The following is a 230686-nucleotide window of genomic DNA, read 5'->3' as shown; positions in this document are numbered from 1 at the left end:
GCCTATGATCATATCCACATTCAGCGCTTTCATCTTCTTCATGGAAAGCTGCATCAGCTCTCGCGCTTCATCGGAAATACAGGCGGATTTAAAACCGTTTTTCATATAGACGGCACGCATAAAAATTTCTTCCTGGCTTACAGGGTCTAGTGTCACTACCTCTACATTACATTTCTCCAAAGCCTGCTGATACAGACCGCTCTTAATGGAGCCAGTGGTAGCCAGCACGCCTACACGTTTCACAGCTGTATATTCATGCATAAGACGGTCAGCAAGGAGCTGCAGCGGATTCAATACTTTTGATTTACTGTAATCTGCAATACTGTCATAGTAATAATGAGAGGTAACACAGGCGATGGCCACTACTTCCACCTGTTGGCTGTTAAACATTTCCAACGATCTGTAGATGCCCTCCAACGGTGAGGGGCCACCGTGGATAATGGCACGGGTACGGTCTGGAATAGCAGAATTATTATGATATAATATCTCCGGAAATTCCTGATCAGTTATAGCCGGAGAATAATCGATAATCAGCTGCAGCAGTTTTACACCCGCGCGTGACCCCATTCCTCCTATAATGCCTACTTTCTTTTTATGCATAGTCATCATCATCAATAAGATTAGAATTCTTCACTGATAGTTTCATTGAACGTAGTCTGCGACGCTGGCGCTGAGGCCTTTCTCCGGGCTTCGCCCAACTGCGCTGTATCTCCTGCCTGCGCTGTCTGTACCCGTAAAATGTGTGCAGCCAGTTCCAATATATCTTCCTGTATATTTTCAATCATGGCCTTATCATAGGCATGAGCGTTATAGCGAATCCTCATGGCAATGCGCTCTCCGGGTACAATGACCATACTGAAATCATGTTCTGTCTGATCGAATACATCCGATACTGCAGACATAGCGATATCTTGCACATGACTACCCTTCTGACCGGAAACTTCCTGTACAGGGAAACTTTCATATACTAGCATGTGGTCAAACAATCCGGTTCTCAGCGCGCTCTCTGCTTGAATATCCGCGAGATGAGTATGTTGATAGGAGGAACTGCTGATAAACGCTTGCTGCGCTTCCGTCATCAGGCGACTGACAGGCATCTTTTCTGTAAACCGGATGCGTACTGGCACCGTATTGATGAAGAGTCCGATCATCTCTTCTACACCTTGCAGTTCCGCCGGACGGCCAGAAACCACTGTTCCAAATACAACATCTGTGGTATCGTTATATTTGCCCAGCAACAGCCCCCACATTACCTGAAAGAAAATATTCTCTGTAATACCCAGCCCTGCACAGTATCCGCGTAAATCTTCGCGAAGTGCACCTTCTATGAAGAACAACTGATTGGTGGCGCTGAACCCTTTTACGCTACTGTTCAATCTGCCGGGAACACTGTTCAGCACATCGTACCCGGAGAGATATTCCTTCCAGAAGCGCAGGCTTACCGCGGGGTCCAGCGTATTAAGCCAGTGGATATAATTAGTGTATGGTACAACTTCATTCATCACCGGAATAGTACCCTGTACCTGGTTATGATAGAACTGCAGGAACTCCCGCACCAGAATACTACCACACCAGCCATCCATGAGAATATGATGATGGCTCCAGATGAATTCATAGAGGTCCTGCCCTTTTCTCAGCACAGTGAGGCGCATTTGAGAACCGCTGCTGAGATCAAAGCTCCGCCGCCTGTCGGCTTCCCGGAAAGCTTTTAGGGAAAAATTATTTTCATCACCTATATCACGGAAAAAGAAATTGTCGCCGGTATGATGTTGTACGATCTGTAACGGACGACCGTATTCCTGCGTGAAGCAGGTACGCAGAATGCTGTGGCGGGCTTCCAGCTGCTGGTAGCTTTTCTTCAGCAGCGCTTCATCCAACATGCCTCTCACTTCATAGCTTACCTGTTCGAAGTATGCTGCTGAATCCGGCGATTTCAACCAATGATAATATAACCCTTCCTGCATCGGACTTAACACGTACACATCTTCCACATTAGCAGTGGCATTGAGCGCCATCACAGCCTCCACGCCGAGGTCCTTATAGCTCAAATCGGACGGTGTCAGATGTACGGTTGTCTCGGCAGATAATTGTTCAATAAGCAATACCAGCTCCTGTTTGCAGGCAGTCATGAGTCGCTCCATGGTGGCTGCGCTATATTGCGCGGTGCTGTAGCTAACGGTCATGCGTAAACGACCTTCTGCCACAATACCGGAGATATCGAGCAGGGATGTTCTTTCCCAGTTGTCTGTAATGGCCTGTCCATGTGCTTCCCCGCTGAAGGAGAACAAGGCGTCTCCATTGCCGGCAGCAACGCCGTGGCCAAAATCGCCCAGATAATTAAATGTAACTTCCGGTGTCAACGGCAGATCATGACCTGCTATATAACGGAGAATGCCATAGCCGATTCCTTTGTTGGGCACCCGGTGTAAATGTTCTTTTACTGCTATCAACTGACGGATGTTATCTGCACGGTGCTCCATACTGAATGACACCGGATAGAAACTGGTAAACCAACCAACAGTACGGGTTACGTCCACGTCGGCGCCGATCTGTTCGCGGCCATGGCCTTCGAGTGTGATCAGTACGCGGTCTACGCCAAAAACTGTTGACAGCGCCAGACTAAGTGCAGTAAGCAGTATATCATTGGTATCCGTATGATATGCGCTGTAACAGGCGGTAAACAAACGGGTACTCTGTTCTTCGTCCAGTAGGAAGGAATGGTAGCCGGTATCCTTCACCAGATGGCTACCACCGGGATAATCTAACGGGAGGCGCGGCACCGGCTGCGCCGCAATATCTGACCAATAGGCCAATTCTCGCAGCAGCGTTTCGCTGGCAGCATAGGCCACCTGTTTCTCCATCCAGTATTTAAAGGAATCCGTCTTCAATGGCAGATTCAGGGTGGCGCCTGATGCAGCTTGCTCATAGAGCGCTGATAAGTCTTCCAGTAATATTCTCCAGGAAACGCCATCTATCACCAGGTGATGAGCAACCATCAGTAACCGGTCTCCTGCTGCATTGCGGAAGATAGCCGCTCTGAACAGCGGACCAGTTCCCAGGTTACAAGCTGCCTGTATACGGTTACAATGGCCAACAAACTCCTCTTCGCTATAAGCTAATACTTCGAATCCATAGCTCTGCTCTTCTCCCAGGTTCTCCTGTTCGTAGCCGCCAGCTGTGGCGCGGTAAACCATCCTCAATGCATCATGATGCTTCACAAGTTTGTCCAGAGCGGATTTCAGCGCATTTTCATTAATGGATGAGTTGCACTTCAATAAGACAGACTGATTGTAATGATGTTTCTCTGCCGTGTTGTTGGAAAAGAAAAACTGTTGCACAGGACTTAATGATACTTCTCCTGTAATAGCATGCTGCCAAATGGTCCTGTTGTTAACACTCACATGTCTGGCTAGATCGCCGATAACGGGATACAGCAATATATCCTGAATGGTCAGGGAGTAGCCTTTCTGTTTCAACCGGGAAACGATCTGTATGGATTTGATGGAATCTCCACCAAGGATGAAAAAATCATCGTTCATACCAACAGGTTGTTTCTTCAGCACTTCTTCGTATATAGCTACCAGATGTTGCTCGATGTCTCCTGACGGCGCCTTGTAAGCCTTTCCGGAAGCGATGTCCAAACCAGCCGGCGCCGGGAGTTTTCGTTTATCCACTTTACCATTGGAGGTCAGTGGCAACTCATCTAACTGAACAAACCAGGCGGGCATCATATAGGCAGGCAGTCGGTTGGTCAGGAAAGATCGCAAGTCTGAAGCGCTGAGGGCTTCATCGCTGACAAAGTAAGCCGCCAGATCTTTTTCATCATCGGGGCTGGTATAGGTGATAACTACTGTAGCGCTGATATGCGTATGTTGTTGCAGGGCGCTCTCAATCTCCCCCGGTTCAATACGGTAGCCTCTCACTTTTGCCTGTTCATCTTTTCTACCGAAAAATTCAATATTTCCATCCCTAAGCCTGCGGCCCATATCGCCGGTTCTATATATGCGTTTGCCAGGTATGAATGGATCAGCCACAAATTTCTCTGCTGTGAGCTCGGACCTATTGAAATATCCGGCAGCGAGACAGTTGCCTCCTATGTATATTTCGCCGGTCACGCCATCAGGCAGCAGTTGGCCATATTTGTCGAGGATATATATACAGGTGCTGGCGATAGGTTTTCCCACCGGCATGGGCCTGGAAGTATCAGTTGTTGGCAGCAGTTCAAAAATAGTGGCGCATATAGCCGTTTCCGTTGGTCCATATGCATTGAAGTAACGGGTATATGGCAGGAACTGCGCTGCCTTTTCTGTTGGCACTGCCTCTCCTCCTGTAATAAGTTTTTTTACAGACAGGATATTTTCCGGTTGCAGCAGTTTGATATAGGCTGCCGGTAAAGTCGCTACCGTCAATACTTCCCGGGCAATATACTCTTCCAGTAGCAACAGGTTTTTCCTGGCGCTTTCCGGTGCAATATAAAGTGCTGCACCAGTGGTCAGCACAATAAAGATTTCAAAAACAGACACATCAAAGGAAGAAGAGAAAAACTGCAGACACCGATCAGCAGCGTTGATCTGAAATAACTGTTGCTGGCCTGTGATGGAGTTTATCAAAGCTGCATGTGTGACCATGACACCTTTTGGCAACCCGGTGGAACCGGAGGTATAAATGATGTAGGCCAGTTTTTCGGGAGATGGCGGTTGCACAGACGTTGCTCCTGCCTTCATCACGTCAAGCTGAATATCCAGCGCAATCATTTCCCTGCTAAAATAGGACAGGTCGAAGATGTAGTCCGTTTGCGTAACGAGGATCCCGACGCCGGTATCGTTGATGATGAATTCTCTGCGGGCCTGTGGATACGCAATATCGATGGGTACATACACTGCTCCCGCTTTCATGATACCCAATAATGCGATGATCATCAGGTCAGACCGCTCCAGTAAAACGCCCACCTTCATTTCCGACTCTTGCTGCAAGCCCAGCAAATAGTGGCAAAGGAGATCAGACTTTTCATCCAGCTGCTTGTAGGTAAGGTGGCGATCTCCGGAGACTACAGCGGTTGCATCGGGATTTTTCTGTACACAGTTTTTGAAATGTGAGATGACTGTTTCTCCATTATCTGTTGCCAATCCGGAAAGATGCCCCAGCATATGCTGTTGTTCTTGTTCGCTGATATATGCGAGCGTGTGTACAGACTGTTGTGCGTTACTGATAACAGCTGTCATCAGTAATTCGAAATGTCGCACCATGGATGCTATGATCTGCTGATCATAAATATCGGAGTTGTACACGATGCGCAGATCCAGGGCGTCGCCGGATTCCACGAAATTGAAAACAATATCAAATACGCTTGTCAGTCGCTGAGCGCCAGCATATCCAGCAACCTGCAATTCTCCCAGTCTACGTGCAGCGCCGGTATTATCAGCATGCTGCAAAACTACCTGTACGTCAAACAGCGGGTTCCGGCTGATATCCCGTTGTAACTGCAGGGACTCTACCAGTTCATCAAAAGGATATACCTGGTGTTCAAAAGCACCTATTACGGTTTGCCTGATATGGCTGAATAACTGGCTGAATCCTTCTTCTCCATTGAAGCGGCAACGTAGTGCGAGCGTATTGGCATACAGGCCGATCTGATCTTCCAGGTCAGCGTGTTCCCTTCCTGCTACAGGGCTACCAATGATGATATCCGTCTGGCCGGTATAACGATAGAACAATGCGCTCATTCCTGCCAGCAGCCCCATATACAGGGTACCTCCCAGTTGCCGGCACAGATCTTTTAATGCAGTGGTAAATGTGTCATCCAGGTGCGCAGTATATAAAGCGCCATTGTATGTTTTCAGCAGCGGACGTTTATTAGCCGATGGCAGCTCCAGTACCGGCAGCTCTCCTTCAAACTGTTGCAGCCAGTATGCTTTGTGATTGCTCTGACCAGCCATGCCCAGCTGCTCCTGCTGCCAGGCGCTGAAGTCGCGGTACTGTACAGAAAGGGGCTCCAGCGGCGCCGCAACATTACTGATAGCAGCATTATAAAACATCATCACTTCATTGATCAGTAAGTTCATAGACCATCCATCACTAATGATATGATGTATTACATAAACGAATACCCAGCGGCTGTCTGACAACTGATAGAGCGACAAACGCAACAGTCCTGTTCTCAGATCAAAGGCAGTCTGACTGTCTTTTTGCAGCCTGGATTTTAGCACATCATCCGGGTGTAGTTCACTGCGCAGATCCCGCTGTTGAATACCGTTGAAGACATCTGCGGCCTGCAATACGACTTGCAATACATTACCATGACCATCTTCCCGGAAAACAGTGCGCAGGCTCTCATGGCGCATTACAACTGCCTTGCAGGCATCATTCAGTGCCATCACATCTACCGCGCCCTCCAACTGATATACACCGCTCATATTGTAGGCAATGTTACCTTCAGTGGACTGGCTCAGTATCCACAGTCTGCGCTGTGCGGCAGAAAGGGGATACCCGTGCTGGTCAGGCACCCTGGGGATTATACTAGCTTTCTTATCTGTTTTTTTATAGGCACTGATGAATGCAATAATTTCTTCTTTATGCGCTTTTATTTCCTCCAGCAATTCGCTCTTAAGCGCACCTTTGGGAGCTTGTATATCCAGCCGGCCATCAATCACCCGGATATTCACTTTTAGCGCTTTCAGTTTTTTATACAGATCAGCAATCATATAGAAAAATTTTCCGTGTCATTAAGATTGTCTGTTTCAAATAATTCGTTGTCGGCCCATAGTATCTTTTCTACTTCGGCAGCGAGGCTTTCAATATTGGGATACATAAATACCGTTCTGATATTGATCGCAGTCGAAGTTTCCCGCTGGAAGCGGTTTACAAAAGCGCCTACAGACAAAGAGTTCGCACCCATTTCAAAGAAATCGTCGCGGATACCGAGGCGTTCAATATTGAGAATGGATATCCAGATACGCTCCATTGTCTTTTCCAGTTCTGATTCCGGCGCCACATACAGATAGCCGTTACCGTTATCTTCCTGTAAAGGATCCGGCAGGGCCTTTCTGTTAATCTTACCATTGCTGGTAAGTGGCAGTGTATCCAGGACTGTGAAGAAAGATGGGATCATGTACGCTGGAAGTTTTTCCCGCAGATATTCCCTGATCAGGTGGATATCCAGCGTTGTATGCGGCACCAGGTACGCGCATAGCTGATGGAGGTTATTGCTGTCTTTTCGTACATCTACCACTGCTTCTCGAATCAGTTCATGCCGTTGCAATACGCTTTCTATCTCTCCCAGTTCCACCCTGAATCCGCGTATCTTCACCTGAAAATCCTTTCTCCCCAGGAATTCCATGTTACCATCGGCCATTATCCGGCCTAGATCGCCGGTTTTATACATCATGCCGCCTTGCCTGTGGGTAAATGGATCGGGCCTGAAAGCTGCGGCTGTTTTTTCTTTATCGTTTGCATAACCTGCCGCCACGCCCACACCGCCGATATACAGCTCTCCCGCAACGCCTTTGGGCACAGGGCGCAGGTAATCATCCAGCACATAGAAGGTGTTATTGTCGATAGGCTTACCATATGGAATACTGCTCCACGATTTATCAACTGCCTTGATGGGGAAATAATTGGACCATACTGTTCCTTCCGTAGCCCCACCCAGACTAATCACCTGTACACCAGGGAAGTAACGAAGGATGCGCTCCGGCAATGAAACTGGAATCCAGTCGCCACTCATAAAGGCCACACGCAGGTCTTGTTGTTGAAAGGTATCGCCTGCAGCTTCCAGTTCTGCCACCAGGTAATTGAGCGTGGAGGGAACGCTGTCCCAGAAGGTAATGCGTTCTTCCAACAATAATGTTTTTAGCGTCTCTACCTGCTGTACTTCTTCCTGTCGGGCAATTACAAGCGTACCGCCGGCGGAGAGTATGCCGAAGATGTCATATACTGAAAGATCAAAACACATGGAAGTGATAAACAACAGGCGGTCATCTCCCCCAATACTAAACGTGTTATTCACCCAGCTCACCAGGTTCACGACGGAATGATGTTCAATCATCACGCCTTTAGGTCTGCCGGTAGAACCCGAAGTATAAATAGTATAGGCTAACTGGCGACTGCTGACAGCGATGTCCGGGTTCTCCTTGCTATATGCACTGACATCCACTTGCTGCATGTAAATGACCCTCTCGCCAGAAAGCCCTTCCAGCGTGCATTCCGTAAGATTAGTCAGCAGCCGGGTAACGCCGGAATTGGAAAGAATATACTCCTGCCGGTCTTTCGGATACTCCGGATCAATGGGTACATAAGCGCCGCCGGCCTTCAGAATGGCAAACATGCCAACGATCATGTCGAAGCTTCTGGTAACCAGTAAACCGATGTTATCGCCGGTAGTAATATTTTCACAGAGCAAACTGGCCATCTGGTTGGCCCGCTCATTCAGCTCCCGGTAGGTAACACTGACACCATCCTGCCGCAAGGCAATATTATCCGGAGTACGGCGTACCTGCGCTTCAAAGAGCGATTGCAGCGTTTCCTGCGTTGCATATGGTACGACTGTATCGTTGAAGTCTGTCAGGATTTCCTGCTTCTCTCCGGCTGATAAGAGGTTCATTGATGCCAAGGGGGTGTACACATCCACCGTCATCTGTTCCAGTATTCTTACATACAGCTCCAGCGCATGTTTCACCTGCTGGTCTTCAAAGAATGCAGGCATGAATTTGATCTTCACCTGGAACCTGTCGAGGGTTTTATCTACTTCCACATCAAAAAACGTGTTGGTCATTTCCGTGGAATCTTCTACTTCTCTTATGTCCCAGCCGGAGGCTCCCATGGTCAGTGAGGAACTGGTTTCCACCTGTTCATAGGTATGAAAGTCCGTGAAGTTGAACAGCGTGTCAAATACAGGATTTAGGGAAGTGGTACGCTCGTTCAACACACCTGCTATTTCGCTGAGATGGATTTCCTTTGGCTTCACGGTTTTCAGGTAACTGTCTGTTGCCTGCAGCAAGGACAGTATATCCGTGAGTTGCTCAATTCTAATGCGGACAGGGATGGTATTCAGGAAACATCCAAGGATATTTTCCCCATCTTCAATAGAAGGACGATCATGCGTAACCACACCTGTAACCACATCCTGTTCAGCGGATGTTATGTGTAACAGGTAAATATGAGCAGCCAGACAAACAGCTTTGAAGGAAAACTGATGTTTCGCCGCCAGTTCATGAAGCTTCTCCAGCAAGGAAGCATCCATCACCTTTGAGATACGTTTCATACCACCTCGCTGGCTCACCGGAAGGCGTTTATAATTAAATGGCAGCTTATTCCTGGTGAATCCATTCAACAGCTCCTTCCAGTAATGCTCTACTTCTGCCGATCTTTTCCTTCCCAACAGGATAGCGCAATAGTCTTTATAACTGTGTTTCAGCGGAGGCAATACCACGCTCTCCTTTGTAGAGAGGAGCTGTGTCAGTTCTGTATTGAAAAGGGACACACTCCATCCGTCCAGTGCAGCATGATGGAAACTCCAGATGACAACATATTCATGTTTTCTGAGACGGCATATCTGGAAGTTCCAAAACAGTTCGTCATCGAAGTTCAGCCGGGCGGCCTGTCCTGCCGCTAGCAGGTCTCTGACAGCCATCTGCTGCTCGTTTTCACTGAGCATGGAGAAATCCTCGTAAATAATAGGAAGTATTATTTCAGGTAGTACCACTTTTACAGGGCGACTGAAACTCTTTACATAATATTTCGTTCTGAGAATGGGATGTCTTTGCACCAGAGTAGCTACAGCCGTCTTAAATACAGACAGGTCAGCGATGTGCACAAAGAAAGGAAACTGGTCATAGTAGACTGGTTCTTCCGGCCTGATCATGGAAGAGTAGATCATGCCTTGTTCGATGGCCGTGAGCGGATAAATATCTTCGTAATCTGCCGGAAGTATGTTTATATCTTTGTCTTCTTCAATGATGGCGCTACGAAGCGCTTCTATCTGCCGCAGGCCCTCTGCCTTCATCTCATACAAGCTATCCTCCTCTTTGTTATCCACCAGCCAGGCCGCCAGGTCACCGAGAACAGGATATTCATACAATTTACCTACTGTAATCTTTGCGCCGATCTCCTCTCTTATTTTTCCAACAATCCTGATGGCTTTAATAGAATCACCTCCGAGTGCAAACATATTATCCAGCATACCTATTTTTTCTGCCGGTACTTTCAATACTGTGCTGAAAATATTCACCAGTTTAACTTCCAGAGGATTGCGGGGAGCAACATATTCCACTCCAGCCTGATGATCTGCTGTTGGTTCCGGGAGGAGCTTATAATTAATTTTTCCATTGGCAGTAAGCGGCCATTCCTTCAACATTACAAAGTAATGTGGCATCATAAACAAAGGAAGGATTCCTGATAGGTGTTTTCTGAGCAACAACACACTGAATGCATCGTCATCTGCCACCACATAGGCCACCAGCTCCTTCTCTCCTTCCGGTGCAGCCCTCACCAACAGGGCAGCCCCTTTCACTGTACTATAGCGGCAGATCGCATTTTCAATTTCACCCAGTTCAATACGATAACCACGTATCTTCACCTGGTTGTCCATACGCCCCTCATATGCCATTTCGCCATTATCCAGCAACTTTACTTTATCGCCGGAGCGGTACATGCGTCCTCCTTCAAAAAATGGATCCGGCATAAAACGCGCAGCGGTAAGCGCCGGTTTGTTCAGATATCCTCTTGCTACGCCGGCTCCAGCTACATATAATTCGCCAGGTACTCCTACCGGCACAGGGTTACCACGTTGATCCAGCACATAGCAGCGAAGCGTAGGAATGGGTTTGCCGATGTTACTTATCCCACTGGCAATTTCCTCTGATCCTATTTCCTTGAAAGTAACATGCACAGTCGTTTCTGTGATGCCGTACATGTTGATCAGGCGTGTAGCCGGATACTTATTTTTCCATTCCCGCAGGTTCCGTGGGTGAAGGGCTTCGCCACCGAAGATGACGTAACGCAGCTGCAGATCTGCATCTCCTACTTCCATCTCCTGCTGAATAATATTATAAAAAGAGGTGGGCGTCTGATTCAGTACTGTCACTTTTCTTTCCCGCAGCAAAGTCAGGAACGAACGGGGATCTTTCGCCGTTAAAGCGGGTACTATTACCAGTTCGCCGCCAGACAGCAACGGGCCGAAGATCTCCCATACGGAGAAATCAAAGCAATAGGAATGGAACAGGGTCCATACATCCGTTTCATTGAAATCATACAGGGTCGGGTCTGTCTTCAGTAACCGAACCACATTGCGATGTTCTATCAGATTACCTTTAGGCTGTCCGGTAGTTCCGGAAGTATAGATCACATAGGCCAGGTTAGCTGGTAAAATACCTGCGGCCGGGTTAGCTGCGCTGTACTCGTCTGCCTGCCCGAGGAACTGAGCCAGCAGCGTATCATCTATCACCAGTTTACATTGGCTGTCGGCAAGCATATAATCTATTCTCTCCTGTGGGTAGGCGGTGTCTACGGGAACATAAGCGCCGCCACTTTTTAATATCCCCATGATGGCGATGACCATCCATTCACTACGACCCAGCATGATACCGACAAGGTCATCTGGTTGAATGTTATAGCGAGTCTGCAGAAAGTCTGCGAGTTTGTTGGCCCATTCATTCAGTTGCCGGTAGCTGAGTAAAGTATCGTCGACAACCAATGCATTGCGGTCCGGCGTAAGCAGTACTTGTTGTTCAAACAGACTGACAATCGTGGCTTCACGGGGATAGCCAGCTATCGTATTATTGAGACCTACGATCAGTTGCTGTAGCTCCGTTTCTTCCATATACCTGATTTCCTGGATGGGTATTTCCGGGTTTTCAGATACGGCTGTCAACAGGCCGGTAAGGTGGCGGGCCAGGCGGCGAACCGTCTGCTCCGTATATATATCACTGTTATACTCCAGGTTCAATAACAGGTTATTACCTGCGGCAGAGAAATTAAAAGTGAGATCGAATTTGCTGGTAGTGTTGACATAATCTTCATAGGCAGCCACCTGCAATCCTGCAGGCAGGTCTGCCTGCTCTGTGGCTGTAGCGGCATGCTGCAGGGTGATCATCACATCAAACAGGGGATGGCGACTGGCATCACGTGGCCCTTGCAAACGGCGCACCAGCTCATCAAAAGGATATTCCTGGTGTGCCAGGGCAGAGAGGAAAGTTTGTCGCACATTTTCGAGCAACTGCAGGAAAGTATCTTTCCCGGAGAAACGGTTGCGTATTGCGAGCGTATTGACGAAGAAGCCAATAATACCTTCTAGACCTCCCTTTTCCCTGCCGGCTACAGGCGTGCCCAGCACGATATCCTCCTGATCAGTATATCGATAGAGCAATGCATTCACAGCGGCCACCAATCCCATGAACAGCGTACTGCCTGTTTGTCGGCAGCGTTCCTGCAGAACGGCCGTCACGGTTGCAGGTATCTGGCTGCTTACGGTACCCCCATTATAGGTTTTAACAGCAGGACGCGTATAATCGCCAGGCAGCTGCAATATAGGCAGTTCATGCTCCAACTGCTGCATCCAATAGTCATAATGCTGCTCATGATGGCCTGATTCCAGCTGTTGTTGTTGCCATACAGCAAAATCCTTATACTGTATCTTCAGCGGTAATAATGTAGTAGTCCCTTGTTGATAACAGGATAACAATTCCTGTAGGAGGATATGCATAGACCATCCATCACTCACAATATGCGGCATTACATACACGAGCACCCATTCCTCATCGGCTGTTCTGAAAAGATGTACGCGCAGCAGCGGCGTTTTATGTAAATCAAACGGCTGGCCACATACATCCGCAATCTGCTTCTTCAGTGTTTGTTCATCCATCAGGCGCCAATCGTGATGGACCACCTTCAGCGGTATTTCCGCTGCCGGTTTAATATATTGAAATACAGTTCCAGATACATCTTCTGCGAAGGTGGTTCTGAGACTTTCATGCCTATTATACAATGTATCAAATGCCTTTTCCAGCGCGGTGATATCGAGTTGGCCCCGGAAAGAATATATACCATACATGTTGTAAGCAGCACTGCTTTCTTCCAACTGGGAGAGCAGCCATAGCCTGTGTTGAGAAGAAGAAAGCGGATAACCGTTCTGTTCAGGGGCAACAGGAATATCGGCAGGTATACGGCCTGCATCCTGATCCCGGTTAGCGGACAGAAACTGCAATAGTTCTTCCTTTTTGTTTTTTATCTCCGTGATCAGGGCCGGATCGGGGTTACTGCTATTGGCAAATACACGTAATTTACCATCAATGATTTCCAACAGAATATTATTTTCTGTTATCTTCTTTAGTAAGTCTTTCATATGTCGATTTGCACTAATTGGTCAATAGATGATTTGAGTTGCTGCTGGTCCAGCATAAAGGTGATCTGGTCACTGATATGCTCTATGTAAGGATCTTTGAATACCTGCGGGATACTCAGCTGAACGGAGAACTGCTGCTGGATCTTTGCGATCATCTGCATCAGTTTCAGGCTATGGCCGCCGCATTCGAAGAAGTTATCGCGAATGCCTATACGTTCTTTTCCAAGCAGTTCTTGCCAGATACGGATCAGGCGTTCGTCCGTTTCATTACGCGGGGCAATGGAAAGATGTGGTTCATCCAGTTGGGACTGATGGTCCGGTAGTTTTGATTTGTCTTTCTTTCCACTGGCAGTCAAAGGGAAATGTGGCAGTTGTACGAAATAAGCCGGAATCATATAATCAGGCAGCGTTTTTCGTAACTCCGCACGCATAGCAGGTATATCAGGTATTTCATTGCATACGATATACGCCACCAGGGATTTATCGCCCTGCCTTTCGGGTCTGGCCACTACCAGTGCATCGCTCACCATAGCCAGCTGCAACAGGGCCTTTTCAATTTCTCCCGGCTCTATCCTGAATCCACGTATCTTCACCTGATCGTCCTTTCTTCCCCAGAAAGCTATATTGCCGTCCTCCGTCCAGGAACCAATATCACCGGTCCTGTACATTCTTATTCCCGGCAGAAAAGGATGATCCGTAAATTTTTCTGCTGTCAGCGCAGGTTGGTTCTTATATCCCCTGGCCAGCCCGGCGCCGCTGATGCAGATTTCGCCTCTCACGCCTACTGGTTGCAGTTGTCCTGCAGCATTGAGTATATGCACAGATGTATTGGAGATGGGCTTCCCTATCAGTACGCGATTGGCGTTGTCCAAGCGGTAAATGGTACTGTAGGTGGTATCTTCTGAGGGGCCATACAAGTTTCTAACCTGCATACGTTTCAACTGAACATCCTGCAGGAAGTGCGGCGGAACAGGCTCTCCGGCTACATTCAGTAACGACACCGCACTGAGATCAATATTTTCACTTAGCAGTCCGGCTACTACGCCTGGCACGGTATTCAGCAGGATACGTTCTGTGGTGCGTAACCATGCAGGAATAGATAATGCATTATCCAGTATGCGTAATTTTTTGCCGCAAATGAGCGTATAGAAAATTTCAAAAACAGAAAGATCAAAACAGATGGAAGTAACGCCGAATACGGTATCAAAAGCACTGCTGTCAAATTCTTCCAGGCACCAGCAGATGAAAGCATAGGCATTCCGGTGTTCAATCATTACACCTTTAGGTTTTCCTGTAGAACCTGACGTATAAATAAGGTAAGCCAGATCTCCGGCATCAGGCAACTGCAAAGGATTCTGTCCGCTGTACGTCTCCGCTGTTTCTGTGAATGCCAGCATGGCTGATTCATTCAGTACGAGTGCACATTGACTGTCTTCCAAAATGTAGGCAATCCTTTCTTCAGGATAGGCGGGGTCCAGTGGTACATAGGCAGCACCGGTCTTCAGCACTCCCAGAACGGCGATGATCAGCCATTCATTCCGGGGTAGGTTTATACCTACCATATGTCCTTTCCCGATGTGAAAGTTTTCACGGAGATAAGCGGCCATTCTGTTGGCATACGTATTCAGCGTATCATAGCTCATGCTGTTATCTCCGAATAGTAATGCCGGCTGTTTTCCTGCAACTGCGACCTGTTCCTGAAACATGCTCACAATGCTGCTACCGACAGGATAATCGCGATGGTTCCCGTTGAAGGTAAAGGCCACTTTATTTTTTTCTTCGGAAGACAACATGTCCATCATGGCCACTGCGGTGTCCGGAGAGGCAACAGCAGCCTGTGTTAGCTGTTCCAGATGGAACGCCAGCGCCGTTATCAATTCGGTGGTATACAAATCAGTATTGTATACTATACCTACCTGCAATGCTCCTGCAACATCTTGTACAAAACTGAATGTGAGGTCAAATTTATTACCTGGCAGCAGGCTGTTGTCATTGTATGGAATAATGCGCAGCAAAGGGGTTGCCGGCGCCGCGGCAGCATCTGTTGTATTATTCAACGTTACCATCACATCAAACAACGCATTGCGTCCCATGTCGTGACGCAGCGGAAGATTATTCACCAGCTCATCGAAAGGATAATCCTGGTGTTCAAGGGCCGCCAGCGTGGTATTCACTACCTGTGTAAGCAGGGTGGTAAAACTTGCTGTGCCGCTGAACTGCGTGCGTAATGCCAGCGTGTTGATATAGCATCCAATCTGTTCTTCCAGGTCGGTATGCAGGCGTCCTGCAACAGGTGTGCCGAGGATAATATCTTCCTGGCCGGTATAACGGTATAACAACGCATTTACTATCGCTGTGATACCCATGAATAACGTTGCGCCATGTTCGAGGCATAATGCTTCCAGGCGCATTACACATTCAACGGGGATCATCGTGTTTACGATTGCTCCGCGATACGTTTTCACCGACGGGCGGATTTTATCCGATGGAAAATCCAGCACCGGAATATCCCCGGAGAACTGATCCAGCCAGTATTGGCGGCTGGCCTCACCGGCAGTCTGGTCCAGCTGTTTTTGCTGCCATACCGCGTAGTCTTTATATTGTAAAGGCAGCAGTGCCGGTTGTTCCGGCCGATGACCATGTTGCCTGTATTGTTCAAATAATTCTTTTATCCATACATTCATTGACCAGCCATCGCTAATGATGTGATGCGTTACATACAATAGCAACCATTTATTATTTTCCAACTGCCAGAGATAAACGCGTTGCAACGGTCCCTGCGCAAGATCAAATGGAACTGCTACTTTGGCCGCCGCTTGCAATGAAGCCTCCGCGGCATTTCCACGCATATCCCGGTATTCAGGATACACTATGGCTTGTTCCGCTGGCAGCACTACCTGGCGTACCAGCCCATCCGCGTTTTCACGGAATACGGTACGCAGACTCTCATGTTTTTCTGTAAGCTTATTCAGCGCAGCTATCAGTGCTGCTTCATCCAGCTCTCCTTCCAGTACACAGGCGAATGGAACGTTATAGGCGATATTGGCTTCATCGAAACGACTGAGTACCCAAATGCGGCGCTGTGCGGCGGAAAGCGGATAGTCTTCCTGATGCGGTGCACGGGGTATACCACTGAATCCAGTGCCTTGCGCATGATCTATCCATACTGCCTGCTCTGATAATTTCGGGTGAGCAAATAATTCCTTTATCGTCATCTTTACCCCGAAAGCTTTGTAGATCCTAAGAATCAGGCGGTTGGCCTTCAGGCTGTGCCCTCCTGATAAAAAGAAATCGTCCGTTACACTGATAACTTCTCTGCCTAGCACCTCCTGCCATACGCCTTGCAATTTTTCTTCCGTAACATTTCTTGGTGCGACATAGGTTTTTCCGGCAGCAGCTTCCTGGTCTGGAAGTGGTAACGCGTGCCTGTCTACTTTACCATTCGCGGTAAGCGGAAATTGCTCCAGGAACACATAATGGTCCGGCAGCATAAAGGATGGTAACAGGTTACCCAGGTATTGATGCAGTTCATCCCGACTAATGCGGGCATCACCAGCCAGATAAGCAACCAGCATTTTGTCTCCGGCAGCATCCGTCACGGGCATTACCAGGGCAGCTTCTACCTGCGGATAGGCGGTCAGCGCGTTTTCGATCTCTCCTGGTTCTATACGATAGCCACGGATCTTCACCTGGTCATCTTTACGACCCAGGAAGCAGACATTCCCGTCAGGCAGCCATTTCCCCAGATCGCCGGTTTTATATATACGCTCTCCTGGCAGGAAAGGGTGTGGAATAAATCTGGTAGCTGTCAGCTCCGGCGAAGCAATATATCCGCGGGCCAGGCCGTCGCCTCCTACACATATTTCTCCCGTTGCGCCCAGCGGCAACAACGCATGATGATCATCCAGGATATAAACGGTGGAATTGCTGATAGGCCTGCCGATGGGAATATCCTTCATATCTCCAGTCATCCGGCAGGTAAGAGAGAAGGTCGTATTTTCCGTAGGCCCGTAACCGTTAATAATTTCCAGGGACGGATACGCATGCAGGAGTTTACCCACATGCAGAGGAGAAAGTCTGTCGCCCCCTGCCAGTACAGTTTTCAGACCACTAAAAATATCGATATTATATTCTATCAGTTGATGGAACCAGCCGGCAGTGAACCACATCATGGTAACGCCTTCGGTACGGATAAGGTGTAACAGGTACGTTGTATCCGATAAAGTATCCTGCGGACAAAGCACCAGGCGGCCCCCATTCAGTAACATGCCCCAGTATTCAAATGTGGTCGCATCGAAGGCTACTGCGCCAGTGGATAGCAACACATCCCTATCATGTAAACGCACATACTGCTGCCCCTTTACCAATCGCAACACGCTGCGATGTTCCACCATGACGCCTTTCGGCTTACCAGTGGAACCGGAAGTATACATAACATACGCTACATCCTGCGCTGCAGCTGTATTGACAGGATGATGGCTGTCATACATCATCTTTTGCTCCTCAAATGCGGTCATCATGTCCTCCGTTATCAGCAAACTACAACCACTGTCGGCCATCATATAGTTCACCCGTTCCTGCGGAAATGTAGGATCTACAGGCATATAGGCAGCACCGCACTTCAGTACGCCCAGTATGGCCGTCATCATGGGAATACCTTTATCAAGCTGTATGGCGACCACGCTATTCTTTCCAAACTCCTGCAAGGATAGCAGGAAATGTGCAAACCTATTGGCCAGTATATTTAATGCGGCATAGGTCAGCGAGGTACCATTGCACGACAACGCTATATGATCCGGTTTCGCAGTTGCCTGAAAAGCGAATAGCTGAGAGATAGTGGCATCTGCAGGATAAGGAGTAATAGTCTGATTAAACTGTTGTAGCTGTTGTTCCGTTTCTACTGCAGACAGCAGCTCCATTCTTCCGATGATACTGTCTGGCGCAGTGGCCATACAGGTTATAATCCGGTAGAGATGCGCCATGATCCGCTCTGCTGTAGCCACATGCCATATGTCTGAATTATATTCCAAATGTGCTTGCAATGCTCCGTTCACTTCCACGAAGCTGAAGGTGAGATCAAACCTGCTTTTAGTCACGGCGCGGGTACGATACGCGCTGATGCTAATATCCCCTGCCTGCAAACGGTCATTCATAAAACCGTTTTCATTATTCTGCAGTACCAGCATTACATCAAACAGAGGACTGCGACTCAGGTCCGGCGCCAGTTGCAGGTCGTCCAATAATTCCTCGAAAGGATATTGCTGGTGTGCAAAGGCCTCCAGGGTAAGCAGGCGTACCTGCTCCAGGAGCTCATGGAAGCTGAGTGTTGGATTCACCTGCATGCGCAGCGGCAGGGTGTTGAGGAAAAGCCCCAGCTGCCCTTCCAGGTCTGCATGGTTTCTCCCAGCAACAGGGCTGCCAATGATAATATCTTCCTGGCCGCTGTAACGGTGCAGCAATACATACACTGCCGTCAGCAATTGCATGAACAGCGTATTTCCTTCCTTGCCTCCGGCTGCTTTCAGTTGTTGTAGCACTTCCGCCTCAATAGCCATCGCAACGCCCCCGCCGTTATAAGTTTTAAGGGCAGGGCGAGGCGCATCCACCGGCATTTCCAGCACAGGCAGCGAACCTGAAAGCTGTTGCATCCACCAGTTGCGGTCTGCCCCTATTTCTTCGTGTAGCCGTGATTGTTGCCATGCCGCATAGTCCCGGTATTGTAGTTTCAGGGGAGATAACGCTACGCCGACACCCGTACGAAAACTGTTATACAGCAAGATCAATTCTCTTAGCATAATACCCACAGACCAGCCATCGCTGATGATGTGATGCATTACATAAACCAGGACATATTTTTCATCTCTCGTATGATATAATGCCGTCCGCAACAGAGGACCAGCGCTGAGATCAAAGGGGCGGTTCACTTCCTTCGCAATGGCCGCAGCTAAAGCCTCCTCATCCTGATGTTCCATTTCGATAACGGGAATTCCCCTGAATACACGATCTGCGGATTGTATAACTTGTCTCACTTCACCGTCCTCACGTTCGCGGAAAATACTTCTCAGTATTTCATATCTGTTAATGAGCGCTGCAAAAGCGTGATTCAGCGCTGCTATATCAGGCTCTCCGTCCAGCTCATAAATGCCCGACATATGATAAGCAGCCCCGGCTTCCGGGAACTGGCCCAGTACCCAGAAGCGACGTTGTGCAGAGGAGAGCAGGTAGTCTTCCTGTTCCTCCAGAGGGGTAATGGTCTGATAGTTTTGCTGTGCAGCAGCGGCTATCAACCTGGCCTGTTCTTCCAACGTAGCATGCCGAAAAAGTGCAGGTACATCCAATCGTACCTGAAATGCTTTGTGTATCTGGCTCTGTAGCCGAATTACTTTTAGAGAGTGACCGCCATGCAGGAAGAAATTATCTTTCAATCCTATATTCCCTGTTTCCAACAACACATGCCATATTTCTGCCAGCTGTTTCTCCACTATGGTTCTAGGGGCTTCAAAAGCAATTGCCGTCCTGTTTTCTTCCTCCACTGCAGGCAGACGTTTCTTGTCAATTTTTCCATTCAGCGTCATCGGCATTGTATCCAGTTGCATGTAACAACCGGGCACCATATAATGCGGCAGCAACTTTGCCAGATAGGTCTGCAAGGCTTGTGTATCTACAGGGTTATCACTGACCAGATAGGCAGCTAGAAATTTCTCTCCCTGGCTATTGGTACGGGGCGCCACAACAGCCGATTCCACACCTGGATATTTGCGGATTGCTGTGGCGATTTCTCCCGGCTCTATACGATAACCACGTATCTTCACCTGGTCATCTTTTCTGCCGGCAAATTCCAGATTACCGTCAGGGAGCCAGCGGCCCAGATCACCTGTTTTATACATGCGCTGGCCAGGTAAGAAAGGATTGGGAACAAATTTCTCTGCCGTCAGTTCCGGACGATACAAATATCCCTTTGCCAGGCCATCGCCACTAATACATATTTCGCCTATAACGCCTATCGGCTGCAAGGCGCCTGCTGCACTAACGATAAATACGGAAGTATTGGCAATAGGCCGGCCAATGAGAATACGTTGATCGGCTCCAATACGAAAAACGGTGCTATAAGTAGTATCTTCGGAGGGACCATAAAGATTCCGTACTGTCATCTGCCGTAGGCTATCTGCAAATGCTACAGATGCTGGCAGGGTTTCTCCCGCCATATTCAGCACTTTCACTGCGCGAAGATCTGTGCCTGCAGCCAGCAATTGCCCCACTACGCCAGGTACTGTATTCAGCAACAGTCGTTCTTCCGTATCCATACAACCAGGAACAGACAAGGCGTTCGGTAGCAACAGTAATCGTTTGCCACTGGAAAGGGTATAAAATATTTCAAAGATGGAAAGATCAAAACATACGGAGGTAACGCCTAGCACCACATCAGCTTCATCTAGCGCAAACTCTTCCAGGCACCAGCAGATAAACGTATAGACGTTAAGGTGAGTAATCACTACACCCTTGGGCTTACCGGTAGATCCGGATGTATAGATCAAGTAGGCAGGATCATCTGAGGCGGGTACTACGGAATGTTCCGCGGCACTAAAGGTATTTGCGACAGCACGGAATGCTGCTATCACATCGGCATCGATCAACACCAGAGAACGACTATCTTCCATCATGTAACGGATGCGTTCTTCCGGATAATCTGGGTCCAAGGGTACATAGGCCGCACCTGTTTTCAATACGCCCAGCAAGGCAATGATCAGCCATTCATCACGAGATAGCATCACAGCAGCGAGATCACCGGCCGTCAGTCGGTAATGCTGGTGCAGGAATGCGGCAAACCTGTTGCTGGTCTCATGTAACTCCCGGTAGGTCAGCATACTGTCGCCACAAGAAAGCGCTACTGCATCAGGTGTTGTGGCCGCCTGTTTTTCCAACAGTTGTAATATCGAGGTATGTGCAGGATAATCAACACGGGTATCATTGAACGTGATGGTGAGTATTTTCTTCTCTGCTGCGGAGAGATAATCTATCAGGTCAATCCGGGCATGTGGTGCATGCAATAACGCATCCAACAACTGTATGAAGTGTAAGGCCAGCTGTTGTATAGTGGTGTGATCAAAAATATCAGTATTGTATTCCAGATACAGGTCCAATTCCTGCCCTACCTCTGCAAAGCTGAAGGTAAGATCAAATTTGCTGCGTACACCTGCATCGCCATCCCACTGACTAATGCTAACGCCGCCCAGCATCTCTGGCGCCATAATACGATGACTGCCTGTATTCTGCAGGATTACCATTACGTCAAAGAGGGGGCTACGACTCAGATCTGCGGGCAGTTTCAAGTCATTCACCAGTTCCTCAAAGGGATACGATTGATGTGAGTAAGCATCAAGTGTGATCCGACGCACAGTCTGCAACAGTTCCAGGTAGCTGCCCTGTCCGTCCAGTTGCACACGCAAAGCCAGCGTATTCAGGTATAACCCTAGCTGATCCTCCAGATCAGCATGTTCCCGGCCAGCTACAGGACTGCCAGTAATGACATCCTGCTGCCCGGTATATCGGTACAATAAAGTATACACCGCAGAAAGCAATCCCATGAACAAAGTGGCGTCATGCATTGCTACGGTACCTTTCAGCTTTTGTAACAATGCAGCAGGTATACGTTTGTTCACTACACTCCCCTGATAGGTTTTAATAGCAGGGCGCAAGCGGTCTGTTGGAAGATTTATTACGGGCAACTCTCCCGACAATTGCTCCATCCAAAAGGCGCGAGCTGAGGTCATGGAGTGCTGCAACTGCTGTTGCTGCCACCAGGCATAGTCCTTATATTGTAGGGACAATGCCTGTGGCACAGGCTCGGCGCCACTCTGCAAACTATAATAACGTGATAATAATTCTTTCAGCAATAAGCCCATGGACCAGCCATCACTGATGATATGGTGCATCACATATACCAAGACGAAGTGATCTGGCGCCGTGTTATACAGTGCAACCCTCAGCAGCGGGCCGTCAGTCAGGCTGAAAGCCTGCATCACAAAAGCAGTAATGCGTTCTTGCAATGGCATCTCCCCAACTTCTTCATAAACAATACCGGGAAAAATTTCTTCCGCAGGCCTGATCATCTGGCGGATATTGCCACTGGCATCTTCCCGGAATACCGTTCTCAGAATTTCATGACGGTCCACCATACCTTTGAATGCCGCATTCAACGCCATAGTATCCACCTTGCCCTGCAACTGATAGATGCCTGGCATATGGTAGGCGGCAGCGGCATCCGGGAACTGGCTCAATATCCAGAAACGGCGTTGAGCAGATGATAACGGATAATCTTCCTGCAGTGGAGCAGCTGTAATACGTTGATGTGTTTCCTTAACAGCATTAGCAATCAGTTGCGCCTGTTCTTCCAGTACCATATACTGGAATAAAGTCTTCAACGGGAGCGCCACCTGGAACTCACGGCGGATGCTGCTCAGCAGCCGCGTAGCTTTCAGGCTGTGTCCTCCCAGTAAAAAGAAATTATCTTTTACACTAATTTTTTCTTTATCCAGTAAACCACGCCAGATATTTGCCAGTTGCTCTTCGAGCGCTGTACGCGGCGCTATATATTCAATTGCAGAGACAATATTATTTTCTTCCGGCGCCGGAAGCCGCTTCCTGTCTATCTTTCCGTTAAGTGTAAGCGGCATGGCAGGGATGCGGATAAAATGCGCCGGTATCATATAAGCAGGTAACAAGGTCGACAACCAGTGCTGTAGCGCAGGTATACTCAGACGATCGTTATCCACGATATAGGCTACAAGCTGCTTTTCGCCTGTGCTCCCGGCGAAAGTCAATACCACAGCAGCCAGAACATCAGCATGACGGCGAATGGCGGCCTCTATTTCTCCCAACTCAATACGATATCCCCTGATCTTTACCTGGTCATCGGTTCTACCCATAAATTCTATACAACCATTCTCCAACCAGCGGCCCACATCACCGGTTTTATACATTCTTTCCCCTTCCATAAAGGGATTAGGTAAAAACCGGGTGTTAGTCAGTTCAGGTCTGTTGAGATAGCCTTTAGCCAGGCCATCGCCACTGATACAGATTTCACCGGCTACACCAACAGGCTGCAACTGTCCCGCTTCACTCAGAATATAGAACGCGGAACGGCAAAAAGGCTTACCCAGTGGCTCATGCACTACACTCTCCCGCAGTTCCACCCGCTTCAGTAATTTACCAATGGTAGTTTCGGAAGGTCCATAGTGATTGTATACTTCACATGTAGGATTTCCGCGGCTGATGAAGCTTACCACGTTGGAAGTCAGTTGCTCTCCACCGAATATCAGGCACTTTGCAGGAAGATAACAATGGGATTCTTCCTGTAATGCCATCCAGTGAGAAGGTACTATTTTAATGCAGTCAAGATCTCCGTTAAAAATTTTCTCCGGTGTCAATAGTGCATCGTTGTCATATATCTGTAATGCACCACCTGTTAGCAATGCAGGAAATAATACGGTATTGCCCAGATCCGCGGCAATGGTAGATACCAGGCCGAAAGTACGGCAGGCATCTATATTCGTTACCGCCCTGATACCATCGCAGTAATCCATCAGGGACCGGTGCGTGATCATCACTCCTTTAGGCTCGCCAGTGGAACCGGATGTATAGATCACATAGGCGAGCGACTCTTGCTGCGGCCGCAACAGCGTAACGGGTATATCTTGTACTGCTGCCTGCAGCCCGCTGATAAAAAAAGTCTCACCGGTAAAGTCTATAGCAGCATCAAATGCATCTTCCGCTGTCAACAATACTTTCACCTGTGTATCCTTCAGTATAAAAGCCTTTCTCGATACCGGGTATTCCGGATCTATAGGCACATATGCAGCACCGGCTTTTAATATCCCCAATATGGCAACGATCATATCAGCGGAACGATGCAACAAAATTCCCACCAGTGCATTCTCCCCTAGCTGGTATTTTCCGCGCAGCTGCTGTGCCACCAATGTGGCGCGCCGGTTTAATTCCGCGTAGGATAAGGTATCTTCCTTGTAAACCACCGCTGTGGCTGTGGGTGTTCTGAGCGCCTGTTCTTCAAATAGATCTACAATAGTTTCATCGGCAGTACAGGCATCCTGCATATTATTAAAGCTCACCAATAGTTGTTCCTGTTCGGTGGCAGTTAGATAAGATAGTAAGGATATAGGAGTGTGAGGAGTCATCAAAGCCGCATCCAGCAACTGTATCAGATGATTCCCTGTTCTATCGGCAGTGGATGGCGTATATATATCACTGTTATAGGTAACCAGCATTTCTATCTCATCGCCGATTTCCATGAAGTTAAAGCTCAGGTCGAATTTATTGAATGTCTCCTGTCCCCCCTCATATTCACAGATGGTCAGTCCGGCCAGTTTTTGTTCCGCTTCCTTATGGCTCACAGCATTATTTCTCAATATCATCATCACATCGAAAAGCGGATTTCTGCTCCTATCCCATTCCAGCCGCAATTCTTCCGTGAGCATGTCAAAAGGATAATCCTGATGACGGAATGATTCCAATGTCATTTGCCGCACATGCCTCAGTAATGAAAGGAATCCATCCTGACTGTTTAACCGGGTACGCAGTGCCAGCGTATTGAGATATAGACCCACCTGATTTTCCAGTACTGTGCGACTTCTCCCAGATACAGGCGTACCAGTGATAATATCATCCTGCCCGGTGTAGCGGAATAACAACAGGTTAACGGCAGATAACAATCCAACAAACAGGGTACTGTCTTCTGCTATCAGCAGGGACTTCAGGCGGGTGGTAATATGCGCGGGGATACGTTTGTATACCATCCCTCCCTTATAGGTTTTAACGGTAGGGCGGGGTTTATCAGTGGGGAAAGACAAAACGGGCAGCTCCCCAGAGAACAGATCAGTCCAGTAGAGGCGGTGCGCATCAAAATCGGCAGTACCAATCTTGCGTTGCTGCCAGGTAGCATAGTCTTTATACTGTATGCTCAATGCTGGCATATCAGCAGTACGGCCTTCGCAGGCAGCAACGTATAGCAGCATCAGTTCTGTGATGATAATATCAAGAGACCAACCATCGCTGATGATATGATGCATCACCAGACAGAAGATGCGCCGGGAGTCCGACAACTCGCAGATGCAGGCCCGCAATAGTGGTCCTTCAGACAGTTGGAAAGGTTGTGATACAAATGAGTGAACCCATGCGGTACTGTTGTCAACGCCCCGGAGGTCATGTGTTTCTATAACAAACGCCGCATCTTCAACAGAAAGGAAATGTTGTTTTGCTTCTCCGGCGACATCTTCCCGAAATACCGCCCGCAGTATTTCGTGTCGTTCCAGGAGTTGCAGGAAGGCAAGCTGCAAGCAATCCTGCCGCAAAGTGCCTTCAAATAGCTTAACAACGGGTATATTATAGGCGGCACTGCCCTCTTCCAGTTGACTTAATAACCACATGCGCCGCTGTGCGGACGACAGCTCCCAGGATGCCTGTGGCGCTGCAGGAAGAATATCTTCTTCCGCGACAGATTTTGCCTGCTGCAATAGACTGATGACAGCTGCCTTTTGATTACGCAGCGTCTCTTTCTCCACGGACGTCAGCGCAGCAATGTTTCCCTTCAGTTTCAGACCTGTTCCTGTGTCATCCACGCTAAGGCTTACCCCTTTTGCCCTGCAGGCAGCAATAACTTGCAATAACGCTTTCATGCTAAAATATTATTTCGTCTTCACTACCGGCTATTACCTCATTATCATCTTCCATCCACTTCATCGTTTCGATATAGTCAGACAGGTGTTCAACAGTTGGGTCGATAAAGAGTGTTTTCATATCTATCTTAATTCCGAAGGATTCCTGCACACGGGAGATCACACGGGTAGCCTTCAGGCTGTGTCCTCCGAGGTCAAAGAAATTGTCTTTGATACCTATATGGGTACGTTCCAGTATGGCCTCCCAGATAGCGATGATTTTCTCATCTGTTTCATGCCGGGGGCCTTCATATCCAGTATGCATTGCCTGCACCCTACTCTCCGGGCGGTGCAATGCGGTTTTGTCCAGCTTACCATTGGCATTGAGTGGAAAATCTTCCAGGGGGATGATGTGTGCGGGTACCATATAACCGGGAAGTGTGGCCAGCAATGCTTTGCGCAATGCTGATACCGTTACATCCTCTGCCGGAATATAATAGGCTGCCAGTTCAGCTTCTGCCGCATTATTCTTCCAGACAATCACCACAGCGTCTTTTACCGCTGGCAACGCCATGAAGGCGGCTTCTATTTCAGCGATCTCAATACGATGTCCTCTGATCTTCACCTGATCATCTCTGCGGCCTATGTATTCGATATCGCCATTATCCATGATGCGGGCATAATCGCCGGATCGATATAATTTTTCACCTGGAAGGAAGGGATTGTCGATAAATTTCTGTGCAGTAAGTTCTGGCTGATGCAGATAGCCGCGGGCAACGCCAGCTCCGCCCACACAGAGCTCGCCTATAACGCCTATGGGTACACGTTGCATATCATTATCCAGTATATAGCAGCTTAGGGTGGGAATAGGTATGCCCACATTACTGCGGTTCTCTTCTATTTCTCTGCGGCTAATCTCTTTATAGGTCACATGTACAGTGGTTTCTGTGATGCCGTACATGTTAATGTTCCTGCATGCAGGACTGCTCAGGCTCCATGCATCCAATATGGCGGGCATCAGTGCTTCACCACCGAAAATGAGGTACCGTAGTGGCGCATCAGATAATCTGTCTTGATTATGCAATAGCAGACTGCGGAATGCTGTTGGGGTTTGATTCAGCACGGTGATCTTTTCTTGCAACAAAAAATCAAAGAAAGCAATGCTGTCCTGCGCCGTTGCTGCTGGCACCATTACCAATGTGCCACCGTTCAGCAGTGCACCGTACATTTCCCACACGGAAAAATCAAAGCAATAAGAATGGAACAGGCTCCATTTATCATTGGGGCCGAAATCAAAGAGGTTGTTATCGTTGAATAGCAGCCGGGTAACGTTCCGGTGCTCTACCAGCACACCTTTCGGATTACCGGTGGTGCCTGAAGTATAGATCACGTAGGCCAATCCGGAAGGCGAAACCGTTACTTCCGAGGTGGCTGTATCATCATTCAATGCAGTAATGTCGATAAAGTGGCTGTCAGTGAATAATTCCTTTAAAGTGTTGTCAACAGGGCTATCTGTCAGTATCCACCTTGCACGGGAATCGCGGATAATATAGTCCTTGCGTGTGAGCGGATAGGCCGGATCTACCGGCACATAAGCTGCACCAGCTTTCAGTACGGCCAATATTGCAATGACCATCCATTCGGTTCTGCCGGTATGCAGTACGATCAGTTCCTCCTCCATTACGCGATAATCATGGAGCAGCTTGTGCGCAAGGCGGCCACTCGCATCGTCCAGCTGCCGATAAGTAAGGTGAGTATCGCCACATATCAGCGCGATATTATCAGGATAGCGGGAAACTGTTTCCCTGAACAAGCTGTTGATAGTAGCAGTGGCGTTATATGGCACCCAGGTTTGATCAGCCTTTAGTGTCATCAGGTGAAGCTCCTCACTATCAGGCAACCCGATATCGCGTATAGCCATTTCCGGTTGTGCCGTTACCTGCTCCAGTAGCCGTACCAGATGCTTTACAACCCTGATAATAGTACTTTCGCGGAAGAGTGCAGTATTGTATTCCAGGGCAAGACTTATCTCCTCGCCAACTTCGGAAAATGCAAAAAGCAGGTCATATTTCGCGATACCAGTTTGCACGGCCATCCTTTCCAGATGCAGGTCTTCCGTTACCTGGGCGGTAACCGTACTTTCCATACCATCAATGTTTTGCAGTACCAGCATTACATCGAATAAGGGTGAGCGCGAAAGATCCCTTTTCAGATCCAACTGCTCCAGCAACCATTCAAATGGGAAATGCTGGTGTTCAAATGCCTGTAACATCACCTCCTTTTCCTGTTGCATCACCTCTACAAAAGAAGCTGCTGAAGGAATAGAAGAACGTATAGCCAGCGTGTTGACAAAAAAACCTATCTGATCATGCAGTTGTTCACTGTTGCGGCCCGCCACCGGCGTGCCTATGATGATATCATCCTGACCCGCATATTTTTTGATCAGCACCTTCACAGCAGTCATCAGCAACATAAAGAGGCTGACTCCCGAATCCGCCGCCAACTGTTTGATCCGCTGTGTAAAGGGAGCGCCGAAATGTGCTGTGTATTCCGCACCCTGATAGGTTTTTACATCCGGGCGATGAAAATCATATGGCAATACCAGCGATGGTATCTCGCCAGTAAATATATTTTTCCAGTATAGCAGATCTGCCTCCATATGGCCGGCATTCAATTGCTCCCGCTGCCATACCGCGTAATCTTTGAATTGTAGCATAGGAGGCATCAACTCCCGGGTATTGCCAGCAGCCAGCTGGCGGTAAGCTTGTAATACCTGATTACACAACACCACCAGCGACCAGCCATCGCTGATAATGTGATGCATATTGAAAGAAAGTATATCTCCAGAAGGGGCGCGTAGGAGGAAGCATTGTAAGAGCGGGCCTTTCTGCAGATCAAACGTTGCGCTCCATTTTTTCTGCAATAGTGTAGTTAATTCTTCTTCAGACAAGTATTCATTAACAATGATCTGCTCCACTTTAAATGATACCTCTTCCGGCGCTTGCACGAGCTGTACAGGAAGGCCGTTCCTTTCAGCAAATACAGTACGCAATATTTCGTATTTGTGGATTACCAAATGAAAAGCCTTTTCCAGCAGGGTCTCATCCAATTGCCCTTTGATATGAAAAGCTGCCGGCATATGATAGGCCCTGGAGGCTTCTTCAAATCCGGTGAGCACCCACAGTCGTTCCTGCGCCAAAGAGATGGGATAGTCTGTGGCGGTATCTGCGCGTTCTATAAAGGCAGTTATCACGGCAGGCCGGTCTTGTAGCAGCGCGGCTTGTTGCACAATGGTAGGCAATGCAAAAATTTCCTGCAATGTTATTTGCTTCGACAGATTATTAGCCACCATTGAACGCAACATCATTGCTTTGAGGCTTTGTCCGCCTGATTCAAAGAAATTATGCGTAGTCCCAATATTATCTGTTCGCAGCACCTCTTTCCATATAGAAAGTAGTTGCGTCTCCAGTGGAGATTGCGGTACGGTTGGTTCCTGCAGGGCCCCTACGGACATTTCTGGCGCCGGCAACTGCTCCCTGGCAACTTTTCCATTGTTGTTAAGAGGAATATCCTGTAGCATTATGCAGTAGGCAGGAATCATATATGCCGGCATACGCTCTCCCACAAAAGATTTCAGGTGCTCAGCCAGCAGGGAAGCATCGCCAACAATATAGGATACTATCTTATATTCATCCGCTACCAGCATCACAGTCACATATGCCTGCTGTACCATAGGATGCTGTTCCAATACGTATTGGATCTCACCAGGTTCTATACGGTAGCCTCGCACCTTCACCTGGTCGTCTATACGGCCCCTGAACGCAACATTACCATCAGAGAGCCAGCAGCCAATATCTCCGGTCTTATACATTTTCCTTCCTGCCAGGAAGGGATTGTCCACAAACCTTTCAGCCGTAAGCTCGGCACGGTTACAGTAGCCTTTAGCCACTCCTTCGCCAGTGAGGTATATCTCTCCGTCAACCCCTACCGGCAACAGGTTAAGATGTGAATCCAGGATGTATAACTGTGTGTAGGCGATAGGTGTACCAATGGGCACGGCACTGTGCTCATCTTCCATAAAATGGTATATCGTGCTGTAGGTTGTATCTTCCGAAGGCCCATACAGATTACGTACTTCCATCCGACGGTAATCCAGTTCATCTTTGAGTCGCCGTGGCGCCGCTTCTCCCGCCATATTCAATGCAGTTACATGTTGCCAGTCCATCTTCATATCCAAAAGGCTTCTTACTACCGATGGAACAGTATTCAGCATAATACCTTTATCCTGCTGAATAAACTTCGGGATTTCTGTGGCCGCCTCCAGGAGACGTATTGTTTTTCCCTGGAGCAAGGGAAAGAACAGCTCAAATACAGACAGATCAAAACAACAGGAAGTAGCCGCGTACAGGATGTTGTATGGGGTAGCAGCAAACTCCGTTGCAGCCCATTGCAGAAAAGCGATAGTATTACGATGGCAGATCTCCACCCCTTTCGGCTTGCCTGTTGATCCGGAGGTATAAATAAGATAGGCTGTTTCTTCTTGCAGACTATCAGCGGGCAAAGGCTGTGCTTTCCGCTCAGATGCAACTGTTTCCAGCGCATCCACATATAAGATCGTCCCCGTGTAGTTTGCAGGAATCAATGCTGCGCTGACAGCATCTGTCAATATGATATCCGGGGACGCATCTTCCAGGAGGAAATTAATTCTGGAAGCTGGATACTTTGTATCTATAGGGAGATATGCATACCCGGCCCTCAGTATGCCCAAAATGCTGGCAGGCATATAGGAAGTACGTTGCATGAGTATGCCCGCGAAAGAGCGATGCTGGGGTTTGGGAGGTAAAGCAGCAGCAATAGTCTCTGCCAGCTCGTTCAATTGTCCGTAAGTAAACGTTCTATCTCCTGCTATCAGTGCGATATGATCAACATACTTCCCGAAACTGTTTTCCAGTAGATGAGATATGCTTTTTTCTGTTACCGGGAGTATCGGTTGGTTGAATACGTGGAGCACCTGATGAATATCTTGTGCATCAGCAATGCTGATATTGCCCAGGTATATGTCCGGCGTATCCAACACCTGCATATTGATATGTGCAAACGCCTGAAAAATACGCGCTATACTTTCCTTCTTAAAGAGCTTGACTGCATATTCTATTTCCAGGAAAAATCTGCCATCAGGATCATGATCGAAATTAAAAGTCAGATCAAGTTTAGCCGGACGCTTTTCATCTTCCGGTCTGCCGTCTCTATATAAGTAGCTGTCGAGACCTGAAAGGGTAAAATCTTGCTGCTGGTTGGTACCACTGTATGTCTGGGCCGTGTTCTGTAACACGATCATCACATCAAAGAGTGGATTGCGGCTGATATCCCGTTTTAATTCCAGCATTTCCACAATACTGTCGAATGGACAATCCTGGAACTCAAATGCGCGGTAAGAATGTTCGGCCACTTGTTGCAGGAAATCCCGGAAAGAAAGGGTTTCATCTATCCTGGTACGCAGTGGTACCGTATTGACGTATAAGCCTACCTGTTGCTCCAACTGATAGTGATTCCTGCCAGAAACAGGAGTGCCGATCACCACATCCCTGTTATTGGCATATTTATATAACAGAATATTGCAGATGGTCCGGAGATAGTTGAATAACGTAATGTGGTGCAGATTGCAATAGTCTTGTATCCGCTGATGCAATGCGGGGGTAATATAAAATTTAGACACCGCACCGGCAGTAGTCTTGATATCCGGCCGACTGAAATCTGCCGGCATATTCAGCGGCGTTACTGTTTCGCGGAATTCATTGCGCCAAAATTCTACGGCGCGTTCCATTTTTGTGCCGGTCATTCTTTCAGACATCCACGCAGCATAGTCTTTATACTGTATAGTAAGGGGTTCCGGCTGATATAACTTATTGCTGCGGTTTGCTTCGTAAGCAGCAAATACTTCCTGTACAATCACCCCAATAGACCATCCGTCGCTAATGATATGATGCATCGCAAATACCATCACATATTCCTTATCGCCAACACGCAGCAGTTCTACTCTCATCAATGGTCCATTCCGGAGATCAAACTCCCATCCGATGGCTTGTTCCAATATCTCTTCGAGACAGGTGCGAATATTTTCTTCTCCACGGATATCTTTAATGCCGATACTCAGCGGCATATCTTCCGCAATGAACTGGCGCGGCTCTCCATTCACTTCGCGAAAGAAGGTACGCAGACTTTCATGACGTGCAACTGATTGCCGGAAAGCGTTTCCCAGTGTGATAACAGATACATCGCCCGTGAGATAAAAGCTGGTAGCTATATTGTATACAGTACTGCCACCCAGGTGATGCAATGCCCACATTCTGTTCTGTGCATTGGACAAGGGATAATGCTGTTGCCTGGCAGTAACAGGAATAGGAGCCGCAAACTGTTCAACAGAACTTTTCAGGAGGGCGATCAGGTCTGCTTTAGCGGATTTAATTTCCTCCATCAGTTCCGCAGAGAGATTCTTTACCTCTCCTACCAGCTTAAGTTGATCTCCCTGTAACCTGGGAACAACCTTATTTTTCTTTAGTGCTGTAATAAGTTGTAATGCGTTCATATGATAATCTCATTCCCGGTGGCATGTGCAGATTTCAGCCAGAGGAGGCTTTCGATACTTTCTGTCAAGGCAGACATAGTGCTGTTGCGTAACAACACAGATGCTTCCAGATTGATCTGCAGATCCTTGTTAATAGTATTGATAACTTCCATAGAGCGGAGTGAGTCGAGTCCCAACTCCGTTAGTTCTATATCTTCAGAAGAAAAAGTATGATGTGGTATACCCGTTCTGGAAGAAATGATAGACAGCACATATTGTCTGATAGCATTGGTGTCAGGGTTTTCGGGCAGTGCCGCCACAGCGGCGGGTACAGTCGCACTAGTGCTGGCATGACTGATAGAAGAAGCCAACACGTTAAATGTCTGTTCCTGGTAATGTGTGGCACATTTACCGCGCTGCAATTTTCCGCTGGTCGTTCTCGGAATACCTAGCGGAGATGTCAGAATAATTTCATGCGGAGTGATACCAAAGGTCCCAGCGATATTTTTACTGATAGCAATTAACACTTGCTCCAGGTCTGTCTGTTGAATGGCCTTGCGTTTTATTTCAGCAATGATTACAAATGACTCCTGAGGTTGCAGCACACTAAAGGCTGCTACGCCATTTGGTTCTATAGCATCATGACATTGAGACACGCAGTATTCAATATCATACGGGTAAAAATTTTCGCCGCGAATGATCAGCATTTCTTTCAAGCGGCCATGTACAAAAAGTTCATTAGCAGAAAGGAATCCCAGGTCGCCCGTTCTGAGATAGCGGCGGTCTTCCAGCATATAGAAGAGTGTGGTATTATCTTTCCGCCAGTATCCATCTGTAACGCTGTCACCGCAAATGCAGACCTCTCCCACTTCTCGTTCACCGCACACTTGTTCACTCACCGGTGAAATGATCTTTACATCCATATCGGACGTTACGGTGCCCGAGCTAACGAGTGTAATAATATCTGGGGAATTGGCAGGCATTGGCTGCATATAATCTGCTGTAGCACTGTCTTTGCTGATATGCATCAACAAAGGCAAAGGTGCGGATCTCACGCCGGTCACCATTAGCGTAGCCTCAGCAAGACCGTAGCAGGGATGAAACGCTTCCTCACGGAAACCGGCTGTACGAAAATAATTACTGAATGCGCGTATTGTATCATACCTTACGGGCTCAGCGCCGTTATAGGCTACTTTCCAGGAAGAGAGGTCCAGTGTGGAAAGTTCTTCCGGAGTGATTCTGCTAACGCATAGATCATATCCGAAATTAGGCCCTCCGCTATGGGTTACTTTATAGGAAGAAATAGCGGATAACCATCGGAATGGCCGTTGAATGAAGTGAGCGGGAGGCATCAGCACACAGGAACATCCAATATAGATGGTATGAAGCAGACTCCCTATGAGTCCCATATCATGATGGAAGGGCAACCAGGAAAAAATAACAGCGCTCTCATCGCAACCAAAGGCATGTCGTATTACCTCCTGGTTATGCACCAGGGAGGAAGCTGTTACCATCACTCCTTTGGGCTTACCGGTAGAACCGGAAGTATATTGCAGGAACGCAATTTCCTGGTCTTCCGCAGGAGCATGTCTTTGCATAACGTCAGGAAATTTCCCGTGATCGGTAACCAGTACGCTGATAGCGCTATTGGCGCTAGCGAAATGTTGCTGCACATATGTGGCCAGGTTATCGCTTGTCAATATCATCGTTATTGCAGCATCTTCCACCAGCGTATGCATCCTTGATACATGCTTGGTACCTCTGGCAAAATAAATTGGTACTGCAATAATACCAGCATACTGACAGGCAAGAAATGCAATGGTAAAATCGATTACATCCTGATAAAGCAATAAGGCAACGGTATTACCCGCACGCTGCTGCTTCAGGTGCTCTCCTAGTCGTTGTACATGTTTATACAGTTCGCTATAGGAGATCCTTCGCACGCGCGACTCACCATCTTCCAACAATGTAAATGCTATCCGATCAGGAAACGATACGGCATGTTTGAATAAAAATCCAATGATCACAGGTCCACTTTATTAATGATGAAATTACAGGAACACGTAGGGCGTAGTCAATAGGAAATCATAATACTGTTATGGGTACGCGGAGCCGCTGCATAGGGTATACTTACATCTAACAAGGGCTGGCAGACTTTCGGAAGCCGGGGAAATACCACTCCCAAAACTGCAACAGGGCGGATACTGAAGGATTGATGGGTCGTCCACATATCAAAAATAATTTCCAGCATTATCCAGGATAGTAAAGACAAAGGGATATCTTACCATTCCGACTGGAATAATGCGAGGTGAGTGAATAAAATAACGGTTATCAGAGGGCCTTCATTAATGCAGGTTAACCTCATACTTTATGCATCTCTACACGGGTGATGCATAAGTAAAAAAATATGAAATACTTACCAACGAACTGTATAAAACATAACAGTTGCGATAGTAATCGATGGAATTACAGAAATGCTCCTACCGGGCGCCGCCCGATAACGATAATAATGAATAACGTGATGGAATACGAACCAAACGACCATACTACCTGCGTAGTATTGCATTAGACAGTCACTCCAAATTGATCAAATAAAGTCAAAAAAAACGCCCTAGTTAGCACTCAGGCAAAGGCTTAAAGAACAACGCTCATGTTGGCCGGCATTTTGTGTAAATCTCTAAAGAGTCCATATAATGAATATTTGAGGGTTTATAACCAAAACGTTAACAATAAACGAGGTACTATAAAAGTTTTCGGGAAAAAATGCTCTTGACGTCCAGGGCACAAACTTGTAAACAACAATAAAAGTGTGCTGAAATCTAGGCTCTCCTCAGTGCGGCATCTATACAGCAATAATACAAAAAAAACTCTAACCTCCAAATTTAATTTCACATCAATTAACAGGATTCCTATTCACTGCAGTTATTGCGCAGTAAAATACGCAAACAACAATCAATACAACATCACATCAGCCACAGTAGCCAACTTAAGGCATTATTACACTATACACTTCACCATACATACATCTATTCAAAACAATTACAAAAGGTATCCTAACGTTATGTAGCATACTACTAAAATGTACCATTCATGCAATCTTAATGCAGGTCACTGTATATTGTATCTTTGCCTTGTTATGGAATTTCATTCAGAATACGGTGTATCAAAAAAAACTTAGCATTATCCATGCTAACACAAACAGCATCCTGCAGGCAGGTTTCAGTGTTTCAAATACTTTTGCTAACTGTCTCTGAAAGTTAGGTACCTTCCACTTGTTATTTGATGAAAACAAGGGTAACTGTGGTGCTAATACCAACAGCATTTGCGACTTGGTACAGTTTTGTTTGAGAATACTGGAACCGGATTTCGAGTTGGACTAAATAAAGATGGGAGTTTAGATGATAATATCTTTTCGCCAGCTTTTCTACAGCTAGTACCAAGCACCTAGTATCCATACATCCTCCATAGATAAAGTTCTTCAAGGACGTTTAGCAAGGCAATTGCCGATTAATCCCGCTAGTAAGCAGAGAGTAGATTTCTATTCAGATGGGGTTCGTAAAATGTATCCAGTGTCTAAAAAAACCAGTGGTAACAGATTTAGCAGTGCGATTGCCAAATGCTGTCCATTAATCATTATTTGAATGGTATTTTTTTTTAAAAAGGTGGAGAATAATAAATTTTACCTTGCAGAACTTGAAATTTTCTTTATTAAACCTATTATCTTTAATTTCCTATCTTTAGATGTATTTATATTAATACTCTCTCGAATCGAACTGGTATCCTTAGTAATAACAATATTATACGATTCACCCACTATCAATTCGTTCGTATATTCTGCCGGACATTGTAAATACACTCCTATTTTCTGATCCTCTCTTAATGTTTGCCCAGGTTCCTCTAGTGAAAAAATTAGTAATTCTACATATGAAAATATGCCACAGGTTACTTTTGTCTTGATCGGTTCCAATAGCCTAGCACAGATTTTCATGGTTTGTGGTTTATTCTGGGCCATAGCACTAGTAGTGGCAACGAATACAATCATAAATACTGGAAGAATTTTCCTTATCATTTATTAGCCATTTTGTTCTTAACAAATTTATTACCTGATTTACTGTCGGTATAACACAACTTTGAATTATGCTATGTCATAATCGAATTAAGTAAAGCCAAAGTAAGGAAACAACATCATCCTAGACTCCTTGCGATACAAATTCATAGGTTGAAGGCCGGTTATATCCCAAAATACACTGGCTTCGGCTATTTCTACATCTGAACTCATTAGCAAACTTCCACTATAAAAATTAGGTACCATATCTTGATACAACATCTTTTGTCCAGGTGAAAATAAAGATGTAATATGCTTAGACTCCACTATTTCAAAATTGGTTTTGCTGTCCTTTAGCTATCCCAAACGGCATAAAGGCAAGGAGTCGAACACGGGTTCGATTCCCATCAGCTCCACAGAGTGCAGGTTCGATTCCTGTTCTGGGCACTAGAGGGTAGTAAATCTTAGATTTGTAACCCTCTTTTTTGGGGCTAAATCATAAAACTCCAAACATTTACGCCTGCACGTATTTGACAAAAGCAACTATGTTGCTATTCTTATCTATTAAAAAATACACCCATAATATTTCTTTTTGTTATATACTTTTATGACATCAAGAAACTAGTATCCTATAACACCTATCCAGTATGAAATTCTTATTACCCATGAAACACCTGTTTTTAGTACTATCCCTATTTAGTACCTTGAACGTTTTCTCTCAGAACAAAAAACTGCTCACCCAAGTCCCTAAAACAGTACCTCCGGGTAAGAAATGGGTATTGGAAGCAAACAAATCAATGCGGGTAGAAATAGGTTCGGGGATGCAAACTTCCGGCAGCTTTTGCAATGCAATGTTCTTTTCCAATCCAGGCATCGTCTTCAATGTAAATAGAGGTAACCTGATGGCTGCAGAAAGCTATGGCATCATCTTCAATGACGCTCAGGCGATTCCTGGTACCAACAAAACAGTCTATGCCATTACACCGATGTCGTTTATCGACAAAGGATTTTCTACTTCCCAGTTAGCACAGGTTGGTGCGGAAAACGTAGGCTCTAAAAAGTTGGTTTTTCTGGCGGGGGAATCTGTGTTTATTGGCAATTGCCTAGAGTCTCTAGAAGTTAATGAAGTAGCGATGACTGCTCAGGAAATTCAATCCCAGCAGGCGCAGACAGGAAAAGCGAAAAAGGAGGAATCTGCACTGCTTGCAAATTTCGTCATTCCGGTAAATACTGATCACGCAGTTGCACCCGGCACGAAACCTGCAATAAGAGACAAGGGCTTCCAGCAGATTATTTTCAAAAGCAATGCAGTGCTGTGGAAGAAACCCGGGAAAGGTATGTCTGCAGATAAATCGGCATGGACAATTACTTTGAATACAAAAACATTCGAGATTCGAAGCTTGAATTATACCCGCACTTTCCAGGTAACAGGAGCCGCATATGACGAAATGTCTCAATCTCAAAAATTTGAGCTGACGGACAGGGAAAATGGACAACCATTTCATGTATTAATCTCCTACAGCGAATCTCAGGAAGAGTACAGTGTTATATTACAAACGAAGGATTATAAGGAAGAGTACCAGTTTCAGGGAGTGCAGTTGAAAGAGAAATCGATGTAGCATTCAATAAATGATGTAAAGCAAAAGGTCGTTCCAGATAGAACGGCCTTTTGTACTCCGTTACTCAATACTCATCGGATGGACTCAATCCTTTGTCCCGTAGCCTGCCGGGGTGGCAAGATACACGATGTCGGGGAATTCTATTAGCGTTTTCTGATTTTATCACTTAAATCTATGTGCGTATGAATTCCATTGGAATGAAGAATAGAAAAGGTGACAAAATCCATTATTACTACGATTTAGGTCACAGTCAGACTCAGAGGCTTTCGATGGGGATCTTTATTTATGTCAAACCCAAAAACCTGAAATAAAATTGCGCAGTTGTACTATTGTCAATTTTACTTTTTAACTTATATTTAGCAAGATAATTAGTCCAAGCCATTGTTTTTTTGGTTATCCGATCAGCCAAGTGTGTATCTTCTTTGTGGGCAATTATCATTAGTTAACCAAAAAGCAATTGTAAATCACATATTGCTGCCAACAGTAAACCTGAACATTTTTCTCTTTTTAAATTACTGTGTGAGATGGAATGGTGTGGAAGTTACCGAAGATAATTACGCTGACTACCGCGCCATGTTTGCCGTTGTGTTCAGCGACTTCTGATCATCCACAACAGGTAGCATATATCATATGGTCCTGTCACCAATATTCATCGTTCTAAAAAAAATTGCTATATGCTATATTACCCTCCCTACACACTATCACCTGCCGAAAGAGCCACTGTTAACCCATTTCTGCGACATGTTATCAAAATATTACTGTTGCTGTTATTGCTTCTTCATTCTTCATTACAGACACTATACGCACAGACGCCCACAGCAGCCGATATCAGTGGAACCATTGTGAACAGCGAAGGTACCCCCCTGCGCGATGCCGTAGTGTTGCTGAAAAGAACTGCCGACTCGGTTATTTATAAAACAGCCCTGAGCAATGAGCAAGGCGTTTTTGCCTTCAGTGCTGTAAAAACAGATAACTACTTTATAGAGATCAATATCCTTGGGTTTGAAAAATTGCGCCGCTATAATTTACAGATGAGCAGTACCGCTATCTCACTCGGGAAACTACCGCTGCAGAGCGCTTCAAATAATTTAACTGGTGTGGAAGTACGAGCCAGAATACCACTGATAGAACGACAGATCGATAAAACGGTGGTGAATGTAGAGAATAGTATCATCTCGGAAGGCGCCAACGTGCTGGAAGTGATGGAACGCTTGCCCGGCGTGCAGGTGGATCAGAACGGAGTGGTCGCCATTAACGGCAAAAGAGGGGTAATGGTATTTATGGACGGCAAAGCTGTGATGATGTCGCCGGAAGATATTGCGGACCAGCTCCGTGGGATGGCCTCTTCCAGTATTTCGAAGATAGAGATCATTGCCAAACCTGGCGCACGCTATGATGCTGCCGGCAGTGGTGGTATCATTAACATCGTCAGGAAAAAAGTGAAGAAGGATGGCTTCAATGGTAGCGTGAATGCGGGTTTTGGGCAGAGCTACTACAGCAGGTATAATGCCGGTTTTAATCTCAGCTGGAGAAGCAAATATTATAATTTCTTCTTCAACGGGTCTTATCAGAACAATAAAAATTTCTTCATCAATCATATTACGAATGATATCCTGAACAATGACGGATTAGTTAAGACCAGGCAACATGCGGATAATGATATCACCCGCGGAACAGAGGCCTATAACCCGGCAATTGGCGCCGAGTTTTATTTGTCGAAGCGGACAACCTTGTCGCTCACGGGTATCGGTGGGATTCAGTTAGCGAAGAACACGACTGACTCAAAGGCGGTTGATTATGACGGTAAATTGTCAACAGGCAGCCAGGATTTTAACAGCATCGTGCACGACAAACCCATTAACTACACCCTGTCCATGCACCTGGCACACAAGATAGACAGCACTGGCAGGGAGATCTCCTGTGACCTGGACTACTCCAACTACTGGAGTCGGGCTAACCAGGACATCAAAAACCGTTATTACGATGTCAACAGCACACTTATGAATGAGGAGAACAGTTTCTTCGATCAACACCGCAAATTGAATATCTATGCCGCCAAAATAGATTATACCCAACTATTGAAAAATAATGCCAGACTGGAATTTGGCTGGAAGTCGAGCTACGTGGATATCAAAAACGACAATAAATTCTTCAACAAGGTAGGCGGTCAGAATATCATAGATTCATCGAAGTATGATAATACATTGAACCAGGAGAACATTAATGCACTCTATGTCAACCTTAATAAAGAATATGAAAAGCTGAGCTTCCTGGTGGGGCTGAGGGCAGAGCATACGTGGAATATCAATGAGCAGCAGTTGCAGCAATTCCGTCTGGAAAGAAACTATGTGCAATTGTTTCCGTCACTGTTTATTGACTACAAACTGAACAAGAACCAGACGCTGAATATGAAGATCAGTCGGCGTACTGACCGGCCTGTATATTCTCAGCTCAACCCATTCCGGCGGCCGTTATCACCGACACTTTTTTATGAGGGGAATCCTAATCTGCAGCCACAGACTTCTGTGAACAGCGAGCTTACGTGGGCGTATAAAGACCGGCTTTTCATTACGTTCGGCTATGATAATTTCCAGAACTACATCGGAACGGTGCCACGGCTGGACAGTAATCAGGTAACGATTACCCGTCTGCCGACCAATATTCATGGTTCCTATTCTTTCAACTTCGATATAGTATATACGAAACAGTTATTGCGCTGGTGGAATACCTCCAACGCTATCTCTTTTTATCGCCAGGCATTCAATGGTATGGAAGATGATTATGTACTGAATAACAATGGTATCCTGTCTTTTAATTTTGATGCCATCAACACTTTTATTTTAAGTAAAACATTTTCTGCCGAGTGTAGCTTCAAGGCGGTATCGCAGCACCGGGTGATCGCTACTACTTTCGGTGGCTATTACATTCTCAGTGCCGGTGTCAAGCAGATGGTGTTGGGCAACAAAGGATCGGTGGCGTTCAAAGTCACGAATATCCTGCAATCTGAAGATGAGGGATCGACCTATAGTTATAAAAACCTGAATCAGTATTGGCTGATCAACTTTTATTCGAGAGCTGCTACGATCAACTTTACTTACCGTTTCGGGAAAGGCAAAGCGCCGAAAATGCGTACAGAAAGCGGTTCCGCTGATGAACAACGGAGATCAAAAGGTGGCAGTAACTAGTTGACAAGTACTTAACAGCCAATTACTACAAGATATTGATTCCCAGGATTATGGAGTGCCTGTTCTGGATGGGTTCAAACCCCTAGTTCGATTACATAGACCCGCTGATTAAGAGTCAGCTACCCAGATGGGAGTCGAACCCACACCTATGATCCGGATTGGATTCGAACCAATGACCTACTGCTTAGGGGCAGTTGCTCATAAGGTCTCAAGCGGATTCGAACCTTATTGTCTATTGTAGCGGATTGGATGGCTGCGAAGAAAGTTTTTTTCATTTCAATGAATGATACTGATAAATGGCCACCATCAGTACCTCCACCTCGCTTTGCCTGTAACGTTCCGTCCTGGACGGGGACTTATCCTCTGCACAGTAACGACTCATCAAATATAGTAACTCCTACAACTGCGGATCTCATACTTACTGGTTTCTTCCACACACATTGTTCCAGATTGTTGGAGGAGCAATATTTGTGCAGCAAGATCGCTGCTTATTCTTTCACGGATCATTTTGTGTCCATCCCACTGGAACAGGGCTTTCATTGCTGAAATATATCTATAGATAACCGCTCTTAGACATTTTAATACCAATCGTTTTTAAATCCTACTACTAACTGTTTTAAGTAAGTACAAATTAACTTGTTTTTAAATTGAAAAAGCTATAATTTAACCATAGATATTAATATCAAAACTTAACCAAAATATGGAGATTAAATCGATTGATCACATCGTACTAACTGTCACTGATATTGATAAGACAGTTGCATTTTATTGCGACGTGTTAAATCTAAAAAAAATAACCTTTGGTAAGAATAGGGTTGCGTTAATATTTGGAAATCAGAAAATCAACCTACACAAGAAAGGAGAAGAATTTGAACCTAAGGCTAATCTACCTACTCCAGGATCAGTAGATTTGTGCTTTATTGCTGAAACCAATATCATCAATGTTTTAAACGAACTAAAAGAAAAAAAAATTGATATTATAGAGGGAATAGTGGAAAGAACAGGAGCTATAGGAAATATAAAATCTATTTATATTCGTGATCCGGATAAAAACTTGATAGAAATAAGCAACTATTCATAATCAAATTTCAACCAATTTTGCACTATCTAGTCCTAAGAAAAACAAACTTAATCTCTATTCCCCAACTTAAAATTATACCGGCCAAAGGGGAGCTAATTCTGTAAGCTTACCTATATTGTGATCCATCAGGGATTAGAGTTTTGAATAATTTCGATATCAAATTTCTTTGCCGAACTCTAGAGGAGAAACAAATCCAAGTGCTTGATGAGGCCTGGAGCTATTATAGTCCTGCCTCCACTCTTCAGCCATAATCCGTACTTCTGCTAACGTGAAAAAATGATAGGCGTCCAGCAGCTCTCTCCTAATTTGTCTCGCTTATCCTTCTTAAAGACCAAGTCAAGTGCCTTTTTGAATTTAGTTTCATCGTCTGGTTGTTCTCCTTGAAAAAGCAGTTTTTCAATATCCTCCCGTAGAAAGTAAACGCGGGAATTGACTTTGTAACGGCGTATTTTGCCGCTCCTTACCATGAATGGATGGTAGGTTTTGTACCCTGAAATAGCTGGCAGACCTCCGTAATTTTGTAAATTGGTTTTTGGGTTAACCCCGGTGTTTTGTACAAAACTGGTGTAGGTTGGTTTCTTTCTAAAGGCATTACTTCCTCTCTGACTACTGTCCTGATCTGCTCTAAAAATTGATCTGGTGCGTAGGGGAAAAACATCGGCGTAAATGCTTTCTCACTTTTTTCTACATTATTCATTTTTTGCTTTTTAGCCCCAAACATAGGCCGCAAAACAGGCGAAAAAAATCTATGTATACTTAGAATACATGTCTTTTATCAATCCCGCTCAAATTTCTGTCTAAGCCGATCCAGAATGACAAGTGCAGCATTATGATCCAGTTCGGTGAAATAGGTTTCTGCTATTTCTATTCCCTTACGCATTTCGGCCCGTTCTTTTACGGACAAACTGGAGGGCTTAAATATCCGGCGCAGGTTTTCTTTAATACTGCCAGTATTAATCAACTTTGCCAATTTATCATCACAGGCGAGGGTCTTGACTCCGGCAGTTTGAAAGAGTACAAAATGTATGATGGTTAAGGCAGGTGTCTTAGTTTGAGTGCGAGCGCTTTTTGTTGGTTCAGGTTGTGGTAATGGAACCTTTTTAGCTTCTTCTATTGCCTTCTTCCTATTCTGGCGATGGGCTAGATTCGAAGTAAACTTTCATCAAACCACACATCTTCATAATGATCATCCCCCACAAATAGAAAGCGCCAGCCCGGAGGTAACCCTAAATAGTCTAAAATTTTAGGATGATTATCTCGTAAATGAAAAATATGCATTGGCTCAAAAAAATCAGCCGTGTCACTAAACTGCTCTCCAGCCCAAATGTACCAATTTGAAGATTGTTCCGATTGAATTGGATTACGCAGCCCATTAATTGGCCATTCAACTGCTGCAAAAGTTTGAGTCGCGATGCCCAATAGCTGCGTAACGGGTGTATGATAATATATTGCACCATATTTAGCACATATTAGCTTTTGCCTCTCTTGCACTTCTTTCTCGAATTTAAACAGTGTATTGTCCATTATTGGGCAGTCTTACAGAGTAAAGATTAGCAGTAAAAATAGAATCTTAACACGTCATTTCATAATTGGGGCCACTGTACGCTTTTCGATAATTGATTTGTATATTCGTAAGGTTAACATGTGGGTCTTTGTAAAGCTGGGTAAACTTTGCGCCTAAACGCAAACATTATAGAGGAAGTTATAGAATAAAACCAAAAAACCTGCGACTAGCGCAGGTTTCCAGTGATCCCGCTGGGACTCGAACCCAGGGCCCATACATTAAAAGTGTATTGCTCTACCAACTGAGCTACGGAATCATATCACTGCTTTCACCGTGATACCCTTGTTTGTAACGGGAGTGCAAAGATAGAAAAAAATCCATTCCAAGCAAATTTATTTCATTCATTTTTAACTCTTTATCTCGAAAAGAATATACTCATATAATTCAAATCAGCCACCACGGCCACTTTCAGCAAGGAAAAAATCTTTCCAAATCCCGAAATCCAATAGGCCACCGCATTCTAAGCGAATGTCATCTCCCGGAAAATCATTATAACAAATGTGGTTAAAAGAATATATTTAGAGACACGATTCACTCGGTTATGAAAAAATTACTCCCTGGCTGGATACTGGCATCTCTTATACTTAGCTCCTGCGGACAGCCACAGACAAGAGTTGCACATGAGCTCTGGTATAAAAACACCAAAGAAAGAATACTTCAACAATCCTCCCAGGAACCTGATAGCGTACGCTATACCTTCAACCAAGACAGTACCCTCAAGACCGCCTGGCAATATCATGATAAACATCTGATGACCAAAAAAGGATTCCAGCAATCTATTTTCAGATTTGAAATCAACTACAGTAAAGACGGACTTTTTGAACTACGGCGGGAAATGTGTGAGAACGGAAAACTTGCTTTTGAAGGCATTTTCTATAAAAACGAAGCATACGGCCTCAGTACCTGGTATGATTGCAAAGGAAACCCCATTAACCAGGGCGTGAAATATAAAGACCAATCAATCGGCAGCTGGAAATCCTGGAAAAAGCCAATGGAAACGCCTGCAGAAATGGATTATGGCAATAATCTGCCACTCGACAGCTTCCCCACCCTGAAGAAGTACTAAAAAAACGCAGACCCGGTAATCGCCTTGGAGGCCCTGAGAAGCCTTGTCAGTACGAAAATGGATCTGCGCGTATCTTCAATATCTTAAATAATTCGAATACGAAGGGAGCGCAAAAATACGCATTTACCCCAAATTCTCACAATTATTTCCAAACAATTCGCAGGCTGAGATTGTAAATAACCGGTAACCGATTTGTACACCAAAATCCCGGATTATGCAATCCCCTGAAAACTCCGAAAAATTCGTTCCGAAAGGAGCTGTCGCCTTCTTTATATTCTTAATCGTACTGGGCATCATACTATGGTTCAGTACCTATTTCATCATGCTCTCCAGGATATAATCATCGCTTATGCTAGATACTTTTGAAAGAAAAGTCATCATTACGGCCATACTGGTGATGGGCCTGTTCGTATTTGCCCTCTTCTATGCACTCGGCGCACGAAAAGCAGATGTAACTGAATGTCTGCCCTATAATAAAACCTACGAGACCGCAAGAGTGGAACAACTGGATAAAACCACCTACCAGATATTCTATGTGGCCAGAATGTGGAGCTTCGAACCATCTGTAGCCTATATTCCAGTAGGCAGCGAAGTAGACCTCTTCGTCACCTCCCATGATGTCGTTCATGGCTTCAATGTGTACGATAAAAATGTAAACATGATGGCCGTTCCTGGCGGCGTTTCCAAAACTACGGTCCACTTCGACCACCCCGGCGTCTATAAAATTGTATGCCATGAATTCTGTGGCACCGGCCACCAGAATATGCAAGCTGAAATCATCGTAAACTACCCGAAAAAATAATGCACTATGCAGGTTAGCAGATTTCTACGTAATACAATCCTCATCGAACTGTTCGTCCCGATATTACTGCTCACCATTGGTATTTACCATGGACTGATGCAGGTCGTTTATCGCTCCGGCGTTATACACAGAGCCGCCGTGGCTAAACTCGACTACTATCAGGGCCTCACCCTGCATGGCGTAATCAATGCCATCGTACTGACTACCTTCTTCGCAGTGGCCTTCGGACACGCAACCGTGGCTTTCTGCCTCAAAAAAGAGCCTAATCGCAAAGCTACTGCCCTTTCCATGTGGCTTATGCTCATCGGCACAGTGATGGCCGCCGCAGCCATGCTCTCCGGTAAAGCATCTGTACTCTATACCTTCTACCCTCCTCTGAAAGCACACCCCGCCTTCTATCTCGGCACTGCCCTCCTGCTGGTAGGCTCCTGGGTGGCCTTCTTCGACTGGGTAGCCATCTATATCCAATGGAAAAAAGAAAATAAAACCACCAACACACCACTGGCTATCATCGGCACACTGGTCAATTTTACCATCTGGTTCGTATGCACGTTGGCGGTAGCCTATGAAGTGCTGATTTTACTGGTTCCCTGGAGCATGGGCTGGACTGCCGGCGTGAATGTCCCCCTCGCCCGGACGCTCTTCTGGTTCTTCGGACATGCACTCGTATATTTCTGGCTACTCCCCTCCTATATCATGTTTTATACCATGCTGCCCAAACTCGCCGGTGGCAAACTCTACTCCGCTAATGCAGGCAGAGTAGCCTTTTTCATCTTCCTGCTACTCTCTATTCCTATCGGCGTACATCACCAGTTCGGCGATCCCTCCATCGGCAGAGGCATCAAACTAACACAGTCCATCCTCACCTTTGGCGTAGCATTACCGAGCTTTATCACCGCCTTTACCATCGCGGCATCACTGGAATATGCCGCCCGACTCAGAGGCGCAAAAGGCCTATACAGCTGGATCTGGAAACTACCTTTCTTCCGGAAAGATGTTTTCCTTTTCGGTTATCTGATCAATGGTTTGATCTTATTTATTTTCGGCGGACTCACAGGCCTCATCAATGCCTCCTATTCCCTGAATAATGTAGTGCACAATACTTCATTTATTCCCGGCCATTTCCATCTGACCGTAGCCGGACCCGTATTCCTGGCCATTCTCGGCATGTCCATTTTCATGGTATCTCAACTAACAGGCAAAAAAATCTTCTTACCCGCTATCAATACCATCGTGCCATACCTCTGGACAGTAGGCGTATTGATATTTTCTGTCGGACTCATGTGGGGCGGACTGATGGGCGAACCCAGAAGAACCAATATGGGCCTGACTTACCTGAACCCCGCCAGTGAACAGTTCCACCCCTATTGGGTAATATCCAGTATGCTTGGACTCGCAGGTGGCGGCATCATGTTTGTGGCTGGTCTGCTGTACTTCATTGTCTTTTTCGGCACCTTCTTTAGCAAACGTACCGCTGCACCAGTCATCGATTTTCCGGTCAGTGAAACGCTGCATGAAGAAAAACGCATTCCGATATTTGATACATTCAAGCCCTGGCTGGCCATGATGGGCATTATCATCTTCCTATCCTACCTGCCGGCTATTTCGGATGCACTGAACAACACCGGTAAAAAAGCGCCACCCTATTTACCTACTGATCCTACACCTGTAACAACAAAATAATGATGGCGACCATGAAAATAGAACGGTCATACCTCCTGCATTCCTGGAAACTCTTCCTGGCATTGCTGATCGGCCTTCCGCTGATCGCTTTCACTATCGTGCGTTTACTGGAAAACAAGTTTGGGAAACTGCCTGTCTATGCCAGCACCACTACGCTAGGTAAGGATCATAATACCAATGGTCAGCTTCCCTCATTTGTGTTTACAGATCAACTGGGACGCACTGTGACCAATTCAGTCATGAATAATCGTATTGTGGTAGCCAATTACTTCTTCACTTCCTGCCCACTGATATGTCCGAAAATGATGTCGCAGCTGGAGCGCGTACAAGGCGCCAATGAAGGCGTACTGATACTCTCTTTCACAGTGGACCCTACAAGGGATTCCCCCACTACATTGATGAACTACGGTACCAGATACGATGTTCATCCCAATACATGGAGATTATTGACGGGCGATAAAAAGTCATTGTATTTTTTCGCGAGAAAGGGATTATTCATTACCGCAACAGAAGGCGATGGTGGGGAGACAGACTTTATTCATAGCGACCGGCTGGTCTTGCTGGATACGCATCAGCGCATCCGCGGCTACTATGATGGTACTTCCCCGGAAGAAGTGGATGAACTGCTGAATGATATAAAAAAACTGCAAAATGAATTATAATCGTTTATTCATTACTGTTAGTCTGATCCTCTTACATGCAGGCGCGCTCTTTGCAGCAGATCCCAAAGATGGTAAAATGCTGTTCCAGGGGCGTTGCGCTTCCTGTCATAGCGTTACAAAGAAAATAACGGGTCCGGCCCTGATGGGAGTGGAAGACCGACATTCAGAAGCCTGGATTATCAGCTTCGTGAAGGGGTCGCAGGCAATGGTCAAAGCGGGTGATAAGGCAGCGCTGGAAGTCTTTAATCAGAATAATCAGGTAGTCATGCCAGACCATCCCGATCTGAACGATGACCAGATAAGGGACATTCTGGCCTTTGTGAAAGAGGAAGCTGCCAATGCGCCAAAAGAAGATAATGCACCCTTTTCCAGGCCGGGAGAAAAGCAGCCCAATCTCATGCCGATGACGATTTATAACTTTCCGTTTATGATCGCATATGTCATGCTGATCATCATCATGATTCTTTTACTAGTCTTTCTCGTCAATATCAAAAGCTATGAAAGGCATATCCATAAAGAAGATTAAAGCACAAGGCCCGGCAAATTTGCCGGGCCTTGCTGTTATTATTTTCTTTTCAGCCAGTTGTCGGGCACCGGCATCAATTTGCTGCCATTCAGGCTATATTCCAGTTTGAGCGTATAACCGCCACCGCCTTCCACGAAGGAAACCAGCAGAGGGTGTACCCCTTTCTGTAAAGCAATCTGACCGCTTTTCTGCACAGGCGCATGCCAGCCGTCATTATTTACAACTTCTTCGCCACCGATATAGAGGATACCGCCATCATCGCAGGTTAAGTAGAAGCTGTAGATTCCCGTTTCCGGTACATCAATGTAACCGTGGAGTTTAGCGCCGAAAGGTTTTCCTTCCTTACCTAGTCCTGCAGGAATCACTACATTACTAACCGTCATAGCGCTATCTGCATCTGCTTTGATTTTAGTCACGCTTTTGAAAGCTCCTTTGTAGAAATCCAGGTTCAGACCAGTTTGTCCGGCTTTTTCAGTTACCGGCGCCAGGTAATTTACCTGACGGAAACGCAGATTGTAGATATCTCCGCGGTTACCGAAACGGGAGAATGCAGCCAGCTTAATGGATTCGGTTTTTGTAATCGCCATTGGCTGTGGCAATTCCGGAGATGCTGCTGTCGGAATACTACCGTCTGTAGTATAGTGAATGGTGAGGTCTTTCAGTGGTTTTTTCACGGCAAGCTCGCCTTTATCAATGAATACATTATCCTCTGTGAAGCCTTCCAGATCTGGAAGACGATAATGAACGCCCATATCATCCAGTAATGTATAGTGAGACGCGAGTCTCTCCAGATAATTTTCATACCGTTGATGGTGCGTCCAGAGTACCTCTGCCAGCGCTGTCATACGTGGCATGATCATGTAATCCGCTCTTTTCTCAGAAGCGATCCATTCGGTCCAGAGATTGGCCTGAGCGCCCATGATATATTTCGCTTCTTCTGCGTTCAGCTGTTTAGGGATAGGTTCAAAATGATAGACATTAGAAATGGAATTTCTGTCAGGCACCGCGTCGAAGTACAGTGGATTACCTGGGGTCATGATCACTTTATTGCCATGTTTGGCCGCTTCAATCGGGGCTTTAGGCACCCAGGAACGCCAGTACATCAGCACAGCGGTTGGACTGATACCACCTTCCAGGATTTCATCCCAGCCAATCAGTTTTTTGCCTTTGGAGTTAAAAAATTTCTCCATACGTTTTACGAAATAGCTTTGCAGCTCTTCCACTGATTTCAGGTTATTAGCCTTCATCACATCCGCGCAGAGAGGGGAATTTGCCCAACTGGTTTTCTCCACTTCATCGGCGCCCAAGTGAATGTATTGGGAAGGAAAGAGGGCAGCTATCTCGCTAAATACGTCTTCTGCAAATTTGAATGTTTCCTCTTTACATGGACATATAGGCGTACTGAAAGTTACTCCCCAGCCGTTTTCCTGGCTGCAGGCCAGGAATGGATAGGCTTTGATGGCCGCCATCATATGACCTGGCATATCAATTTCAGGAATAATTTCTATATGACGCGCCGCAGCATAAGCGATGATATCTTTCATCTGCTTTTGCGTATAGAAGCCACCATACATGGTTTTACCGTTACGCACAACAATATGTTGCGTATCGATGGCCATATCCGGATTCTCTTTCGCTTTACTCATGCAAACAGAATCCTGGTTGTTGAACGTTCTCCAGGCGCCCTGGGAAGTCAGCAACGGATACTTTTTGATTTCAATTCTCCAGCCCTGGTCATCTGAGAGATGCAGATGCAGTTTATTCATTTTATAGAGGGCCAGCATGTCGATATACTTCTTCACGTATTCGATGGAGAAGAAGTGCCGGGCTACATCCAGGTGCATACCGCGCCATTCCCAGGTAGGATGGTCTTTGATATCTGCCGCTGGCAGGTAGAAAGATTTCAGTCGGTCAGCTACCGGCGTTCTGTTTACCGGGAACAACTGGTGCATGGATTCAATACCTCTGAAAATACCGGTACCAGTGCGGGCGGAGAGGGTTACTCTTTCCGGCGTGATCTGGAGGTGATATTCCTCTTCTCCAGTGATGGTGTTGTCTTGCACCAGTACGATGCTGCTTGCTCCAGGTTTTGCCGCTACAGGTAAAGGACCGCCGAGATAGGTGGTCATCAGTAGCTGGAGCTGTTTAAGCTCATTGGCAAATACTTTGGGAGCAACGATATTTGTTTGTCTGCCGATAATAAATTCTCCTTTCGCGGTGGTTATTTCCTGCGGGTAAGGGATCAGCGGATACCGTCCCGGATCAGCGTCCTGGGCGGCCAGTGTGGAGCTGTACAGGATTGCGGCAAGTACAGTCATCTTCAGTGGTTTCAACATATTCAATCGTTAAGCTAGTTTCCAAACCGGAAAATTAAGGTAAAAGGATTTAGCAAACTGGTGCGATATTAGTAAATCCTGCTTCTATCTTGACTTTACGAATATATTTCAGGATTTGTAAAAAATCAGGTTTATTTGCAGATCATGTCACTTTATATTACTTCTCTGAATTCCGGCAGCAACGGCAATTGTTATTATATAGGCAACGAAACGGAAGCTATTCTCATCGATGCGGGTATATCCTGTCGTGAAACGGAGAAGCGTATGACTCGGCTGGGCTTGAGTATGAGTCGCGTGAAAGCGATATTTGTTTCCCATGAACACACCGATCATATTAAAGGAATTCCTGTTATTATCCGTAAACATCAGTTACCAGTTTATATAACGCCAGACACGATGACCTCCGGACGCCTGGATATCCAGGAATCATTGATCCGTCGTTTCATTTCCTATGAGCCGGTGACGATAGGCGGATTGCGGGTAACGGCCTTTCCCAAGCTGCATGACGCCGTGGAGCCACATAGTTTTATGGTAAGTTCAGCGGAAGTGAATATTGGTATTTTCACGGATATAGGCGCGCCTTGTGAGCAATTGATTCATCATTTCAAGCAATGTCATGCTGCTTTCCTGGAAGCTAATTATGATGAGACCATGCTGGAAACAGGCCGCTACCCTTATTTCCTGAAGAACAGGATTCGTGGAGGGCATGGCCATCTCTCCAATACACAAGCCCTGGAATTATTCCGTCAACATCGTCCGGAGTACATGACTCACCTGCTCCTCTCCCATCTTTCCAGGGATAATAATAACCCGGAACTGGTACATCAACTGTTCGCACAAGAAGGCACCGACACAGAAATTGTGGTGGCATCTAGAGACCAGGAAACAAGCGTATTCAGGGTTTCCGCCAAAAACGTGTAGTCGTTTCCGTTATACTCTAAGAAAAAAATTAAAAATAAATTTGGGAGATATAAATTATTTCCTACTTTTGCGCTCCCAACACAGGGAATGATTCCGTAGCTCAGTTGGTAGAGCAATACACTTTTAATGTATGGGCCCTGGGTTCGAGTCCCAGCGGGATCACAACAGAGAAATCAAAGGTTATTAAAGCCGCTTAAATCATCCGATTTAAGCGGCTTTCTTGTTTTTATCAATAAAAGGCAAATCATACAAAACGAATCTGAAAGGATACATAAAAGGATACACAAAAAAATCTAGGTTAGTGTATCCTTTTTTTGAAATACTTATCAGTAAAGGGTTTTAGGACTTACAAACCGATATAAATCAGACCAAACGAAACCTAAACATCGGTACTCAAACTTTCTGGACTATGAAAGCAAGTCAAGATTTATCAATTCTTTTCATCTCCGCTACGACAATTTAAATCCTGAAGGAAAGGCAACAATTTGTGTTCGAATCACCGTTACCCGTTTTCACTGGGTTACAACGTTGATCCCCAAAAATTCAATAAAGACACTGGCACTATTATCGGAAAATCTGCTGAAGCTGTAGAAATCAATAACCATATACAGCATGTAAAAAGTGAACTTATCCGGCATTACAACCTCTTAAAAGCGATTGCCCCTACCGTAACTCCCAGATAATAAAAAATTCCTATAACGGTATCAACAGGGAAAAGCCTACACTTTTGGAAGTAGTAGATTTCCATAATGAGAAGTTCCAGGAGGTTGACAAGGATAAGCGCAAAGGTAGTACTTTGAAAAAATGGGGATTCCACCAAAAATGAAATCTCCGCTTTCCTTACCTGCGTTTTCAAAAGGAAGGATATATCACTGGGCCGCATCGAATATGCTTTTGCAGAAGATTTCTTCGACTACCTTACTTTAACGGAAGGGCTTCAGGATAACAGCGCAATGAAGTATACTAATAACACTAAGCATATTTTAAAGTTAGTAGTCCAATCTAAAATTGCTGTACGCAAATCCTATTGAGAATTATGAAAGGCAGATTTTTTTTGCTTCACAACAAACCATACTGCATTTTTTCTTCTCTTTCTACTCCAGTCAATATATTTTTTATCCACATCCAGCCAATCAGCAATATTTTTAAAAACAACCGAACTATTTTAAAATGATATTGTTATAATGCTGAACCTACATCTAGTTTTTGTAATGAAGTATTTTTTTTCATAAGCTCAGTCCATACTTTTAAAAAGTATTAATGAATTGCAATTATGAAGAACCCCAATTGAACTAGCCGATAAAACAAAATCTAGTTAACGTATTGATCGATCCAATTTGAAATGTAATATTTTACTTTAAATGCATTTGACTATAAAAATGCAGAGACTATACATATTGCTCCGACTTCAAATGGACATTTAATCCCATTTTCCACTATTAGTTTCACCTGAACTAAAACAAATACAATATACCTTTAAACTTATCAAATGAGTAGTACAAATGTCAATCTGGGCCAGTATGATATGGTCCTGGCTTTATCACAAAGCAAAATTAATTTCGAGATCGAGATGCTGTATGACCAACACGTCATTAACCGAAACTGGCAATTTCTCACCAGCCTGGACGGTGAAACGCATATAAACAGTTCAGACAACTCGTTTGTCGCAGTAAAAAAAGGCTGGCTGGACAAGAATGAGTATGAGAAAAAAAAACAACAGCTTGAGGCCGAATTAGAACGCATACGAACTAAGCTGGAAGATGATGATACACCTAAAGAAGAAAAACCCGAACTGAGACGCCAAAAAGATCAAAAAAAAGCTGAAATAAAGGCGGTGGACGATCAGGAGAAATCCACTGCCAAATACGAGGTGCTGATGGATGCCACGATCGACATACCAAGAATAGAACTAATAAATGGTTCGCACACCGAACTAATGTTCTATTTACCCATAAAATCCGGAAATTTGGGTTACTTGAAAAGCCAGAAAATAGCAAATGTAGATTTAGCCGGCATGTGCTACGCTTTTAAAGTGTCGATAGGTAAAATAAAAATAGATGATATTGACGGCATGTATGTGATAAATGATGCCAAAAAAACTGAGCTGCGGAAAGGAGGGCTAACGAACGACGATTTTACCATAGAATCAATTCTACTTAATTTTCAGAATACGAACGTTTCGCAATACGACAAGGAGAAAAGCAAATTACCGGAAGATGCCACCCAGCTAACCAACCTGCAAGTTTCCGTTACCAATTATTTTAAAAACATTGCAAACAACACTAATCCCTATGTGCTGGGATACGCCATACAAAAAAATAAACTGGCAGAGCGCGATAAGGCAATGCTGTATCCAACCGGGGCTTCGTATTCTACATCAGCCAGCCAGGTAGAAAGAGCAACTGGTTTTAACTTCTTGCTGCTTACCGAAAATCATCAGTTTCCTTCAGGCCCTACTGCCGGGCGTATAGACAAGAGTTTGATAGAGAATGTAAAAGACAAGACGGTCACCACTAACGGCGTTATCGGCATTAACTACGGCACCTTTATCGATGTATACCTTAACCAGCTTCACGCAAGCGTTATAGATAACTTTGATAAAGCATTCAAAAAATCGTTTCCCGATTTTTATGGCAGCCACAAGGCCGAGGGTGACGATGAAGTGTTCTCGTTCTCAAAGCCCGGCTTAAGAATGAACTTCAACCTGGAGCGAGGTCTTTTAAAAGACGAAAGTGACAATTATATACACCTGTCATACCAAATCACTGTAAGCGGCAATGTGCATAAGGAAGTGCCTACTAAAATAATTTTTGACAAAATTAATACCGGTACGGTAGGCGTAGACCAAAAATTTTCTACTGAAGGCAAATATGAGTTAGAAGGAAAAAAAGGCGCGGCCGGCTCACTGTCCATCAAACTCGGAGCCTCCAAACAGGGAAAGCTTGAAGTAGTTCCCAACTATCAGCCACCGAGCATTGGCCGCGATACCGAAAAGCCGGATTGTAAAAGTATCTTCGAAGCGGTCTGGCTAAAAGTAGCGCGGTTCATAAATCCGTTCGGCCTGGTAGGTGGGCTGGTATCCATATTTGTTACGGATGATCCGCATAAAAACATCGTGAAGTTTGATGGTGATGTTTTTAAACCATTTGATTTTGATGCACTTAAAGACTTCTCCAATAAAGTAGTACTGCCCGGATCGAACGTATATACCTTTAAAAATGTGCGCCTGTTAAACGGGGATCTGAATAGCAACGATGCTGTGCTGTTTGATATTGCTTATGCGGTTGCTTCAAACTAATGAACACCTAAACAAATTGACAACATGAAAGACAACCAAAATAAACAGAATAAAAGCGGGATAAGGGCTGATTACCAGTGCGAGTTCATGCAAAATTATGTCGCCGAAAGTACCATCGATTCTGGCAAAGGTATCGAATCGATAAAGATCGGCGACGATGGAGCTGTTATTTTCTTTATTGGCAAAAACGGCGTACTTACGGCCCTGATAGCTGCAAGCGGAAGCGATTCGGGTTGGGATGCTGTTACACTCTCTACAGAAGGTTTTACAGCTACTGCTTTTGATATTTATCACGATGAAAAGACCGGTAAATTCATTCTGTGCTTTGCCGAAACAAAGGACGGCCAAACAACACTTTGGGTTTCGGATGAAATATCGCTCGGAGAAGATCAGCTAAAGAAATTTAAAGGCAGCTTAACCTACCGGTCGAAAAAGCTGGCTTCCCCTGAAAGTACGATCAACCACATTACCATCCATTCCAAAGGCGTGCTGTTCAGTACGGTTTCAAAATCGACCGATGCGTTATATTATCACTTTGAATATAAAGATGAGCCGCAGGCTTATACCCTTCCTGAAAATACAAAAACGATTCGGCAGTTGACCATAGGCAGCATGTACGGCAAAGCCGGTGTATTTTTATTGTATGATATGCCGGAAAAGGGACGCACCATGCTGTTTCAGGAATTTCCGGTGCCCAAACGCAAAGAAATATACGAGCACCGATTTGAAACCGATAAAGGTAAAACCATCAATTGCTTCGACCTGGTGGCCGACGAAGAGGGCAACAGCATCTTGTATACTGCCGGTGACGGCATCTACCGGTTTAAAGACGCCAGAGCAGAAAAAGAAAAGATCGCCGATGTAAATATTAACTATACCCGGCTTGATGTGTCAAAAAACAACGGCGAGATTACCGTGTGGGCCATCGGTAAGGGTACCGGCGAGGCATGTCTTTACTACCTTACCAATAATTATTACCAGATAGGCACATCGGGTAACCAGCAGCTTACAGAGAGTAACTGGACAAATCCGCTACCGATGTATCAAAACATCACAGAGTTTTCGGCAATAAGGGGTAAAGATTATGTCAATCAACTGTTTCTTTTCAGCGACAGCGTAAATAACGGTGCACCCGGTTTGGTACATTTCTGGCAGGACGCGGTGAGTAAAAACTGGCAGGAAATGGCGGTAGGCGTGGCAAACCTCAACAAATCTGTCGAACTGAACACTTACACTACAGAGGTGAATTTCTCTAAAGAGGTACCGTCGGCCCAGGCAAATGGTAAAATCAGCATATCGAGTAAGGAAAACACCATTTTGTATATCAATAACAAAAAACATTTCCTAACCATAGGCAAACACATCGAGCTCGATTATATCAACCGCATCAATATCATTTGCCCTGTCGATTCCCTGGCGGCACCGGCCATTACCATCAGCGCGCCGTTCCTGGATGAGCCCCTACACATCGAACCGGCCAAAGGAATAGCGGAGAAGCTGACGAAAAAAATAAAATCGGGCGCCGAACTTCGCAGCGCAAAAAAGCAAAACGGCGAATCGTTGCTAAAAGGCAACTTTAATCCAGAAACGCTTGACAGCGTGGCATCGGCTATCAAAAACATTGCCGGTACTGCGATAACATTGTCTGGCCAGGGAAAAGAAAATCCCCAGAACGCCATTACGCAAGTCTCCTTTGGCGGCACGATACCGGCAAGTGCAAATTTTTTGACGGATATCGGCAATACCATCGGCGATTTTTTCAATAGTATAAAAAAGGGATTTATGGAAATCACCTATTTTATAATAGAAAAAGTGGAGCAGGGCGTGCAGTTTATCATTAAAGTGGGTGACAAGGTGATCAGATGGATAGCAAACGCGGCAAAAGACGCCATCAGTTTTTTAGAAAAGATATGGGAAAAAGTGAACGTGTTTTTCAAGGACCTGGTAGAGTTTATGGCCTTCCTGTTTGATTGGAATGATATTAAAGAGACTAAAGAAGCGCTGAAAATGACCATTACCAAAGGCCTGAAATCGATAAGCCCGGGCCTGAAAGAACTTGAAGCTATGGCACTTGATAAAATACACGGGTTTAAAAAGAACTTGGAGCAAGTGCTTAGCTTTGACGACCCGAGCCTGAATAAAAAATTTAGCGAGATGGCCAACTCGCCCGCGCCTTATGAGGGTAAACAATTAGACTCACGCACGAATTGGCTGGACAGTAAAAAAGAGGTTGTTTTTGGCCACACGGGTGTACAGTCTGACGGTGTGGATGTGAACAAGCTAAGCAACGTTAAAAATACCAGCCACGACCCTGATCTGAAGACAGTATTAGACCTGATCATCGACCTGTTTAAGGGAAAGCTATCGCTGGGCGAGTTTATTAAAAAAATGGCCAAAGTGATCATCGACCTCACTTTCAAGGCTATCGAAGCAATAGTAAAAGAACTGTTTGAGCTGATCATCGATTCGGTAGATTTTATTGTAAATGCCCTGAAAGCTGAAATTAACGTACCGCTGTTATCCGATATTTATAAAAAGATAAGCGGTTCTCCACTCAGCATCCTCGATTTTATCTCGCTGCTCATCGCTATCCCGATGACGATAGGTTACAAGCTGGCAAACAACTCGGCACCGTTTAAGGACATTACTGCCGAGCAATTTTCAAACAACATTGTAGCATCATTAGCATAAAAAATATGGAGACATCAATAAACTTAAGCGATACACTTGTAGCAACAAAAACCGGCGACGAAAAATACAAGGCTGTATTGCAATCCGCAAAAGTAGCGGTAGGCAGCCTTTCGCTAATTGTTTACGCGGTTGAACGCGGCATACGGTACGGCGATATACCCGCCGACCTCAGCGGCGTGGATGCGGCGCTGAATGCAGGTGGCCCGGTTGAAAGATTTAAAGAAGAAATAGCGATCCCGGCGAAAATAATAAAAGCGATATCCTACGGCATTATGGCCATGACCTTTTTCGATGCCATATTCGACTACATGGATTCCACAAAAAAAGAAGTAGTTTTTCTGGGGATACCATTGACGAAGGTTTGGAGAAGAACAGTTATGTATATCGTAATCGCATGTGTGGGCATACCGATGGGCTTATTGTATTATTTCAAACTGCATGGTGCTGCATCGGATGCCGCTAAACGATGGGAAAAACAAATTAGCGTAATTACCAACCTGGGCCAATGCTTTTACGGTATCGGCCAATTGATTTTTTGGATTAAAAATCCAGAGATATTTAAAAATAAAAAAGTATTTATGGGCTGTAATATCACCAACAATATCACCTCCGTGGTAGAAATCTCGGGGGTAGATGTTGTGCTTTATTCTGCCGACTTAGGTATAGCGGCCGGAGCGGGTTACATAGTGGTATATAGCGCACGTACCGTAATCAAAACAGGCGAAGTAGTAGGATTGGCCATAGCCGATTGATCTTTAAAAAGATGATCGTGTGTAAAACCGTTCTTATTTCATAAATACTGATTATAGAAATCAATTCTATTGTGACGTTGTCGCTGATACCATCATTTTTATTTTCCAACATACAAGGGATGTTGAGGTAAAATTTAAATGTGCGGTTTCTGCTGCTGAAGTTGAACGGTTATTAAAGCCGCTTAAATCACCCGATTTAAGCGGCTTTTTTGTTTTTACCATTAAAAGGTAAATCATACAAAACGAATCTGAAAGGATACATAAAAGGATACACAAAAAAAATCTAAGTTAGTGTATCCTTTTTCTGGTAGATACTTATCGGCAAAGGGTTTTAGGACTTGAAAACCGAAACAAACAAAACCCAAATCGGTAGCCCAAAACTTATTTGACTATGAAAGTAAGTCGAGATTTATCAATCCTCTTTCATCTCCGGTACGATAACAATAATTCCAACGGAAAGGCTACTATCTGTGTCCGTATTACTGTTACGGGTTTTTCCAGAGATGTTTTTTTACCGGGCTATAAAGTTGACCCGGCAAATATATTGGTCATTTACTTCACCAATAATCCTCGGTGAAAAATAGTTGTCAAGACCTAAAAAGGCATCGTATAAATTCATCTTTTAAACAGCTTGCTTTTTACGATTTTGCCTTCTTTTTTTGCACGATAATAAAGTGCTATTCCAATAAGCAATAAAAAAGATGCTGTAAAAATTGACCCCTCAATTCCAACTGCACCACCTGTTAATAATTCCGGACCATTAAATTTTGATTGAATGATACTGCCCATATCATTTAACCCTGTAAGATTCGAGCCATAAAAAGGCTGAGAAAAATTCCAACCTAAATGGAAGAAAAAAGGCAACCATATTCTTTTAGTATAAATAAACATCATCGCCATAGTAAACCCCCAAATTAAATCAAAAAAAAGGCTAAATAAGTTGGAATTAGAATTAAAAATATGCTGAAGCTCTACTAACATTCCAATAACAAGGGCTGGATTAGTCCCTAACCAATTTTCACAGACCCTTATTATTAATCCTCTATGAAATAAGTCTTCGACTAAGGCCGCAAGCATTAATACCGTAAAAAGCTTTATGGAGTAGTGAGTTGTTGTAATACTAATAGCCTGATAGTACCCTAATAAGTATAAAATGAAAATAGATAATGAAATTGTAAAAAAACCAAAGAAAAACCCTCCAAACATTTCTTTGGGTAAATATTTTATGGATAGTTCTGTTATTTTTCTTTTATCATACAAACGGAATAAATAGTAATAAGTGGCTAATAAAACTATAAAAGAAACACAGTGAATAATTGGGTCGGCAATACTTTTATCGTGAATAATACTATGAAAAAATAGCTTTAATACAAAGTTTTGAATTAATACAAATAGAGAAAAACAGACGACAATTCCAATGATAATTTTTGTTATTGGAAAATGCAGCACTCTTTTGATAGTTACATTCATTATTTAAAGTTTTTACAAATAAAAGTATATAATAACTTTAGAGTAAGTACATAAAATAAAGTAGGCTACATACTAAAAACATAGCAAAGTTGATTATCAATGCTTTAAATTTTTAAAAAATGAAAAAATATTAAAAAGGCATATAGTGCCGTCGATTATGCTTTTCAGCGAATAGGTGGAAGGTCGAATTTTATGGGTACTTAGAGAAGGGTGTCTCAGGTATGGAGAGTTTAACAGAGCGATGGTTGGGATAACTCCAAAAATGCTAACCTAAACATTAAAAGAATTAGAATCAGATCGTGAAACGCTTTAATGGGTGTTGCCTCATTATCGAAATGGGATATACAACCATCGTGAAAAAATTAAAAATGATGCCAATGAGGTAAAGGCGTAATGATTTAACGTGTGTCAAATATCGATACTTGGCATTATAGGATATGGGCTGATCAGCCTACTCATACTGAAAAGTATTGAATGTATTACTGAAAAGGAAACTGGTACAACGTCGGGATTTTTTTGATATTTTTCATGGATATCTAACTAAAAGATGCCCGGTATTCAAGCGGTGAAACATTCGTTTTTGTCTTAAATAATTTATTGAATGACTGGGGATATTCAAAGCCTAGACGGTACGCAATTTCACTGACAGAAAGATTGGTCGTTGCCAGAATATTTTTGGCCACTTCTATCAATTTGTTATGGATATGTTGTTGCGTACTCTGGCCGGTTATCGTCCGCAACATATCGCTTAAATAGTTCGATGATACGTTCAGTTGATCGGCAAAATACTGAACTGTCGGCATTCCCAATTCCTGTATTTTATTGCCTGAAAAATATTCATCAAGCAAGGCTTGCATTTTGGTAAGCACATCACTGCTGGCCGTTTTGCGTGTAAGGAACTGCCGATTGTAGTAACGGTTGGAATAATTGAGCAAAAGCTCGATCTGTGAAACCATTACATCCTGACTGAACTGATCGATGGAATGGTTATATTCCCGCTCGATATTCTTAAAAATTTCAATGAGCATCTTTTCCTCTTCATCGGAAAGATGCAGTGCCTCATTTACTGCGTATGAGAAGAAGGTGTATTTTTTTATGTTTTTCCCTACCGTATAATTCCTGATGAGGTCGGGATGGAAGACAAGCAGCCAGCCGTCTGGCATTGCATTTCCGATTGGAGTGGAGGATGATACAATCTGTCCTGGTTCCATAAATACCAGAACCCCCTCATTAAAATCATAATAGTTCTGTCCATACCTGAATTTACAGTCAATACACCGCTTCATGGAAACTGTATAAAAATTCGCAACGATGTTGGTGGCCTCCTTCTTCACTGAAGGATTGATATCAGCACAATTGATCAGGCTAACCAGGGGATGCTTTGGTTTTGGCATCCCCATAATTTTATGCAATTCTGAAACTGAATTGATGATCAGGAATTTATTATCTTTACTGCTCATTTTAGCTGAAATTATAAGTTACCCCGGTCAGTTCCTCTGAAACTTCCCACAATCTCCTTGCCAGATCCCTGTCATAGGATTTGTCGCTCGATCTTACCAATTCCGGATATCCACGCATTTCACGCATTTTTGTAGGTCCAAAATATTCACCACCTTTTACGTTTGAGTCTGCTGCTGCCCTTAATATCGGCAAGGTACCAATCTCAACTTTTTGTGCCAATATATTAGCGAAAATTACCTGGATAAAAAAGCCGGTGTGTCTTGCCAGATTGGTCTTTGTATAACCAGGATGGGCTGCTGCCACCGTTGCATTGATGTTATGAGCTTTCAGCTTTCTATCCAGTTCATAAGCAAATAACAGGTTTGCCAGCTTGCTCTGTGCGTAGGCAATTTGTTTATTGTAACCCTTGTCGAAATTCAGGTCATCGAAATGGATATCCGGTTTTCCCGTTTTAAGCTTGTGTATAAGACTGGACTGAATTGCAATACGGGCATTCGGTGTGTTTTTTACAATATCGAGCAGCAAACCTGTCAACAAAAAATGACCTAAGTGGTTTGTACCGAACTGAAGTTCAAACCCCTCCCTTGTCAGTTCGTGGTTTACCGGTGTCATTACACCTGCGTTTTGTATATAGATATCTAATTTTGAATATTTCTTATGAAACTCTTCCGAAAATTGATGTATCGAAGCAAAGTCGGATAGATCCAGTCGCATAAGATCTAACCTGGCATTAGGATTTTCTTTTTTGATTTTGGAAACAGCTTCTTTGCCGCTTGCCATATTACGGGCGGTCATGATTACGTGAGCGCCTTTTCCACTCAATACTTTAGCAGCTTCCAGACCAAGCCCGCTGTTTGCTCCCGTGATTAAAATAGTTTTTCCTGTTTGTGAAGGAATATTATCTGCATTCCAGTTTTGTGATGACATTCTTAATTGCTTTTAATAACGATACAAAGGTCAATCAATCCTGTATCTTTATGATATCCAAATCTCAGATTGATGTATCCTAATCACGGATTTCACCAAGTATGCAATCTTTTAACAGTTTATTATGTATCCAAGGCGCAAGGCTGCTGTGTCAGCTTTTCCCACAAGTAATTCCGTTCTTCCTGCGGTATCATAGAGTATTTTGTGAAGAAAACCCGCCAATCCCAACAGGTACATGGGAGGAAAACGTGAGGAAGATTATTATGAAATGATGGTCCTTTATCGTAGTGACTGAAGTCAGATAGGGGTACAACTGCAAACGCCTACTACTATAGAGCATTTACGCGAAATACTTAAGTTAGCCAATTATGTAGAGCTTATTTGATGACTATTGGAGATAAAATGTCTGAAAGCCCGCGATATATTACTTCACCAGTGATAATCTTCCGTTTGTTCAAAGCATTTGAACATAAATGTTTTTTAGTTGAATTCAATTGACACCTATGTATATAAATAACCTGGTAATTTCTAAAGAAAGAAAATTCTTTTTAGAAGACGGAGAAAATAAAATTGACTACTCAAAATTCGCAGCATTTATCGCCAATTCGGACGAATGCAGGTGGGCAGAAGATACCGAAAAAGGCAGAGAAATATTACAGCAAATTGATGAGTTTTCAGCGGCCATCAGAGCGCAGATATTAGATGACCATCAAAAGAAAAAGGCATATGCATTTATGGAGGGTGAAACAGGCGAATATGAAATGAGTATCCGCTATTGTAATGACAGAAGTCAGATAGCTGTGGAAATGGAAAGACAAAGGCCTGCCGTTTTGAGGCATCTGCTGAAGTTATGGAAGCTGGCCGATTAGAAACACAAGGTGGGATTGCAACATTACAGAATATTGATAAATTTCCAGAATCGCACAGACAGAATATAATAGATAAGCTGAATAAGAAACAGGCATTGGTGGATTATAACTTTGAGGAAGGGTATCATGAATTGATGATCTTCTATCATGAGGATGCCGGGGATATCAGTATCGAAATTCAAAAACCTACTACTATAGAACATTTGAGGGAATTATTACATCTTGCCAATTATGTTGGCGCTAAATTAATGATAATGGAGGAGGATATCGTCATAGATGATAGTATTATTGAGGACCTGGAGTAAGTGAAATTGTAAGAAAAGAAGAAATATATATTTTCCGGAAGATGATCAGCGGGAATTAAAGCACCTAGTTGAATATCACATTTTTAAGTTCATACAGGAACTTTAAATGTTTGGGAAATAAGTTCGGGAATTGTCCGACCGGGATCACTGTAAAAGAAATCAAAGCCGCTTAAATCCAATGATTTAAGCGGCTTTTCCATTTTTGCCATTAAAAGGTAAATCATACAAAACGAATCTAAAAGGATACACAAAACAGTTCTACTTTAAGTGTATTTGAAAAAATGAATTGTTAGATCTATAATCTAACTGCCATTAGATTACTGGTCACAGGCATTAGTTTTAGTTAGTTATTCAAACTTTATTACTTAACCTAATAATCTGTCTAGCATGAAACACTCTAATGGATTTTACATTAGTGCAATCGTCTGTATTGCCTCTTTAACCCTCTTCTTCTCCTCCTGCTCCAAGAAAGACACGGCATTGAACGACCCATCACCAGCTCCTACAGTAGAAGAAATGACGACCTACCTGGCCAATCAGGGATTTGACCGACAGCATATTGTCTTCGAAAAAGATCGTGTTATTATTGAAGATGACATTATCATCACCATTTCCGACCTTAAACTGCGTGTTGCGGACTCGAAAACAGGGCCTAAAACAGAACAACGACGCGGCCCTTACATTGTAGGTAATGCCTACAACACCAACATCAAGTTTTACCTTGAGCCCACCATCCCTCCTGTTTGGAGAACAGCCATCGAAGGTGCGGTAAGCAACTGGAACGCCGTGAATGGCACCCGATTGGGAATGTCTATTGTATCCTCGGCTACAAGCGCCAACACCCGGGTTTTCATGGGTTATGAAGATGCCAACTGGATCGCGAGAGCCTACCTCCCAGCATCAGATACCAAACCAGGGGTAACTGTTGAAATTAATTCCAAGTATAATACTCTTTCTGCTACTCAGCAGCTGTTTGCCATCACCCATGAATTTGGTCATACAATAGGCTTCCATCATACCAACCAGACCAACGGTACATTAATACCAGGAACGCCGAATTCAGACCCTAACTCCGTGATGAATTCAACCGTGCTGCCATGGAATGGATTTACAACATGGGATATCCTTGCTACACAGATATTATATCCGCAATAAGTAGTAGTATAGGGAGATTTGGAGCGAACAACTTATCCTAATAGTACGGGGAGCGGCCAACCACTCCCCGTATCGATATTAAATGCATTACCCTTTATACTAGTTGTTCAGCTTCTCTCCTGTTATACCTTCTTTCCCGTTTTTTTAAACGCTGTTGGACTTATTCCATGATACCTTTTAAAAGTACGGTTTAGATGACTTTCGTCCGTAAAGCTAAGTTCATAGGCAATTTCACTCATGCGCATATCACTGTGCAGTAGTCTGGTTTCCACCAATCTGATTTTGTAATGAGTAATATAGCTCTGAAGGGTTTCTCCGGTTTGCTTCTTAAAATATCTGCCCAAATAATTTGTTGAAATATTAAAATGACGGCTTAAATTCTCTGTTTTAAGTTTCCTGGGTTCAAAAATATTAAGTTGTATATAATTCAATATTTCCAAAATAGGCTCACCGGTGTTCTCCTTTATATTCTTGGGCAATTTTAACGCAATATTTCTTGCCACAACTGTAATGATGGTACTAATAATCTGTTCTGAAATGCGAGTATGATAGATCTGTTGCCTGGTCTGTTCATCAAGGATAGCATTCACCAGTGAAAATATTAAAGGTTTATCCGTTTTATTCTTTAAGATACACCCCGGCCTGTGGCTGGCATTTTGTAAAATGTAGGCCACATGCGTCACCGTATCCTGATCCTTCCCCGATTTTTCTCTAATATAGGATTCATTAAATCTTAAAAAAAAGAAACTGGTCTTTTGGTCAATATCAAAAGAGTAAATGTCCTTGGGAGTTAATAGAAATAAATTTCCCTTCCGATAATTAAACTGGTGGTTATTGACAACCTGTACGCCAGTTCCTTCCATCACATAGATAAGCTCAAAGAAATTATTGCGTTTCAAAGGTTTTTCAAAACGCTGTAACTCCTTCCATTCGATTTCATATTGCTGATGTAAAGTATCTCGCCCCATGTTATAAAAATACAAAATTAGCGTAACAATGTACAACTGAAACAACCATCGCCTTGTATATTTTTGCTAATACAAATTATAACAAAAATGAAAATCTTAATAGTTGGCGCAGGTGGCGCTATAGGCAAGATAGTTACAGCAGCATTAAAAGAGCATGAAGTCATCACGGTGGGAAGAAACACCGGGACTATTATGGCAGATATCTCTTCAGAAACTGCCGTGGAAAATCTATTTAAACAAGTATCAAATATTGATGCAGTTATTTGTACTGCAGGCGATAGTGCTACAGATAACCTGTCGGCCATGAATAAAGCGCAATTCATGGTTGGTATTCAGCAGAAGCTATGGCCACAGATAAACCTGGTACTTGCCGGTATGCAGTATCTGAATGATAATGGTTCGTTTACACTTATATCCGGAAAAATGGGTGAGCTTCCAGTTAAAGGGTCGTCGGGAAAAGCATTTGTCAATGGAGCCATCAATAGCTTTGTAATGGCTGCTGCACAGGAAATGCCCAGAGGAATAAGACTAAATGTAATCAGCCCTTCTAAAGTTTCGGATATTGGTGGAGATGAATTAACGGAGGCGTATGTAAGATGTCTTGAAACAGCGATAAATGGGAAAATTATAAGAATAGGTTATAACAATAAACGCTAATTCAAAATGAAGAACATTGTATATCTCGTCTTTTTGATATCCTTCTCTTTTGCACAGGGACAAAATAATAAAGGAATATCAGTGAATAAGCACCAGCAGCAATTTTGGGGCACCTGGTCGCTGGTCTCCGTTGAAAATATAAGTGCTGATGGCAGTAAAACGACTCCTTATGGCGAAGATCCTGTAGGAATGCTCCTCTTTACAAAGGAAGGATCGTACGCGATTCAGATATTAAAAGCTAATCGAAGTAAAGTTCTAGCCAATGATAAAGATAAAGCCACAGCGGAAGAAAATGCGGCGTTAGTGCGTGGAAATAATGCTCATTTTGGAACCTATACTGTTGATGAGAACAACCAGGTAATTGTATTCAGTATCCAACATGCTTTTTATCCAAATTGGGAGGGGACTACGCAAGTGCGTACTTATTCATTGAAAAATAATGTGCTGACGTATACGGTAACTACACCCACAAATGGAGGAGCTGCGGTGGCGAAAGTTGTATGGAGGAAGAATTAGTCGAAGCATCGCTGTACCAGCAAGGTCACAGCTAAGCGGAAAGTCTAAAGACTTCTGCTTTTTTTCCGCCAAGATATTCCGTACTTTCGCCACCCAGCAGCGCTCTTGCTGCCTAATTTACCTGAAGCTTTTTATATTCTTGTTGCATGCCTGCTTTCAATTTTCCCGTATTTTGCCTGTATCTGTTAGCCGGACTTCTCAGTGTCACCATCATCGACACCGTCGGCTCCATACTTTCCAGAAAACTGCAATTCAAATATTCGTACCTCAGCATCCTCTCTTTTGTAGTATATTTTTTCATGGGGTATCTCGTTATACAACGATTTAACGTGGAGATCGTCATTGCAATAAGTGCATTATTAGGCATATATGACGGTACTGTGGGACTTTGGCTCTCCATAAAACTAAATGCCAATACAGGCTATGATAAGGAAAAAGTGGCACGGTTAGCGGGCTTCAATACCGCCTTTATAGCGATGGTAATATCCCTCATATTGGGAGTTACCGGTTCCGCATTTAAATAAACACCATTACAAAACAAACAGATGAAAATAATCGACAAACTCGCCTGGATAGAAATCAACAACAAATCTATCTTATCTACCAGATCCTACGGGAAACAAAACTTCTATATCCCCGGAGGTAAAAGAGATCCAGGAGAAAATGATGAACAGGCATTATGCCGTGAAGTATTAGAAGAACTGAATGTTACGTTAGACACGGATACGCTGAAATATGTAGGTACCTTTGAAGCGCAAGCAGATAGTCACCCTGATGGCGTGATAGTGAAAATGACCTGCTACATGGCACGTTACAACGGAACCTTACAACCCGCTTCAGAAATAGAGGAATTTACCTGGTTGAAATATGCCGATAAAGATAAAATCTCTGCTGTAGATAAGTTGATCTTCGACTTCCTGAAAGATCAGGATTTGATTGACTAACAAGTATAATCACTCCTACATGAAAAAAGCGCAATACTTTTGCCCGTAAAAGTATCGCGCTTTTCTCAACCCGCTTCTGCTACTGCTTTACGGGCAACATATTGTTCACATCCACTGGAAAGCTGTCGTACTTATTATATAGCTGGAGATACTTCGCAGGATCTACAGGTTGTTCGCTGAGAATGTCCACCAGTCCACGAAAGAAGCCTTCCCTTTTCTCCGCCGGATTAAAAATGAGCGTGAGAACAACTTCCTCATCCGTATCATTGGCAAAACCATGAGGGGTAAAACGAGGTACGTATACCACTGATCCCACTTCCATTTGATGAGAATCCTCTCCGGCATAAACTGTAAGCACACCTTTATTCACCATAAAGGTTTCGTCCATAAACCGATGGTAATGCAACCTGGCGCCGATCGTATGTGGTGGCAGTGTGATCTCATATACTCCCAGGTGACTGTTCGACATCTCGCTGGTTACTTTAAAAACAAAAGATGCAGCCCCCATTGATAAACGCTCTCCTGCTCCAGGATGATGTATGGTGGCTTTATTGACAAGTTGATCTTCCAGATAATCTATCGTCTTCATAAATTATTATTTTTATGAAGACAAAATTCCATCTTGCCGGCCATAAAAACATTTACATATGTTGAGGTTTTAGAAAATACGGCCCGCAGTTCACCACCCCATTTTCATGCGTGAACCATCTTGAAAAACAGACAAGCACGCATCTATATTTATTCATTAAAAAGCAGTTAAAAAGCAATTAAAATAGGATTAAACAAGGGTACAAAGTAGTTCGGACTACTGCTATTCTACTACCTGTAACAACGTGGGTGCGGATTTTAAAATATTTTTTTCATGATAAAGAAAGCTGTAATATTGGCAAACAAATCACAATACAAATCCAAACGCTGAGCCATAATCTTTAAGCAAATCTGAGTAACCCACATCTCAAATCAAACATATCGAAAAGTCTATCCCAGACATGATCATGATCTTACCTGCAGGTAAGTAATCACTACTTCTATGTCTTATTTAGTCCGTGTATACTTCAACGTTAGCAATAAAAAGCAGCGATAGTAAAGGCTATTTTTCATGCAGCCGTTGTTGCAATCTAAATCCAAAACCCAAAATCTCACCCGATGAAAAGTCAAGTATTCTTATTCCTGCTCTGCCTGGTGGCAAGTGCCCTCATCACTTCATGCCAGAAAAATAACAATCAAGGCAGCGCCGACAAACCCGGTATTTCAAATCAAGTATTATCACAAATTAAAGCAAAAGGTTTCAGTACCAGCAACGTACACGTCGTAAATGGAGGCTATCTCGTAGAAGGAGATATATTCCTTAGCACTAAAGACCTTAGCCAGAAAGGCCTAACTAATAAAGTGAGAGTAGCCAAAACAGAACAGTATTCCACCAATAACCTTGTAGGTGGGCTACCACGCGTGATCACAGTCACTGTATCCAATCTGGGAACTGCCTTTGTTCAAGGTACCGACCTGGCCATCCAACGCTACAATGCATTGGGCCTGCGTATCCAGTTCCAACGCATTACCAGCGGCGCCGCGGATATCACCATCCAGGGCTTTTATCAAGGTCCTAGCGGCGGCTACATCACCCTCGGGTCATCCGGATTTCCTACAGATGGCGGAGACCCATATAACCTGGTACAGATGAATACCCATCCGGATGCTTACGGCAGCAACCCAAATGTACAATACGTAGGATCTGTTATCCAACATGAAATAGGCCACTGCATAGGCATGCGTCATACCGATTATATGGACCGTTCCTATAGCTGCGGCGGAGATCCCGTTGATGAAGGCGATGGCGGCGTTGGAGCAGTTTATCTGCCTGGCACCCCTAGTGGGCCGGATGCCGACTCCTGGATGCTGGCCTGCTCCAATGGCGGTAACCGTACCTTTAATGCCAATGATATCATTGCATTAAACTATCTCTATCAATAACCCTTTGCCAACAGAATGCATGAAAAATAAAAAAGGTTACACCGGTCCAAGTACTGGTGTAACCTTTAATACATATCGCTATTGAAGAAGACTGCCTCCTTTTTATTCGACAGACATTTTCAGGAAGATGATTAAATTTACCTGAATTACAACAATGCTACAGACCCAAATTATATGCATAAACTTTTAATAATACTGGGAGCGCCCAATGACCACCTGGGCAATCTGTCGGCAATAGCCAAAGACAGGTTAACCTGCGCCCATGATTTTTACAATGCCAACAACGATTTTAAAATTATCTGTACCGGCGGATTTGGACAACATTTCAATACCACCGAAAAGCCTCACTATGATTATGCCCAGGCGTTTTTAATGCACAAAGGCATTCCTGCAACGGCCTTCCTGAATGGCGCGGCTTCCGCCAATACCATAGAGGATTTTCAAATGACCAGGGATGCTGTACTGGCACAGCAACCCGATATACTGGCGATTATCACTTCCGACTTCCATATCCCCAGAGCCAGGGTGTTATACCATAAAATCATCAATCATCCCAGTGTTGTATTTATCCCGGCATCGTCCACTTTAACAGAAGCGCAACTCGCCCCCATTATGGAACATGAGGTACAGGCGGTGAAAAGGCTACAGGAAAAGTAGACCCGGTAACGCATAAACGAAAATGAGTTCACCTTAAACCCACAGATTGTCTACCTATGCGAGGTTACACCAGGAGGATACTCCCGGCGAAACTATTCTTGCTTAACTACAATTGATCGCTATTCGCGTTATTTCATATATTCGCGCGATCAAATACCCAATTCAATACGAATCACCTATGAAAATGCTAAAAATGCAGGGTTGCATCCTTACTGGTGCAGTGGCTATGCTGAGCCTATTTAGTTGCAGTAAAAAAGATGACAAAAATCCACCTACCACCCAAGCGCAAAAATATGTCAGTTCTATTTCCTACCTGTATGGTCCCAAAAATGCCATAGAGAGGAATTACTCGTTCCGCTACGATACCCTTAAACATGTGACTAAAGGTACCCGGTATATGTATAGTCCCTGGAATGATATAGTTTATACTAACGAGGGTGTTTATACAGACGGAAAATTATCCAGTATCAAAGGATCAAATAGCAACGATGTTTTGTACACAAAAAAATTTGAATACAGCGCAAACAACATTACTGTAATCAGATGGTTCGATGTCAGTAATCAGCTGTTTCAGGTAGACTCGCTATTTTATGATGGCAAATCCCAACCGCAAAGAATATATACCTATAGGAGCGACGATCACATTAATTTGTACCTGTTTGAGAAACAAACTGGAGAATACAATAATAACGGCAATATGGTAGCCTTCAAATCCGATACCCTTGATATCAATTCCGGCAAGTATGTAACTTACCTAAAGGAGGATTTCGTTTATGATGACCACCCCTCCTATTTTACACCCGGTATCCTCCCTTTTATGAATGAAGTAAAACTGCCAATGTATTCAAAAAACAATCCCAGAGAGGCTACCCAATACTGGGGTATCAATATGAGCGGAACCACCCTTGGAGGCATCCTGATTAACTATGATAAAGAAGGCTATCCAAATTACCAGCTTGGGAATGTCTTCTATATAGGCAGCGGATATAACGTTGCACTGGAATACGCAATATTTTAGATCCTTCAGCAATAGCTTCCGGAGTGCTGCTTACTCACGGCCTGAAGCAGTACTGATCCTGTTATTCGCGATTGCAGTCATCTCTAATGGGTAAAACCCATACGCAAAAGTCCTCCTGGACATACTTTCCAGGAGGACTTTTTCATTTACGTATAATCGTTTCAGTTATTTAATATCGATCTTCATTAACTCCGCCGCTTCTGTATCTTCATACTTTGCAATTAATGCGGATAACTGCTTTTTCAGTTGAGCGGTAATGTTCTCATATCCTTTTTTGCCATATACGTTATTCATCTCCGACTTATCCTTCTCCAGGTCAAACAGCTCCCAAGCCTCTACGCGTTCATAGTACCTAATCAGTTTGTAGCGCTGGGTCCTGATCCCAAACTGCGGCGATACTTTATGGACTGTATTCTCATAGTAATGATAATACATCGCATCTCTGCCTTTTTGTTTCGTGTGTTTCAGCAATGGCAGCATGGATTCGCCCTGCATATCGGCCGGAATCTTTACGCCTGCCGCTGCCAGCACTGTTGGCGCAATATCCAGGTTCATCACGAAGTTATTATTTACAGTTCCTGGTTTTAATACGCCCGGATAACGCATTAACATCGGCGTTCTGAATGACTCCTCATACATCCAGCGTTTATCAAACCAACCATGTTCTCCCAAATAAAAGCCCTGATCAGACAAGTATATAACGATGGTATTGTTGGTTAAATGGTGCTGATCCAGGTAATCCAGGGTACGGTTAATGTTACGGTCCAATGCAGCGGCCGTACTCAGGTAATCCCGCATATAACGTTGATATTTCCACTCTGTGAGCGCGTTGCCAGCAAGATTTCCTGCCACCAGCTCTTTATGAATAGCCTGGTAATAAGCGTCAAAACGCGCCCTCTGCGCAGGGTTCATACGATTGACATTACCATCTTTATTTTCTTCTTCCTCAGAACGATACATTTTCAAATCAGATCCCATTGTCATGGTTTGGGCAATAGTCATATCCTGTACAGCAGCGGCCTTCCTGGTATTGTAGTCGTCATAGAAATTAGCGGGCAGCGGAAACTTAATATGATCGTATCTCCCTAAATCACAGGTATCAGGTAACCATTCCCGATGAGTAGCTTTATGACCTATTACCAAACAAAAAGGTTTGCTCGTATCACGGTGGTCCATCCAGTTTTCTGCCAGGTCTTCTATAATATTGCTGGCATACCCCTGAATCCTCGTTTTCGAGCTATCCATGCGGATAAAATCAGGATTGTAGTATTGTCCCTGCCCCGGTAAAATTTGCCAGAAGCTAAATCCCTGCGGCTGTGTTTCCAGATGCCACTTCCCTATCCATGCTGTCTGGTATCCGCTTTTAGTCAATTCTTTTATGAAAGAACCCTGGGAGCCATCGAAGCGGGAATGATCATTATCTTTAAAGCCATTTTTATGAGAATATTTCCCTGTCAGGATCACTGCTCTACTCGGCCCACAAATGGAATTGGTGACATAGGCACGATCAAACCTTACTCCTTCATGCGCAATTCTGTCTATCCCAGGGGTTTGTATTAATTTGTTGCCATAAGCGCTGATGGCCTGATAGGCGTGATCATCCGAAACGATAATAATCACATTGGGTCTTTGCTGCGCCCCGGCAGTGGCGGAAACTGCCAGAAAAAAAATCCCGGCCATCCAATTTCTTATGCTCATTGTTTCCTGTTTTAAAAGTCGAAAAATAGGGCGTTTTTTTTATAAAGCCAAAGGACGTCTCCGGCGATCAGAGACGTCCTTTATAAGCTGTCAGCCATTTACTATTTGCTAATACCCTGTATTCTGCTGCAACACTGCGCCTGTATTCTGCGTGATTTCCGTAGCAGGAATTGGCCACAGGTTATGGAATGGTTCAATCGTGAGGCCCGACTTAGGATTATACCTTTTATCACGATCATATAACAGACCTAACCTCGTCAGCGTTACTGCACGGAACTCTTCCAGGTACAACTCACGTAACCTTTCATCCAGGATGTAATCGATATTCATTTCGCCGGCAGTGGCAGGAGTGGCTTGCGCCCTGTTGCGCAGTACATTTATATCATCTGCGGCCTTTTGCAGCTCTCCATTGCCCAGATAAGCCTCTGCTCTCAGCAGGTAGGTTTCTGCCAGGCGAGCCATGTACTTCTGCATAAATAAGCGGGAAGCGCCATTCAACAGGAATCCGCCGAAAGGATTGGTTACATTGGTTAATATGGCCGGACCTGCCGCGGAGACGAAATCCCCTGCTGATGGAGAAGTTTTTCTAATCACCGGATAAAAATTACGGATGGTATCTCTGTAGTCTGCCGGTTGCACTTTAGCCTTATAGCCATCCTTCACATACCATTTTCCATAGTCCGGAGAATTGGCCGGCACCCCCGAAATCTGGATATCTCTTACAATATTATACGCAGAATTACGGATATCGCCAGGCGTCCAGATCTCATAGAAGAAATGGGACGTAGGCCGTATCCAGCCTATTCCATTGGAGGATACGCTGTCTACGAATTTGGCGTTATACAAAATAGCCATCTTCGTTTTTGTAGTGGATTCTACAATCCTAACCCCTGTTAAACTCGGCACTACCGCCCAGGCAGTCTGATCGCCGATAGAGGCAGAGTTGTTCAGCGCCGTTTGTAATACCAGCAGTCCTTCATGGTTACCAGTGCTATAGTTCTGATTATTGTACTCAAACAAATCCCTGTATACATCACCAGGAAGATTCGCCCTTCTGCCAAACCTACCGGTCATCAATGATAAGCCAGGGAAGTTGATGACGTCAGATGCACTGGCAATAGCCCCAGGGTAGTCTTTCAGCGAAATGAGCACTTCGGTGAGTACATGTTTTGCAATTTGTTTGTTGACAGTTCCATCCGGAACCTGGCTAATATCAGACAATAAGCTGATGGCCTGCAACAGGTCTTTTTTACACTGGAGATATACGTCATTCCTGGATGCCCGGGTATAATCATATCGTGGCGCAGCCAACTCATTCAGTTCAACAGGCACTCCACCAAAGAGATTGGCCAATACGTTATAAGAGTAGGCTCTGAAAAACAAGGCCTGTCCCATAAAGTTACTTTTATCGGCATCACTCAGCTGGTTGGGCTTATTCAGCTCACTGATGATTAAATTCGCATTGCTGATGATCTTGTAATATGCCGTCCAGATTCCCTGTGGAATAAAATAACTGGGCACCATAGTGGCCTTATAAGCATTTAATTTTGCGGCCGGGTCATAATCCGTTCCGTTATAGGCAAAGTCGGTAGCATAATACAATCCGAAATATGTATCCAGGTTGATATTTCCCATATAAATATTCCTGACGCCATTATACAGGTTATTGGTGGCCTGTTGGTATTGCGTGGCATTCTGCAAGGAATTCTCCGGAGTATAGATGGAAAGCGGATCTTCATCCAGAAAGCTTTTGCTACAGGAAGAAAACACAGCACTGATACCTAGCAGATATATGATGATTCCTTTTTTCATTTCTTAAAATTTACGGGTGAAAGCATTAAAATGTCACATTTACGCCCAGTGAATAATTCTTCATAACCGGATAACCATTCTGATCCAAACCCAGACCTCCCGGCATTCTCCAACCCAGGGAGGAACGCTGCGAAGCCGGAGGATTGGATTCAGGGTCCCATCCATCCCATTTGGTGATGGTCAGCAGGTTTTGCGCATTCAGGTATATACTGGCTGCTTTTACCACTTTCAGCCGATTCAGCAAGCCTTCGGGCAACATATAGGTAAGCGTAACATCCTGTAACCGTATAAAGCTCCTGGACATATAAGGCCCAAAGTTTTCGCCCAGTGTGGCCACATAGGCTGCGATGCTTCTGTAACGGGCATTAGGATTATTAGGCGTCCAGTAGTCGTACACAAAGCCATTGTTATTGCGGATATTATCCGGATTCTGCAACATGATTCCCGGCGCTCCCAGGTATCCATTCTTACCCCCCTGAATGGTATTGATAAAGAACTTCAACTGGAATGCTTTGTACTGGAAGTTATTGGAGATACCCATGCTGTAAGAAGGATCGAGTCTGCCCAGTATTTGCTTATCATCCGGCGTGATCACGCCATCTCCGTTTCTGTCTTCAATTTTATACTGACCTGCTTTGAAACCCTGTGCAGCGAGACTGGCAGGAATCTGGTCGCCTGTCTGGTACATACCTGTAATCTTATAATCATATACTACGCCGTAAGGCTGACCGATAAAGTAGCTTAAAATAGGGTCTGCGCCATTAATCAGGTTATTCTTGGTACCATCAATATCCAGTACCTTATTTCTGTTCCGGAAGAAATTAGCGGTTACTTCCCATTTGAAGTTTTTATTACTAACGGGTACGCCCGTAATATTCAGCTCCTGTCCTCTGTTCTGGATCTTGCCGATATTGATCAGGAAACTGTTGAAACCCGTGATAGTAGGCGTAGCTCTGGAGTTCAGGAGGTTAACTGAATTGGAAAAATACAGGTCCAGTGAACCAAACAACCGATTGTTGAAAAAGGAAAAGTCGACCCCTGTATTAAATGAATGAGTGGTTTCCCAACGCAAACTGGTATTGGGCAGCTGACTGAGGAAAGACCCCAACTGTGCGCCACCGGAGCTACCATACAAGTAACCATTCGCCAATCCCACATTCATCTGGGCTAACGTTTGATAACGGCCTACGGTCCTGTTACCGGTGGAACCATACGACAGCCGCAGTTTCAGGTCATCGATAAAACTCACTGATTTAAGAAACTGCTCTTCTTTCATTCGCCATGCAAAGGCAACAGAAGGGAATGTTGCCCATTTATTCTGTGCAGAGAAGCCAGAAAAACCATCCCGTCTGAATGTACCAGTCAGTATATATTTCTTGTCAAATGAATAGGAAAGCCGGGCCATCTGGTACAATGCCTGCTCCTTCCATGGGAGTACCAGCAGATCGTTGGATACAGTGAGTCGCGCAGGATCTCCTACATCCAATCGATTGTAAGATAATACCCCATTAGTGATACCACCTGCAGAAGTACTCATACCGTCATGTTGATTTCTTTCGGCGCCATACAACAAGGTGAGATCAACGCCATGTTTTCCAAAATCCCGTTTATAGGTCAGAATGTTGTCCAGCGTCACGAAGTAATCCGTCATATAGGTTTTATAAGCGGTAGCCTCCACCGTTGGTGCGTTATAGTTAAACCTGTTGGTATATATATAGTTGTTGCCGAAATTGACCCGGTAATTCAGTCCCTTGATATACGGAATATCCACGCTAACGAAAAAGTTACCGATTAAATTGAGGTTCCGGTCGAAGTCCCTCGACCTTCTGAGTACTTCCAATGCCGTAGGCGTAGTGGTTTGCGCATAAAACTCTAACATCTTCCCAGTCGTAGGATCGAAAGGCAGCGTATAGGGTTTCAGCAGCATGATATCAGAAAAAGTGGGAGAAACGCCACTATAGTCATTGATGGATAAACCTGTTTGGGCGCCTACGGTGATCCAGTCCGCGGGTTTGGCCTCTACATTGAGGCGGATACTATTCCTGCGGTAGGTATCATTCATAATGAGGTTGATCTGATCAAAGTAGCCGTAGCCGAGATAGAAACGGATTTTCTTTGAACGGCCACTCAGCCCTATGTTGTGGTTCATAATTCGGGGGCGACTATTCGTCATCAGTTTCCACCAGTTAGCTTCATATCCTTTTTTATAGTTATCGCCTTCGATGCCGGGCATTTTCGTAGTGGGGTCCCAGTTAGGATTCATTTTCGTAGGGTCGTTGGGATCGCGACTTTCAGATAGGTACCAGTCGCCCAACTTCTGTACATATTGTGCGCCAGTGGCCGGACGCATACTTTTTTTCGTCATGTCCTGAATAGAATAGGACCCGCTGTAATCCACTGTAAGCTTATCATTCGCGCCTGCTCCACTTTTGGTGGTGACCAGTACCACGCCATTAGATGCCTGTGAGCCATATACAGCTGCAGCGCTGGCGTCTTTTAACAGATCAATACTGGCGATATCAGAAGGATTGATGGAAGTGAGCGATCCTCTGTAGATAAGGCCGTCTACCACGATCAACGGGGAAGTAGTGCCGGAGATAGAATTCCTGCCACGTACCATCAAGGTCGGATCTGTACCCGCTTTGTTTACCTGCCCCACCGTAAGACCAGGCACCGTTCCTCTTAGGGAAGACATGACGTTTGCATTGGGAGATTGTTTTTGTACCTGCAAGTCTGCTTTCGCTACTGCGCCAGTAACATCTTGTTTTTTCCTGGTACCATATCCTATAACCACCACACTACTCAGTTCACTCACCGTAGACGACATGACGAACGATAACAATGGCGTATGCCCTGTCCCAATTTTATAACCGGTAAATGATTTTGCATCATAACCAATCATACTCACATTGAAAGTGTAACTAGCTGTTGGCAAATTTCTGAATACAAATTTTCCGACACTGTCCGAGATGGCAATATTTACTCGTTTGCCATTGGCCGTAGCTTCAATAGTGGCGCCGGGCAGCGGTCCGCCACTCTGATCAGTTACTATACCGTTGACATTACTGGTATTCTGACCATAGATGTTCCCCCATACTGTGCAAAGTAGCAGCAGCAGGGTAATGGTAATTCTCCCTATACTTCTCATAAAACGATTTTTTGGGTGTTGGTTTCCTGTAGATCAATTAATGTAAAGTTGTAGTGGCAACGCGCTGTATGATGCGCTGCTTTGCGATAGGCTTCATTTTTTTTCATAATGCGGTTTTTAAACGTGAATCGATATTGGTCGTGGATTAATGCAAACGATTGCAGTAAGTGTTAAAAAAATAGTCCTCCCAGCGAAATCATTGATAGTTTATTCACTTGGTCAGAATTGGGTGCGCACTATTTCCTTTTCTTCGGTAAAATGTTAGGATACCATTTAACTGTTGGCTTAATTTTCAGCAGTACACAGTTTTGGTTGATACGTCTATCCTACGATACAGGCATATCGGTTGCATGTCGAACTTGTTGGTTGTATCATCGACCTGTATATTTATAGGACAGTAACAGGAAGTTACAGCATTAATATATTCGTCTGAAGCAAATCTTCGCAACAGATAAAATAATATCAGTAAATGCTTAATTTATATTTAAATCAGGCGGAGTGGAAGATTTCGGGAGACGACATCTATGCGGAACAAACATCGCTCATTCAATTAACTGGCGAGGGCAGCCGTACACGTATCTTCCGATATTATTATTTTTAACGTATATGCATTCGCGTTATCTTTAAGAAGAGTCCTTTTCCATTGGTTCTCTCAGGCATATAACAGATGAGGTTGAATTTGACCCGGCCAGTCACTCATCAGCATCTGCTGTTTCAGCACATGGATGAAATCAGGTAATGTAGTATCAAAGAGCGTTTCCGCATGTTGTATTCCAGACAAAAGATCCAAGTGTTTTGTACCGGCCGGATTGACATGTGTAGGATAAGTAGCCCATTGGAAACTATCCGGATGCAGGAATTTGATAATTCTAATCAGCAGCCAGCCGGTGGCTACTGGCAGAAAGGAGGCAGGATCTGTTGCATGAATCATTACGCCGTTGCAGGCTTGTCCTGCGAATTTACCTTCCGTTGGGGTAAAGGCTATCGGGCGGGCATATACGTTTTTTGATATAGCCGGAATCATATCATTAAACAGTTCGGCAGTGGCTGCCGCTTGCAACCAGGGCGCTCCGGCAATGCGAAAAGGAACCGCGGTGCCTCTCCCCTCACTGCAATTGGTCGCTTCCAGGAAACAAAGCCCGGGATATAACAACGCCGATTCAAAACCAGGTATGGCCGGCGACAATGGCACAAATGAAGGATTCCAGTCGGCATAAAACAAACGCCGCTGCCAATTGATGCAGGGAATCACTGCCAACTCGCAGTTTATTCCTCTGGTACTATTAAAATAACGAGCCAGTTCCCCCAGCGTGCAACTATGTTTAACAGGAACAGACCAGCGGCCAATAAAGCTGCTGCAATGCGCTTCATCCAGCAACGGGCCCTCTGCTAAGGCCAGATTGCCCGATAAGGGATTCGGCCTGTCAGCAATGATAAAAGGCGTTTTAAAAGCAGCACAAGCCTCCAGCACATGCGACATCGTCCATAAATAGGTATAAAACCGGCAGCCAACATCCGGGATATCAAAGAGCATGACGTCAATATCCGAGAGATCTTCCTGGGAAGGCCCCAGTTTATCGCCATATAAACTGATGACGGGTAACTGGGTAAGTTTATCAATGGTGTTATACATCGCATGACCATCCGCGCCAGTAGTGTCCAGCCCATGCTCAGGAGAGAACAGTTTCACTACATTAAATCCCGCCTGTAATAACGCTAACCGCGATGGCACAAATCGATTCGTAGTAGCCGCATGATTGGTTACCAGGCCAATACGCTTGCTGCGCCAGAGCGGCGGCTGCGCCAAAAGTACATCGATGCCAAATTGTATGTTATGCATGGTGGTCAATAGTGGAATATGTAAGGAACGTTCCCACAAAATACAAATTTATCTTTTTCAATGCCTGCAACCCGAAATGGAAACACCCCGCCTTTGCCATTCATGGCAGTAAATAGTATCTTCACCTTCCTATAATTTGCCTATGGAAAAATTACTAACTTTTAAGCGGTTCCATACTGCCGGGCAGGCCGCCGAAATTATTACGCTCCTGAAAGCGCATCAAATCCCTGTAGATTATGAAGAAGAAATGGTTCTTGATAAAGTATATACCGGCCAGAACTTTGATCAGCGCCACCTGGTGAAAATTCCTGCTGATTATTTCTCTCAGGCAGATAAGCTACTGAAAAGTGAGATGAAGGTTTCGCTGGATGATGTGGAGCCGGATTATTACCTGTTATCCTTTTCCACGGAGGAATTGAAAGAGATCATCCATAAAAAGGATGAATGGGGCGATTACGATTATGTCCTCGCTTTACAGCTGCTGGAAAAGCAAGGTATTACCTACTCTGCTGAACAATTGGATACCCTTGGAAATGACAGGATAGAAACCCTGTCTACCCCGCAGGACCTGCCCAAATTATGGCAAGCAGTGGGATTCCTCTCTCCTTTACTACTACTGCTCGCCTTTATTCCTTTTATTCATTACTTCGCTTTCCTGGGAATCTTTATAGGAGCATTTGTCAGGCTGACTAAAAAAACTTTACCAGATGGCAGCCGCATTCATGCTTTTTCTGAAAAAACCCGTGAACAAGGTAAATGGATGCTGCTCACTGGTCCGGTGTTGATTGTGATATGCCTGACCATTCTTCTTAAAGTAATTTTCTAGTAATTCAATACATGACAACAGGCGCTATATAATACATCAAAGGAAAGTGATCCAGTGTATATTATATTAAGCGGCCGGACAATTGTCCGGCCGCCATTGAATTACCCTACATTATTGCGCGATTCCAGGAGCAGTCCAAAGGGTGTCCTGGGCTTTTGTCCAATTAGTATCCTGCGCTCTTGTCCAATTAGTATCCTGTGCCTTCTGCAGAGGATTAGCGCTCAGGTTAGCAATGGTGATCCGTTGTAATGAAAGGTTCCGTTTGTGTTTCAGGGTGTTCTTCTTCATAAAAGATAGATTTTGACGCAAGTTATCCGGCGATCATGCAGCCTGTATGCATCCATCTTTTTTTGCGGAAAAAATTTATTTGTCGCCAGGCATACGGTCTGTCTGCCCTTTCTTTCTGTTCAAACGACAGACTACATTTCCGGTATATATTACGCCCATCTGCTGGGAGCGCGAGTAAAGTGAATACTCGGCAACATCCATTTCCTGTAGGTAAATATTAGAGTTGAAAATATTGTTGACGCTGAAGGAAACAGACATCCTGTCTCCCAATATATCTTTGGAAAGTCCGATATTCGCCCGGTAGGAGTCGGCCACCGTTACTTGTACTTCCTGCCGTCTGCCGCGGTAGGTAAGGCTTCCGTCGATATTGACAATTTTGGGGAAACGCATACTGGAACGCAACGTAGTAAACCAGGTGGTATTATCTGCCGCATAGGAGATCCCGGCATACGTTCCTCGTTGAGAGAAACCATACCCATTTATATCCCACGACAATCGCCACCAAGTAAACGGATTGTAAGTGGTCGTCATCTCAAATCCATAGCGATTTTCAGTACCCATGTTGGCCCATGTTTTTACAAAGTTACCATCCGCTTGCGGTTCTATCACAGCGCCAAAATAGTTCGTCGTATACTGATAATAAATACCCGGATTGATACTGAGCTTCCCCGCTTTCTTCAACAATGCCAGTTCCACCACATGAGTATACATAGGGTCCATATTGGCATTTCCCCGTTGCAGGAAACGCTGATCAGACAAGCCGGCAAAGGTATTCAGCTGCCAGAATTGAGGCCGGTTAATCCGCCTGCTGTAACTCGCCTGTAAACTCAAGTCATTTTTAAACCCATACTGCAGGTGAAGCGTTGGAAAGAGATTGATATATTGCTTATGCTTATTGACCGTCTGTTCCCGGTCGCTGATATGAATTTGAGATAACTCGCTGCGCAGGCCCAACTGGGCATCCAGCTTTTGCCATTTGCGGCTGTACTGCGTATAGGCGGCATAAATATTCTCATCATAGAATAATTTATTATTGTTATCATCCAGTAATTTCCCATCCTGCGCGGCGGAATATTCACTACGTATAGCCCGCCACTGCCCACGGATACCCATATCCAACTGACCCTTTTTCAAAGGAAGTTTATAATCGCTCTGCAAATAAATATCTTTACTGCTTTCCAAATCCCGGGTGATCAGGTTAACCGGTGTGGTACCCGATTGCTGGATATCCTGGTTTTCATCGTCATGCCAGAAATCATACTGCAGGTACGTGGTCCATTTCCTGCCTGGCTGCTTAAAGGTTCTGGTATAGTTCAGTTCCACTTCATTAAACAACTGGGGCTCCCTGTACTTCTCAAACCTGCTGATTGCGCTATCCTGCGTACCTTGCACATTGAAATAATTATAGAGATAGCTGTTGGCATCATGATTCCGTACTTTTGAACCATAGTAGCTGGCCGTAATCGTATTTTGATCATTCAGATAGACATCGGTACCCAGATAAAGATTCATATTATCGAAATGGAGGTTGGACTGATTGGTTTGCCGGAGCTCATTGTACGGCTTTTTGTTCGTCCGGATAATGTCTTCCACAAACAATAACTTTTTGTCCCGGTAACCCATATTTGCAAAAACATTGAACAGTTTGGTTTTATAGCTGGCGTTCACATTAAGACTATTATTCAGCGGACTGGAAAGGCCCGCCTGTACTGCGGCATTGAATCCCTGCGACGCATTTTTCTTCAACACAATATTGATAATCCCTGCACTTCCCTGAGCTTCATATGCCGCCGAAGGATTCGTAATGACCTCTATTTTCTCAATGTTTGCTGCCGGGATCTGGGCTAAGCCATTGTTTTGTGTCAGCATGGAAGGCTTTCCATTGATCAGAATTTTTACGTTCTTGTTATCGCGCAGGGCCACATTCCCTTGCATATCCACGCTCACAGAAGGCACATTATTGAGTATATCATTGGCATTGCCGCCTCTGGACACAATATCCTTACCCACATTAAAAATCTTTTTATCTGTTCTTAACTCCAGGGTAGACTTCTCCCCTTGCACCTGTACCGTCGAGAGTTGTCTTACATTATCGGTTAGTTTAATATTACCGAGACCCGTGTCTTTCACCAGGCGAATGGTACGCACCATCGGCGAATAATTAAAAGCCCTTATCTGGAGGGAATAATCTCCTCCAGGTAAATTCATGGAGAAATCGCCGCTGGCATTTGCCAGGGTGTGGAACTTCCTGGTGGAATCCTGTTGCGATTGCACCATTATATTCGCGCCGACGACCGCCTCATTTGTAGTGGCAGCCATGATCCGGCCTTTGAGAACATAGGTCTGACTGAATGCGGTGAAGGAAATAGCCCAACAGCATAACATCAATAATATCGGTTTCATTTTAACTGAGTTTGTGCAAATGTGTAAGTTTACACAAAGCCATTTTTTACCCGTCGACGAAAACCCGCTCGCAGGATACAGACAGTATCATCACTGCCAACCAAACAGTTGAACAGCGCAAAGTACATTTTCATATGCGGAAGGAGCCATTTCGTCGCCGGACGGGTTACCATGATATAAAGTTTCCTACATTTACCATTATGCCATTAGTTGAAAGATTTCTACAATTCACCCACAGATACAGGTTCCTGACGCATCTCACCTATTGGTCAGGGGCCTATATGTTGTCCTTATCAGAGAATTACAGTGATAAGGACCAGACTTATGGATTCCAGGGCGAGATGGTCAATACGGCCTTCTTTCTCGGCTATGCTACAATCACTGCCTATTTTCTGGCATATTTCGTATTACCACGGGTCTTTACGGGAAAACAGTATCTCAAAACTTTTTTCTCTTCTATCGTAATGCTGTACATCATTATGGTGGTCTCCCGGATTGTCACTATTTACATAGAAGAGCCGCTGATTCGACCCAGGCCATTCGAGCAGGAATCAATACCGGAGATACTGACGGATGTACATTTCCTGTTTCTTCATTATTTCCTGCATGCATTTTCATATGCCTCTGTATTCATATTCATTAAATTGCTGAAAGACCAGTACCTCATTAATAAAAAAGCGCTGGACCTGGAGAAACAAAAGGCAGATATGGAGTTGATGGCACTGAAAGCGCAGCTGAATCCGCATTTCCTCTTCAATACGCTGAATAATATCTATTCCTTATCCATCATGCAATCCCCACAAACATCTCCCTCTATTGCCCGTTTATCGGCCATTTTGGATACATTGCTGTATCGCTCCGGGGATATGTTTGTACCCGTATCCCAGGAAATTGCCTTACTACAGAATTATATTGAACTGGAAAAGCTGCGTTATGATGAGCGACTGATTATTTCCTTCGAATACCAGGTACAGCGGGATGTAGTCATCGCACCACTGATATTATTATCGCTGGCGGAAAATGCTTTCAAGCATGGCGCGGGCGAGGATACCGGATCTCCTGAAATTCAGATGAAGCTGACGCAATTTCAGGATAAATTTACCTTTGAAATCAGCAATACATTCAAAATAAAAGTAGATCAACAGTTAGGGATAGGGCTGGAAAATATCCGCAAACAACTACAATTGCTTTACCCGGAAACGCATACATTTGAAACCACAGTAGCACAGCGCGTATTCACCGCAAAACTGGAGCTCTGTTTAAATCAGCAGTAGTGAAGATAAAATGCCTAATTGTAGACGATGAGCCGCTGGCCATAGCCCTACTGGAGAATCATATCAGTCAGTTAAGTACGCTTGAAGTAGTGGGTACCTGCGCTAATGCTTTACAAGCGGCACAGGAACTGCGTACCAAACAGGTAGACCTGCTTTTCCTGGATATAAAAATGCCACAGATCACAGGCATCGAATTTCTCAAAACCCTGCGACATCCGCCGGCAGTCATTTTCACCACTGCCTACCGGGAATATGCACTGGAAGGCTATGAACTGGATATCGTGGATTACCTGCTAAAGCCAATTACTTTTGAGCGGTTCTTTAAAGCGGTGGAGCGTTATTATTCCCGCTTCTCGCCTAAAGAAACCCTGGCTGGCGCCCTTAATCATTTGCCACCAGAAGATTACATCTTCCTGAAAACCGGCAATAAGTTCCATAAAATTGCTACAAAAGATATTCTCTATATAGAAAGCGTGAAAGACTATGTAGCCCTTCACCGGACGGATGGCTCCACTTTCACGGCGAAATATAAAATCAGCGATTTAGAGGAGGAATTGCAAGGCAAACGCTTCCTGCGGATACATCGTTCTTTTTTGGTAAATCTGACCAAGGTAACCGCCTTTACTTTACAGGATATAGAAATAGGACCACAGGAATTGCCTATTGGCAACAGTTACCGGGAGCTTGTTTTTAAAGTGCTGAAAGAAGGGCTGTAATTGAAAACAGATGCGGGTCGGCAAAACAGGTGGGCTCTTGTAATAGCTATGCTGAAATAACTTATACAGCCTTTTACATCCGCAGATGTAAAAGGCTGACCTGTTTCAGTTGATGACCACAATGATAGCGCCATCGGAAATAGTCGGACTTAAATGAAAAATATTCAGGCCAGGCTGAATATTGAGCGTACCATCCGGCGTATTCAGATTGCTGTTATATATCCTGGCCACTGCCCCTCTTGGCACGGTGCTGAAGAATATCGTAATCGTCACTTCCTGTGTTCTGTCCAGGGTAAAATTATCCGTCACTAAACCGCCGCCGGCAGCAAGATTATTATAGCTTCTCATTTGCAGCGGAGAGGTAAAACTGATATTACTCAATATTTCTCCCGTATTATTCTCCACAGCCAGGTCCAAGGTAGTTGATTGGGCTTGTACGCCGAAAGAAAGGCCTATAAAAGCCAGCAAGACAAAAATGATCTTACGCATAGGTGTATTTGTTTATGATGAAAAATAAAATTACCATCAGGCAAACAGCTACTATAGTGGCACCAATTTTATATCCTTCATGAACAGGCGGCTAGCACAGGATACGGGTTCAGCTACTGAGGGAAAATTCGGTGCATAGTCAGGTCAACTGACCGAATTTACGGAATGGTCTCCAAAAAACAGCTATGATTTTACACCTTGAAAAGTATAATTAACCGGGGTTTATCTTCACACTGTTACGGATCACTTCTTCCGAGGTCAGACCGAATATAGGCGGCGTAGGTACCCCCAGCATGCTTAAATAAAGGTATATCTGTCCACGATGATGGATCTCATGTTCTATCATGGCACGCAGCCATTTCCAGGTGGCGATTTTGATATTACCGGGCGTACTACATTCCCGTTGTAAATCCTCGTCTCGCAATTGACCAAATATCTGCATAGATTGACGATGCATTTCATGGAAATAATGCAGTACGTTATCATATCCTGCTGCCAGTTCTGTGCCACAACCCTGATAGGCACTGGGTCTGCCGGCAATGGTTTCTCCGTACATATATCGCTCTATGGCTACAATATGCCTTACCTGGTCACCTAAAGTAAATTTTCCGGGCTTATAGGTCCATTCCAATTGGTCTGGTGGTATTACCTGTACGACCTTCTCCGTTCGCTTCCTGATTTTCTCAAAGTAGTCCAGGAAGGAGTGGACGGTTATTATCTCCATAACTAATTATTTTGCTTTCATGAGCGTTACAAGGGCGGTGGCCACCTGTCTTTCCTGCCCTTCTTCTATGGTAAAAAGATCTGCTTGCGCCACTGTAAGTGTGAAACCGCTTTTCAGCAATTTAGCGCGGGTAATTAATTGCGTTCCTTTGGCCTGGTTCAGGTAATTGATCTTAAATTCTACGGTGAGGAAACTGGCGTCATTCACATGTACAGTACCAGCGGCATAACCGGCAGCAGTATCTGCCATGGCAGCCAGTACGCCGCCGTGAAAAATGCCGGAAGTACGCAGGAGAAAGTCTTGCGGATCGAGACTGATTTCCATATATCCATGACCGATAGCGCTGATCTTTGCGCCATAGGCAGTCATGAGTTTTTGCCGGCCAAAGCTGTCGTGTATTCGTTTTTCTATTTCCGGAGCAACGGGATTCATATGATACTGGTGTTGATAATATACGAATATAGGATAATGCGCCGGGATAATCATTCCTGCAAATTTTCATTCATACGTTACCGTTATCTCCGTCAAAAGGAGCGCCGTTAGCAATGCGCCCTGGCAATATATAAAGTAGTAGTATAGTCAAAACTAACCTTACCGGATTCCTGGTAACGGTCAAAAATAGCATCCAGTGTAACCATCATAGGAATACTGTCTTCCTCCTCTTCTGCCGGCACAAAAGAAGTAGATAATAATCTGCCTTTCAACACTTCATAACTCAGTTCTTCCCTACTTGAGAAAGTCACTTTTTCAAACTTACAGGGATGAAAGAAAGAGGTCGTTTTATGTTCGGAGGCTACATCCCGGCCATCCGCTGTGTAATCCCTGCCATAAGTAGCCAGCAGGTTTTCATATGCGATTGCAAAATCGGTATTCAGTTCCCGGACATTCCACATAATAATGATATGGGCATCAGGCTTCGCAATTCTTTTGAATTCTACTTTGGTAGCCGCCTGATCAAACCAATGAAAGGATTGCCCCGCGAGGATAACATCCACACAACTATCCGGCAGGCGGGTCGTCTCTGCCGTACCACAAACGCTATGAAAATCCGGATACTGCATTAAATACAATTCCGCTTTCTGACGCATGGCATCATTCGGTTCCACACCAAATACCGGATTGCCTTCTTTCAAAAAGATGGCAGAAGAAATACCTGTACCAGCTCCAATATCAGCGATCACTTTGCTACTGTTCAGCTGTATACTGTTTTTCAGATAAGGAATAATTTCAGCAGGATAACCCGGACGATAGCGGGCATAATTTTCTGCTCTGTTACTGAACCTTGTGGTGTTGTTCATGGGTTAATGCCAGTTTAATACAGGTGGAGGATGATTCCGGAAAATGATCGTAAAAATAAATTTACAATGATATTTTAAATGTAAAACATTGCTTCCATTCCAACGAATAATTTTTCTTTAATTATTTTTTCCGGAAGACATCATTCGCTCCAAACGCCCTATGGCTCATTATTACACGGTACATATTGTAACCGCTCACTGCAGCCACTTTGCAGTTTATATAGAAAACAGATGCTTTTTGATTTGGTAATACAACGTTAACAGAAAAAAAATTCCATTGGTTTATTTTTTTCACTACATTCGGTTTACTATCGAAATAACCCGAAGAGAAAATTGTTGTGACCTGGAAGTTTTAAATCTTTCTATCAAAATTTAAAATCCCGTTTTTTAGTTAAAGCATGACCCTCAATAATATTTAACCTGTATTACTTCATCCTAAAAAATGAATTACATGAATCGTTTGTTGAAATTTGACGATAGCAAAGCCCTTGCCTTCCAAAGACCTTCACTCACATCGGTCAATGAAAAGGACCTGTCTACCATGCCCGTATATGATATCCTATGCGGGAAAAGTGCAGGCCTTCCATTTGAGTATTTAATGACTGATATCTACTCCGGATGTCTGCCAATTAAGAGTATTTGCTATGGCAATTGTTCTGCAGCTGAATATTGGATCAACAAAGGATACAATTTCGGAGCAAGACATATCAATAACTTTGATGAAGCACTCTTCAGGAAATCTATTGAGCAACTGTCGCCTGACCAACGCTGGCTCCGACAAGGCTGGGTATCAGATGTTTCCCTCTCCAAAAAATCCTGGGAACTATTAGGCCCCATCTCGGATGTCTTAATGGAATACAATATTCACATGGTCATCATCACGAAGGTTTTCACCAAACCATCGGTTGAAGTCATGCGCAAACTCGCTGCCAATAAAACGGAACTGCGCGTATCCATTTCCGCTATTGACACCAAACATGAAATTGAAAGAAGATTCGATTCCCTGGCAGATTACAGACAAGAAGGCGGACTGTCTGTTCCCTATCTCATGTCATTCAAATTCTCAGATGAGATACTCCGCAATAACCAGGAATTAATTGTGCAAAAAATCGTGGAAGATGATTATATCGGCGCAGAACATCCACTGCGACTAAGTAATGATAACGCAGGTTTGGAAAGTGCAGAAACAGAAAGACACTTTCACCCTAAATTCGCCGACCAGACATGGTTCGGACGCCTATACGAAGAAGTAGGCAACTTTATCCTGCCACCGCCTACCTTCCTTCCGGCAGACTATACATTCGACTTCCTCCGCTACTCCGATGTACAAAAGGCGAATGCACAGTTTAGATTTAACAACCTGCCTACCTACAAAGATCTGATTGAAAAAAATTTGATTCACAATAATACATTTGATCATGCAAGCTACGACGTTAAATAAGGACCTCTCTACCTTTGCCGCGGATGAAGCAGAAATCCTCCAAGCCATTACCGGCCCATTAGAAGATCAGGGATATGCCGTTGCCAATATCGGCGATATCTCTCCAGATACCCTGCTCTCTATTGCCTACTTCTTCGGAGAAGTAATTCCCATCGGCAGAGGAAATGACCACATCACCGTTATTCATACCACCTCAAATGTTGGTTCTAAAAACGTTCCGCTGCATAACGATAAATCTTACTGGCGTATTCCACCAAAATACCTCATCCTGTATTGCCGCGAATCCAGTGGATTTGAGAATAATCACATGCATGTATCCGACATTCATGGCGCCTTCGAAAAACTTAGCGAAGAAGAAAAACAAAGCCTGATCGATAAAAACCTGGACATCTTCCACCCTTCCAACAGAAGTAGCGGAAAGCTGAAAGGCAAACTGGTAAACTATCTCAACGGAGATGTATTCTATCGCCTGCGTTCAGACACCATCGAGAAAGACTGGGAAGCTTTCAATCACTGGGATCAACTGGTAATTGATAACCTGATTGAAGTCCCTTTCAATCCCGGGACCTTGCTTATCATGGACAACTGGAAATTCGCCCATGGCAGACGACTTACTTCTGTAGAAACCGGCTATTCCAGAACCATCAACAGAGTACTGATCATGTAATTTTATTATAAAAAAACAGGTGATCAGAAGATCACCTGTTTTTCTTGTTGCTGGAGCTATGACACTATTGCATTTTATTATAGATCGTTGTCAGCAAAGATCGGCTGTCTGAGCTTGGAGTGTCCTGTTGAATCTCCCAAATACTGATTCCTCCAGCACCATTACTCGTGGCATAATCCACCTTACTTTGAATAGTCGGTATGCCATTATAATAAATCACGCCTCCTCCCGGAATATTAACGGTATCCTTGTTTTCTGCACCTGGATAAGCCGTCACAATATCATTATAGCTGTAACCTGTCTGGGTAGAACTGGAACCAAAAGCATACCCATAAAAAGGTACTCCAATAAAAAGTTTGGAAGCAGGCACTCCCCGGCTGAGGAAAAACTGGAAATTATTTACCGCCAGCGTATAACTCGAATGTTGCCCAGGCGCTCCCGGATTCCATGGACCAACAGAGTCATAAGACATAATATTTATCAAATTGAATTTATTCAAAGTGGTGGAAGAGATAAAATAATCTGCTGCTTCCCATTGGGCCAATGCCACATTCACATCCTTGTGATTGGCGTCCATAGCCACTTTCAGATCATTAATAAATCCAGCATATCTGGCAGTATCGCCAGTAATCAGATCATTCTCCAGATCAATATCAATACCATCAAATCCCAGATAGGTAGTAAAATAGACGATATTACTGATGAGGGTACTGCGATTGGCAGCGCTCAGATAAGTGGCGAGCGAGGCCGGCGGATTGCCTCCTCCAATTGAAAAATACACCCGTTTGCTCTGATTATGCACAGATTGAATCAGTGCCCCCAATGCCGTCCAGTTTTCATTGGCAAAATTGCCATTTGCATTGGGATTGATAAATGCAATATTCAGATCTGTAATTTTACTCAGGTCAATACTGCTGAGATGAGAACGCCAATCGTGGTCCGACCTGAAGAAATAGGCCACCACACGTCCTTTCGGAAAACCGGTGATAATTCGGGACTCGGTCACTGGTTTGGTATTTCCCCTGCTAAGTCCTAGTGGCGCCTGAGAATTTTTAGTGCAGGCAAAGGTAAATAATACCCCCATACAGATGAGTAGTTGTTTCATATGTATCAATTTAAAATAAGAAGAAAATGAATTTGCGTGCGAAGTGTGCTGTTATTGCTTATCCCACCATACTGGCTTCAGCCAGTCATTCTGCCCGCCAATACGGCTGAGTGCATCCTGATAATTGGCAGTATTATTATAAGCTTCCGTACCCGGATAAAATAGTCTTTTAAAAGGTTGTTTGTTGGTTTCAGATTCTGCGCCCACATCCTGTACCGACTGTAATACAGGGAATCCACTGCGGCGCTGATTAGCGAAAGCCTCTGCTCCATTGGGGAAAAGCGCCACCCATTTCTGCATGTTTATCTGCTCTATGGCTTTCCCTGGAGTCAATACATGAGCGTTTACATAAGCATCCGCCTGCTGCTGATTAATCGGCGCCATGCCCGGATACATTTCCAATTGCTTCATCGCTGCACGGATCCCGCGCTGGTAGTGTGCATTGGCATCTTCCGTAATCCAATTCCGCGTTGCTGCTTCTGCCAATAACAGCTCCGTTTCTGCATACCCCATATGAAGGAAAGATGCTCCCAAACTGACAAATACTGGGTTGATCGTACAAAATTTACTGCCGTGTGGTATCACAGTTCCATCCTTGGCTACGAAATCGGCCCACTGATCCCACCAATACAAACCAGGCTGAATAGCAAAGTAATTGGTAAGCGCAGTGATATCATTACCATCGGCATCTTTATTGACGAAAAATGCAGCCAGTCGCGGATCTTGCTCTGATTTCAGATAATCTGTAAAAGTTGTGCAGCCAATAGTGTACTTGTAGGTATCTGCTTCGCTGAGCGACTGGCTCAAACCATTCCCCCGAAGGTCCGGAAAGTTAAATGCTTCATGTACCATCCGGAAATTATCGTCATTGGATTGCATGACACCACCTTTATAAGCCGCTGCAGCCTCTTGCGCGGCTGTAGCAGGATCAATATTGGTGATTCTAACGGCCAGGCGTAAACGAAGGGAATTGGCCAGTTTTTTCCATTTATCTATAGCGCCATTGTAAACAATATCGTTGGCAATAGCTTGTTTAGAAGCATCGAACTGTTTTACGGCTTCATCCAGCTCCTTAAAGAAATCATGGTAAATATCCTGTTGACGATCATAGGCAGGGGTATACACCTTTTGGTAATAGGCTACTCCCGCCTGCGAATACGGTATGTCTCCATAACAATCCGTTAAAATAGAAAACAGATATACTTTCAGTATCCTGCCTGCAGCAATGTAATTCACCAGATCCTGATCATCTTTACATCGGGCAATCATATCCGTCAGTTGCTTAATACATTTCCCATAATATATTTCCCAGATGCGATCATTATAAAAATCATTACGGATATATTTGGTACCAGATCGCATTCCCCATGCCCCGTTTACATATTGCACCCTTGGCAGCAACAAATATAGATTGGGATAACCCGTTTCTCTTCCGCCGGTCATAAAATAAGCCGCAGAAGCCAACTGTTGCCCTGGAGCAATAGACGAGCCTTTCGTAGGGTCGGTATTCAGTTGTTCAAAATCTTTGGTACAACTGTTCATCACCAGGCTAATGAAAAATAATACGAGTATATAATAGTTGCGTTTCATCTTTCCTCATTTAAAATTTTGCATAAAGATTAATCCCATATGACCGCCGGGTAGGGAGAGAACCATACTCAAAGCCCTGACCATTCCCGTTATTATAGCTCGACTCCGGATCTACATTCGGTACATGTTTACTAATGGTGAAGAGATTTCTGGCGACCAGCGAAACAGACAAATCGCGGATAATACTATGATTAAACATTGCGGCAGGAAAATGATAATCGATGTTGACCTGTCTGATTTTTACAAATGAGGCATCATATACAAAAGGTTCGGGTATATTATCCGTTACGCGCTGCCAGTATGCCTGTGGATTTACATAGGCGTTCACATTGGTATACACAGGTTTTCCATTGGCATCCGTTCCAGTCTGCTGTACGCCAGTCACAGGAAGCCCTCCGGTTGCCGTCCACTGATCGGGTGACTTGCCTGCTGCCAATCGCGCTTTTTCAGATGCGGCCCATTCATCACGCCCTTCAACTGTACCTTTTTGCCGGCCGTTGGCATAGGCCAGCAGATTCGTCATGGAGTAAATATTGCCTCCTTGCTTGATATCCAATAATACATTCAGCGAAAAATGTTTGTAAGAGAAGCGGTTGGTAATCCCTCCAATCCAGTTATACTGCCCATTACCCAGTCGCGCATCTGTGGCATCATACTGTGGCAGGTTATTAGCATCGAGGATGAGTTGTCCCTGATCATTGCGGAGAAATTTCCGTCCTACTATCATGCCGTATTCCTGGCCTTCCTGCGCTACAATAGAGGCATTGGCCCAACGTGCAGAAGCAAGGGTGTAATAACCGGAAACAAGCGGACTCAATGCAAGTATTTTATTCCTGTTACGGGCAAAATTGAATCCCAGATCCCAGTTGAAATTTTTGGATACCACTGGTTTAGCCATGACCGTTACTTCTATCCCTCTGTTACGTACATTCCCGGAATTGATAACGGCAGTAGTGTAACCACTGGTGGAAGATATAGGCGCATTCAGTATCTGGTTACGGGTATTGGACTGGTACCAGGTGACGTCCAGGTTTAACCGGTTTTGCAGGAAGACAAGATTAACTCCAGCCTCATACGCCCTGCTAATACTGGGTTTCAGCTCGTAAAACGGAACCTTGTCTACTGCTACGCCACCAATTGCATAGCCCCCTACGGTCGGCATATCCGTATTGCTGCCATAGGTTAATTTCAGCTGATAAGGATCTACTGCATCTGTTCCTGTTTGTGCAATGGAAAGCCGCAACTTCCCAAAGGTCAGCCAGTCCATATGCGGCATTAATTCAGAGAATACAAAACTGGTGGACACTGAGGGATAAAAGAAGGAGTTATGTCCGGCGGCCAGTGTGGATGACCAATCATTACGCCCGGTAATGTCCAGATAAATTAATCGGTCAAATGCCAGATTCACGGCTCCATACACAGAATTGATACGTTTCCGGGAAATCATTTCTGTACTGATTTTCGTCTGGAAATTATTAATACTCTGTACGCCTTTCACACTAATATCTCTACCGGTGGTGATCAGCTGATTATCGTTATAATCCATGCGATTAGTACCCAGGTTGGCGCCTATCCACCATCTTTTAACCTGCTTACCAAAATTCAGCATCAGTTCCCCATTGGTTTCCCGCAGGGACCTGTCTTTCAGCACAATCATACCTGATTCATTGAATGGTGTGGTTGCCTCCATAAACTCTCTAAAACTAAAACGGGTGAAATCAGTTCCTATCCTGCCTTGCACAGAGAGCTCCGGTAACAGCTGATATTTCAACTGTACAAATCCATTCAGCCTGTCTTGTTGACTGCTATTGGGTTGTTCATTAATGGCCCAGTATGGATTAACCTGGTAGGGATTATTATTCCAGTTGATATACTTTCCGGTAACCGGATCTTTGTAATTTTTCAACCAGTTAATATCAATATTCGGCGCAATTCCACTCAATACATAACCAATATTATTGGGATTATCAGACAAAGCAGGTCTGTTATCCACTTTCTCATTGAGATAAGCAATCTTTGCATCCAGACTCAGTTTGGAGGTAAGCCTACTGGTACCCCTCAGTGCGAGATTATGTCGTTGCAGACCACTCTGAGGCACAATATCGTTGTTATGCAGATTAGTATACGTTAATCTTAATTGTGTCTGTTCATTACCGGAAGAAACGGAAACAGAATTGGTTAAGGTTAATCCTGTTCTGAAAAATTTCTTGATGGAGTTCCTGGCATCTACATAAGGGACCTGCGTACCATTCCATAGCCAGACAAGGCTGTCTTTGCTCATTTTCGGGCCCCAGCTGGACTGTGCATAGCCCTGAGCGGTAGCGGCATCTTTGGGGAGCATTCCGTCTCTCCCACTGCCATATATTTCCTGGAAATCATAACTATTGTTAATACTCTCCACTACTGCATTGGAATTCAATTCCACTTCCAGCCCCTTACCAGAGCCCTTCTTAGTAGTAATAAGAATAACGCCATTCGCTGCGCGACTGCCATACAACGCGGTGGCAGCGCCTCCTTTCAGCACGGAAATAGTGGCTATTTCATCCGGGTTAATAATAGAGGAGCCATCCCCCAGATCATAACCGCCATACTTATCTGCCTGGCCTGCAGAGGAATTACTGGCAGGTACTCCATCAATAACGTATAACGGCTGGTTATCTCCCCCTATTATCTTCACCCCGCGCAAGGTCACTTTTACAGAACCACCTACACCGCTATTAGTGGCATTTACATCCAATCCTGCCACTCTTCCGCTGAGGGCTTCCAGGGGATTATTCTCGCGGGCTGTTGTTAGTTCGCTACCTTTAATATTCGTATATGCGTAACCGAGAGATCGTTCCTGACGACCCAATCCCAAAGCAGTGACCACAACAGTATTCATATCCACCACTTTGGGCGCAGGCAACGAATCGCCCAAAGTTAAGCGGTGACTAACCGTTTCACGGATCATTATCTGTTTGCCAATTGCGCGGATAGTATATTTTACAGCCGGAAAAATGTTTTCCAGTATAACGCCAACGGCTACTTGTTTTTCATGAAAGGAGCGTTTGGGCAAATTAGCTACTACAGACTGCGTATAGGCGAAAGACACACCAGCCTGACGCTCTATAACAGTAAGGATATCCTGCACCGCCATATCCTTGACATCCAACGCAATTTTTATGCGTAGGGGATCTGTTTTATCTTGTGCCAACAGTCGGCCACAGCTGCAAAGCAAGACAATGGCAACGAGTATACGACAAATGATTCTCATTGATTTTCGTGTTTTAAAAAACTTGTCAAGATCCTGGCATACCTCTTCCATGCTGACATGAAGCAGCCTACAGCTGATAACAGCTGCGCCATTCAACAGGCAGTAATACAATGCTGATCGGGAGATTACATCCGAGCGTGACTAACAGTTGTGGTAGCTGCGATTCCCTTGACCCTGGTTGTTAATTAACTTTTGATCGATTCTGGTTTATTGACAATATGTGCTATTAGGCATTATTTTGTTTCTGACGTTCCTAATTGATATGTGCTGTCTGACAGGTGTTTAAGATCTGTATTCAATAACACGGCAAGCTCCTCCAGCGCGACTTCCCGTGTAACTTCAGAGAAATCCGCATTTAATGATATCGCAGATAACCTGCTATCTTGTATCGCTATTTTAATCTGATAAGCCGATTCCATGATACGAACCACCTGATCTAGTTTCATATTGCGGAAGCGAAGCTGCGGATTCGTCCAGTTACTGCGGTATGCATAATTTCCGGCCGACTTACTTACCATCCCTGCTGAATCAATAACGGCGAGATCGCCAGCTGTCAGAATAGTAGATGTTCCTTTATTGCCGCTGATACTTACCCGACCCTCCCTGACCGCAACATCACTATAGCGAAGCGTTGATTTAATATTAAAGGAGGTGCCTAATACGGTGACGGTTCCATTGGGCAGTTGTACCGAGAAAGCGCGGGTAGCATCTTTTGCTACCTTCACAAAAGCTTCTCCCTGCTGCATTTTCACTTCCCTTTTGGAGGAATTAAAACGCCATAATACAGTGGTCCCCGGACGCAATATTATCTGAGAGCCATCCTCCAGCAATACGCTGTCAATTCCATTACGGCTGGCTACAAAGGTATGCCATGCTGCTGACGAGGTATTGTGAGAGTACCATATGCCTGTCAGTACCAATAAAGGAAATACTACTGCAGCCACACGCCACCATACCTGGTTCACCGATCGCACGCGCATAGTTGATTTTGGAACGACCGTCAATTGCTCCTGCAACAATTCCCATCCTTTCTGAGAAGAGAATTCCTGTGGCAACTGACCAGCAGACTCCCAAACCTGACGCATCTCCTCAAACAACTGTCGGTTGTCGGCAGAGGCATTCAGCCAGGGTTCAAGTGAATTGGCCAGCTCCTGGTTACCCGGATCATTCAGGTAGGCTATGATAGTATCGTTGATATGTTGCTCCATATGCGTATACTATAATGACAATCCAGGAAACCTAAACTTTGATACTTTTATAATTTTTTTTTCCCGAGGAGGGATACCCGAAGAGATTTAAGGGCGATAGATAATTGAAAGTAAACGGTATTGAGAGAGATATTAAGCTGAGACGCGATTTCCGCCGGTTCCAGCCCATGTATGCGACTGAGCAGAAAAATTTCCCTGCAACGGGGTGGCAACCCCTGTAAATGCTGCATCAGCTCCCGCTGAAAAAGGACATAATCAGCCATATGGTGAAATGACTGCTCATCCGCCTGGAACTGTAGTAATTCTTCCCCTACATGCCGCTTTCGTCGTTTCAGTTCATTCAACGACCGGTTGCTTACCGCCCGGAATAAATAATGCTTTACCTGTCCCTCAATAATAACCTGATCCGCCTTCTCCCAAAGATGAACAAACAAATTATGAACAATATCCCTGGCCAGATCACTGTCTTTTACCCAATGATGTGCCAACAGATATAGCTCTTCACTATATGCTTTATATAATTCCTGAAAGATTTGTATGTCCCGATTACGAAAAGCTTCCGTAACCTGTGCCGGGGAATAGGGAAAAACGTCTTTCATTTAATGCATCCTAATAGGGATGATGTAATGATACAAAAATTTATAAACCTTCAAAAGATTTTATCAGAAACATAAGTACAATCTCTTTAATCAACCATCCGCCATCAGGACAATACCTTCTGCATGTCTTGCTTACTGGCGCGACCAGCCACCTTGTCTGTCAGCCATCTCCTTACAGGTTCATCATAAAACCGCATGGCTACATAAGCCATCAATAGGGAACCTGCAAACACGATCCCCGCTGTAAGGTACATTTCATTCATGCCTGGTTTCGTCTTCATAACATAATTCCCAAACAACCACACCGCCCAGATATGCGTCATATATAAAGGATATGACAGCCTACCTGTAATAACACAACAATTCCGCCACCAACCGCTGACAGTGGCGCCAGCGCCAAGAGATAACAGTAACGGGAACACGAACATTACCATTATCATTTCAGCTATCCAGTCATTCAGCATATGGGGAGACACGAATACGCCCATCAACAACACCCCTAACAGCAGACAATGCAACCTGTTTTTAATGACCAGGTTAAAACGGAATACCGTTAATCCTGCAAGGAAAGAGAAAGTAACCCTGGCAAATCCATCCAGGAAAGTAGGCGCATCCCATCCGGTAATAATCCATCCTCTGTGCCTGGCTACTGCTGCAATCCAAACCGCAGAAAGCACCAGGAGGCCCAACAACCAGCGTCTGCCTATGCGTACTAACAGTAACCCATATACGATGTTAATGACATATTCCATTAAAAGTGACCATGCCGGCGTATTATAAGGAAACAACCCACCCCCTCTTCCTGGTAACCAGGGAAATGGCAACATCAGCAATGAACAGAGAAAAGCAGCTATTATTTTTACAGTACCTGCCTCTGTCACAGAACCGACTCCTATATACGGATCTAAAACATATCCCAATAATCCAATCACACTTCCCCATATCACCATAGGATGCAAACGAATCAAACGATTGACGAAAAAGGTTTTTAATCCCAGCTTCAGCGCCCTTTCATCATAAGCATATCCAATCACAAACCCCGATAAACAAAAGAAAAAATCTACTGCCAGGTAACCATGACCAATCGGACTTTTAGTATAGTCGGGCGTCATAAACTCATACAAATGAAATACCACAATAGAAAGGGCTGCCAATCCTCGCAGCCCATCCAGTACTTCAAAATGTTGTTTCGTCTTTAGTAAGTTGTTCTCCATAACTGATGAATATAGGCACAATAAAATAGGCTGCTATTCCTGGAAGTGAAAGCCCCTGGTAATATTCACCCAGAAACGGGTAAATCTGTATTACCGCTCCATCTATAACTTACCCGTGACAATTCCGTTATCTATCAGACTTCAAGAAAACATTTCATTTAATTTTAATTTATTATTTTATTCAATATATTATAATATATAAATATTATAAAGTAATAATTTAATAATAATTACTAATTATTCGCTTAACACGTCCCAGATACTTTTGCCGGAAATTTTTGCGCATGATTAGATGTTTTACGCTAAATCTCTTATTTATCCTTTTCTTTTGCTGTGCTGCGAGGGCACAGTTTAAAGGTATCGTTGTAAACGAATTTTCACAAGGCGACGGCGGCGCCAGAGAATATTTCGAGCTCGTCGTAGTAGGTACCAGAACCTGTACCGAAACAACAGCCGACATCCGCGGCTGGATTGTAGATGACCAGAACGGCTGGTACGGAGGCAACAGTACCGGTATCGCACAAGGACACCTGCGATTCACCAATAGTAACGTATGGAAAAATGTTCCCTTTGGGTCCATAATTGTACTGTATAATGCCAATAGTACTGCCTCTCCAACAGATGTAAACACCACCATCAAAAACACACTGCCGGATGATCCGGACGATTCCAACGGCGATGGCGTATATGTTATTCCCATATTTAACGCCGGACCAAAAATTGCGCTTGTCAATAGTTTAGTAGAATTACATACAGGCTCCCCATCCTCTCCTTCTTCATCCACCTACACCTATCCTACTACCGGATATTCCGCGACTATTCCTGCTGCCAGTTCCTGGGGAAATCAACTTGGACTTAGCAATAGCGGCGATGCCGTGATCGTTACCAGTCCAGCAAATCTGTCGAACCCATTTCATTCGGTGACATTTGGATTGACGCCAACAGCTCCGTTTAAAACGCCTCACGTGCAACTCGGCGCAGTGGCGGCCAACAAAAATGCCTATCTGTCTGATGATAAATATACTGTTGCGGCTAGCTGGAAAATTGGGAATGCACTGGTAGATGAAACGCCCGGTAAAGGAAACTCCGTCGCCAACCAAGCCTGGATCGACGCGATGAAAGTCAATCCTTCTTCCACTCCGCTGGACCCTATCACCGGTGGAAATACCGTCTGCGTCAGCGCTACGCTCACATTATCCAACACCACTTCAGGCGGTACCTGGAGCAGCAGCGATAATACTATTGCAACAATAGATCCTACTACCGGCGTTGTAACCGGCGTAAAAGCAGGTATCGTTACCATCACCTACACCGTAACAGGTAGCTGTGGTAACTCCACCCAAACACAACAAGTAACGGTGGCTGATAAACCCGCTACACCTACTATTACCGGACTGGCAACCGTTTGCGCAGGCAGTAATATCACGCTTTCCGGCACTCCTGGCGGAGGTCAATGGACTTCCTCCGATAATACGATCGCTACAGTGGATATCGCTACTGGCGCCGTTTCCGGCATCCAAATCGGTAACGCGGTCATTACTTATACCCTATCCAACTCCTGCGGCAATGCATCTGCCACCCAGAGTATAACGGTAACGGATAAACCGACAGTAGCAGCCATCACTGGCCCTACTTCTGTTTGTGCCAACGACAATATCACCCTTACCAACACCACTACCGGCGGTACATGGACTTCCAGCGACGATCTCATCGCGACTATAGATCCATCCACAGGAGTGGTTTCAGGGATCGCTGCCGGTACTGTCACCATCACCTATACGGTCTCCAATACATGCGGCCAGACGCAGGTCACTTCCAATGTGACTGTCAGCAATGCTCCTGTAGTAGCGGCCATCACCGGATCAAACACCGTTTGTGCTGGTAACACTACGCAACTCAGCAATACAACCCCGGGCGGTACCTGGAACTCCAGCAATAACACCATCGCCACGGTGGATGTAAATGGCCTCGTTACCGGCCTGCAAAGCGGTACTGCCACTATTTCCTATACTGTCACCAGTGGTTGTGGTAACATTAACCGAACCATGGTAATAACGGTAGACGACAAACCATCGGTAGCGCCAATCACCGGCGGCAACACGATCTGTATCGGTGCTACTACTGCACTGAACAGCGCCACCACAGGCGGTACCTGGACTTCCAGCAACACCAGCATCGCCACGGTGGATAACGTCGGCACTGTAACAGGTATCTCAGCCGGTATCGCTACCATCACTTATACCGTCAATAATACCTGCGGTAATACCGCGGTTACACTGAATGTTACCGTGAACGCGGCCCCTATTGCAGCTGCTATCTCCGGTAATAATAATGTTTGCGTCGGCAACAGCACCGTGCTCGTCAACAGTACTCCCGGCGGCGTTTGGAGCAGCAGCGATCCTGCAATTGCTACCATCGCTAATCCTTCCGGAAATGTAACTGGCGTGACCGCCGGAAATGTGGTAATTACCTATACTGTCACTAACACATGTGGTACTAACGCAGCTACTGCTAATTTCACAGTAAATGATGTTCCTGTTGTTGCTGCCATCACTGGTAGTAACACGCTTTGTGTCAATGCCACTACAACCCTTTCCAATACCACTCCTGGCGGAACCTGGAGCTCTGGCAACAACGCAGTGGCTACTGTGGATAATACCGGAATGGTAACAGGCGTTGCAGCAGGTACTGCTGTTATCTCCTATACAGTCACTAACGGTTGCGGCAATACGATCAAAACACAGACACTCACGGTAACGGATAAACCCAATGTGCCTCCTGTAACGGGAACGAATACACTCTGCGTAGGCGCTACCACCACCCTCAACAATAGTTTAAGTGGCGGCTCATGGTCCAGTAACAACACCAGCGTAGCTACTATTGACAATACAGGCAAAGTAACAGCCATCGCCACTGGTATGGCTACTATGACTTATACTGTCACAAACTCCTGCGGTACATCTGCACAAACATTCAATATCACCGTAAATGATAAACCGCAGGTAAATGCGATCACCGGAACGGCTACACTCTGCGTTAACGCAACGGCCCAATTCAGTAACAGCACGACTGGCGGTACATGGGGCAGCAGCAACAGCGCAGTGGCCAGTATCAACGCAAGCGGCCTGGCAACGGCCCTCTCCGCAGGAACTACTGTCATTACCTATACTGTTACCAACAGCTGCGGCGCTACCGTTGTAAACTTCAACGTAACCGTGAATGATGTTCCAGTTGTAGCAGCCATTTCCGGTAATAATACCGTTTGCCTGGGAGCCACTACCACGCTAACCAATACAACTCCCGGCGGCGCCTGGTCCAGCAGTGCTAATACCATTGCTACTATCAGCAACACCGGCCTGGTGACTGGAATCGCCACCGGCAATGCAGTCATCAGTTATGCTGTCACCAATAGCTGCGGTACTACTACCAAAACCTTTAATATTACAGTAGCAGCTCCTCCGGTAGTTCCTCCGGTTACCGGCCCTACGACTGTCTGCAAAAACAACAGCATTACCCTTTCCAATACAGCTACCGGCGGTACATGGACTACCTCCAATGCGGCCATCGCCACCATCAGCAATGCAGGCGTAGTGACCGGTATGGCAGCTGGTAATGTGGTTCTGACTTACACCCTTACTAACGCTTGCGGTAGCACGCCGGCAAATTATGCTGTAACGGTTAATGATATTCCTGTTGTTCCTGCTATCACCGGCGCTCAGGATATCTGTATAAACAAAACGCTGCAGCTGAACAACGCGACTGCAGGCGGTACCTGGAGCAGCAGTAATAATTCTATTCTGAGTGTAGATCCTAACGGACTGGTAACCGGTAAAGCAGCAGGTTCTGCTATTATTACCTACACGGTTAACAGCAACGGCTGTACGAACAGCGCACAGGTAACGATGAAGGTGGAAGACTTCCAGCTCTCCCTCACTGCCAGCGGTGAACCATTCATCGCCGGACTCCCGCTGACAATACAGACAACGGCTAATACCGCTACCTATAATGTTACAGCATGGTCTCCAGCTACCCTGTTCTCTAATCAATCTGCCAAACAGCAAACCATTACGCCGGCGCAACCTGCCAGTCTGCTGATCAAAACAGATGCCACCTCCGCTACAGGATGTACTTCCAGCGCTACGCTGACACTGAACATCCTTCCAAACAATGAAGACTTCTTCGTACCAAATGCCTTCACACCAAATGGCGACGGTAAAAATGATGTGTTCCGCGTATATGGATCTTCTGTCAAATCAATAGAACTACAGGTATACACGCAATGGGGTGAAATGGTATACTCCAGCAATGATATCACCAAAGGTTGGGATGGTACCTTCAAAGGCCGCCAGCAGCCTGTAGGCGTCTATGTGTACGCGTTAAAAGCGACCATGCAGAATGGCGCTGTCATCAATAAAAAAGGAGCTGTTAACTTAATTCGATAAACATGAATCACAATAAATTTTTCTCACTCATACTGGGTCTTACTGCAACGGTATTCTCCGTACAGAAAAGCGCCGCGCAGGTAGACCCCCATTTTTCTCAGTATTACATTTACCCGATGGGCCTGAACCCAGCGCTCACGGGCGCCATGGACGGCGATTACCGCGTAAGCGCTATCTATAGAAGCCAATGGGGCACTGTAACCAGTCCCTATTCTACTGTTGGTATCTCTGCCGACATGGCGACCAATCGCAATATCAATGTAGGCGTGAATCTGTACAATCAGAAAGCTGGCAACGGCGGATACAATTATACAAATGGCTATTTCTCCATCGCTTATACCGGTGTGAAATTTGGCCCCGATAAACTGCAATGCCTGTCTTTCGGCTTCCAGGGCGGTCTGCTGAGTCGCAGATTCGATCCTTACAAGTTCCAGTTTGGCGAACAATGGATGCCCGGTACCGGCTATAATGCAGGCATGCCTTCCGGCGAAAGATTCGAAAAAACTACTTCCAGCGTCTTCGACGCTGGATTTGGTATCGCATACTACGATATGGACCCGGAAAAAAATGCCGCACTCTTCGGAGGCGTGTCAGCATTTCACCTGACCCAACCCAAAGATCCATTCCTGAAAGATGGCAATAAATCGGCGATGCCAGTGCATTACAGCGCTCATTTAGGCGCACGTATTCACCTGAATGAAACCGTGCTGTTCGTCCCAAATGCGAAATACTCCATCCAGGGAAATGCACAGGAAAAAATGCTGGGCGCTTACTTCCAACTGATGGCAAACGAAACTACCGACTTCATGCTGGGCGCCAACTGGCGCATGAATGATGCCCTCGTTCCTTTTGCCGGCGTATATTTTAAAGGCATGACCATTGGACTGAGCTACGATGCGAACGTTTCTCAGCTAGGTAAAATCGCCAACAGCAATAGTGTAAACAGCTTCGAATTATCTATCTCTTTCGTTGGTAAAAGACGTAACAGTATCCGTACTGACTACTTCAAATGCCCCCGATTCTAATCCATTTCAGATAATCCTTACCTCGTTACACGAAAATGAAAAAAAAATATATACCTGCCTATATTGCGCTGGCCCTCATGCAAATGTCGGCCAGAGCACAATCTGCTACAGATCTGCTCCGACGCGCAGATGAACTGTACCAGCAGAAAGAATATTACGCTGCAGCACGACTATACGAAAATTTCCTACTTGGAAATAAAAACAGCAAAGATGCCCGCATCGCACCCTTTGCCGCTTCCAAAATCAGGAAGTCCAAACCTACCATAGCAAACGGCGGCAACGTTACCTGGAAACTGGCAGAAAGCTACCGCCTAAGCTACCATTACAAATCAGCGATCTGCTGGTATGAACAAGCTGTTGCGCTGGATGTAAAAGCCCCCCTGTTGCAATTCAACTATGGAGTGGCGCTACGAGCCAATTCCCAACTGGACGCCGCCGAAAAAGCATTGCTCACTTTCCTGAAAGGACATACGCAGCAAGATAGTATTCACCTCGCCGCCAATCAGGAATTAAATAACATCCGTTTTGCCCGTCAGCAACTATCTGCTCTTACTCCTTCCAAAGTAAAAGCCATTAGTATACCCGACACCGTGCTCACCGGCGCATGGGCACTCAGTCGCATAGGTACAAGTAATAACGTAAGTATCACCTCCGCCATCCTGGAAGCGCCTTTTGTAAACCGGGTATATCAGGCACGACTAAACGAAAATAGTTTATCAGATATCAGGCTGTTACCGCTGGTGTCCACGCCTGCTATGAACGACGGTACTGCTGCCTTCTCTCCCGACGGTCGTATCCTCTTTTTCACCCGCTGGTTCAACCACCAGGGTAAACTCTCCGCAGCTATTTACCGCAGCATATTACAGGATAATAAATGGTCGCAACCAGAGAAACTGGCCAACACCATTAATGAAGAGGGCTACAACGCCATGCATCCTTTTGTAACTGCCGACGGAAAAGTACTGCTCTTCGCCTCGGATAAACCAGGCGGCCAGGGCGGATTCGATATCTGGATGACGCAACTGGATGCCAACGGCTATCCCGGCAAATCGGAAAATCTCGGCCAGGCTGTCAACACCAATGGAAATGAGCTATCTCCTTTCTACCTGAGTTCCGACAAACAACTGGTATTTGCGTCCAATGGTCGCGTAGGAATGGGCGGAATGGACCTCTATAAGAGCAAAGGCGATTTCCGGAATTGGGAAACGCCGGAGAATATGGGCGCTCCTGTCAATTCTGTAAAAGACGACCTGTTCTTCACCAGCACAGAAGGGCTGCCATTATTACAACAGGCATGGCTGAGCTCCGACAGGGATGCAGATTGCTGCCTCGGATTATTCTCAATTTCTACGCCGCCGGAAATAAAGCAACCCCCAGTGCCGACAGTGGTGGAAGCTCCGCCACCAGCGCCGGTAATACTTCCGGTGAAACAGGATTCTTCGCTGTATGTATATTTCGATTTCGATAAATCAGTATTACGTCCGGATGCTAAGGCTAAACTGGATATTCTCGCCGCCATGCTCCAGGAAAATGCAGGCATGAAAATATCCATCACCGGCCATACAGACGGCAAAGGAACCAATGATTACAACAGTCATCTGGCAGATATCCGTGCCAAAGCATGTACCCAATATCTTATCGCAACAAAAGGTATTGATGCTACCAGAATCACCACCCAATCATTTGGCAAAACCAAACTGGTAGCCACTGAAACCACCAGCAAAGGAAAAGATAATCCTGCCGCAAGAGAATTGAACAGAAGAGTGGAATGTATCATCCACTGGTGATGATAAGAAAATAAAAAAGCAGGCAGACGAACATTCGTCTGCCTGCTTTACTTTTATGATTAGCTACTTAGCTTTTCCGCAGAAATGGTTGCGTACTGCAACGGAAAGAACCGCCAAAACTACGACTGATCTGAAAATCTACATACTCCACCTGTATGCCATGCTCCGCCACACGCTCACCTATATGGCTAAACGCCGGATCGGTAACATATACCTGCGGACTCAAAGGCAGTCCATTGGTGGCCAGATTGGAGGTTTCCGCATAGGTCACATCTATGCGCTGCCAATCGCGCAAACGCTGCGGAATACCATCTATAAACGCCGCTTCACAAACCACCATCAACCCATCTTTTATCAGCCCCAGGGCACAATCCAAATGCAGGATATCCGGCTGTAAACGCACTACTTCCAGGGTGTAGCCATATGGGGTCAAGTACTTCTCCAGCCAGCGGGCGCCCAACGCATTGGATGCGAGGCCCGACTGCCCTACAAAAATATGTTTGCCCAATACCAACACATCCCCTCCTTCAATAAAAGGGCCCGGACCTAATGTAATATCATCCGGAGCGGCGATTTCCGGCCTGGGTGCAGCCACATAGGTACACTCCGCAGGATATACTTCCTTCAACATCACCTCTCTGACAGGCAGTATCTCATTCCTGCGATGTAAAAAGCGCATAGAACCCTCAATCACCATATTACCAATCGTAAAAAACGGGTCCCTGGCGAAGAAGTTTGCATAGCCATCAGGGCCAGCATACTGCTTTTCGGCGGTAGTCAACATCCGGGGGCGCAATATTTCCACGCCATATTTTTCCAACACTTTCCGAAAGGTTTCCCGCTCCAGTTCCCACTCCGCCTGCCTATCGGGAAAGGCTACACTAAAATCCTTGCCTTTATGCTCATAACTTTCCTGTACCGCTTCCGGCGCCAGGAACTTCAGATCGTCGGGCCTGGGCACTTCAGGAAAACCAAACTCTGATTGTGCCAGTACCACTTTTTTCAACGGTGCGAATTCGCTTTCTACATAAATCATAGTACATGGTTTTTAATTACCGCAAAAACGCTATGAAATACCGCTGCTATTTGTCCAGCCACTGTTTGAATCTTGCCGCCTTATCCTTGCTGATAAGTACTTCCTTTTCCGGATGATGCTTCAGCTCTACCTTTAATTTTCCATTAAAACTGTTATGTATCTTTGAAATGGCATTCACATGAATAAGAAACTGTCTGTTTGCTCTGAAGAAATATTCCGGATCTAAATCCTCTTCCAACTCATCCAGGGAATAGGTAACTATTTCTTCCTCTTCATTTCCCAGCACCAGTTTGGTGGCTTTCAATTCAGAATATGCAAAGCAGATATCTTCTACCTGGATGGTTTTAAATCCATCATAAACAGGCAATAAAAAACGTTTGCGGTAAGCTTTGGTTTGCGGTTGCATCAATTGAATCAATTGCTCAATATCTGCCAGTGGCTCCTGGGATCTGTGTACCGGCGTAATCCGGTCCAGCGCCTGTTGCAGGTCTTCCTCCTGAATAGGCTTCAGGAGATAGTCCACACTGTTTACTTTGAAGGCGCGTACCGCATACTCATCGTATGCTGTAGTGAAGATGACCGGACAAGCGACTGTCGTCTCCTTAAAAATATCAAAACTTAATCCATCTGTCAATCGGATATCCATCAATGCTACATCTGGCGCAGGATGTAATGAAAACCATTCCACCGCATCTTCCACACTTTCCAATATACCCAGCACTTCATGATCTGCGGATATATCTCCTATAATGCGCTGTAACCGGGCGGCATTATGCTTTTCGTCTTCTATGATGAGTATTCTCATGTCCAATTTCAGTTTAATAAAGGCAATGTCACTTTGAAGATCTCGTCATTATGAAAAATCTCCGGCAATCTGTCTGATAACAACCTATAACGGTTACGGATATTCTCTAATCCCAGTTTAGAACTTTCAAGGGGATAAGGAATAGGCTGCATATTATTCACCACCACAACAGATGAACGACTGGCATCCACCGAAATGTTTATCCTTAACGGTGATGCACTGGTCGCCCTGTTATGTTTGATGGCATTCTCCACCAGTAACTGCAACGATATCGGCGGAATATGCAGCTGCTGAAACGCTTCCGGAATATCCATCTGTATCTGTACATTCTTTCCATGTCGAATATCTATCAGGTAAGAAAAAGCCGACAACAACTGGAGTTCATCTTTCAACGGCACCAGGTCTTTCTTCAGATTCAACACCATATAACGGTATACGCGCGACAAATTATCCAGGAAAAGAGAAGCCTCTTTCGGCGCCACATGTATAAGATCCGAGAGCGTACTGAAGTTATTGAACATGAAATGTGGGTCCAGTTGTAGTTTGAGCGATTGTAACTCTGCCTGCATAGCGGTTTCCTTCAACTCCATTGCTTCCACCTTCAGTTGCGTAGCCTCCATAATGGACGCCTGCCAGTGCCGCAGGAAACCATATCCGGTACTGACAGTACTCACAAATATGGACACGATGATACTCACCACGAAATATTGCCACAAGTGCAGATCCTGTTCTGCGGTCAGTTTCTCATTACCATACATCAACACATAATACAAATCTATTGCAAACATGGTGATGCCAGCAAAGATGACCACCAACACAATCTGGATCAGGTAACGTAAGGTCGGAAATCCCGACCAGCCAATGTATTTGTCCAATACCTTTGCTATCCAGGTACTGCCTTCAATAATGGCCCATGACTGGGCAAATCCGGTGGCTACACGCTCAAAGATATCCCATGCAGGCTGCGTCCAGTAGTCTTTCCAGGCTACGCTATTCGGGTTGAGCGCATATGTCAGCAGATCTACCAACACATACACTACGAATATGAGAAACACCTTATAGTATATCTTTGTTCTTTTACTGTCCAGCATATCCTGCAAGTTTCCTAACAAATATATTTTATTTCATCCCACCACCAATGGCCCGGAATAAAGCAATACGGTTCTGTAACTGATCATTTCGCAGCTGTGCCGCATCCAGTCCGGCTTGTAGGTAATTACTCTCGGCAGTGATAATGTCCAGATAGTTCGCCTCTCCGTTTTTAAAAAGGATACCGGCAGCGCCTACTGCCTGTTGTAACTCCTGTTCTCTGTTTACTGCATAATGCAGCTGAAGCCCCAGTTCCCGTGCCTTTACATTCGCGTCTGCCACTTCTTTGTAAGCATTCAGAACGGTCTGTCTGAAGCTGATAACTGCCTTGTCTCTTTCAATTTTTGCCTGTTCATACTGGAGCTTCAATCTGCCTTTATAAAATATAGGTTGTACCAATCCCCCTGCCACATTCGAAAACAGGGAAGCCGGTACACTAAACCAATCGGACGCTTTCAACGCATTCAATCCGCCAGTAGCCGTGAGGGTTAGTGCTGGGTATAAATTCGTCAGGGAGACGCCTACCCGCGCGTTTGCCGCTCGTACTTCCAGCTCCGAGGCATATACATCGGGCCTTCCAGCCAGAATGGCTACCTCATACTGATCTGTTTGTACCAGCAATTCCTCTCCTGTCGCTAGTTTACGTACTACCGTATCCGCATACACGCCACAGAGTAAACGCAGCGCATTCTCCTGTAAGGTAATATCCTGGCGTATCCTGGAACTCAATTGCTTTACCTGTTCCAACTGTGCCTGCGCCTGATGAATACCTAAAGCATTGGCCTCTCCTACACGAAACTGTACCTGCATGATTTGTACGGTACTATCTGCGAGAGCGCGGCTCCTATCCGCAATCTTCAATTGCTGATCCAGCAATAACAAATTGTAGTATCCGCCGGCAACGTCTGCAATGACGCGCGATTGCACTGCCTTCCTCACTTCCTGCTGCTGTAGATAACCAGATAAGGCTTCTTCTTTCTGGCGCTTGATCTTACCCCAGATATCGATCTCCCAACTCATCCCTAAAGAAGCGGTGAAATCGGTGTAAGCCAATGTAGCGCCGGCCCCTTCGGCCATAGCGCCATTGAAACTGTTCCTGGAAGCGGTATTGCGGGTAGCATCCAGAGACCCTTTCAGCTCTGGCCAATAATTCAGCTTTACCTGACGGAAACCTGCCCTGGCCAGGTCTATATTCTTTAATGCAATCAATACATCGCTGTTGTACTCCAATGCCGTATCTATAAGGCTTAACAGCGTTTCATTCTTAAAGAACTCACGGTAGCCCACCAGCACCGTGTCTCCCCGTAACAACGTATCTGCATTCCTGAACTTTTCCGGCAGGTTTACCGATGGCCGCTGGAAATCCTTCGTTACCTTACATGAAGCAAAAATGCTTCCCAGCAAGAGCCCATATAATATTTTAGTGATGTTCATGACTTACTTTTTATTCGCAGAAACTTTCTCCTGCATCCATTGGAATACTACGTACAATACCGGAATGATAAATAATCCCAGCAAAACGCCGGTGATCATTCCTCCGGCAGCACTGATACTGATAGCGTGATTACCCGCAGCAGAAGGCCCCTGTGCAAACATCAGTGGTACCAATCCCGCCACAAAAGCGATAGATGTCATCAGAATCGGGCGTAAACGTTGCCGCGCACCCGCTATGGCAGAACGGATCAAACTCATTCCATCCTTCCTCGCTTGTAAGGCAAACTCCACGATCAAAATCGCATTCTTTGCCAGCAACCCTACCAGCATAATCAAGCCTACCTGCACATAAATACTGTTCGTCAAACCTGTTAGTCCAGTGGCCAGGAATACGCCCATTATACCTGTAGGTATGGAGAAAATCACCGCCAGCGGCAAGAGATAACTTTCGTACTGTGCGGATAATAACAGGTAGGTAAAGAGCAGACAAAGGCCGAATATAAAGAGCATCTGTCCGCCCGTTTTCTTTTCTTCCTTACTCAATCCACTCCATTCGTACCCATATCCTGCCGGCAGGTCATATTCCAGCAGCTTCTCCGTCGCGGCCATGGCCTGTGAGTTACTAAATCCTTCTTTCGGAAAGATATTGACGGTTACACTGTTAAACAGGTTATAGCGTTCCACTACTTCTGGGCCATACACTCTTTGCAAGGTTACCAGCGTATTCAATGGAATCATGTTCCCTGATTGTCCGCGTACAAACACCTGGCTGAGCGATTGCTCATCTGCACGATACTCGCCCGCAGCCTGCATGTACACTCTGTAAAACTTACCGAAGCGTACGAAGTCGCTCGACTGTGAGCCTCCATAAAACAGTTGCAGCGTATAGAGTATATCCTTCACCGTTGTTCCCAGTTGCTGTGCTTTATCTTCATCAATCTTCAATTCAAACTGCGGGAAATCGCTGCGGAAAGTAGTAAATGCAAATCCTACTTCCGGAAGCGTATTCAACTTGGCAATCACCTCTTTTGCGGCCGTGTTGAATTCATTGATACCATGATCCTGCTTGTCCTGCAATACCAGCTCCGCACCATTTACTGCGCCAAAGCCGTCTACCGGCGGATTACGGAACATACTCAGCTCCCCTTCTGAGAGCGGTTGCAGTCTCGCATTCATCGCCGCCAGCACTTCGTCCATATTTTTGATAGCTCCACGTTCTTTCGGCGCTTTCAGTTTAATAAAACCAATAGCATAAGAAGGACCGGCACTGTTGCTGATGAGATTAAAGCCGGATACGCTGGTGACGGACTTTACTTCCGGCATCTTTTGCAGCGCGCTATCTAGTCGGGTTATCACAGCAGTCGTATGTTGCAGATTCGTTCCAGGAGCGAGCGACAGCGAGTATAACAAGAAGCTGTCATCTTCCGATGGAATAAATTCTTTAGGCGCTTTGTTCATCAGCCAGAAAGAAAAAACCGCCACAACGGTGAGTCCGGCCAACGACCACCATTTCTTGCTTACCAGGAATTTTACGGCACGGACATACCTGTTTGTCATCTGTTCAAAGCCAGTATTAAATGCAGTGAAAAAGCGTTCTTTAAAGGTTTCGTTACTTTTCGTATGTCCTTTTCCGTGATTGTTCAGTAGCAGTGCACAGAGCGCAGGACTCAGCGTGAGTGCGTTCACGGCGGAAATAAGAATAGATACCGCCAGCGTAAAGGCAAATTGTTTATAGAAAATACCTGCGGGACCATCCATAAACCCGATTGGCAGAAAAACAGCAGACATCACCAGGGTGATGGAAATAATGGCACTGGTGATTTCGCCCATCGTATTGACAGTAGCCGTTTTAGCATCCTGCCCCGTTTTATCCATCTTCGCATGCACAGCTTCCACCACTACAATGGCATCGTCCACTACAATCCCAATCGCCAGTACCAGTGCGAAAAGCGTCAGGATATTGATAGTAAATCCCATGAGGGACAGGAAGAAGAAAGTGCCAATAATAGCCACTGGTACCGCAATAGCCGGAATCAACGTAGAACGGAAATCCTGTAAGAAAAGAAATACCACAATAAACACGAGGATAAACGCCTCTATCAGCGTACTCTTTACTTGCTTGACCGATTGATCCAGTCGTTCTTTTACACTTTGAATCACATGTACTTCCACCCCTTTCGGAAAACGTTTGCTTTCCTGCGCCAACTGTTGCCGCACGGCGATCTCAATCTCATTCGCATTGGAACCGGCTGTTTGCTGAATCCCCATGGTGACCGCCTGGTTACCATTCTCCTTGTTATTGCTATCATAAAAGCTGGAACCAAATTCTACGCGGGCTACATCTCTGATCCGGAGCAAAGAACCGTCGGTATTGGATTTCAGAACAATATGCTCAAATTCTTCCGGAGTCTTTAGCTTACCTTTATGTTTCACCACATATTGCATGGGCGCATTGGATTGTTCTCCGAATTTTCCCGGAGAAGCTTCCAGACTGCTATTGGCAATGGCGGTATGTACATCCTGTGGCGTGAGATTATTCACGGCCATTTTCTGCGGGTCCAGCCAAATACGCATAGCGTAATCCTTTCCACCGAAGAGATTTACGTTTCCTACGCCAGGTATACGTTTCAGCGCAGTAATAAGATTAATTTTAGCATAGTTCTGCAGGAACAGCTCATCGTATTTTGTACTGTCGTTACTAACGAGGTTGAAATACATGATCGTACTGTTCTGTTGTTTGCTGGTAGTGATACCGGCACGCACCACTTCTTCCGGCACCAGGCTGTTTACCTGCGCTACGCGGTTCTGCACATTCACTGCCGCCTGATCCGGGTTAACGCCCAGGCGGAATACCACACGGAGCGAGAAGGAACCATCGCTGCCGGCAGTAGAAGTAATATAATCCATATTCTCTACGCCGTTGATGGCATCTTCCAATGGCGTAATCACTGAACGGGTAACGCTTTCCGCATTACCGCCGGGATAGGCGCCGGATACGTACACCGTTGGCGGTGCGATGTCCGGGAATTGTGTTACGGGAAGTTTTTGCAGACTCACCAAACCCAGTAGCACCAGTATCACGGAGATAACGGTTGCCAGTACCGGCCTGGTAATAATATTCTTAAGCATGGAAAATCAATTTTCGTATAGGCATTATCGTTGGCAGCCTATGTATTATTTGCTGATTTTTACTTTCTCTCCTTCTTTTACCAGTTGCAGGTCTTTCCCGACGATTCTGTCGCCGGCCTTCAGTCCTGCATCCACGAGGTAGTTCTCCCCGCTTTTACCAGCGATGGAGATAGCTACTCTTTCGGCGAGGTTATCTTTATTCAGGCGATACACAAATACCTTGTGCTGCACGTCCAGTGTGGCGAGTACAGGTACTAACAGTACGCCGGTATGTTTTTCTCCAAGAATGATCTTCCCGGTATTACCGGAACGGAGAATGCCTTCTTTATTGTCAAATGCAGCCCGCACGCTGATAGCGCCGGTATTGGCATCAAACTGTCCGTCTATCATCTGCACTTTACCACTATGCGTATAGGGCTTACCGTTAGCAAGGAGTAAGGTTACTGGTGGCATGGCGGCAATTTTATCAGCCACACGGTTTCCTTTGTATTGCTCTGTGAGTCCGAGGAAATCCTGTTCTGTCATGGAGAAGTAGGCATATACTTCGCTGATGTCAGACAGGTGTGTCAGTGGCTGCTGATCTGTTTTTGTAATCAGGTTCCCGATTCGTTTCGGAATACGGCCTATATAGCCGCTCACAGGGGCTTTGATCAGGGAGAAGTCCAGGTTGATGCGGGCGGCCGCTACAGCGGCTTCTTGTTGGGCCACCTGCGCTTTGGCATTCTCCCGGGCAGCTTTTGCCGCTTTCAGTTGGTAATCAGATACCACCCGATTTTTATAGAGCTCTTCGCTTTTGCCGACTTCCAGTTCTGCCGTAGTGAGGGCCGCGCGGGCAGCCAGCAGTGCGGCCTGGGCGGTATTCAACTGCTCTTTTAACGGCTGGTCATTGATTTTAAATAAGGATTGTCCTTTCTGTACGAAGGCTCCTTCATCTGTGAAGATTTTTTCCAGGTAACCATCTGCCTGAGAGCGGATTTCCACGTTTACCTTTCCTTCCAGATGGGCAGGATACTGCATGTCCACTGTTGCATTGGAGGATTGTACGGCGAATACGGGGAATGCTCTGGCAGCTTCTTCCTGAGGAGCACTTGCCTGTTGATTACAGCCTGTCGCAGCAAAGAGCAACAGTAACCATCCTGCTGCCTTGCCGATTAATAGAATGCCTGTTCTCATAAAAATCAGTTAATGAGCGTTTATGCGCTGAGTTTAAGTCCGATTACCCCCATAAGAATCAGCATTGCAGAAAAGATTCTCCAGAAGGAAGCGGGGTCATTGAAAAAGATGATTCCGATAAAGAAAGTACCTGCCGCTCCGATACCGGTCCATACGGCATAAGCAGTTCCTATAGGAATGGACTTCTGGGCCATCCATAGGAAAATACCACTCAGGGTCATAGAAAATACAGCAAGCGCAATTCCAAGGAATTTGTTACCGGCAGCCTGAGATATTTTTAATCCCAACGGCCAGCCTATTTCAAAGAATCCAGCTAAAAAAAGATATAACCAAGCCATAAAACTATTTTTGACTATACGAATTTCCGATAAGCAGGATGCATAACTATATACTATCTGACCAAGCGGAAGAATCAGGGAATGAAACGGAAATAAAAGAGATGAATTTCGGGAGATGACAGTCGCTCCCCACCGCCACCGGCTCTTATGAAATGGCCACTGCGCCCTATCATATATAAAAACAACGTATATTACTACCCGGCCATTCATACCCGATCATGAAATCAATAATACTCGCGCTCATATTGATGACAGCCGCACTTTATGCGTGCAGCCACAGGATAACTGAACAGTCTGAAAGAGATTGGAAATATATTCCTGCTAATCTGGATGAATGCTTCCAGCAACTAGATAAATTCATCTCCGATAGCGATAAAATCCGCTACAAGGAAATGCCTGCCTATAAGTTCACACTTAGCATGGATCAGCAATACGGAACATTAATCAGGAACAATTGGGGATTGTGGAAGAAGTCCAGGTTGAAAACTTATTTCGAAAACTTCGGGATTACGGGGCCGGAAGATATCTCTAAACTCATCTTTCAGAGCTACCATCGCCATCTGACAGGGCAAGATGATGAGTTTGCGAAAAACATCCGCTACTATATGGAACATCTGGAAGAGGTGAAAAGACTGGACTCCATCGTCAAAAGGCAGCAGCTGGATAAATACCGTATAGGCGATACTGTTACTTACTCGTTAGTATCAAATGGTTTGCCATTCAAGGGCATCGTAAATGAAAAAGATACTGCCCGTTGCTGGCTGAAGGTAGTGCTGCTGGGCAACGGGCAATCAAAGTGGGTAGATGTTTGGAATATCAAACAGTAACGGCTACTTCTCCGCAAAAATTTTCTTTAGGTATTTCAAGATCAGCGGCGGTCCTTCATTCCTGAATATTATGTTATATCCGCCAAAATTAACCGTCTCAAAATGCCAGCCTGTGGCTATTGATCGTTGCTTAGAATAAATATCGTGTATTTCTTTGTAATTAAGTATCCGGTCATCTGTTGCGTTGATACTGTAAAAATGTTTGTCAGGTGTGATTTGAGAGAAGGCAATCTCTCCTATTTCCAATTTTGGCGTTGCAGATATAGCCAGATAGCCTTTATACAGACTTTCCGGCTGTGTGGCATACCAAAATAAAGCAGTACCACCGGTAGCATCGCCCACCATTACTATCTGCTTCGGGTCAATTGGATATTGGGCCGTCACCACCTTCGTAATATTCACTACATTTTGGAATGCCGCCAGTTGGCCCCACCAGCCAAAATCCTTTCTGGCAAATGGATACAGCACTATAGCGCCCAAAGAATCCGCCACCTGGAAAATTGGCACCACACTACTCATACTAGGACTATCCTCTCCAAAATACCCCTGGTCCACTACCCCTCCATGCAGGAATACAATCAGCTTATGTTTTTTATGTGTATTAATGGACTTGGGTACATACACCTGATAGGGCACTTCCAGGGTATCCACTTTATTATAATACAAGGCAAATCCCGCTTGAAGATGTCCTTCTTTCATAGCTGCAGCATTCCTAAGGCATGCGTTTTTCCAGTCTTCGCGCCTGCGTTGCTCCTCGGCTTTCTTCTTTAGCATGTCCTGTTCCAGGGTTTTCACGTATGGCTCCCAGCGAGGGTCCTTCCACATATGAAGAAAGGCATCGTCCAAACTAACATATTCCAGATAGAATATTTCCCGCCCCAAGCCCCGTCTCTGAGCAACATATAGCCAGGAAAATGCCTCAGAGATATGGTCTGTTTTTGCAGCTATGCGGGCAGCTGTATAGTAATCGAAAGCTCTGGCTTTATTACTATCCAATTGGAAAGCGGCCTTGATGGCCTTAAAAGCTTCCGGGAGGTTGTTCTTTATGTAGAAATCTCCTGCTTTCTGAGCCAGTTGTTCGAAAGATTGTGCGTTGGACACAGTGGGTAAAATCAGTGTAAGGGTTACTAATAGGAATAGGCGTTTCATTCTTTTCCGCTAAGGTAAGTCCAAAATGTTTATCATCATATAGTGTTATAGCTCGCAGATTACTATTCTGCCAACAGGCAGCCATGGCACGCATCACCCGACATAACTAACAAATTCCTTTGCGCTCTTCTGTTACGCTACGTTCTCGAATGCAGGCATTCTTTGCCGCAGTAAATTCTTCCATAAAAGCCAGGAACTGCTCTTTGGTAAATCCATCTCTGCTATCTATTTCATAACGCGGTCTCCCATTCACTTCCAGTTTCATCACATAATATTTGGGCGCTCTGAAGTCGTCCTGGTAACAATAGAGCTTAATGATGAGTTGCAATAATGGAATATCCTTCACCCGTTTGCGGCCCCACTTACTATAATCAATCTGCAACTGTTCCGCTTCGATCGACATACTTCTGATAAACGCAGTTCTCATTTTATCAAAAGGAATATAAAAAATGGCAATAGGCCATGCATACGCCAGCATGGCAGGATAACGGAATATATCCACTAAAAAATTAAAGTAGCTACTGCTGGTGGTAATCGTTTTCATGCTTGGTACCAGGGATTAATTTTAATAAATTCTTTTGTGCAGCTCTCCACTTAACATCATTGTAAACAGGCATTCTTCGCAGTTGCGAAATCTTCCATAAAGGTCAGTAGTGTTTCTTTCGTATAGCCGTCTCTGTGATCCAGCTCATGACGTACTTTCCCATTAACAATCAGCTTCAGGACATAATACTCCGGAAATCGGAAATCATCCTGGTAACAATACAGCTTTATCACCAGTTCCTGTAATGGTATGGACATATTACGCTTGCAGCACCATTTCACGTAATGCACTTGCAGTTCGTCTTCCTGTAGCTGCATACTTTTCGTAAAGGGAGACATGAATTTATCTAATGGAGCAAAAGGCGGCGCCTCATAAACTATTACGCCGTCCACGGCAAAATGAGGGTAATCCCATAAATATTTCCAGTACGTTTTTTTAGTGCTAATCGTTTTCATTTTCGATATAGGATATGCCTCCACAATGTCAAGAAGTTTGCCAATTCTTTACTGCTATCTCTTTGCATGACAAGTATTTAAAAAATAAAAATTGCATAATCATTTTGAAATACTAAAAATATTAGTATTTTTGTGACAGACATATAAGTAAAGCCCTTCGGTTCAAGGCTATTCGTAGACTTGCCGGGGGCTTACTTTTTTTAATCACCTACTAATTTTATTAGTATGCTATGCCACTCGAACTGGAGCACATCAAAGATGGCCTGTACTATCGGTACAAGGGCCACATTATTCGCATTGAGGAAGTACATTATCCTTTCCTGCCCGCCATGAGGTTGTCCATGGAAGCGATTCCCATAGAGAATAACGAGTTGTTTATGCTGGGATTTGAGACATGGGGAAAATCAGGAGAGTTTATTCGTCATCTTACTGACGGCCGGGAATTCGGGTTAAAACGTACACAAAACACCGGCTGGTCTGTCTGGATCAATGGAGTAGATGTAAAAACGGAGCTTCATTTCATCCACGAAATACAGGAAATATGGCTGGTACTCTTCAAAGACGTCCTCCGACGGCGGGGAGACCATCCAAAACCCACCCTCAAATTGATGTATTATCAAATGCCCAACACTTCTGCTTCTGTAAAAATCGGCGTTTATGAAACCGGCAGATATTCCGGCAAAGCCAAAAAATACAATGAAGTGTTACCCTATCAACAACAACTCTATTACCTCACCTGGGATTGCACCTTCCTCTTCCGAAATATCAGCTTCGCCATCTGGCTGATCGTAGAACCCACCACCCCCTCGGAAATACTCTTCGAATTTGATGGCAGACCCTGGGGCCTCGAACTGGTGGCCGGCCGCGGCACCAAAGATGAAGACACGAGAGCCGCCGCAAAATGGCTGCACCACCATCTGGTTGAAAATGTGTTACGAAGACTAGAATAACACCGGCCAAATGTCCGTTGAAAGTTGACCTCCCTTTACATGCACACTAACCCAATGACTGCTTTTGCGCTACTATTACCATATGTACTTCCCCTGCTCCCCCACTCCGCTGAAATGCAATACTGAAATCCTCTAACAACACAAAACCCGCCTGCAATAACAGCTCCTGTACTACCTCCAACGGATAATAATGGAAATAAATCCTGTCTCCACTACTCCCCGTCTGAAAACCAGACTGCTCCTGCATGCCAGGTACAAAACTCAAATACAGCAATCCCCCGTCTTCCAACAATCCATAACAATCCTGCATCAATTGACGATTATCCTTCTCCGTTAGATAAGGAATACAAAAACCAATTACAATACCGTTGTAGGTAGCCTCCAATTGCGCGACATCTCTGCAGTCCAACACCCTGCACTCTGCGCCAGGATTAGCCGCTGCCGCCAATTCCACCATGGCAGGCGCCACATCTGTTGCCAATAACTGCCAGTCCGGCCGCTGCTGCAACAGATAACGGGTAATATTCCCCGGCCCACATCCCAACTCCAATACCCGCGCCCGCTCCCCCAACACGCTACAGAAATAATCGTAGGTCCGGTGATAGATGTCCATATCCATGAACATCGCCTGGTAACGAGCCGCCAGCTTGTTCCAGGTATTAAACGTTTCCTGGTAATGATCCATATACCAAATATAAGTATCCGGCCGTAACGTATTTATAACGACAACGACTACACGTAAATAAAACTTTTTGGGCAATTCAGGAAAACCAACTATATTTGTGTAAAAAATACAATAATTATTTTAGTAAGACAGCCGGGCACCAACCGGCCCACCGCCATCATGAGAAATCCATTATTACTCCCAGCACTGTGCCTATTTACAGGATTGACCTCACAGGCGCAGGACACCGCTGCCATCCATGCCGACAGCACCAGGAATCTACGGGAAATCACCATTTACCAGGCACAAAAAACAACGCCTGTCACCTTCCAGAACCTGGATATACGCACCCTGAAAGAAAAAAACACAGGCCAGGAACCCAGCTTCCTCCTGTCGGAAACGCCTTCTGTCACAGTCTACTCCGATGCGGGTAACCAACAAGGATACTCCTACTATCGCCTCCGTGGCATCGATCAAACAAGAATCAACACCACACTCGATGGCATGCCACTGAATGAACCGGAAGATCAGGGCGCCTATTTTTCCAACTACCCGGATATTCTTTCTTCTGTCAGCAAACTGCAGCTGCAACGCGGCACAGGCACTTCTAAAAATGGCGCTGCCAGCTATGCCGGCAGTCTGCAATTATTCTCTCCAGATCTGCAACAAGCCCGCAGCACCTCCTTTACAGCCGGTTACGGCGCATGGAACAGCTTCCGCCTCTCCGCAGAATACAACAGCGGCGTCAAAAACAGGAAAGCCTTCTACGCCCGTGCATCAGAAGTACATACAGACGGCTACAAAGAACATGCATTCAATCACTCTCAGTCGGCCTTCCTCAGCGGGGCCTACTTCGGCGACAAAAGCACCTGGAAACTCAATCTCATGGCCGGCCACCAGCAAAATGGCATGGCATGGCTCCCAGTGGCCGATTCGCTGATAAAAGTAAACCGCCGCGCCAATGCCAATACCAAAGCGGAAAAAGATGAATTCCTCCAAAGCCTGGTACAACTGCAACATCAAGTACGCTTAAGCGAACATGCCAGTATCAACTCCAGCGTATATTATACTTACCTCAACGGCGGCTATGGCTTCGATGTAAACAACTTTATGGGCCAACCTTCAGATGGTAACCTCTTTCACTATAACTTCCGCTCCCATTTCACGGGTATATTCAGCAACTATAACTTCACTAATCAACACTTTAACTGGACCACCGGCATACACGGAAATATCTACTCCCGCCGCCATCTGGGGAAAGATGATACCGAAGGTGAACTATACCGCAACACTGGCTATAAAAATGAAATAAGCGCTTTCACCAAACTGGAATACCATCTCCAACGGTTTACCCTATACGGAGATCTCCAATATCGCTATACGACGTTCAATTACAGTGGCAGCGTGCCCTTCGATCAAATGCACTGGGCATTCCTGAATCCCCGCGCAGGCGTATCTTTCAGCGCAGGGAAACATACCAGTCTGTATTACAGTATCGGTAACACCGGCAGAGAACCTACCCGCAACGATATCTTCGGTGGCAACGACGATCTGGCAACAGACGAACACCACCAACCCCTTATCTACAACAGTAAGGCAGAATCAGTAACAGACCAGGAATTAGGCGTTAAATGGCAGTACAGTAAACTGTCGCTCCAATTCAACGGCTACTACATGAAGTTCAGAAATGAAATTGTATTGAATGGCCAGATAGGCCCTAATGGCCTGCTATTGACCAATAACGTGAGTAACAGTTTTCGTACAGGACTGGAATTGTCTGCTACCTACCAACCATGCGGAGGACTGACACTGACCAATAATTCCTCCTGGAATTATAGCAGGATTAAAGAAGATAAGACCACATTCAGCCCGGTATTAACGCCTGCATTGATCATCAACCAGGAAGCGGCATACCGTTTTAAACAAGTATTAGTAGGACTTTCAGCACGTTACCAAGGTAAGTCTTACATCGATTTCGCCAATACGGCCAGTATCCAGGATTATGTATTGCTGAATGCCCGCATTCAGTATATGCTTTCCCGTTATACATTTTCTTTCTTCCTCAATAACCTGACAAATAAACAGTATTACAACAATGGCGCTGTAGATGAAACAGGCGCTGTAAAATACTTCGTACAGGCGCCCCGAAATCTATATTTCGCAGTAAGATATAGTTTCTAAAAAAGGAATGGCCTCCTGCAAACCACTTGCAGGAAGGCCATCTCAAAGCAAAAACAAGCTTAAGCCCCCGCTTTCTCCAATATCTCCGCGATTTTTGTAAACCCTCTCTGTTTCGCATGCATCAGCGGTGTCACCCCATCCTTATCTGCTAGATGCACATTGCAACCTGCATCCACTAATATCTGCACTATCTGCTGATGCCTGGAGCCTCCATCACTGAGGATAATCGCTTCTAATAAGCCTGTCCAGCCAAGATTATTTATATGGTCAACCGGGAATAATTTATCCTTTAATAAGGTACGCACTACTTCCACATGCCCTCTTTCACAAGCAGGAATCAAAGCGCTTCCGCCATAGCGATTGAATACATCATAACGCGCACCGGCAGCCAGACATAACTCCAGTATATCCAGGTAACCTTCCGCCCCTGCATACAGGAAAGGACTGTTCAGCATATGATCCTGTGCATTTACGTCTGCTCCCGCTTTGATTAGTTGTGCGGCTACTGCGGTATGATGATGATACGTGGCCACCATCAGCGGCGTACGTTGCCGCTCATCGCGGACATTCAGCGCCGGATGCTTTTCCAGCAACTGTTTCATCACGACCGTATCATTTTTTGCAGCAGCCTGGAATAAGGTAGCACTCATGACACTTTTATTTTTATCCTGCGCACAGGCAGTCATCATCCAGGAAATTGAAAACAGCAATAGAAAAGCTGATTTGAAAGAGATCATGCCTGCAATTTTTACCATGTAAAATTACGGCAGTCCCCCGGGGCAAAAAGGTACTTACCATTCAAATGATGGTACTTTTCATCACTGGTCCGTTTGTAACCGACCTTTGGGTATAAATATCAAAGCCATCACACTTGCGAGCAGGCCCAGCCCCCCGCATAATTTCATAATTCGTTCATAAGCCTGGATAAAGGCGGCATGGTAGTTTGCTGCAATGACTTTATGATAGGCCGCCGGAATCTGTGCAGGCACAGCGGCATCACCTAAATTCCTGGCCTGCAATACCACCGCCTCCTGATCCGCAGGCGATAACGGTAAAGTATATACGTAATGTTGAATAGCAGTAGAAAAAAACAACACCGCCAACGCGCCAAATATGGCCGTGGCAAACACACTGGCAATCCTCGTTACGGCATTGTTCACTCCGGAAGCGGTGCCTGACTGCTGCTGACTAACAGCGCCCATCACCGCTGCAGTCAACGGAGACACCGTAATAGACATCCCTAACCCAAATACCAGTATACCCGGAAAATAAGTGGTCCAGTATTCCCTAAATCCGCCCGTCTGTTGAATAGCAGATAAAATGAAAAGACCTACTCCCGCCACCAGTGGCCCTGTGACCAGGAAAAACCGGGGCCCGTGTTTATCCGCCATAGCGCCCATCCATCTGGACAAAGAAATCATCAGCAAGGAAAAAGGCAGAAAAGTAAACCCGGATTCCAATTGCGTATAACCCTGAACTTGTACCAGATTAAGTCCCAGAAACAACATCCCGCCACCCAATCCGGCATAGAGAAATAAACTCAGCAGATTCGCCCCTGCAAAAATGCGGTTCTTAAACAAATGCAGCGACATCATCGGATGCTGATAAGTAGCCTCCCGGATAATAAATGCAATGAGTAAAATAATGCCTGCTAACAGTGATCCATATACGGAGACAGCGTTCCATCCTGCCTGCGGCATCCGCAGAAAGCCAAAAGTAAGCGCTGCGAGTCCGCATGCTATAAATACGGCTCCCAGATAATCGGGCCGATGATCCACGGCGCTTTCATCCCTCGTTTCCGCCACATGTTTATGCAAAAAGAATAAGACGGCAATACCAATAGGTACATTAATAAAAAATATTCCCCGCCAGAGACCGGCATCTGCCAGCGCCCCGCCCAGTAAAGGACCGCCCATAGTGACAAAGGTGGTAAAGGCAGACCAGGTACCAATGGCCTTCCCTCTTTCATCCTGCTGTATACTGGCGCTGATAATGGCCAAACTCCCGGGAATCATGAAAGCGCCGCCTATGCCCTGTATCACCCTGCAGGCTATCAGCATTCCCGCTGATGAGGCGAGTCCGCATGCAGCCGACCCGGTAATAAATATGGCAATTCCAAGGGTGAATATTTTCTTCCGCCCCAGCTTATCGCCCAATGCGCCACCTATCAGGATTAACGAAGCCAGCATCAGCATATACCCGTTCAATACCCAAAACAGTTCTGCTGCAGAGGCTTTCAATCCCCTTTGTAATGCAGGCAGCACCACATTTAGCGCAGTACCGTCTATGAAAGCCATGGTGGAAGCAAGAATGGTGGTAATCATTATCCATCTGCCAGGTACGCTGTGTAAGGCAACAGGTTTCATGAAGGAGCATTTACTGAGTTCAAACATTAAAATAGAAAAATTGTTTCTGGGCGACACGCATCTCCCGAAAATATTTCCTGTGAAAAAGTAAAGCAGTGTAATGCAGTAATTTATAGCAAAACTAATTGCTATATGGCTACAGATTCCATGTCCTTCAACCATGATAATTTCAACCAGTTTCTTCATCAGTCAGATGAAAAAACGGTGATCATCAATAGTATCCTGAAAATTATCGGTCAGGAATCCTGGCAGTCGTGCCTGGAAATAGGCGTAGGCACCGATCCTGTTTTCTCCCGGAATTTGCGCCATCTCTTCCAGGAGTATACCATCGTGGAAAAAGATACCGAAAAACTCCAACTGCCAGATAATGTAACGCTCATTACCAGCGCCTGGGAAGATGTGCAACTAGAGAAAAAATTCGATGTGATCATCGCTTCGCATGTATTTTATTACCTGCAACAAAAACGCAATGCCATCGATAAAATGCTGGAATGCCTGACGCCAAACGGTATCCTCATTATTGTGGTGAATGGCCAGGAAGAAGACTATGGTCCACTGAAAGAATTCTTCTATCAGAATATCCAACGGGATTATCATCCTACCTATCCGCAGATTGCCAACGCGCTAACCGGTATTCCGCATATTACATTTACCATTCCGGCAGCCATTCATTATGAAGACTACGATACGCTGTATCAGTCGCTGTCCTTATTCTTCGATCAATACCCGGTGCCTTATAGTCTGCATAAACACAGTATTATCAACTATCTGAAGCAAACCTTAAACGGACAACCTTTCAAAGTATATCAGAAAGTGATTGTCTGCCGCAGGAAATTTGCGCCATGGCGTTATCTCCTCGATCATCCTGACTATGAGATACCGGTAAGGGATATACGATTATCTGTATGGGATGGCGTATTTTCTCCGGATGAACAACTTACCCGCTCCACGCCTTTTCTGCTGAATTTCCTACCGGATATGCAGGAAAAATCCGTGCTGGATATTGGTTGCGGCTCTGGTATCCTGAGTATACTCGCCGGGAAACAGGGCGCAGCAAAAGTGGTGGCCGCAGATATCAGCGCCAAAGCGGTATCCAACACCATGATGAATATCACCGTGCATCATTTGGAAGACAAGATCACCACCGTCCAATCTGATCTCTTCGATAATATCAGTGGAAAATACGATTACATCTTTGGCAACCTGCCTATCCTTGAAGATATCTGGCAGGGAAATAATTCTCCCGTAGTGCTGCTGCAACGTTTCCTCGCGGAAGCAAAGGAATATTTACTCCCGGATGGGCAACTCTATTTCAGCTGGGCTTCCTTCGCGCCTATTGCGCCAGTACTCAGTATGTTGCAAACCCTCAGCTACCGGTATAGCATGCACGCTTTTCCGGTAAATAATACCATGTGGTACGTTTTCATTGTGGAACTACCCTAGTTTTATTATGTCCGTTTTAGTTCATAAATTGGCAGTGCATAACTTTTAGCCCTGCCGGCAATACTATTTCTTTGCAGGCATATTAAAACCTCATTTTCCACCATGAAACATGCTATCACGATTATCCGTAATTTTCGCAGTCAGGCCCTGCAACTCTTCGATACCTATAGCGAAGAACAACTAAACCAGGTGCCGGAAGGATTTAACAACAACATTCTCTGGAACCTGGGCCATCTCATTGCCTCCGACCAGCAGATCTGGTATATGGCCAGTAATCATCCTTTACGAATCGACAAACCATTCATCGACACTTTCCGTCGTGGTACCAAGCCAGAACAACCTTACGATGCAGCGACCATCCAACAGGTCAAAAATTTTATGATTCAGCCCATAGATGATTTCGTGGCTGATTATAACACCGGCATGTTCAGTGAATATAACACCTGGACGCCATTAGTGGGCGGCCCTGTTACCAGCCTGGATGAAGCCATTGCCTTTTCCGCTTTCCATCACGGTTTGCATGCCAGCGCCATCAATCGCATCAGAAAATTTATCGGCTAACAGAACATATTTCGTAGTTTGAATGTCTGATTATAGACAACCGGACATACTATGGAAGTAGGAATAGACAGTTTCGCTGCCACCAAATCACAGAGTGGACAGCATGATCCCGCCGCCGATATGCGGGAAATGGAAAATCTGCTGCGTCGCATCGACCTGGCAGATCAGGCAGGATTACATGTTTTCGGGATCGGAGAACATCACCGGAAGGAATTCCTGGACTCCGCTCCCACTATGATTCTGGCGGCTGCCGCTGCCCGTACCAAACAGATCCGTCTTACCAGCGCCGTTACCGTGCTGAGTGCGGCTGATCCGGTACGCGTATTCCAGAATTTCGCCACTCTGGATATTATTTCAGGAGGACGCGCGGAAATAGTGGCGGGTCGCGGCTCTTTTGTGGAAGCCTATCCCCTCTTCGGTTTCAACCTGCAAGATTATGATGAGCTCTTCATAGAGAAACTGAACCTCCTCCTCCAAATCCGCGATCAGGAATCGGTTCAATGGAAAGGAAAGTTCAGAGCGCCGCTGAATAATATTGCCATCTATCCCCGTCCTGTACAGGACCCATTGCCGATATGGCTGGGCGTAGGCGGTACGCCACAATCTTTTGCCCGCGCAGGCGCCCTCGGATTACCGCTGATGGTGGCCATTATCGGAGGAGAAACCCATCGTTTCAAGCCACTGATCGATATCTACCGGGAAGCTGGCCAAAAAGCCGGACATGCCCCGGAGAAATTAACCGTAGGCCTGCATTCACTGGGATATATTGCTGCCACCTCCCAGCAAGCCAGGGACGAGTTTTTCCCAGGCTATGCAGAAACCTTTACCAAAATTGGAAAGGAAAGAGGTTGGGGCCCGGTAACACGCGGTCAGTTTGAAGCCCAGACAGGCCCCACAGGCGCTTTGCTGGTAGGAAGTCCACAGGAAGTGGCGGAGAAAATTCTCCGACACAGCGAAGCGCTCGGAGGAATATCCAGACTCACTTTCCAAATGGACAATGCTAACCTGGCGCATGAAAAACTAATGAACTCCATCAGCCTGATTGGAAAAGACATTGTGCCCTTATTGCGTTAATACGCCCTTCCGCAATACTAACGTGTAAGCGCATACGAAAAGAGGACGCGTGTCTCCCTAAACCAGTAAAACAACTAATATTCTGACATTCAATTCGAGGAATATGGAAAATGGTAAACCTGGCGGTCCTACAGATCATCTTGCCAACGAAAGAACTTTCCTGGCCTGGATCAGAACCGCCATCGGCATTATGGCCTTCGGTTTTGTGGTAGTGAAATTCTCCCTGTTCGTAAAACAGATCTCCCTCGTGCTGGGAAAGAATCTTGCCGTACCCAACAAAGGCTATTCAGGCATTGCCGGCATCATACTGGTGGCTGTCGGCATGATGACCGCCCTGCTTTCCTATGGCAGATACCTGAAAGTAAAGAAGATGCTCGAAACAGGTAGTTACATCCACAGCGCCTCTTTACTGACGCTATTGACCATTTTTATACTGCTGATGAGCGTTTTCCTGATCCTCTACCTGGTAGACAGTATCTCCTGATACAATAATTTATTCCCAAACGGATGCCTTCTAAAAGGAGTCATCCGTTTTTTATTTTTCCGGGAGACACGTGCCATCCATCTTTCCATATTCTCCTATCTCACCGATAGAATTTCCCTAAATTTCATTTACTTTTAGGATCGGCTACAAGCGAACTAAAGTCTTTATCAACCAATGAGAAAATTAATTACTGGAGCTGCTATACTACTAAGTACTGCTACCTATGCCCAGGAAACCGCATTATGGCTGCGCAATCCAGCCATCTCCCCCGACGGGAAATCTATCGCATTCGGATACAAAGGAGATATCTACAAGGTAGATGCACAGGGCGGTACCGCCACTCCCCTCACTATCCACGAAGCGCATGATATGATGCCAGTCTGGAGTCATGACGGAAAATGGATCGCCTTTGCCAGCGACAGATACGGCAACTTCGATGTATTTGTAATGCCTGCTGCCGGCGGTTCTCCGGTACGACTCACCGAGAACAGCGCAGCGGACTATCCTTACGATTTTTCGGCTGATAATAAACAGGTACTCTTCGGTAGCGTTCGAAATGCGCCTGCCAACAGTATCCGCTTTCCATATCGCGCTTTCAGGAATATGTACACCGTGCCCGTTACCGGAGGGAAATCCACCCTGCTCAGCGCTGCCGGCGCGGATCGCGCAAAGTTCAACAAGACCGGCGATAAACTCGTTTTCCAGGATCTAAAAGGCCTGGAAGACCCTATGCGTAAGCATCATGTGTCTTCCATCACCCGCGATATCTGGGTAATGGACCTGCAAAAAAATACCTATACACAAATTTCGGATTACGAAGGGGAGGACCTCAGCCCTGTTTGGGGAAACGATAATGAGGTATACTACCTGAGCGAAAGAAATGGCAAATCCATCAACCTGTTCAAATCGTCTGCTACGGCGCCTTCTAAAGTCGAACAACTGACAGATTTCAACACCCATCCGGTAAGAGACCTGTCTCGCGCAGATAACAACACCCTCTGCTTTACCTATAACGGTGAAATATATACGCTGAAGCCAGGCGAACAGCCACGCAAGCTGACAGTAAGCATTGGCAACGACGAAAGAACCGTCAATTCCAGCAACCTCCCGGTGAATGGAAATATCACGTCTTTCGCGATCAGTCCCAACGGGAAAGAAATGGCCTTTGTTGCAAGAGGGGAAGTATTCGTGACCAGTGTGGAAGGCAATATGACCAAACGCATTACCAATACGCCTCAGCAGGAACGCATGGTGAGCTGGTCCCCAGACGGGAAAAACCTGATATACGCCGCCGAAAGGAATGGCAGCTGGGATATCATGCAAACCAGTAAAGTGCGCGCGGAAGAGCCCTATTTCTTCAACGCTACTCTATTGAAAGAAGAACCGGTAATCGCCACCGACGCAGAGGAGTTCCAACCGCTGTATTCCCCTGATGGCAAGGAAATCGCCTACCTGGAAAACAGGAATGTGCTGAAAGTATATAACATCGCTTCCGGGAAAAGTCGTACCATCATCCCCGCCGGCAGGAACCATTCCTACGCCGACGGCGACATGAACTTCTCCTGGAGCCCGGACAGCAAATGGCTGGTATCCGATGATCAGAAAGGCTGGATGATTATTAAGAACGCCGCCATTATCGCGGCAGATGGACAATCCGCCCCCATTTACCCTATGAATGGCGCTTTCGGAGAAGATAACCTGAAATGGTCTGCAGATGGTAAAATGCTGCTGTTCCTGAGCGTTCGTGATGGTCGCAGACCACTGGCTATACAGGGATTAGCAGAATCGGATGTATATGCCACTTTCCTGGATAAAGCCGCATTCGACCGCTTTAAGCTCTCCAAAGATGAATTCAACCTGCTGGCAGGTACCGACGCCGCAAAAGAGAAACCCGCCAAAGACACTGATTCCACAAAGACAAAAGCGCCTTTCCAGCCTGATTTTACACACCTGGATCTCCGCAGAGTGAAGCTGACAGTGAATAGCGCCAGCATCAGTGATTTTGCCGCCAATAAAGACGTCAGCAAAGTTTACTATATGGCTGCCTTCGAAAATGGGTATGATCTCTGGGTAACGGAACCCCGCACCGGCGACACAAAAATTCTCGCCAAATTAGGCGGCACTCCCGGCGATATCGAAATTAGCAAAGATGGCAATACCCTGTTTGTGAGTAACCGCGGCGGCGTAGTGAAAGTAGATGCCAACAGCGGTAAAATTACACCTGTCAATATCGGATCTGATATCGTATTGCAGTCTGCCAAAGAAAGAGAATATATCTTCCAACATGCCTGGAAACAAGTAATCGCCAAGTTCTATGATCCTACCATCAGGGGCATCGACTGGAAAATGTACCGCGATAACTATGCGCGTTTCCTCCCGCATATCAGCAATAACTACGATTTCGCAGAGTTACTCAGCGAATTACTGGGAGAATTAAACTGCTCTCACACCGGCGGTTACTACAAACCGATATTCAATAATCCTGATATCACCGCCTCACTGGGACTCCTATACGACGAAAGCGATAAATCCGAAGGACTGAAAGTGACTGCCATCATGGATGGCGGGCCATTCGACAATGCTGCCAGCAAACTGAAAACAGGCGATATCATTGATAAAATAGATGGCGTCAATGTCAGCAACCGTCAGGATTGGGCCGCTTTACTGAATCGTAAAACGAATCAGAATATATTGGTGAGTTTCCATAATGCGGGTAGTAAAACTTCCACCGAAGAAGTGGTAAAACCTGTATCTCCGGCGGCAGAACGCGAGCTGATGTATAACCGCTGGTTAAACAAGATGCGCCACCTGGTAGATAGCATGAGTAACGGCCGCGTGGCGTATGTGCATGTACGTGCCATGGATGATGCCAGCTATCGTACTGTTGTAGAAGATGCTATGGGCAGGTACCGCGACAGAGATGCGTTAATTGTAGACACGCGTTTCAATGGCGGCGGCTGGCTCCACGATGATTTACATACTTTCCTCAGCGCTAAGAAATACCTGGAATTCGCGCCACAAGGTAATAAAGTGAAAGGCGGCGAACCTATGATGCGCTGGCATGGTATCAGCTGTGTTGTGGCCAATGAAGGCAATTACAGTGACGCCTATACGTTCCCATATGTATACAAACAGGATAAACTGGGTAAAGTCATTGGAATGCCTATCCCTGGTACAGGTACAGCGGTATGGTGGGAAACGCAGATAGATCCTACCCTCGTATTTGGTATTCCGATGGTGGGTAATATTGGCCATGAAGGCAGACCTAATGAGAACATACAATTGGAACCAGATATCAAGGTACCACTGCGCTATGAAGATTTCCTCAACGGGCATGATACACAAATCGAAGCCGCAGTAAAAGAAATGCTGGCAGAACTGAAATAATAAATCAGTTACTATACATCAAAACGGATGTCTCCAGTTCGAGACATCCGTTTTTTATTTATTTAGGTAGATGAATACTTATGCCTGCTGCTGTTTCTCCAGCTCCGCACGGGTTTTAGGCAAACTTTCCGGATACTTTTCCTGTATAAACTGCAACATTTTTTCTCTGAGCAAACAACGGAGATCAAATGCATTCCCGGAGTTTGCAGCGCTGATCAGGCAACGCACTTCCATCGTTCGTTCAGATATATTTGTTACCTGCATCACTTTTACTCTTTTATCCCATAACGGCGAAGTAGTAACCAACCGGTCAAATTCTACCCTCAGTTCTTCCAGAGGAGCCGTATAATCCAGGTAGAGGAAGGCGGTCCCCAATATTTCCGAACTATTGCGGGTCCAGTTCTGGAAAGGCTTCTCAATAAAATAATTAATAGGCAATATTAATTTTCGCTGGTCCCAAATGCTTAATACCACATAGGTGAGGGTAATTTCTTCCACACGTCCCCACTCTCCTTCCACAACCAGCACATCATCAATACGAATAGGCTGTGTAAAGGCCAGTTGAAATCCTGCCAGCAGATTACCCAGCGATTTCTGTGCTGCGAAACCAATAATGATACCGCCAACACCCACACCAGTGAGCAATCCGGCGCCCAGTTTGCGCATACTGTCGAAGCTGAGGAGAATAATACAAGCCGTCACAATGAGGATGATACCAATCAGTAGTTTACGAATAAACTGTAACTGCGTTCTGATTTTCCTTTCCTTCAGGTTATTGGATTTCTTCAGATCGTAGGTACTGTAAAAGTAATCCTCCATAACATGCACCACCCCAATGATCATAGCAGCAAAAGCAATCGTGAGCGCAATTTCCGCCACTCTGGATAGCATTTCCTGGTACTTGGGCTGCATGCGCATAAGCGGAATACTCATGTTGAGCAACAGTATGGGCATAAAATAATTGAAGGCCTTGCCCACACGCATTAAGATACTCTTAACCAGGGAGAATTCGTTGCTTTTTCGTACAGAACGTCGAATGAAATACGACAACAACCATTTGATCAGCAGTCCTACTAACACTGCTATACCTGCCAGTAGAAGGTTCCATAGGAAACTAGGCAGGTGGTCCACATTTTCTATAAATTTATTCCACATGCCTGCCTGAGGCACAAAGATGGTGCCGTTACAGGCCAAAATATCCGATTCTTACCGGATTTTAATATCAGGGAGTAGTAGTTATAACGGAAAATTCTCCATATCACGGCGATTCTCCACATAGATTTCGTTGTAGCCACCAGCGCCCAATGCCCATTCCGCCATTGCAAAAAGTACCGGCCGCAATGCCTCTCCGGACTCCGTGAGCGAATAGGTAACTACAGGGGGCATCACCGGTTTGGCCTCTCTATGAATCAGATGATCTGCCTCCAGCTGCCGCAATTGTTGCATCAATACTTTTTCTGAAATACCAGGAAGTACTCGCTTGATTTCACTATAACGTTTAGGGCCATCCAGTAACTTAAAGAGGATATTGACTTTCCAGTAACCCCCAATTTTCTCCATCACAAATGTAAGGGGGCAACGCGCGAAGGCTAACTGCTTGTTTTCCTGTATGGTGGAGTTTTCTTTTATCGCTGTCATGGGTACCTACTTTAGGGTAAGTTATTGTTCAGAAGTACCCCTCGGGATACCTTTGCTTCAACAAAATAACACAAAAAACGAAACATATGAAAATCATCATCACAGGTTCAATAGGAAACGTCAGCAAACCATTAGCAGTATCTTTACTGGCGCAAGGTCATCAGGTAAGTATTATCAGCAGTAACCCTACAAAATCCACTGAAATAGCCGCTTTAGGGGCTACTCCCGCCATAGGTTCCCTTGACGACCAGGATTTCCTGCTCCAGACCTTCGCAGGGGCAGATGCAGCCTACCTGATGGTCCCTCCTAATCTGAAAACAGAAGATTATATTGGATATGTATCTGCCATTGCCCACAACTATGCAGCGGCATTACAGCAGACAGGCGTTAAAAGAGCCGTAGTACTGAGCAGTATGGGCGCCCATCTCAGTGAAGCAAACGGACCGATCGCCGGTATTCACCAGGTAGAAAAGATCCTCCGCGAAGTAAAAGGGACCGCTATTACCTTCCTGCGAGCTGCTTTCTTCTACAATAATTTCTTTGGCAATATTCCAATGATCCAGCAAGGCGGTATCATCGGTAATAACTATCCTGCAGATAGCAGACTGATAATGGTACATCCGAATGATATTGCTGCCGCAGCGGGGGAAGAATTACTGCGTCCAGCTACGGGAACGGATATACGTTATGTTGTCAGCGACGAACGCAGTGCAGGAGAAATTGCCAGCATCCTGGGTAAAGCAATAGGCATACCTGCACTCCCATGGGTTCCTTTCGAGGATGATGCGGTAAAAAATGTACTGCTGGGGAATGGCTTCTCTGAGGAAATGGCCGGTCGTTTCGTGGAAATAGGCGTAGCTGTTCGCGGCAAATACCTCTGGGAAGAATATGACAAAACCGCTAAAGTACAAGGCGTATCACTGGAAAATTTTGCGAAAGAATTTGCAACCAGATTTAATGCCCCAGTAACACAGCACTAACAGTGCTAAAACAGCAACGCGCTCTTTCCAGGTGTTCCTGAAAAGAGCGCGTTACTATTTATTGTTATCAGGTATTTCTCGTCGTTTTGGACTGGGCCAGCATCACCTCATCCGGCAACTGTGCCAGGTCTCTGTCCAGTGTATATAAGGCTTCCGCTGCAGCATCCTTGCCGCCGGCTACCTTAATCTTATCCAGCAAGTGCAAGGCCAGTGCTTCTTCTTCTGTTTGTTCCTGTACAAACCATTGCATAAAATGCCAGGTAGCCCAATCTTCCTCCTCAAAACTCATCTTCACCAGTTTATATACGCCTTTGGTATTACCCACTTCCTGCTGAAAAATGCGCTCGAAACAATCCTGCACATTTTCAGGATCTGACTGTGGCTTCGGTACCGCTTCAATCACTGGTTTCGCACCCCGTTCAATAATGTACTGCAGGAATTTCATCATATGCGTACGCTCCTCTCCTGCATGTCGGAAGAGAAAGTTGGCAATGCCGTTATATCCTTCATCGGCGGCCCATACGGCAAAAGACAGGTAAGTCTGCGCAGCAAGCGCCTCCTGTGTCATCTGCTTGTTCAGCCCCGTCAATAATGTTTGGGAAAGTCGGTTTCTATTCATGATGGCTTTTTGAGGGATAACAACCATTTCATTTTTACGGTTCAGTAAAAGGCGCCATCAAAAAATCATTTAGGTTGCAACACAAATAAAAAAATTTTCTCTTTCCAGTAAACATTATAACCACCTCTCTGTTAGTATATCGACGTAGGCACAGCATACCCTTTAAAATCATAGAGTTATGAACAAAGCCTGACCGGCAGAAAACCTTATTATCTTAAGCAGCAAACAAATCATCATCAACCAATTTATTACTGGTTAGCCTAGTATATTTCCGGGAATAACCTGGATGCCTGTTGTGGTCTCTACAACTGATAGATGTGCATAGGAGTAGGTAATATCTACTTCAAAACAATCTTTTCCACTGCATCCTTACTTCCCGCAAATTGCTAACTGCATTTTTCTGCGGCATATTTCCGCAGTAGGAACAGTGTACATGAAAGTTTTGATGATTGCTAATTTGTTTATGCTTAGGAACGGTAGCGTCTTGTCTAAGACGCTACCTTATTTTTTTATTTTACTGCTATCTTCCAGAAAGAGATTTGCCTTCTCTCCGCAAAACCTATTCGCTCATAAATATTAATCGCTCCCTGATTCGAATGTATTACATGCAGGAAGGGAATATCTCCGGCATCGAAAATAGCCTGAGACACATGCCTGGTAAGGATACCGGCATATCCTTTTCCCCGGTGATCTTTGTGCGTCACTACGGCGCTCACTTCCGTCAATCCGGGCATCCGCATACGTTGCCCCGCCAGCGCCACCAGTTTGCCATGCTTTCGAATACCATAATAGTTGCCGAGGGATGGCGTCTGCGCTAAAAAATACCCTGGCTGCCCTTCATTCACAAAATCCACCATCTCCTCCCTGTGGGCCTCTGTAAGTAAAATAACCTCTTCCTGATGCGTAATGACTGCTGGCTTGGAGGTACATACCATCTGACTACAAACGAGCTCAGTGATGACCTCCCAGTTCTCCGGTAATACCGGTAGCTCCCCTACTATAAACAAAGCTTCTCCCGTTGGAGCTATCCACGGAGCCAGCTCCTCCAGTCCGTTGAACTGTTCTGGATCATATCCCATAAACGGCAGTACATCGGCTGTATATCGTTGTACCGACTCCGTTCCATGAGCAAAGTAGCGTTGAATGGTTTGGAGAGATTGCCAGACAGGGTTGTCCAGCGGGCTAAATTGTTCCTGTTGCATAGTGATCATCTTTTAAGTCTTAATACCTTATGTCTTCTCCCTCTAATTTACGATTCCTCCTGCAATTGCCCTTCATTATCTATCATCCGTTCAAGACTTTCCCGGAAAGTGCCTGCTACTGCTATCTGTGGTTGCTTTTGAAAATAGACGCCCGACTTCCATTTCAAAAAGCCTATGACAGTACGGGTATCTATCCATTCTCCAAATCCAATAAAATCAGTGGTTGGATGCGCAAGATATTCGCTGGTGATGCGCTCCAATGACCACATACAAAATGGCCAGTCAGCCTCCCCCGGCGTAGCAAAACCATCTGCCTGGAGATACAGCTCTTTAAAATCTCCAGGAAACCTATAACAGATCAGGCTTTCCGTCTCTGCTATCATTTCTATCAGCGTTCCTTCATTGAGCAGTACCTGCCTGCCACGCCAATAGTCGATCATGTCATCTGTCCAGTTGCTCATTTTCCTATCTGCAAAATCGTGACAGACATTGCCGGTACACTAACCCGAACCCCATTGCCTGCATCGGCCATATATGCTTTCACGTTGGTATAATCGGCCGGCCCACCAATACTGCCCGACGGCCCTTCTCCATTGATGATCACTTTTCGGGAAAATCCACAGCTCTCGCCACTGATGGCGTACCAGTAATACTTTGCTCCCGGCTTAAAATTCCTGAACGATACACCCGCATTTACTGCGCTATTTCCCTTGTTCACCAATACGACCTGTATGGCGCCATTACTAAAGGAAGATGCATATGCCAATACATCCCCGCTGCCTGCACTGACAGTGGCAGGAATGCATCGGTCTCCCAATGTTTTGCGCAGCAACCACATATAGTAAAATGCGGGTCGGGGCGCCCAGCGTGATTCTCCGGAGGCCGCTTCCCCCTGACTGAATAACCCGTGATCGTCTCCATTATTCCAGCCATTGGCTAAATCCCATCTGCTGGCCATGCCAAATTGCTGACGCATCAGCTCTTCCAGCACAATAACGGCATGCACACCAGCCACCTGCGACACCATTTGCTGAGCGCCGGAAGAGAAAATATTCCATTCCGTAAGCGCAATGGGCTTCGCAGCCGCCCCTGTCTGAGCGCGACATTTATCAATATACGCGAGCATTTCGGCGGGGCCAGTAGTACCTGATGCCAGGATTTCTACTGGGGATGCATTGGTGAGATACGGTGTAAAGTAACTGTGTACAATATAATAATCTGCGGAAGATGCAGCCTGCACCAGCACGCTACTGTTCCATCCTTTATCCGTGGCATTGGCCCAGGAGGCAGGTTCTCTTTCCAGCAACTGCGCCCCTATGAAAATCTTTGCACCTGTTTCCGCAGCCGCTTTCCGCATGGAATCTGCAAACACTTTAAAATGCCGCCCATACAGATCGCCAGTAATGATTTCCGGCTGACCATCTTTATTATCGGCAACGGCTATACGATAACCCGCCTGCCAGGTACCATTGCTTTCATTCCCTATTTCCCAGTAACGGGTTCTTCCTTTGTCGTACCGCACCCAATCGGCCGCCAGATGGGCCGCGGCAGCTACCGGGTCCGCTCCGAGTCCGTAACGGGCATATCCATAATTGATGGTAATAATACCTTCATTCCCCGTCTGCGACAACATATTGTAATAGTTAGCCAACGACAACGTATAGCCGGCACTGTTATTCCCATACCAATAACCCGGATCTATCGCTTTTCCATCTGCATCCCTCAATTGTGCAGGCGCATCTGCTGGAGGCTGTCCCGGACTTCCATTCCAGAAATACACACTGCTGATATTCCCACCGGGAAAACGAATAATTCCCGGGCGAAGATTCCTGATATGCTGCAGCAGTATCGGTTCCGTAACCATCTGCGTCATATAGGGATTGGCGTTATTACCAAATAAGGCAGGCGAAATACGGGCAATCACCGTACCTGCATCCACCGTGATATTTACGCTGGCCGTAGATGGAGGAGTTCCTGGTTTGGCCGCCGGCGCTGTGAACGCCAGTGGTTGCCAACCATCCAGGAAAAAACCAGTAGTGGCAGCAACCGCCGGATCGGCAGGAGTTATAATTTTCGTAGTATCGTTTCCATTAGTTGACTCGCCCGCAGGACTGCTTTTCTTTGCACAAGCCAGCAGCGGCCCCGTCAGCAGGAAAATATATAGCAGCTTTCTCATGTATGATGTTGTTTGAATCAAAAGATAAAAGGCCGGGTGTTACCACATACCCGGCACTTTTATGCGTCTATCACCCACCTATTTAATTTTTACAATGCGGAAGTTATCAAAGGCCGCATTGAATACGTCTACAGGATCTGCTTCTGTAATGAAATGATATCCAAAAGCAACGGAGCCATCCGGTTTCAATACATCCGCCATGATCAACGCGGATGCGCCTGTCCCTTCTATTCCGTTATCCGTTAATTTAAACTGAGACAAAGGTACTGTGACCGTCTGCCATTGATTCCTGGTATCGAATTGTTTATTGACAGCAGCCTGCCAGGGCATATAGCGATAGCAGTATTTATCATTGAAACGCAATATCAGCACGCCCGCCGTCCAGACTTCTTTGGTATTGATCTCAAATTTCAAGGCATACTTACTGGCTTCCATATTGGGTACTTCCGGGCCAAACATTTTCACATCAGTGAAATTCCCAGCGCGATTGGCGGTCCACCAGGCAGGATCATTGGCGCCCAATCCTCCGAAAATACTTTGGAGATAAGATCCACGGGTACCCGGAAATTGCGCAGGATCGTTGCTCCTGACAGCTCCCCACCAGGCCCAGTTGAATACCGGCAACTCCCCGCTCTCTCCATCATTGGTGAGATTACTAATCAAATCCCCGCTCTGGTGATCGTTCATCGGTCCGTCCGACATTGTACTTCCCCACTTCGCGATAATCGTAATACGACCGGTATCATCTCCAATAGCAGGCATCACAAATCCAATACGCGTACCCGCCGGATTAGTAGTAAAATCAGTGATCTGCCGGTTGCCAGGCAATAACAGCTTTTCTATCAGGAAAAGGCTACTACCATTGATAATAACGGAATCCCCTGCCAGCGCATTCTCATTGGAGATGGTGGCAATAGACGGCGGCGGCACCTGGATGATAAAACTGTACTCCAACTGACCATGACTGGTAATAAATTTAATCTTGTTGGATACCTGCGGATTGGTGATTTCAGTAGGCGTATTGGAAGGAATAGTAATGATTAAATGCCTACTGGTACTATAAGCAGGATTGAAATAGGCAGCCTGGTCGTTGAAGCTAACCTTCAACATGCCATTGAGGTTTTGCCCCGTCACCAGCAATAAGGTGCCAGGCAGCGCTTTGGTAAAACTGCTGTCTTTTAACGTGGAATCCAGCAGCGTGATTTTCTCTATGATGGGAGGAGCTCCGGTATCGCCATTTTTATTACAGGCCATCAACACCGATAGCGCCAGAAAACACCCTACCAGCAGCCATTTTATATTTATGTTCATCATACTTGCTTGTTTAAGGGTTAGAATTTATACGGCACGGGAGGCTTACGCAAATTTGGCGCTGCCGCCAGTTCCTGCGCCGGATAAGGCAACATGAAATTGCTTTCCGTAACGGGATAAAAGGCGGGCACATCTGAAGTGACTATCCAGCTCGTAGCATTCTTTTCTGCATTGGCCACTATCCTGTAAGTGCCTTTATCCTGTGCATTGATGATAGCAAGGGCTTTCTGCGGGTCGTAGTAATGTAGTCTCACTAAATCGTACCATGCCTGTCCTTCCATTGCCAATTCCAATCTGCGCTCTGTATAAATATCATCCCAGGTGAGCTGCGCTTTATCCAACAACCCTGCTCGTTTACGCAGCACATTCACATACTTCAGGGCGGTGGCATCTGTAGTGACGGCCGTATTGCCCAGCTTTGCTTCTGCATAAATCAGATAAAGCTCCGCCAGTCGCATCATGTAAGTATTAATCTCTGTATGCTGCTGGGTCACTTTACCATTATTATCTTCCGGCCTTCCCACTACATACTTCTTGACCCATGCGCGGGTATTATATCGATCAGTTCCAACATAATTCCAGGGCACCTGCAGTTCCTGTATCAGCTTTTTCCCAGGATGATCCGGATCATCCACCTGCTGATGGATAGAGGAATAGTGATCGCCAGGATACATAAACGTGGCCTTACGCCGCTTATCATTAGGAGAATACAATTTCAGCTGATCCAGCGATGCGCCGATATCTCCGCCCCATCCATCGCCGAAACCGGTAATTTCAGGACCATAAGCCAGGAATGCCTGCACCGTATTCTGCGTCCCCCAATCCCCATCATATTTCCATTGCAAGGCAAACAGGCTTTCGGAATTATTATTATTTGCAGTCAGGAAGAGGTCTTCATAATTGGTCATTAATGCCGCCCCGCTATTATTGATGACGTCCGCAGAAAAATAAGCAGCACTGTCTAAGTCAGTCTGGGTGCGACTCGCCGTCTGCCCCACCCCTGCGCGGGTAAGGTACATTCTTGCCAGCATACCTTCGGCTGACCATTTGGTAATACGGCCTTTCTGATAAGGCGTGGAGGGAAGATTATCTGCCGCATACCGGAGGTCGCGTATAATAAACTGCCACACAGATTCAACCGTGTTGCGGGAGAGACTCGTGTCTGTCAATAGTTTATAATTATCCTCAATCAGTGGAACCGGCCCCCAGTTCATCACCAGGTAGTAATAAGCGGCAGCGCGCATAAAACGCCCCTCTGCAATGCCATATCGCTTGATGTTATCAGGAACCGCCGCAGGCGCATATTTGGAAATATTATTGATCGCCATATTCGACTGCGCCACTACATTGTAAAAGGCAGACCAGGCACTGTATACTTCCGGCGTTACATCTGTGGTTTGCATACGGATATTGGATACCTGATAGGAACCCGACATCAATACGCCACCACGGCCATCGCCTAAGCCATGAGAGGCTTTATCATTATAGGCAAACCACACCAGGTTATACAGCGGCGCAGTTCCCGCCATCACCTGTTCGGTAGTCTGGTAGAAATTGGCATCCACAATCTGATCTTCCGGCGGACGATTTAAGAACGACTTGCTACAACCAGCCAGCAACAGCATGACCAGTGGAAAAGCAAGCAGCAAGGAATGATATCTCTTAGTCATAATTATTTTTTTTCGCTGTTAAAAATCAACAGACACACTGGCGGAATACATGCGTGTCAGCGGGTAACGACCGGCATCCACTCCCATATACTGCGCATTCAACTGCACTTCCTTTCCAATGTAGGCGCCTACTTCCGGATCAAAACCCTTGTACTTTGTAATAGTGGCCAGGTTCTGAACGCCAACGGATATACGCAGCGCTTTGATTACATTTTGCATGTTCAGCAAAGACCCAGGAAAGTTATATCCCAGCTGTATGTTCTTGATACGCAGGTACGAACCGTCTTCCACATAATTGTTGGTGAATCGTACACTGTTACCATTGACATCGTTGGCTACCAATCGTGGTACTTTTGTACCCACATTTGTGATGACCGACTTATCGCCATCGTTTGTAACACGGGCATAATCGAATGCATCCACCATCAGGTTACGGCCAAGATTGATATTATTAGGCTGACTATTCTCAAAACGGACATAGTTGAAAATCTGGTTACCGGAAACGCCTGTCAGTAGAATGTTCAGGTCAAATCCTTTGTAGGAGAAAGTATTGCTGAAACCATAGGTAAACTTAGGCCATGGATTACCGATGAATGTCTGGTCCCTGGAATCAATGATACCATCGTTGTTCAGATCCTTGTACTTGATATCGCCCACCCATACGCCTCCGTCCTTCGTAGTAGGGAGCCTGGAGCCATCAGCCTGCGCAGGCACCGCGCTTTTGTTGATTTGATCCACAGAAGTAAACAAGCCTTCTGCTACATAACCGTAAAACAGCCAGGGAGCCTGACCTACAGCGGAACGCTGGGTGAAGAAATTCATACTCCAGAGCGTCTTGTCTACAAACGCTTTGTCTGAATAGAATTTCGTAATAGTAGATTTGAAACTGGAAATATTGAAGTTAGATTTCCAAACGAAGCCTGATTTATGCTGTATGTTGACGGTATTCAGCGTAATGCCAAATCCATTCGTCTTCATAGCGCCAATATTCACAAAAGGTGGACTGATAGCGCCTTCCGACTGGGTGCCCATGTACACCGGCAGCGGGTTATACAGCAAGAGTTTATCGGTATTTCTGGCGTAGAAATCCCCTTCAATCTGCACCCGATTATTTAAAATACTTAGGTTAAAACCAACATTCTTTGTTTGTGTAGGCTCCCACCAAAGGTTAGCGTTTCCATATTGAGAGGTGGCAAAGCCTGTCCCAAAGGGCGTTGTCACTGGGGCGAGATTGGAAAACTGCTTATTGCCATTACCGCTGTTTCCGGTAATTCCATACTCCGCACGTATTTTCAAATCATTGATGAATGAAACAGCCTTCATGAATGGTTCCTGCGATACCCGCCATGCAGCTGACACGGATGGAAAGTACCCCCAGCGGTTCAGTTCCCCGAAATTAGAAGAACCATCTGCCCTGCCAACCAGTTGCAGAATATATTTATCTGCATACGTATAGTTGATACGGGCCAGATAGGATTCCATCGCGCCGGAACCTTTGGAAGCGCCGGTGGTTTGGCCGGCTACATCTCCAAGGTTCAGAGAAGGGAGGCTGTTGGTAGCAAATCCGAAACGTTGAGCGCTGAGGCCCTGGTAATTATAAGCCTGCGCTTCGTGACTGGCCATCACGCCAAGCGCATGTTTACCGATTGTTTTATTGTATTGCACTAATTCATTGAGTATCCAGAAGAAGTTCTTATTGCTGGATACTGCCAGTGTAGCGGTGGAATTCTGTTGATATCCCAGCTGATAGGTAGGCGTAAATTTAGATCCATCGGAGTATTCAAAATTACCATTGAAGCTGGTACGGAAAATGAGGCCGGGCATAAAGGTAATCTCCAGCGAGGTTCCGCCCATACCACCGGTACGCTTATACGAATTATCTACCAGATTAGCGATGGCTACGGGATTGACAGGAACATACTTCGCATTGGAACCATATTCATTCGTAGTAGCTCCACCCCAGGAACCATCAGGATTGGTGACCGGAACATTTGGCGCTAATTGCAGCGCAGTGCGGATCACATCTTCGGAAGTACTGGAAAGCCTTTCTTTGGTTTGATAGAAGTTAAGACTGGTACTCAGTTTCAGCCATTTAGTGGCTCTGTTGTCCAGGTTGAGGCGGAAGGAGTATCTACCAAAATCGGAACCAATGGCCACGCCATCCTGCTTCATGTACTCTCCGGAGAGGTAATAGTCGGTATTGTTACTGCTATTACTGATGGTCAGTTGATGCTTTTGCATCGGAGCCGTTTTGAAGAGGGCCCGCTGCCAGTCGGTTCCCTGCCCCAACACAGCAGGGTTCTGAAATTCCGCTGTAGGCGTTCTGTTCAGCTCCTTCGCGATTTCATTATTCATAATGGCGAACTGCTGAAGATTCATGGTAGCAATCCTGTCAGGTCTTTCCTGGTTGGTGTATAAAAAGCTGTAGCCTACTTTCATGCCTTTGCTACCTCTTTTGGTGGTAACCAGTACTACGCCATTGGTGCCCCGGGAACCATAAATCGCCGTGGCGGAAGGGCCTTGCAGGATATCGATGGATTCAATATCTGCCGGATTAATCCCTGCCAGCGGATTGGTGGAACTGGTATTGCCGTAAGCCACCGTGGTAGGTTGAATCTGTACCCCATCGATAACGTACAGCGGTTCTGTAGTACCGCTGATGGTACTGATACCACGGATATTAACGGAAATTCCGCCACCGGGCTGACCGGAATTCTGCGTCACATAAACCCCGGCAGCGCGGCCCTGAATAGCCTGATCCATGGTTGTATTCACCGTCTTGCTGATATCGGCGGATGAAATGGATACCTGCGCACTACTTTGGTCTGTTTTCTTCATGACGCCATACCCTACTATCATCACATCTTTCAGTTGCTGTACATTTTCCTGCAACTGGATGGTAAGCGTGCCGTTGCCGGTTACTTTTACCTCTTTGGGATTAAATCCCATGGAATTAATTACCAGGACCTGCCCTGAAGTGGCAGCAATAGCGAAGTGGCCGTCGGAGCCGGTGGCTACGGCGATTTTTGTCCCTCTGACAAAAACCGAAGCGCCAGGGATGGGCTGTCCCGAAGCAGTGGTAACGATACCTGTTACATTGGGTGATGTTCCAACGGGCTGTTGTGCCCCTGCAGGCGTCAGGAATGCCATGCAGGAGGCCACTAACCATACCAGAAGGAATGATTTTCCAGTTATACTGGCTTTTTTCATACGTGGAGGAATTAATAATTAGAAATGTGCGATTCTTTGATTTTGGCTTAATCGTTCATAAGTGGATTTTTTTGACATAACGCTGGGAATAAAATTATACCATCGCCCAATAGGCGATGTACCGGGGTTGTTTATTCCTTATGCCGAAATTGTTGCAACAAAGGGGTATCAAATGTATACGGCGAGGGATGCTTCTGTTGCAGTATTATTTCCGGTTGGCCGCCTGGTAAGCAGATGGCAGCATATGGTAAGCCATTTTAAAATATTTTGAAAAGTACTTCGGGTTGTTGAATCCTACCTCATATGCCACTTCTGTAATGTTCATCTCAGAGGTGGACAACAGTTGTGCAGCGCGCTGTAATCGCACCTGACGGATAAACTCAATAGGCGGCTGACCACTGATGGAGAATATCCGCCGGTATACCGATACCCGGTTCATACATAATTCCCGACTCAACTCCTCCACAGAAAAGTTAGGATTCGAAAGATTCCGTTCTACTATATCCAAAGCTTTACGAATGAACTTCTCATCGGAGGAAAGGGTGGCTACTGTTTCTGCTGCCGGAGGAATCACCAGCAGCGGCGTTTGCGCTTTACGCTCCAGCACATTTCGTACCCTGGAGAGCATGATTTCAAAATTAAAAGGCTTCACCAGGTAATCGGAGGCGCCATGATCGAGGGCTTTCAGCTGCTCCTCTTCTGCGGCCATGGCAGTCAGTAATATCACCGGAATGCGTTTGGTGCGATTGTCGTTCCGCACCTTCGCACAAAGGGTGATTCCATCCATCAACGGCATATTAATATCACTGACGATTAAGTCGGGATGCTCCGATAACGCCTTTTGCCAACCTTCCATACCATTTTGAGCTTCAATAACATAGTACCATTCCTTCATATTCTCCTTTAAATAGAATCGGAAGTCCTCATTATCTTCTACCAACAGCACAGTAGCTTTTCCCTGTTTTTCAACCGGGGCGGCGATAGGTGCAGGCATTACAGGCATTTCCACTGTTGCCGGAACTATGGGAGTAGCAGGAAGCATTTGTTGTTCCAATATTTTTAACGGGAGATGAATGCTAAAGCAAGCGCCTTCGTTCGCTTCGCTACGGATGCTGATCGATCCGCCGCAGAGTTTTACAAACTCGCGCGTAATTGCCAGTCCGATCCCACTACCCTGACTCACAATACCTCCAGGCACATCATTCTGAAAGAACTGCTCGAAAATTTTCTCATGTCTTTCTGCCGGCACTCCAATACCAGTATCTTCTACAACCAGCTCCAGCAAGGCCTCCTCTCCGTCTCCACTAACGTCGGCGCATACACGTATACTCCCTCCCGCCGGGGTGAATTTAAAGGCATTGGACAGCAGATTAAAAAGAATACGCTCTATTTTATCATGGTCGAATTGTGTGTATAGCAAATCCGTATTGGTCTGAAAATGCAGTTGCATCTGCTTACGCTCCGCCAGATCAGTAAAGGAGTAAACCACTTCCCGGATAAAGTCGATGATATCTCCCGGTGTCGGGTCCAGTTTCAGTTCATGCATTTCCATCCGACGGAAATCCATAAGTTGATTTACTAAATTCAGTAACCGTTTCGCATTACGCCGAATGAGATACAACTTATGCCGGAATGTATGGTCTTTCTCATGTTTAATGACTTCATCCAATGGGGCCAGAATGAGGGAAACAGGCGTTCTGAACTCATGACTCAAATTTGTGAACAGCTTGATTTTCAATATATCCAGCTCATGTAATTGCTGCGCTTCTTTACGTTCCTGCGCCAGCGCAAACCTGCGATGTGCCCGTTGCAGTACGATTCTCCTAAGCAACAGTAAGGCGCCGGCCAACAGCAATACATAGGCCAGGTAAGCCCAGCGGGTAGCCCAGAAAGGCGGCAGGATATGAATACGGAGGGAGATCCCTTGCCAGCTCGGGCCGCCATCATCATTGAGGGCTTTCAGTCGCAATGTATAGGTACCAGGATTGATATTCGTATAGGTGATACGTTTAGACCGGGCATCGGCTGTCTGCCATTCCTTATTAAAGCCTTCCAGCAGGTACTGGTAGGCATACTTATTCTTATCCGTATTCAGATAGTCCAATGCTGCAAAGTCGAGCGAAAAATCATTCTCATTATATCTCAGTGTAATCTCTTTTGTTTCCGGCAGTGCTACAGACAAAATCACATGATGGTGCAGCGGTTCGTTCACAGCAATGGTTCTGTTGAAAAGTTGCAGACTGGTAAATACCAGCGGCGGTTCCTGCCGGGTTTGGACCACTGCTCCGGGATGAAAAAGGTTAAAGCCATTGGCTCCGCCAAAAATCAGCTCTCCGGTAGCCAGTGCCAGCGCTGCATTTACATTGAAGGCGTCCCCTTGTAAACCGTCTTTGTAATTATAGTTGCGGCAACTGATGGCAGTGACTGTTTTCCCTGTCTCCTGTTTCGGCGTAATCTTGGATAAACCGTTAGAGGTGCTCACCCACAAATTTCCGGCAGCATCATCCAGTACGGCAATAATGTTGTTATCCGGCAACCCGTCTTCCATGCGGAATGTACGGAACCGCTGACTAACGGCATCGAATACACTGAGTCCGTCTCTGGAGCCCGCCCATATATTCCCGTTAATATCGCAATGCACAGTACTCACATTGTCGTTGCTGAGTCCATGTGTGGCCTGCAAATAATGGATGAACTGCCCTTTTGCCCTGTCCAGCATATCAATGCCATAGGCGGTGCCTATCCAGAGATTACCGGACTTATCTTCGGTGATGTCGGAGATATAATTGGAATGCAGAGAATTGGGCATACTGGTATTGCTGTGGAAGAACACGCCTTTCACCGGATCGAAGCGGTCCAGTCCACCTCCTAAAGTACCTATCCATACATTGTGCTGGCTGTCTTTGTAAATCTTCCAAACGGTCTTATCTGCCAGACTAAAAGGATTACCTGCATCCGGATGATAATGGGTGAACTGCCCATTCCGGAAATGATCCAGTCCCCCGAAATAGTAACCAATCCAGACGCTGTTATCGTCGTCTACATACAAACTTAAAATCACATCATTGCTGATACTGCCGGGATCAGCGCTGTGTTTCCATTGCCGGAAGGTATTTGATTGCCGGTCAAAGAACAATAATCCGCCGCCATTACTACCTATCCAAATGTTTCCTTTTTTATCTTCAGCAAAGCAGTTTACATCATTATAAGCCAGGCTGTTAGACTCATTAAATTTTTTATTGTAGAGTTTGAATCTACGCATGTTTTCCGCATAGTAACTGATGCCGCGTTTATAGGTACCACACCAGATGATGCCGAGGTCATCTTTGTAAAGCGCATAGACGGCATTTTCAGCGAGACTCTTTACATCCTCATCGGAATTGAGGAGGAACCTCGCTTTGAAGGTGCTCTTATCCAGCACATTAATACCGCCATGATCGGTGCCGATCCATATCTGGGATTGGTCATCCTGCACAATACTGTTGACGATATCATTATTGAGGATACCGTCTTTACTACGCAGATAGCGGGTTTCCCAGGATTGTCCGTTGGCATACATCACCCCGAAATCTCTTCCGCGTATATACATCCAGATATCATCTTCATTATCTACAAACAATCGCAGGTCCAAGGGCGTAGACTCCGGCATTCGAGGTAACAGATTTTTACTGCGGATCACTTTATTGGAATCAATATCGATCTGCTGTAGTACGCCATCCTGGCCGAATGTAAGTAGGTAGCCACTTTTCGTGAAAGACATATCGGTAATGCCAGCCTGTGTGCCCGTATGCAGAATGGGTATAATTTTCCCGGAAGGGGTCCGGCGGAAGATGCGTCCATCCTGATAAGCGAACCAGTAATTGCCCCGGATGGACTTAATACAACTCAGCCCAGTGGAGGGAAGACCGAGGGCAGATAAGTATTTGTCTCCCTTTAAAAAATTCTCCTGTAATGGATTGTAAAATACATCGCCGTTGCGGGTATGAATAAAAAGTTGATTCTCCGGAGCGGCGTAAATAGTGAGTATATAATTATCAGGGAGAGACGAACTGTCGTCCGGATTCAACCGGAACACTTTGCAGGAAGAGCCGTCGTAGCGGTTTAGTCCGCTCATGGTGCCAAACCACATAAAGCCTTTGTTATCCTTCAATATACAGTTGACCTGATTATTGGAGAGGCCATCGCGTACATTCAGGGATACAAAATCCTGTGCACAGGCAACCGCGCTGAACAGCAACAATAGTGGGATCAGTAAACGTTTATCTAACATGGAATTTGTTGGCAATAGATCCCTACTAATATAATATTTATTGATGTATTCCCCTACTGTACTATCGGCCTTCTTCCGGATAATGTAGTTTGGCTGGAATATACTTCAGCAGGACTACCCCGTTATGGAATGCTTTGGTAGACAATAACTGGAGTGGGATCTCCTTTTTCAGACCGCCAAACAGCGTATGCCCGTCTCCGATAGCAATGGGATTCATCATCAGTTCGAGCTCATCTATGAGATGATTTTCTGCGAATTGCGTGAGAATGCTGCCGCTGCCGAGTAATGCCAGATTCTTACCGGGCGTGTTTTTGAGTCGACGTACTTCTTCAATGATATCTCCGCTTACAATGCGGGTATTCTGCCATTCGGCCTTCTTCAGCTTATTAGAAAAAACGATTTTCTCTGCATTATTCATACCGGCGGCCATTTCCGGATCAGCTTTCCTGGCCGCTTCTGTGGGCCACCAATTTATCATATGCTCGTAGGTTTTCCTCCCAAACAGGAGGATATGCTCTGCTTCCATTTTGTCCAATGCGAAATCGCGTTGTTCATCTCCCTGGCTACTCCAGGAAGTATTACCGGTGGCATCTGAGAAGAAGCCATTGAGGGTAAGGAACTGAAAAGAGGTAAGTTTTCTCATGGTGATGATAGTTTAAACGAAAAGCGGTTCTCCCGATGAAGGAAGAACCGCCGACTACTGATATTGGTTCAAAATGTAAGGATTATTTTGCGTTTTGTCCGCCATCGATCACATATTGTGCGCCGGTGATAAACTGGCTATCGTCCGAACCGAGGAATAATACGAGTTTGGCGATTTCGATAGGTTCGGCATAGCGGCCCAAAGGTATTTCGGCAGCGAATTTCTTCTGCACATCTGTGCCTTTACCAGGTTCATATCCTTCTTCAATGCTACGCATCATACGGTTGTTCACCGGGGAAGGATGGATGGTATTCACCCGTATTTTCCTGGCAGCGGCTTCCAGCGCAGCTACCTTCATAATGCCCAGTGTAGCGTGTTTACTGGTTACATAGGCGATGAAATTAGGAGAACCGCCTAAGCCTGCCACAGAGGAAGTAATAATCATACTGGCGCCATCTTTCATTTGAGGGAGTACGTATTTACAGCCCAGGAAAACGCCTTTTACATTTACGGCCAGTACTTTATCGAACACTTCTTCCGGAAATTCCGTAATAGGCGCAACGGAGCCTTCGATGCCTGCGTTGTTGAAGAAGATATCAATCTTACCAAATTTCTTTACCGCCTCAGTGGCATATCTTTCCACATCTTTCGCGACGGTTACATTAGCAGCTACATAAGCTGCATTAGGGCCCAGCGTATCCGTTATCTTTTTGAGAGCGGCTTCATCCAGATCCACCAATACTACTTTGGCGCCTTCGTCAATAAATAATTTTGCTGTTGTTTGTCCGATACTTCCGGCGCCACCGGTGATGAGCGCCACCTTATTTTCCAATCTTTTCATATCTGATATATTTAGTTAAATCAATACGAAACCTGGGCGGGGTCACAATGGGAACGGGGTAAATAGAAACAGTAATTAACTTTTGAGTATCACAAATTTACTGATTAATCAGTTGGCGACTGTCAGCTTTAACATTTCTTTTAATCCGAATAAATAATATTTATGCAGCAGGATTCTTATTTGCGTATAAATACCCAAAATAAAATTCGTTAGGAATCCTCTTGATAAATTGAAATCTTTATCAGAGCTTTGCATTGTGATTTAACGAAACCTCAAGCAAAATTCAAGAGCCTACAACAATCCAATTACCCCAAATTCCGCTTGACTATTCTAACTATTTATTTTTTGTAATTCCTCTTAACCTCAAAAACTCACACAAATGGTACAGCCACTTGTAAAAGAAAACCTGACTGTTGATCAAATCCAGGCATTTCAACAGGTTCGCCAAACGTTCCTTCTGGCCAAGTTCCAGCCGGAAGTTGCAAAAGCAGCAAGCATCACCTACTGGGAACAACTTACCTGCATTGGTTTCAATCCGGATTTATCCAGACTGGAAGCCATTGTAAGGGTCAAACAGGCTACCGGCTACAGCGGTAATCTGTGCTCACTCGGCTCGCTCGAGTATGTACGCTTCTTTGTAGATTACCATGATGGCAATGGCTTCAAGGATGCCGGCCTGACCAGTTTCAAAGTAGCGGATATTCCGGATGCGCCATCTACTAATCACCCGCTGAATTACATGGCTACTGTCTACCTCAATGATGAGGCACACCGTAAGATCACTGCCTGCGATACAGCCGTGATGCCAACTGTAAGAGGCGTACTCGCCTGGAATACCATTCCATCCAGCAATCCCAACGATGTTCCGTATTTCGGAAATGTGCTGGATGCCGATATCCAGTTAAAGAGAAAACCGGCCTTTTATCTGCACGACATCTTAACTACCGTTAACCTCGGAAATATTGGATTGCCCAATATTGATCCTAAAACAAAAGTACCCGTTGTACCAGATCCGCTCCCACCGGTAGCAGAATTCTATAAGACCTATCAGGCTGCCGGCGTACCCGACCAGCGTACTTTCTATACCAGTATTGTACCACAGCTGGCAGGAGTAGCGCAAACAGCGCCTACTGCACAAGCCTATGACGTGGCTTCCATCAGCAAACTGGGCGTAAACCTCGCATCATTAGGTAGTATCATTTCTAAACCTGTTATCGTGGATAACAGCAAAGCAGATGTTACTTTCGAAGAACTTACTTGCGTAGGCCTCAACACTGCTACTGATACGGTTGGCGGCGTTTTGAAAATTAAAAAATCCGCCGGCTTTAACGGTAACATGTGTACCGCAGGTTCCAATGAATATGTTGCCTTCTGGGCCGACTGGAACAACGATGGCATCTTTGAATCTTATCTGGGAACGGCTAGTGTAAATACGCATGATATCACTGGCATCCCGGCCAATGGTTTATATTACAATGTTGCATTGCAAGTGGACATTGCCAAACATTTGAGAGGCTGCGAATCGCCCAACGTAGTGAAAATCCGCGGCGTCCTCTCCTGGCAAACACTTCCTTCCACAACAGATCCTAACGCGCTCAACTTCTATGGTAACCGCGTAGACTCCTTTGTACAAATTCGTCCGGGCGTTCCTGGCGGCGGACAACTAGGCTTAAACCTGTTTGATGTAAACGGTGTGGCTATTTCCAATATTGATCAAACTACTTCTGCCACACAAGGTTTGGCTTATCCGGGAGGCTTATATCCTAATGCAGCTATGCCTTTCGGCGGATTGATCAAACTCAGCGGGCTGTTTACCAATAGCGGCGCTTCCGGTACTACTTTCTACAAGGTGCAGTTCTCCGATAACAATGGCAGCACCTGGCAGGATATACTGGATAAACAAATTTTCCAGATTATCGAAGGCAGCGTGCAAAGCCTGGTGACCCAGGACCCAACCACCAATGCCGGTTGGTATACTTACCTGCCTTCCGTACCTACCAAAGCGGAAAAACTGTCCCTCCTCGCATTATGGGACAGCGGCAACCGGAATGGCCTGCATAAATTGCGTATCCTGTATACCAAAGATCCGGCACATGCTGCTGCCAATATCAGCACTTCCGCACCCGTAACGGTAATGCTGGATAATACAGGTTTCATTTATGATAACACGCCCGGCACTACGCTTGATCCTACCCAAACACTGGATATCGTGATTGTGGGCGGTGACTGTAAATTCTACAAGAGCGGCGATGTTATAAATGGTCAGTTAACGGTGACGGACAATTATTTCAACAACTGGTACCTGGATATCCAGCCTTCCGGTCATATTATCCCGGCTGGCACCCCAGTCAGCACCTTCATAACGCCGGCTTCACATACCTGTACCGGCTTTGCTGATCATGGAGATACAGCCCTGAATTTCACCATCAATACCAAGTACCTGCAATCCTGCGGATACACCATCACCTTGAGAGGATACGACCGGTCCCTGGTAGGTTATAAAATCAACTTCATAGATGGTTCATACTTGTATAACCTGACTGATCATGGCGCCGCGAAGTCGATCGGCTTTGCAGTTTTGCCATAATCTGGTCATCATTCTGAAAATTCGACTCGCCACGCAGCCTTAATCCGGCCGCGTGGCTTATTTTTGCAGTAGGATTAGTCTGGCACGCCATAAAACTTTAAGAGCAGGATGATTGTTTAGAATATTGTATATCCCGTGATTCAACATTGTCAGAACTATATTTTATGGAACACACACCTAAACAGATGGTATTTGAACTCCTGAAATCCATCGAAACTGGTGCTACTGCACCTGTTAATTACATCAATCCCGAAAAATACATTCAACATAACCTGGATGCCGCCGACGGCCTGGCTGGCTTCGGAGCTTTGTTACAAGACCTCCCTAAAGGCAGCGCAAAAGTCAATACCATGCGTATTTTTCAGGATGGAGACATCGTTTTCGCCCACACTGATTACAACTTCTTCGGACCTAAAATAGGGTTTGATATCTTTCGTTTTGAGAATGAGCATATCTGTGAACACTGGGACAATCTACAATCGACTCCTAAAATTCCTAATCCCAGCGGCCATAGCATGACGGATGGAAGCACCGACCTGCATGACCTCGGTAAAACCAGCGCCAATAAGAAACTGGTCAAAGATTTCGTGGAAGATATCCTGATCAACGGCCAGATGGAAATGCTGCCTAAATATTTTTACGGAGACCAATACATCCAGCACAATCCAGGCATTGGCGACGGGTTAACAGGGCTCAACTCTGCACTGAAAGACTGGGGCGAGCATGGCGTCACCATGAAATACTCGAAGGTACATCAGGTACTCGGAGAAGGTAATTTTGTGCTGGTTGTCAGTGAAGGATATATGGACTCCTACCATTGCGCCTTTTACGATCTCTTCCGTGTAGAAAACGATTTCATTGCAGAGCATTGGGATACCATTCAGAGTATTCCCATGCGAAACCAATGGAAGAATAAAAACGGTAAGTTCTGATTATCAATCATATAGAACTAAAATCACCCCAAGGAGGGATATCGGAATAACATCTGATTAACAATTATCCGGAATACGGCATCCGGTATTATACGTTTATTCTAAGAAACCCCGCTGCAGCAATGACGACCCTACTTAAGCAAACCAACCCCAATCCAGCAGAGACAACGAGCTGCCAGGATGGTATTAATTCAGTCACAGTAATTAACACCCTGAGCATCATATCTGCGGTTCTCATCGCTATTCAATCCTGTTTACTTTTTTCCTATACGCGTGACAGCTATTTCCTTGGTCTGGGAACACTTGCTGGTATTGCCTTTCTGGGCTTATTGCTGTTAAACGAACTGGGAATGACTTTAATGGCAAGGTTATTTTTCCTGGCCATCCATCAGACAGTGGCCATCCTACTGGCCATCGTGAAGGGCGCGGTTGTGGGAGAAGCCATCCTCGCGGCCTTTTTGATCATAGTAACGTTACTGGTATTTACCCGCACCTGGATCATAGTGAGTTGTATCACTTTAAGTATTGCGTGTCTGCTTATCATCAAAATAAATTTCCATACCGGCTTTCTAAATCCTGTACCAGAAAAAGGTTTACAGTCGATCCGCTTTTTTAAAGAATGCTGCGCGGCATCCTTGTTCATATTGATATCTGCCGGCGTTGGTTTCTTCAAACGGAACGTGCTCGGTCTGATTAAAGCGCTCAAAAAATCAAATAGGGAACTGCAACAAGCGTTAAAGGAGAAGTCTATGCTGGCGCAGTTTCTGAGCCATGAAATCAGGAATCCCCTGCATTCCATGGCGGGTATCACGGAAGTAATGACGAGAGAGATTTCCGGGAAAGATGAATATAATCCCCTGATGGAATATATGCATGATTTGAATGCCAGCAGCGGCTATGCCATGTCTGTCGTGAACAATGTACTGGAACTCGAGGCTGCAGAAAGGCAATGCTGTTCTCCTGAGGTTTTTGCTCCTGCCGACTGGTTGCAGGGAATTGTGAAATCTTTCCAGTATCAGGCATCGCATAAGCAGGTAGCATTAGTGTTTGTTTCGGGAGACGACATTCCCTCCTACATCAGTTCCCCCAAGAACTGTCTGAATAAGATCGTCATTAATCTCATTATCAATGCCATCAAATTTACGAGAGAGAATAGTGTTGTTTCTATTACGCTTTCCCGGGAAAATGAGCGCCTTTGCATAAGTGTGCAGGACCGCGGAATGGGTATGTCACGCGAAAAGAGAGACCGCATTTTTAATCTCTATGAGACGGAGAAAAATGAATTCCTGCAAGGCTCAGGTATTGGGCTGTATGTGGCCAATAACCTTACGCGGGCGATAGGCGGAACACTGGCACTGGAGAGCGAAGAAAATAAAGGCACGACGTTTATCCTGGAGTGGCCTTTGCAGGAAGCCGCCACTCCTCCGATGAAAGTAGTGTCTAACCTGGATGGTTTCGAGGGACTGAAATTACTTGCGGTAGATGATGACACTTTCAGCCAGAAATACCTGAAACGCTATTTTGATGATACGGAGATTCATATCCGCCAGGCCTTTCATGGGGAAGAAGGACTTAAACTTTGCAGGGACTGGCAGCCAGATGTTTTATTACTGGATGTATTCCTGGGAGATATGACTGGCCATGAGTTCCTGGAACAGGTGCATATCCTGTCGCCAGATACGCGCGTTATCATTGTGAGTGGAACATCTTCAGAGGAGGAAAAGCAGTGGTTCCTGGATGCAGGGGCAGATAATTACCTCATGAAACCATTACCAAAGCGGGCTTTATACGCCGCCATTGAGCATGTAATGGGCAAGGAAAGCGCCGCTGCTATTTAAAAACCGGCAGGATGTCGGAATTCCCCCTGTATTTGTCGCTATACCACAGCATCGGCTCCGTTCTGGCATTGTAAGTTTGTGTCAGCAAATAAAACGCTGATATATGGGAACTCAAATTTTTGTGAATCTGCCGGTAAAAGACTTGAACCGATCCATTGCATTCTTTACCAAACTGGGATATACCTTCAATCCTCAATTTACTGATCATAAAGCTACCTGCATGGTAGTTTCCGACCATATTTACTTTATGTTGATTGTGGAAGAATTCTTCCAGACTTTCACCCGCAAACCTATTGCAGACGCCAGTCAGGTAACAGAGGCTATCCTCTGCCTGTCGGCAGACAGCCGGGAAGCCGTGGATGAAATTACGCGTAAAGCAGTAGAAGCCGGCGGCAGTATTCCCCGCGAAGCGCAGGACCATGGCTGGATGTATATCAAAGGCTTCCAGGACCTCGATGGTCATCTGTGGGAATACCTTTACATGGATAGTAACGCAACACCTGCCTCTTAACCATGTTCATGTTGATGAACTTTTCTATAAACGTCGTTTTCAACAACGACGTTTTTTTTATTCTGCAAAGATGCTTTTGATAGCAAACAGATTTTTATAAGTTTGTGCCCATGCATCGATTCCACTATTTTTTCCGCGTTGTTATTTTGCCTTTATTATGCCTGGCCTGCTTGCCAGCCACTGCGCAACAATATTATCTTTTTATAGGTTCCTATAACAAAAACAAAGGACAGGAAGGTATCTATGTGTATACCTTTAATCCTGCCACTGGCGCTACAAAGAAAGTGTATGCTATCACTGATGTCATCAATCCCTCCTATCTGAATTTATCTGCCAGCGGGCAATTTTTATATGCCGCCACAGAATCGCGTATTCCAAATGGCGGTACGGTCAGCAGTTATGCATTCGACAGCGTTAAAGGCGCACTGCGTTTTTTGAATAGTCAGTCCAGCGGCGGAGAGAATCCGGTGTATGTAATGCCCAACAGCGCCAATACCTGGTTGGCGAATGCCAATTATACGGCTGGCAGTCTCTCTATACATCCCTTATTACCTGATGGCAGCATTGGGTTACCAGGGCAAACTTTACATATTGAGGCAAAAAGTATAGGTCCTCGTCAGAACCAATCGCATGTACATTCTGTAGGATTTAGTCCGGATGAAAAATACCTCTATGCACCTGATTTAGGAGCAGATAAAATCTGGTGGTATCAGCTTACTCCCGGCACGGAGCCGCTGCAGCCGGCCAGCAGGCCGTTTACGCGTACTGCGCCTAATAGTGGTCCACGTCATTTTGCCTTTCATCCGAATGGCAGGTTCGGCTATTGTATTGAAGAGATCAGTGGTAATGTGGTGGCCTATCGTTATAAAAATGGAGCGCTGGATAGTATGCAAACCATTGCGGCGCATTTCGTTAAGGATGAAGATGGCTATGATGCAGCGGATATACATATCACACCAGATGGACGATACTTATATTCCAGTACTCGTGGTGATGAAAATATCATTATATGCTATGCTATTGATGCACGTAATGGCCGGCTCACCCAGCGAAGTGTTACGCCTAGCGGTGGTAATCATCCCAGAAATTTCGTGATCGATCCTACCGGAAATTACTTGCTGGTGGCCCATCAGATGAGTAACGATATTGTTATCTTTAAGAGAAATGCGAAGACAGGGGCTTTACAGCAGACAGGAAAGCTGGAACAAATTACCGCGCCTTCCTGTCTGAAAATACGGGCTTATAACGTGCAGCCCTAAACGAAATTACATCAGGAGAATATCTATTCTGTGCGCTTGTACTAGTTGTGCCGACTTCGACCAGGAGAAGATGGTGAAATACCCATCCTGGGAAGCTACGAGTGCCAGGCAATTACGCTGATCGTGTACGAATTGTGCGGCAGACAAATGCCTGGTACCGCCCAATGCCGATGCGTGGACTGTCTGCGGACGTAGGTCCAGCACAGGTTCCAGCATGGCTACCTGTTCTACTGCCGTAGAGTTATAGGCACGGGTAATTTTTGCCCCGAAAGCCAGTAGTTCCTGTCGGTCATTGATGATGGTGGCGCCATCTACGGCAGTGAGGCCACTGATATTATCTACTTCTCTTCGCAGAGCATTCTGCCAGAATATTTCACTTACCGTACTGTCGTCTCTTTTTACCAAATCAGCTACACCTGAAAATGCCGGCGATATTGGATATTGCAGGGGATGGATAATAGAATCCCTCCATTCCTCGGAGCCGGAAGGCGTTACCAGCAGGATGCCTCCCCTGCCATGCGCCCGCATAGACACCGCAATCTGGATTAATACATTGGTAGGATTATTCCATACCGGGGAAGATTTATATCCCAGCAGGGAGCTGAGGATATCCGGGACATCTCTTTTCATGCTACAGCCTTCATCCACGATTTTGATCTGATCTCCTTTCAGGACGGCCACATTATTGAATTTACCCACGCCCATGAGTCGCCGGTGCTTTACTACCAGCAATCCTGGTTCTGCCACGTCCAGCACAAAGCATAGATTAGGCAGTTTGATGGTAGTTCCCCAGATGTACAGGTCATTTCCTTCGTACCAAATGCCGATATGAATTCCTGCGCGTTCCACGCCTGGAGCCAGTTTGGTGAGGGCGTTGGGTGTTAGCGGAATGGGATTGGCGAATAGTAAAGGTTTTCCTGCCTGGGCGGGCGATAAAAATGCGAGGGAAATGCGGGTAGCATTTCCTTCTTCTCTGCGGAGGCTGGCCCAGAACGCAATATCGATGATGCGTTCAATGATTTTGGGAGATGGACCTGTTGCCAGGTCGTCTTCTCCGCTATGGGCGGCAGCTTCCAGGTGTTGCTGAAAGTGTTCGGCAACGGGGCCGGATACTTTCACTGCAGCCTGATATGTTGAATCAAATGTAAGGTCCATAGTACAAACTATTATTCATCCATTCCGGCATTATCGTCGCCATGTTGCGTTTTGCTGCTATTGGCCACCATATTGCTGATGGTATTGATCTCATCTTTGGTAAAATAGCGCCATTTGCCCGGGGCCAGGTCTTTCAGGGCGATATTCATGATACGCGTTCTTTTGAGGGCAGTAACATGATACCCCAGCACTTCGCACATACGGCGGATCTGGCGATTGAGGCCCTGGGTGAGGATAATTCTGAACCGATTGGTACCTTCCTGTTTCACAAAGGCCGGCAAGGTGGTGGTACCGAGGATACGTACACCGCTGCGCATTGCTTTGACAAATTCCAGGGTAATAGGTTTATCGACCGTAACGATATATTCTTTTTCGTGCTGGTTACCGGCACGGAGAATTTTATTAACGATGTCGCCATCATTGGTTAGGAAGATAAGGCCTTCCGAGAGTTTATCCAGCCGGCCAATGGGAAAAATGCGGGAAGAATAATTGAGATAGTCGACGATATTCGTTTTATCCTTTCTATCTGTGGTGCAGGTAATTCCTTTGGGTTTATTCAGGGCGATGTAGACGGTAGCCTTCTTCTTTTTGAGCGGCTCCCCGTCTACTTCTACCACATCGCCTTCCTGGACGCGATCGCCTTTGGAAGCGATATTATCATTAATGGTGACACGGGCCTGGTCGATGAGTTTATCGGCCTCTCTGCGGCTGCAGAAGCCTGAGTCACTAACGTATTTGTTGATACTGATATTCATACTAGCTCTTAAGTCAGACAGCAAAAATACTTAAATAACTGCTGCCGACCATCAGCGGTTTATTGCTGATTTGCAGGAGCTTTGGCTGCTTCTTTCTCTTTTTGAGCTGCTTCTTTTGCCGCTTGCTTTGCTTGTTTGCGGAAATAGCCTCTCAGCAGGAAGTTATGTTTCAGCGCTTCCATGTTCTCATCCAGTTTGGAACTGGAGCTTTGTAAATTGAGGAGCGTAGCTTTCAATGCCGCAGCACTTTGTTTATCGTTCAGGAGAACGCCGGCAGGAGAACTATCAGTGCCCAACTGGTGGCCAAGCCCGGCAGTAGTGGCTTTCAGGTCTTCCACCATTTTATTGGCGTTTACAGATACCTCATTCAGTTGTTTCATGGTACTACGCAGCTGCGAGAATACCACGGTATCTGACACCAGGTTATTAGAAAGGGAACCAGGTGTCTGGAGTTTGGCAGCATAAGCCGCCAGACCTTCTGTCAGGCGTTGGGTATTGCCGGCAGATTTCTGTAAAGAAGCGAGGGTACCTTGCAGGTTATTGTAAAGCGTTTCGTCAGAGAGCAGTTTACCCACTGTTCCCTGGCCGTCTGCAATTCTTTTGGTGATTACTTTCAGATTGGAAGTGATTTCCACCAGACTTTTATTATTAACCTGGAGGGTATTCATGATATCATCTGTACTAACGGTAGCGGCTACTTGTAATTGATCGCCATCTTCGATAGCTGGCATTTTATCTGTACCGCCGGTGAGCGCAATGATTTTGTTACCAACGAAACCATCGGAGCTTACTCTTACTTCAACATCTTTGTGGATATATTTGGCAGCACTTTTCTCCACGTTCATTTGCACCAGGATTTCATCGTGCTTGAGGAATTCGATTCTTTTTACTGTACCTACCTTTACGCCGGAGTACCAAACATTGTTCCCTTCTGAGAGGCCGTTCACATCTTTAAATATGGCCTTCACCCTTACTGCCGACACAAAAGTTTTCTTTTGTCCGCCGAGTGTGAGGATGGCCGCAATAAAAATGAGGACACCGATGAGGATGAATATACCTACGATGACAGCCCTTCTGTTACTTGTATCTTTCATAAATTACTGAATAAAATTATAGTCATAAAACTCCCGGATCAGTTCATCATTGGACTCGAATACTTCGTCGAAAGGTCCGCGCTTGATGAATCTGCCTTCTTTCATTACCACGATATTGTCACCGGTTACTTTGGCGCAGGTGAGGTCGTGGGTGATGATGATGGAAGTGGTATTAAATCTGTGTTGTACTTCGTTGATCAGGTTATTGATTTCAGTACAGGTGATAGGATCGAGTCCGGCTGTAGGTTCATCATACAGCATGATATCAGGTCTGAGGATCAGCGTACGGGCAATACCGATACGTTTACGCTGACCTCCGGAGAGCTCTGACGGCATCTGGTGGAGCGTTTGAGAGAGGCCAACGGCATCCAGTACGGTTTCCACCATTTGTTTTACTTTTCCGCGGGTAATGCCCGGGGTATTACGTTTCAGGGGAAAAGCGAGGTTTTCGCCCACCGTCATACTATCGTATAGGGCCCCGTTCTGGAAGCAGAAACCCACTTTCAGGCGTAGTTCCCTAAGTTCAGGATTGGACAAGGCTGGTACTTCCTTTCCCAGCACATTGACCGCGCCGGAATCAGGTGATAACAGTCCTACTATTATTTTGATCAATACGGATTTCCCGGTACCGGAACGGCCCAGGACTACAATATTCTCTCCTTTATGTACATCCAGACTAATTCCCCGCAGTACATGATTGCTGTCAAAGGATTTGTAGAGATCATTAATTTTGATCACTTTATCCTGCCAGTCGATATTTGGTTTAAAATTCTTCATGCTACTATCTGAAAGAGTTTGCCACCTGTACAATAACTACTTCCTCGAGGAAGATCAGGAACATAGAAACCACAACCGATACGTTTGCAGCTTTACCTACGCCCTGTGTGCCCTGAGAAGCTCTCCAACCCTGGTAACAGCCTACAATACCAATTGTGAAGCCATAAATGATACCTTTCATAGTAGTGGTACCAAAATCCAGGAAAGTAATATTCTTGAATGCATTCTGAAAGAAGGTAGTGAAGCTGGTGTGCTCATTCATATATATGTCCAGGAATGAACCCAACATGGCTACCAGTCCAGTATAGCATACCAGGATAGGAATACATACTGTAGTGGCCATCACCCTTGTTACCACGAGGTATTTGAAGGGATTGATGGCAGATACTTCCATGGCATCAATTTGTTCTGTTACCTTCATTGATGCCAGCTCCGCGCCAATACTGGAACCCACTTTACCTGCACAAATCAGCGAAGTAACGAGGGGGGCCAGGGCACGAACCACTGCTATAGCAATCAGGGAAGGAAGCCAGGAAGTAGCCCCAAATTCAGATAGGGAGGGGCGTGATTGTTTGGTAAATACCAGGCCTGTAATAAAGCCGGTCATTGTAATCAGGGCCAGGGATTTGTATCCCACCATATAACACTGCCTGATAAACTCTCTCACCTCCAAAGGAGGGCGCAGCGCTTCCTTAAAAAAGCGCTTGATAAACTGGAAAATGCTGTATAAGTCTAGGAAGAAATTATCAAGCCCCCTGGACACGACTGGTTTCTCCGGTTGTCCGCTGCTGGAATCCATTTGCCGAAATTTTTTAATATCAATTATGCCTATACGGAGTACGTTTCATGACACAACCATCCCGCTAAATTACAATTTTGGTTCTCAGATTGTTACATGTGGAAAAAGAAATTGAAAAGTTTCCGCATTTTTTAAGCCTGAAATGATGATAAATCAACAATGGTATTCTGCTCATATCCAATACAGTAGCGATCTTTCGCTGACATATAAGTTGTCTGTCCCAGGCAGCAGGAAATATTCACGATTTTGTGAAAATAACAGAAAATTGATATCCGCAAGTCCTCTTGCAGCAGGAGGATGGGTGATCCGAATACTATTCGTCTCTCTAAAAAATAAAAACAAAAGGCTATCTCCTTTAACAGGAGACAGCCCTTTATTCCGTTTGCCCTTAATAAATAAATAGTAGCGCCGGCCGTTGCCGGTACTTATTTTTTCTTCAATACGTAGGAATAATTCCCCGCATTGCTGAGATTCAATGTCACTTCGTAAGTGCCAGGATCAGTGATGACGATATTCGCTCCATCCCTGTTCAGGAAAGGATCAGAAGGTTTGTTATCGCCATAATTGATGTCGTAGGCATGGTTGGCGCGGAACTTAAACTGACCGGCGCTCATATCTACCGTTGCCGACCATACGTTTTTGGCAGCATCGAAAGTAAGCTCTGTATCGTTGCTCCAGCTGCCTACAGCATCCCCGATCATAGACCAGGTGGTGCGGGTGGCGGACCACTTATTTGTGCTCAGATCCAGGTTCAGGAAGTAATAACCTGCGCCGATTACCTGCAGATTTTCGCCGGTAGTTGATAATATGCCAGCATTATTGACGCTGGTACCGCCATAGTTGGTACCACTCCAGGTAGCTTCTGACGTAAACTTGAAAGTGGTACTGGCGCCTGTGAAAGAAGCATATCCTTCATAGGCTTTATCTGATTTAAGAGAAGCCAGTTTCGCAGCGCTTGCCGGGTCCCAGCCCTGGTAATCGCCTGGCGCCCACATAGATGGATAATCGATCAGATCCAGGTAAGAAGAAACCACCAGCACCTTTACATTGGAATAAGCAGCCGGATAATTATCACTGATAGACGCTTTCACACGCACTTCAATGCCACTGAGCACGCCATTATCAAGTTCCAGTCCGTTAGCGATGGTATTCAGATCGGCGACAGACAAGGATTTTGACATACCGTCTGCGGAAACGTTTTTCACTACCGCGAAGTTGGTACCTTTCTTTGCAAACTGGAGACTATATTTTACCACTCCATGGAAACCAAAATCTGAGGCATTCCATTGAAATTTAACAATGGTATCAGCAGCATGGTCTTTTTGTAAGATGGTAGTATCCTTATTGCTGGCCAGTGTAGGCGCAGTGCCTTCGCTGGCAAATGTTTTGACTTCGTCTTTCTTGCAGGACCAGAGCGCTGCAGCGAACAGACCTGCCATCATATATTTGGAAAAAGCTGTTTTCATTACTGGGAATTTGTGTGATTAATAACCGGTGTTCTGTTTGAGCGATGGGTTCGCAGTCAGGTCCGTAGCTGGAATCGGATAGATGGTACGGAAAGACTCCACTCCTCTACCCTCTTTTATTCCGCCTTTCCAAGGCCATACATACGTTCCAGCAGTGAACTTTTCGAAACGGATCAGATCAGAACGACGGAAAGCTTCCCAATATAATTCCCGACCTCTCTCCGCCAGGATGTAATCCAGGTTGTAACCGGTAATATCGGCAGATTTATTTCCGTAGGCGCGTTCCAGTAAGGCATTCAGATAACCGATTGCGGTATTCTCATCGCCGCCTGCACCGCCACGTTTTACAGCTTCGGCATAGATCAGATATTGCTCTGCCAGTCGGAATAACGGAAAATCAACAGAGCTGAAAGCGCCACCAGGAGCCGGCGGCGTTACGCCGGTGGAGGTCACGTTTCTATATTTAATCACACGTAATCCATCTGTAAATTGTGCAGGATCATCAATATCTGCTTTGGTTCCATAGAACATGGCGCGTTTATCGGTAGCGCCACTGTGGTCTGTAAACAGGTCGGGCAGCGCTTTTGTAGATCTGTTACCACCCCAACCGCCGCCAGGAACACCAAAGGAAGCAGGATTCATATCGCCATTGATAGCTGCATTGATGATAAAAGTAGTACCACCATTATTCTGCACTTTCACGCCATCATATACAATTGGCAGAATGATCTCCGGATTATTGACATCATTATCCGCCAGGAACAGTCCTTTGTAATCAGATTTCAGGGCATAGCCTGCATTGATTACTTTGGAAGAATAAGTGATCGCTTCAGTATATTTTCCGTTGCCTTTACCAAGGTATACTTCCGCGTTCAGGTAGAGTCGCGCCAGAAGCGACCAAACCGCTGCCTGGTCTACGCGTGCATATTCGTTATTCCTTGCTTTTACAACCAGTGGTTCAATAGCCAGGAGTTCAGACTCCACATATTTAAATAACGCAGTGCGGTTTGTTTGCGGAGGAATATATTTTCCGATAGGGTCATTCTCTGTTACAAATGGAGGATTCGCAAACAGATCCATCAGTACCCAGTATTCAAAGGCACGCAGGAAGCGGGCTTCCGCGCGGAAGGTACGTATATCGTCCGCATCTTTACCAGTAAAGCCACGGGATGAGATTTTCTCATCAGTAGATTCGCGGAGGAATTCATTCGCGATGGTAACATGGAAGAGACTACGATTGTATAATGCTGCCAGCAGTACGTTGTTGCTGGTCCAGTTCATGTTATGGAAGTCAGGAATACCCGGATCGTTCCATACGCAGGCTGCTTCTTCTGTAGGCAATTCCTGTGCATTCCAGAACAGCCGGAGGAAGTCTGCCTGGCCAGGATCAATACCTGCGAGGTCGGAGGAACCGGTGCCATTATTTCCTGGCAATGCGAAACTACCGTATACTTTTGCCAGTACCTGTTTGTAACCATCCAGGGTTTTGTAAGCCACTTCAGAAGTGGTGGCATTCGTAGGCATTCTGTCCAGATCCTTAGTACAGGAGCTTAAACCAGCAACAGCTACGAAGACACATATTTTGAGAAAGTTCTTTTTCATCTTGCTAAATATTTTTATTAAAACTCCAGGTTCGCTCCCAGTACAAATGTTCTGGATCTTGGATATAAGTTATAGTCAATACCGCCGTTCAATTCAGGGTCCAGTCCTTTGTATTTGGTAATCACAAATACGTTCTGGCAGGTGGCGTTCAGACGCAGGTGACCTGTATTTTTAAACAGGCTGCCCAGGTCATACCCCAGTGTCAGGTTGTCCATACGCAGGAAAGACGCATTCTGCACGTAGTAGTCGGACTGATATTGATTGTTATAGAAGTTGGTATTGTAGATATCCGTTGTACTGTTGTTGAGGAGGCCCAGCGGGTTCAAAATATTTCTTCTAACGCCGAAGTTGGAAGCAACGTTGTTGTACATGTAGTTACCCAGACTGGCGCGGAGCGAAGTGCTCAGTGTCCAGCGGTCGTAGGTTACCTGTGTGCTGAAGCCCAGGAATACCTTTGGCGCCGGAGATTTATAGCGATACATGTCTTTCTGGTTGATGATACCATCTCCGTTCAGATCTTCGTATACCCCTTCCAGTGGTTTACCGTTCTTATCATATACTTGTTTGTATACATAGAAAGCGAAGGTATTGTAGCCTACAGAGTGGATCTGGATAGACTGACCAGTACCGCCCGTGATGCCGCCGGTCAGGTTTCCAACAAAGCTGGAATCTGTAACTGCCGTCAGATTGGTGATTTTGTTGTTGTTATAGGTAAGGTTGAAATTCACATCCCAGGTCAGTTTCCCTTTCTGGATAGGCGTAGCGCCGATGTTCAGTTCAATACCTTTATTCTCGATATTACCTACGTTGGTGAGGATTTGGTTGCTGAAGTTGGAACCAATTGGAATAGGCACCGTGTTCAGCAGGTTTTTTGTCTTCTTATAATACACATCCACACTACCTCTCAGCCTGTCCTGGAGCACCGCGAAATCGAGTCCTCCGTTCCAGGTAGCCGTTTGTTCCCACTTAATATTTTTATCGTAAGCGGCAGGCGCCTGCATGTTATACCAGTTGTTGCCGAATTGATACATGCTCGCATTGGAACTGGTAGAATAGATTGCCATATAGGAGTAGTTGGCGATACCATCCTGGTTACCGGTAATACCATAGCTCAGACGCAGTTTCAGATCGCTCAGCGTTTTGGATTCTTTCAGGAAAGATTCTCTGTTGATTCTCCAGGTCAATGCAGCGGAAGGGAAAACGCCCCAGCGGTTTTCTTTTGCAAAGCGGGAGGAACCATCTGTACGCAGCGATCCTTGTACAATATATTTATCGTCGAAGGTATAGATCAGACGGCCATAGTAAGAGATGAGCGTATTTCTTGGAATATCGAAAGGAAACTTCGGTATACTCCCTACGATAGTATCTCCTTTGGCATTAAAGCTGGCGTAGTTATAGTTGGTAGTGGCATTATCATAGTAGCCATAACCCGCGAGCGCGTTGATGTTTGATTTTATACCAGGGAAAGTTTTGTTATAGTTCAGGTAGAACTCACCTACTTTATTATTAATTTTTTGCAGGAAGTGATTGTTCTGACCTGCTGTGGTATAGGCCTGTCCGGCGTTTGCAGGTACGAAGGTAGTGCCGCTGCCTCTGGATACATCATAACCCAGGTTCAGATTGGCGCGCAGTTCAGGCAGGAAATGGAATTTGTAATCCAGTTCAATATTACCGTAGCTGCGTTTTACTTCAGAGTTGTTATCCTGCATGCGAATGAGGGAAACAGGGTTTCTTGGCGCATTTGGATTGAGCGTAACGTTGCCTGCAGCATCTTTTGTATACCATTCAAAGTAACCGCCGAAAGGACTGCTGGAATCATACACCGGTTGGGTTGGATCGAACTGTACTGCGTTGATGATGGCCTGTTGGTTTGCGTAATGCGCATTGGTGATGGCGCCTTTCGCGCTGATATTCACTTTCAGGTGTTTATCAAAGAACTGTGGGTTCAGGTTTACGCTCAGGAAAGAGCGTTTCAGGTTATCTGTGATCAGCACACCGGACTGGTTCATGAAGTTACCAGACACGCGGTAAGGGATATTTTTAATCGCGCCACTGATGCTAAGATTATTATCTGTGGTGATACCGGTACGATAGATTTCTTTCTGCCAATCGGTGCTGGCATTACCCATCAGCGCTTTCTGTGCAGGCGTACCAAGAGAGTCTACATATTTACGAAAATCATCTGCAGAGAGTACGTCAATTTTCTTACTGATTTTACCTACAGCAAAGCTGGTGTTGAAATTGATTTTTGCTCTGCCGGAAGTTCCTTTCTTAGTTGTGATCATTATCACCCCGTTGGATGCTCTGGAGCCATAGATGGCAGTTGCAGCAGCATCTTTCATGATAGTGAGGCTTTCAATATCATTAGGATTGAGCAGTACCATTGGATTAGGAGCGCCGTTGATACCGCCTCCGCTGAAAGGAACTCCGTCTACTACGTAGAGCGGATCGTTGCTGGCATTCAGTGAAGAACCGCCACGGATGCGGATAGTGCTACCTACGCCTGGTTGTCCGCTGTTGGATGTTATGGAGACGCCAGCCACTTTACCCAGAATCAGTTGTTCAGGGGTTTGGATACTTCCTTTCTGAAAGTCTTTCGTAGTTATGGTAGCGATACTTCCCGTTACATCTTTCTTTTTCTGGGTACCATAACCGATCACCACGGCTTCCATCAGGTCGTGTTTATCATCAGCCAGTTTTACATCGATGGTAGTCTGCCCTCCTACTGTAATTTCCACTGGTTTCTTACCCATGAAAGTGTATACGAGTATGGTGGCAGGGGTTGTTCCTCCAATGGTATAGTGGCCCTGGCCATTTGTTTGTGTTCCGCGACTGGTACCCTTGATCTGGATACTCACTCCCGGCAGGGATTCGCCGGTGGCGGCATCGGTTACCTTCCCGCTGATTTGTCCCTGCGCCTGCGCGGTGAATGCGCACAGTAGCAGCAACAATACAGGCATGAAAAGCCGATTGTAGAACTTTTTCATAACGTTGTGTGAATTTGGGTGATAATAAGAATCAATCATAACAAGTGAATCAGTAATAACAAGTAAAATCAGTAAACAAGTGAATCTATAATAACAAGTGGCATCAAAACCCTAAAGGCTATTTGCTTAATTCAAAAACCATTTCCTGCATGGCAGGTATATCTATACTTCCATTCAGTTTAATTGCAGTACCGGTGATGATATTGTTGGCAGCCGAGAAACCTTCGGTGCGTTCGTTGAAGTGGGTCAGATCTATAGTCCTTGCTTCCTTCGCCGTATTCATTACACACATGACTGTCTGATGGTCGGTATAGCGGAAATACACGTATACGCCATCACGGGGCGCAAATTGCATTAACTTACCGAATTTCAATGCATCGGAATTTTTACGATATGTACCCAGTTTCTTTACAAGCGCCTGTACTTCCGTTTCGGCAGCGGTCATTCCTTTTCCGGTGAAGGCGCTGCGGGTATCTTCTTTCCAGCCACCGGGAAAATCCAGTCGTACCAATCCATCCGGCTTGGTTTCGCCTTTCATCAGTACTTCTGAGCCATAGTACAGTTGTGGAATTCCTCTGCATGTCAACAGCCAGGTATAGGCAATTTTCTGTTTGGCTACATCTTCTTTTACAATGGAGAAAAATCGGTTCAGATCGTGGTTGTCGAGTAATAGTACATTTTTGGTTGGGTCCTGGTAGAGATAATCATAACTGAGTACGTTGTACAGTTGTATTACGCCGGTATTCCAGCCCAGCTCCTGTGTCAGCGCAGGTACGATTCCATTGAACAGGCATTGGAAATCTAAGAGTCCTGGTAGGTTGCTTTTAAAAGCGGTATTGATATTGTTTTTTACAAAGTATACTTGATTAGGCGTGTTCTGCACCAGTACTTCCCCGAAAATGCTGATCTGGGGATATTCCTGCAGCAGCGCGGCATTACAGTCGTTCCCAAACTGAAGATCATTGTACATGTACGTGTCTACCCGAATCGCGTCTACCCCAAATTCTTCTACATACCAGATGGCATTTTGTATGATAAAGCTGGCTACATAAGGGTTACGTTGGTTCCAGTCGGGCATTTCCTTAACAAACCAGCCATCGGTCATCAGTTTTTTATCGATGGCGGAGGCGTGTGGATCGAACAGCGCTTGTTCTCTGGCGCTGGTACCTGTGAAGGTAGGCCATTGGTTTAACCAGTCTTTTGAAGGCAGGTCCTGTACAATAAAGTGCCAGGTGCCGGTATGATTGTATACCGCGTCCTGTACGAGTTTCATGCCTTTGTGATGTAAAGCGTCAGAGAGTTCCTTATAGCCATTGTTCCCACCATAACGGGCATCTATTTTATAGTGATTGGTGATGGCGTAGCCGTGTTCCGTACGGGAAGGCATATCGTTTTCCATTACGGGCGTCATCCAGAGGGCGGTTACGCCCAGCTGATCCAGGTAATCCAAGTGCTGGATGATACCTTTGAAATCGCCGCCATGGCGGGCATAATAATCGGCCCGGTTGAGCGACTGATCCCGCATCCCTTTTACGCGGTCATTGGTAGTATCGCCATTGCTGAAGCGGTCCGGCATTAGGAAGTAAATCATATCCGCGGCAGAAACACCCTGAGCAAAATCCTTTCCCGGTGTACCTTTCCTGGCTTTCAGCTGCCAGGATATATGTGATTTTTTACCATTTTTAGTATAGATGAAATCTACATTGCCTGGTTGGGCAGCAGCGGTGATTTCAATATCGGCAGCGAGGTATTTGCCATTTTCGAAGGTATGTACTGCCAGCAGATTTACGCCTGGATAGTTGATGGCCAACTGACCTTTGCTAAAATCAGCATCATTATTTTTAAGGAGTAATTGCAACTTGTTCGTCTTCATTCCTGTCCACCAGTTGACTGGATAGATTTCAGGAGACGCGGCATAGGTAGCATATGCAGAAAATAACAAGAATAGTCCGGCGATCAGCTTCTTCATCATAATGTGGAACTAAAAATTTCAGAGGGGCAATTTATGGAAACCTGCGTCATCCTTAGCATCCCTTATACTGACAACCCTCTTGCCGTTACATAAAAACCAGTCGACATATTTTTAGTATTTAGTATAAGAAACGACGTCGTTCGTATAAAAAAATGGTTGTTTAATGAATATTCTTTAGCTTGAACGGGAATTTTTCAGCCACTTATGATAGATATACCGCGGTCGAGATGGGGGAAGAAGAGTGTATATGCCATCTATTGGGTCTTCTATGTACTACTTTTCGGGTTTATTCAGGCAGGTCCTTACCATGATTACCGGAATGCATTTGCATCCGAGTTAATCAGTTTACCTATGCGCGTACTCTTTGTTACCATTGTGCTGGAAGTCATGGTGGAACAATTTCTCTTTAAAAAGAAAGTCTGGCTTTTCATTCTGATTTATATTCCGCTGATATTAAGTTTTGCCGTTATTCAACGATGGCTTGACAATACTTTTATATTGGAATATTTCCTAACTCATTGGCAAAAAGAGCCGCTATTAAGCATTTCGCCCTATATCTACAGCGTGATCAAGTTACAGTTTGTGGTAACGATTCCATTTTCTGTGAAGTTGTTTTATAACTGGGTAACGGAACAGCATCGTTCCATGCGGATGGCGGAAGAGAAAACACAGGCAGAGCTAATCATCTTACGCAATCAATTTCATCCGCATTTTATTTTCAATGTACTGAATACGCTTTATGCGAAAACGGTATTTACTTCTCCGGAATCTGCGGAGATCATTTCCCGAATGTCTTCTCTGTTGCGGTTTTCTATTTATGAAATTAACACCCGACTCATACCATTAGAGAAGGAAATCCAGTATCTGGAAGATTATATCTCTCTACAAAAGGCACGTTTTGAACACCGGCAGCAAATAAGTTTTCATATCGATGGACAACCGGAAAACAAATACCTGGAACCTTTTATTTTAATGGCTTTCGTGGAAAACAGTTTTAAGCATTGCATGCCTAATGAGCATGGCGACAACTGGATTACCATTTCTATTTCTATACAGCAGGAATGGCTGACAGCGAAGATAGAAAACAGTGCCATTAAGGGTTACAGCGGGCAGCAGCTGAGTGGTAGCGGCGGTGTGGGATTAGAAAATGTAAAGCGGCGCTTAAACTTAATTTACGGCGAACAATATACCTTAAAAATTACCCAAGACGAGGACAGTTATTTTGTGTATTTGAAATTGAAACTGGAAGCACATGACGCATAGTATCAATTGTATCATTATTGAAGATGAGAAACCGGCCGCCGATCTGCTGGCCACCTATATCAGCCGTGTAGAGCTGTTGCATTTGGCAGGTACATTCACCAGCGGTACCCAGGCGATGCGTTGCCTGACTACGCAAAAAATTGACCTCATCTTTACCGATATTAACTTGCCGGGTATCAGCGGCGTAGATTTCATCCGTTCGCTGACACCAGCTCCCAATGTGATTTTCACGACCGCTCACGCAGAATATGCCGTGGATGGATTTGACCTGGATGCAGTAGATTTTCTGCTGAAACCCATTTCTTTTGAAAGATTCCTCAAAGCGATTCACCGTTTCATCAAACTGGATAAACAGTTGATGGAAGCGGCACCGCGACAGGAAGTTCCAGAAAAAGAGCCGCCTTTTATCTTTATCAAATGCGATAAAAAAATGGTGAAAATTTTCCTGGATGATATCCTGTTTTTTGAATCACAAAAGAATTATTTGCTGATCAATACCAACAAGGATGTTTTCAAAACTTATCATTCCATTTCAGAGATGGAGGAAAAGTTGCCGGAGTCTATGTTTGTAAGGATTCACCGCTCTTTCATCGTGTCGATTCCTAAAATAGAAAAGTTCAACAGCAATGCTATTGAACTCAATGGTATCCATATTCCTATTGGAAGACATTACGGCTCCACTACTACGCAGGCATTGAAGAACTATCAACAAACACATCCTTCCTTCCAGCTCTGATTTATACCAGTGCTGATTCAGCGTCTGAATTGGAGAATGCAGCTGCTTGTTCCATGAATAGCGCTTCAATCATACCTATTTCCTTGCCATACATTGTTTTCTTACGCTTACCGAAGTAAAGGGTATTTTCCATCACTTTGTTGCCGATCCATGCCAGTTTGAGTTTTCCAGCATCCAGTTCATGACGACAGAGGAAATCAGGGATTACCGCAAACCCTTTCCCATCGCTCAGACAGCGTACAATCGAGCATTTATTGGGTACAATATAATTAGGTCGGAAGTCTGGATGCTTATTGAAATTCTGGTACCAGAATTTGCGCATGATTTCCATATCGGCAGCGGTAGTATACCAGATTTGTTCCTTCAGCCAGTTTTCCAAATCCTGCATGTTCCCCGCTTTGATCAGGGCTTTGAGCTCCTTCGTATCCTGCTTCCCTCCTGCTACCAGCACAATTCTTTCTTTAGAAAAAGGAATGTACTCCAGATTGGTCTGATTCCCTTTTTGTGGCGTAATAATGAGGTCCAGCAGGCCATTGTCCAGGTCGTGCTGCATGTCCGGGTATTCCCCGAATTTGATATTGATATTGAAAGGCAATGTGGAAATATACTGTTCCAGGGTAAACTGGAATGTTTCCAGGCACATGCCAATACAGATGTTTGATTTGTTGGCCTCTGAAGTTTTATGAAAATGTACTTCCGCATCTTCCAACCTGTTGACGGCTTCGAGGATGTAGTTATACAAGACTTTCGCTTTTTCTGTGGGCACCATTTTGCGGGCTGTGCGGTCAAACAGTTTATAGCCTACATAAGACTCGAGGGAATTGAGGTGCAGACTCACCCCTGGCTGGGAAACGTAGAGGGCTTGGGCCGTGGCGGTGAGGGAGCCGGTTTCATAAATGGTTTTGAAAGTACGGAACCATTCAAAATTCAATAACATAACCTATCATTTTTCTGATGCAAATGTACAATTTATCTAATTATGATAATCAAAGAACCTAAAATAGCTTTGCATTAGCAAAAACGAAAAAAGTACATGGAACAGTTATTAACGATAGAAACGCCCATATCCAAGAAGGCTGGCAGCCGCATACCAGCAGCGTTGTGGGCATTGACAATCAGTGCGTTTGCTATAGGCACTACGGAATTTGTTGCGGTAGGCATATTACCGACCATAGCGGAGAGTTTGCGGGTGAGCGTATCCGCATCGGGGCTGCTGGTGAGTATCTATGCGTTGGGAGTGGCCATAGGCGGGCCTCTGTTAACGGCTCTGACCACTAAGATCCCTCGTAAGCCATTGTTGGTATCCCTCATGGGCTTATTTATCCTGGGGCATATAGCCTCTACTTTTGCGCCGAATTTCGGCCTGTTGCTGACGGCCAGGTTTATATCAGGATTTGCCCATGCTGTATTTTTCGGCGTAGGGGCTACAATAGCGGCCACGCTCGTGTCTCCCGATAAAAAAGCCACCGCTATTGCGATTATGTTTGCGGGCCTGACGGTCGCCATCATTGTGGGGGTACCATTAGGCACTTATATAGGCCAGCATTTAGGCTGGAGGGCAACCTTTGGCGGCGTGGCCGTATTAGGGGTAATCGGACTCATTGCTACCGCCCTGTTGTTGCCATCCAATTTAAAACAGGAGGCGCCGCTGCAATTAAAAGATCAGCTGCAGGTATTGAGGAACAAGCATATTTTACTGGTACTGGCGATTACCGCCCTGGGATATGGCGGTACATTTGTCGTATTTACTTATCTGGCCACCTTGCTGGAGAAAGTGACTGGTTTTCAGGCGAACGCTGTCAGTATACTATTGCTGGTATACGGCGTGGCCATCGCGTTGGGCAATGTGATAGGAGGCAAAATCAGTAATCATCATCCGGCGAAAGTATTGATCCGTTTATTTTTATACCAGGTTATTATTTTGCTGGCTTTCACTTTTACAGCGCATTATCGTATAGGCGCAGTAGTTACCCTGCTGTTGATGGGAGGCATGTCTTTCGCCACCGTACCGGGCTTACAGTTATACATTGTGCAACTGGCCGGTAAATATTTACCCGGAACGGAAGATATTTCTTCCTCTTTAAACATTTCCGCTTTCAATCTGGGTGTGGCTATTGGCTCTTATGTAGGCGGCGCTGTAGTGGCTGCCCCTATGCTGGGATTAAGCGCTACACCTTGGATAGGCGCCATCATGGTATTGATAGGAGCAGGATTAACGGTGATAAGTTACAAGCAGCAAGGTACGGCTGTTGCATAATTGTTTAGGCAGACACGGATACATCAGAATACCATGTGCCGTCTCTGCCTGAATTTTTTATTGCAATAATCATTCGTATTACTGTTACCAGCGGTATTGGAAGTTCGGAGATTTTTTCACTATCTTGTTTCAGCCCAAATTCTTTCCGCATTATGAAATACAAGATGCTTGTACTGTCGCTACTGTTGATACAACAGGCGCATGCCCAATTCCGAAATTTTGGAAAACCCAAATGGACTTATCGCACACAGGATAAGATTTTCACCACCCCTGCCCTCTTTCGGCAATCGATTCTTACCGCCAGTATGGATGGACATCTCTATTCCTTACAGCGTACCAACGGTCGATTGAATTGGAAATTCAAAACGGGCGCTGGTATTGCTACCCATCCACTGGTAACAGATAGTACTGTTTACTTTGGCAGTTATGATGGTCACTACTATGCTGTAAATGCCGGCAATGGCAAGCTGCAATGGAAATTCCAGACCGGAGGAGAACGCAGAGTAGGAAGCAAGGGGTACTTGGGTATGACACCGGCAACCATGTATATGGAGGACCAGTACGACCTGTATCTCTCCTCTCCCGCTACTGATTCAGCGCATGTATTCTTTGGCAGCAGCGACAGCTGTATCTACGCCGTGAACCGCAAAAGCGGCAAGCAGGTATGGAAATATAAAACCAATGGCCCCGTTCATGGCGGCGTAGCCTATAGTAACAATATGGTAGTGGTGGGTAGCTGGGATACCAACGTATATGCGTTGGATGCAGTAAGCGGTAAACTTATCTGGAAATTTAAAACAGGGGAAGACCCCAAGACGCACATACTGGAAGGGATACAGTCGACCCCAGTGGTAGCCGGAAATACGGTATACATCGGCGCCAGAGATGCCCGTTTGTATGCGCTGGATTTACACAGCGGCCAACGCAAATGGGAACATAGCGCCGGCAATGCCTGGGTGGTTGGTTCCGTCGTAGTAGTAGACAATCATGTGTATGTTGGTACGTCCGACAGCTATCTGATGCTGGATATCAATGCCAGTACCGGAGAAGCACATAAGCAAACCAAAGGGGGCGGTTATGTTTTCGGAGCGCCCGCAGTATATGGTAATACCCTTTGCTATGGCGATTTCACTGGCCGACTAATCCTGATCAATACTCCTAACTGGCAAACGACTTCCTTATTTGATACGCCAGGTAGAACGGAGTTTGGAGGACAATTATTAGATAGCGGCAATATCAGTTTCATGAAAATAGCTGCAGGCGCTTCACCGGAAAAATATAGTACCGCCGTTGCGTTTATGAATCAATTGTATAAACTGGGACCCTTTGCAGCTGCTCCCGTAATTGCGGAGAGTACAGTGTATGCCACCAGTACAGATGGCAATCTCTATGCGATAGAACTGAAATAGCCTTTGAAGTTGCAGAGAGATGAACCTTTGGTTTTTAACGATGACGTATATACGAAAACAGCCTTTGATTTACTTCAAAGGCTGTTTTTGTCTTTTGAAGAATTTCACCACCTCATACCATACTACGCTAAGGAAACCCGCTCCGGCACATACCAGCAGATGCCGGCTATTCAACGGATCGATATCAAAGAGATGAGCCACAGCAGGCACATACAGCATAATGGCGGTAACCACTACCGTAAAGCTGATCACACCCACCATCAGCATATTGCGATTCTTCATACTGGTGATGAAAGAATAATAGGCTGATCTGTCGACCATAGTAAGGAATACATTAGCGATAATAAGGGTAGTAAATACCATGCTGCGGGTGAGTGGTTCGGAATATCCCTGTGATACAGCCCATTGATACACGCCGAGCACACCTGCCGTAATGATCAATCCCTGTAAAATACTTCTACCCATTTCTGCAAAGCTGAGAAAGGTTTCATTCATAGGCCTGGGCGGTACTTTCATGGTATTTTTCTCCATCGGTTCGTTTTCGTATACCACCGAACAAGTGGGCCCCATGACCAGTTCCAGGAAAATCACATGCATAGGCGTGAAGATATTCGGATACAGCCAACCGAGGAATAATGGCAGCGATACGGTGAGAATGATAGGAATATGAATAGCGACGATGTACAGTACAGCTCTGCGTATATTGTTATAGATCCTTCTGCCCATCGCAACGGCGTCTACCATCCCGCTGAGGTCATCATTACTCAAAATAAGCGCGGCGGCCTGTTTGGCAATTTCTGTGCCTTTACGGCCCATAGCAATCCCGATATGCGCCGCTTTCAGGGCAGGACCATCATTCACGCCATCGCCAGTCATCGCCACTATTTCATTGTCTGCTTTCAATGCATTGATAGCAGCTAGTTTCGCTTCCGGATACATGCGGGTGAATATATTAACGGATTCCATTTGCTGCTGACGCCCCTGCTCATCCAGTTTCATGAGCTCACTACCGTTTATGGTAGCATCGGCATTCCGCAACCCTGCCTGCTGAGCGATAGCCCGTGTGGTGGCGCTGTTATCTCCCGTAATAATTTTCACGACAATGCCAGCATCATAAAATTTATCGAATACCTCTTTGATATTGGCTTTTGGCGGATCGTAGAAAGTGATCAGGCCCATGAAAGTAAAAGGTAGTTCCTGTTGTTGTGCCGGGTAATCATATCCCTGAAAATCAGCAGTAGCCACTCCTAATACCCGATATCCCTGATTGGATAGTTCCAGCTGTTGATCGCTGATTTGTTTTTTCATTTCATCAGAAAGACGACTAACCGCTAATATTGCTTCAGGAGCACCTTTGGCAGCAATGATGCGGTTGCCGGATTTATCTTCGAAGATATGCGTCATCATGGGCGGTGTGCCCCCTAATGGATACTCATGTACAATGCTGAACTCGGTGCGCAGGTCTTGCTTATTGAGTTGGCCATAGATATGATGCAGCGTTTTCTCCATAGGATCAAATGGCACCGGTTCACTCGCCCACATGGACATATTGATAATCGCTTTGGCCGTATCGTTTTCCCAGTTTTTACTATCGTATAAGGTATTGTTTTCAGCGGCATAAACATCGTGCAGCTGCATACTGTTTTCTGTAATCGTGCCTGTTTTATCTGTACAGATGACGGTGGCGCTACCCAACGCTTCTACTGTACGTACTTTCTTCACGATGATGCCGAGTTGCATGAGTCGGCGTGCTCCCAGCGCCATAAACGTAGTGAAGGCAACAGGAATTTCTTCCGGCAGTATAGACATTGCGAGGGTCAGTCCTTTGAGCAGACTATCCATCAAACTGCCGCTTTGATAAAAGTTATATCCCCATACGGCCAGGAATACTGCCACGCCAATAATGGCCATGCCTTTTACAAAGGCATTAATTTGTTTTTGTAATAGCGTAGGTTCATCTTTTATAGTCAGAATAGCGGTACCCAACTGACCTATTTTCGTCTGAGCGCCCACCTGTTCTACCTGGGCGAAAGCCAATCCTGAGGCAACGAGGGTGCCACTGAACAATTGTTTATCGCCATCGGCAGATTTAAACACCGTATAGGCTTCACCGGTAAGGGCGGATTCATTCACAGAGAAGTCGTTTGCATGCAGCACATAGCCATCGGCGTTAATGGTATTGCCTTCTTCCACTACCATCACGTCTCCTACCACAATTTCAGCAGTAGGAATGCTGATGATTTTTCCGTTTCGTACGACTAGGCTCAATGGTTGGTTGATTTTCTTCAGTGCTGCCAGCGCTTTGTTGCTACGGCCTTCCTGGTAAAAGGAAATGCCGGATACCAGAACGATGGCTGCCAGCATAAAATAGGCTTCGCTGGTTTCACCTAGCATAAAATAGATGATAGTCACTGCAATCAGCAGAATCAGCATGGGTTCAGAGAGCAGTTCCAGGAGTATTTCCAGCCATTTACTTTTGCCTGCTGTAGCGTATTCATTGGGGCCGTTCTGTTGTCGGGATTCCAGGACAGCTGCGTCGTCCAGACCTTTGATATGATCCGGGATATTCCTTTGATCCGCCATATATCGAGGTTAAGGGTAGATTAATGAAAATGAAGGTAATCATTTCCGCTAGTCGGCCGCAATTTTATACCCGCCCCGAACACCGTTCGGCGACAGTACCACTTGCCACAACTGGCTGAATCTGGCGCGGAATGAGCCGGCGCAGGACATCAGATAATAGTTCCACATGCGGCGGAATACTTCATCGTAATCATCTGCCAGTTCATCCCAGTTATCGTTCACGTTATGGTACCAGGCCATCAGGGTTTGATCGTAGTTGGTGCTGAAATTCTGCCAGTGTTCCATCACGAAAAAGTCTTCCATTGCTTTTCCTATTTGTGAAACGGAAGGAATATTGGCATGTGGGAAAATGTATTTATCCAGCCATGGATCGGCCATGGAGTGCGATTTGTTGCCGCCAATGGTATGTAGTAGAAAAAGACCGTTATCATCCAGGCAATGGCGGGCCATTTGCATATAGGCGTGATAGTTACGATAGCCCACATGTTCGAACATGCCCAGGGAAGCAATGGCATCAAACTTTTCGTTCATGCTGCGATAGTCCATTACCCGAATATCTACGGGGAGTCCTGCGCATCGTGTTTTGGCAAGCTCCGCCTGCTCTTCAGAGATGGTGATGCCTGTAACGTGGGCGCCGTATCTCTCTGCAGCAAATCTGGCAAAACTTCCCCATCCGCATCCGATGTCCAGCACGCGCATACCTGGCTTCAGATGGAGTTTCCGGCAGGTAAGGTCCAGTTTGTTTTCCTGTGCTTCATCCAGGTTGTTCGCATTTTCCCAGAAAGCGCAGGTATAGGTCATGCGTTTGTCGAGCATGATTTCGAAGAGGTCGTTTCCCAAATCGTAGTGTTTGCGACCATTTTTAAAGGACTGTTCCGGATGTTGGAAGTTGAATATGCGCGAGAGCAGAATATCTTTTTTCAGCTGCCAGCTGCCGCGGATTTTATCTTCCAGCTTGGCGGAGAGAATGCGGTTAATCATTTCATCCGGGCGCGGGGCATCCCACCATCCGGCCATATAAGATTCACCGAGGGCCAGAGAGCCATGTTTGAGTACTCCGGGGTAGAAATGGTCGTTATGAACGGTGATATCCCAAGGCTGGTTGCCATTGACATGTATTCCTGCGGAGTTCAGGAGTTTGGATACCATATTTTTGCTGCTTTCCATACTGTAGTGGCGTTACATCAAGTGGTTAACACCTGCCGTTGCCAAAAGTTTATTTCAGCTCTATCAAATGTAAGGGGAGCAACTGACATCAGGTTGCCGCAAAGAGGGAAATTGGAAAATGGGGCAGATCGTATAGGCAAGGTAGTTATTAAGGGGCCGGTAATAAGAATAAAGTCCGGCCCGTCTACCTCATAAGCAAAATCTATATTTTCAAACGTTGTTCCTGTTGTATAGAACAACTATAATTTTTAAGGGTCCGAAACTACTAAAAAAATGAATATCAAGTAATAATTATGGAGAATAAATTCTTATAAGTGTAAAGATTACCTTTAATTGAATAACTCATCGTCCTCATCGTAGGGGCCAAATGCAGGCAGGAGAATAGTGAGGCTGGTGCCTTTCCCGGGCAGGCTGTCTACCATAATACTTCCGCTGTTTTGTTGGGCAAACTCCCGGCATAACACCAGACCTAACCCCGTACCCCTTTCACCGTTGGTACCGTATTCAGGATGTTGATTATAGGAAAAAAGGTCGGCCACTTGTTTTGGCGTCATACCCGTTCCTTCATCCTGGATGGTAATGGCCAGCTTGTCTTCCTCTACCCTGGTTTCGATCGTTACGCGCCCACCGGCATAGGAGAATTTCAAAGCGTTACTGAGAAAGTTTCGGAGGATAACCGACACCTGATCACGGTCGGCATACAGCGTTTGGGCTTCCGGGACCTTCATATCCACGGTAATATTTTTCTGGAGGATGTTGAGTCGGAAAAAATAGAGTACTTCCGTCATGAGTGGCAACAGCGGAAATGATTCGGGCAATGACTGAATACCTTTCATACTGCGACTACTCCAGCGTAGTATATTATCCAGAGAGCCACCAAGTTGAGATACTTTTTCATGCAGCACTTCTGCTGCTTCCTTCATATCCTTCTCCGGGTATTCTCCTTTGAGAAACATATCCAGCAGGACTTCCAGCGTAGCAAGGGGACTCCTTACATCATGTGCCACGATGGAAAATAGTTTCTCTTTGTCTTTGTTCATGTTCTGAAGCGACTGTTGTTGCGCTTCAATTTCCCGTTGATAATCTTCCTGAATATATTTGAAAAAGGTAAGTCCCACCATTGGGAATATCAGGGCTGTTCCCGCATTCAACCATACTCTTTCCTCTGGCACCGGCGATATTCCTGGTATGCTTTGGGGAAAGTATACGATTCCCAGAAAAGCGGATATAAGTATCAGCGATGATATCAGGATTACCCATTTATTATCATAGACCAAAGCCACAATAATCATCATATTAAACAGGAAATATTCTGCTCCGTTATGATAAAAGAATCCTGTAAAAGCAAAGGCACAGGAGCTGCAAACAATCAGCACCAATCTTGCCCAGAGGTAGCGGCGGCGATGGTGCAGGAATAACAACATGACAGATCCGAAGGTCGTAATCAGATTCATGAAAGAGAGCAGGTATCTTCCCTGGATCACATTCAACACTGCAAAGAAGAACATGAAAGGAATACAAGGAAGTGCCAGCAGGTTCAACAACTTAGTTCTCCTTACTTCGATAAAAGGCATGCCTGGGGAAACGCCATAATTCACGATGGCATTGGCATAATCCTTCATTTTATCGTATATGAATTTCTGCAGTTTGTTGAGCATAGGGGTACAAATATACCCTGATTTTTTAATGCTGCGCTGGTATAGCAGTTTATTGTAATCTGAAGAATTGAATACAGGGAGACAAAAAGCCCGGGAACGGAGAATTCCCGGGCTATAGAACAAATTGTTAACCTTTTATAAGGTAGGGAGCGATTGCTTTTTTCCAGATATCATATCCTTTACTATTCATGTGCAGCATATCGTTGCGGAATAGCTCTGGACGGGCATTTCCTTTCGTGTCCAGCATGGGTGTACATATATCGACAAAGCGCATCTTTTGTTGCGTAGCGATATAGTTTTTAATCAGCGTATTCGCGTCTTTCACCCTGTCTAACCACTTGGCTCTGGAAGGGCTGGGCTTGATAGACATGTACAGGATAGGCACTTCCGGCATTTTCGCGCGAATCCCTTCCAGTAGTGCTTTTGTACGGCTCAGTATGGTATCGGCAGGCGCTTCCGGAATATCATTATCTCCTACATAAATGACAATTTGTTTAGGCTTGTAAGGCAAAACGATATCATTTAAATAGAAAATAATATCATTAATAACTGCTCCGCCTATACCGCGATTCATCGCCGTATAAGCTGCAAAAGTGCGTTCCACATCATGCCATACCCGGATGGAGGAACTTCCGATAAACAATACCGGATGTTCCGGCGGATAATAAATTTTATCCCAGGCTTTGATGACTTGTACATCATCCCAGAACCTTGGCTTCTCCTGTGCCAGGGCCAGTTGCGTAGAAATGCCTGCCAACAGCAGTACGAATAACCATTTTTTCATAACGTGACATCGGTTGATTGGCAAACAAAATAAAAAATTCACTTATATTTTTTTATTTAATCTCTACCAGTTGTTTATTTACATTATGACCAAATATTTCCACGACTGTATTTTTGGTGGCTGCTTTTTCTCCGCTGATCACGATTTCCTTTTTCTCTCCGGGCAGTACCGTGATATAGTTATCGGAATAGAATACCGGCAGGATACGTTCTTTGGAACTGGCGTCCAGCAGGGAAATCCTGTTGAAGAAAGCCAGTGGGCCGCCGGTAGGATTAGACACGGTTACAACCACCTCTCCTGATTTACGTGTAGCCGTTACCGTTGGTTTAACTGTACTCATTTCCTGTAAGCCGCTATAGTTACCGTTTGCATCTGTGAGCCAGTAGCAGTTATCGTCTACTATTTCTTTTTGAAGGTTGCGCAGGCGGAGGGAAAGGAAGATACCTTTCTGCGATTTCAGTTTATCAACGATTGTTTTAAGTTCTACGTGTTTTTGTACGGAACCCGGCGTTGCTTCCACGAAGAGTTGTCCTAATGACGTTTGTTTTCCTGCCATATCATAGGCGTTGATTTCGAGCATCAGATCGCGATGATAGGCGAAGGTATTGTTTACGATCATCACCATTTTCTCTACCGGATTGTACATTACGTGGAGAGGTTTGCTGCCGCTGTGGAGGCCATAGAGGCAAGCATTGGGGTCCAGGTAATAATCGTACATCTGTCCACGTAAGGCTGTCCATGGGTTTTGTGTTTTCCAGATGATAGCGCCGGTGTACCAATCCCACATATGGGCGCTAAACCCTTCCATCAGGGCGCGGTATTGGTCATAGTTGACCAGTTGCGCTTTGTTGGCCCAGTCTTCCAGATTTTTGGGTGTACCGTACGGATCGATGCTGTTATTATACCCGATGTATTTATGATAGTCCCAGATGCTGTCTACGAATTTCTTTGAAAAGTCGGGCGCCACCAGGTTTTCTTTTGGAAGGAAACGTTGCAGGGAGACGAGGTCTCCTACTCCAACGGAACCTACTTCTGAATTGAAGGGGAAGGTGCGGTCTTCCCAGAAGTGTGCTACCGTTTGGATACCATACGGGCCATCTCCGTTGCCACCGATAAAGTTATAGGACATGCTATCGGAGTTGGAGTAATCGAAGAAATAGCGGGCGCCGTCCAGTTTAGGGAGGATGCTGTCTTTCATCGCTGCTAAAATATCTTGTGGCGGCGTGATTTCATTTCCTCCGCACCAGAATGCCAGGGAAGGATAGTTACGGAGCATCTTTACCTGGTCTGCCACGCTTTCGAGGAACAGGTTATGATCGTTCGGATACTGGCGACGGGTCCACTGGTCGTCTTTTTTCTGAGGGTCCAGCCAGCGGCCGTTACAGTCGCCCGACATCCAGAAATCCTGGAACACCAGCAATCCGTATTTATCGCAGGCTTCGAAGAATTCTGGTCTTTCGGTGAGGCTGCCGCCCCAGATGCGTATCAGGTTAAGGTTCATATCCCGGTGGAATCGTATTTCCGCATCATAGCGTTCTTTAGAGAATCGGAACATGGCATCGGATGTGATCCAGTTACCGCCTTTGATGAAGATACGCTGGCCGTTTACGAGGACTTCGCGGCTGCGTGTATGCGTGTTCCAGGCGGTTTGTATTTCCCGGATACCGAATTCTACCTCTTCCCTGTCGCTTATTTTACCGTCGGTGATAAATTCCAGCGGCAGCTGGTAGAGGTGCTGCGGACCGTAGCCGGCAGGCCACCAGAGGCGTGGATTTTCTAGGGTAAGATCCGGAAGAACTACTGTTGCAGATCCTTTAGGAGCAAGGGTTACCTCTTGCTGAATCGATTTACCTTCAAGCTGATATTTAAGTTTACCTGAGATTGCGTTAGCAGTAGGGTTTTGGAGGGTAGCCTGTACATGGAGGATGGCAGGCGCTTGTTGTCCGTCTGGTTGGCGGATGCCTGGTACAGAAGTAACGATATGCGGATCGAGGATACGTACGGCTCCTGTTTTTTCGATAGTAACTTTATCCCAGATGCCGGTATTTCTGTCGCGCATAGGTTGAATCCAGTCCCACCCTGCGGTGTACTGCGGGCCTACATTTCTGGCGATGGTACCATCGCCGCCCTGGCCTCCGTTAGGATCGCCGGGAAACGCTGCCGGATATACGATTACAGCCAGTCGGTTGTGGCCATCCTTGGCGAGAAATGCGGTGATATTGTAGGTTTGGCGCAGATAGGCCCCGTGGTGCGTTGTTGCATTTACTTTTTTTCCGTTGATATAGATATCGCATCCATCGTTTACACCTCTGAAATGGAGCCAGACCTGGCCGTCTGTAGCGGGTGGCATCTCCCTAAAATCCTTTACAAACCAACGGGTATAATATTCCGGGCCTGTATGAAAGATATCGGGAATTTTCTTGTTATCCATCCCATAGAATGGATCTGGCACCTGCTTATTGTTTAACATGGTGGTCAGCACCGTACCCGGAACCGTAGCGGGTTCCCAGTTTTTCAGTGCAGTAGCAGGGAGAGAGAGTTTGTTTCCATCCATCTTCACCTCCTTGATGGGAAGGGATTTCCATTCACTGTTGAGTTCATACTGATCCTGGGCGGCAAGACTTCCTGCCGTACATAGCAGCAGTCCTGATAGCAATAATCTTCGCGTCATAAAATTATTTTACCAACAAAAAATACATCACCTTAGCAACAAATATCCATCTGCAAGCTAGCTCCTGCATATGGTTCGGTTACAAAATACGCGATAAATTTAATCCTCAAATGTTTTTCTATGCGCCCCTACTTCTTACTACTGTTTACAGTAATGCTGCTCCCCTTCTTTGCGCTGGCACAGACTGATTTTAAACAGCTGGATCAATGGCTGGATAAAAATGCGCCGATTATGGGTGGCAGAGCTTATCTGGTTCTTTACAAAGATGGTAAGATCGTTTATTCCAGGAGTGCCGGACAGCTCAATGGGCGGCAGAAAATGGGTTTACGGATGATGGGGAGGATGTTTGGACAATCGCCTGATCTGACGCCGTTTACTATTCATTCCAAAATTCCGGTGGCGAGTTGCAGCAAGTGGCTCAGTGCTGCGCTGGTAATGACTTTCGTGGATGAGGGTAAACTTCATCTAGCCGATACCGTTGGTACCTGGTTGCCGGTACTCTCTCAACATGGCAAGGGAAATATTACCATTAGTCAGTGTCTTTCTCATCTGACAGGTATCAAAGCCCCTCCTATCCGGGAAGGCTTCAAAGAACAGGCGCGTATGGGCAGTATGGATGAAGTGATTGCAAATATTGCGACGCTGGACATGGAGGGAAAACCAGGTACTGTCTTTCATTACAGTAGTATCGGGTTACAAATAGCGGCGGCTATCATTGAAAAAATCAGTGGCAGCGATTTCAGGACGCTGTTCAAAAATCGTATTAGTATTCCCCTGAACATGCCGGATACGGATTTCGGGGATGCGGCAGTGCCCGAACCTGCTGGTGGCGGGAATAGTACCCCGGAAGATTATATGCATTTTCTCACCATGATATTACATAAAGGCGAATATGAGGGAAAGCGTATACTCAGCGAAGAGAGTGTTGCTGTGATGCAGGTGAATCGTATCACGCCGGATATTCGTATTGCCTTCTCACCGGCGGGCGCTAATCAATTCGGCTACGGCTACGGCGAGTGGACAATAGGTACGCATACGGTAACGAGTCCTGGCTTGTTTGGCAGTTTTCCGTGGGTGAATAAGGAAAAACACTATGCCGGTTTTCTGCTCACCTTTTACTTTCAGCAGGAAGGGCGTAATGAGCGTTATATAGCGTTGGAGCAACTGGCGGACCAAACTCTTCGTTAAATATCAACCATCGAGCGGCCACTGGTGTTATGTAGAAAAGGCAGCGGCATGTGGCCGGTTTGCCTGTCTAAACCAGTTAACATTCCAGTCATGCGAAATTATTTCATGTTGTTGGTATGCTGCCTCTTTAGCTTATCCGTATGGGCACAGGAGGACACGCGATGGCCGAAGGAGATACCGCTCAATGGCGGAGGCAAAGTCACTATTTATCAGCCCCAGCCCGAGAACCTGCAAGGGAGCAATCTCTTTCTTCGTGCACCCGTTTCCGTGAGGGAAACGGCTAAATCAGAACCGATATTCGGGGTATTCTGGGCCAATGCACAATTGAATACGGATAAAGGTAGTCGCACTGCCACCCTGCAAACCCTGAACGTATCCCGTATTAAAATTCCAGATATCAAGGACAACCCCAAGCTGATGCAGGTATCCAACTTATTAGAATCGGAGATACCGAAATGGGATCTGACGATGTCTTTGGATGAATTGCTGACTTCCATTCGTTCTGAGCAGCAGGTACGGGATATGAATCTGAACAATAAGCCACCGGAAATTATCTATCGCACCAAGCCTTCTATGTTGGTGATTATGGATGGAGAACCGCGCCTACAGGAAGACAAGGATCTGCATATGCAGCGAGTGGTTAATAGTCCTAACCTGATTGTGCAAAATCCTACAGACAAAAGATATTATCTCTATGGCGGTAATTTCTGGTATAGTTCCAATAATGTAAAAGGGGCCTATGTGGTGAACAGGAATCTGCCAGCCACTATACAGGCTATAGACGCGGATTTGAAGTCAAAAGAAAAGAATGATTCTTTGCAGAAAGTGAGCAATCCTATTCCGTTGGAAGTGATTGTACGTACAGAACCTGCGGAATTGATTCAAACAGATGGGCCGATTACCTACAAAAATGTACAGGGCACTTCTCTCCTATATGCGGATAATTCGCTCGAAGATATATTCAAGAACATCAACGACAACCAGACCTATGTATTACTGGCTGGCCGATGGTACAAATCCGCCTCTTTAAACGGGCCATGGACTTATGTTCCGAGCGATGAGCTGCCGCCGGATTTTGCAAAGATACCGGATGGTTCGGAGAAAGATGGCGTATTAGCCAGCGTAGCGGGGACGCCTGCCGCAGAAGAGGCCATCACGGATGCCGAGATACCGCAGACCGCCAAGGTAGACAGGGCCAGTGCGAGTACTACTGTGACCTATGACGGAACGCCGAAGTTTGAAGCGATTCAGGGAACGAATCTTTCTATGGCAGTCAATAGTAATCTTACCGTATTGATGTCGGGCAACCGGTATTGGGCGGTAGACAACGGGGTTTGGTTTACCAGCGGCTCTCCGCAAGGACCTTGGGAGATCAGTACAGACCGGCCAGCAGATGTGGACAATATTCCGGCTACCAGCGAGGCTTACAACACGAAATATGTGTACATCTATGAAGTGACGCCGGATTATATCTATACGGGGTATACGCCAGGATATCTTAACTGTTATGTTTATGGCCCTACGGTGGTTTGGGGAACTGGTTGGAGATATCGTCCATGGTGGGGACCACTGTATTTCCCTCGCCCGTTGACATGGGGTTTTGGCGTTAGTTATAATCCCTGGTATGGGTGGAGTCTGGGTTTTGGCTGGACTTTTAACTTTGGCTGGATGAATTTCCGGTATTGGAGTGGAGGTTATTTTGGCGGCTGGTGGGGCCCACCATTATATCGTCCTCCGTTTAGGCCCTGGGGTTATAATGGCGGCTATTATGGCAGGCCGCATTGGAGTATCAACAGGCCTAATATCAATTACAACCGACCTATTAATGCCACCCGACCTGTGAGGCCAGGGAATATAGCGCCGGGAAGGCCAGGCATCAGTAATAATCTTTATCGTGACAGGGTGAATATCCAAACAATGGACAGACCTTCACGGGTACCGAATGCAGGTGGCAACAACAGGTTGCCGGGGAATAACAACCGGCTGCCAGGAAATGCTAATCTTCCAGGCAATAATAATCGTTTACCCGGTAATGTTAGTCCCGGCGATAATAACCGGCCGAGTCGTGTACCCGGTAACGTTAATCCGGGCAATAACGTAACGCCCGGCAATCGGTTACCTGGCAATGCGAATCCTGGCGCGCCATCCAATAATAACCGGTTGCCGCAGACAAGGCCCGAAGCGAGACCTAGTCGTGGACAAAATAATAACATCATGTCTGACGGAGATGGAAATATTTACAGGAGACAAAATAACGGCTGGCAGCAAAGGCAGGATAATGGCTGGAGGACGGTACCATCTCCACAACAGCAAAATATAAACCGGATGCAGATGCAAAGAGATCGTGGAGGCATGCGGCAGCAGAATTTCAGTACTCCGCCTGTGCAGAGATCCATGCCAAGTGGCGGTGGTGGCGGCAGAAGCGGCGGTGGCGGCGGCAGGCCAAGGAGAGGATAGTTTGTTTTACAAAGCAGGCAAAGGAGCTGATTCAACTCACCATTGGGTCAGCTTCTTTTTATTAGCAGCATTACAATCAATGTTTTCGGATGCGACTTAATTGCGTGGGCGTGACACCGAGATAAGACGCGATATGGTGCAGTTTAAGCCGTGGTATCAGATCTGGATGTTCGGCTATAAATTGCAGGTATCGGTCTTCCGCAGTTTCATATTTCAGGCTGATCTCCAGTGGTTCTTTTTCCACCACCCACTTCTTTTCCAGATATGCAATCTGAAATTTCATCAGCTCTGTATTGGTCATCATGAGTTCCCGGAAAGGCTTCGCCGGCACGCGTATATAAGCGCCCGTTTCCAGGCAGGAGATGCCGAATACACTCGGAGCTTGCTGGATCAGCGCGGCAGTAGAGGCCACAAAACTGTTTTCCTGGAAAAAACGTTTGATGACTTTATCGCCATTATCAGCGAGATAAAAATATTCCCATAATCCTTTCTGCAGGAAATAATAGTACTGCGGAACATTCCCTACAGGCAGAATGATCTCATTTTTTTTATTGGTCCGGTGATCGAACAGCTTTTCTACTTCACTGAAAGTGGCCGCCGATATTGGGTAAAAAGAAGAGAACATGGCCAGGATATCCGCATGGTCTGACATAATATAGTGATGATGGTTACGGAGGCAAGTTAAAAAATAATCAGGACAGACTTAGCAAGACCAATTTTCATTTTCAGAAATATTATCTACCTTCCACTTTGCCTATTCAAACAGGCATGATCGTTTTAACCTCAATGATTTAAAAAACTGTTGACACTATTCCATTAACTCCCAATAAAACAAAATTCATTTTGATGAAATCTTTACTCCTTGCTGTAGCAGTCGCCATCGGTTTTCAAACATCTTTTGCGCAATCCTCTTCATTACGTGAATACTGTCCTTTCGAATTAGCGCAAGTAAACGCTACCTGCGCCTCTTACGCCACTGTATATTCGGCATTATCTACACAATACAATGCTGCTAATGGCTTTCATGCTTCCGATAGTGGGTTTACTGCCTTCTCCTATGGATATATCGCCTCCAGAATGAAGGCTGACAAAAGAGGCTTGCGACGTATTTTTAACCGATGCGGCCTGAATGTAGGGGCGGATATCGCACTCGAAACACTTAAAAAGTACGGCACCTTCCGCATGAAAGAATTCCCTTATATCTGTGCCTGCACAAAACTACCAGGTGTTGAAAGCAATTACCCTTCATTCAAAATAAACAATTTCACCTGTCTTGGTACAGATTCTAGCATAGCGGTGGAACATATTGAAAAAATTAAAGGGGCAATAGATCAAAAATTACCGGTAGTGGCGGCTATCTATCAAACGCCGTTCTTTCATGCAAACAGGGTTGCAGATGCTGTATTTCCTGAGCACTATGAGAAAGTAGAAACCAAAGCAAATCACGTAGTTTGTATCCTTGGATATGACGAGCACCGGAATGGAGGTTCCTTTCTGATCAAGAATAATTATGCCGATTGGGGCGGCGACCATGGCTTTGGATACGTAAAATACTCCGATATGCTAAAACTAATCAGAGCCACTTACGTCATCTCTTTATAAAACTTTTTCCGTATTTACTTTATCTGTAAATGCTATCGTGCGCCATCACCTATTTTCCATCCACTGCAAAAAATGCGTCATCTTATCTTTCCCTACTGTCAGTTGTTCTTCTGTAGGTACGGCAAGTTGAATAGCTAGTTTTCTGCCGGAATAATGTTCCACTTCCCTGATAGCGTCGAAATTGATTAAATACTGCCTGTTAAGCCGGTAGAACTGTATGGGAGATAATTGTGCCTGTAACTGTTCCAGCGTCTGTGAGATGATGTATTTCTGTTGCTGAAAAGTAACCAGGTATGGCGCATCATACTTGATATAAATGTAGGCAATCTGCTCTGTGCGAACAGTGATGTATTTGTTGTTATGGAATATCAGAAAACTGGTTTTCCCTTCGGGTTTATCTAGCCGTTTGATGAGTTCCATCCAGTCTGATTTTTCTTTCTGCTGAAAGAAGTTCCGGAGATTATCCATTTTTGCGAATGCGGCCTCCAGATCGTTTACGGAAAAAGGCTTCAGCAGATAGTCCACCCCGTTGGATTTAATAGCATCCATGGAGTATTCGCCAAAGGCAGTACAGAATATCACAGGGCTGCTGATGTTCACCTGGCGGAATATTTCAAAACACAGGCCATCCGACAATTGTACATCCATAAACAACAGATCTGGCGGAGGATTACTGTTTAAATATTCCACCGCCTGTTCTATACTATGTAACATTGTTTCCACTGTCGCTTCCGGGCGGATCTTCGCTATAAGCCCTGCCAGCGACTTTGCCGCCTTTATTTCATCTTCAATGATTACTATCCTCATCGATTACGGGGAGTTTTACAGTAAAAGTTTTATAATCTGGTAAGATTTCAATGCTCTTCCCGAGCAGTTGCTGATATCGTTCGTTAATGTTCTCCAGTCCAAGTCCGGTGGAGGTTTCCGGTGTCATCTTTGGCTGTACATTATTCGTTATAACAATGTAGTCGCCTTCTGAATAAATACTCACCTGCAATGTTTTATTCGGCGCGACAATATTGTGTTTAATACAATTTTCCACCAGGAGTTGAAGCGTAAAAGGAGGTACAGCGGAAGCCTTATGCTTGTCGCTCACCTGAAGATGCACCTCAAACCCTTGTTCAAAGCGGGCTTTCAGCAGGTAAATATATGCCTGGAGAATTTTCAATTCTTCCGACATCCGGATCAGATCCAGTTTTCTGTTCTCTAAGGTAAAGCGGTAGAAGTCGGACAGCTTCAGGATGAAATCCACGCTATTTTCATCGCCGCTTTCCACCATATACTTGAGGGTATTCAGCGTATTGAACAGAAAATGTGGGTTTACCTGTTGGCGTAACAGTTCGAACTGCGCCGCGAGATTGTCCATCTTACTGCGTTCCAGTTCAATGCTTACCTGTTGGCTCTGATAAGTTTGATACAACAGGTGGATGAACATATAAAAAGTGAGATTGATCAGTACACCTCTTACTTCAAACATCAGCATCACCGGACCGAAGTTGATATGCGTAAGTATCTGTTGCTGGATGTAGGACAGCAGAAACATCACCGCCACTCCTACCAGTAGGTTCCGAACCAACGGATAAATAGCAAATCCGCGTGCGATCTCTTTAGAGGTATAGACTGGTAAGGTATAGATATTGAAATACCATACAAACAGGGAGAAAATAAACGTGATAATTGAATTCGCTATGACCTCGTATAAATTGTACTGATGCTGGATCAGACTGGGCAAGGAAACAATCACCCCCAGAAACAAGGAGCTTAACCATATGATGCTGCCCGAAATTTTAAACGATTTACTTTTCTTCATAGCGAGCCAAAGATAATCGTATTTCACCTTCTCTGGTCATAAATAAGGGGCCACTCCGGCCATTTACGGCCCCAAACAGACAATATCGCCGCTGATCCCGGCATTTACCTTAATCATGGGGTATAGAGCCCGGAAATCCCCTTTTTCCCTTCATGCAGGAATCTGTCCGATTCACGGGGCAATTTGCCGGATACAGGGTATTCCATTTCCATGGGGAGTTAACAATCTGTCTATTTGCATCATAATACTTCGGCATATGAAAATTACTAACCGGCTCAAAATCATCAGCATCTCCGCAGGCATCCTTGCTACAGTAACGGCTGCCATGTCTTTTACTAATAAGGTAGTCGACAACCCGCCTGTTACCGGCGATCTGGAGGCTCCAGCGGAAGTGAAAGCCATCTTTGAACGTGCATGTTATCCCTGCCATTCCAATACCGCCAACCTGCAATGGTTCGATCGGCTCCCTGGAGTGGCCGCTATGGTGAAAAAAGATATACTGGCAGCACGTCAGCATCTTAATTTTTCAGAATGGGATAAACTGTCCAGAGGAGACCAGGATGCCTTGTTATGGGAGGCTTACAATATGATCAACTCCGGCACAATGCCGTTACCGGCCTATGCAGCTTTGCACCGTGATGCGAAGGTGAGTACCGCCGAACTGAGTACCCTGCGGCAGTTTCTGCTCACTAAGCGTAAAGTGGTCACTGCGGAAAAGGCAGATACCATTCAAACAAATACGACATCCATATCTGCTCCTTTACCTATAGCGCCTACGGGTATACGCTTTATGCCGGAGTTCCGACACTGGCAAGTGATGAGTACTACTTCCCGGTTCGACAATACCACTATGCGTGTCATGTATGCCAATCCTATTGCTATGCAGGCCATCCGGGAAAACAATATCCATCCATGGCCCGACGGCGCTATCATCGCTAAAGTGGTATGGGAAAAAGTGAGGGATAAAAATGGGTATATACAACCCGGAAAATTTTTAAATGTGCAATATATGGTTCGAAATGCTTCGCTGTATGCCGACACTGACGGCTGGGGTTACGCGAAGTTTGAAACGCCAGCGCTCAAGCCAGCAGGCACATTGCTCACTGCACAGTCTTGCGCCTCCTGCCATAAAGCGGCAGATAAAACCGGCGGCATCTTTGATCTATCCACCTTAAATTAATATAGTCATGCGCGTTATACCCATCATCGCTGTTGCAGCATTAGCCCTTTTTATCGCGAGTTGCACCACCAAAAAAGAAATGCCCGTCATACGTCCTTTCGCGTTCAACGACAGTGGCATGCAGGTTATTACCACCATCATCAATGAGAAGGACCATGAAGTGGCCATGCTTTATGGCAATAAAGCGGCTATGGATTTTCATTTGCAGAAAAATGGTATTCACCGGCCGCAGGAACTATATAAACTGGCGACTTACCGGGAACAGGATAACAAAGCCCGGTTTGGCAGTTACATCAACGGAGAGCTGTTACGGGTGGAAACGGTAAATATGGCGGCTATTGCCGGCGGACAAGCGCCCACCTACTCCATAGAAGTATATAACCAAGACGCATATACGCCAACAGACGCTGCTACCAGAACTGCTTTTATACAAACATTAGACCGCGCATGGTATCCATGCGATCCTTACTAATGCATAAAACTAACAACTATATGAAAACGCTGATCTTCTCTATTCTCTTATCTGCTTACACTATGCTCGGCGCCTGTCAATCTGGTCCGTTGCTCACAAATACAAACAATGCCAAGGGCTTTGCGGTGGTAGAACTTTTTACTTCTGAGGGCTGTTCCAGTTGTCCTCCTGCCGATGAACTGCTGGCAAGGCTGGAACAGGAAAGTAATGGCAAACAGTTGTATCTATTGGCCTACCATGTCGACTACTGGGATCATCAGGGTTGGAAAGACAGTTTCAGTCAGCATACCTTTTCTGAGCGGCAGTCTGAATACGCTGGATGGCTGCGACTTAATACCGTATATACGCCACAGATAGTGGTGAACGGCAAGAGTCAATTCGTGGGTTCCGATGTAAACAATATCACTTTTGCTATCCACCAGGCTTTGGATGCAAATCCGCAGGAGGCATTACACCTTCAGGCCATTGATGATCCGAAAGGCCTCTCTGTATCGTGGTCCTCCGTGTCTCCACAAAAAAACACCCGTTTAATCCTTGCCCTGGTACAGAAACATGCACAGCGCAATGTGAGGGCTGGCGAAAATGCTGGCAGAAAGTTATCACATGTACAAATTGTCAGGCAGCTTATCACTGTTGATCCAGGGAAATCCAGCAGCATGCAGGTAGCTACGCCCAGCGATTTTAACAAACAAGACTGGGAGTTGATCGGGTTTGTACAGCGTAATAACGATGGGAAAATCATTGCTGCCGGGAAAGCAAATCTTAACAATTGACATCAGTCTATTTACATAATAATTTCATCCTCTCATTTAAATTCAATTATCATGCAAACAACAGCAACAAATACGAAGATATTGTATACCGGTAAAACACGTACTACGGGCGGCCGCGAAGGTATGGCCATCAGCAACGATCAACAATTGCAGATTCAACTCGGGTTACCAGGCAGCGGCAAAGGCGCCAATCCAGAACAACTTTTGGCTGCTGGCTGGTCAGCTTGTTTTATTGGCGCCATGGGCATTGCAGCGCAGTCCCTCGGTACTAAATTACCAGCAGCAACCGCCGTGAATGCTGAAGTTGATCTGGCTACTTCTGAAAATGGCTTTGGCTTACAGGCAAGGCTATACGTAGAACTGCCAGGAATGGACAGAGAGTTGGCGCAGCAAGTGATTACAGCAGCCCATAATACCTGTCCTTATTCAAAAGCGGTGAAACATGCTATACCAGTAGACATACACCTGGTTTAACCAACCATTTTTATGAATAGAAAGAGCCAGGCCCTCTAGGATCCTGGCTCTTCTGCTATAGTGTAATGCTTATTTCTGTAAATTACCCAGGTCGTTTTTATCGACTGTTTTTCCTTTTTCGCCGGAACGGAGCGTCTTACCCAAAGTATAGTTAGCGCCGATCCTGATATCATAGTTTTGCATACGCATGGTGGAAAAGCTGTAATAACTATTGGTCACTGTTCCCGTTGATGACGTAAACCAAGGCTGTTGCAGATTGGTCAGCGTACCTGTAAAACGCCACTTCCGTCGGGAATAAGTCCCCATCAACATGGTTCTGAAAGCATCATATCCTTCCCGCTGATATGCATTTCTCTTGGAGTAATCCGTGGTCAGCATCAACCGCCAGTTTAATTTGTGCATATACATAAACGAAATGCCGGCGCCACGGGAAAATGCATTGCTCTTTATATTCTGCTGATCGCGGAAACCGTTATACTCTACCCATCCGGACAATGTAGCAGCTACCTGTTTGAATAAAGAAAAAGAGTAGGCAGCCCTGGAATAAGCGCCATTCACACCTTTCAGGTTAGTGTAAGTCAGGTATTGAATGGAATCCACTGCGTAGCTGTAATTATCCAATTCATTGGCGGTATGATAATATTTCAGATCAACCATCAGCCTCTTTCTGCCGATTTCCCCCGCATAGTTGAGGTTGGCGGTAATTGTGTTAGCTGGTTTCAGGTATGGATTTCCTACTCTGACAGAGTAGCCATTGTTAAAGATCTCTTTCACTGAGGTAAGTGCGTATAGGGGTGGCCGTTGTTTGGTGTACTCAGATTCCAACCGAATACTATGTCCGGGGCGGATGATGTACATCAGTGACAAGTATGGCTGGAAACCGGAAGAGTAAAAGTGTTCGCCGGTATTATTCAAACTGTTATCGTTGTAATCCATTTTCAGCACTACACGACCCGAAAGCTTTTCGGTCACTCGTTTTTCAAAGCTGATCAGTGCTGCAGCATAATTGTAGGTATTGGAATTTTCCTGTTTTGCAGCTGGCGCGTTTGTTTTGAGGAAGTCCATCAACTGGAAATCCTCATAGTTACGGATAAAATATTTAGCAGCAATATCCAGCTTCCCTGCTTTCTTGTAGTCTATGCCAAAGTTCCCGAAGTAATATTGCTCTTTGTTCTTGTTACTGGTTTCCTGGCTGTAATCATCCATTGGGCTGGCGACCCCCTTCCCTACTTCACTCATTAGCTGAACGTTTCTGGCGGTGCGATTCTCCGTATATTCAGCAGAAAGATCCAGTCGCCTGCTGGCGCCACCTTTTGTAGCTGGCAGTTTCCATACATAGGCCACACGCCCTCCGAATGAGGCATTGTCCGGCCATTTGGTAGTACTGTTACGAAAAGATGTAGTTTGGCGGGTGATCGTGTCTGATCGGTATTCTGTTACACCGGACTTTTCTTCACGGGTATCTGTTATGCCGGAATATTGTCCGTCAATATTGATGGTATGCCTTTTTGAGAACTGAAAATTATCTGAAAAGGAAAAGGAAGCCTGACTTCCATTGCCTGATAATAGTTTACTGCTGTTTGAAAGTCTGGTGGGGTTATTAAAATATACAACATCAGCTGCCGTTTCTATTCCTGGGGGGCGACTGTAGCCATAATTACTGGTGATACCAAACAGGTTGCGGCCGGTGCGCACAGTGGCGCTGCCGTCTACACCCATTCTTAGTGTGGACAGGTCTGCTCCTATGGAGGCGGAAAATCCGTCCTCTTTTGGCGGCGCGAGTGTAAGGTCCAGGGTGGGTTGTTCTGTGCGGAGGTCGTGCAGTTGAATAGTGATATTACTGTAGGTATTTGCCATCTGAGCGTATAGTTTGTCTGGCATCGTTCGTGCCAGTGCAGGATTGACAAAACCGTTCAACTTCAGTGCAATAGGTTTTCCGCCATACAGTATAACGCCTTTATCATCAATGGTAATGCCTGGTAGTTGTTTCAATGCATCTGCCAGCGTCCATAATTTTGCTTCTTTTATTTGGGAGAGGTCAATGGAGATGGTGGATGCAGTTTGTTTTACATAAACGGCCTGGGCGCTTACCTGCACTTCCTTTAATTGTTTTTCTTTGGGTGTAGCAGTGCTGGTATCTTTTACTGGTATAGGATTAGCTGGTTGTTGTGCAGCAACAGACAGAATAGTGATGGTAAGAAAGGAACATAGCATCATCCGCAGGCAGACTTTAGTGGATGGAAATTTCGTCATATATGATAGTTTGGAAGCAGGTCCGTGCCCCATTTAAAAACCTATATAAAAAATACCCGGAGACTGTTGTCTCCGGGTAGTGTTGCATTATTCGCAACCGCCTTCAGCAGGCAGGTTACAAACTTTTTTTGTTTCGTTGAATACCAGGCCTATTGGGCAGTAGTATTTCTCTGGGTATAAGTCAGCACCACAGATGTAAAAGATTTCACAGTAGGTATTATCAGCGATGATTTCACCTGGCTCAGAGCATGGTTTTTTTGGAGCGGCGATAGCGGCTAATGTCAGCAGGACGGCGGTTGCGCCAAGGAACATTTTTTTCATGGTTTTTTGTTTTTATGAATGAATAAATAATAGACATATCAATTTTACTTGACCTCTCCTCTGATGGTCAGGGAAACAGGAGAGTTAGATGAATTGGAAAACACACGAAGTCTGCGTGCAAAAATGCCGGGTGTCTTTCCATTTACTATCACCTTAATTTTTCCTTTCTGCATGGGCAGCACAGGCTCTTTCGGGTAATCTCCCACGGTGCAGCTGCAATCGCTCAGGATATTATCAATTAGCATAGGCGATGCGCCGGTATTGGTGAATTCGAAAAAGAGGCTGTCCGCTTTATGTAGTGCGATGAATGGAACATAACGCTCTGCGCTATCTAATCTCATGAATGCATCATTTTTCTCATTATAGTTACTGTCCGCCATCTGATGTGCAAAGCGCTTCAGTTGCATATTGAGTGTAAGAGATACTGTTTGTTTTGTTTCCAGTGCAGCCTTGGCATATTGACGGGATTTCTCCGCATTACCTGTTTGCTTGTAATATTGAGCCAAAAGGAAATTATTATAGAAATGCGGGTATACAGCAATGCTTTTCTTTAATCTGTCTTCCACTCCTTCCAGCACAGATTTATCTTTTGTTTTGCCATAGATCTCCAGTTGTAATTGTCCTTTCAAAGGGCCGCCAACAAAGTCTTTGATCTGATCCGTAGTGTAGGAACTATCTCTGTTAATATCAAAGCGTTCTGATATAAAACTTTTTGCAGTATCCAATTGAGCCAGTACGGCTTTCATTCTTTCTGCCGACATCTCTCCAATATAGATACCACGTAATTCCATTTCTTCAGATGTAAATACAAAGCCTGGAATAGCGGAAGTATTGGTAACTCTGGACAACCATTCATTGCCGGGTTTACTGTTTTCTACAAAAACGGTAACATATTTATCTGTGATGGACTTAGAGAATGCAGTGTCTTTATAATATCGTAGTTCAAAGTCTTCGCAAGGCTTACAACCTTCGCCTTTGGCTACCAGCATTACGCTTTTATGTTGTGCTTTTGCGGCTTCATATATTTGCCGCAGGTGTATATTTTCGAAGGTAAGCTGTGCCGGTTTGGATTTACAGGACACAAGGGTAACTGCCGCCAGTAGTGCTGGCAGAAAAATATGTTTCATAGTATTCGTATTTACTTTTTTAAGTATACAGTAGGCAAACGTTTCCCATTACATTTTTTCATTGTAGAAAAAACGCTGCAAAAGCACATAAAATGCGCCATAGCAAACCAGTGAAGGTTTCTATACGGGTTGCCAATGATGATTGATTACAGGAAAATGACTACTGGAAATGGATTTCAGGCGTTCACTACAGGTAACAATCTAGTTTTCATATTGTGTTTAATGGTTCATAGATTATTTGAGGATCAAATAAATTGGGTAAACGACTGTTTTTTCAACAATATTATTCACTCTTCACAAATGGGCGTTTATCAATGATTAACTTCAAATAACAGGTTGGTTATACAGTTACAAAAATAGTATTAATCACCATAAATCAAAATATTTCAACACTAAATATTTTAGTTTTTTCTTACTTGAAAAGTTGTTTAACAGCACACGTTTATCGAACACACTCTCCTATTACTTTTCAGATTTTTTTGCAGTCTAAGTAGTGGTTTACCTTGGCATGGAAAGCGCATCCATGAATTGTTTGAGGTAAGCGTCTCCAATTGGAATGTGATGTTCGCCTATGAAGATACGTTGTCTCTCTATGCTATCAATTTTATTTAACGCTACGATAAATGATTTATGCACTCTGATAAAATCCTTGCCCAGCATGTCTTCGAAGCTACGCAGATTTTGCAGGGTAAGAATTTTCTGTTTAGGCGTTTGTATGGCTACATAGTTTCGGAGCGCTTCGATGAAAAGAATTTCAGCGATATCCAGTCGGATGATCCGTTTATCTGTACGTACGAAAATGAACTTATCGGAAGGCGGAATAGTGGGTTTGGCGGGAGATTCATTGCGGGCGGTTACGCGTTGGACTGCACGTACGAAGCGTTCGAAGGATACGGGTTTGAGGAGATAGTCTACTGCTTCCTGATCAAAACCTTCTACCGCATAATCATCGTATGCAGAAACGACTACCACATGTGCGCCTTTTTTCAGCAGCTGCATGAATTCAATACCGCTGAGTTCCGGCATTTGAATATCCAGGAATACGAGATCTACCTGGTTTGTTTTCATGAATGCCAGTGCATCCAGCGGGTTGCTGAAACTACGCAGGAGTTCCAGTTCTGCCGTTTTCTTAATGAAGGATACCAGTACTTGTATGGCCAACGGCTCATCATCTACCACTATACATTTAATTGCCATATTTACCAGTTTATACTCAGGTTACAAAAATAAGTTGTCGGCGTTTCAGTGATCGTCAGGTGATGTTTATCCGGGTAGATCAGCTGTAATCGTTTCTTTACATTTTCCAGTCCAATGCCTCCCGTTTTATCCTTGTTATATTTTGAACGCTGGTTAAAAACACTGAAGTGGAGAACATTATTATCGCCCAGCAGGTCTATCCGTACCGGATGATCTGGTTGATTGGTAATGCCGTGTTTGAAGGCATTTTCCACGAACGCTACCAGCAGCATGGGAGCGATTTGTTTGTCAGGCAGTTCGTTACTGAAGTTGGCGATAATACCTGCTTCGCAGCCGGTGCGTAATCTTTGTAGTTTAATAAAATCGCAGAGGTAATTGATTTCGTCGCGGATGGGGCTCCGATAATCCACATCATTGGGTTGATCAACCATGTATGACAGGAGGTGTGCCAGTGTTTTGTTGGCAGGTACTACTTCTGGCGATCCTACTAGTGCCAGGGAGTAGATGCTGTTCAGACTGTTGATCAGGAAATGACTGTTCAGCTGCATTTTCAGGAAGCCTGATTCTGCCTGCTGCATCTGTTGTCTGAGTTGTGACCGGCGTTTATCCTCGCGGAGCCATTCGATGAATAATCGCAATGCGAGGGCGGCCAGCAGGATGATGAGTCCTGTCCAGATGCCATCACGGAAGAATTGCCAGAAGGTAGTATATATTTCAATCCTGGCCCTGCTCACCGTATCATAACGGTATCCTTGGTACAGCATTATCTTTGGAAATATTTGTACAGACAACAGGTATTTCAGTAGGATAAACCCACATAATACTGGCAGGGCACGTAGTAAGAACTGTATCCAGTTCCTGCTCTTCAGGAATACTGGTACTGTCCAGATATAAAACAGATAAAATTGCAGAAAATTAATAATGCCAAAGAAACCGGTACGCACATTGAGCGACTGAAAGCTTTGCTTAGTGAACACCGTTAATGTGAGCAGGTTCATGCCATATACAATCAGCATGAACAACAGCATCAGCTGAAAGAATTGTTTCAGATTAAACGTGCTCACAGTATAGTTTTGCTTTATGGAGATGCCGCTCCGGTTTATTGATTGGATCTACGTCCAGTTCCAGCGTATCTGTTATATTAACGGTTACACGGATTTCACCTTCGTATTGCTGCAAATCCTGCAGACGCTCTTCGGTACTGGCTTGTAGCAACAGTGGTTCAACCTTCCATCCTTCCTCCCTCCCATTCACTTCCAATATTACTTTTTGTTTTGGGTACAGGTATTTTCTTAAGAAGATATATTGCTGGAAATAAAATAATTCTTTCTTCAGATCAGCTTTACCTTCTTCGGCAGCTTTATCATAGAGCATATAACGAAGCAGATCTGACAGGATCAAAATAGCCTGTACGCCTTCTTCACTACGGGTCGCTTCTTTTTCCAGGACTGGCGTTAATGCCTGGAGGTGTTGCAGCAACAGTCTGGAACCGGATTGCATGCGTTCATATTTCCGGGTGGCCCGCATAACATCTGATTGTAACTGAAGATCGGCATCATCTGAATTTCTGGAATTCAGGAAGAGACGATATCCCAATGCCAGCAAGGCTACTCCTATACTTGTTCTGAAGGTTGTTCTGAAAAATTCCGTAAACTTAAAATATGGTGGCGGTAGTGGAGGACTACCTGGTTTCATGGAGCGTACCATCATCATTTTCTGGAGGATTACATCCTTGAACCAGAGGAACCCTATTTCATATTTAAGAATACAAAACAATAGAACAGCTGCCAGTCCGGCAATGGTAGACAGCAAATATTTACGTTGCCGTATAGGTTTATCCAATAGCCAAAACGCCAGCAGGTAAAACAGATTAAAATTTATAAATCCATATAAAACATTCCTAACCAGCACATATCTTAAAGAATATGCATTATTCATGCTCCCCCTGAAGGATGGGTAGCTATATAGCAAGACCAGCGCCATCCAGATGGCAGCATGAATAAAGTAGCGGTATGGTTCACGATGGGATTTCATCTTCAGGAATGAAATTAGCACAAACCCTTGTGTTTAGAGGCTATCTCCCTAAAAATATTTTTCGTACTCGTAAAATACCTGATTGTACATTTTTGTATCCGATACGTCCTTTTTCTGAGGAATTTATCAAGTGTATCTGTACTTTGGTAGCCTATTCCAGCTGGGGTCATCCATAATAAAAATCAACCAACTATTGTCATGAGAAAGCTAGTCTTATTATCCCTTCTTTGTGCAGGCAGTATGGCTGCTGCAGCACAACAAGTGTTGAAGGGCACTGTTCGGGACTCCATCACCAGGCAACCAGTACCAGGAGCCACTGTAAAAGTAATCGGTACTGCCAAAGGCGTAACCACGAACGCAAACGGTGAATTTGAGTTGAATGTTCCTGCGAATTCGCAGATACAAATTTCTTCCATTGGTTTTGAGAACATCATCATGCAGGCCAGTCTGATTAAAACAGGACAGCCATTTCTGATGCGTATCAAAGCAGTTGAACTAAACAGTGCAGTAGTTGTAGGGTATGGTACCCAGCAGCGCGGAACTGTTACCAATTCGATTTCGACGGTAAACAGTAGTGCGTTGGCGCCGGAAAAAAATATTGTGAGTGATGCGGGAAAAGCCCTGCAGGGAAGGGTTGCCGGTGTTTTTGTGGCCAGCACCAACGGTACGCCTGGTACTACGCCGAATATCCAGATCCGCGGTGCACAGTCGGTAAGCGGAACGGCAACCAACCCCTTGCTGGTTGTTGACGGACTGGTGGTGGAAGGCAATTCCATCAACCTGAATACCATCAACCCCCAGGATATAGAAAGCATGGAGGTACTGAAAGATGCAGCATCAGCAGCTATCTACGGCGCCCGTGGTTCCAGCGGTGTAATTATTATCACCACTAAAAAAGGTAAAATGAACAGTCGTCCGACCTTCTCAGTAAACGCGTATACCGGTGGCAACAATGTGCCTACCAATCGCCGTATGCTGACCACGGACGAGTACAAATCGGCTTTCAATGATGCACGTACCAATCGTATCGGCGATATTAATACGCAGTTGGCGAATCCAAACAACGGTCTTACACCTGCGCAAATCAGTCAGCTGAACAACGAAAAGAAAACGTTGCAAAGCCAGATTGACGGATTGCAAATGGCCAACAGAAGTACCGACTGGCTGGCAGCTATCAAACAGAAGAACGCCCCTGTCAACAATGTACAGGCCAACATGAGCGGCGGCGGAGATAAGAATAATTATTATATGTCCCTCGGTCGTTATTCAGAAGCTGCGGCAATGGGTATGGGTAATTATGAACGTTATACAGGCCGACTGGATGTTACGCAGATTGTAAATTCCTGGTTAAAACTGAATGGTGGTATTAATATCACCCAGTCTGTTCAGAAGAATATATCCAACCCAATAGTGGCGGCGTTCAATGCCCGCCCTGATACGCCGGAAGATCCGGTGATCAATGCGGATGGCACACTGGGCTATTATGTAGGCCAGCAGCAGCATCCACTGGGAGCAATGATGGGCATAACGAATAAATATAAGACCAATTCTTATATAGGTCGATTGACAGCAGACCTGACACTGACAAAGGATTTGCAGTTCCGGTCTTCCTTCAATGCCACTAAATACAATACCCTGAACCGCGATTTCTATACGCCGTTCTCTTACCTCGGCGCGTTTAATAAGGGGCAGTTTAAACTGAGTGGCGCAGACAACTTCACCTATAACTTCGATAACTACTTTACCTATACGAAGCGTATCAGTAAGCTGGGAATCAATGCTACAGCAGGTTATACCTTTTATAGCACCGAGCTGAACGGTCTGGGTTATGATATTTTGGGTTTCCCAAAAATTGATGGTATCACTGGCGCTTCTGCTGGTTCTACTTATGGAAGTACTGCCAATATTTCCAATAATAACCTTTCGTACAAGGAATTATCAGATGCGATCTTTGCGCGTGCAGGTATTGACTGGCAAGGTAAGTACATGCTGAATGCCTCTCTCCGTCGTGATGGCGACTCCAAGCTGTTAGCTGCACACCGTTACAGCTGGTTCCCCTCCATTTCCGGAGGTTGGGATCTCGCTAAAGAAAATTTCCTGGCCGACAATCGATTCATCAATCAGTTGAAATTACGCAGTAGTTATGGTATCAGTGGAAACATACGTCCGGTAGGCTACTGGGATGCACAAAATCTGTTGCTGGCCACCTCCTACAACGGTAATTCCGCTTTACAAATGGGCAGTACTATCGGCAACCCGGAGATTCACTGGGAGCGTACCAGACAGGTAGATGCAGGTATCGATGCCGCATTGTTCGCCAATCGCCTCACTATCGTGTTGGATTACTATAACAAAACCACCGATGGTCTGATGAGCAAGAACGATATCTCCTGGATCTATGGCGCTGCCTCTATTCCGGACAATATCGGCAATATCCGCAACAAGGGTATGGACCTGGAACTTGCCCTCAGCAGCAAAGCAGGAAAAGCTTTCAGCTGGAAAGTAGCTACCAACATGAACATCAACCGCAATGAAATTCTTTCCCTGAAAGACTCTCTGACCAACTACGGTACTTTCATTTTCGGTGGTCCGCAGTCTAAAGCGAAAGTGGGCCAGTCTGTTGGTTCCGTACTGGTATATGAATCTTTGGGCGTAGATCCGCAAACAGGAGATATGATCTACAAAGATCAAAATAAGGACGGCAGCATTGATTCCAAGGACATGATTACTGTTCCCATCGCCATGCCTAAGTTTATCGGTGGCACTACGCTGACATTCGGATACAAAGGTTTTAGTGTGGAAGCATTGTTCAGCTATGTGGTAGGTAATAAAGTGTATGATTATTATGAGCAGACCTTGAGAAGTTATGATGTGGACTACACCGGTATTATGCCAAACAAGTTCGATATCGTGAACAAAAGATGGAGGAAGCCAGGCGATATCACAGATGTACCACGCGCTATTACAGGCGCACATGGTGCAGGAAAAACGAATGACTGGAACTATCGTCCATCCACACAGTTTGTGTATGATGCTTCGTACCTGCGTCTGCGTAACCTGACTGTCAGCTATGCCGTACCGCAAACAATATTGAAAAAAGCAAAAATCAACAGTGCAAGGATTTACTGTTCTGCACAGAATGTATTTACAATTACCAAATACATTGGATTTGATCCCGAAGCGGCTTCCAATTCAGGTATCGTAAGTACTAACCTGCCGAATCCACGTGCTACAGTTATTGGTGTTGATCTTTCATTTTAATCCTTTGCAACATGAAAAAATATCTTTCACATATATGCGTTGCCGGTAGCTTACTTTCTATGAGCGCCTGCAGCAACAAACTGGACCAGGTAGTTCCGGATACACAAATTACCTACCAACAGTTAAACAGTACCAATTTACCACTGGTAATCGGTGGCGCTAAATTATCGCTTACCAGTAATAATGCATTTTACCTGTATTATGACTACCAGGATATTATGACAGATGATCTTCAGTCCGTATCACTTCCTTCCTGGGAAGCTTGTAACGTAACATCTCTGGACAATACCCTCACCTTCATGTTCAAACAGCCTTATGCTGCTATTGCCAATGTGAACATGATTCTGAAATATGCCGGGGAGCATGCATCTGATACCACTATTCGTTCAACTGTTGGGGAAGCCTATCTGCTCCGTGCCTATTCCTACATGATGTTGTCTGAACATTTTGGAGGAGTGCCATTGGTGTATGGCAACGAAGATCCAAAGACCAGGGCAGTGAGAAAAACGCTGGCAGAAGTAAATCAGCAGATTGAAACAGATCTGTTACAGGCCGCCAGTCTTTCTCCGGATTATACCAATCCTACTACCGGTTCCAAACAAGCAGCACAGCTGCTGTTGGCCAGACTGTACCTGAATCTGGGCAGAAATGATGATGCACTGACAATGGCGAATGCGGTATTAAATTCAGGGAAACTGACACTTACTTCCAACTTCGGAGATATTTTCAAATCTGCAGTGAACAGCACCGAAGCCCTCTACAAAGTAAATGAAACAAATACAGGCGGTTCGAATATGTATGGCCTTCCAACCGTACTGGGACCAGGCAAGAACGGCGGTACCAATGTGGCCGGATCCGGCAACACCTGGGCAGATTCCAACCTGGTGAAGTCTTACGACCCGACCGATATTCGTAAATCCTTTTATCAGCGTACAAAAGGTGGCAGTATTATCGACAGCGTATACTTCGTCATGAAGTTCCCGCAGGAGTTGAGTAACTCCTACCCTGTTTGCCGCTACAGTGAAGCATACCTGATTGTGGCCGAAGCGACTGCCCGTAAGGGAACCGTGGATGTGACCAGGTATAACCAACTGAGAACAGCCCGTAAGGCAAGTACCCGTAACAACAGCGACTTTGCTTCTCCAGCGGCATTTCTCGCAGAAATTGAACAGGAAAGAAGAAGAGAGTTTATTGGAGAAAGATTACGCTGGCAGGATATGGCGCGTTTTGGTAAACGCGATGCATGGATACAATCCTTCGGACAACCGGTAACACATGCTTTGTTGCCTTTACCTTCCAGGGAATTCTCCATTAATCCTTACCTGGATCAAAACCCGGATTACACGAAATAAAATTTAAAATATAACATACCACCAATGAAAAAAGTAGTTTTAAAAATGTGGATGCCACTGGCGTTACTGGCCACACCATTAGCCCTGCTGGCGCAGCAGAATAAAGTGGTAAAATCCATCACCGTAAAAGGTTCCGTTGAGTTTACAGACCCACGCCAGGAAGTGAATAAAGTGTGGCTGATGAAAGAGAATCTTTCCGGCAAACCCACTCCCGTAGATTCCGTAGTAGTAGGGCCAGACAAGACCTTTACTTTTAAATTAAAACAAGATCATCAGGGTATTTATACCATTAATGCGATGTATTGGGATCACGCCTCTTTCTGGAGCGATGCCGATGTAAAAGTGGCCATGCGTGGTTACGACACCTCTCGTTACAAAGTAAAAATCCCTCACTACAACTTCGTAGAAGGTTCTGCTGATAATAACTTCATTAATCAGTATGTACTGAATAGTGAAAACAATTATCGCAGAGGTATTGATGATTATAATGCCGCTTATTACGCAAAAAAATCTACTGATACCAATTTCACACATTACCTCGATACCAGAAAGGTGTATAGTCCTATTAACGAAGACTACGAGCAGCGTCAGAACCTTCTGATGCGCGTGTATAAAAATCGTCCGGTGACTATCTATGCGATCAGAGGTATGGCAGGAACAGAGGCTGGCGAGAGATACGACAAAGCGATGGGGCTGCTGGAAGACCTGATGAAGACTTATCCATGGCTGACAGAAGCGAAAGCGTTGAAAGAGACCATCATCTACAATATGAATCAGGCGAAAAGACTGAAAAACGGTCAGCCGATGCCTTCCGTGAAATATCCTACTCCGGATGGTACGCTGGCTGGGCTGGATCAGTATAAGGGTAAATATTTACTGGTAGATTTCTGGGCCAGCTGGTGCGGACCTTGCCGTCAGGCCATTCCACATGTAAAAGAAATTTACGAAGCATATAAAGATAAAGGTTTCGCTGTAGCCAGCATTTCCATTGACACAGATAATAATGCATGGAAAAAAGCGATGAAAGAAGAGAATATGCCATGGCTGCAGTTGTTGTCTGACAATAAAGACAACACCATGAAAGAATTCCAGTTCTCCGGTATTCCAACCATGTATCTGGTGGATCCGGCAGGAAACATAGCAGAACGTTTTACCGGTTTTACCGAAGAAGCAGCAGCAAAAGTGAAAAGCATCCTCGAGAAAGGCACCACTGCAGCTCCTAAGAAAGCAGCGGCAGCTATGTCTATGACTTCGTTTTAATCAAACACCAACCATGAAAAAAACAACCATTACCCTGGCCAGCAGCTTACTGCTGGCCTCTTTTTCCTTCGCTCAGCAGAAATACATTATCAAAGCTGATATTAAAGGCGAAGAGGGTTACAAACTGAAAGCTAGTATTGTAACAGACAATCATAAAACAGAAGATACGGGCACTATTCGCCAGGGAGATCATTTTGAGTTCTCCGGGGAACACAGTGGTACTTCTCTCGTGATGATGGGCAGTACTCATCCATCTTCCAAGTATGAGTATGTAAAAGGGGGTATGTTCATGCCTGCTCCATTCCTGGAGTTCTTTATGACAGACAAACCTGTTACCATTACCGGTGATGCCAATGAACTCTTCATGGCAAAGGTGACTGGTGGCAAATTGAATGATGAATTCAATACCCTCAAGGAAAAAACGCTACCGCTGGTGCAGAAGAACTGGGAACTGCGTAAAGAAACCGCCAAAATGAAAGCGCCGGCAGATAGTACTGCCCGTAAAGCCAAGATGGCAGAGATGACGGCTAATACCAAGAAGATAGAAGACATCCAGAAGGAATGGGTAAACAAACATCCAAAGTCTTTTGTCAGTGTAATTATGCTGTTGCGTATGTTCGACAATTATGCGATTGACGACATGGAGAAAACATTCAATAAACTCTCTTCCGATCTGAAAGCGACTGAAAGCGGTAAAAATCTTGCAGAGCGTATCAAAGGTGTAAGAACCACCGCTATTGGTTCCAAAGCCCCTGATTTCACCAAACCTGATCTGAACGGCAATCCGCTTACACTCAGCTCTCTCCAGGGTAAGTATGTCCTGATTGATTTCTGGGGTAGCTGGTGCGGTCCGTGCAGAGCCAGCAATCCACACCTGAAAGAATTATACGCTAAATATAAATCTAAGGGATTTGAAATCCTTGGCATTGCCAACGAGAAAGAAGATGATGTGAAGGAAGCAAAAGAGAAATGGCAGAAATGTGTAAAGGGAGACGACCTGCCATGGTTGCATGTCCTGAACAACTTTGATAAGAACAAATCTGATCTGGTAGCACAGTACGCTGTTTCCGGTTTCCCAACTAAACTCTTACTGGATAAATCCGGCCGTATCATCTTCAAAGAAGTTGGCGGTGGCGGTACCGATCTGGATAATGAACTGAAGAAAATATTTGGAGAATAGTTGGTTTATCATCATTTCCCGATGAATGTGATTTATGTCGCCCGGATAATTCCTTATCCGGGCTTTTTATTCTGAACGACGCCTTTGGCGCCGTTCAGGTATTTTTTCTTGCAGAGCAGCATAAGCAGTAAGGCAGCAAAGATCGGTATTTTGTACCATAGCGGATTTAGTGCCAACCAAAATAGTTGCTGGCGTTGTTATAACAGATATCGCGCACCATACTTCCTACCAGTGCCATGTCGTCTGGGATCTCTCCTTTTTCCATCTCTTCTCCCAGCATATCGCAGAGTAATCTGCGGAAATATTCATGACGAGGATAAGAGAGGAAGCTGCGGGAGTCTGTCAGCATACCCACAAACCGCGATAAGAGCCCCATATTTGACAGCGCATTCATTTGCTTAGTCATTCCCTCCTTTTGATCCAGAAACCACCAGGCAGCTCCAAATTGCACTTTACCTGCGATGCTACCATCATTAAAGTTGCCGGTCATAGTAGCCATTAGTTCATTATCGGCAGGGTTCAGGTTATAGATAATGGTTTTGGTGAGTTGATCCTGGCTGTCCAGGCGATCCAGGAACCTGGCCAGTGCCCGTGCCTGGGAGAAGTCGCCGATAGAATCCCAGCCTGTATCCGGACCAAGTTGGCGCATCATGCGGGAATTGTTATTGCGCAGGGCGCCCAGGTGATATTGTTGCACCCAACCTTTTTTCCAGTCCATTACCGCCAGTTCATACAACAGGGCGGATTTCAATTTGCGTATATCCGTCAGAGATAGTTGCCTTCCGTCCCGCACTTCCAAAAAGATACTGCGCACTTCTCCTTCCGTATAGGCGTCCGCGTATATTTCTTCGATACCATGATCGGAAACCGTGCAACCGTTTGCTGCGAAGAAGTCGTGGCGCTCCTGGAGTACCTGCAACAGATCATCATAGGTAGCGATACTTTTACCTGCCGCTAGCTCCAGCTTTTGGAGGTAATGGTTATACACTACGGGATTGTCTGCATTCATGGCGGCATCCGGGCGGAAAGCCGGGAATACTTTTATATCCAGGTTTTCTGCTTTCATCTGCTGATGGTAACGAAGATCATCCGCAGGATCATCTGTGGTACATACCACCTTCACGCCCCTGCTGCGTAGCAGGTTACGAACGCTGTATTCCGGTTGTTGGAGGAGGTTACTGCAGGTATCGTAAACCATTCGGGCGGATGCACCGTTTAAAATATCGTGTACGCCGAAATAGCGTTGTAGTTCCAGGTGCGTCCAGTGATATAAGGGATTGCGGAGGGTTTGAGGCACTGTGGCCGCCCACTTTTCAAACTTCTCGTAGTCGGATTTATCGCCGGTACAGTAGCTTTCGTGGACGCCATTGATACGCATGGCGCGCCACTTATAGTGATCTCCGTATAGCCATGCCTGTGTGATATTACCAAACTGCGTATCTGCTGCAATTTGTGCTGGCGGCAGATGGCAATGGTAATCAATAATGGGCATCTCTTTGGCAAAATCGTGGTATAATTGCTCCGCAGCCCTGCTATTCAGGAGAAAATTCTCGTCCAGAAATCGCTTTCTCATCAGATAATGGAATTTTAATTACAGTGAAACCCCTCGTTTCCAGGGTATAAAATCATCCTGACCATTCAGTACAGACTTAGCCGCAATATCTCCGCTGGCTACTGCTATAACGTAGTCGAGTATACGTTCTCCGGTTTCTTCGATGGTTTCTGTTCCATCAATAATAGAACCGGTATTGATATCAATGATATCGGGCATGTGATGGAACAGCTTTGTATTGCTGCTGAGTTTCAGCACCGGGGCAATCGGGTTGCCCGTAGGCGTTCCGAGGCCGGTGGTAAACAATACAATATTTGCGCCGCTGCCCACTTCCGCTGTCGTGGACTCCACATCATTGCCGGGTGTACAGAGTAGGCTCAGACCAGACTGCCGTACTTTCTCCGGGTAGTCCAGTACAGCCACTACCGGGGAAGTCCCCGCTTTTTTAGCGGCTCCGGCAGATTTGATGGCATCTGTGATCAGACCGTCTTTGATATTTCCTGGCGAAGGGTTCATATCAAAGCCCGAACCGGCTTCCTCTGCTCTTTGCTGATAAGTGCGCATCAACTGGATAAAGCGATTCGCGTCTTCCGAATGATAACATCTGTCGCTCATTTCCTGTTCTACGCCACAGAGCTCCGGGAATTCCGCCAGGATCACGGACCCACCCAGCGCCACCAGCAAATCGCTGGTATAACCGATAGCAGGATTGGCGGAAATGCCGGAAAATCCATCAGAGCCACCGCATTCCAGGCCAATACACAATTTGCTGAGAGGAGCCGCCTGACGACTAATATCATTTGCCTGCATCAGGCCCGCAAACGTTTGTCGGATCGCATCTGTGATCAATTGCGATTCTGTTCCTGTTTGTTGCTGATCCAGGATGTACAGCGGTTTCGAGAACTGCGCGTCTCTCTTACGAATCTCATCCTGCAACATGGAAATCTGTGCATTCTGACAACCAAGACTCAAGATGGTGGCTCCTGCCACATTTGCATGGGTGATATAACCCGCCAGGAGTCCGCATAAGGTTTGCGCATCCTGTCTGATCCCTCCACAACCGCCATCATGTGTGAGGAACTTAATACCATCCACATTCGGGAATACCCTGCTCGAAGCCCCGGTAGTCTCTTCCGGCATCCAAGTGGTTTCCTGTACTGCTAAAGCATCGGCGCCATCGTGGAATTTACCAATCAGCGATTGCATGAGCGAGGCGTATTTATCCGGCTTAGCATAGCCCAGTTCTTTGAGCATGGCGGATTTCAGCACCTCCACATTTCTATTTTCACAGAACACCAGCGGAATCACCAACCAGTAATTGGCGGTACCTACGCTCCCATCTGCACGATGGTAGCCCATGAATGTCCGGTCTTTCCATTTGCTGGTATCCGGTTGCATCCAGGCAGTACGACGGGTGGCTGACAGAGCATATCCAGCGGCGGCATGACGAAGGTTCTCCGTGGAAATACGTTGTCCTACCGCAATAGGCCGACTGGCTTTGCCAACCAGGACGCCGTACATCGTAACAGCATCTCCCGGTTGTAAGTCGGTAGTTGTAAATTTATGTTTAGCAGGAATCTTCTCCTTTAACGTATATTCCTCACCGTTATAGGTCACTTTGCTCTCTGCTTCCAGATCTCTTAGTGCTACCAATACATTATCTGCCGGATGCACTTTTAAAACTTGCTTCATTATCAGGAAATGATTATTTCTGCGGCTACCTTTTCCAGGTAAGGACTTACGCCTTCCTTCAGGAGCGCTTTCAACATGATGGATACCGTTCTTCCAAAACCTGGGAGGGCACTGAGATCCCGGCCCCAGATCTGGGTATTGCTCAAACTTAACTTCACAACTTCTTCCACTGAATGTTCCTGCCACAGGGCCGCATACGCAGTAGCCCAGGTATCATCGATGGTATCTCCATTCGGATTTTTCATGAACAACAGATGTGCTGCAAATCCCAGCGCAATGAGTGCCGGCACTTGTTGCATTCGTTGTTCATATTGCAGCAGGATGGGCATTACCCTTGTTTTCAATTTGCTGGTATAGTTACTACAGATATTTAACCAACGGTGATCGATATACGGATTTCGGAAACGATCCTGCACAGCGGCAGCAAAACGCACAGCCGCATCCTGGCGTATAGTGCTGTCCGTTATAGCAGGAATAATTTCATGCAGGAGCAACCCCTCTATGTATGCGGACATGTCCTCATGACTCATCGCTTCTTTCACCGTAGCGATACCTGACAGATAAGCCAGGCCACAGCTCAGCGTATGTGCGCCATTGAGTAATCGCAGTTTCAGCTCCCGGAACACATTAATATCCGGCGCCAGTATAACACCGCTATCCGCCATAGCAAAGGAAAGAGTTGCTTTTACTTTATCATTGCTGGTTTCAATGGCCCATAATCGGTAGGCTTCTGTCATGATCAGCAGCTCATCTTCATACCCCATATCTATGGTCGCCGCGCCAGGAATAATACTATCTACCAGACTGTTGCAGCAATGATTATGATTTTGTAGCCAATGGATAAATTCGGCCGACAGTTGATTATGTAATGCCAGTTCGTGCAGGATACCTTTCAGGAGCGTACCGTTTTCAGGAATCAGTTCTGCAGGCACAATGACCATTCCTTTATCCGGGTGGCCGTTGAAGTACTGAAAACGTTTGTATAGCCATGCCAGGAGCTTTCCGGGGAAAGAAGATGGCGTCTTCCCAAAAATAGTTTCCGGGATATATACAATTCCTAGTTCGGTAGTATTGGAGATCACCACTTGCATATCCTCACTGGTAGCACATTCCAGGATCTGATCCCATTGCGTGGCAGCTGTAAGTACTCTGCTGATGCTTGCATTCACGATGTTCGCCTCTACTTTTTTCCCGCCTTCCATTCCTCTGACACACTGCGTATACAGGTTATCTTGCTGGTCAAATTCAGTCGTATCGCCTTTATCCGTGGATTTGACCACTACTACTCTTCCATTAAAGATGCCTTGTTTGTTGGCTTTGTCGATAAAGAAATCCGGCAGCCCACGGAGTAAAACGCCGGTACCAAACTGCAATACTTTCTCCGGCAAATTCATACAGCGCTCCGTAGGGAGTTGTAGGTCATCCCTTTCGTGCAGCTGTGGCAGCACGCCTTTTGATAATTTCATGAAATTATATTTATCTATTTACGCATCATTTCAACTTCGCCGGCAGCGAGCAGGTAGGCGCCTACTCCTTTGGGATCGTTGTCGATTACCTTTTCACTGAGATAATATTCATAGCTGCCATCCCGATAGGGTTCTCCTCCGAGTCCGGCTACAGATACAGTTCCCCCGAGCGTGATATCTCCTTCGGGATTCTTTTTAATAAACTGCCGAAGGATTCCATTATATCCTTTCTTCACAATATTTGTATAGGAAGACGGCAGGTATCCCAGTCGCATCCCTTTCGCTAATGCATATACGAACATGCAACTGGCGGAGGCTTCCACATAATTGCCTTTGCTACCTTTGCGATCCAGCACCTGATACCAGCAACCAGTGGCCGGGTCCTGGAATTTCTTAACGGCTACGGCTGTACGTTGCAGAATTTGAATGAGGCTATCGCGGCCAGGATGATTTTTAGGGTAATATTCCAATACATCTACCAGTGCCATGGCATACCAGCCCATGGCGCGTCCCCAGAAGTTGGGCGACTGCCCCGTAGTTTTGTTGGCCCATCTTTGCTCTTTGGATTCATCCCAGGCATGATAAAGCAGTCCGGTTTTGCTGTCTCTCGCATGTTGTTCCATCAGCACAAACTGACGGGTGATATCATTGAAATCGGCTACTTCGTTATTCATAGCGGCATATTCTGCATAGAAGGGCTCTCCCATGTAAAGGCCATCCAGCCACATTTGCCAGGGATAGCGCTGTTTGTGCCAGAAGCCTCCCTCATGGGTACGCGGCTGGCCTTTCAATTGCTCCCGCAGCTGATCTGCCGCTTTCTTGTATTTAGCTTCGCCTGTAGTTTTGTAGAGAACGAGGAGGCTACGGCCGTTTTTGATATTATCGATGTTGTAATCCTTCAGTTTGTAGGTACGAATGTTTCCATGCTCATCTACAAAATGATCCATGCTTTTTTTGATATAATCAAAATACTCCTGTTTGCCGGTACGCTTCCAGAGGGCGTAGAAGCCCTCCAGGATCACACCCTGGTCGTAGGTCCATTTTACGGGAGTACCAGGATTCATGACCAGTGAATCTTTCCATATACGCATACACGTAGCCGCCATGCCCGCAGCGCCGGATTGGGCCTGTGTACTCAACGCCATCAGCAATAGCAGTCCTGTCAGCCAATTAATTCTGTAACGCATGATCTTCAGCAGGTTTGTTCTTCAAGTCTTTATATTTCGAATCGCGGAAAGTAACATTGGTGGCATTACGCTGTAAGAGGGGTTCTTTGCCGGAACGCGTAACCACGTATACATTGGTAAAATGAATACCAGTGGCTTCCATACAGCTGATACCTTCGTCTGCGCTGATCGTCATATTTTTCAAATGAATATTGCTGATCGGCATTTCTGGCAGGCCACGAATAAACACCGCTTTCTTTGCGCCATTGCAGGCCACATTATCAATAAAAAAATTACGGAATACAGGGGTGGCATCTGTTACCGGCAGCTTCTCAATTTTAGGACCATTGCGTACTTCTCCAGCCAGCGGCACCGGGTCTTTCGCCATATAGTACATATCAAAGAGAATCGCTTCTCCAGGAATATCTTTCATGTTGATGTTGGAGATATAAATATTTTCCACCACACCACCACGACCACGGGTCGTTTTGAAACGCAGACCTATATCTGTTCCCAGGAAAGAGCAATCAGACACATAGATATTCTTTGCGCCGCCAGACATTTCACTACCAATTACAAAACCGCCATGGGCATGATATACGGTGCAATTTTTCACTACCAGGTTTTCTGTTGGCTTTCCTCTTTTCCGCCCTTGCTCATCCCTTCCGGATTTCACACAGATGCCATCATCGCCTACATCGAAAGTACAATCCAGGATTTGTGCATAGCTACAGGATTCCAGGTCTACCCCATCGCCGTTCTGGGCATACCATGGGTTTTTAGCATATATGCCGCGCAGGGTAATATTTTCACAGAGCAATGGGTGCAGGCACCATGCCGGCGAGTTTTGGAAGGTCACCCCTTCCAGCAGTACATTCTTACAAGAAGTGATACTCACCATATTCGGACGAAGAAAATCCTTGTAGGCCAGGAAGTCTGCTTCCTTAGTATCGCCTGTTAGCACACCGGGCAAATTCGTTTTTGAGCCCAGTTGCGATTTAGCGGATGGATACCAGGTTTCCTTATCTTCTCCTAGCAGTCCGCCGCTTTGCACGAGGTTCTTCCATTGTGAGTCGGTGAGTTTGCCTTTCTTCACAATTCTCCAGGCATCGCCGCCGCCATCGATGATACCGTTGCCGGTGATAGCGATATTTTCCTGGTCTACTGCCCATATAGGGGCCTGACAGCGCATCGCTTCCAGTCCTTCATAGGTTGTTTTCACCAATGGATACTGATCGAAATCAGTTGTAAACTGCAATACTGCATTGGCTGCGAGATGCAGGTTCACATTACTTTTCAGTACTACGGGTCCTGTCATCCACAGGCCGGAAGGTATATACACTACCCCGCCGCCATTGTTGCTGCAAGCGGTGATAGCATCATTGATACTTTTAGAATTCAGGGTAATACCATCAGCTTTTGCGCCGTATTGCACGATATTAAAAGTATCCAGTTTGAAATGCGGTTCATAGATCAGCGGCAGTTCGTAGCTGTACTTTCCTTCAAACGGGCTTTTGCGTAGATAGTCTGCCAGTGCGATATGCTGATTGTTTAATGCAGCTGCCACGAGTGCCGCCATTTTCGTAGCGCCGTAACCGTTAAAGTGTGTATTATCTTCCACACCTTTGGGCAGTGATTTATAATGACCAGCAGGCGTAGATTTGAAGAGTTTTGCAGACGCGGATTCTCCAGCGGCAGTTAGTAATTCGCTGCTGCTTTGTTGTAAATCTACTAAGGGTACTTTCATGGCTTTGGCTACGGCTCTTACTACCACCGGATATTCGCCATGCGTATCTTCCAGTTTGCCACCTCTGAACTTTCTTCTGGCTACAGGCGTGATCAGTATTGGATTAGCGCCTTTGGCTCTCGCTTCTTTTACAAAGCGTTCCAGGTTGGACTTATAAGCGCCTTGTGGTGCTGCATAGCGGATGGAATCATCTTGTTTACCATCGTTGTGACCAAATTGAATGAGTACCCAGTCTCCGCTTTTCAGCTGGGCCAATACGGAATCCCAGCGATGCTCATTAATAAAGCTTTTGGTACTTCTACCATTGACCGCATAATTACGTATAGTCATTCCCGGTTGAAAGAACTGCGGGATCATTTGTCCCCAGCCTCTTTCCGGATTATCTTCCAGCGGCTTGTCGGACATAGTGCTATCTCCGATCAGGAAAACAGTAGGCGGTGGTGGCGCAGGCGCAAGTCCTACCAGCGAAAGTAAAAGTAGCTGCAAAAATTTCATTCCTTACTAGTTATATTTCTCGTTCTGTTTGAAAGTATCTTTATTGGTAACGGCGTCTATCTGGTCTTGCGGGATGGGTCTTACGGTGTGGTAAGACTGGAAAAACTGTTTAGCATCCGGATTATGCAGGCTAATTCTTTCCTGCAATTTATTGGTGCGTTTCAGGTCGAACCAGCGGAGTTGTTCTCCGGCCAGTTCTCTGGCGCGTTCGTCGAGGATGAAGTCCAGGGAAACATCGGCGGCAGTAATTTGCATGGCTGTTTCTTTACCAGGAATGGCGGCGCGTTTGCGGACTATATTGATATAATCTGCCGCTTTTTGCGGATTGCCGAGTTTGAACTGTGCTTCACCAGCGATGAGATACATTTCTGCCAGTCGGATAATGAATGCATCCCGGGCACTTTGTTCTTCATTCATAGAAGCCCTGGTAGGATCGTCAAATTTTTGCAGAGAGATGTAATGCGTACGATCCAGGCCTCCGCCGTTGGCAGTGTAGATTTCATCTCTGTTAAAGATCCTGTATTTAGCAGAGAGAGGCAACTGTTTTTTAGTAACCAGGATAGCGGTGTCGCCCAGCTTCATGCCCGAAGGGGCCGATTTGGTATTATTGCAATACCATACCTGCTTAAAAGAGGCCTCATAACGGGCATCTGCCGTTTCATCAAAAAGATTCAGCAGGAAAAGCGTGGGCATATAACGGTTAAATGGACGCATGTTCGCGATATCCCGCTGCATGCCTGCTAAATCGTCGTACTTCATACAAAACATCAGGTGGCCGTTGTTGGCCCCGCGACTATGACCATTTGGGAACAGCGTAGCATCTGCCTTATCGTCAAATACGAGATTTTTCAAATAATTAACGCACCAGATAATTTCTTTATTCTGCAGGTTATCCATCCGCCAGAGATCAGCATATTTAGGCAACAGCGTATAGCCGTAACTTTTGATTACTTTATCTGCCATATCAGCCGCCTGTTGATTCATACCGCGGGTAAGGTACATCCTTGCTGCGAAGGCTTCTGCCACTGGCTTTGTAGCGCGACCGTAATCCGTTGTTGTAAGCGGCAAATTGCTCATCGCAGTCTCCAGATCGCGGAAGATCTGTGCATAGAAGGTGTCTACCGGCGTTCTGTTGGCCGTAGTGATTACACCATTGGTTTCATCCAGTGAATAGTGAACACCACCCCAGGTTTCCACGATATGCCAATAGTAGAATGCACGCAGAAAATGTAGTTCTGCACCACGAATTTTCTTTTTATCCTCTGTCAGACCGGATTTATCAATCCTGCTAATCCCGGCATTACAAAGGTTGACAGCAGCGTATAACTGTTTCCACAGTGCGCTCATCACACTGTTACTGCCCTGTAGGTTATTGTAGTTGGTGAGATCCGGGTATTTATCGCCGGTACCGCTGGTCCAGATATCGGTGCCCATTTCCGCAATGCTGTATCCCTCTTCTTTTCCGTACCACCAGCGGTTATAGGTATAGGCTGCGTTTACGAGCGATTCAAAACCTTCCGGCGTGGAGAATACCGCATCCGTGGTAGAACCGCCGGGATTGAATTCTTCCAGCTTTTTATTGCAGGCCGCTAATCCAACAGCTGCCATTGCGATGATTAAAATATGTTTATTCAGGAATTTCATACTTGCTGTTTTATTCGGTTAAAACTCAACATTTAATCCAGCCACATACATTCTTGTCAAAGGCTCGCTCAGCGCGCCGCCGCGTTCCGGATCGTAGTCTTTCACCTTGCTGAAAGTAAAGAGGTTCTTACCGGTAACGTATAAACGAAGACTGGAAAGATGTAATTGCTTCAGCATCTCATTAGAGAAGGTATAGCCCAGGGAGATATTACGGATCTTCACAAAAGAGCCATCTTTATATCCCAATGTTTTAATGAAAGGCGTACCATCTTTAGACAGGCTGGCATTGGGTCTTGGATAATCGTTGGAAGGATTTTCTGGTGTCCAGTAATTAACATTTGCACTATTTTCCAGGCCTTGTGGATCGAATTTGGCAGCATATTCAGAATTGATCATCTGACCAATGCGCGCATACACGTATATGTTCAGATCAAAATTTTTGTATTTGAAATCGTTGTTCAAACCGCCACTCCATTTTGGGACCTGTGCGCCCAATACGATACGGTCGGCAGAGTTAATAGTACCGCTGTTATCCTGATCTTTCACTTTGATATCTCCGGGTTTGTAACCGAGTTTTGCAGCGAGATCTGCTTCACTGGTTTGCCAGATACCTACTTTTTCATAATCGTAATAAACTTTCACAGGATAACCGATAAACCAGCCATTGGCTACGTCATTGGTACTGCCATCGGCGAGGGCAACGATTTCTTCTTTATTGCGGGAATAAACGATATTGGATGTCCACCGGAAATCAGCTGTAGATATGTTCGTTGTATTGATGGCGATTTCCACCCCGCGGTTCCGTGTCTTCCCAATATTTTGTACTACACTGCTTACGCCACTGGAAGTAGGTAAGGTCCTTTTCAACAACAGGTCGTGTGTTCTGGTATCATACACATCAATGCTACCGCTGATTCTACCTTGCAATATGCCGAAATCGAGTCCAATATTTTTAGTGGCCGACAACTCCCATTTTAATTTCTTATTTCCTGTCTGATCGCCAATTGTATAGGCCACTGCGGCGTTGGTATCATCCCAGGAGAAAGGAATTTTGGATAGTGAACTCACGGTGGAATAAGGCAGGACTGCGTCTGTACCGGCAATACCGTAGGTTACTCTCAATTTCAGGTCACTGAATGTTTGTTGCGATTTCATGAATGCTTCATCGCTTATACGCCATGCGCCGGCCACAGATGGGAAGAATGCCCACTTATTGCCAGGCGATAATTTAGACGATCCATCAGAGCGACCAGTAAATGACAGCAGGTATTTTCCTTTGTAGTTGTAGTTGAGCCGGCCGGTGAAAGATAGCAATTTGCTTTCCTCATATCCGGAAGCGATGGCGATGCCACTCACATTGTTTTGCAGGGCGTGGTAAAGCTGGGATGGAAGCAGTTGACCTTCGCCCTGCATTTGTGAAGATTCCTTCTTATCTGCCAGCCAACTGGTCACGCCGGTTAGGCCGAAGTTATGCTGACCGAAAGATTTATTATAAGTGATCACGTTTTCCCAGCTGAGGAAGCGGCGCAGATTATTGTACATGGAACTACGACTGGTAGAGGCAGTACTTCTGTCGATCGACGCTTTGCTGGCGAAGATGCCTTGTTTGGAATTTTCCAGTGTCACACCAAGATTGGAGCGGATCATCAAGCCTTTCAACGGCGTCAGTTCCAGGTAAGCATTTGCCAGCGTGCGGGTAGTACGCGTCGTGTTATCGTATGCGTTAGGTTGCTCATCTGCTAATGGATTGATGGCAGAGCCACTGTTGGGGAATAATACCAGGTTGCCGGCAGAATCGTAAGGAACGCCCAGCGGTATGTATTTATTCGCCTGATTCAGCGGATCGCGGCGGGCACTCTGATCATAGTAAGTGAGTTGACTTTGTACACCTACTTTCATGTAGTTATTGATCGTTTGATCAATATTCAGGCGGGTAGAATAACGTTTGAGGTTATCCAGTTTCAGAATACCTTTCTCATTAAAGTAATCGAAGGAGAAATAGACTTTTGTTTTTTCTGAACCTCCGGAGATGCCAGCCTGGTAGTCTTGCTGCAGCCCGTGATGGATAAGTTCATTCGCGTAGTTCGTCCAGATATTATTTTTAATTTCATCCAGTTCAAAAGCGTTGAAGATCTTTGGATCATCGGCTATGCTGGCCCATCTGCCGGTAGTGCGGTTTGCCTCTCTTTTCAGCGCAGTGTATTGCGGTCCTGTCATCATTGGCGGATATCCGTTCACTTCTGAAGAACCTACATAGGAGCTTATATTCAGTTTAGGTACTCCGCTCACGCCGCGTTTGGTGGTCACCATGATAACGCCGTTTGCGCCACGGGAACCGTAAATGGCAGTGGTGGAAGCATCTTTCAGCACTTCCATGGATTGGATATCGTTGGGATTGAGGTCCTGTATAGATTCGTACTGTACGCCGTCCACGATGTAGAGCGGGCCGTTGTTGGCGGTGATGGATCTGTTACCCCGAACGGTCACATTGATTTTAGCGCCGGCGGAGCCACTGGAGCGGGTAATATCTACGCCCGGGAGTTTTCCCTGTACAGACTCCATGACGTTGGTAGTGGGTACTTTCTTTATTTCATCTCCCTTGATGGAAGCCACTGCGCCGGTGAGGTCGCGTTTTTTAACGGTTCCATAACCTACCACTACAATTTCGTCGAGTTTCTTATTGCTTTGCTCCAGCTTCACCTGCATATCGTTTACAGCAGGGAGAGACAGTTGAGCATAACCCAGATAGGTGAACAACAATTCAGTTTTGCCATCGGGTAACTGGAGGGAAAAATGACCGCGGCTATCTGTCTGTACGCCAACGGTGGTGCCTTTAACTTGAACGCTTACCATGGGCAGTACCTCGCCGGTAGCGGCATCCGTCACTTTCCCTTTGATAGTACGGGACTGTGCCAGCGCCCAGTTGCTGATACAACACAGGAGTAAGCAAATCAGGTGAATCTTTTTCATAACGTAACGTGAGCAATTAATTGGCAAATAAGTTTAAGCGAATAGGTTGAGTTATCTTCAACGTGGTTTCGTATCTACTATAGGTTGATATTTATATTTTCGTACGATACAAGTCTACACAACTATTTACTAAAAGAGAACTTTATTTACGCAATCGTTCCCGGAAAAATGATTACATTCACGAGCGGGTATAACAGGTGAAATCCCGTGCTGTAAAAGAAATGAAGTATAAAGCAACCACGATCAAAGACATAGCAAAGGCGCTTAATCTCTCTACCTCTACTGTATCGCGGGCCTTGCGGGACAGTCATGAAATTAGTGCTGCCACCAAACAAACGGTTCTGGAATATGCCGCCAAGCTTAACTTCCAGCCGAATCCTATTGCATTATCTTTAAAGGAAAGAAAGAGTCATTCTATCGGTGTAATTGTTGCTGAAATTGCCAATAGTTTCTTTTCACAGATCATCAACGGAATAGAATCTGTTGCCAATGAAAAGGGGTATACTGTTATTATTTCCCAGAGTCACGAGAACTTTGAAAAGGAAGTAAGAACCCTGCAATACCTTGCTTCCCGCTCTATTGACGGATTATTGATTTCTGTATCCAGTGCCACCAATGATTTGCAGCATTTAAAATCAATGTATCAGTCCGGTTTGCCGATTGTATTTTTTGATCGCACGGTAGAGGAAATACAAACGCACAAAGTGATGGTAGATAATTACCAGGGCGCCTACAATGCCACGCTTCACCTGTTGGAACAAGGCTTTCGGCGTATTGCCTGTGTGGCGAATTCTGAACATTTATCTATTACAAAAGAACGTGTCGGCGGCTATATGGCCGCACTGCAACAATATAAAATTGAACCCGATCCTACGCTGATAAAATATTGTTTTCACGGGGGGATGTTGTTGGAAGAAGTGGAGTTGGCAGTGAAAGAATTATTGGCCGTTAAACCTAGGCCAACAGCCATTTTCGCCACATCGGACAAACTGACGACCGGATGTATGCGTGTCTTGAAGAAACATAAAATTGCGGTTCCTGCCGCTATGGCATTGACAGGCTTTTCCAATTCAGAACTGATACATTTATTGCATGCGCCTATTACTGTAGTACAGCAACCGGCGTATGAAATGGGGCAAGTAGCTACAGAGTTATTGTTACAGCTGATTGAGAGCAAACGGCCCGTGAAAGATTTCAAGACAAAGATGCTGCAAACGAAGTTGGTGTTTCCGGAAAAATAAAAATTCCCTGGCAGATGTCAGGGAACATTTCAAAGCCTTTCTTATTACTATTTTGTTATTCTGAACCAGTCCAGGTCCGCAAAGCCGGCATCATTTGTTTTGGCCGTGCGGGTACAGGCGAGGCCCAACTTCGCGCCTATCCATTTTCCCGGAGTGGCTGTAAATTCATTTCCAGCAGTAGTGAAATGCGTACCATCTGTACTATAACTAAAACTGCATTTGCCTCCCATCGTTACCTGCACCCGGAGAAATATATCCGTTTCTGTTAGTTTTGTCACAGGGGTGAGCACTTCGGGTTTCCCTTTCTCCGCCTGTTTGCAAACCACTTGTGACAGGGAAATACCTTCTTTCTTATTTTCCAATACCAGGCCGGCATAATCCATCCCCAATACAATGAAGCTCATGCGATCTCCTTCCAGTCGCGGTTTGAAAGACAGTTTTATGGTAGCTGCAAATGCTGGCGCCGGGAATTTCTGGGCCAGGACATTAGGCGTCTCCCACAGATTGCGGGCAGAATCAGGTATTTGTGCTGCAAACAGCCTCAGTTTTCCGGCAGACGGGAAAGCCCACCAGGCTTTGGGATTAGTTTGCCATTGCCATTGCAGGCCCAGTGTATTACCATCGAATTCGTCGCTTTCCACAGGAGTCATGATGGGCCATGCCTTTCCCACATCCGGCTTTTTGAAGCTGAGTACCGGTTCTCCTTTGCCGTCATTATCTTTATCCTGGCCGATCACTGGCCAGTCGTTGACCCATTTCATAGGTTGCAGGTGTACCACCCTACCGTAAGCCTCCAGGTCCTGGAAATGGAGGAACCAGTCCTCTCCTGTTTGCGTCTGTACCCAGGCCCCTTGATGGGGGCCATTTACAGGCGATTTTCCCTGATCCATGACGATCTTACTTTCGTAAGGGCCATATACCTGTTTGGAGCGCATCACCAGTTGCCAGCCGGTACTAACGCCGCCGGCAGGAGCGAAAATATAATAGTAGCCATTACGCTTATAGAACTTAGGTCCTTCCAGGGTGGGGTTGGCATCATGTCCATCGAATACGAGAACGCCTTCGTCTATCGCTTTGGTACCATCTGCATTGAGCTGTTTTACCACCAGCACACTTTTAATACCTGCTCTGCTGCCTGCATAAGCGTGTACCATATACGCTTTCCCGTCGTCATCCCAGAGCGGACAAGGGTCTATGAGGCCTTTGCCTGCTACCACCAGTTCCGGATCGCTCCAGGGGCCGTTGATTTGTTTGGCTTTAGTGAGATAGATGCCGAAATCAGGATCGGGATAATAAATCAGAAATTCTCCGTTATGATAACGTATGGCGGGCGCCCATACGCCGTTCCCGTGCTGGGTGGCAGAAAAATGATCGAATGGCGGCTGCCGATGCAAGGCATGCCCTATTATACGCCAGTTAATCAAATCCTTTGAATGCAGGATGGGCAAGCCCGGAACGGCATCAAAAGAGGAAGCGATCATGTAATAGTCGTCTCCAACACGGATAGCGTCCGGATCTGAATAATCTGCATATAGTACCGGATTCTTAAAGGTTCCGTTGCCATTGTCAGATACCCATACCTGACTGATATCATTCTTTTGCTGTGCGAGTGCCGGCATAGCTGCCAGGGCAAGCAGCATACAGCCTGCTAGTTTCTTCATGGTTTTAGTTTCCAGTCTCCGTAAATAAATGCTGTTGTATACTTTTTAGCTTCCTGTTTACTCAGTTGTTTACTCCAGGGTACTCTGGCAGCAGGATTGGCGCCGGGGCCATAGCTGTTATATTCCGCATAGCGGGCAGTTTGTTCGTTGGTGGTCTTACCCCAGTTGTCCCATCCTGCAGGCAGGATATGATTTCCAAGGAAGCAGTTGATATAAGTTACGCTGGAATAGGGCCTCCACGGGCGGCCGAGAAATACTTTTGTTACGCTGGTATCTGCAGTAATGCGGCAGTCGCGGAAAACATATCCCAACTGCTGTGATTCGGGCGTATTGGCAGCAGTGATAAAAGAGTTGCGGTTACTATGGATCGTACATTTATAGAACAAGGCGGTGGCTGCACCAAAGATAAAATCGGTGCTACCTTCAATGTAGCAATTGCGGTAGTACTGACGGCCGGGAGTAGCCCCAGCCAGGAGGGTATCCTGGAAAGCGATCATACGGCAATGAATAAACGCAATTCTGTCTCCTTTTACAGATAAGGCTACTGCTTGTCCGGCTTTCACCCCTGCCGTATTCTGAAAGGTCAGGTGTTCTGCACGGAAATCGTTTGCTTTGACGATGAAAGTCCAGGAGCTGAAAGTGGTTATGGTATCGCCTGCGGGCGTTCTGCCTCCGGCATGATCCTCCCAGGTGATAATGGTATTCATTTCATCTTCGCCGATCATAGTGATGAAATCCTTGGTGGAGTCTACATGTACTTTTTCGTGGTAAGTTCCTTTTTTTACATAGATGAGGACAGGCTGGCTGTTATGAAGTGGTACTGCATCCAGGGCAGCTTGTACGGTAGTATAATCTCCGCTGCCGTCCTGGGCCACCACTTTTTTAGTAACCTGCGCATGCAGGGATAAAGCCATCAGTGTCAGTATAGCGGAACATATTATTTTCATCATAGCGTGGTGGATCATTGCGGGGATCAAAATAGGAAATGGTGTGGAGATGAGGGGGAATATTTACGCAATCGTTCCCGGGGGAGGTTGCTCGCAAAGGGCGCAAAGGAATGACGCAAAGGCGCAGAGGTTTGATTTTTTTTGCTCGCAGAGCAGCATGGGCAGCAAAGCAGCAAAGAGGGTATTATGCTGGGGGCTCGCAAAGGCGCAAAGGAGTGGTGGTTGATTTTTTTGCTCGCAGAGCAGCATAGGCAGCAAAGCAGCAAAGAGGGTATTTTGCTGGGTGCTCGCAAAGGTGCAAAGGAGTGACGCAAAGGCGCAGAGGTTTGATTTTTTTGCTCGCAGAGCAGCAGAGGCAGCAGAGTAGCAGAGGATGATTTTTTTATGGGTATGTATTTTGGTTAAAATGTTTTATTTTTATAAGATGTCTCTTTCTTTATGAGTATTTATGCATTAACCCTAGTTGTATTGGCAGCTGTGCTGCATGCCCTTTGGAATCTTATTACAAAACAAGTTAAAGGAGGATTGCCTTTTTTCTGGCTGGTATCTACGGTGTCGGCTGTATTGTCCTTTCCTTTTCTGATATGGGAGTTGAGTAAAACGGGGATTCCTCATGATGGACTTACTTTAGGCCTGGCATTGGGGAGTGCGGTGCTGCATGTTTTTTATTTTGTGGCCTTGCAGGTAGGTTATCATAAGGCGGATTTGTCAATTGTATATCCGGTGGCGCGTGGCGTAGGTCCGCTGCTTTCTGTAGCCGGCGCTGTAATTCTTTTTGGAGAGCGGCCAGGATGGGCAGCGGTGGCAGGGTTCATCCTGATAATAGGTGGGGTGGTATTTCTAACAGGGTTTAAACTGAAAGGCGCAAATCATGGCGTATTACAGGGATTGTTCTATGGGAGCCTTACAGGACTTTTCATTGCCGCCTATACGTTATGGGATAAGTCGGCCGTAGTAAACCATCATGTTTCTGCCTTGTTCATCACCTTTGCCAGTGTACTGTTACCCTTAGTGTTACTTATTCCTGTAGTACTGAAGAAAAGAGTGGAAGTCAAACAGGAGTGGACGATTCACTGGAAACAGATTACTGGGGTGGCGGTATTACAGCCCCTTTCTTATATTTTGGTGCTGGTGGCCATGAAAACCACACCATTGACCTATGTAGCCCCCATCCGGGAACTCAGTATTGTCTTTGGGGTATTCTTTGGGGTAAACTTGCTGAAAGAAAAGGACAGTACGAAACGAATGATTGCAGCAGTCGTGATTTTAGGAGGCATTGTGATGCTCGCACTTAGCTAATCAGCAATCGTAACTACCACTATTTTACGAACCCAGCCCTGTTTCCCCTTTGCGATCTTGTCTTCCATTCCTTTGCGACTTTGCGTGAAAAATTCTCCGTAAATTTGAATTTCGCAAATTGATTGTATATGAATACGACCTCTCTGGAAGACTTTTACCGGGAAACATCCGGCCTGGTACCAGCAGGTATCAGCAGGGAACTGGGACATTTCAATGTATTCCGCACGGAAGAAGTATTTGCCAAAACCAAAACAAGTGGGCAAATGCCTTACAACCGCCGCGCCTACTATAAAATCAGCATCATTTCCGGCAAAAATAAGGCAGAGTATGCCGATAAGGTTTTCGATATAGACACCCATGCCCTCCTGTTTGCATCTCCACGCATTCCATACCACTGGCTTCCGCAGGACGATCAGCAACAGGGGTATTTCTGCATTTTTACGGAAGACTTCCTACTATCCACCAAAAGTGGCGTAGTACTGGATGATCTGCCCATTTTCCGTTCCGGCGGATACCCCATATTTAAAGTTTCAGATGAGGAAGCCGCAGAGATTACCGCCATCTTTGCCAAGATGTACAGGGAGATATCCTCTGATTACATTTATAAGTACGACCTGCTGCGGAATTATGTACTGGAAGTCATTCATTTTGGACAGAAGCTACAACCCGCCACCGCTATGTATCCTACACATAATGCGGCAGCACGGATATCCTCCTTGTTTATTGAACTGCTGGAAAGACAGTTTCCTGTAGAACCACCCCATCAACGATTACAGCTGCGGACTCCGAAGGACTTCGCAGACCGACTGGCAGTACATGTCAATCATCTTAATAAAGTACTTCGGGAAAACACGGGTAAAACTACTACAGAGCTGATCAGCAGCCGAATTACCCAGGAAGCGAAGATCCTGCTAAAGCAAACAGACCTGAGCATCTCCGAGATTGCATACGGACTTGGCTTTGAAGAGGTAGCCCATTTCTCCAATTTCTTCAAGAAACAAACCTCCATCACTCCTGCTGGTTTCAGGTAGAAGAACCATTATTTGAATTTTGCAAATGATAGATTGATCATCGCAACAATCAGCAGCATATTCCTGCTGATCTTTGCGTCATCAATGCAGTTGAACAAATTGTATTGCTATTTTTTTATTGATTAAAACATTTGACAAATGGCAAGTAATAAAATCGCGCTGATCACCGGCGGCAGCAGAGGATTAGGTAAAAATATGGCCCAGGCCATGGCTCACAAAGGAATTGACGTAGTCATTACCTATCATAGCCAACAGGCTGAAGCAGAAGAAGTAGTGAATGAACTCAAAGCCCTTGGCGTAAAAGCCGCAGCCCTGCAACTGGATACCAGCAATACGAAGGTCTTCCCTCCTTTTGTAGCACAACTGAAAGAAACCTTATCTGCTACATTTGGCGTTACGCATTTCGACTTCCTCGTGAATAATGCCGGTACTGCCCTGTATTCCCCTTTTGAGTCCACCACAGAAGAGCAGTTCGACTATATCATGAATATCCATCTGAAAGGCGTATTCTTTCTCACCCAGCAATTACTCCCTCTCATCAATAATGGCGGGCGTATTATTAATATCTCCTCTGGCCTGGCACGATTTGCCATGGTCGGTAGTAGTGCCTATGGCGCTATGAAAGGCGGTATTGAAGTACTGACCAGGTACATGGCCAAGGAGTTAGGTCCAAGAGGAATTGCCGCCAACGTAGTGGCCCCTGGCGCTATTGAAACCGATTTCGGTGGTGGCCATGTGAGAGACAACAAAGAAATCAACAGCCAGATCGCCTCCAATACCGCACTGGGCCGGGTTGGACTCCCGGACGACATCGGCGGCGTAGTAGCTTTCCTCTGTACCGATGAGGCACGCTGGATCAATGCACAACGGATTGAGGCTTCCGGAGGGGTGTTTCTGTAGTTTCACGCAAAGGGCGCAAAGGAAAGACATGCAAAGGCGCAGAGGGGCGCCTGCGGCGCTGATATGTATAAAGTTTTTGCTCGCAAGGCAGCATAAGCACCAAAGCAGCAGAGAAAAGTAATGTAGATTGTTTTGAGCGATTGTGTAAAGCATAATATGTCTATTAATTCATCAACAAAACTTAATCCTTTGCTGCTCTGCTGCTCTGCTGCTTATGCTGCTTATGCTGCTTTGCGAGAAAAAAAAATCAGCGCCGCAGGCGCCCCAACAACAAAAACTGATCTAGTAAAAAATTATTTTTTTGCGTCTCTGCGCCCTCTTTGCGCCTTTGCGTGAACCCCACTGCTTAATCGTTTAAGCAAAACGCTTGGAATGTATTATTTTATTATTAAATTACCGTCGTAATCTACCGGATATTGATTTTGTTAATGTCATAAATTACGGCCTTTGCCAATCACGGATTTAGCAAATGAGCAAGCACTGTTACAACAGGTAGCCGAAGGTGACGCCAACGCATACACGGTTATTTTCCATCATTACAGCAAGCATGTATATGATGTGGCCATGGTGTACCTGAAGGATGGTCATCTCGCTACAGAAACAGTACAGGACATATTCTTACGGATATGGGTTAAACGAGCGCACGTCACGGAAGTTCGCAACTTTCGGGATTATCTCTTTATCCTTACCCGCAACCATATTTATGACGGCTTCCGCAAACAACTGGTGAAAATGAAGGTATACGACATTCATCAGCAACAACAGCCCACTGTACAGGAAGATACCGATCACCTCCTGCTGCGAAAGGAATATGACCATATCATCAATAATGCCATTGCCTCCCTGCCACCAGAACGCCGAAAAGTATATCAGGCAAGGCTCGCAGGGTTCTCTAATGAGGAAATTTCCCATCAGCTCAATATTTCCATCCATACCGTTAAGAAACAAATGAGCCTCGCTTTGCAGTCGCTCCGCTCCTATGTGCAAACCCATGTACCCAACGACGTACTCCCGATATTCTTACTGGTATTGACTTTCCACAAATAATTGCATTTTTTTTAACTTTTTTTTCAGGAGGCATACTCCTTTTTTCCAGGTTGTCCGTCTTTATCTTAAATCACGCTTCCAAAATCTAATCGACGGATGACAGTTATACATCAATTACTGGAAAAATACCGCCTTGGCACTATCTCTACTGATGAACTGCGTCAATTGCAGACATTAGTGGAAGAGAACGTGGGAGAAAAGGAGATTTTGGAAGACATCCTGTCCACCCTACATCAAGGCGCCCCCGATTCAGGGTGGCACTCCGCCGAACACGCTCACCTCGTGGAACAGATTGTCATGGATACCCCGGTAATGCCTATACGTAGCAACAGTAGAAAATGGTGGCTGGCAGCAGCCTGCGTAGCAGCAATTTTCAGTACCGGTATTTATTGGTATCAACACCGTATCATCACTCCTACGCCATATCCGGTGCATTTAGCCATGATGCCCGGTGGTAATAAAGCCATGCTCGTACTGGCAGACGGCAGTACTGTACCGCTGGACAGCGCCAATCTGGGCCAGATTGCCAGGCAGGGAGATGCCAATATTAATAACAACGGCGAAAGCCTTATCTATGACAACCAGGGCCCTTCCACAAAGGTGGTGTACAATTCTATTGTTACACCCCGTGGAGGGCAATATCAACTGGGACTCCCGGATGGTAGCCGCGTGTGGCTCAATGCAGCCAGCAGTATACGCTTCCCCACAGCATTCCCCGGAAAAGAAAGAAGGGTGGAAATTACAGGGGAAGCCTATTTCCAAATTGCGGCAGATCCTAATAAACCCTTCCTGGTGGATATAAAAGGAAATGATTCCATGCAGGTACAAGTATTAGGTACCAGCTTTAACGTGATGGCATATACGGATGAACAGGAAATAGCCACTACCCTGGAAAATGGCGCGGTAAAATTGTTACACGGATCTGCTCAAACCGTCTTGCAACCTGGTTATACCGGTACGCTGACCCATCATGCCGGATTCGCCACTGCACAGGCGGACCTGGAACAGACCCTCGCCTGGAAAGAAGGGAAATTCCGATTCAGAAATACCAATATACAAACCATCATGCGGCAGATCTCCCGCTGGTACGACGTGGATATCAGCTATGAGGGAGACCTCTCCGATGTAGACCTGACCGGCATCATATCCCGAAGGGAAAATGCAGCCAGTCTCCTGAAAATATTATCCGCTACCCAACGGGTACAATTTGAAACAACCAATAACAAAATAAGGGTAAAGCCCTACAATCCTGAACAGTAACACTATTTAATCCACTTATGAATTTTAAAAATTGCTTGTTATGAAAACGTGAATGAATAACGAATGCCAATAAAAAACCGGAAGCACGCCAATGCTCCCGGTAAAATATGGCTATCCAACTTCCATTAGCATTTGAAAAATTGAATTACTA

Annotated in this window: 157 protein-coding genes, 2 tRNA genes and 1 pseudogene (1 of these 160 running past the window's edge); 69 read left to right on the top strand and 91 right to left on the bottom strand. The window is 45.5% G+C overall.

All coding sequences use genetic code 11. The features are described 5' to 3' along the window. From CLV59_RS21835 to CLV59_RS21805, 7 genes are all read right to left on the bottom strand, one after another. A protein-coding gene (locus CLV59_RS21835) for an aspartate/glutamate racemase family protein (RefSeq protein WP_170137863.1) crosses the window boundary here: on the bottom strand, positions 1-609 show its 5' portion. 114 nt of this gene lie to the left of the window's left edge; the window shows 609 of its 723 coding nt (coding positions 1-609); the start codon lies at positions 607-609; its stop codon lies beyond the left edge, outside the window. Positions 610-620: 11 nt separating this feature from the next. Then, on the bottom strand, positions 621-6701 hold the full coding sequence (locus tag CLV59_RS21830) for a non-ribosomal peptide synthetase (protein ID WP_111594194.1): 6081 nt from the start codon (positions 6699-6701) through the stop codon (positions 621-623). Beyond that, complete coding sequence (locus CLV59_RS21825) at positions 6698-13336, bottom strand: non-ribosomal peptide synthetase (RefSeq protein WP_111594193.1); 6639 nt, start codon at positions 13334-13336, stop codon at positions 6698-6700. The genes CLV59_RS21830 and CLV59_RS21825 overlap by 4 nt, the downstream gene beginning before the upstream one ends. Continuing rightward, positions 13333-26025 carry a non-ribosomal peptide synthetase gene (locus CLV59_RS21820; protein WP_111594192.1) on the bottom strand — a complete coding sequence of 4231 codons (12693 nt, stop codon included), beginning with the start codon at positions 26023-26025 and terminating at the stop codon, positions 13333-13335. Before CLV59_RS21820 ends, CLV59_RS21825 begins: the two co-directional genes overlap by 4 nt. Before the next feature lies 1 nt (position 26026). Then, positions 26027-32590, bottom strand: coding sequence for a non-ribosomal peptide synthetase (locus CLV59_RS21815; RefSeq protein WP_111594191.1), 6564 nt, complete (start codon positions 32588-32590; stop codon positions 26027-26029). Then, on the bottom strand, positions 32587-34596 hold the full coding sequence (locus CLV59_RS21810; protein WP_111594190.1) for an AMP-binding protein: 2010 nt from the start codon (positions 34594-34596) through the stop codon (positions 32587-32589). Before CLV59_RS21810 ends, CLV59_RS21815 begins: the two co-directional genes overlap by 4 nt. 1652 nt (positions 34597-36248) lie before the next feature. Beyond that, positions 36249-36638: a hypothetical protein gene (locus CLV59_RS21805; RefSeq protein WP_111594189.1), complete on the bottom strand. Its 390-nt coding sequence runs from the start codon at positions 36636-36638 to the stop codon at positions 36249-36251. Positions 36639-37279: 641 nt separating this feature from the next. On the opposite strand from CLV59_RS21805, the gene CLV59_RS21800 reads away from it, so the two are divergent. From CLV59_RS21800 to CLV59_RS21790, 3 genes are all read left to right on the top strand, one after another. After that, positions 37280-38233: a hypothetical protein gene (locus tag CLV59_RS21800; RefSeq protein ID WP_111594188.1), complete on the top strand. Its 954-nt coding sequence runs from the start codon at positions 37280-37282 to the stop codon at positions 38231-38233. A 674-nt stretch (positions 38234-38907) separates the two neighbouring features. Then, the gene (locus CLV59_RS21795) at positions 38908-41418 is read left to right on the top strand and encodes an outer membrane beta-barrel protein (protein ID WP_111594187.1); all 2511 of its coding nucleotides are present in this window, start codon (positions 38908-38910) and stop codon (positions 41416-41418) included. A gap of 700 nt (positions 41419-42118) precedes the next feature. Then, positions 42119-42499: a VOC family protein gene (locus CLV59_RS21790; protein WP_111594186.1), complete on the top strand. Its 381-nt coding sequence runs from the start codon at positions 42119-42121 to the stop codon at positions 42497-42499. 156 nt (positions 42500-42655) lie between these two features. Here CLV59_RS21790 and CLV59_RS29505 read toward each other — a convergent pair whose 3' ends face one another. The 4 genes from CLV59_RS29505 to CLV59_RS21765 form a co-directional block, all read right to left on the bottom strand. Then, complete coding sequence (locus tag CLV59_RS29505; protein WP_111594185.1) at positions 42656-42805, bottom strand: integrase core domain-containing protein; 150 nt, start codon at positions 42803-42805, stop codon at positions 42656-42658. Between the two features lie 154 nt (positions 42806-42959). Beyond that, positions 42960-43196 carry a DNA-binding protein gene (locus tag CLV59_RS21780; RefSeq protein WP_211324001.1) on the bottom strand — a complete coding sequence of 79 codons (237 nt, stop codon included), beginning with the start codon at positions 43194-43196 and terminating at the stop codon, positions 42960-42962. A gap of 443 nt (positions 43197-43639) precedes the next feature. Beyond that, complete coding sequence (locus tag CLV59_RS21770; protein ID WP_111594183.1) at positions 43640-44023, bottom strand: immunity protein Imm33 domain-containing protein; 384 nt, start codon at positions 44021-44023, stop codon at positions 43640-43642. A gap of 223 nt (positions 44024-44246) precedes the next feature. Beyond that, positions 44247-44319 (bottom strand) — tRNA-Lys (locus tag CLV59_RS21765). A 285-nt stretch (positions 44320-44604) separates the two neighbouring features. On the opposite strand from CLV59_RS21765, the gene CLV59_RS21760 reads away from it, so the two are divergent. The 6 genes from CLV59_RS21760 (at position 44605) to CLV59_RS21740 (ending at position 48802) form a co-directional block, all read left to right on the top strand. Next, entirely contained in the window at positions 44605-45129 is a 525-nt protein-coding gene (locus CLV59_RS21760; protein WP_111594182.1) for a hypothetical protein, read from the top strand. 214 nt (positions 45130-45343) lie between these two features. After that, positions 45344-45469 (top strand): hypothetical protein, encoded by a 126-nt coding sequence (locus CLV59_RS29355; RefSeq protein WP_262511909.1) that lies wholly within the window; start codon positions 45344-45346, stop codon positions 45467-45469. 9 nt (positions 45470-45478) lie between these two features. Continuing rightward, positions 45479-45931: a cupredoxin domain-containing protein gene (locus CLV59_RS21755; protein ID WP_111594181.1), complete on the top strand. Its 453-nt coding sequence runs from the start codon at positions 45479-45481 to the stop codon at positions 45929-45931. Between the two features lie 6 nt (positions 45932-45937). After that, positions 45938-47614, top strand: a complete 1677-nt coding sequence (locus CLV59_RS21750; protein WP_111594180.1) for a cbb3-type cytochrome c oxidase subunit I — start codon at positions 45938-45940, stop codon at positions 47612-47614. Positions 47615-47625: 11 nt separating this feature from the next. Further along, positions 47626-48276: an SCO family protein gene (locus CLV59_RS21745; RefSeq protein WP_170137862.1), complete on the top strand. Its 651-nt coding sequence runs from the start codon at positions 47626-47628 to the stop codon at positions 48274-48276. Next, complete coding sequence (locus CLV59_RS21740; protein ID WP_111594178.1) at positions 48266-48802, top strand: c-type cytochrome; 537 nt, start codon at positions 48266-48268, stop codon at positions 48800-48802. Before CLV59_RS21745 ends, CLV59_RS21740 begins: the two co-directional genes overlap by 11 nt. Positions 48803-48840: 38 nt before the next feature. Here CLV59_RS21740 and CLV59_RS21735 read toward each other — a convergent pair whose 3' ends face one another. After that, positions 48841-51120: a family 20 glycosylhydrolase gene (locus tag CLV59_RS21735; protein WP_111594220.1), complete on the bottom strand. Its 2280-nt coding sequence runs from the start codon at positions 51118-51120 to the stop codon at positions 48841-48843. A gap of 162 nt (positions 51121-51282) precedes the next feature. Here CLV59_RS21735 and CLV59_RS21730 point away from each other — a divergent pair, with 162 nt between their 5' ends. The 6 genes and pseudogenes from CLV59_RS21730 (at position 51283) to CLV59_RS21705 (ending at position 58800) form a co-directional block, all read left to right on the top strand. Further along, the gene (locus tag CLV59_RS21730; protein ID WP_111594177.1) at positions 51283-52059 is read left to right on the top strand and encodes an MBL fold metallo-hydrolase; all 777 of its coding nucleotides are present in this window, start codon (positions 51283-51285) and stop codon (positions 52057-52059) included. An 89-nt stretch (positions 52060-52148) separates the two neighbouring features. Further along, a tRNA-Lys gene (locus tag CLV59_RS21725) sits at positions 52149-52221 on the top strand. Between the two features lie 659 nt (positions 52222-52880). Then, positions 52881-53090, top strand: a pseudogene (locus CLV59_RS29500) (phage integrase SAM-like domain-containing protein); the annotation flags it as partial. 458 nt (positions 53091-53548) lie between these two features. Next, the gene (locus CLV59_RS21715; protein ID WP_111594175.1) at positions 53549-55357 is read left to right on the top strand and encodes a cell envelope integrity protein TolA; all 1809 of its coding nucleotides are present in this window, start codon (positions 53549-53551) and stop codon (positions 55355-55357) included. Positions 55358-55381: 24 nt separating this feature from the next. After that, positions 55382-58048 carry a hypothetical protein gene (locus CLV59_RS21710; RefSeq protein ID WP_111594174.1) on the top strand — a complete coding sequence of 889 codons (2667 nt, stop codon included), beginning with the start codon at positions 55382-55384 and terminating at the stop codon, positions 58046-58048. Between the two features lie 5 nt (positions 58049-58053). Further along, a complete protein-coding gene (locus CLV59_RS21705) occupies positions 58054-58800 on the top strand; it encodes a hypothetical protein (RefSeq protein ID WP_111594173.1) in 747 nt (248 codons plus the stop codon). Between the two features lie 615 nt (positions 58801-59415). On the opposite strand, the gene CLV59_RS21700 is transcribed toward CLV59_RS21705, so the two are convergent. After that, positions 59416-60270 (bottom strand): CPBP family intramembrane glutamic endopeptidase, encoded by an 855-nt coding sequence (locus CLV59_RS21700; protein ID WP_111594172.1) that lies wholly within the window; start codon positions 60268-60270, stop codon positions 59416-59418. 175 nt (positions 60271-60445) lie between these two features. Here CLV59_RS21700 and CLV59_RS29495 point away from each other — a divergent pair, with 175 nt between their 5' ends. Further along, positions 60446-60544, top strand: coding sequence for a winged helix-turn-helix transcriptional regulator (locus tag CLV59_RS29495; protein ID WP_211324000.1), 99 nt, complete (start codon positions 60446-60448; stop codon positions 60542-60544). 262 nt (positions 60545-60806) lie between these two features. Here CLV59_RS29495 and CLV59_RS21690 read toward each other — a convergent pair whose 3' ends face one another. Together CLV59_RS21690 and CLV59_RS21685 are read right to left on the bottom strand one after the other, a co-directional pair. Continuing rightward, positions 60807-61682 (bottom strand): helix-turn-helix domain-containing protein, encoded by an 876-nt coding sequence (locus tag CLV59_RS21690; RefSeq protein ID WP_245950919.1) that lies wholly within the window; start codon positions 61680-61682, stop codon positions 60807-60809. Between the two features lie 49 nt (positions 61683-61731). Then, complete coding sequence (locus CLV59_RS21685; protein WP_111594170.1) at positions 61732-62658, bottom strand: oxidoreductase; 927 nt, start codon at positions 62656-62658, stop codon at positions 61732-61734. 503 nt (positions 62659-63161) lie between these two features. On the opposite strand from CLV59_RS21685, the gene CLV59_RS21680 reads away from it, so the two are divergent. The 3 genes from CLV59_RS21680 (at position 63162) to CLV59_RS21670 (ending at position 64987) form a co-directional block, all read left to right on the top strand. Next, on the top strand, positions 63162-63527 hold the full coding sequence (locus CLV59_RS21680) for a hypothetical protein (protein WP_111594169.1): 366 nt from the start codon (positions 63162-63164) through the stop codon (positions 63525-63527). Then, on the top strand, positions 63509-63832 hold the full coding sequence (locus CLV59_RS21675) for a hypothetical protein (RefSeq protein ID WP_111594168.1): 324 nt from the start codon (positions 63509-63511) through the stop codon (positions 63830-63832). The genes CLV59_RS21680 and CLV59_RS21675 overlap by 19 nt, the downstream gene beginning before the upstream one ends. 387 nt (positions 63833-64219) lie before the next feature. Beyond that, entirely contained in the window at positions 64220-64987 is a 768-nt protein-coding gene (locus tag CLV59_RS21670) for a M57 family metalloprotease (protein ID WP_111594167.1), read from the top strand. A 122-nt stretch (positions 64988-65109) separates the two neighbouring features. Here the strand turns inward: CLV59_RS21670 and CLV59_RS21665 are convergent, their stop codons facing one another. Then, positions 65110-65955 (bottom strand): AraC family transcriptional regulator, encoded by an 846-nt coding sequence (locus CLV59_RS21665; protein ID WP_111594166.1) that lies wholly within the window; start codon positions 65953-65955, stop codon positions 65110-65112. Positions 65956-66042: 87 nt separating this feature from the next. Between CLV59_RS21665 and CLV59_RS21660 the strand changes: the two genes are divergently transcribed. The 4 genes from CLV59_RS21660 (at position 66043) to CLV59_RS21640 (ending at position 68072) form a co-directional block, all read left to right on the top strand. Further along, positions 66043-66612 carry a short chain dehydrogenase gene (locus CLV59_RS21660; RefSeq protein ID WP_111594165.1) on the top strand — a complete coding sequence of 190 codons (570 nt, stop codon included), beginning with the start codon at positions 66043-66045 and terminating at the stop codon, positions 66610-66612. 6 nt (positions 66613-66618) lie between these two features. Further along, positions 66619-67128 (top strand): lipocalin-like domain-containing protein, encoded by a 510-nt coding sequence (locus CLV59_RS21655; protein WP_111594164.1) that lies wholly within the window; start codon positions 66619-66621, stop codon positions 67126-67128. Positions 67129-67274: 146 nt separating this feature from the next. Further along, entirely contained in the window at positions 67275-67652 is a 378-nt protein-coding gene (locus CLV59_RS28805) for a hypothetical protein (protein ID WP_146616271.1), read from the top strand. Between the two features lie 21 nt (positions 67653-67673). After that, on the top strand, positions 67674-68072 hold the full coding sequence (locus tag CLV59_RS21640; protein WP_111594161.1) for an NUDIX hydrolase: 399 nt from the start codon (positions 67674-67676) through the stop codon (positions 68070-68072). A gap of 79 nt (positions 68073-68151) precedes the next feature. Here the strand turns inward: CLV59_RS21640 and CLV59_RS21635 are convergent, their stop codons facing one another. Next, positions 68152-68661 carry a cupin domain-containing protein gene (locus CLV59_RS21635; protein ID WP_111594160.1) on the bottom strand — a complete coding sequence of 170 codons (510 nt, stop codon included), beginning with the start codon at positions 68659-68661 and terminating at the stop codon, positions 68152-68154. Positions 68662-69218: 557 nt separating this feature from the next. Here CLV59_RS21635 and CLV59_RS21630 point away from each other — a divergent pair. From CLV59_RS21630 to CLV59_RS21620, 3 genes are all read left to right on the top strand, one after another. Next, on the top strand, positions 69219-70043 hold the full coding sequence (locus CLV59_RS21630; RefSeq protein WP_111594159.1) for a M57 family metalloprotease: 825 nt from the start codon (positions 69219-69221) through the stop codon (positions 70041-70043). Between the two features lie 174 nt (positions 70044-70217). Further along, a complete protein-coding gene (locus CLV59_RS21625; RefSeq protein WP_111594158.1) occupies positions 70218-70700 on the top strand; it encodes a YdcF family protein in 483 nt (160 codons plus the stop codon). Between the two features lie 178 nt (positions 70701-70878). Then, the gene (locus tag CLV59_RS21620) at positions 70879-71718 is read left to right on the top strand and encodes a hypothetical protein (protein WP_146616270.1); all 840 of its coding nucleotides are present in this window, start codon (positions 70879-70881) and stop codon (positions 71716-71718) included. A 165-nt stretch (positions 71719-71883) separates the two neighbouring features. Here CLV59_RS21620 and CLV59_RS21615 read toward each other — a convergent pair whose 3' ends face one another. The 4 genes from CLV59_RS21615 to CLV59_RS21600 form a co-directional block, all read right to left on the bottom strand. Then, positions 71884-73416, bottom strand: coding sequence for a sulfatase family protein (locus CLV59_RS21615; RefSeq protein ID WP_245950918.1), 1533 nt, complete (start codon positions 73414-73416; stop codon positions 71884-71886). A 108-nt stretch (positions 73417-73524) separates the two neighbouring features. Continuing rightward, positions 73525-75228: a RagB/SusD family nutrient uptake outer membrane protein gene (locus tag CLV59_RS21610; protein ID WP_111594155.1), complete on the bottom strand. Its 1704-nt coding sequence runs from the start codon at positions 75226-75228 to the stop codon at positions 73525-73527. A 25-nt stretch (positions 75229-75253) separates the two neighbouring features. After that, on the bottom strand, positions 75254-78376 hold the full coding sequence (locus CLV59_RS21605) for a SusC/RagA family TonB-linked outer membrane protein (RefSeq protein WP_111594154.1): 3123 nt from the start codon (positions 78374-78376) through the stop codon (positions 75254-75256). 652 nt (positions 78377-79028) lie between these two features. Then, complete coding sequence (locus tag CLV59_RS21600; protein WP_245950917.1) at positions 79029-80255, bottom strand: exo-beta-N-acetylmuramidase NamZ family protein; 1227 nt, start codon at positions 80253-80255, stop codon at positions 79029-79031. A gap of 103 nt (positions 80256-80358) precedes the next feature. Between CLV59_RS21600 and CLV59_RS21595 the strand changes: the two genes are divergently transcribed. After that, positions 80359-81042: a hypothetical protein gene (locus CLV59_RS21595; RefSeq protein WP_111594153.1), complete on the top strand. Its 684-nt coding sequence runs from the start codon at positions 80359-80361 to the stop codon at positions 81040-81042. Positions 81043-81153: 111 nt separating this feature from the next. On the opposite strand, the gene CLV59_RS28985 is transcribed toward CLV59_RS21595, so the two are convergent. Continuing rightward, positions 81154-81330 (bottom strand): hypothetical protein, encoded by a 177-nt coding sequence (locus CLV59_RS28985; RefSeq protein WP_170137860.1) that lies wholly within the window; start codon positions 81328-81330, stop codon positions 81154-81156. A 75-nt stretch (positions 81331-81405) separates the two neighbouring features. After that, entirely contained in the window at positions 81406-83733 is a 2328-nt protein-coding gene (locus CLV59_RS21590; protein WP_111594152.1) for a TonB-dependent receptor domain-containing protein, read from the bottom strand. A 200-nt stretch (positions 83734-83933) separates the two neighbouring features. On the opposite strand from CLV59_RS21590, the gene CLV59_RS21585 reads away from it, so the two are divergent. Beyond that, positions 83934-85007 carry a sensor histidine kinase gene (locus CLV59_RS21585; RefSeq protein ID WP_170137859.1) on the top strand — a complete coding sequence of 358 codons (1074 nt, stop codon included), beginning with the start codon at positions 83934-83936 and terminating at the stop codon, positions 85005-85007. After that, entirely contained in the window at positions 85007-85723 is a 717-nt protein-coding gene (locus CLV59_RS21580) for a LytR/AlgR family response regulator transcription factor (protein WP_111594150.1), read from the top strand. Before CLV59_RS21585 ends, CLV59_RS21580 begins: the two co-directional genes overlap by 1 nt. Before the next feature lie 105 nt (positions 85724-85828). Here the strand turns inward: CLV59_RS21580 and CLV59_RS21575 are convergent, their stop codons facing one another. The 4 genes from CLV59_RS21575 to CLV59_RS21560 form a co-directional block, all read right to left on the bottom strand. Continuing rightward, a complete protein-coding gene (locus tag CLV59_RS21575) occupies positions 85829-86212 on the bottom strand; it encodes a hypothetical protein (protein WP_111594149.1) in 384 nt (127 codons plus the stop codon). 211 nt (positions 86213-86423) lie between these two features. Further along, positions 86424-86936 (bottom strand): DinB family protein, encoded by a 513-nt coding sequence (locus CLV59_RS21570; protein WP_111594148.1) that lies wholly within the window; start codon positions 86934-86936, stop codon positions 86424-86426. Between the two features lie 6 nt (positions 86937-86942). Further along, positions 86943-87368, bottom strand: a complete 426-nt coding sequence (locus tag CLV59_RS21565; RefSeq protein ID WP_170137858.1) for a PaaI family thioesterase — start codon at positions 87366-87368, stop codon at positions 86943-86945. Positions 87369-87475: 107 nt separating this feature from the next. Continuing rightward, positions 87476-88234 (bottom strand): class I SAM-dependent methyltransferase, encoded by a 759-nt coding sequence (locus CLV59_RS21560; protein WP_111594146.1) that lies wholly within the window; start codon positions 88232-88234, stop codon positions 87476-87478. A 451-nt stretch (positions 88235-88685) separates the two neighbouring features. On the opposite strand from CLV59_RS21560, the gene CLV59_RS21555 reads away from it, so the two are divergent. After that, the gene (locus tag CLV59_RS21555; RefSeq protein WP_111594145.1) at positions 88686-89675 is read left to right on the top strand and encodes a hypothetical protein; all 990 of its coding nucleotides are present in this window, start codon (positions 88686-88688) and stop codon (positions 89673-89675) included. Next, a complete protein-coding gene (locus CLV59_RS21550) occupies positions 89653-90342 on the top strand; it encodes a TauD/TfdA family dioxygenase (protein ID WP_111594144.1) in 690 nt (229 codons plus the stop codon). Before CLV59_RS21555 ends, CLV59_RS21550 begins: the two co-directional genes overlap by 23 nt. A gap of 64 nt (positions 90343-90406) precedes the next feature. Here the strand turns inward: CLV59_RS21550 and CLV59_RS21545 are convergent, their stop codons facing one another. The 6 genes from CLV59_RS21545 to CLV59_RS21520 all read right to left on the bottom strand — a co-directional run bounded on the left by CLV59_RS21545 (position 90407) and on the right by CLV59_RS21520 (position 99311). Continuing rightward, positions 90407-91447 (bottom strand): glycosyl hydrolase family 18 protein, encoded by a 1041-nt coding sequence (locus CLV59_RS21545; RefSeq protein ID WP_111594143.1) that lies wholly within the window; start codon positions 91445-91447, stop codon positions 90407-90409. 51 nt (positions 91448-91498) lie between these two features. Further along, complete coding sequence (locus tag CLV59_RS21540) at positions 91499-93037, bottom strand: SusD/RagB family nutrient-binding outer membrane lipoprotein (protein ID WP_111594142.1); 1539 nt, start codon at positions 93035-93037, stop codon at positions 91499-91501. Between the two features lie 10 nt (positions 93038-93047). Next, positions 93048-96290: a SusC/RagA family TonB-linked outer membrane protein gene (locus tag CLV59_RS21535; protein ID WP_170137857.1), complete on the bottom strand. Its 3243-nt coding sequence runs from the start codon at positions 96288-96290 to the stop codon at positions 93048-93050. 233 nt (positions 96291-96523) lie between these two features. Continuing rightward, the gene (locus CLV59_RS21530; protein WP_111594140.1) at positions 96524-97498 is read right to left on the bottom strand and encodes a FecR family protein; all 975 of its coding nucleotides are present in this window, start codon (positions 97496-97498) and stop codon (positions 96524-96526) included. A gap of 47 nt (positions 97499-97545) precedes the next feature. Continuing rightward, positions 97546-98097, bottom strand: coding sequence for an RNA polymerase sigma-70 factor (locus CLV59_RS21525; protein WP_111594139.1), 552 nt, complete (start codon positions 98095-98097; stop codon positions 97546-97548). Between the two features lie 104 nt (positions 98098-98201). Continuing rightward, a complete protein-coding gene (locus CLV59_RS21520) occupies positions 98202-99311 on the bottom strand; it encodes an acyltransferase family protein (RefSeq protein WP_111594138.1) in 1110 nt (369 codons plus the stop codon). Between the two features lie 284 nt (positions 99312-99595). Between CLV59_RS21520 and CLV59_RS21515 the strand changes: the two genes are divergently transcribed. The 3 genes from CLV59_RS21515 to CLV59_RS21505 are packed head-to-tail and all read left to right on the top strand — an operon-like array spanning position 99596 to position 106565. Then, a complete protein-coding gene (locus CLV59_RS21515; RefSeq protein WP_111594137.1) occupies positions 99596-103753 on the top strand; it encodes an Ig-like domain-containing protein in 4158 nt (1385 codons plus the stop codon). Positions 103754-103755: 2 nt separating this feature from the next. After that, entirely contained in the window at positions 103756-104778 is a 1023-nt protein-coding gene (locus tag CLV59_RS21510) for a PorP/SprF family type IX secretion system membrane protein (RefSeq protein ID WP_111594136.1), read from the top strand. 35 nt (positions 104779-104813) lie between these two features. Then, positions 104814-106565 (top strand): OmpA family protein, encoded by a 1752-nt coding sequence (locus CLV59_RS21505; protein ID WP_111594135.1) that lies wholly within the window; start codon positions 104814-104816, stop codon positions 106563-106565. A 67-nt stretch (positions 106566-106632) separates the two neighbouring features. On the opposite strand, the gene CLV59_RS21500 is transcribed toward CLV59_RS21505, so the two are convergent. Genes CLV59_RS21500 through CLV59_RS21470 form a run of 7 tightly spaced genes read right to left on the bottom strand, consistent with a single transcriptional unit; the run spans position 106633 to position 115569 of the window. After that, positions 106633-107601, bottom strand: coding sequence for a dimethylarginine dimethylaminohydrolase family protein (locus CLV59_RS21500; protein ID WP_111594134.1), 969 nt, complete (start codon positions 107599-107601; stop codon positions 106633-106635). 46 nt (positions 107602-107647) lie between these two features. Beyond that, on the bottom strand, positions 107648-108406 hold the full coding sequence (locus tag CLV59_RS21495; RefSeq protein WP_111594133.1) for a LytR/AlgR family response regulator transcription factor: 759 nt from the start codon (positions 108404-108406) through the stop codon (positions 107648-107650). A gap of 8 nt (positions 108407-108414) precedes the next feature. After that, on the bottom strand, positions 108415-109497 hold the full coding sequence (locus CLV59_RS21490) for a sensor histidine kinase (RefSeq protein WP_146616268.1): 1083 nt from the start codon (positions 109495-109497) through the stop codon (positions 108415-108417). Positions 109498-109525: 28 nt separating this feature from the next. Continuing rightward, complete coding sequence (locus CLV59_RS21485) at positions 109526-110929, bottom strand: efflux transporter outer membrane subunit (protein WP_111594131.1); 1404 nt, start codon at positions 110927-110929, stop codon at positions 109526-109528. Positions 110930-110932: 3 nt separating this feature from the next. Further along, positions 110933-114058 carry an efflux RND transporter permease subunit gene (locus CLV59_RS21480; RefSeq protein WP_111594130.1) on the bottom strand — a complete coding sequence of 1042 codons (3126 nt, stop codon included), beginning with the start codon at positions 114056-114058 and terminating at the stop codon, positions 110933-110935. Positions 114059-114103: 45 nt separating this feature from the next. Next, positions 114104-115231: an efflux RND transporter periplasmic adaptor subunit gene (locus tag CLV59_RS21475; RefSeq protein WP_111594129.1), complete on the bottom strand. Its 1128-nt coding sequence runs from the start codon at positions 115229-115231 to the stop codon at positions 114104-114106. Positions 115232-115251: 20 nt separating this feature from the next. Continuing rightward, positions 115252-115569, bottom strand: coding sequence for a DMT family transporter (locus tag CLV59_RS21470; protein ID WP_111594128.1), 318 nt, complete (start codon positions 115567-115569; stop codon positions 115252-115254). A 218-nt stretch (positions 115570-115787) separates the two neighbouring features. Here CLV59_RS21470 and CLV59_RS21465 point away from each other — a divergent pair, with 218 nt between their 5' ends. Continuing rightward, complete coding sequence (locus tag CLV59_RS21465; RefSeq protein WP_146616267.1) at positions 115788-116396, top strand: DUF6794 domain-containing protein; 609 nt, start codon at positions 115788-115790, stop codon at positions 116394-116396. 3 nt (positions 116397-116399) lie between these two features. Here CLV59_RS21465 and CLV59_RS21460 read toward each other — a convergent pair whose 3' ends face one another. From CLV59_RS21460 to CLV59_RS21450, 3 genes are all read right to left on the bottom strand, one after another. Beyond that, a complete protein-coding gene (locus CLV59_RS21460) occupies positions 116400-117545 on the bottom strand; it encodes an alpha/beta hydrolase (protein ID WP_111594126.1) in 1146 nt (381 codons plus the stop codon). A 106-nt stretch (positions 117546-117651) separates the two neighbouring features. Next, positions 117652-118089, bottom strand: a complete 438-nt coding sequence (locus CLV59_RS21455) for a hypothetical protein (RefSeq protein WP_111594125.1) — start codon at positions 118087-118089, stop codon at positions 117652-117654. 56 nt (positions 118090-118145) lie between these two features. Beyond that, positions 118146-118544: a hypothetical protein gene (locus CLV59_RS21450; protein ID WP_111594124.1), complete on the bottom strand. Its 399-nt coding sequence runs from the start codon at positions 118542-118544 to the stop codon at positions 118146-118148. Between the two features lie 230 nt (positions 118545-118774). Here CLV59_RS21450 and CLV59_RS21445 point away from each other — a divergent pair, with 230 nt between their 5' ends. Continuing rightward, positions 118775-119494 (top strand): hypothetical protein, encoded by a 720-nt coding sequence (locus CLV59_RS21445; protein WP_111594123.1) that lies wholly within the window; start codon positions 118775-118777, stop codon positions 119492-119494. 46 nt (positions 119495-119540) lie between these two features. Here the strand turns inward: CLV59_RS21445 and CLV59_RS21440 are convergent, their stop codons facing one another. Further along, positions 119541-120179 carry a class I SAM-dependent methyltransferase gene (locus CLV59_RS21440; protein WP_111594122.1) on the bottom strand — a complete coding sequence of 213 codons (639 nt, stop codon included), beginning with the start codon at positions 120177-120179 and terminating at the stop codon, positions 119541-119543. A gap of 159 nt (positions 120180-120338) precedes the next feature. Here CLV59_RS21440 and CLV59_RS21435 point away from each other — a divergent pair, with 159 nt between their 5' ends. Continuing rightward, the gene (locus tag CLV59_RS21435; RefSeq protein ID WP_111594121.1) at positions 120339-122339 is read left to right on the top strand and encodes a TonB-dependent receptor; all 2001 of its coding nucleotides are present in this window, start codon (positions 120339-120341) and stop codon (positions 122337-122339) included. A gap of 59 nt (positions 122340-122398) precedes the next feature. Here the strand turns inward: CLV59_RS21435 and CLV59_RS21430 are convergent, their stop codons facing one another. Both CLV59_RS21430 and CLV59_RS21425 read right to left on the bottom strand, forming a co-directional pair. Further along, on the bottom strand, positions 122399-123076 hold the full coding sequence (locus CLV59_RS21430; RefSeq protein ID WP_211323999.1) for an ankyrin repeat domain-containing protein: 678 nt from the start codon (positions 123074-123076) through the stop codon (positions 122399-122401). An 81-nt stretch (positions 123077-123157) separates the two neighbouring features. Then, positions 123158-124705 carry an MFS transporter gene (locus CLV59_RS21425; protein ID WP_111594120.1) on the bottom strand — a complete coding sequence of 516 codons (1548 nt, stop codon included), beginning with the start codon at positions 124703-124705 and terminating at the stop codon, positions 123158-123160. A gap of 132 nt (positions 124706-124837) precedes the next feature. Between CLV59_RS21425 and CLV59_RS21420 the strand changes: the two genes are divergently transcribed. The 5 genes from CLV59_RS21420 (at position 124838) to CLV59_RS21400 (ending at position 131654) form a co-directional block, all read left to right on the top strand. After that, entirely contained in the window at positions 124838-126148 is a 1311-nt protein-coding gene (locus CLV59_RS21420; RefSeq protein WP_111594119.1) for a class I SAM-dependent methyltransferase, read from the top strand. 102 nt (positions 126149-126250) lie between these two features. After that, on the top strand, positions 126251-126709 hold the full coding sequence (locus CLV59_RS21415; protein ID WP_111594118.1) for a DinB family protein: 459 nt from the start codon (positions 126251-126253) through the stop codon (positions 126707-126709). Positions 126710-126760: 51 nt separating this feature from the next. Continuing rightward, positions 126761-127783: an LLM class flavin-dependent oxidoreductase gene (locus tag CLV59_RS21410; RefSeq protein ID WP_111594117.1), complete on the top strand. Its 1023-nt coding sequence runs from the start codon at positions 126761-126763 to the stop codon at positions 127781-127783. Between the two features lie 103 nt (positions 127784-127886). Next, positions 127887-128267, top strand: a complete 381-nt coding sequence (locus tag CLV59_RS21405) for a YidH family protein (RefSeq protein ID WP_111594116.1) — start codon at positions 127887-127889, stop codon at positions 128265-128267. A gap of 174 nt (positions 128268-128441) precedes the next feature. Next, the gene (locus CLV59_RS21400) at positions 128442-131654 is read left to right on the top strand and encodes a S41 family peptidase (protein WP_111594115.1); all 3213 of its coding nucleotides are present in this window, start codon (positions 128442-128444) and stop codon (positions 131652-131654) included. A 78-nt stretch (positions 131655-131732) separates the two neighbouring features. On the opposite strand, the gene CLV59_RS21395 is transcribed toward CLV59_RS21400, so the two are convergent. Together CLV59_RS21395 and CLV59_RS21390 are read right to left on the bottom strand one after the other, a co-directional pair. Continuing rightward, positions 131733-132785, bottom strand: coding sequence for a mechanosensitive ion channel family protein (locus tag CLV59_RS21395; protein WP_245950916.1), 1053 nt, complete (start codon positions 132783-132785; stop codon positions 131733-131735). A 105-nt stretch (positions 132786-132890) separates the two neighbouring features. Then, positions 132891-133292 (bottom strand): winged helix-turn-helix transcriptional regulator, encoded by a 402-nt coding sequence (locus CLV59_RS21390; protein ID WP_111594114.1) that lies wholly within the window; start codon positions 133290-133292, stop codon positions 132891-132893. Positions 133293-133378: 86 nt separating this feature from the next. Here CLV59_RS21390 and CLV59_RS21385 point away from each other — a divergent pair, with 86 nt between their 5' ends. Further along, positions 133379-134272 (top strand): NmrA family NAD(P)-binding protein, encoded by an 894-nt coding sequence (locus tag CLV59_RS21385; protein WP_111594113.1) that lies wholly within the window; start codon positions 133379-133381, stop codon positions 134270-134272. Between the two features lie 67 nt (positions 134273-134339). Here CLV59_RS21385 and CLV59_RS21380 read toward each other — a convergent pair whose 3' ends face one another. The 10 genes from CLV59_RS21380 to CLV59_RS21335 form a co-directional block, all read right to left on the bottom strand. Next, entirely contained in the window at positions 134340-134891 is a 552-nt protein-coding gene (locus CLV59_RS21380; protein WP_111594216.1) for a ferritin, read from the bottom strand. 509 nt (positions 134892-135400) lie between these two features. Further along, complete coding sequence (locus CLV59_RS21375) at positions 135401-136093, bottom strand: GNAT family N-acetyltransferase (protein ID WP_170137856.1); 693 nt, start codon at positions 136091-136093, stop codon at positions 135401-135403. Between the two features lie 47 nt (positions 136094-136140). After that, on the bottom strand, positions 136141-136554 hold the full coding sequence (locus tag CLV59_RS21370) for an SMI1/KNR4 family protein (RefSeq protein WP_146616266.1): 414 nt from the start codon (positions 136552-136554) through the stop codon (positions 136141-136143). Next, the gene (locus CLV59_RS21365) at positions 136551-138269 is read right to left on the bottom strand and encodes an alpha-L-arabinofuranosidase (RefSeq protein ID WP_111594110.1); all 1719 of its coding nucleotides are present in this window, start codon (positions 138267-138269) and stop codon (positions 136551-136553) included. The genes CLV59_RS21370 and CLV59_RS21365 overlap by 4 nt, the downstream gene beginning before the upstream one ends. Positions 138270-138347: 78 nt before the next feature. Continuing rightward, complete coding sequence (locus CLV59_RS21360; RefSeq protein WP_111594109.1) at positions 138348-139583, bottom strand: glycan-binding surface protein; 1236 nt, start codon at positions 139581-139583, stop codon at positions 138348-138350. Positions 139584-139600: 17 nt separating this feature from the next. Continuing rightward, entirely contained in the window at positions 139601-141250 is a 1650-nt protein-coding gene (locus tag CLV59_RS21355; protein WP_111594108.1) for a RagB/SusD family nutrient uptake outer membrane protein, read from the bottom strand. A gap of 18 nt (positions 141251-141268) precedes the next feature. Further along, positions 141269-144460 carry a SusC/RagA family TonB-linked outer membrane protein gene (locus CLV59_RS21350; protein WP_111594107.1) on the bottom strand — a complete coding sequence of 1064 codons (3192 nt, stop codon included), beginning with the start codon at positions 144458-144460 and terminating at the stop codon, positions 141269-141271. 205 nt (positions 144461-144665) lie between these two features. Beyond that, complete coding sequence (locus CLV59_RS21345) at positions 144666-148730, bottom strand: hybrid sensor histidine kinase/response regulator transcription factor (protein ID WP_111594106.1); 4065 nt, start codon at positions 148728-148730, stop codon at positions 144666-144668. Between the two features lie 61 nt (positions 148731-148791). Then, positions 148792-149373 (bottom strand): dihydrofolate reductase family protein, encoded by a 582-nt coding sequence (locus tag CLV59_RS21340; protein WP_111594105.1) that lies wholly within the window; start codon positions 149371-149373, stop codon positions 148792-148794. Between the two features lie 82 nt (positions 149374-149455). After that, positions 149456-150214 carry an SDR family NAD(P)-dependent oxidoreductase gene (locus CLV59_RS21335; RefSeq protein ID WP_111594104.1) on the bottom strand — a complete coding sequence of 253 codons (759 nt, stop codon included), beginning with the start codon at positions 150212-150214 and terminating at the stop codon, positions 149456-149458. 379 nt (positions 150215-150593) lie between these two features. On the opposite strand from CLV59_RS21335, the gene CLV59_RS21330 reads away from it, so the two are divergent. The 5 genes from CLV59_RS21330 to CLV59_RS21310 all read left to right on the top strand — a co-directional run bounded on the left by CLV59_RS21330 (position 150594) and on the right by CLV59_RS21310 (position 157341). Beyond that, positions 150594-152801, top strand: a complete 2208-nt coding sequence (locus CLV59_RS21330; protein WP_111594103.1) for a hypothetical protein — start codon at positions 150594-150596, stop codon at positions 152799-152801. Between the two features lie 164 nt (positions 152802-152965). Further along, entirely contained in the window at positions 152966-153733 is a 768-nt protein-coding gene (locus CLV59_RS21325) for a nuclear transport factor 2 family protein (RefSeq protein ID WP_111594102.1), read from the top strand. Between the two features lie 122 nt (positions 153734-153855). Then, complete coding sequence (locus CLV59_RS21320; RefSeq protein ID WP_111594101.1) at positions 153856-155571, top strand: ATP-binding response regulator; 1716 nt, start codon at positions 153856-153858, stop codon at positions 155569-155571. Positions 155572-155674: 103 nt separating this feature from the next. Beyond that, a complete protein-coding gene (locus tag CLV59_RS21315; RefSeq protein WP_111594100.1) occupies positions 155675-156082 on the top strand; it encodes a VOC family protein in 408 nt (135 codons plus the stop codon). 110 nt (positions 156083-156192) lie between these two features. Beyond that, positions 156193-157341 (top strand): lactonase family protein, encoded by a 1149-nt coding sequence (locus CLV59_RS21310; protein ID WP_111594099.1) that lies wholly within the window; start codon positions 156193-156195, stop codon positions 157339-157341. 6 nt (positions 157342-157347) lie between these two features. Here the strand turns inward: CLV59_RS21310 and CLV59_RS21305 are convergent, their stop codons facing one another. From CLV59_RS21305 to CLV59_RS21265, 9 genes are all read right to left on the bottom strand, one after another. Then, on the bottom strand, positions 157348-158496 hold the full coding sequence (locus tag CLV59_RS21305; RefSeq protein WP_111594098.1) for a putative sensor domain DACNV-containing protein: 1149 nt from the start codon (positions 158494-158496) through the stop codon (positions 157348-157350). 11 nt (positions 158497-158507) lie between these two features. Further along, positions 158508-159251 carry a 23S rRNA pseudouridine(2604) synthase RluF gene (rluF, locus tag CLV59_RS21300; RefSeq protein WP_111594097.1) on the bottom strand — a complete coding sequence of 248 codons (744 nt, stop codon included), beginning with the start codon at positions 159249-159251 and terminating at the stop codon, positions 158508-158510. Positions 159252-159310: 59 nt separating this feature from the next. Further along, complete coding sequence (locus tag CLV59_RS21295; protein WP_111594096.1) at positions 159311-160345, bottom strand: MlaD family protein; 1035 nt, start codon at positions 160343-160345, stop codon at positions 159311-159313. Between the two features lie 3 nt (positions 160346-160348). Next, entirely contained in the window at positions 160349-161122 is a 774-nt protein-coding gene (locus CLV59_RS21290) for an ABC transporter ATP-binding protein (protein WP_111594095.1), read from the bottom strand. Positions 161123-161126: 4 nt separating this feature from the next. Continuing rightward, positions 161127-161921 (bottom strand): MlaE family ABC transporter permease, encoded by a 795-nt coding sequence (locus tag CLV59_RS21285; RefSeq protein WP_111594094.1) that lies wholly within the window; start codon positions 161919-161921, stop codon positions 161127-161129. Between the two features lie 425 nt (positions 161922-162346). Further along, positions 162347-163387 (bottom strand): SusE domain-containing protein, encoded by a 1041-nt coding sequence (locus CLV59_RS21280; RefSeq protein ID WP_111594093.1) that lies wholly within the window; start codon positions 163385-163387, stop codon positions 162347-162349. Positions 163388-163405: 18 nt separating this feature from the next. Beyond that, positions 163406-164989 carry a RagB/SusD family nutrient uptake outer membrane protein gene (locus CLV59_RS21275; RefSeq protein ID WP_111594092.1) on the bottom strand — a complete coding sequence of 528 codons (1584 nt, stop codon included), beginning with the start codon at positions 164987-164989 and terminating at the stop codon, positions 163406-163408. Between the two features lie 17 nt (positions 164990-165006). Further along, the gene (locus tag CLV59_RS21270; protein ID WP_111594091.1) at positions 165007-167976 is read right to left on the bottom strand and encodes a SusC/RagA family TonB-linked outer membrane protein; all 2970 of its coding nucleotides are present in this window, start codon (positions 167974-167976) and stop codon (positions 165007-165009) included. Positions 167977-168094: 118 nt separating this feature from the next. After that, on the bottom strand, positions 168095-169948 hold the full coding sequence (locus tag CLV59_RS21265; RefSeq protein ID WP_245950915.1) for a glycoside hydrolase family 13 protein: 1854 nt from the start codon (positions 169946-169948) through the stop codon (positions 168095-168097). A gap of 204 nt (positions 169949-170152) precedes the next feature. Here CLV59_RS21265 and CLV59_RS21260 point away from each other — a divergent pair, with 204 nt between their 5' ends. Both CLV59_RS21260 and CLV59_RS21255 read left to right on the top strand, forming a co-directional pair. Then, complete coding sequence (locus CLV59_RS21260; RefSeq protein WP_111594090.1) at positions 170153-171211, top strand: sensor histidine kinase; 1059 nt, start codon at positions 170153-170155, stop codon at positions 171209-171211. Then, positions 171201-171947, top strand: a complete 747-nt coding sequence (locus tag CLV59_RS21255) for a LytR/AlgR family response regulator transcription factor (protein WP_111594089.1) — start codon at positions 171201-171203, stop codon at positions 171945-171947. The genes CLV59_RS21260 and CLV59_RS21255 overlap by 11 nt, the downstream gene beginning before the upstream one ends. Before the next feature lies 1 nt (position 171948). On the opposite strand, the gene CLV59_RS21250 is transcribed toward CLV59_RS21255, so the two are convergent. Further along, entirely contained in the window at positions 171949-172884 is a 936-nt protein-coding gene (locus tag CLV59_RS21250) for a LysR family transcriptional regulator (protein WP_111594088.1), read from the bottom strand. Positions 172885-172980: 96 nt separating this feature from the next. On the opposite strand from CLV59_RS21250, the gene CLV59_RS21245 reads away from it, so the two are divergent. Both CLV59_RS21245 and CLV59_RS21240 read left to right on the top strand, forming a co-directional pair. Continuing rightward, complete coding sequence (locus CLV59_RS21245) at positions 172981-174204, top strand: MFS transporter (protein WP_111594087.1); 1224 nt, start codon at positions 172981-172983, stop codon at positions 174202-174204. Between the two features lie 152 nt (positions 174205-174356). Further along, positions 174357-175613 (top strand): outer membrane protein assembly factor BamB family protein, encoded by a 1257-nt coding sequence (locus CLV59_RS21240; RefSeq protein ID WP_111594086.1) that lies wholly within the window; start codon positions 174357-174359, stop codon positions 175611-175613. Positions 175614-175682: 69 nt separating this feature from the next. On the opposite strand, the gene CLV59_RS21235 is transcribed toward CLV59_RS21240, so the two are convergent. The 5 genes from CLV59_RS21235 to CLV59_RS21215 all read right to left on the bottom strand — a co-directional run bounded on the left by CLV59_RS21235 (position 175683) and on the right by CLV59_RS21215 (position 184476). Then, a complete protein-coding gene (locus tag CLV59_RS21235; protein WP_111594085.1) occupies positions 175683-178196 on the bottom strand; it encodes a cation-translocating P-type ATPase in 2514 nt (837 codons plus the stop codon). Between the two features lie 48 nt (positions 178197-178244). Further along, positions 178245-179363 carry a cyclopropane fatty acyl phospholipid synthase gene (cfa, locus tag CLV59_RS21230; RefSeq protein WP_111594084.1) on the bottom strand — a complete coding sequence of 373 codons (1119 nt, stop codon included), beginning with the start codon at positions 179361-179363 and terminating at the stop codon, positions 178245-178247. 329 nt (positions 179364-179692) lie between these two features. Next, the gene (locus CLV59_RS21225; protein ID WP_111594083.1) at positions 179693-181021 is read right to left on the bottom strand and encodes a sensor histidine kinase; all 1329 of its coding nucleotides are present in this window, start codon (positions 181019-181021) and stop codon (positions 179693-179695) included. A gap of 127 nt (positions 181022-181148) precedes the next feature. Continuing rightward, entirely contained in the window at positions 181149-181805 is a 657-nt protein-coding gene (locus CLV59_RS21220) for a GDSL-type esterase/lipase family protein (protein WP_111594082.1), read from the bottom strand. Positions 181806-181857: 52 nt separating this feature from the next. Then, complete coding sequence (locus CLV59_RS21215) at positions 181858-184476, bottom strand: glycoside hydrolase family 2 protein (RefSeq protein ID WP_111594081.1); 2619 nt, start codon at positions 184474-184476, stop codon at positions 181858-181860. 120 nt (positions 184477-184596) lie between these two features. On the opposite strand from CLV59_RS21215, the gene CLV59_RS21210 reads away from it, so the two are divergent. Together CLV59_RS21210 and CLV59_RS21205 are read left to right on the top strand one after the other, a co-directional pair. Then, positions 184597-185664, top strand: coding sequence for a serine hydrolase domain-containing protein (locus CLV59_RS21210; RefSeq protein ID WP_111594080.1), 1068 nt, complete (start codon positions 184597-184599; stop codon positions 185662-185664). Between the two features lie 90 nt (positions 185665-185754). Next, positions 185755-188121 (top strand): hypothetical protein, encoded by a 2367-nt coding sequence (locus CLV59_RS21205; RefSeq protein ID WP_111594079.1) that lies wholly within the window; start codon positions 185755-185757, stop codon positions 188119-188121. A 76-nt stretch (positions 188122-188197) separates the two neighbouring features. Here the strand turns inward: CLV59_RS21205 and CLV59_RS21200 are convergent, their stop codons facing one another. Then, positions 188198-188773 (bottom strand): Crp/Fnr family transcriptional regulator, encoded by a 576-nt coding sequence (locus tag CLV59_RS21200; protein ID WP_111594078.1) that lies wholly within the window; start codon positions 188771-188773, stop codon positions 188198-188200. A 194-nt stretch (positions 188774-188967) separates the two neighbouring features. Between CLV59_RS21200 and CLV59_RS21195 the strand changes: the two genes are divergently transcribed. Then, complete coding sequence (locus tag CLV59_RS21195) at positions 188968-189723, top strand: C1 family peptidase (protein ID WP_111594077.1); 756 nt, start codon at positions 188968-188970, stop codon at positions 189721-189723. Positions 189724-189768: 45 nt separating this feature from the next. On the opposite strand, the gene CLV59_RS21190 is transcribed toward CLV59_RS21195, so the two are convergent. Beyond that, positions 189769-190530: a LytR/AlgR family response regulator transcription factor gene (locus tag CLV59_RS21190; protein ID WP_111594076.1), complete on the bottom strand. Its 762-nt coding sequence runs from the start codon at positions 190528-190530 to the stop codon at positions 189769-189771. Next, positions 190511-191533, bottom strand: a complete 1023-nt coding sequence (locus tag CLV59_RS21185; RefSeq protein ID WP_111594075.1) for a sensor histidine kinase — start codon at positions 191531-191533, stop codon at positions 190511-190513. Before CLV59_RS21185 ends, CLV59_RS21190 begins: the two co-directional genes overlap by 20 nt. Positions 191534-191789: 256 nt before the next feature. Here CLV59_RS21185 and CLV59_RS21180 point away from each other — a divergent pair, with 256 nt between their 5' ends. The 4 genes from CLV59_RS21180 to CLV59_RS21165 are packed head-to-tail and all read left to right on the top strand — an operon-like array spanning position 191790 to position 194432. Beyond that, the gene (locus CLV59_RS21180) at positions 191790-192713 is read left to right on the top strand and encodes a heme-binding domain-containing protein (protein WP_170137855.1); all 924 of its coding nucleotides are present in this window, start codon (positions 191790-191792) and stop codon (positions 192711-192713) included. A gap of 7 nt (positions 192714-192720) precedes the next feature. After that, complete coding sequence (locus tag CLV59_RS21175) at positions 192721-193185, top strand: hypothetical protein (protein WP_111594073.1); 465 nt, start codon at positions 192721-192723, stop codon at positions 193183-193185. A gap of 20 nt (positions 193186-193205) precedes the next feature. Continuing rightward, positions 193206-193958: a DUF1223 domain-containing protein gene (locus CLV59_RS21170; RefSeq protein ID WP_170137854.1), complete on the top strand. Its 753-nt coding sequence runs from the start codon at positions 193206-193208 to the stop codon at positions 193956-193958. Between the two features lie 51 nt (positions 193959-194009). Further along, positions 194010-194432: an Ohr family peroxiredoxin gene (locus CLV59_RS21165; protein ID WP_111594071.1), complete on the top strand. Its 423-nt coding sequence runs from the start codon at positions 194010-194012 to the stop codon at positions 194430-194432. 69 nt (positions 194433-194501) lie between these two features. On the opposite strand, the gene CLV59_RS21160 is transcribed toward CLV59_RS21165, so the two are convergent. The 6 genes from CLV59_RS21160 to CLV59_RS21130 form a co-directional block, all read right to left on the bottom strand. Then, the gene (locus CLV59_RS21160) at positions 194502-196685 is read right to left on the bottom strand and encodes an outer membrane beta-barrel protein (RefSeq protein WP_170137853.1); all 2184 of its coding nucleotides are present in this window, start codon (positions 196683-196685) and stop codon (positions 194502-194504) included. A gap of 87 nt (positions 196686-196772) precedes the next feature. Beyond that, the gene (locus CLV59_RS21155; RefSeq protein ID WP_111594069.1) at positions 196773-197006 is read right to left on the bottom strand and encodes a carbohydrate-binding module family 14 protein; all 234 of its coding nucleotides are present in this window, start codon (positions 197004-197006) and stop codon (positions 196773-196775) included. A gap of 44 nt (positions 197007-197050) precedes the next feature. Then, positions 197051-198133, bottom strand: coding sequence for a DUF1573 domain-containing protein (locus tag CLV59_RS21150; RefSeq protein ID WP_111594068.1), 1083 nt, complete (start codon positions 198131-198133; stop codon positions 197051-197053). Between the two features lie 498 nt (positions 198134-198631). Continuing rightward, complete coding sequence (locus tag CLV59_RS21140; protein WP_211323998.1) at positions 198632-199330, bottom strand: LytR/AlgR family response regulator transcription factor; 699 nt, start codon at positions 199328-199330, stop codon at positions 198632-198634. Positions 199331-199332: 2 nt separating this feature from the next. Next, positions 199333-200394, bottom strand: coding sequence for a sensor histidine kinase (locus CLV59_RS21135; protein ID WP_111594066.1), 1062 nt, complete (start codon positions 200392-200394; stop codon positions 199333-199335). Further along, the gene (locus CLV59_RS21130; RefSeq protein WP_111594065.1) at positions 200381-201364 is read right to left on the bottom strand and encodes a LytS family sensor histidine kinase; all 984 of its coding nucleotides are present in this window, start codon (positions 201362-201364) and stop codon (positions 200381-200383) included. The genes CLV59_RS21135 and CLV59_RS21130 overlap by 14 nt, the downstream gene beginning before the upstream one ends. Positions 201365-201562: 198 nt before the next feature. Between CLV59_RS21130 and CLV59_RS21125 the strand changes: the two genes are divergently transcribed. From CLV59_RS21125 to CLV59_RS21110, 4 genes are read left to right on the top strand one after another with little or no spacing between them, the layout of a single operon-like run. Continuing rightward, entirely contained in the window at positions 201563-204625 is a 3063-nt protein-coding gene (locus CLV59_RS21125; protein ID WP_111594064.1) for a SusC/RagA family TonB-linked outer membrane protein, read from the top strand. Between the two features lie 11 nt (positions 204626-204636). Then, positions 204637-205977, top strand: a complete 1341-nt coding sequence (locus tag CLV59_RS21120; protein ID WP_111594063.1) for a RagB/SusD family nutrient uptake outer membrane protein — start codon at positions 204637-204639, stop codon at positions 205975-205977. A gap of 24 nt (positions 205978-206001) precedes the next feature. Further along, positions 206002-207237 (top strand): TlpA family protein disulfide reductase, encoded by a 1236-nt coding sequence (locus CLV59_RS21115; RefSeq protein ID WP_111594062.1) that lies wholly within the window; start codon positions 206002-206004, stop codon positions 207235-207237. A gap of 13 nt (positions 207238-207250) precedes the next feature. Then, positions 207251-208417 carry a TlpA disulfide reductase family protein gene (locus CLV59_RS21110; RefSeq protein ID WP_111594061.1) on the top strand — a complete coding sequence of 389 codons (1167 nt, stop codon included), beginning with the start codon at positions 207251-207253 and terminating at the stop codon, positions 208415-208417. 166 nt (positions 208418-208583) lie between these two features. Here the strand turns inward: CLV59_RS21110 and uxaC are convergent, their stop codons facing one another. The 7 genes from uxaC to CLV59_RS21075 are packed head-to-tail and all read right to left on the bottom strand — an operon-like array spanning position 208584 to position 221149. Continuing rightward, positions 208584-209990 carry a glucuronate isomerase gene (uxaC, locus tag CLV59_RS21105; protein WP_111594060.1) on the bottom strand — a complete coding sequence of 469 codons (1407 nt, stop codon included), beginning with the start codon at positions 209988-209990 and terminating at the stop codon, positions 208584-208586. Between the two features lie 18 nt (positions 209991-210008). Then, on the bottom strand, positions 210009-211661 hold the full coding sequence (locus tag CLV59_RS21100) for a UxaA family hydrolase (RefSeq protein WP_111594059.1): 1653 nt from the start codon (positions 211659-211661) through the stop codon (positions 210009-210011). A gap of 2 nt (positions 211662-211663) precedes the next feature. Then, a complete protein-coding gene (locus CLV59_RS21095) occupies positions 211664-213127 on the bottom strand; it encodes a tagaturonate reductase (protein WP_170137852.1) in 1464 nt (487 codons plus the stop codon). 14 nt (positions 213128-213141) lie between these two features. Beyond that, the gene (locus CLV59_RS21090; RefSeq protein ID WP_111594058.1) at positions 213142-214314 is read right to left on the bottom strand and encodes a glycoside hydrolase family 88/105 protein; all 1173 of its coding nucleotides are present in this window, start codon (positions 214312-214314) and stop codon (positions 213142-213144) included. After that, complete coding sequence (locus tag CLV59_RS21085; RefSeq protein WP_111594057.1) at positions 214298-216535, bottom strand: glycosyl hydrolase family 28 protein; 2238 nt, start codon at positions 216533-216535, stop codon at positions 214298-214300. The genes CLV59_RS21090 and CLV59_RS21085 overlap by 17 nt, the downstream gene beginning before the upstream one ends. 6 nt (positions 216536-216541) lie before the next feature. After that, positions 216542-218179, bottom strand: coding sequence for a RagB/SusD family nutrient uptake outer membrane protein (locus CLV59_RS21080; protein WP_111594056.1), 1638 nt, complete (start codon positions 218177-218179; stop codon positions 216542-216544). A gap of 18 nt (positions 218180-218197) precedes the next feature. Then, the gene (locus CLV59_RS21075; RefSeq protein ID WP_111594055.1) at positions 218198-221149 is read right to left on the bottom strand and encodes a SusC/RagA family TonB-linked outer membrane protein; all 2952 of its coding nucleotides are present in this window, start codon (positions 221147-221149) and stop codon (positions 218198-218200) included. A 221-nt stretch (positions 221150-221370) separates the two neighbouring features. On the opposite strand from CLV59_RS21075, the gene CLV59_RS21070 reads away from it, so the two are divergent. After that, complete coding sequence (locus tag CLV59_RS21070) at positions 221371-222390, top strand: LacI family DNA-binding transcriptional regulator (protein ID WP_111594212.1); 1020 nt, start codon at positions 221371-221373, stop codon at positions 222388-222390. 47 nt (positions 222391-222437) lie between these two features. On the opposite strand, the gene CLV59_RS21065 is transcribed toward CLV59_RS21070, so the two are convergent. Both CLV59_RS21065 and CLV59_RS21060 read right to left on the bottom strand, forming a co-directional pair. Further along, positions 222438-224051 (bottom strand): glycoside hydrolase family 43 protein, encoded by a 1614-nt coding sequence (locus tag CLV59_RS21065; protein WP_111594054.1) that lies wholly within the window; start codon positions 224049-224051, stop codon positions 222438-222440. Then, a complete protein-coding gene (locus CLV59_RS21060; RefSeq protein WP_245950914.1) occupies positions 224048-225001 on the bottom strand; it encodes a pectinesterase family protein in 954 nt (317 codons plus the stop codon). Before CLV59_RS21060 ends, CLV59_RS21065 begins: the two co-directional genes overlap by 4 nt. Before the next feature lie 435 nt (positions 225002-225436). Here CLV59_RS21060 and CLV59_RS21055 point away from each other — a divergent pair, with 435 nt between their 5' ends. The 5 genes from CLV59_RS21055 to CLV59_RS21035 all read left to right on the top strand — a co-directional run bounded on the left by CLV59_RS21055 (position 225437) and on the right by CLV59_RS21035 (position 230535). Next, positions 225437-226297, top strand: coding sequence for a DMT family transporter (locus CLV59_RS21055; protein WP_111594053.1), 861 nt, complete (start codon positions 225437-225439; stop codon positions 226295-226297). Positions 226298-226425: 128 nt separating this feature from the next. After that, a complete protein-coding gene (locus CLV59_RS21050; RefSeq protein ID WP_111594052.1) occupies positions 226426-227328 on the top strand; it encodes a helix-turn-helix domain-containing protein in 903 nt (300 codons plus the stop codon). 138 nt (positions 227329-227466) lie between these two features. After that, entirely contained in the window at positions 227467-228228 is a 762-nt protein-coding gene (locus CLV59_RS21045; RefSeq protein WP_111594051.1) for an SDR family NAD(P)-dependent oxidoreductase, read from the top strand. A gap of 447 nt (positions 228229-228675) precedes the next feature. Then, positions 228676-229275 (top strand): RNA polymerase sigma factor, encoded by a 600-nt coding sequence (locus tag CLV59_RS21040; RefSeq protein ID WP_111594050.1) that lies wholly within the window; start codon positions 228676-228678, stop codon positions 229273-229275. A 96-nt stretch (positions 229276-229371) separates the two neighbouring features. Continuing rightward, positions 229372-230535 carry a FecR family protein gene (locus tag CLV59_RS21035; protein ID WP_111594049.1) on the top strand — a complete coding sequence of 388 codons (1164 nt, stop codon included), beginning with the start codon at positions 229372-229374 and terminating at the stop codon, positions 230533-230535. Positions 230536-230686: the final 151 nt, after the last annotated feature.

The organism is Chitinophaga dinghuensis (assembly GCF_003259435.1).
GTDB lineage: Bacteria > Bacteroidota > Bacteroidia > Chitinophagales > Chitinophagaceae > Chitinophaga > Chitinophaga dinghuensis.
Note: the sequence above shows the minus strand (reverse complement) of the source record. Positions and strands in the feature narration are given on the sequence as shown.

What these genes read in the sequence shown, in the direction of transcription:
- CLV59_RS21315 (WP_111594100.1), top strand. Translation starts at nt 155,675, where the DNA reads ATGGGAACTCAAATTTTTGTGAATCTGCCGGTAAAAGACTTGAACCGA.
- CLV59_RS21820 (WP_111594192.1), bottom strand. Translation starts at nt 26,025, where the DNA reads ATGAAAGCGTTATTGCAAGTTATTGCTGCCTGCAGGGCAAAAGGGGTA.
- CLV59_RS21270 (WP_111594091.1), bottom strand. Translation starts at nt 167,976, where the DNA reads ATGAAAAAGTTCTACAATCGGCTTTTCATGCCTGTATTGTTGCTGCTA.
- CLV59_RS21390 (WP_111594114.1), bottom strand. Translation starts at nt 133,292, where the DNA reads ATGACAGCGATAAAAGAAAACTCCACCATACAGGAAAACAAGCAGTTA.
- CLV59_RS21330 (WP_111594103.1), top strand. Translation starts at nt 150,594, where the DNA reads ATGGTACAGCCACTTGTAAAAGAAAACCTGACTGTTGATCAAATCCAG.
- CLV59_RS21805 (WP_111594189.1), bottom strand. Translation starts at nt 36,638, where the DNA reads ATGATAAGGAAAATTCTTCCAGTATTTATGATTGTATTCGTTGCCACT.
- CLV59_RS21680 (WP_111594169.1), top strand. Translation starts at nt 63,162, where the DNA reads ATGTATATAAATAACCTGGTAATTTCTAAAGAAAGAAAATTCTTTTTA.
- CLV59_RS21095 (WP_170137852.1), bottom strand. Translation starts at nt 213,127, where the DNA reads ATGAAATTATCAAAAGGCGTGCTGCCACAGCTGCACGAAAGGGATGAC.
- CLV59_RS21190 (WP_111594076.1), bottom strand. Translation starts at nt 190,530, where the DNA reads ATGAGGATAGTAATCATTGAAGATGAAATAAAGGCGGCAAAGTCGCTG.
- CLV59_RS21260 (WP_111594090.1), top strand. Translation starts at nt 170,153, where the DNA reads ATGATAGATATACCGCGGTCGAGATGGGGGAAGAAGAGTGTATATGCC.
- CLV59_RS21170 (WP_170137854.1), top strand. Translation starts at nt 193,206, where the DNA reads ATGAAAACGCTGATCTTCTCTATTCTCTTATCTGCTTACACTATGCTC.
- CLV59_RS21150 (WP_111594068.1), bottom strand. Translation starts at nt 198,133, where the DNA reads ATGAAACATATTTTTCTGCCAGCACTACTGGCGGCAGTTACCCTTGTG.
- CLV59_RS21620 (WP_146616270.1), top strand. Translation starts at nt 70,879, where the DNA reads ATGAAAATGCTAAAAATGCAGGGTTGCATCCTTACTGGTGCAGTGGCT.
- CLV59_RS21470 (WP_111594128.1), bottom strand. Translation starts at nt 115,569, where the DNA reads ATGGCTTGGTTATATCTTTTTTTAGCTGGATTCTTTGAAATAGGCTGG.
- CLV59_RS21530 (WP_111594140.1), bottom strand. Translation starts at nt 97,498, where the DNA reads ATGGAGCAACATATCAACGATACTATCATAGCCTACCTGAATGATCCG.
- CLV59_RS21515 (WP_111594137.1), top strand. Translation starts at nt 99,596, where the DNA reads ATGATTAGATGTTTTACGCTAAATCTCTTATTTATCCTTTTCTTTTGC.
- CLV59_RS21340 (WP_111594105.1), bottom strand. Translation starts at nt 149,373, where the DNA reads ATGAGAAAACTTACCTCTTTTCAGTTCCTTACCCTCAATGGCTTCTTC.
- CLV59_RS21075 (WP_111594055.1), bottom strand. Translation starts at nt 221,149, where the DNA reads ATGAAAAAGATTCACCTGATTTGCTTACTCCTGTGTTGTATCAGCAAC.
- CLV59_RS21665 (WP_111594166.1), bottom strand. Translation starts at nt 65,955, where the DNA reads ATGGGGCGAGATACTTTACATCAGCAATATGAAATCGAATGGAAGGAG.
- CLV59_RS21045 (WP_111594051.1), top strand. Translation starts at nt 227,467, where the DNA reads ATGGCAAGTAATAAAATCGCGCTGATCACCGGCGGCAGCAGAGGATTA.
- CLV59_RS21500 (WP_111594134.1), bottom strand. Translation starts at nt 107,601, where the DNA reads ATGATTTATGTAGAAAGCGAATTCGCACCGTTGAAAAAAGTGGTACTG.
- CLV59_RS21155 (WP_111594069.1), bottom strand. Translation starts at nt 197,006, where the DNA reads ATGAAAAAAATGTTCCTTGGCGCAACCGCCGTCCTGCTGACATTAGCC.
- CLV59_RS21700 (WP_111594172.1), bottom strand. Translation starts at nt 60,270, where the DNA reads ATGAATGTAACTATCAAAAGAGTGCTGCATTTTCCAATAACAAAAATT.
- CLV59_RS21165 (WP_111594071.1), top strand. Translation starts at nt 194,010, where the DNA reads ATGCAAACAACAGCAACAAATACGAAGATATTGTATACCGGTAAAACA.
- CLV59_RS21055 (WP_111594053.1), top strand. Translation starts at nt 225,437, where the DNA reads ATGAGTATTTATGCATTAACCCTAGTTGTATTGGCAGCTGTGCTGCAT.
- CLV59_RS21745 (WP_170137862.1), top strand. Translation starts at nt 47,626, where the DNA reads ATGAAAATAGAACGGTCATACCTCCTGCATTCCTGGAAACTCTTCCTG.
- CLV59_RS21570 (WP_111594148.1), bottom strand. Translation starts at nt 86,936, where the DNA reads ATGGAGATAATAACCGTCCACTCCTTCCTGGACTACTTTGAGAAAATC.
- CLV59_RS21505 (WP_111594135.1), top strand. Translation starts at nt 104,814, where the DNA reads ATGAAAAAAAAATATATACCTGCCTATATTGCGCTGGCCCTCATGCAA.
- CLV59_RS21635 (WP_111594160.1), bottom strand. Translation starts at nt 68,661, where the DNA reads ATGAAGACGATAGATTATCTGGAAGATCAACTTGTCAATAAAGCCACC.
- CLV59_RS21675 (WP_111594168.1), top strand. Translation starts at nt 63,509, where the DNA reads ATGGAAGCTGGCCGATTAGAAACACAAGGTGGGATTGCAACATTACAG.
- CLV59_RS21400 (WP_111594115.1), top strand. Translation starts at nt 128,442, where the DNA reads ATGAGAAAATTAATTACTGGAGCTGCTATACTACTAAGTACTGCTACC.
- CLV59_RS21420 (WP_111594119.1), top strand. Translation starts at nt 124,838, where the DNA reads ATGGCTACAGATTCCATGTCCTTCAACCATGATAATTTCAACCAGTTT.
- CLV59_RS21625 (WP_111594158.1), top strand. Translation starts at nt 70,218, where the DNA reads ATGCATAAACTTTTAATAATACTGGGAGCGCCCAATGACCACCTGGGC.
- CLV59_RS21280 (WP_111594093.1), bottom strand. Translation starts at nt 163,387, where the DNA reads ATGAAAACAGCTTTTTCCAAATATATGATGGCAGGTCTGTTCGCTGCA.
- CLV59_RS21685 (WP_111594170.1), bottom strand. Translation starts at nt 62,658, where the DNA reads ATGTCATCACAAAACTGGAATGCAGATAATATTCCTTCACAAACAGGA.
- CLV59_RS21655 (WP_111594164.1), top strand. Translation starts at nt 66,619, where the DNA reads ATGAAGAACATTGTATATCTCGTCTTTTTGATATCCTTCTCTTTTGCA.
- CLV59_RS21365 (WP_111594110.1), bottom strand. Translation starts at nt 138,269, where the DNA reads ATGAGAAAGCTGCTATATATTTTCCTGCTGACGGGGCCGCTGCTGGCT.
- CLV59_RS21615 (WP_245950918.1), bottom strand. Translation starts at nt 73,416, where the DNA reads ATGAGCATAAGAAATTGGATGGCCGGGATTTTTTTTCTGGCAGTTTCC.
- CLV59_RS21520 (WP_111594138.1), bottom strand. Translation starts at nt 99,311, where the DNA reads ATGGAGAACAACTTACTAAAGACGAAACAACATTTTGAAGTACTGGAT.
- uxaC (WP_111594060.1), bottom strand. Translation starts at nt 209,990, where the DNA reads ATGAGAAAGCGATTTCTGGACGAGAATTTTCTCCTGAATAGCAGGGCT.
- CLV59_RS21060 (WP_245950914.1), bottom strand. Translation starts at nt 225,001, where the DNA reads ATGATGAAAATAATATGTTCCGCTATACTGACACTGATGGCTTTATCC.
- CLV59_RS21325 (WP_111594102.1), top strand. Translation starts at nt 152,966, where the DNA reads ATGGAACACACACCTAAACAGATGGTATTTGAACTCCTGAAATCCATC.
- CLV59_RS21110 (WP_111594061.1), top strand. Translation starts at nt 207,251, where the DNA reads ATGAAAAAAACAACCATTACCCTGGCCAGCAGCTTACTGCTGGCCTCT.
- CLV59_RS21830 (WP_111594194.1), bottom strand. Translation starts at nt 6,701, where the DNA reads ATGATTGCTGATCTGTATAAAAAACTGAAAGCGCTAAAAGTGAATATC.
- CLV59_RS28805 (WP_146616271.1), top strand. Translation starts at nt 67,275, where the DNA reads ATGCCTGCTTTCAATTTTCCCGTATTTTGCCTGTATCTGTTAGCCGGA.
- CLV59_RS21715 (WP_111594175.1), top strand. Translation starts at nt 53,549, where the DNA reads ATGAGTAGTACAAATGTCAATCTGGGCCAGTATGATATGGTCCTGGCT.
- CLV59_RS21795 (WP_111594187.1), top strand. Translation starts at nt 38,908, where the DNA reads ATGCTATATTACCCTCCCTACACACTATCACCTGCCGAAAGAGCCACT.
- CLV59_RS21780 (WP_211324001.1), bottom strand. Translation starts at nt 43,196, where the DNA reads ATGAATAATGTAGAAAAAAGTGAGAAAGCATTTACGCCGATGTTTTTC.
- CLV59_RS21430 (WP_211323999.1), bottom strand. Translation starts at nt 123,076, where the DNA reads ATGATCTCTTTCAAATCAGCTTTTCTATTGCTGTTTTCAATTTCCTGG.
- CLV59_RS21245 (WP_111594087.1), top strand. Translation starts at nt 172,981, where the DNA reads ATGGAACAGTTATTAACGATAGAAACGCCCATATCCAAGAAGGCTGGC.
- CLV59_RS21250 (WP_111594088.1), bottom strand. Translation starts at nt 172,884, where the DNA reads ATGTTATTGAATTTTGAATGGTTCCGTACTTTCAAAACCATTTATGAA.
- CLV59_RS21790 (WP_111594186.1), top strand. Translation starts at nt 42,119, where the DNA reads ATGGAGATTAAATCGATTGATCACATCGTACTAACTGTCACTGATATT.
- CLV59_RS21595 (WP_111594153.1), top strand. Translation starts at nt 80,359, where the DNA reads ATGGAAAAATTACTAACTTTTAAGCGGTTCCATACTGCCGGGCAGGCC.
- CLV59_RS21800 (WP_111594188.1), top strand. Translation starts at nt 37,280, where the DNA reads ATGAAACACCTGTTTTTAGTACTATCCCTATTTAGTACCTTGAACGTT.
- CLV59_RS21215 (WP_111594081.1), bottom strand. Translation starts at nt 184,476, where the DNA reads ATGACGCGAAGATTATTGCTATCAGGACTGCTGCTATGTACGGCAGGA.
- CLV59_RS21070 (WP_111594212.1), top strand. Translation starts at nt 221,371, where the DNA reads ATGAAGTATAAAGCAACCACGATCAAAGACATAGCAAAGGCGCTTAAT.
- CLV59_RS21605 (WP_111594154.1), bottom strand. Translation starts at nt 78,376, where the DNA reads ATGAGAAGTATAGGGAGAATTACCATTACCCTGCTGCTGCTACTTTGC.
- CLV59_RS21670 (WP_111594167.1), top strand. Translation starts at nt 64,220, where the DNA reads ATGAAACACTCTAATGGATTTTACATTAGTGCAATCGTCTGTATTGCC.
- CLV59_RS21710 (WP_111594174.1), top strand. Translation starts at nt 55,382, where the DNA reads ATGAAAGACAACCAAAATAAACAGAATAAAAGCGGGATAAGGGCTGAT.
- CLV59_RS21345 (WP_111594106.1), bottom strand. Translation starts at nt 148,730, where the DNA reads ATGTTAGATAAACGTTTACTGATCCCACTATTGTTGCTGTTCAGCGCG.
- CLV59_RS21080 (WP_111594056.1), bottom strand. Translation starts at nt 218,179, where the DNA reads ATGAAATTCCTGAATAAACATATTTTAATCATCGCAATGGCAGCTGTT.
- CLV59_RS21495 (WP_111594133.1), bottom strand. Translation starts at nt 108,406, where the DNA reads ATGAGAATACTCATCATAGAAGACGAAAAGCATAATGCCGCCCGGTTA.
- CLV59_RS21455 (WP_111594125.1), bottom strand. Translation starts at nt 118,089, where the DNA reads ATGAAAACGATTACCACCAGCAGTAGCTACTTTAATTTTTTAGTGGAT.
- CLV59_RS21585 (WP_170137859.1), top strand. Translation starts at nt 83,934, where the DNA reads ATGCCATTAGTTGAAAGATTTCTACAATTCACCCACAGATACAGGTTC.
- CLV59_RS21740 (WP_111594178.1), top strand. Translation starts at nt 48,266, where the DNA reads ATGAATTATAATCGTTTATTCATTACTGTTAGTCTGATCCTCTTACAT.
- CLV59_RS21485 (WP_111594131.1), bottom strand. Translation starts at nt 110,929, where the DNA reads ATGAACATCACTAAAATATTATATGGGCTCTTGCTGGGAAGCATTTTT.
- CLV59_RS21335 (WP_111594104.1), bottom strand. Translation starts at nt 150,214, where the DNA reads ATGAAAAGATTGGAAAATAAGGTGGCGCTCATCACCGGTGGCGCCGGA.
- CLV59_RS21440 (WP_111594122.1), bottom strand. Translation starts at nt 120,179, where the DNA reads ATGGATCATTACCAGGAAACGTTTAATACCTGGAACAAGCTGGCGGCT.
- CLV59_RS21555 (WP_111594145.1), top strand. Translation starts at nt 88,686, where the DNA reads ATGAATCGTTTGTTGAAATTTGACGATAGCAAAGCCCTTGCCTTCCAA.
- CLV59_RS21360 (WP_111594109.1), bottom strand. Translation starts at nt 139,583, where the DNA reads ATGATGAACATAAATATAAAATGGCTGCTGGTAGGGTGTTTTCTGGCG.
- CLV59_RS21405 (WP_111594116.1), top strand. Translation starts at nt 127,887, where the DNA reads ATGGAAAATGGTAAACCTGGCGGTCCTACAGATCATCTTGCCAACGAA.
- CLV59_RS21770 (WP_111594183.1), bottom strand. Translation starts at nt 44,023, where the DNA reads ATGGACAATACACTGTTTAAATTCGAGAAAGAAGTGCAAGAGAGGCAA.
- CLV59_RS21125 (WP_111594064.1), top strand. Translation starts at nt 201,563, where the DNA reads ATGAGAAAGCTAGTCTTATTATCCCTTCTTTGTGCAGGCAGTATGGCT.
- CLV59_RS21415 (WP_111594118.1), top strand. Translation starts at nt 126,251, where the DNA reads ATGAAACATGCTATCACGATTATCCGTAATTTTCGCAGTCAGGCCCTG.
- CLV59_RS21225 (WP_111594083.1), bottom strand. Translation starts at nt 181,021, where the DNA reads ATGCTCAACAAACTGCAGAAATTCATATACGATAAAATGAAGGATTAT.
- CLV59_RS21320 (WP_111594101.1), top strand. Translation starts at nt 153,856, where the DNA reads ATGACGACCCTACTTAAGCAAACCAACCCCAATCCAGCAGAGACAACG.
- CLV59_RS21445 (WP_111594123.1), top strand. Translation starts at nt 118,775, where the DNA reads ATGCCACTCGAACTGGAGCACATCAAAGATGGCCTGTACTATCGGTAC.
- CLV59_RS21120 (WP_111594063.1), top strand. Translation starts at nt 204,637, where the DNA reads ATGAAAAAATATCTTTCACATATATGCGTTGCCGGTAGCTTACTTTCT.
- CLV59_RS21540 (WP_111594142.1), bottom strand. Translation starts at nt 93,037, where the DNA reads ATGAAACGCAACTATTATATACTCGTATTATTTTTCATTAGCCTGGTG.
- CLV59_RS21435 (WP_111594121.1), top strand. Translation starts at nt 120,339, where the DNA reads ATGAGAAATCCATTATTACTCCCAGCACTGTGCCTATTTACAGGATTG.
- CLV59_RS21545 (WP_111594143.1), bottom strand. Translation starts at nt 91,447, where the DNA reads ATGAAACAACTACTCATCTGTATGGGGGTATTATTTACCTTTGCCTGC.
- CLV59_RS21175 (WP_111594073.1), top strand. Translation starts at nt 192,721, where the DNA reads ATGCGCGTTATACCCATCATCGCTGTTGCAGCATTAGCCCTTTTTATC.
- CLV59_RS21630 (WP_111594159.1), top strand. Translation starts at nt 69,219, where the DNA reads ATGAAAAGTCAAGTATTCTTATTCCTGCTCTGCCTGGTGGCAAGTGCC.
- CLV59_RS28985 (WP_170137860.1), bottom strand. Translation starts at nt 81,330, where the DNA reads ATGAAGAAGAACACCCTGAAACACAAACGGAACCTTTCATTACAACGG.
- CLV59_RS21565 (WP_170137858.1), bottom strand. Translation starts at nt 87,368, where the DNA reads ATGAATCCCGTTGCTCCGGAAATAGAAAAACGAATACACGACAGCTTT.
- CLV59_RS21610 (WP_111594155.1), bottom strand. Translation starts at nt 75,228, where the DNA reads ATGAAAAAAGGAATCATCATATATCTGCTAGGTATCAGTGCTGTGTTT.
- CLV59_RS21355 (WP_111594108.1), bottom strand. Translation starts at nt 141,250, where the DNA reads ATGACTAAGAGATATCATTCCTTGCTGCTTGCTTTTCCACTGGTCATG.
- CLV59_RS21385 (WP_111594113.1), top strand. Translation starts at nt 133,379, where the DNA reads ATGAAAATCATCATCACAGGTTCAATAGGAAACGTCAGCAAACCATTA.
- CLV59_RS21310 (WP_111594099.1), top strand. Translation starts at nt 156,193, where the DNA reads ATGCATCGATTCCACTATTTTTTCCGCGTTGTTATTTTGCCTTTATTA.
- CLV59_RS21460 (WP_111594126.1), bottom strand. Translation starts at nt 117,545, where the DNA reads ATGAAACGCCTATTCCTATTAGTAACCCTTACACTGATTTTACCCACT.
- CLV59_RS21255 (WP_111594089.1), top strand. Translation starts at nt 171,201, where the DNA reads ATGACGCATAGTATCAATTGTATCATTATTGAAGATGAGAAACCGGCC.
- CLV59_RS21825 (WP_111594193.1), bottom strand. Translation starts at nt 13,336, where the DNA reads ATGAAAGACTTACTAAAGAAGATAACAGAAAATAATATTCTGTTGGAA.
- CLV59_RS21265 (WP_245950915.1), bottom strand. Translation starts at nt 169,948, where the DNA reads ATGATGAAGAAGCTGATCGCCGGACTATTCTTGTTATTTTCTGCATAT.
- CLV59_RS21180 (WP_170137855.1), top strand. Translation starts at nt 191,790, where the DNA reads ATGAAAATTACTAACCGGCTCAAAATCATCAGCATCTCCGCAGGCATC.
- CLV59_RS21305 (WP_111594098.1), bottom strand. Translation starts at nt 158,496, where the DNA reads ATGGACCTTACATTTGATTCAACATATCAGGCTGCAGTGAAAGTATCC.
- CLV59_RS21560 (WP_111594146.1), bottom strand. Translation starts at nt 88,234, where the DNA reads ATGAACAACACCACAAGGTTCAGTAACAGAGCAGAAAATTATGCCCGC.
- CLV59_RS21130 (WP_111594065.1), bottom strand. Translation starts at nt 201,364, where the DNA reads ATGAAATCCCATCGTGAACCATACCGCTACTTTATTCATGCTGCCATC.
- CLV59_RS21295 (WP_111594096.1), bottom strand. Translation starts at nt 160,345, where the DNA reads ATGAAAGATACAAGTAACAGAAGGGCTGTCATCGTAGGTATATTCATC.
- CLV59_RS21275 (WP_111594092.1), bottom strand. Translation starts at nt 164,989, where the DNA reads ATGAAAAAGAACTTTCTCAAAATATGTGTCTTCGTAGCTGTTGCTGGT.
- CLV59_RS21480 (WP_111594130.1), bottom strand. Translation starts at nt 114,058, where the DNA reads ATGCTTAAGAATATTATTACCAGGCCGGTACTGGCAACCGTTATCTCC.
- CLV59_RS21550 (WP_111594144.1), top strand. Translation starts at nt 89,653, where the DNA reads ATGCAAGCTACGACGTTAAATAAGGACCTCTCTACCTTTGCCGCGGAT.
- CLV59_RS21660 (WP_111594165.1), top strand. Translation starts at nt 66,043, where the DNA reads ATGAAAATCTTAATAGTTGGCGCAGGTGGCGCTATAGGCAAGATAGTT.
- CLV59_RS21375 (WP_170137856.1), bottom strand. Translation starts at nt 136,093, where the DNA reads ATGCAACAGGAACAATTTAGCCCGCTGGACAACCCTGTCTGGCAATCT.
- CLV59_RS21750 (WP_111594180.1), top strand. Translation starts at nt 45,938, where the DNA reads ATGCAGGTTAGCAGATTTCTACGTAATACAATCCTCATCGAACTGTTC.
- CLV59_RS21200 (WP_111594078.1), bottom strand. Translation starts at nt 188,773, where the DNA reads ATGTCAGACCATGCGGATATCCTGGCCATGTTCTCTTCTTTTTACCCA.
- CLV59_RS21575 (WP_111594149.1), bottom strand. Translation starts at nt 86,212, where the DNA reads ATGCGTAAGATCATTTTTGTCTTGCTGGCTTTTATAGGCCTTTCTTTC.
- CLV59_RS21590 (WP_111594152.1), bottom strand. Translation starts at nt 83,733, where the DNA reads ATGAAACCGATATTATTGATGTTATGCTGTTGGGCTATTTCCTTCACC.
- CLV59_RS21115 (WP_111594062.1), top strand. Translation starts at nt 206,002, where the DNA reads ATGAAAAAAGTAGTTTTAAAAATGTGGATGCCACTGGCGTTACTGGCC.
- CLV59_RS21185 (WP_111594075.1), bottom strand. Translation starts at nt 191,533, where the DNA reads ATGAAGAAAAGTAAATCGTTTAAAATTTCGGGCAGCATCATATGGTTA.
- cfa (WP_111594084.1), bottom strand. Translation starts at nt 179,363, where the DNA reads ATGGAAAGCAGCAAAAATATGGTATCCAAACTCCTGAACTCCGCAGGA.
- CLV59_RS21705 (WP_111594173.1), top strand. Translation starts at nt 58,054, where the DNA reads ATGGAGACATCAATAAACTTAAGCGATACACTTGTAGCAACAAAAACC.
- CLV59_RS21035 (WP_111594049.1), top strand. Translation starts at nt 229,372, where the DNA reads ATGACAGTTATACATCAATTACTGGAAAAATACCGCCTTGGCACTATC.
- CLV59_RS21140 (WP_211323998.1), bottom strand. Translation starts at nt 199,330, where the DNA reads ATGGCAATTAAATGTATAGTGGTAGATGATGAGCCGTTGGCCATACAA.
- CLV59_RS21450 (WP_111594124.1), bottom strand. Translation starts at nt 118,544, where the DNA reads ATGAAAACGATTAGCACTAAAAAAACGTACTGGAAATATTTATGGGAT.
- CLV59_RS21465 (WP_146616267.1), top strand. Translation starts at nt 115,788, where the DNA reads ATGAAATCAATAATACTCGCGCTCATATTGATGACAGCCGCACTTTAT.
- CLV59_RS21210 (WP_111594080.1), top strand. Translation starts at nt 184,597, where the DNA reads ATGCGCCCCTACTTCTTACTACTGTTTACAGTAATGCTGCTCCCCTTC.
- CLV59_RS21240 (WP_111594086.1), top strand. Translation starts at nt 174,357, where the DNA reads ATGAAATACAAGATGCTTGTACTGTCGCTACTGTTGATACAACAGGCG.
- CLV59_RS29355 (WP_262511909.1), top strand. Translation starts at nt 45,344, where the DNA reads ATGCAATCCCCTGAAAACTCCGAAAAATTCGTTCCGAAAGGAGCTGTC.
- CLV59_RS21490 (WP_146616268.1), bottom strand. Translation starts at nt 109,497, where the DNA reads ATGCTGGACAGTAAAAGAACAAAGATATACTATAAGGTGTTTCTCATA.
- CLV59_RS21205 (WP_111594079.1), top strand. Translation starts at nt 185,755, where the DNA reads ATGCGAAATTATTTCATGTTGTTGGTATGCTGCCTCTTTAGCTTATCC.
- CLV59_RS21425 (WP_111594120.1), bottom strand. Translation starts at nt 124,705, where the DNA reads ATGAAACCTGTTGCCTTACACAGCGTACCTGGCAGATGGATAATGATT.
- CLV59_RS21065 (WP_111594054.1), bottom strand. Translation starts at nt 224,051, where the DNA reads ATGAAGAAACTAGCAGGCTGTATGCTGCTTGCCCTGGCAGCTATGCCG.
- CLV59_RS21475 (WP_111594129.1), bottom strand. Translation starts at nt 115,231, where the DNA reads ATGAGAACAGGCATTCTATTAATCGGCAAGGCAGCAGGATGGTTACTG.
- CLV59_RS21050 (WP_111594052.1), top strand. Translation starts at nt 226,426, where the DNA reads ATGAATACGACCTCTCTGGAAGACTTTTACCGGGAAACATCCGGCCTG.
- CLV59_RS21370 (WP_146616266.1), bottom strand. Translation starts at nt 136,554, where the DNA reads ATGAGCAACTGGACAGATGACATGATCGACTATTGGCGTGGCAGGCAG.
- CLV59_RS21235 (WP_111594085.1), bottom strand. Translation starts at nt 178,196, where the DNA reads ATGGCGGATCAAAGGAATATCCCGGATCATATCAAAGGTCTGGACGAC.
- CLV59_RS21100 (WP_111594059.1), bottom strand. Translation starts at nt 211,661, where the DNA reads ATGAAGCAAGTTTTAAAAGTGCATCCGGCAGATAATGTATTGGTAGCA.
- CLV59_RS21350 (WP_111594107.1), bottom strand. Translation starts at nt 144,460, where the DNA reads ATGAAAAAAGCCAGTATAACTGGAAAATCATTCCTTCTGGTATGGTTA.
- CLV59_RS21380 (WP_111594216.1), bottom strand. Translation starts at nt 134,891, where the DNA reads ATGAATAGAAACCGACTTTCCCAAACATTATTGACGGGGCTGAACAAG.
- CLV59_RS21760 (WP_111594182.1), top strand. Translation starts at nt 44,605, where the DNA reads ATGAAAAAATTACTCCCTGGCTGGATACTGGCATCTCTTATACTTAGC.
- CLV59_RS21285 (WP_111594094.1), bottom strand. Translation starts at nt 161,921, where the DNA reads ATGGATTCCAGCAGCGGACAACCGGAGAAACCAGTCGTGTCCAGGGGG.
- CLV59_RS21730 (WP_111594177.1), top strand. Translation starts at nt 51,283, where the DNA reads ATGTCACTTTATATTACTTCTCTGAATTCCGGCAGCAACGGCAATTGT.
- CLV59_RS21090 (WP_111594058.1), bottom strand. Translation starts at nt 214,314, where the DNA reads ATGCGTTACAGAATTAATTGGCTGACAGGACTGCTATTGCTGATGGCG.
- CLV59_RS21755 (WP_111594181.1), top strand. Translation starts at nt 45,479, where the DNA reads ATGCTAGATACTTTTGAAAGAAAAGTCATCATTACGGCCATACTGGTG.
- CLV59_RS21085 (WP_111594057.1), bottom strand. Translation starts at nt 216,535, where the DNA reads ATGAAATTTTTGCAGCTACTTTTACTTTCGCTGGTAGGACTTGCGCCT.
- CLV59_RS21160 (WP_170137853.1), bottom strand. Translation starts at nt 196,685, where the DNA reads ATGACGAAATTTCCATCCACTAAAGTCTGCCTGCGGATGATGCTATGT.
- CLV59_RS21815 (WP_111594191.1), bottom strand. Translation starts at nt 32,590, where the DNA reads ATGAACGCATTACAACTTATTACAGCACTAAAGAAAAATAAGGTTGTT.
- CLV59_RS21220 (WP_111594082.1), bottom strand. Translation starts at nt 181,805, where the DNA reads ATGAAAAAATGGTTATTCGTACTGCTGTTGGCAGGCATTTCTACGCAA.
- CLV59_RS21535 (WP_170137857.1), bottom strand. Translation starts at nt 96,290, where the DNA reads ATGAGAATCATTTGTCGTATACTCGTTGCCATTGTCTTGCTTTGCAGC.
- CLV59_RS21290 (WP_111594095.1), bottom strand. Translation starts at nt 161,122, where the DNA reads ATGAAGAATTTTAAACCAAATATCGACTGGCAGGATAAAGTGATCAAA.
- CLV59_RS21640 (WP_111594161.1), top strand. Translation starts at nt 67,674, where the DNA reads ATGAAAATAATCGACAAACTCGCCTGGATAGAAATCAACAACAAATCT.
- CLV59_RS21510 (WP_111594136.1), top strand. Translation starts at nt 103,756, where the DNA reads ATGAATCACAATAAATTTTTCTCACTCATACTGGGTCTTACTGCAACG.
- CLV59_RS21525 (WP_111594139.1), bottom strand. Translation starts at nt 98,097, where the DNA reads ATGAAAGACGTTTTTCCCTATTCCCCGGCACAGGTTACGGAAGCTTTT.
- CLV59_RS21195 (WP_111594077.1), top strand. Translation starts at nt 188,968, where the DNA reads ATGAAATCTTTACTCCTTGCTGTAGCAGTCGCCATCGGTTTTCAAACA.
- rluF (WP_111594097.1), bottom strand. Translation starts at nt 159,251, where the DNA reads ATGAATATCAGTATCAACAAATACGTTAGTGACTCAGGCTTCTGCAGC.
- CLV59_RS21735 (WP_111594220.1), bottom strand. Translation starts at nt 51,120, where the DNA reads ATGACTGTACTTGCCGCAATCCTGTACAGCTCCACACTGGCCGCCCAG.
- CLV59_RS21410 (WP_111594117.1), top strand. Translation starts at nt 126,761, where the DNA reads ATGGAAGTAGGAATAGACAGTTTCGCTGCCACCAAATCACAGAGTGGA.